The sequence below is a fragment of the Mesorhizobium sp. M0292 genome (genome assembly GCF_040321695.1).
In the GTDB taxonomy this organism is placed as follows: Bacteria; Pseudomonadota; Alphaproteobacteria; order Rhizobiales; family Rhizobiaceae; genus Mesorhizobium.
In genome coordinates this window covers 1-222,072 of the sequence record NZ_JAMYSB010000010.1, presented here as the reverse complement: position 1 = coordinate 222,072, position 222,072 = coordinate 1, and the positions used below count along the sequence as shown (strand labels likewise).

Annotated in this window: 226 protein-coding genes, 1 tRNA gene, 1 other RNA gene, 3 pseudogenes and 1 riboswitch (1 of these 232 only partly in view); of the genes and pseudogenes, 132 read left to right on the top strand and 99 right to left on the bottom strand. The window is 63.4% G+C overall.

The genetic code is table 11. From position 1 onward, the window contains the following. Positions 1 to 492, bottom strand: the 5' portion of a protein-coding gene (locus NKI96_RS18000; RefSeq protein ID WP_352805433.1) for a mechanosensitive ion channel family protein. Its footprint begins 363 nt before the window's first position; 492 of the gene's 855 nt are visible here — the first part of the coding sequence; the start codon lies at positions 490 to 492; its stop codon lies off the left edge, out of view. Between the two features lie 241 nt (positions 493 to 733). Between NKI96_RS18000 and rsfS the strand changes: the two genes are divergently transcribed. The 8 genes from rsfS (at position 734) to NKI96_RS17960 (ending at position 9,079) form a co-directional block, all read left to right on the top strand. Then, positions 734 to 1,111, top strand: a complete 378-nt coding sequence (rsfS, locus tag NKI96_RS17995; RefSeq protein ID WP_023668698.1) for a ribosome silencing factor — start codon at positions 734 to 736, stop codon at positions 1,109 to 1,111. Positions 1,112 to 1,173: 62 nt separating this feature from the next. Then, positions 1,174 to 1,656, top strand: a complete 483-nt coding sequence (gene rlmH / locus NKI96_RS17990) for a 23S rRNA (pseudouridine(1915)-N(3))-methyltransferase RlmH (protein ID WP_352805430.1) — start codon at positions 1,174 to 1,176, stop codon at positions 1,654 to 1,656. A gap of 122 nt (positions 1,657 to 1,778) precedes the next feature. Beyond that, positions 1,779 to 3,137 carry a murein hydrolase activator EnvC family protein gene (locus NKI96_RS17985; RefSeq protein WP_023668700.1) on the top strand — a complete coding sequence of 453 codons (1,359 nt, stop codon included), beginning with the start codon at positions 1,779 to 1,781 and terminating at the stop codon, positions 3,135 to 3,137. Between the two features lies 1 nt (position 3,138). After that, on the top strand, positions 3,139 to 4,464 hold the full coding sequence (locus tag NKI96_RS17980; protein ID WP_023668701.1) for a S41 family peptidase: 1,326 nt from the start codon (positions 3,139 to 3,141) through the stop codon (positions 4,462 to 4,464). A gap of 184 nt (positions 4,465 to 4,648) precedes the next feature. Further along, positions 4,649 to 5,830 carry a divergent polysaccharide deacetylase family protein gene (locus tag NKI96_RS17975; protein ID WP_023737901.1) on the top strand — a complete coding sequence of 394 codons (1,182 nt, stop codon included), beginning with the start codon at positions 4,649 to 4,651 and terminating at the stop codon, positions 5,828 to 5,830. A gap of 2 nt (positions 5,831 to 5,832) precedes the next feature. Continuing rightward, positions 5,833 to 6,348: an RNA pyrophosphohydrolase gene (locus NKI96_RS17970; protein WP_352805428.1), complete on the top strand. Its 516-nt coding sequence runs from the start codon at positions 5,833 to 5,835 to the stop codon at positions 6,346 to 6,348. 271 nt (positions 6,349 to 6,619) lie between these two features. Next, the gene (gene alr, locus NKI96_RS17965) at positions 6,620 to 7,729 is read left to right on the top strand and encodes an alanine racemase (protein ID WP_352805426.1); all 1,110 of its coding nucleotides are present in this window, start codon (positions 6,620 to 6,622) and stop codon (positions 7,727 to 7,729) included. A gap of 93 nt (positions 7,730 to 7,822) precedes the next feature. Continuing rightward, on the top strand, positions 7,823 to 9,079 hold the full coding sequence (locus NKI96_RS17960) for a D-amino acid dehydrogenase (RefSeq protein ID WP_023668705.1): 1,257 nt from the start codon (positions 7,823 to 7,825) through the stop codon (positions 9,077 to 9,079). 104 nt (positions 9,080 to 9,183) lie between these two features. Here NKI96_RS17960 and NKI96_RS17955 read toward each other — a convergent pair whose 3' ends face one another. The 4 genes from NKI96_RS17955 to NKI96_RS17940 all read right to left on the bottom strand — a co-directional run bounded on the left by NKI96_RS17955 (position 9,184) and on the right by NKI96_RS17940 (position 12,778). Further along, entirely contained in the window at positions 9,184 to 10,824 is a 1,641-nt protein-coding gene (locus NKI96_RS17955; protein ID WP_352805423.1) for a phospholipase D-like domain-containing protein, read from the bottom strand. After that, positions 10,824 to 11,336, bottom strand: coding sequence for a hypothetical protein (locus NKI96_RS17950; protein WP_352805421.1), 513 nt, complete (start codon positions 11,334 to 11,336; stop codon positions 10,824 to 10,826). The genes NKI96_RS17955 and NKI96_RS17950 overlap by 1 nt, the downstream gene beginning before the upstream one ends. Then, on the bottom strand, positions 11,333 to 11,773 hold the full coding sequence (locus NKI96_RS17945; protein WP_023728660.1) for a phospholipase A2 family protein: 441 nt from the start codon (positions 11,771 to 11,773) through the stop codon (positions 11,333 to 11,335). The genes NKI96_RS17950 and NKI96_RS17945 overlap by 4 nt, the downstream gene beginning before the upstream one ends. A gap of 123 nt (positions 11,774 to 11,896) precedes the next feature. Further along, complete coding sequence (locus NKI96_RS17940; protein ID WP_352805419.1) at positions 11,897 to 12,778, bottom strand: LysR family transcriptional regulator; 882 nt, start codon at positions 12,776 to 12,778, stop codon at positions 11,897 to 11,899. 365 nt (positions 12,779 to 13,143) lie between these two features. Between NKI96_RS17940 and NKI96_RS17935 the strand changes: the two genes are divergently transcribed. After that, positions 13,144 to 14,640 (top strand): CoA-acylating methylmalonate-semialdehyde dehydrogenase, encoded by a 1,497-nt coding sequence (locus NKI96_RS17935; RefSeq protein ID WP_023684131.1) that lies wholly within the window; start codon positions 13,144 to 13,146, stop codon positions 14,638 to 14,640. A gap of 202 nt (positions 14,641 to 14,842) precedes the next feature. Beyond that, positions 14,843 to 15,142: a hypothetical protein gene (locus NKI96_RS17930; protein ID WP_023684132.1), complete on the top strand. Its 300-nt coding sequence runs from the start codon at positions 14,843 to 14,845 to the stop codon at positions 15,140 to 15,142. 36 nt (positions 15,143 to 15,178) lie between these two features. On the opposite strand, the gene NKI96_RS17925 is transcribed toward NKI96_RS17930, so the two are convergent. Next, entirely contained in the window at positions 15,179 to 15,868 is a 690-nt protein-coding gene (locus NKI96_RS17925; protein ID WP_050589759.1) for a GntR family transcriptional regulator, read from the bottom strand. Between the two features lie 69 nt (positions 15,869 to 15,937). Between NKI96_RS17925 and NKI96_RS17920 the strand changes: the two genes are divergently transcribed. The 13 genes and pseudogenes from NKI96_RS17920 to NKI96_RS17860 all read left to right on the top strand — a co-directional run bounded on the left by NKI96_RS17920 (position 15,938) and on the right by NKI96_RS17860 (position 30,853). Next, positions 15,938 to 16,831: a dihydrodipicolinate synthase family protein gene (locus NKI96_RS17920; protein WP_023700249.1), complete on the top strand. Its 894-nt coding sequence runs from the start codon at positions 15,938 to 15,940 to the stop codon at positions 16,829 to 16,831. Between the two features lie 51 nt (positions 16,832 to 16,882). Continuing rightward, positions 16,883 to 18,301, top strand: coding sequence for an NAD(P)/FAD-dependent oxidoreductase (locus tag NKI96_RS17915; protein WP_280940085.1), 1,419 nt, complete (start codon positions 16,883 to 16,885; stop codon positions 18,299 to 18,301). A 13-nt stretch (positions 18,302 to 18,314) separates the two neighbouring features. Then, entirely contained in the window at positions 18,315 to 19,316 is a 1,002-nt protein-coding gene (locus NKI96_RS17910) for a 4-hydroxyproline epimerase (RefSeq protein ID WP_023755542.1), read from the top strand. Positions 19,317 to 19,775: 459 nt separating this feature from the next. Then, on the top strand, positions 19,776 to 20,678 hold the full coding sequence (locus NKI96_RS17905; RefSeq protein ID WP_023668715.1) for a branched-chain amino acid ABC transporter permease: 903 nt from the start codon (positions 19,776 to 19,778) through the stop codon (positions 20,676 to 20,678). A gap of 4 nt (positions 20,679 to 20,682) precedes the next feature. After that, a complete protein-coding gene (livM, locus tag NKI96_RS17900; protein WP_023829295.1) occupies positions 20,683 to 22,278 on the top strand; it encodes a high-affinity branched-chain amino acid ABC transporter permease LivM in 1,596 nt (531 codons plus the stop codon). Then, positions 22,278 to 23,384 (top strand): annotated as a pseudogene (locus NKI96_RS17895) (ABC transporter ATP-binding protein); the annotation flags it as partial. The gene livM and the pseudogene NKI96_RS17895, both read left to right, overlap by 1 nt. A 20-nt stretch (positions 23,385 to 23,404) precedes the next feature. Next, the gene (locus tag NKI96_RS17890) at positions 23,405 to 24,133 is read left to right on the top strand and encodes an ABC transporter ATP-binding protein (RefSeq protein ID WP_023668718.1); all 729 of its coding nucleotides are present in this window, start codon (positions 23,405 to 23,407) and stop codon (positions 24,131 to 24,133) included. 112 nt (positions 24,134 to 24,245) lie between these two features. Further along, a complete protein-coding gene (locus NKI96_RS17885; protein ID WP_023668719.1) occupies positions 24,246 to 24,593 on the top strand; it encodes a DUF6867 family protein in 348 nt (115 codons plus the stop codon). Positions 24,594 to 24,730: 137 nt separating this feature from the next. Next, positions 24,731 to 25,852: a branched-chain amino acid ABC transporter substrate-binding protein gene (locus NKI96_RS17880; protein ID WP_023668720.1), complete on the top strand. Its 1,122-nt coding sequence runs from the start codon at positions 24,731 to 24,733 to the stop codon at positions 25,850 to 25,852. Positions 25,853 to 26,131: 279 nt separating this feature from the next. Then, positions 26,132 to 29,590 (top strand): pyruvate carboxylase, encoded by a 3,459-nt coding sequence (gene pyc, locus NKI96_RS17875; RefSeq protein WP_352499925.1) that lies wholly within the window; start codon positions 26,132 to 26,134, stop codon positions 29,588 to 29,590. Between the two features lie 149 nt (positions 29,591 to 29,739). Continuing rightward, a complete protein-coding gene (locus NKI96_RS17870) occupies positions 29,740 to 30,000 on the top strand; it encodes a DUF2312 domain-containing protein (RefSeq protein ID WP_023668722.1) in 261 nt (86 codons plus the stop codon). 93 nt (positions 30,001 to 30,093) lie between these two features. Next, positions 30,094 to 30,534 (top strand): hypothetical protein, encoded by a 441-nt coding sequence (locus NKI96_RS17865; RefSeq protein WP_352462247.1) that lies wholly within the window; start codon positions 30,094 to 30,096, stop codon positions 30,532 to 30,534. A gap of 7 nt (positions 30,535 to 30,541) precedes the next feature. Next, positions 30,542 to 30,853 carry a hypothetical protein gene (locus NKI96_RS17860; RefSeq protein WP_031196451.1) on the top strand — a complete coding sequence of 104 codons (312 nt, stop codon included), beginning with the start codon at positions 30,542 to 30,544 and terminating at the stop codon, positions 30,851 to 30,853. A gap of 62 nt (positions 30,854 to 30,915) precedes the next feature. Here the strand turns inward: NKI96_RS17860 and msrB are convergent, their stop codons facing one another. From msrB to NKI96_RS17830, 6 genes and pseudogenes are all read right to left on the bottom strand, one after another. Next, a complete protein-coding gene (msrB, locus tag NKI96_RS17855) occupies positions 30,916 to 31,320 on the bottom strand; it encodes a peptide-methionine (R)-S-oxide reductase MsrB (protein WP_013529102.1) in 405 nt (134 codons plus the stop codon). Positions 31,321 to 31,420: 100 nt separating this feature from the next. Continuing rightward, a pseudogene (locus NKI96_RS17850) lies at positions 31,421 to 32,216 on the bottom strand (MBL fold metallo-hydrolase). Positions 32,217 to 32,232: 16 nt separating this feature from the next. Further along, the gene (locus NKI96_RS17845) at positions 32,233 to 33,423 is read right to left on the bottom strand and encodes a vWA domain-containing protein (protein WP_352787058.1); all 1,191 of its coding nucleotides are present in this window, start codon (positions 33,421 to 33,423) and stop codon (positions 32,233 to 32,235) included. 9 nt (positions 33,424 to 33,432) lie between these two features. Continuing rightward, positions 33,433 to 33,693, bottom strand: a complete 261-nt coding sequence (locus NKI96_RS17840) for a type II toxin-antitoxin system HicB family antitoxin (protein WP_050485875.1) — start codon at positions 33,691 to 33,693, stop codon at positions 33,433 to 33,435. Between the two features lie 35 nt (positions 33,694 to 33,728). Next, complete coding sequence (locus tag NKI96_RS17835) at positions 33,729 to 34,175, bottom strand: GNAT family N-acetyltransferase (protein ID WP_023726162.1); 447 nt, start codon at positions 34,173 to 34,175, stop codon at positions 33,729 to 33,731. A gap of 58 nt (positions 34,176 to 34,233) precedes the next feature. Beyond that, positions 34,234 to 35,097, bottom strand: coding sequence for a LysR family transcriptional regulator (locus NKI96_RS17830; RefSeq protein WP_023698426.1), 864 nt, complete (start codon positions 35,095 to 35,097; stop codon positions 34,234 to 34,236). Positions 35,098 to 35,239: 142 nt separating this feature from the next. Between NKI96_RS17830 and NKI96_RS17825 the strand changes: the two genes are divergently transcribed. Further along, positions 35,240 to 36,778 carry an MFS transporter gene (locus NKI96_RS17825; RefSeq protein ID WP_352805414.1) on the top strand — a complete coding sequence of 513 codons (1,539 nt, stop codon included), beginning with the start codon at positions 35,240 to 35,242 and terminating at the stop codon, positions 36,776 to 36,778. Positions 36,779 to 36,821: 43 nt separating this feature from the next. On the opposite strand, the gene NKI96_RS17820 is transcribed toward NKI96_RS17825, so the two are convergent. Continuing rightward, positions 36,822 to 37,661, bottom strand: a complete 840-nt coding sequence (locus NKI96_RS17820; protein ID WP_023694573.1) for an AAA family ATPase — start codon at positions 37,659 to 37,661, stop codon at positions 36,822 to 36,824. 149 nt (positions 37,662 to 37,810) lie between these two features. Here NKI96_RS17820 and ssrS point away from each other — a divergent pair. The 5 genes from ssrS to NKI96_RS17795 all read left to right on the top strand — a co-directional run bounded on the left by ssrS (position 37,811) and on the right by NKI96_RS17795 (position 40,960). Then, a non-coding RNA gene (ssrS, locus tag NKI96_RS17815) (6S RNA) lies at positions 37,811 to 37,966 on the top strand. 92 nt (positions 37,967 to 38,058) lie between these two features. Beyond that, on the top strand, positions 38,059 to 38,643 hold the full coding sequence (locus NKI96_RS17810) for a 5-formyltetrahydrofolate cyclo-ligase (protein ID WP_352805412.1): 585 nt from the start codon (positions 38,059 to 38,061) through the stop codon (positions 38,641 to 38,643). Positions 38,644 to 38,725: 82 nt separating this feature from the next. Next, complete coding sequence (locus NKI96_RS17805; RefSeq protein ID WP_196814838.1) at positions 38,726 to 39,247, top strand: DUF3592 domain-containing protein; 522 nt, start codon at positions 38,726 to 38,728, stop codon at positions 39,245 to 39,247. 56 nt (positions 39,248 to 39,303) lie between these two features. Next, positions 39,304 to 40,128 (top strand): TIGR00282 family metallophosphoesterase, encoded by an 825-nt coding sequence (locus NKI96_RS17800; RefSeq protein WP_023827028.1) that lies wholly within the window; start codon positions 39,304 to 39,306, stop codon positions 40,126 to 40,128. A 70-nt stretch (positions 40,129 to 40,198) separates the two neighbouring features. Then, on the top strand, positions 40,199 to 40,960 hold the full coding sequence (locus NKI96_RS17795) for a TerC family protein (protein ID WP_023827027.1): 762 nt from the start codon (positions 40,199 to 40,201) through the stop codon (positions 40,958 to 40,960). A 21-nt stretch (positions 40,961 to 40,981) separates the two neighbouring features. Here NKI96_RS17795 and NKI96_RS17790 read toward each other — a convergent pair. The 3 genes and pseudogenes from NKI96_RS17790 to NKI96_RS17780 all read right to left on the bottom strand — a co-directional run bounded on the left by NKI96_RS17790 (position 40,982) and on the right by NKI96_RS17780 (position 42,356). Beyond that, positions 40,982 to 41,463 (bottom strand): annotated as a pseudogene (locus tag NKI96_RS17790) (SRPBCC family protein). Between the two features lie 27 nt (positions 41,464 to 41,490). Beyond that, positions 41,491 to 41,853 carry a VOC family protein gene (locus NKI96_RS17785; protein WP_023827026.1) on the bottom strand — a complete coding sequence of 121 codons (363 nt, stop codon included), beginning with the start codon at positions 41,851 to 41,853 and terminating at the stop codon, positions 41,491 to 41,493. Positions 41,854 to 41,873: 20 nt separating this feature from the next. After that, positions 41,874 to 42,356 carry an SRPBCC domain-containing protein gene (locus NKI96_RS17780; protein WP_023668738.1) on the bottom strand — a complete coding sequence of 161 codons (483 nt, stop codon included), beginning with the start codon at positions 42,354 to 42,356 and terminating at the stop codon, positions 41,874 to 41,876. 51 nt (positions 42,357 to 42,407) lie between these two features. On the opposite strand from NKI96_RS17780, the gene NKI96_RS17775 reads away from it, so the two are divergent. The 4 genes from NKI96_RS17775 to NKI96_RS17760 all read left to right on the top strand — a co-directional run bounded on the left by NKI96_RS17775 (position 42,408) and on the right by NKI96_RS17760 (position 44,839). Further along, on the top strand, positions 42,408 to 42,731 hold the full coding sequence (locus NKI96_RS17775; RefSeq protein ID WP_023668739.1) for an ArsR/SmtB family transcription factor: 324 nt from the start codon (positions 42,408 to 42,410) through the stop codon (positions 42,729 to 42,731). Between the two features lie 180 nt (positions 42,732 to 42,911). Beyond that, on the top strand, positions 42,912 to 43,661 hold the full coding sequence (locus NKI96_RS17770) for a YebC/PmpR family DNA-binding transcriptional regulator (RefSeq protein WP_023668740.1): 750 nt from the start codon (positions 42,912 to 42,914) through the stop codon (positions 43,659 to 43,661). Positions 43,662 to 43,778: 117 nt separating this feature from the next. Beyond that, positions 43,779 to 44,531 (top strand): RDD family protein, encoded by a 753-nt coding sequence (locus tag NKI96_RS17765; RefSeq protein WP_352805410.1) that lies wholly within the window; start codon positions 43,779 to 43,781, stop codon positions 44,529 to 44,531. After that, positions 44,528 to 44,839 (top strand): Rdx family protein, encoded by a 312-nt coding sequence (locus tag NKI96_RS17760; RefSeq protein WP_023694581.1) that lies wholly within the window; start codon positions 44,528 to 44,530, stop codon positions 44,837 to 44,839. Before NKI96_RS17765 ends, NKI96_RS17760 begins: the two co-directional genes overlap by 4 nt. Positions 44,840 to 44,872: 33 nt before the next feature. On the opposite strand, the gene NKI96_RS17755 is transcribed toward NKI96_RS17760, so the two are convergent. Together NKI96_RS17755 and NKI96_RS17750 are read right to left on the bottom strand one after the other, a co-directional pair. Then, complete coding sequence (locus NKI96_RS17755) at positions 44,873 to 45,349, bottom strand: anthrone oxygenase family protein (protein ID WP_023694582.1); 477 nt, start codon at positions 45,347 to 45,349, stop codon at positions 44,873 to 44,875. Between the two features lies 1 nt (position 45,350). Then, positions 45,351 to 46,178, bottom strand: coding sequence for an NAD(P)H-binding protein (locus tag NKI96_RS17750; RefSeq protein WP_352805407.1), 828 nt, complete (start codon positions 46,176 to 46,178; stop codon positions 45,351 to 45,353). Between the two features lie 117 nt (positions 46,179 to 46,295). Between NKI96_RS17750 and NKI96_RS17745 the strand changes: the two genes are divergently transcribed. Next, positions 46,296 to 46,937, top strand: a complete 642-nt coding sequence (locus tag NKI96_RS17745; protein WP_023694584.1) for a TetR/AcrR family transcriptional regulator — start codon at positions 46,296 to 46,298, stop codon at positions 46,935 to 46,937. Positions 46,938 to 47,123: 186 nt separating this feature from the next. Here NKI96_RS17745 and rpmE read toward each other — a convergent pair whose 3' ends face one another. Further along, the gene (gene rpmE, locus NKI96_RS17740) at positions 47,124 to 47,345 is read right to left on the bottom strand and encodes a 50S ribosomal protein L31 (protein WP_023668748.1); all 222 of its coding nucleotides are present in this window, start codon (positions 47,343 to 47,345) and stop codon (positions 47,124 to 47,126) included. A gap of 204 nt (positions 47,346 to 47,549) precedes the next feature. Between rpmE and NKI96_RS17735 the strand changes: the two genes are divergently transcribed. Continuing rightward, positions 47,550 to 49,352 (top strand): ABC transporter transmembrane domain-containing protein, encoded by a 1,803-nt coding sequence (locus tag NKI96_RS17735; RefSeq protein WP_352805404.1) that lies wholly within the window; start codon positions 47,550 to 47,552, stop codon positions 49,350 to 49,352. Between the two features lie 10 nt (positions 49,353 to 49,362). On the opposite strand, the gene NKI96_RS17730 is transcribed toward NKI96_RS17735, so the two are convergent. Then, the gene (locus tag NKI96_RS17730; RefSeq protein WP_023694585.1) at positions 49,363 to 50,850 is read right to left on the bottom strand and encodes a carboxypeptidase M32; all 1,488 of its coding nucleotides are present in this window, start codon (positions 50,848 to 50,850) and stop codon (positions 49,363 to 49,365) included. 153 nt (positions 50,851 to 51,003) lie between these two features. Between NKI96_RS17730 and NKI96_RS17725 the strand changes: the two genes are divergently transcribed. Continuing rightward, the gene (locus NKI96_RS17725) at positions 51,004 to 51,357 is read left to right on the top strand and encodes a DUF1304 domain-containing protein (RefSeq protein WP_023806573.1); all 354 of its coding nucleotides are present in this window, start codon (positions 51,004 to 51,006) and stop codon (positions 51,355 to 51,357) included. Positions 51,358 to 51,435: 78 nt separating this feature from the next. On the opposite strand, the gene NKI96_RS17720 is transcribed toward NKI96_RS17725, so the two are convergent. The 7 genes from NKI96_RS17720 to NKI96_RS17690 form a co-directional block, all read right to left on the bottom strand. Continuing rightward, positions 51,436 to 51,861 (bottom strand): hypothetical protein, encoded by a 426-nt coding sequence (locus NKI96_RS17720; protein WP_023688945.1) that lies wholly within the window; start codon positions 51,859 to 51,861, stop codon positions 51,436 to 51,438. A 239-nt stretch (positions 51,862 to 52,100) separates the two neighbouring features. Then, positions 52,101 to 53,132, bottom strand: a complete 1,032-nt coding sequence (locus tag NKI96_RS17715; RefSeq protein ID WP_023684164.1) for a peptidoglycan -binding protein — start codon at positions 53,130 to 53,132, stop codon at positions 52,101 to 52,103. A gap of 1 nt (position 53,133) precedes the next feature. Then, positions 53,134 to 54,159 (bottom strand): MotA/TolQ/ExbB proton channel family protein, encoded by a 1,026-nt coding sequence (locus NKI96_RS17710; RefSeq protein WP_023668754.1) that lies wholly within the window; start codon positions 54,157 to 54,159, stop codon positions 53,134 to 53,136. Positions 54,160 to 54,338: 179 nt separating this feature from the next. Further along, positions 54,339 to 55,055: a PAQR family membrane homeostasis protein TrhA gene (trhA, locus tag NKI96_RS17705; protein ID WP_023688947.1), complete on the bottom strand. Its 717-nt coding sequence runs from the start codon at positions 55,053 to 55,055 to the stop codon at positions 54,339 to 54,341. Between the two features lie 110 nt (positions 55,056 to 55,165). Further along, entirely contained in the window at positions 55,166 to 55,966 is an 801-nt protein-coding gene (locus NKI96_RS17700) for an inositol monophosphatase family protein (protein WP_023684166.1), read from the bottom strand. Between the two features lie 22 nt (positions 55,967 to 55,988). After that, entirely contained in the window at positions 55,989 to 56,555 is a 567-nt protein-coding gene (efp, locus tag NKI96_RS17695; RefSeq protein WP_023668757.1) for an elongation factor P, read from the bottom strand. A 142-nt stretch (positions 56,556 to 56,697) separates the two neighbouring features. After that, the gene (locus NKI96_RS17690) at positions 56,698 to 57,561 is read right to left on the bottom strand and encodes a LysR family transcriptional regulator (RefSeq protein ID WP_023694589.1); all 864 of its coding nucleotides are present in this window, start codon (positions 57,559 to 57,561) and stop codon (positions 56,698 to 56,700) included. A gap of 101 nt (positions 57,562 to 57,662) precedes the next feature. On the opposite strand from NKI96_RS17690, the gene NKI96_RS17685 reads away from it, so the two are divergent. Beyond that, positions 57,663 to 58,679: a zinc-dependent alcohol dehydrogenase family protein gene (locus NKI96_RS17685; RefSeq protein WP_023711985.1), complete on the top strand. Its 1,017-nt coding sequence runs from the start codon at positions 57,663 to 57,665 to the stop codon at positions 58,677 to 58,679. 9 nt (positions 58,680 to 58,688) lie between these two features. On the opposite strand, the gene NKI96_RS17680 is transcribed toward NKI96_RS17685, so the two are convergent. The 3 genes from NKI96_RS17680 to NKI96_RS17670 all read right to left on the bottom strand — a co-directional run bounded on the left by NKI96_RS17680 (position 58,689) and on the right by NKI96_RS17670 (position 61,507). Next, the gene (locus NKI96_RS17680) at positions 58,689 to 59,753 is read right to left on the bottom strand and encodes a tetratricopeptide repeat protein (protein WP_196814837.1); all 1,065 of its coding nucleotides are present in this window, start codon (positions 59,751 to 59,753) and stop codon (positions 58,689 to 58,691) included. Positions 59,754 to 59,799: 46 nt separating this feature from the next. After that, positions 59,800 to 60,447 (bottom strand): thiamine phosphate synthase, encoded by a 648-nt coding sequence (locus tag NKI96_RS17675; protein ID WP_023694592.1) that lies wholly within the window; start codon positions 60,445 to 60,447, stop codon positions 59,800 to 59,802. A gap of 142 nt (positions 60,448 to 60,589) precedes the next feature. Continuing rightward, positions 60,590 to 61,507 carry a DMT family transporter gene (locus NKI96_RS17670; protein ID WP_023684172.1) on the bottom strand — a complete coding sequence of 306 codons (918 nt, stop codon included), beginning with the start codon at positions 61,505 to 61,507 and terminating at the stop codon, positions 60,590 to 60,592. Between the two features lie 129 nt (positions 61,508 to 61,636). Here NKI96_RS17670 and NKI96_RS17665 point away from each other — a divergent pair, with 129 nt between their 5' ends. Then, on the top strand, positions 61,637 to 62,074 hold the full coding sequence (locus NKI96_RS17665; RefSeq protein WP_023704892.1) for an Lrp/AsnC family transcriptional regulator: 438 nt from the start codon (positions 61,637 to 61,639) through the stop codon (positions 62,072 to 62,074). Here the strand turns inward: NKI96_RS17665 and NKI96_RS17660 are convergent. After that, on the bottom strand, positions 62,031 to 62,528 hold the full coding sequence (locus NKI96_RS17660; RefSeq protein ID WP_352805399.1) for a GNAT family N-acetyltransferase: 498 nt from the start codon (positions 62,526 to 62,528) through the stop codon (positions 62,031 to 62,033). The genes NKI96_RS17665 and NKI96_RS17660 overlap by 44 nt on opposite strands. A 231-nt stretch (positions 62,529 to 62,759) precedes the next feature. Between NKI96_RS17660 and NKI96_RS17655 the strand changes: the two genes are divergently transcribed. Next, complete coding sequence (locus tag NKI96_RS17655) at positions 62,760 to 63,530, top strand: sulfite exporter TauE/SafE family protein (protein ID WP_023668765.1); 771 nt, start codon at positions 62,760 to 62,762, stop codon at positions 63,528 to 63,530. Between the two features lie 7 nt (positions 63,531 to 63,537). On the opposite strand, the gene NKI96_RS17650 is transcribed toward NKI96_RS17655, so the two are convergent. After that, positions 63,538 to 64,089 (bottom strand): DUF2269 family protein, encoded by a 552-nt coding sequence (locus tag NKI96_RS17650; protein ID WP_023694595.1) that lies wholly within the window; start codon positions 64,087 to 64,089, stop codon positions 63,538 to 63,540. Positions 64,090 to 64,400: 311 nt separating this feature from the next. Between NKI96_RS17650 and NKI96_RS17645 the strand changes: the two genes are divergently transcribed. From NKI96_RS17645 to NKI96_RS17620, 6 genes are all read left to right on the top strand, one after another. Continuing rightward, the gene (locus NKI96_RS17645) at positions 64,401 to 64,781 is read left to right on the top strand and encodes a hypothetical protein (protein ID WP_023668767.1); all 381 of its coding nucleotides are present in this window, start codon (positions 64,401 to 64,403) and stop codon (positions 64,779 to 64,781) included. Positions 64,782 to 65,166: 385 nt separating this feature from the next. Then, the gene (gene rcdA / locus NKI96_RS17640) at positions 65,167 to 65,697 is read left to right on the top strand and encodes a protease adaptor protein RcdA (RefSeq protein WP_023668768.1); all 531 of its coding nucleotides are present in this window, start codon (positions 65,167 to 65,169) and stop codon (positions 65,695 to 65,697) included. A 66-nt stretch (positions 65,698 to 65,763) separates the two neighbouring features. Then, positions 65,764 to 66,270, top strand: a complete 507-nt coding sequence (gene ruvC / locus NKI96_RS17635; RefSeq protein WP_023668769.1) for a crossover junction endodeoxyribonuclease RuvC — start codon at positions 65,764 to 65,766, stop codon at positions 66,268 to 66,270. Between the two features lie 10 nt (positions 66,271 to 66,280). Next, positions 66,281 to 66,901, top strand: a complete 621-nt coding sequence (gene ruvA, locus NKI96_RS17630) for a Holliday junction branch migration protein RuvA (RefSeq protein ID WP_023668770.1) — start codon at positions 66,281 to 66,283, stop codon at positions 66,899 to 66,901. Positions 66,902 to 66,944: 43 nt separating this feature from the next. Next, complete coding sequence (ruvB, locus tag NKI96_RS17625) at positions 66,945 to 67,982, top strand: Holliday junction branch migration DNA helicase RuvB (RefSeq protein WP_023700287.1); 1,038 nt, start codon at positions 66,945 to 66,947, stop codon at positions 67,980 to 67,982. Positions 67,983 to 68,116: 134 nt separating this feature from the next. After that, complete coding sequence (locus NKI96_RS17620) at positions 68,117 to 69,019, top strand: metallophosphoesterase (protein ID WP_352805396.1); 903 nt, start codon at positions 68,117 to 68,119, stop codon at positions 69,017 to 69,019. Positions 69,020 to 69,163: 144 nt separating this feature from the next. Here NKI96_RS17620 and NKI96_RS17615 read toward each other — a convergent pair whose 3' ends face one another. Then, on the bottom strand, positions 69,164 to 70,414 hold the full coding sequence (locus tag NKI96_RS17615; protein ID WP_352805393.1) for a glycoside hydrolase family 5 protein: 1,251 nt from the start codon (positions 70,412 to 70,414) through the stop codon (positions 69,164 to 69,166). 65 nt (positions 70,415 to 70,479) lie between these two features. On the opposite strand from NKI96_RS17615, the gene ybgC reads away from it, so the two are divergent. The 9 genes from ybgC (at position 70,480) to ftsH (ending at position 80,489) form a co-directional block, all read left to right on the top strand. Further along, positions 70,480 to 70,950, top strand: coding sequence for a tol-pal system-associated acyl-CoA thioesterase (ybgC, locus tag NKI96_RS17610; RefSeq protein ID WP_023673845.1), 471 nt, complete (start codon positions 70,480 to 70,482; stop codon positions 70,948 to 70,950). Between the two features lie 311 nt (positions 70,951 to 71,261). Then, a complete protein-coding gene (gene tolQ / locus NKI96_RS17605; protein WP_023673844.1) occupies positions 71,262 to 71,972 on the top strand; it encodes a protein TolQ in 711 nt (236 codons plus the stop codon). Positions 71,973 to 71,981: 9 nt separating this feature from the next. Beyond that, positions 71,982 to 72,434 (top strand): protein TolR, encoded by a 453-nt coding sequence (gene tolR / locus NKI96_RS17600; RefSeq protein ID WP_023673843.1) that lies wholly within the window; start codon positions 71,982 to 71,984, stop codon positions 72,432 to 72,434. A gap of 7 nt (positions 72,435 to 72,441) precedes the next feature. Beyond that, a complete protein-coding gene (gene tolA / locus NKI96_RS17595; protein WP_352805390.1) occupies positions 72,442 to 73,599 on the top strand; it encodes a cell envelope integrity protein TolA in 1,158 nt (385 codons plus the stop codon). A gap of 38 nt (positions 73,600 to 73,637) precedes the next feature. Next, positions 73,638 to 74,942, top strand: a complete 1,305-nt coding sequence (gene tolB, locus NKI96_RS17590) for a Tol-Pal system beta propeller repeat protein TolB (RefSeq protein ID WP_023673841.1) — start codon at positions 73,638 to 73,640, stop codon at positions 74,940 to 74,942. A gap of 259 nt (positions 74,943 to 75,201) precedes the next feature. After that, positions 75,202 to 75,708 carry a peptidoglycan-associated lipoprotein Pal gene (gene pal / locus NKI96_RS17585; protein WP_023684182.1) on the top strand — a complete coding sequence of 169 codons (507 nt, stop codon included), beginning with the start codon at positions 75,202 to 75,204 and terminating at the stop codon, positions 75,706 to 75,708. Between the two features lie 211 nt (positions 75,709 to 75,919). Then, positions 75,920 to 77,002: a tol-pal system protein YbgF gene (ybgF, locus tag NKI96_RS17580; protein WP_352805387.1), complete on the top strand. Its 1,083-nt coding sequence runs from the start codon at positions 75,920 to 75,922 to the stop codon at positions 77,000 to 77,002. Positions 77,003 to 77,053: 51 nt separating this feature from the next. Beyond that, positions 77,054 to 78,460, top strand: a complete 1,407-nt coding sequence (gene tilS / locus NKI96_RS17575) for a tRNA lysidine(34) synthetase TilS (protein ID WP_352805385.1) — start codon at positions 77,054 to 77,056, stop codon at positions 78,458 to 78,460. Positions 78,461 to 78,563: 103 nt separating this feature from the next. Continuing rightward, a complete protein-coding gene (ftsH, locus tag NKI96_RS17570) occupies positions 78,564 to 80,489 on the top strand; it encodes an ATP-dependent zinc metalloprotease FtsH (protein WP_023673598.1) in 1,926 nt (641 codons plus the stop codon). A gap of 66 nt (positions 80,490 to 80,555) precedes the next feature. Here ftsH and NKI96_RS17565 read toward each other — a convergent pair whose 3' ends face one another. Continuing rightward, positions 80,556 to 80,894, bottom strand: coding sequence for a winged helix-turn-helix transcriptional regulator (locus NKI96_RS17565; RefSeq protein WP_352805383.1), 339 nt, complete (start codon positions 80,892 to 80,894; stop codon positions 80,556 to 80,558). 215 nt (positions 80,895 to 81,109) lie between these two features. On the opposite strand from NKI96_RS17565, the gene NKI96_RS17560 reads away from it, so the two are divergent. Both NKI96_RS17560 and NKI96_RS17555 read left to right on the top strand, forming a co-directional pair. After that, positions 81,110 to 81,874 (top strand): SDR family oxidoreductase, encoded by a 765-nt coding sequence (locus tag NKI96_RS17560; RefSeq protein ID WP_023744988.1) that lies wholly within the window; start codon positions 81,110 to 81,112, stop codon positions 81,872 to 81,874. Positions 81,875 to 81,902: 28 nt separating this feature from the next. Beyond that, positions 81,903 to 82,778: an NAD(P)-dependent oxidoreductase gene (locus NKI96_RS17555; protein ID WP_352805381.1), complete on the top strand. Its 876-nt coding sequence runs from the start codon at positions 81,903 to 81,905 to the stop codon at positions 82,776 to 82,778. A gap of 73 nt (positions 82,779 to 82,851) precedes the next feature. Here the strand turns inward: NKI96_RS17555 and NKI96_RS17550 are convergent, their stop codons facing one another. Then, positions 82,852 to 83,304: a hypothetical protein gene (locus NKI96_RS17550; protein WP_023726188.1), complete on the bottom strand. Its 453-nt coding sequence runs from the start codon at positions 83,302 to 83,304 to the stop codon at positions 82,852 to 82,854. Between the two features lie 239 nt (positions 83,305 to 83,543). Then, complete coding sequence (locus tag NKI96_RS17545; RefSeq protein ID WP_023755560.1) at positions 83,544 to 84,548, bottom strand: hypothetical protein; 1,005 nt, start codon at positions 84,546 to 84,548, stop codon at positions 83,544 to 83,546. 343 nt (positions 84,549 to 84,891) lie between these two features. Here NKI96_RS17545 and glmM point away from each other — a divergent pair, with 343 nt between their 5' ends. The 5 genes from glmM (at position 84,892) to serA (ending at position 91,467) form a co-directional block, all read left to right on the top strand. Then, positions 84,892 to 86,244 (top strand): phosphoglucosamine mutase, encoded by a 1,353-nt coding sequence (glmM, locus tag NKI96_RS17540; protein ID WP_023704880.1) that lies wholly within the window; start codon positions 84,892 to 84,894, stop codon positions 86,242 to 86,244. Between the two features lie 250 nt (positions 86,245 to 86,494). Further along, positions 86,495 to 87,340, top strand: a complete 846-nt coding sequence (locus NKI96_RS17535) for an outer membrane protein (RefSeq protein WP_352805379.1) — start codon at positions 86,495 to 86,497, stop codon at positions 87,338 to 87,340. A 229-nt stretch (positions 87,341 to 87,569) separates the two neighbouring features. After that, the gene (locus tag NKI96_RS17530) at positions 87,570 to 88,430 is read left to right on the top strand and encodes an outer membrane protein (RefSeq protein ID WP_352805376.1); all 861 of its coding nucleotides are present in this window, start codon (positions 87,570 to 87,572) and stop codon (positions 88,428 to 88,430) included. Between the two features lie 201 nt (positions 88,431 to 88,631). Beyond that, positions 88,632 to 89,807 carry a phosphoserine transaminase gene (locus NKI96_RS17525; protein WP_023704877.1) on the top strand — a complete coding sequence of 392 codons (1,176 nt, stop codon included), beginning with the start codon at positions 88,632 to 88,634 and terminating at the stop codon, positions 89,805 to 89,807. Between the two features lie 58 nt (positions 89,808 to 89,865). After that, positions 89,866 to 91,467, top strand: coding sequence for a phosphoglycerate dehydrogenase (gene serA / locus NKI96_RS17520; protein WP_023699182.1), 1,602 nt, complete (start codon positions 89,866 to 89,868; stop codon positions 91,465 to 91,467). 64 nt (positions 91,468 to 91,531) lie between these two features. Here the strand turns inward: serA and NKI96_RS17515 are convergent, their stop codons facing one another. Together NKI96_RS17515 and NKI96_RS17510 are read right to left on the bottom strand one after the other, a co-directional pair. Next, positions 91,532 to 91,996 carry a DUF2231 domain-containing protein gene (locus NKI96_RS17515; RefSeq protein WP_023755561.1) on the bottom strand — a complete coding sequence of 155 codons (465 nt, stop codon included), beginning with the start codon at positions 91,994 to 91,996 and terminating at the stop codon, positions 91,532 to 91,534. Positions 91,997 to 92,101: 105 nt separating this feature from the next. Then, complete coding sequence (locus tag NKI96_RS17510; RefSeq protein ID WP_352459874.1) at positions 92,102 to 93,007, bottom strand: DMT family transporter; 906 nt, start codon at positions 93,005 to 93,007, stop codon at positions 92,102 to 92,104. Positions 93,008 to 93,215: 208 nt separating this feature from the next. Here NKI96_RS17510 and NKI96_RS17505 point away from each other — a divergent pair, with 208 nt between their 5' ends. Together NKI96_RS17505 and NKI96_RS17500 are read left to right on the top strand one after the other, a co-directional pair. Next, positions 93,216 to 94,514, top strand: coding sequence for an adenylosuccinate synthase (locus tag NKI96_RS17505; RefSeq protein ID WP_023684197.1), 1,299 nt, complete (start codon positions 93,216 to 93,218; stop codon positions 94,512 to 94,514). 76 nt (positions 94,515 to 94,590) lie between these two features. Next, positions 94,591 to 96,249: a hypothetical protein gene (locus tag NKI96_RS17500; RefSeq protein WP_352805374.1), complete on the top strand. Its 1,659-nt coding sequence runs from the start codon at positions 94,591 to 94,593 to the stop codon at positions 96,247 to 96,249. Between the two features lie 26 nt (positions 96,250 to 96,275). Here the strand turns inward: NKI96_RS17500 and NKI96_RS17495 are convergent, their stop codons facing one another. The 4 genes from NKI96_RS17495 to NKI96_RS17480 are packed head-to-tail and all read right to left on the bottom strand — an operon-like array spanning position 96,276 to position 99,354. Beyond that, positions 96,276 to 96,575 carry a CcdB family protein gene (locus NKI96_RS17495; RefSeq protein WP_023673676.1) on the bottom strand — a complete coding sequence of 100 codons (300 nt, stop codon included), beginning with the start codon at positions 96,573 to 96,575 and terminating at the stop codon, positions 96,276 to 96,278. Then, positions 96,575 to 96,817, bottom strand: coding sequence for a type II toxin-antitoxin system CcdA family antitoxin (locus NKI96_RS17490; RefSeq protein WP_352805371.1), 243 nt, complete (start codon positions 96,815 to 96,817; stop codon positions 96,575 to 96,577). Before NKI96_RS17490 ends, NKI96_RS17495 begins: the two co-directional genes overlap by 1 nt. Before the next feature lie 55 nt (positions 96,818 to 96,872). Further along, positions 96,873 to 98,693: an ABC-F family ATP-binding cassette domain-containing protein gene (locus NKI96_RS17485; RefSeq protein ID WP_352765329.1), complete on the bottom strand. Its 1,821-nt coding sequence runs from the start codon at positions 98,691 to 98,693 to the stop codon at positions 96,873 to 96,875. A gap of 1 nt (position 98,694) precedes the next feature. Continuing rightward, positions 98,695 to 99,354, bottom strand: coding sequence for a thiamine diphosphokinase (locus NKI96_RS17480; RefSeq protein WP_352666382.1), 660 nt, complete (start codon positions 99,352 to 99,354; stop codon positions 98,695 to 98,697). 162 nt (positions 99,355 to 99,516) lie between these two features. Beyond that, a riboswitch (TPP riboswitch) is annotated at positions 99,517 to 99,631 on the top strand. A gap of 43 nt (positions 99,632 to 99,674) precedes the next feature. Between NKI96_RS17480 and thiB the strand changes: the two genes are divergently transcribed. The 4 genes from thiB (at position 99,675) to NKI96_RS17460 (ending at position 104,999) form a co-directional block, all read left to right on the top strand. Then, positions 99,675 to 100,682 carry a thiamine ABC transporter substrate binding subunit gene (gene thiB, locus NKI96_RS17475; protein WP_352666380.1) on the top strand — a complete coding sequence of 336 codons (1,008 nt, stop codon included), beginning with the start codon at positions 99,675 to 99,677 and terminating at the stop codon, positions 100,680 to 100,682. 220 nt (positions 100,683 to 100,902) lie between these two features. Continuing rightward, a complete protein-coding gene (gene thiP / locus NKI96_RS17470; RefSeq protein WP_352805367.1) occupies positions 100,903 to 102,501 on the top strand; it encodes a thiamine/thiamine pyrophosphate ABC transporter permease in 1,599 nt (532 codons plus the stop codon). Next, positions 102,498 to 103,262: a thiamine ABC transporter ATP-binding protein gene (gene thiQ, locus NKI96_RS17465; protein WP_352596656.1), complete on the top strand. Its 765-nt coding sequence runs from the start codon at positions 102,498 to 102,500 to the stop codon at positions 103,260 to 103,262. Before thiP ends, thiQ begins: the two co-directional genes overlap by 4 nt. A gap of 330 nt (positions 103,263 to 103,592) precedes the next feature. Then, positions 103,593 to 104,999: a M48 family metalloprotease gene (locus NKI96_RS17460; protein ID WP_245260137.1), complete on the top strand. Its 1,407-nt coding sequence runs from the start codon at positions 103,593 to 103,595 to the stop codon at positions 104,997 to 104,999. 82 nt (positions 105,000 to 105,081) lie between these two features. On the opposite strand, the gene NKI96_RS17455 is transcribed toward NKI96_RS17460, so the two are convergent. Beyond that, positions 105,082 to 105,939, bottom strand: a complete 858-nt coding sequence (locus NKI96_RS17455; RefSeq protein ID WP_023693606.1) for an RNA polymerase factor sigma-32 — start codon at positions 105,937 to 105,939, stop codon at positions 105,082 to 105,084. Positions 105,940 to 106,336: 397 nt separating this feature from the next. On the opposite strand from NKI96_RS17455, the gene NKI96_RS17450 reads away from it, so the two are divergent. The 3 genes from NKI96_RS17450 (at position 106,337) to NKI96_RS17440 (ending at position 108,692) form a co-directional block, all read left to right on the top strand. After that, the gene (locus tag NKI96_RS17450; protein WP_023673667.1) at positions 106,337 to 107,110 is read left to right on the top strand and encodes an amino acid ABC transporter substrate-binding protein; all 774 of its coding nucleotides are present in this window, start codon (positions 106,337 to 106,339) and stop codon (positions 107,108 to 107,110) included. Positions 107,111 to 107,247: 137 nt separating this feature from the next. Further along, the gene (locus tag NKI96_RS17445; RefSeq protein WP_023693608.1) at positions 107,248 to 107,928 is read left to right on the top strand and encodes an amino acid ABC transporter permease; all 681 of its coding nucleotides are present in this window, start codon (positions 107,248 to 107,250) and stop codon (positions 107,926 to 107,928) included. Continuing rightward, positions 107,925 to 108,692: an amino acid ABC transporter ATP-binding protein gene (locus tag NKI96_RS17440; protein WP_023673665.1), complete on the top strand. Its 768-nt coding sequence runs from the start codon at positions 107,925 to 107,927 to the stop codon at positions 108,690 to 108,692. The genes NKI96_RS17445 and NKI96_RS17440 overlap by 4 nt, the downstream gene beginning before the upstream one ends. Before the next feature lie 196 nt (positions 108,693 to 108,888). Here the strand turns inward: NKI96_RS17440 and NKI96_RS17435 are convergent, their stop codons facing one another. The 6 genes from NKI96_RS17435 to NKI96_RS17410 all read right to left on the bottom strand — a co-directional run bounded on the left by NKI96_RS17435 (position 108,889) and on the right by NKI96_RS17410 (position 117,218). Then, the gene (locus tag NKI96_RS17435; RefSeq protein ID WP_023673664.1) at positions 108,889 to 109,470 is read right to left on the bottom strand and encodes a CarD family transcriptional regulator; all 582 of its coding nucleotides are present in this window, start codon (positions 109,468 to 109,470) and stop codon (positions 108,889 to 108,891) included. Positions 109,471 to 109,896: 426 nt separating this feature from the next. After that, positions 109,897 to 110,235 carry a ferredoxin FdxA gene (fdxA, locus tag NKI96_RS17430; protein WP_013529180.1) on the bottom strand — a complete coding sequence of 113 codons (339 nt, stop codon included), beginning with the start codon at positions 110,233 to 110,235 and terminating at the stop codon, positions 109,897 to 109,899. Positions 110,236 to 110,488: 253 nt separating this feature from the next. Beyond that, a complete protein-coding gene (locus NKI96_RS17425) occupies positions 110,489 to 110,875 on the bottom strand; it encodes an RNA-binding S4 domain-containing protein (protein WP_023673663.1) in 387 nt (128 codons plus the stop codon). Between the two features lie 17 nt (positions 110,876 to 110,892). Then, positions 110,893 to 114,474 (bottom strand): helicase-related protein, encoded by a 3,582-nt coding sequence (locus NKI96_RS17420; protein ID WP_352462293.1) that lies wholly within the window; start codon positions 114,472 to 114,474, stop codon positions 110,893 to 110,895. Between the two features lie 704 nt (positions 114,475 to 115,178). Further along, positions 115,179 to 115,904 (bottom strand): acetoacetyl-CoA reductase, encoded by a 726-nt coding sequence (phbB, locus tag NKI96_RS17415; RefSeq protein ID WP_023707257.1) that lies wholly within the window; start codon positions 115,902 to 115,904, stop codon positions 115,179 to 115,181. Positions 115,905 to 116,033: 129 nt separating this feature from the next. Next, entirely contained in the window at positions 116,034 to 117,218 is a 1,185-nt protein-coding gene (locus NKI96_RS17410; RefSeq protein WP_023673832.1) for an acetyl-CoA C-acetyltransferase, read from the bottom strand. 302 nt (positions 117,219 to 117,520) lie between these two features. Here NKI96_RS17410 and phaR point away from each other — a divergent pair, with 302 nt between their 5' ends. After that, a complete protein-coding gene (gene phaR / locus NKI96_RS17405) occupies positions 117,521 to 118,135 on the top strand; it encodes a polyhydroxyalkanoate synthesis repressor PhaR (RefSeq protein WP_023731809.1) in 615 nt (204 codons plus the stop codon). A gap of 45 nt (positions 118,136 to 118,180) precedes the next feature. Here the strand turns inward: phaR and NKI96_RS17400 are convergent, their stop codons facing one another. Both NKI96_RS17400 and NKI96_RS17395 read right to left on the bottom strand, forming a co-directional pair. Beyond that, positions 118,181 to 118,636 (bottom strand): GNAT family N-acetyltransferase, encoded by a 456-nt coding sequence (locus NKI96_RS17400; protein ID WP_352444922.1) that lies wholly within the window; start codon positions 118,634 to 118,636, stop codon positions 118,181 to 118,183. 50 nt (positions 118,637 to 118,686) lie between these two features. After that, on the bottom strand, positions 118,687 to 119,106 hold the full coding sequence (locus NKI96_RS17395) for a rhodanese-like domain-containing protein (protein ID WP_352760923.1): 420 nt from the start codon (positions 119,104 to 119,106) through the stop codon (positions 118,687 to 118,689). An 89-nt stretch (positions 119,107 to 119,195) separates the two neighbouring features. Between NKI96_RS17395 and ftrA the strand changes: the two genes are divergently transcribed. Beyond that, on the top strand, positions 119,196 to 120,188 hold the full coding sequence (gene ftrA, locus NKI96_RS17390) for a transcriptional regulator FtrA (RefSeq protein ID WP_502900272.1): 993 nt from the start codon (positions 119,196 to 119,198) through the stop codon (positions 120,186 to 120,188). Here ftrA and NKI96_RS17385 read toward each other — a convergent pair. Further along, complete coding sequence (locus NKI96_RS17385) at positions 120,185 to 121,324, bottom strand: citrate synthase (RefSeq protein WP_352805364.1); 1,140 nt, start codon at positions 121,322 to 121,324, stop codon at positions 120,185 to 120,187. The genes ftrA and NKI96_RS17385 overlap by 4 nt on opposite strands. Positions 121,325 to 121,417: 93 nt before the next feature. Here NKI96_RS17385 and NKI96_RS17380 point away from each other — a divergent pair, with 93 nt between their 5' ends. The 9 genes from NKI96_RS17380 (at position 121,418) to NKI96_RS17340 (ending at position 132,346) form a co-directional block, all read left to right on the top strand. After that, positions 121,418 to 122,506: a citrate synthase/methylcitrate synthase gene (locus NKI96_RS17380; protein ID WP_352805361.1), complete on the top strand. Its 1,089-nt coding sequence runs from the start codon at positions 121,418 to 121,420 to the stop codon at positions 122,504 to 122,506. A 394-nt stretch (positions 122,507 to 122,900) separates the two neighbouring features. Next, entirely contained in the window at positions 122,901 to 124,031 is a 1,131-nt protein-coding gene (locus tag NKI96_RS17375) for a patatin-like phospholipase family protein (protein ID WP_031355707.1), read from the top strand. Between the two features lie 520 nt (positions 124,032 to 124,551). Then, complete coding sequence (locus NKI96_RS17370) at positions 124,552 to 125,730, top strand: efflux RND transporter periplasmic adaptor subunit (protein WP_352805439.1); 1,179 nt, start codon at positions 124,552 to 124,554, stop codon at positions 125,728 to 125,730. Positions 125,731 to 125,793: 63 nt separating this feature from the next. Further along, a complete protein-coding gene (locus tag NKI96_RS17365) occupies positions 125,794 to 128,958 on the top strand; it encodes an efflux RND transporter permease subunit (protein WP_352805358.1) in 3,165 nt (1,054 codons plus the stop codon). Between the two features lie 96 nt (positions 128,959 to 129,054). Continuing rightward, positions 129,055 to 129,213: a DUF3309 family protein gene (locus NKI96_RS17360; RefSeq protein WP_023822305.1), complete on the top strand. Its 159-nt coding sequence runs from the start codon at positions 129,055 to 129,057 to the stop codon at positions 129,211 to 129,213. A 349-nt stretch (positions 129,214 to 129,562) separates the two neighbouring features. After that, a complete protein-coding gene (locus NKI96_RS17355) occupies positions 129,563 to 129,979 on the top strand; it encodes a DOPA 4,5-dioxygenase family protein (RefSeq protein WP_155921658.1) in 417 nt (138 codons plus the stop codon). Positions 129,980 to 130,509: 530 nt separating this feature from the next. Continuing rightward, a complete protein-coding gene (locus tag NKI96_RS17350; RefSeq protein ID WP_023822303.1) occupies positions 130,510 to 131,118 on the top strand; it encodes a hypothetical protein in 609 nt (202 codons plus the stop codon). After that, positions 131,115 to 131,507: a phage holin family protein gene (locus NKI96_RS17345; RefSeq protein WP_023693628.1), complete on the top strand. Its 393-nt coding sequence runs from the start codon at positions 131,115 to 131,117 to the stop codon at positions 131,505 to 131,507. Before NKI96_RS17350 ends, NKI96_RS17345 begins: the two co-directional genes overlap by 4 nt. Positions 131,508 to 131,563: 56 nt before the next feature. After that, entirely contained in the window at positions 131,564 to 132,346 is a 783-nt protein-coding gene (locus NKI96_RS17340; protein WP_352805354.1) for a hypothetical protein, read from the top strand. A 276-nt stretch (positions 132,347 to 132,622) separates the two neighbouring features. On the opposite strand, the gene NKI96_RS17335 is transcribed toward NKI96_RS17340, so the two are convergent. The 5 genes from NKI96_RS17335 to NKI96_RS17315 all read right to left on the bottom strand — a co-directional run bounded on the left by NKI96_RS17335 (position 132,623) and on the right by NKI96_RS17315 (position 137,656). Then, positions 132,623 to 132,868: a MoaD/ThiS family protein gene (locus tag NKI96_RS17335; protein ID WP_023684042.1), complete on the bottom strand. Its 246-nt coding sequence runs from the start codon at positions 132,866 to 132,868 to the stop codon at positions 132,623 to 132,625. A gap of 49 nt (positions 132,869 to 132,917) precedes the next feature. Further along, positions 132,918 to 135,182, bottom strand: a complete 2,265-nt coding sequence (locus NKI96_RS17330) for a xanthine dehydrogenase family protein molybdopterin-binding subunit (protein ID WP_352805351.1) — start codon at positions 135,180 to 135,182, stop codon at positions 132,918 to 132,920. Further along, positions 135,179 to 135,661, bottom strand: coding sequence for a (2Fe-2S)-binding protein (locus NKI96_RS17325; protein ID WP_023684040.1), 483 nt, complete (start codon positions 135,659 to 135,661; stop codon positions 135,179 to 135,181). Before NKI96_RS17325 ends, NKI96_RS17330 begins: the two co-directional genes overlap by 4 nt. Continuing rightward, the gene (locus tag NKI96_RS17320; RefSeq protein WP_352805348.1) at positions 135,661 to 136,521 is read right to left on the bottom strand and encodes an FAD binding domain-containing protein; all 861 of its coding nucleotides are present in this window, start codon (positions 136,519 to 136,521) and stop codon (positions 135,661 to 135,663) included. Before NKI96_RS17320 ends, NKI96_RS17325 begins: the two co-directional genes overlap by 1 nt. 178 nt (positions 136,522 to 136,699) lie before the next feature. Next, a complete protein-coding gene (locus NKI96_RS17315; RefSeq protein WP_352805345.1) occupies positions 136,700 to 137,656 on the bottom strand; it encodes an SDR family oxidoreductase in 957 nt (318 codons plus the stop codon). 95 nt (positions 137,657 to 137,751) lie between these two features. Here NKI96_RS17315 and NKI96_RS17310 point away from each other — a divergent pair, with 95 nt between their 5' ends. Further along, on the top strand, positions 137,752 to 138,660 hold the full coding sequence (locus NKI96_RS17310; protein WP_352805342.1) for a LysR family transcriptional regulator: 909 nt from the start codon (positions 137,752 to 137,754) through the stop codon (positions 138,658 to 138,660). Here NKI96_RS17310 and NKI96_RS17305 read toward each other — a convergent pair. The 3 genes from NKI96_RS17305 to NKI96_RS17295 form a co-directional block, all read right to left on the bottom strand. Further along, positions 138,624 to 139,799 (bottom strand): MFS transporter, encoded by a 1,176-nt coding sequence (locus NKI96_RS17305; protein WP_352805339.1) that lies wholly within the window; start codon positions 139,797 to 139,799, stop codon positions 138,624 to 138,626. The two genes, NKI96_RS17310 and NKI96_RS17305, sit on opposite strands and share 37 nt — an antisense overlap. Before the next feature lie 155 nt (positions 139,800 to 139,954). Next, complete coding sequence (locus NKI96_RS17300) at positions 139,955 to 140,263, bottom strand: DUF1244 domain-containing protein (protein WP_023673120.1); 309 nt, start codon at positions 140,261 to 140,263, stop codon at positions 139,955 to 139,957. Positions 140,264 to 140,275: 12 nt separating this feature from the next. Continuing rightward, positions 140,276 to 141,073, bottom strand: coding sequence for an N-formylglutamate amidohydrolase (locus tag NKI96_RS17295; protein WP_023806504.1), 798 nt, complete (start codon positions 141,071 to 141,073; stop codon positions 140,276 to 140,278). Between the two features lie 246 nt (positions 141,074 to 141,319). Here NKI96_RS17295 and NKI96_RS17290 point away from each other — a divergent pair, with 246 nt between their 5' ends. Then, the gene (locus NKI96_RS17290; protein ID WP_023693637.1) at positions 141,320 to 141,808 is read left to right on the top strand and encodes a DUF1036 domain-containing protein; all 489 of its coding nucleotides are present in this window, start codon (positions 141,320 to 141,322) and stop codon (positions 141,806 to 141,808) included. After that, positions 141,805 to 143,250, top strand: a complete 1,446-nt coding sequence (pyk, locus tag NKI96_RS17285) for a pyruvate kinase (protein WP_023673117.1) — start codon at positions 141,805 to 141,807, stop codon at positions 143,248 to 143,250. Before NKI96_RS17290 ends, pyk begins: the two co-directional genes overlap by 4 nt. Before the next feature lie 8 nt (positions 143,251 to 143,258). Here pyk and NKI96_RS17280 read toward each other — a convergent pair whose 3' ends face one another. The 4 genes from NKI96_RS17280 to ykgO all read right to left on the bottom strand — a co-directional run bounded on the left by NKI96_RS17280 (position 143,259) and on the right by ykgO (position 145,728). Then, the gene (locus NKI96_RS17280) at positions 143,259 to 143,723 is read right to left on the bottom strand and encodes a hypothetical protein (protein ID WP_023693638.1); all 465 of its coding nucleotides are present in this window, start codon (positions 143,721 to 143,723) and stop codon (positions 143,259 to 143,261) included. Positions 143,724 to 143,730: 7 nt separating this feature from the next. Further along, on the bottom strand, positions 143,731 to 144,798 hold the full coding sequence (locus NKI96_RS17275; protein WP_352805335.1) for an alpha/beta fold hydrolase: 1,068 nt from the start codon (positions 144,796 to 144,798) through the stop codon (positions 143,731 to 143,733). Between the two features lie 109 nt (positions 144,799 to 144,907). Beyond that, positions 144,908 to 145,489 (bottom strand): tetratricopeptide repeat protein, encoded by a 582-nt coding sequence (locus NKI96_RS17270; protein ID WP_023684032.1) that lies wholly within the window; start codon positions 145,487 to 145,489, stop codon positions 144,908 to 144,910. A 113-nt stretch (positions 145,490 to 145,602) separates the two neighbouring features. Continuing rightward, complete coding sequence (ykgO, locus tag NKI96_RS17265; RefSeq protein ID WP_006327841.1) at positions 145,603 to 145,728, bottom strand: type B 50S ribosomal protein L36; 126 nt, start codon at positions 145,726 to 145,728, stop codon at positions 145,603 to 145,605. Between the two features lie 242 nt (positions 145,729 to 145,970). Here ykgO and NKI96_RS17260 point away from each other — a divergent pair, with 242 nt between their 5' ends. Beyond that, positions 145,971 to 146,399 (top strand): lysozyme inhibitor LprI family protein, encoded by a 429-nt coding sequence (locus NKI96_RS17260; RefSeq protein ID WP_352805333.1) that lies wholly within the window; start codon positions 145,971 to 145,973, stop codon positions 146,397 to 146,399. A 38-nt stretch (positions 146,400 to 146,437) separates the two neighbouring features. Here NKI96_RS17260 and NKI96_RS17255 read toward each other — a convergent pair whose 3' ends face one another. From NKI96_RS17255 to NKI96_RS17220, 8 genes are all read right to left on the bottom strand, one after another. After that, entirely contained in the window at positions 146,438 to 147,514 is a 1,077-nt protein-coding gene (locus NKI96_RS17255) for a 5-(carboxyamino)imidazole ribonucleotide synthase (RefSeq protein ID WP_352805330.1), read from the bottom strand. Beyond that, positions 147,511 to 148,008, bottom strand: coding sequence for a 5-(carboxyamino)imidazole ribonucleotide mutase (purE, locus tag NKI96_RS17250; RefSeq protein ID WP_023745755.1), 498 nt, complete (start codon positions 148,006 to 148,008; stop codon positions 147,511 to 147,513). Before purE ends, NKI96_RS17255 begins: the two co-directional genes overlap by 4 nt. A gap of 74 nt (positions 148,009 to 148,082) precedes the next feature. Further along, positions 148,083 to 149,288 carry an aminotransferase class V-fold PLP-dependent enzyme gene (locus NKI96_RS17245; protein ID WP_352498103.1) on the bottom strand — a complete coding sequence of 402 codons (1,206 nt, stop codon included), beginning with the start codon at positions 149,286 to 149,288 and terminating at the stop codon, positions 148,083 to 148,085. A 20-nt stretch (positions 149,289 to 149,308) separates the two neighbouring features. Further along, complete coding sequence (locus NKI96_RS17240) at positions 149,309 to 149,770, bottom strand: RidA family protein (RefSeq protein ID WP_023673109.1); 462 nt, start codon at positions 149,768 to 149,770, stop codon at positions 149,309 to 149,311. Positions 149,771 to 149,887: 117 nt separating this feature from the next. Beyond that, positions 149,888 to 150,682 carry an amino acid ABC transporter ATP-binding protein gene (locus tag NKI96_RS17235; RefSeq protein ID WP_023673108.1) on the bottom strand — a complete coding sequence of 265 codons (795 nt, stop codon included), beginning with the start codon at positions 150,680 to 150,682 and terminating at the stop codon, positions 149,888 to 149,890. A gap of 4 nt (positions 150,683 to 150,686) precedes the next feature. Next, the gene (locus NKI96_RS17230) at positions 150,687 to 151,337 is read right to left on the bottom strand and encodes an amino acid ABC transporter permease (protein WP_023673107.1); all 651 of its coding nucleotides are present in this window, start codon (positions 151,335 to 151,337) and stop codon (positions 150,687 to 150,689) included. 1 nt (position 151,338) lies between these two features. Continuing rightward, positions 151,339 to 152,004, bottom strand: a complete 666-nt coding sequence (locus NKI96_RS17225; protein ID WP_023673106.1) for an amino acid ABC transporter permease — start codon at positions 152,002 to 152,004, stop codon at positions 151,339 to 151,341. Between the two features lie 69 nt (positions 152,005 to 152,073). Then, positions 152,074 to 152,904 carry a transporter substrate-binding protein gene (locus NKI96_RS17220; protein WP_023673105.1) on the bottom strand — a complete coding sequence of 277 codons (831 nt, stop codon included), beginning with the start codon at positions 152,902 to 152,904 and terminating at the stop codon, positions 152,074 to 152,076. 156 nt (positions 152,905 to 153,060) lie between these two features. Between NKI96_RS17220 and NKI96_RS17215 the strand changes: the two genes are divergently transcribed. Further along, positions 153,061 to 153,876, top strand: a complete 816-nt coding sequence (locus tag NKI96_RS17215) for an IclR family transcriptional regulator (protein ID WP_352805325.1) — start codon at positions 153,061 to 153,063, stop codon at positions 153,874 to 153,876. Between the two features lie 24 nt (positions 153,877 to 153,900). Here NKI96_RS17215 and NKI96_RS17210 read toward each other — a convergent pair whose 3' ends face one another. Further along, a complete protein-coding gene (locus tag NKI96_RS17210; RefSeq protein WP_023673103.1) occupies positions 153,901 to 154,104 on the bottom strand; it encodes a YdcH family protein in 204 nt (67 codons plus the stop codon). A 239-nt stretch (positions 154,105 to 154,343) separates the two neighbouring features. Here NKI96_RS17210 and NKI96_RS17205 point away from each other — a divergent pair, with 239 nt between their 5' ends. From NKI96_RS17205 to NKI96_RS17180, 6 genes are all read left to right on the top strand, one after another. Next, positions 154,344 to 154,523 carry a YdcH family protein gene (locus tag NKI96_RS17205; protein ID WP_023684024.1) on the top strand — a complete coding sequence of 60 codons (180 nt, stop codon included), beginning with the start codon at positions 154,344 to 154,346 and terminating at the stop codon, positions 154,521 to 154,523. A gap of 288 nt (positions 154,524 to 154,811) precedes the next feature. Beyond that, the gene (gene ispG / locus NKI96_RS17200; protein ID WP_023684023.1) at positions 154,812 to 156,065 is read left to right on the top strand and encodes a flavodoxin-dependent (E)-4-hydroxy-3-methylbut-2-enyl-diphosphate synthase; all 1,254 of its coding nucleotides are present in this window, start codon (positions 154,812 to 154,814) and stop codon (positions 156,063 to 156,065) included. 4 nt (positions 156,066 to 156,069) lie between these two features. After that, positions 156,070 to 156,927 carry a lytic transglycosylase domain-containing protein gene (locus NKI96_RS17195; protein ID WP_023826714.1) on the top strand — a complete coding sequence of 286 codons (858 nt, stop codon included), beginning with the start codon at positions 156,070 to 156,072 and terminating at the stop codon, positions 156,925 to 156,927. An 8-nt stretch (positions 156,928 to 156,935) separates the two neighbouring features. Continuing rightward, positions 156,936 to 157,487, top strand: coding sequence for a chloramphenicol phosphotransferase CPT family protein (locus tag NKI96_RS17190; RefSeq protein ID WP_023690061.1), 552 nt, complete (start codon positions 156,936 to 156,938; stop codon positions 157,485 to 157,487). 176 nt (positions 157,488 to 157,663) lie between these two features. Beyond that, complete coding sequence (locus tag NKI96_RS17185; protein WP_023690062.1) at positions 157,664 to 158,794, top strand: sterol desaturase family protein; 1,131 nt, start codon at positions 157,664 to 157,666, stop codon at positions 158,792 to 158,794. An 80-nt stretch (positions 158,795 to 158,874) separates the two neighbouring features. Then, a complete protein-coding gene (locus NKI96_RS17180) occupies positions 158,875 to 159,627 on the top strand; it encodes a Stf0 family sulfotransferase (protein ID WP_023715042.1) in 753 nt (250 codons plus the stop codon). Here NKI96_RS17180 and NKI96_RS17175 read toward each other — a convergent pair whose 3' ends face one another. Together NKI96_RS17175 and NKI96_RS17170 are read right to left on the bottom strand one after the other, a co-directional pair. Then, the gene (locus tag NKI96_RS17175; RefSeq protein WP_352805321.1) at positions 159,628 to 161,970 is read right to left on the bottom strand and encodes a response regulator; all 2,343 of its coding nucleotides are present in this window, start codon (positions 161,968 to 161,970) and stop codon (positions 159,628 to 159,630) included. Between the two features lie 306 nt (positions 161,971 to 162,276). Further along, complete coding sequence (locus NKI96_RS17170; protein ID WP_031243333.1) at positions 162,277 to 163,296, bottom strand: LacI family DNA-binding transcriptional regulator; 1,020 nt, start codon at positions 163,294 to 163,296, stop codon at positions 162,277 to 162,279. 218 nt (positions 163,297 to 163,514) lie between these two features. Between NKI96_RS17170 and NKI96_RS17165 the strand changes: the two genes are divergently transcribed. The 6 genes from NKI96_RS17165 (at position 163,515) to NKI96_RS17140 (ending at position 170,275) form a co-directional block, all read left to right on the top strand. After that, positions 163,515 to 164,348 carry an inositol monophosphatase family protein gene (locus NKI96_RS17165; RefSeq protein WP_352805318.1) on the top strand — a complete coding sequence of 278 codons (834 nt, stop codon included), beginning with the start codon at positions 163,515 to 163,517 and terminating at the stop codon, positions 164,346 to 164,348. Between the two features lie 61 nt (positions 164,349 to 164,409). Continuing rightward, positions 164,410 to 165,435 carry an ABC transporter substrate-binding protein gene (locus NKI96_RS17160; protein WP_502900271.1) on the top strand — a complete coding sequence of 342 codons (1,026 nt, stop codon included), beginning with the start codon at positions 164,410 to 164,412 and terminating at the stop codon, positions 165,433 to 165,435. A gap of 91 nt (positions 165,436 to 165,526) precedes the next feature. Continuing rightward, entirely contained in the window at positions 165,527 to 167,731 is a 2,205-nt protein-coding gene (locus tag NKI96_RS17155) for an ABC transporter permease (RefSeq protein ID WP_460222815.1), read from the top strand. Positions 167,732 to 167,745: 14 nt separating this feature from the next. Continuing rightward, positions 167,746 to 168,846, top strand: coding sequence for an ABC transporter ATP-binding protein (locus tag NKI96_RS17150; protein ID WP_352805312.1), 1,101 nt, complete (start codon positions 167,746 to 167,748; stop codon positions 168,844 to 168,846). Positions 168,847 to 168,944: 98 nt separating this feature from the next. Continuing rightward, the gene (locus NKI96_RS17145; RefSeq protein WP_023673089.1) at positions 168,945 to 169,418 is read left to right on the top strand and encodes a carboxymuconolactone decarboxylase family protein; all 474 of its coding nucleotides are present in this window, start codon (positions 168,945 to 168,947) and stop codon (positions 169,416 to 169,418) included. Then, a complete protein-coding gene (locus tag NKI96_RS17140) occupies positions 169,418 to 170,275 on the top strand; it encodes a sigma-70 family RNA polymerase sigma factor (RefSeq protein WP_023693652.1) in 858 nt (285 codons plus the stop codon). Before NKI96_RS17145 ends, NKI96_RS17140 begins: the two co-directional genes overlap by 1 nt. A gap of 113 nt (positions 170,276 to 170,388) precedes the next feature. On the opposite strand, the gene NKI96_RS17135 is transcribed toward NKI96_RS17140, so the two are convergent. Next, positions 170,389 to 170,973: a TetR/AcrR family transcriptional regulator gene (locus tag NKI96_RS17135; RefSeq protein WP_023693653.1), complete on the bottom strand. Its 585-nt coding sequence runs from the start codon at positions 170,971 to 170,973 to the stop codon at positions 170,389 to 170,391. A 103-nt stretch (positions 170,974 to 171,076) separates the two neighbouring features. On the opposite strand from NKI96_RS17135, the gene NKI96_RS17130 reads away from it, so the two are divergent. Then, positions 171,077 to 171,892: an oxidoreductase gene (locus NKI96_RS17130; RefSeq protein WP_352805309.1), complete on the top strand. Its 816-nt coding sequence runs from the start codon at positions 171,077 to 171,079 to the stop codon at positions 171,890 to 171,892. A gap of 68 nt (positions 171,893 to 171,960) precedes the next feature. Continuing rightward, positions 171,961 to 172,962, top strand: a complete 1,002-nt coding sequence (locus NKI96_RS17125) for an NADP-dependent oxidoreductase (protein WP_352805306.1) — start codon at positions 171,961 to 171,963, stop codon at positions 172,960 to 172,962. Positions 172,963 to 173,058: 96 nt separating this feature from the next. On the opposite strand, the gene NKI96_RS17120 is transcribed toward NKI96_RS17125, so the two are convergent. Continuing rightward, the gene (locus NKI96_RS17120; RefSeq protein WP_023733044.1) at positions 173,059 to 173,976 is read right to left on the bottom strand and encodes a polyprenyl synthetase family protein; all 918 of its coding nucleotides are present in this window, start codon (positions 173,974 to 173,976) and stop codon (positions 173,059 to 173,061) included. A gap of 132 nt (positions 173,977 to 174,108) precedes the next feature. Here NKI96_RS17120 and NKI96_RS17115 point away from each other — a divergent pair, with 132 nt between their 5' ends. From NKI96_RS17115 to NKI96_RS17100, 4 genes are all read left to right on the top strand, one after another. Next, on the top strand, positions 174,109 to 174,816 hold the full coding sequence (locus tag NKI96_RS17115; protein ID WP_050593969.1) for a biosynthetic peptidoglycan transglycosylase: 708 nt from the start codon (positions 174,109 to 174,111) through the stop codon (positions 174,814 to 174,816). Between the two features lie 153 nt (positions 174,817 to 174,969). Beyond that, positions 174,970 to 175,152: a 50S ribosomal protein L32 gene (gene rpmF, locus NKI96_RS17110; RefSeq protein WP_008834724.1), complete on the top strand. Its 183-nt coding sequence runs from the start codon at positions 174,970 to 174,972 to the stop codon at positions 175,150 to 175,152. A gap of 196 nt (positions 175,153 to 175,348) precedes the next feature. After that, entirely contained in the window at positions 175,349 to 176,296 is a 948-nt protein-coding gene (locus NKI96_RS17105; RefSeq protein WP_023816407.1) for an agmatinase, read from the top strand. Positions 176,297 to 176,488: 192 nt separating this feature from the next. Then, on the top strand, positions 176,489 to 176,890 hold the full coding sequence (locus NKI96_RS17100; protein WP_023670154.1) for a hypothetical protein: 402 nt from the start codon (positions 176,489 to 176,491) through the stop codon (positions 176,888 to 176,890). A gap of 122 nt (positions 176,891 to 177,012) precedes the next feature. Here the strand turns inward: NKI96_RS17100 and NKI96_RS17095 are convergent, their stop codons facing one another. From NKI96_RS17095 to NKI96_RS17085, 3 genes are all read right to left on the bottom strand, one after another. Then, positions 177,013 to 177,444: a GlcG/HbpS family heme-binding protein gene (locus NKI96_RS17095; protein WP_352805302.1), complete on the bottom strand. Its 432-nt coding sequence runs from the start codon at positions 177,442 to 177,444 to the stop codon at positions 177,013 to 177,015. A 176-nt stretch (positions 177,445 to 177,620) separates the two neighbouring features. After that, positions 177,621 to 177,854: a hypothetical protein gene (locus tag NKI96_RS17090; RefSeq protein ID WP_023684002.1), complete on the bottom strand. Its 234-nt coding sequence runs from the start codon at positions 177,852 to 177,854 to the stop codon at positions 177,621 to 177,623. A 79-nt stretch (positions 177,855 to 177,933) separates the two neighbouring features. After that, on the bottom strand, positions 177,934 to 178,461 hold the full coding sequence (locus tag NKI96_RS17085; protein WP_352511917.1) for a winged helix-turn-helix transcriptional regulator: 528 nt from the start codon (positions 178,459 to 178,461) through the stop codon (positions 177,934 to 177,936). A gap of 114 nt (positions 178,462 to 178,575) precedes the next feature. Between NKI96_RS17085 and NKI96_RS17080 the strand changes: the two genes are divergently transcribed. The 5 genes from NKI96_RS17080 (at position 178,576) to NKI96_RS17060 (ending at position 181,390) form a co-directional block, all read left to right on the top strand. Further along, the gene (locus NKI96_RS17080) at positions 178,576 to 179,406 is read left to right on the top strand and encodes an alpha/beta fold hydrolase (protein WP_352511915.1); all 831 of its coding nucleotides are present in this window, start codon (positions 178,576 to 178,578) and stop codon (positions 179,404 to 179,406) included. A 116-nt stretch (positions 179,407 to 179,522) separates the two neighbouring features. Next, positions 179,523 to 180,179, top strand: a complete 657-nt coding sequence (locus NKI96_RS17075) for a glutathione S-transferase family protein (protein ID WP_023816408.1) — start codon at positions 179,523 to 179,525, stop codon at positions 180,177 to 180,179. A 5-nt stretch (positions 180,180 to 180,184) separates the two neighbouring features. Next, positions 180,185 to 180,511, top strand: coding sequence for an ArsR/SmtB family transcription factor (locus NKI96_RS17070; RefSeq protein WP_023699361.1), 327 nt, complete (start codon positions 180,185 to 180,187; stop codon positions 180,509 to 180,511). 23 nt (positions 180,512 to 180,534) lie between these two features. Then, entirely contained in the window at positions 180,535 to 180,909 is a 375-nt protein-coding gene (locus NKI96_RS17065) for a nuclear transport factor 2 family protein (protein WP_032894652.1), read from the top strand. A 16-nt stretch (positions 180,910 to 180,925) separates the two neighbouring features. Next, a complete protein-coding gene (locus tag NKI96_RS17060) occupies positions 180,926 to 181,390 on the top strand; it encodes an SRPBCC family protein (protein ID WP_352511913.1) in 465 nt (154 codons plus the stop codon). Positions 181,391 to 181,419: 29 nt separating this feature from the next. Here the strand turns inward: NKI96_RS17060 and NKI96_RS17055 are convergent, their stop codons facing one another. The 3 genes from NKI96_RS17055 to NKI96_RS17045 all read right to left on the bottom strand — a co-directional run bounded on the left by NKI96_RS17055 (position 181,420) and on the right by NKI96_RS17045 (position 183,245). Next, a complete protein-coding gene (locus tag NKI96_RS17055; protein ID WP_023690079.1) occupies positions 181,420 to 181,683 on the bottom strand; it encodes an ArsR/SmtB family transcription factor in 264 nt (87 codons plus the stop codon). A 32-nt stretch (positions 181,684 to 181,715) separates the two neighbouring features. Continuing rightward, positions 181,716 to 182,954 carry an MFS transporter gene (locus NKI96_RS17050; protein ID WP_023683997.1) on the bottom strand — a complete coding sequence of 413 codons (1,239 nt, stop codon included), beginning with the start codon at positions 182,952 to 182,954 and terminating at the stop codon, positions 181,716 to 181,718. Positions 182,955 to 183,050: 96 nt separating this feature from the next. Further along, on the bottom strand, positions 183,051 to 183,245 hold the full coding sequence (locus NKI96_RS17045; protein WP_023670145.1) for a DUF1192 domain-containing protein: 195 nt from the start codon (positions 183,243 to 183,245) through the stop codon (positions 183,051 to 183,053). A 146-nt stretch (positions 183,246 to 183,391) separates the two neighbouring features. Here NKI96_RS17045 and NKI96_RS17040 point away from each other — a divergent pair, with 146 nt between their 5' ends. From NKI96_RS17040 to NKI96_RS17030, 3 genes are all read left to right on the top strand, one after another. Next, positions 183,392 to 184,402 (top strand): NAD(P)H-quinone oxidoreductase, encoded by a 1,011-nt coding sequence (locus tag NKI96_RS17040; RefSeq protein ID WP_352805299.1) that lies wholly within the window; start codon positions 183,392 to 183,394, stop codon positions 184,400 to 184,402. A 324-nt stretch (positions 184,403 to 184,726) separates the two neighbouring features. Next, entirely contained in the window at positions 184,727 to 184,867 is a 141-nt protein-coding gene (locus NKI96_RS17035; protein WP_023670143.1) for a DUF1127 domain-containing protein, read from the top strand. Positions 184,868 to 185,193: 326 nt separating this feature from the next. Beyond that, on the top strand, positions 185,194 to 185,886 hold the full coding sequence (locus NKI96_RS17030) for a DUF1013 domain-containing protein (RefSeq protein WP_023670142.1): 693 nt from the start codon (positions 185,194 to 185,196) through the stop codon (positions 185,884 to 185,886). A gap of 63 nt (positions 185,887 to 185,949) precedes the next feature. Here NKI96_RS17030 and NKI96_RS17025 read toward each other — a convergent pair whose 3' ends face one another. The 3 genes from NKI96_RS17025 to NKI96_RS17015 all read right to left on the bottom strand — a co-directional run bounded on the left by NKI96_RS17025 (position 185,950) and on the right by NKI96_RS17015 (position 187,558). Then, entirely contained in the window at positions 185,950 to 186,669 is a 720-nt protein-coding gene (locus NKI96_RS17025; RefSeq protein ID WP_023683994.1) for a helix-turn-helix transcriptional regulator, read from the bottom strand. A gap of 126 nt (positions 186,670 to 186,795) precedes the next feature. Then, a complete protein-coding gene (locus tag NKI96_RS17020) occupies positions 186,796 to 187,206 on the bottom strand; it encodes a hypothetical protein (protein WP_031197101.1) in 411 nt (136 codons plus the stop codon). A gap of 181 nt (positions 187,207 to 187,387) precedes the next feature. Next, entirely contained in the window at positions 187,388 to 187,558 is a 171-nt protein-coding gene (locus NKI96_RS17015; protein WP_023670139.1) for a hypothetical protein, read from the bottom strand. 204 nt (positions 187,559 to 187,762) lie between these two features. On the opposite strand from NKI96_RS17015, the gene NKI96_RS17010 reads away from it, so the two are divergent. Next, positions 187,763 to 187,924 carry a hypothetical protein gene (locus tag NKI96_RS17010; RefSeq protein ID WP_352805296.1) on the top strand — a complete coding sequence of 54 codons (162 nt, stop codon included), beginning with the start codon at positions 187,763 to 187,765 and terminating at the stop codon, positions 187,922 to 187,924. Between the two features lie 9 nt (positions 187,925 to 187,933). On the opposite strand, the gene NKI96_RS17005 is transcribed toward NKI96_RS17010, so the two are convergent. The 8 genes from NKI96_RS17005 to tkt all read right to left on the bottom strand — a co-directional run bounded on the left by NKI96_RS17005 (position 187,934) and on the right by tkt (position 197,716). Continuing rightward, positions 187,934 to 188,254, bottom strand: coding sequence for a hypothetical protein (locus tag NKI96_RS17005; RefSeq protein WP_155922469.1), 321 nt, complete (start codon positions 188,252 to 188,254; stop codon positions 187,934 to 187,936). Between the two features lie 25 nt (positions 188,255 to 188,279). Further along, positions 188,280 to 188,993 carry an SGNH/GDSL hydrolase family protein gene (locus NKI96_RS17000; protein ID WP_023706280.1) on the bottom strand — a complete coding sequence of 238 codons (714 nt, stop codon included), beginning with the start codon at positions 188,991 to 188,993 and terminating at the stop codon, positions 188,280 to 188,282. A 63-nt stretch (positions 188,994 to 189,056) separates the two neighbouring features. Beyond that, positions 189,057 to 189,797, bottom strand: coding sequence for a DUF899 domain-containing protein (locus tag NKI96_RS16995; protein ID WP_023737389.1), 741 nt, complete (start codon positions 189,795 to 189,797; stop codon positions 189,057 to 189,059). Positions 189,798 to 189,970: 173 nt separating this feature from the next. Next, positions 189,971 to 190,996, bottom strand: a complete 1,026-nt coding sequence (locus NKI96_RS16990; protein WP_023748338.1) for a class I fructose-bisphosphate aldolase — start codon at positions 190,994 to 190,996, stop codon at positions 189,971 to 189,973. A gap of 121 nt (positions 190,997 to 191,117) precedes the next feature. Then, entirely contained in the window at positions 191,118 to 192,320 is a 1,203-nt protein-coding gene (locus tag NKI96_RS16985) for a phosphoglycerate kinase (protein ID WP_352805293.1), read from the bottom strand. Positions 192,321 to 192,465: 145 nt separating this feature from the next. After that, complete coding sequence (locus NKI96_RS16980; RefSeq protein WP_352805291.1) at positions 192,466 to 194,352, bottom strand: potassium/proton antiporter; 1,887 nt, start codon at positions 194,350 to 194,352, stop codon at positions 192,466 to 192,468. Positions 194,353 to 194,558: 206 nt separating this feature from the next. Beyond that, positions 194,559 to 195,569: a type I glyceraldehyde-3-phosphate dehydrogenase gene (gene gap / locus NKI96_RS16975; RefSeq protein WP_023683984.1), complete on the bottom strand. Its 1,011-nt coding sequence runs from the start codon at positions 195,567 to 195,569 to the stop codon at positions 194,559 to 194,561. 155 nt (positions 195,570 to 195,724) lie between these two features. After that, a complete protein-coding gene (tkt, locus tag NKI96_RS16970) occupies positions 195,725 to 197,716 on the bottom strand; it encodes a transketolase (protein ID WP_023683983.1) in 1,992 nt (663 codons plus the stop codon). Positions 197,717 to 197,989: 273 nt separating this feature from the next. Here tkt and NKI96_RS16965 point away from each other — a divergent pair, with 273 nt between their 5' ends. The 4 genes from NKI96_RS16965 to NKI96_RS16950 all read left to right on the top strand — a co-directional run bounded on the left by NKI96_RS16965 (position 197,990) and on the right by NKI96_RS16950 (position 200,508). Then, on the top strand, positions 197,990 to 198,262 hold the full coding sequence (locus tag NKI96_RS16965; RefSeq protein WP_023670128.1) for a DUF4164 domain-containing protein: 273 nt from the start codon (positions 197,990 to 197,992) through the stop codon (positions 198,260 to 198,262). Positions 198,263 to 198,274: 12 nt separating this feature from the next. Further along, a complete protein-coding gene (locus NKI96_RS16960) occupies positions 198,275 to 198,640 on the top strand; it encodes a cell division protein ZapA (protein ID WP_023670127.1) in 366 nt (121 codons plus the stop codon). Positions 198,641 to 198,830: 190 nt separating this feature from the next. Further along, the gene (locus tag NKI96_RS16955) at positions 198,831 to 199,490 is read left to right on the top strand and encodes a peroxiredoxin (protein ID WP_023727298.1); all 660 of its coding nucleotides are present in this window, start codon (positions 198,831 to 198,833) and stop codon (positions 199,488 to 199,490) included. 145 nt (positions 199,491 to 199,635) lie between these two features. Further along, positions 199,636 to 200,508 carry an MBL fold metallo-hydrolase gene (locus NKI96_RS16950; protein WP_023818423.1) on the top strand — a complete coding sequence of 291 codons (873 nt, stop codon included), beginning with the start codon at positions 199,636 to 199,638 and terminating at the stop codon, positions 200,506 to 200,508. Between the two features lie 161 nt (positions 200,509 to 200,669). Here the strand turns inward: NKI96_RS16950 and rpoH are convergent, their stop codons facing one another. Together rpoH and NKI96_RS16940 are read right to left on the bottom strand one after the other, a co-directional pair. Next, a complete protein-coding gene (gene rpoH / locus NKI96_RS16945) occupies positions 200,670 to 201,581 on the bottom strand; it encodes an RNA polymerase sigma factor RpoH (RefSeq protein ID WP_023670124.1) in 912 nt (303 codons plus the stop codon). Between the two features lie 244 nt (positions 201,582 to 201,825). Continuing rightward, complete coding sequence (locus NKI96_RS16940; RefSeq protein WP_023693671.1) at positions 201,826 to 202,884, bottom strand: RluA family pseudouridine synthase; 1,059 nt, start codon at positions 202,882 to 202,884, stop codon at positions 201,826 to 201,828. Between the two features lie 25 nt (positions 202,885 to 202,909). On the opposite strand from NKI96_RS16940, the gene NKI96_RS16935 reads away from it, so the two are divergent. From NKI96_RS16935 to NKI96_RS16910, 6 genes are all read left to right on the top strand, one after another. Continuing rightward, the gene (locus NKI96_RS16935; RefSeq protein ID WP_023690093.1) at positions 202,910 to 203,290 is read left to right on the top strand and encodes a hypothetical protein; all 381 of its coding nucleotides are present in this window, start codon (positions 202,910 to 202,912) and stop codon (positions 203,288 to 203,290) included. A 13-nt stretch (positions 203,291 to 203,303) separates the two neighbouring features. Further along, entirely contained in the window at positions 203,304 to 203,711 is a 408-nt protein-coding gene (locus NKI96_RS16930; RefSeq protein ID WP_023693672.1) for a VOC family protein, read from the top strand. Positions 203,712 to 203,803: 92 nt separating this feature from the next. Continuing rightward, positions 203,804 to 203,878: transfer RNA gene (locus tag NKI96_RS16925), tRNA-Glu, on the top strand. Between the two features lie 594 nt (positions 203,879 to 204,472). Continuing rightward, positions 204,473 to 205,054 (top strand): VOC family protein, encoded by a 582-nt coding sequence (locus NKI96_RS16920; protein WP_023670120.1) that lies wholly within the window; start codon positions 204,473 to 204,475, stop codon positions 205,052 to 205,054. A gap of 25 nt (positions 205,055 to 205,079) precedes the next feature. Then, positions 205,080 to 205,955, top strand: a complete 876-nt coding sequence (locus tag NKI96_RS16915) for a glutathione S-transferase family protein (RefSeq protein ID WP_023670119.1) — start codon at positions 205,080 to 205,082, stop codon at positions 205,953 to 205,955. A gap of 226 nt (positions 205,956 to 206,181) precedes the next feature. Then, the gene (locus NKI96_RS16910; RefSeq protein ID WP_352805284.1) at positions 206,182 to 206,550 is read left to right on the top strand and encodes a UCP034077 family protein; all 369 of its coding nucleotides are present in this window, start codon (positions 206,182 to 206,184) and stop codon (positions 206,548 to 206,550) included. Positions 206,551 to 206,658: 108 nt separating this feature from the next. Here the strand turns inward: NKI96_RS16910 and NKI96_RS16905 are convergent, their stop codons facing one another. Beyond that, positions 206,659 to 206,874, bottom strand: coding sequence for a hypothetical protein (locus NKI96_RS16905; protein ID WP_023670117.1), 216 nt, complete (start codon positions 206,872 to 206,874; stop codon positions 206,659 to 206,661). A gap of 292 nt (positions 206,875 to 207,166) precedes the next feature. Between NKI96_RS16905 and NKI96_RS16900 the strand changes: the two genes are divergently transcribed. Continuing rightward, positions 207,167 to 208,189, top strand: a complete 1,023-nt coding sequence (locus NKI96_RS16900) for a DUF2865 domain-containing protein (protein WP_352805282.1) — start codon at positions 207,167 to 207,169, stop codon at positions 208,187 to 208,189. 6 nt (positions 208,190 to 208,195) lie between these two features. Here NKI96_RS16900 and NKI96_RS16895 read toward each other — a convergent pair whose 3' ends face one another. Further along, positions 208,196 to 208,552 (bottom strand): hypothetical protein, encoded by a 357-nt coding sequence (locus NKI96_RS16895; RefSeq protein WP_023693676.1) that lies wholly within the window; start codon positions 208,550 to 208,552, stop codon positions 208,196 to 208,198. A gap of 188 nt (positions 208,553 to 208,740) precedes the next feature. On the opposite strand from NKI96_RS16895, the gene NKI96_RS16890 reads away from it, so the two are divergent. From NKI96_RS16890 to phoB, 7 genes are all read left to right on the top strand, one after another. Next, positions 208,741 to 212,658 (top strand): response regulator, encoded by a 3,918-nt coding sequence (locus tag NKI96_RS16890; protein ID WP_352805279.1) that lies wholly within the window; start codon positions 208,741 to 208,743, stop codon positions 212,656 to 212,658. A 497-nt stretch (positions 212,659 to 213,155) separates the two neighbouring features. Next, positions 213,156 to 214,184 (top strand): substrate-binding domain-containing protein, encoded by a 1,029-nt coding sequence (locus tag NKI96_RS16885; RefSeq protein WP_023693678.1) that lies wholly within the window; start codon positions 213,156 to 213,158, stop codon positions 214,182 to 214,184. A 96-nt stretch (positions 214,185 to 214,280) separates the two neighbouring features. Further along, positions 214,281 to 215,741, top strand: a complete 1,461-nt coding sequence (gene pstC, locus NKI96_RS16880) for a phosphate ABC transporter permease subunit PstC (RefSeq protein ID WP_023693679.1) — start codon at positions 214,281 to 214,283, stop codon at positions 215,739 to 215,741. Further along, the gene (gene pstA, locus NKI96_RS16875; protein WP_352805274.1) at positions 215,738 to 217,054 is read left to right on the top strand and encodes a phosphate ABC transporter permease PstA; all 1,317 of its coding nucleotides are present in this window, start codon (positions 215,738 to 215,740) and stop codon (positions 217,052 to 217,054) included. The genes pstC and pstA overlap by 4 nt, the downstream gene beginning before the upstream one ends. A gap of 17 nt (positions 217,055 to 217,071) precedes the next feature. Beyond that, complete coding sequence (gene pstB, locus NKI96_RS16870) at positions 217,072 to 217,896, top strand: phosphate ABC transporter ATP-binding protein PstB (protein WP_023670110.1); 825 nt, start codon at positions 217,072 to 217,074, stop codon at positions 217,894 to 217,896. A 42-nt stretch (positions 217,897 to 217,938) separates the two neighbouring features. Continuing rightward, the gene (gene phoU, locus NKI96_RS16865; protein ID WP_023670109.1) at positions 217,939 to 218,643 is read left to right on the top strand and encodes a phosphate signaling complex protein PhoU; all 705 of its coding nucleotides are present in this window, start codon (positions 217,939 to 217,941) and stop codon (positions 218,641 to 218,643) included. 16 nt (positions 218,644 to 218,659) lie between these two features. Beyond that, a complete protein-coding gene (phoB, locus tag NKI96_RS16860) occupies positions 218,660 to 219,349 on the top strand; it encodes a phosphate regulon transcriptional regulator PhoB (protein ID WP_023822590.1) in 690 nt (229 codons plus the stop codon). Positions 219,350 to 219,379: 30 nt separating this feature from the next. Here phoB and NKI96_RS16855 read toward each other — a convergent pair whose 3' ends face one another. Next, positions 219,380 to 220,615 (bottom strand): ROK family protein, encoded by a 1,236-nt coding sequence (locus NKI96_RS16855; protein ID WP_023807897.1) that lies wholly within the window; start codon positions 220,613 to 220,615, stop codon positions 219,380 to 219,382. A 267-nt stretch (positions 220,616 to 220,882) separates the two neighbouring features. On the opposite strand from NKI96_RS16855, the gene xylF reads away from it, so the two are divergent. Then, positions 220,883 to 221,923: a D-xylose ABC transporter substrate-binding protein gene (xylF, locus tag NKI96_RS16850; RefSeq protein ID WP_023822587.1), complete on the top strand. Its 1,041-nt coding sequence runs from the start codon at positions 220,883 to 220,885 to the stop codon at positions 221,921 to 221,923. The last annotated feature ends 149 nt before the right edge of the window (positions 221,924 to 222,072 follow it).

Genomic DNA, 222,072 nt, shown 5'->3' with positions numbered 1-222,072 from the left:
CAGCACATAGACGCCGTCTGTCGTGCGGAGCTTGGTGGCGAACAGGCCGATTTCCTCGATTGTGCCGGAAATGGCGCCGACCTCGACATATTCGCCGATGCGGAATGGCCTGAGCGCCAGAAGCATGATGCCTGCGGCGATGTTCTGCAGCGTGCCTTGCAGCGCCAGGCCGATGGCCAGCCCGATGGCGCCGATGGCGGCGATGATCGAGGCCGTCTGCACGCCGAACTGGCCGAGCACCATGATGACCACCAGGATCAGGATGGCGTAGCGCACGATCTTCGAGAAGAAATGGCGCAGCGTCGCGTCGAAATCATGGATATGGCCGAGGCCGGCTGAGATCGATCGTTCTGCGAGCCCGGCGACGAGATAGCCGACGACCAGCAGGATGATGGCGCCGATGGCGGAGAAGGAATAGGAAACGATCAGTGTGCTGAGTTGCGCAAGGCCAGCCTGCACGGTGAGCAGCGTGTTCTGGGGGTCGATTGGCATCAGGAAAATCCGTTTGGGGGGTGTGTCGATAACCCCTGCCGCGGCCATGGGTTCCGATTTTTCTCAAGGCGCCGGAACCGGAAGACGTGCACCGCGTTCGCGCTGGCAGGGCCTCCCGTCTTGAAACTGCAAGGGAACTCTGCCTATCTATAGGGTGTCACCTGATTTCGTGGGTGATTTGGTTGTTCTTGCTGCGAAAGGAAATACACTGAGAACAGCATTGCGGAAGAAGGCTGACATCATGCCTTCGCCGGCCAGGATCAGCGTAGATGACGCCGTGTCCCGTGCCATCAAGACAGTCCTTGCCAGTCTGGAAGACTCCAAGGCCGAAAATATTGTCTCAATCGACATTCAGCGGAAATCGAGCCTCGGCGACTATATGGTCATCGCGTCGGGCCGGTCGCACCGTCATGTCTCGGCTGTCGCCGACCACCTGCTCAAGGCGCTCAAGGATGCCGGTCTCGGCACGGCGCGCGTCGAGGGGCTGTCCGGCGCCGACTGGGTCCTGATCGATTCAGGCGACATCATCGTCCATGTCTTCCGCCCAGAAGTCCGCGAATTCTACAATCTTGAAAAGATGTGGCAGGCGCCGGACCTCGAGGAAGAGACCTTGCACTGAGCTCCGTCTCATTCGTAACCATCCTGGGTGCCGACATGGATTGAAAGCTCGCCGAGGCAGGGATGAAGATAGCAGTTCATGCCGTGGGCCGGATGAAGACCGGCCCCGAGAGAGAACTCGCCGACCGCTATTTCGAGCGTTTCGCCAAGAGCGGCCCGGCGATCGGGCTCGAATTCTCTGGTGTCGCCGAGATCGCCGAGGGACGCGCCCAGAAGCCCAATGAGCGCCGCCGCGAGGAAGGCCAGAAGCTGCAGGCACAGTTGCAGCCGGGCACGGTGCTGTTCCTGCTCGACGAACGCGGCAAGAACCTGTCCTCAGACGATTTCGCCAACCGTATCGGCCAGTTGCGCGACGGCGGCCGCAAGGCGCTGGTCATCGCCATTGGCGGCGCCGACGGGCACGACCAGTCGATTCGCGACCAGGCTGAGCTGATGGTCTCGTTCGGCGCGGCGACCTGGCCGCACCAACTGGTGCGCGTCATGCTGGGCGAGCAGCTCTATCGGGCGGCAACGATTCTTTCAGGACATCCCTACCACCGTTCGTAAATCACTGGGTGGTGGGTCAATCGTCCGGATTTCCGCCCCAATGCGCGGCTGTTTTGTGCTAGGCTTCGGTTCGATCATGGTTGATGGTTCGTTAACGAAGCCACGCATAGAGTCGGGCTTCAATGGCTGACAACGGGAAATCACGAACGGGCTTCCGGCACGCGCGCTGCGGCATCGCTGCAGCGGTGGTTTTGCTGTCGCTCGGGCTTGCGCGGGCCGAAAATACGCTGGACGTGGCGCCCGACCCCGATCTGAGCCGTGCCGAATATGAGAAGGTGTCGGCCGAGATCACGCTGTCGTCCGAACGGCTGGCCAAGCTCGCCGCCGACATTGCTTCGGTCAAGAAGGACCATGCCTCGATCACCGCGGCGCTTATCCAGTCGGCTATGACCGAGCAGAAGCTCGGCCAGGACATCGAGGATATCGGCGCCAGGCTCGAAGGACTGAAGGGCGAGGAACAGAAGATCCGTGTCTCGCTGGCGGCGCGGCGCGACGTGCTGGCCGAGGTGCTGGGCGCGCTGCAGCGCATGGGGCTCAATCCGCCGCCGGCGATCCTGGTCAAGCCGGAAGACGCACTGTCGTCGGTGCGCAGCGCCATCCTGCTCGGCGCAGTGGTGCCCGAACTGCGCCAGCAGACCGACAAATTGCTGGCCGACCTCAGGGAACAGACCCGGGTGACGGCCTCGATCGAGGCCGAGCGGACGCGGCTGACAGCGGCGGTCGGCGAGCAGACGGCGGAAAAGAAACGCCTCTCCATGCTGCTCGAAGCCAAGCAGAAGCTCGAGGCGGACACCTGGACGGCGATGGCCGCCGAAAAGCAGCGGTCCCAGGCGCTTGCGGCCAAGGCCGGCAGCCTGAAAGAGCTGATCGCTTCGCTTGAAGCCGACAAGAGCCGCAAGGCGGCGGATGCCGTCAAGGCAGGCGAACAGAAAGCGGCCGACAGCGATAAGCCGGACGCCGATAACGCCGATGCAGGCACAACCGCGTCGACGGAGCTGGCTTCGCTGCCCGTGCCGGAAGGCAACCGCCTCACCGCCGCCGCGCCGTTTTCGGCACTTCAGGGACAAGTCTCGCTGCCGGTCACCGGCAAGATCAAGCTGCGTTTCGGGGCCGATGACGGTAACGGCGCGGTGATGCTCGGCGACATGGTTGCGACACAATCGGGAGCCATCGTCACGGCACCGGCGGACGGAAATGTGCTTTATGCGGGGCCTTTTCGCTCCTATGGTCAACTCTTGATCCTCAATGCGGGAGACGGCTATCATGTCGTCCTGGCGGGGATGAGCAGAATCAGCGTCGCGTCTGGCCAGTCGGTGCTCGCAGGAGAGCCGGTCGGCGCGATGGGAGAGGCCCGGGTGGCAAGCACCTCGGCCTCGAAGAATGGAAATGCCACGCCGGAACTCTATGTCGAGTTCCGCAAGGATGGAAAACCCGTCGATCCGACCCCATGGTGGGCGGACCGCTTCTCTGGAAGGACGTGAAATGATGCGGAAACTGTCGCTTCTTATTGCCGGTGCGCTGATGGGCGCGTCAGCGATGAGCCTGGTCTATGGCGCGCCCGGCTCGACGGCGAACGCTGCAGGCTCCGAGACCTATAAGCAACTGGCGATCTTCGGCGACATCTTCGAGCGCGTGCGGGCGCAGTATGTGACGCCGCCGGACGACAAGTCGCTGGTCGAAAACGCCATCAACGGCATGCTCACCTCGCTCGACCCGCACTCCTCCTACATGAATGCCGAGCAGGCGCAGGACATGCGTGTGCAGACCAAGGGTGAGTTCGGCGGCCTTGGCATCGAGGTCACCATGGAGAACGATCTGGTCAAGGTGATCACGCCGATCGACGACACCCCGGCTGCCAAGGCAGGCGTGCTGGCCGGCGACTATATCGCCAAGATCGACGGCCAAGAGGTTCGCGGCCTGACGCTCAACGATGCGGTCGAAAAGATGCGCGGCCTGGTCAATACACCGATCAAGCTGACCATCCTGCGCCAAGGCGCCGACAAGCCGATCGAGCTGACGGTGGTGCGTGACATCATCAAGGTCAAGGCGGTCAAGTTCCGGGTCGAGAACGACATCGGCTACATGAAGATCACCTCCTTCACCGAAAAGACCTATGACGACCTCGAGAACGCCATCGACACCATCAAGAAGCAGGTGCCGAACGACAAGCTCAAGGGCTATGTGCTCGATCTCAGGCTCAACCCGGGCGGCCTGCTCGACCAGGCGGTGAGCGTGTCCGACGCCTTCCTCGACCGTGGCGAGATCGTCTCGACCCGCGGCCGCGACCCGAAGGACGTCACACGCTTCGACGCCAAGGCAGGCGACGACATCGGCGCCAAGCCGCTGATCGTGCTCGTCAATGGCGGTTCGGCCAGCGCCTCCGAGATCGTCGCCGGCGCGCTGCAGGACCTGCGCCGCGCGACAGTGGTCGGCACGCAGTCCTTCGGCAAGGGCTCGGTGCAGACCATCATCCCGCTTGGCGAGAACGGCGCGCTGCGCCTGACGACGGCGCTCTATTACACGCCGTCCGGCAAGTCGATCCAGGGCAAGGGCATCACGCCCGACATCAAGGTCGACCAGCCGCTGCCGCCCGAACTGCAGGGCAGGGACCTGACGCGCGGCGAATCGGACCTCAAGGGCCATATCAAGGGCGCCGACGAGAGCGATACCGGCTCGGGCTCGGCTGCCTATGTGCCGCCGGATCCGAAGGACGATCTGCAGCTGATCTATGCCGAACAGCTGCTGCGCGGCCAGAAGACCGATCCGGCATTCCCGCCGAATCCGGAGAAGGCAGTGCTCAACCAGTAAAATCGACTGGTAGCTCTGGCTGCCCAATCGAAGCGATGCAATGCTGCCGGGACCGTGAGGTTCCGGCAGTTTGATTCGGGGACCGCTGGGCGCTGCGCCTCAAAAGGCGCAGGGGACGCGCCGTCAGTTTTGGATCTGCGCATGGCGAAAAGATTTCGCTGATCACGCGCCCGGGGGATGCGGCTTGGCTGACGTCGGCAAGGACATCGAACGCCCGCTCGGACAGACCGTCCGACCGCGTGCCGCGTCGCGCGGGATCAGCGCTGGCGCCGTCGCGGCGACGCTGGTCGTGCTGGCCGCGGTCGGCATCTCCGGTGCGATCGCGCTGCGCGAGAAGCCGTTCCGCAAACCGGAAGCAATCGCGCTCTCGACGCCGAAGGTGACGGCGGCGGCCGAGCCCGCGGCCGCAGCGCCCACTGCTCAAGCGACGGCGGCAGCGCCGAAGGCGGAAACGCCCAAGGCCAGCGGTCCGCAGATCATCCATGTGCAGTCCCAGGAGGGTGATGGCCCGCCCAATGCAGCCATCGTCATCCACGACCCGTCGACGATCGGCCAGAACCTGAAGATCGCGCATATCCCCGACAGGGCGCTGATCGAGGCCAGCGACACCGGCCCGTTGCCGGTTCGCGCCGCTGACGGCCGGCGGCCGTTCGATGTCTATGCGCGGCCGTGGTCGGGTTCGCGTGGCGCTCGAGTGGCAATCGTCATCGGCGGGCTTGCCGTGTCGCAGACCGGCACGCAGGCCGCGATTGCCAAGCTGCCGGCCGAAGTGACGCTGGCTTTTGCGCCGCAAGGCAACAGCATCGGCCGCTGGATGCAGGCGGCACGGCAGAGCGGGCATGAGGTGGTCATGCAGGTGCCGCTCGAACCGTTCGACTATCCCAACGTCAATCCCGGCCGCAACACGCTGACGGTGGCGGCAAGCCCGGACGACAATCTGAAGAATCTGCGCTGGGCGCTGTCGCGGACCACCAACTATACCGGCGTCATGAACTATATGGGGGCGCGCTTTTCGGCCGACGCGACGGCGATGGGGCCGTTCATGGCCGAGCTTGGCAAGCGCGGCCTTGCCTATGTCGATGACGGCTCGTCCGCGCGGAGCCTGGCGTCCGATCTCGCCTTGAAGGACGGTGTGCCGTTCGTCGCCGGCGATACGGCAATCGACGCCGTGCAGGACCGCGGCGCCATCCTGAAAAAGCTCGACGCGCTGGAAGCGACCGCGCGTGCCAAAGGCTCCGCCGTCGGCATCGGCTCGGCCTTCGACCTCACCGTCGATACCGTGGCGTCCTGGGTGGTCGAAGCAAAAAAGCGCGGCATCGAGATCGTGCCGATCTCGGCGGTGGCCATCGACCCGGAAAAAGGCTGATCATGACGAAGAAACCTGTCGACCCCAAGACGCTGCCATACCGCCCCTGTGTCGGGCTGATGATCCTCAATGGCGACGGGCTGGTCTGGGTCGGGCACCGCATCGCCGAGCCGGACAGCGAATTCGCCGGCACCACGCAGCTCTGGCAGATGCCGCAAGGCGGCATCGACGAGGGCGAGGAGCCGCTGCAGGCGGCCGGGCGCGAGCTCTATGAAGAGACCGGCATGCGCTCGGTCACGCTGCTGGCCGAGGCGCCGCACTGGATCAATTACGACCTGCCGCCCGATCTGGTCGGCATAGCCCTCAAGGGGCGTTATCGCGGCCAGACGCAGAAATGGTTCGCCTACCGCTTTCACGGCGAGGCCAGCGAGATCCAGATCAATCCGCCGCCCGGCGGCCACACCGCCGAATTCGATGAATGGGCATGGCGGCCAATGCAGGACCTGCCCGATCTGATAGTGCCGTTCAAACGCAACGTCTATGAGGATGTGGTGGCGACGTTCCGTCATCTTGCCTAGCTGGATGTGACGGTTCGCACGGCACCTGATTCGTGCTTTATTGATCGGGACACCCGCAGCCACGAGATCCATATGAACGACGCCGGGCAATGGCCTCTTAGCGTAGCGTATGGGCTGCCCCTCACCTGCCTGCCGGCTTTCGTCACTCGAAAAGCCAAGCAGTTGGCTTTTCGTCCGCCTTACGCGGACCGCTCCTCAACTCCCCGTATAGGGATAGGGAGAGATATCCGGCAGGACAATGAGGGGCAGCGCCGACTTCAGCGGGTCTGCGATGCATAAAGCCAAAGATACGATCAGCGAAGCGGCGGCCGGCGCCATTCTCACCATCGATCTCGGCGCTATCCGAGAGAATTACCGGCGGCTCAAGGCAAAGCTCGGCGGCGTGCGCTGCGCCGGCGTCGTCAAGGCCGACGGTTACGGGCTCGGCGCGCGGCAAGTGGCGGCGGCACTGGTTGCCGAAGGCTGCGACAGCTTCTTTGTCGCTCATCTCACCGAGGGTGTCGCGCTGCGCGACGCACTCGGACCGAAGCTGGAAATCCATGTGCTGAACGGCCTGCCGCCGGGCTCGGAACCCGAAGCGGTGGCCGCCGACCTTGTTCCCGTCATCAACAGCACCGGGCAACTGAAGGCGTGGAGCGAGGCAGGCCAAAAGGCCGGCCGCAAGCTCAAGGCCGCCATCCAGGTCGACAGCGGCATGTCGCGGCTGGGCATGGCGCCGGCAGAGGTCGAGGCGCTTACGGCCGATGCTTTCGCCGGCGTCGATGTCGTGCTCGTCATGAGCCATCTGGCCCGCGCCGACGAGCCGGGCAATGCGGCCAATGACGCGCAACTCAGGGAGTTCGAACGGCTGCGCAAAATGCTGCCCAAGGCGCCGGCGTCGCTCGACAATTCCTCCGGCATCTTTCTTGGGCCGCGCTATCAGTACGACCTCGCGCGTCCGGGCGCTGCGCTCTACGGCATCAATCCGACGCCTGATGAGGCGAACCCGATGCTGCCGGTGGTGCGGCTCGAGGCAAAGATCATCCAGACACGCGGCATCGATAAGGGCGCGGGCGTCGGCTACGGACATGCGTTTCTGGCCAGCGGTCCCTTGCGCGCGGCCACGATCTCGCTCGGCTATGCCGATGGCTGGCACCGGCGCGCGGCTTCGGCTGCCTGGCTCGACGGCGTGCGACTGCCCTTTGTCGGGCGGGTGTCGATGGATTCGATCATCCTCGACATCTCGGCCCTGCCGGCCGGCCGGCTGCGCGAGGGCGACCTTGTCGAACTCCTGGGCCCCTCGCAGAGCGTCGATGACGCCGCCGGTCATGCCGGCACGATCGGTTATGAAATCCTGACCAGTCTCGGCCCCCGCTTCCACCGCCGCTATATCAACGAATAGAGCCGCGACACGCCGCCCCTTGGCGGACGCCGCAGAATCCGGCAGACAGGAGGCGGCGGCCCTCTGACGGAAGTCGTCGTGGAGAGTGATGCGATGAAGATCTTCGTGTTGGGCGGCGGCGTTATCGGGGTCACCACTGCCTATTATCTCGCTGAGGCCGGCCACGAGGTGACGGTGTTCGACCGCCAGAAAGGGCCGGCGCTGGAAACCAGCTTCGCCAACGCCGGCGAGATCTCGCCGGGCTATGCCTCGCCCTGGGCCGGTCCCGGCATCCCGCTGAAGGCAATCAAGTGGCTGTTGATGAAGCACGGCCCGCTGGTGGTGCGGCCGGCCTTCGATCCGTATATGTGGACATGGCTCATCAAGATGCTGCGCAATTGCACCGCGGATCGCTACGCCATCAACAAGGCGCGCATGGTGCCGCTCGCCGAATACAGCCGCGACACGCTGAAGGCGCTGCGCGAGGCGACCGGCATCGCTTATGATGAGCGGACCAAGGGCACGCTGCAGCTGTTTCGCACGCAAAAGCAGCTCGACGGCACCGGCGGCGATGTAGAGGTGCTGAAGAAATATGGCGTTCCCTACGAGTTGCTCGATCCCGAAGGCTGCATTGGGGCCGAGCCGGCGCTGGCCGGCGTGCGGGAAAAGTTTGTCGGCGGGCTGAGATTGCCCGGCGACGAAACTGGCGACTGCAAGATGTTCACCGATCGGCTGGCCGAGCTCTGCGTGGCGCGCGGCGTCACGTTCGAGTACGGTACGCAGATCCGGCGCTTCTCCAAGAACCGCAATCGCATCGTCAGCGTCGGCACCGACCAGCGCTCGCGCGCGGCCGACGCTTATGTGCTGGCGCTGGGCAGCTATTCGGCGCGCTTCATGCGCCTGCTCAGGCGCCCGATCCCGGTCTATCCGGTCAAGGGCTATTCGATCACCGTTCCGATCAAGGACGCGGTCGCCGCCCCGGTGTCGACGGTAATGGACGAAACCTACAAGGTGGCGATCACCAGGCTCGGCGACCGCATCCGCGTCGGCGGCACGGCGGAGATTTCCGGCTTCGATCTCAGGCTGCATGAATCGCGCCGGCGCACCCTCGAACATTCGGTCGGCGATCTGTTCCCGGATGGCGGCGACCTCAAGGCGGCGTCCTTCTGGTGCGGGCTGCGGCCGATGACGCCGGACGGGCCGCCGCTGGTCGGCCGCACCGAGTTCTCCAACCTCTATCTCAACACCGGGCACGGCACGCTTGGCTGGACCATGGCCTGCGGCTCGGCCAAGGTGCTGTCCGACATCATCTCCAGCAAGGTGCCTGATATCGATGTGCGGGAGCTGGGGCCGGAGCGGTATTTGAGGTAGGGGTGCTTTTTAAAGCTGGCGGGCCAGCACCCCCTCTGTCCTACCGGACAGAGGGGGTGTAAAGGATCGCTACAGAACGGCATTCCTTCAGCGTCGCCAGCCCCTCAAAACGCCTCCTTCACCCAACCCTTCGAGAACAGCCATCGGTAGGCCCACGGTATCGTCACCTTGGTCGATACCGGGTTCGAATGGGCGACATAGTCGTCATAGACCGGCTGCATCCTGGCGTAGAAGGCAGGGTCGAGCACCGTCATGCCGTTCTCCAGATCGTGGAAGAAACTGCGGTTGTTGAGATTGACCGACGAGATCGTCACCAGCCTTTCGTCGATCATCATGATCTTGGAGTGCAGCACGACATCGGGCGCCTTGAATTCGCGGATGTTGATGCGGTCGCCATATTTCTCGACGAACAGCTTGTTGAGCGCGGTCAGCAGCTTGCCGCCAATATCGCCCTTGAGGTCGATGCGGCCGACAATGTCGATCCTGACGCCGCGCGCCAGCGCCCGCTCGATGGCCAGGCTGAGCTTCGGCGTCAGATTAAGGTAGGGATTGACGATCTCGATATGGTGCCGGGCAGTGTCGATCAGCTCGACGAAATAGGTCTCGAGCGCATGGTTGTCCTCGTAGGGCACGGAAATGAAATGGCGCACCGTGCCCGGCAGGCGCCGGCTGTCGGAGCGCACCGGAATGGAGAAGGGTCTTGCGATGTTGGTGTCGGCGTCGCGCAGCCACAATGTCGAGAGATGCGCGGCCAGCGTCTCGACCGTGGCCGGGTCGGCAAACTCGATGTCGAAATCGCTCCAGTTCGAATAGTAGTTGAGCGAGAGGCCGTCGGTCTTGCCGTATTGCTCGAGGTTCGGATAGCGCGACAGGTCGATCGGCTTGTGGAACAGGAAGCCGTCATGAATGTTGCGGCCGCCGATGATGACGCGCGAGCGGGCTGGATCCTCGGCAAGTGTCGCCAGCATCTTGACGTGATGGGTCTTGTGCAGCTGTGACAGTTGCTCGTCGACCGGCGCGCCGTGGTCGGCCCGCCAACGATATTCCTGCAACTCGACATTGGGATAATCGGCCGCCAGCCGGTGCAGCAGGGCATCGTCCTTGTCGCGCTCCAGCACGTCTGTGACCATGATGCGCACTTTGGTGCCGAGGGCTGCGTGATGGCGGATCAGCCGCTCGATGACGCGGCCGGAAAAATCGGCCTTGAACTCCAGCGACGACAGATAGACCAGCTTGAGTTTCGGCGCGCGCGAGAAATCGAGCGGCAGTTCGGGGTCGGCCTTGTCAAAGGCGCTGTCGGGTAAAGGCGCGCCGAGCAGCGCTTCGACCTTGGCGTTGAAGCCGTCGCGCGACTTGCGTAACAGGCGCGGTGACCCGAGCGGCAGCGAACAGCTCTGCGACAGCCAGCGGCCGGCGTAGAAGACGCGGGCGAGTTCATCCAGGCCGGATGGACCGGGCACTGGACAACGCTCGTAGCGGCTGTCGAGCGCGGCTATCGCCGGATAGGCAACCTCTTCGCGCAGGATGGTGAGCGGGGCGCCTGCCGGCGCCAGACTGGAGCTGAGCTTGAGACTGCAGCGGTTCAAACCATCGCTGGGGAACAGGCTGGCGGTTTGCCCGGCCGACAGGCGGAGGCGGAAGGCGGCACCGCTCGCCACGCTGCGCGAGCCACCGCCGGCGCGAATCGCCAGCGCCCCGTCGCAGGCGCCCGATATCTCAACCGGCTGCTTTCCCGCCTGGCGCATCACGATCTCGATCGAGCGCGCCTGCAGGCCGGAAAAGCTGAACGTCTTGGCGCGGAGGGCCGCGCGGCGGCGTTGACATAGAGCGTCTGCCGCGACACGCGCCAACGGCCGTTGAAATGGCCTTCGCCGGCTGTGCCGCTCACTGCCGGCATCTGTTCGGCGGTAACCGGCTTCGCCAGCCGTTCCAGCGTCCGGTAGGTGGCCTGGAAATCGCGGTTGGCGATGGCGTGGCGGTCATGTCCGAACGGACCGGTGCCGTTCGCCCTGTCGATGGCCCCGATCTGGTTGTGGGCGAGCAGCGCCAGAAACTGCCTTTCATAGTCGCTGGCACCGGCATCGCCGAAAAACGCTGCTGCTGCAGTCTGCGGTCCGGGCGTGCCGGCCGATACCGACGGCCGGCCGCAATCCTTCGCATCGGGGAAGAAATCGCAGCTGTGCCGGATCGGGGCGGCGCAACCGGCAAGGGCCGCCAGCCCCAGCCCGGCCAAGGCCAGGCAGATGGCGCGGTTCATCCGGTCGCACCGTTCATCGTCTTCAGTTCAGCCGGATCGCGCGGCGGCAGGAAGCCATGCGGAAACACCTTGCAGACGGGAAGCGCGAAAGTGGCGATCAAAAGCTCGGCCTCGCCGCGCATCTTTTTCGGCGCTGTCTTGTCATCACGGATCGCCTTTGCCGAGGCGACGAGCGCGCCGTCGCAGTCGCAATGATTATGGCGCGCGATGTAGCAGGCGTCATGGATTTGGCAGGCGCTGTCGAGGCGATTGACAGGGCGAGCCGAGAGGTCGCCGGTGCGGGTGCCGGGACCGCAGTAATTGCCGAAGACGAAAGGCGACGGGCGGGCCATTGCGATACGGACCGGCTTGGGCAGTTCGGCTTCCGGAACTACGGTCCATGGATTGGCGCAGGCGGAAAGCGCGACAAGCGGCAAGATGGCGAGCACCGCTCGCATTTTGATCCGCACCAGCTTTGCAAAAAAGTGTCCCACCCGGCGCAGCCAATCCTTAATGATAGGCGACATCGCGCTTGTTGCCACACTGCCCGATTTTGTGGCGAGGGCAAGGCGGCGCGGCCATCAGACAAACAGCCCGCGCTCTCTCTCGACTGCCTTGGTGATGAAGTTGGCGACGATCTGCACGCGGCGCAGTGGCCGGACCGATTCATGATAGACCAGCCAGTAGGCGCGGCGGATCGGCGTCACGATGTTGACGGGGATCAGCTCCGGCATCGAGCGGGCGACAAAGGTGTGCAAGATGCCGATGCCGGCGCCCGACCGCACCGCTTCGGCCTGGCCCAGCGCTGAGGAGATGGCGAAGCTGGTGCGCCAGTCCGGGCTGAACTCCGCCGCATAGTCGAGCGACGGGCTGACGATCAGGTCTGGGACATAGCCGATCAGCGTATGCTGGCCGAGTTCGGCAGCGGTCTCGGGTAAGCCGTGCGCCTGCGCATAGTCCCGCGAGGCAAACAGGCCGAGGGTGTAGTCGACCAGCTTTCCCGCCACCAGCCTGCCTTCGCTCGGCCGCTCGATGGTGATGGCGATGTCGGCCTCGCGCCGCGACAGCGAGAAGGAACGCGGCACCGGCACCAGCTGGATGGTGAGTTCGCGGTGCAGCGCGGTCAGCGCGCCAAGACGCGTGGCGAGGAATGCGACGCCAAACCCGTCGGGGGCGCCGATGCGCACGGTGCCTGAGATATCGTCGCCGTCGCCCGACACGGCGGAGCGCGCGGCGATCATGTCGGCTTCCATGCGCTCGGCAATGTCGAGAAAGCGCTGGCCGGCCGGCGTCAGCTCGCTGCCGGTGGTAAGCCGGCGAAACAGTTTTGTCCGTAACGCATCCTCAAGCGCTGCGATGCGGCGCGAGACGGTGGCGTGATTGAGTTCCAGCCGCTTGGCGGCGCCAAGGATCTGCCCGGCGCGGGCCACGGCGAGGAAGATGCGGACGTCATCCCAGTTCATGGGGGTGGTCCGGGCTAGCGGCGAACGCGGCGTTCCCGCCCACCCCCCTCTGGCCTGCCGGCCATCTCCCCCGCAAGGAGGGAGATTGGCAGCTCCGCCACCTGCGTCTCTTTTGCTGCGTTGAAGATTTGCGAAGGCGGCGGCCACATCTGATCTCCCCCCTTGCGGGGGAGATGTCCGGCAGGACAGAGGGGGGTGTGACGGAGCGCAACCTTCGGGCCTTTCAGCAATCTGTAATTTGCGGCAATTAATGCACACTCGTCCTTCGTTGTCTATTTCTTGCACAACGGTTGCGTTTCCCCTCGCGTTGCCTTCGCGCCTGCAAAGGCGTTGAATGCTTCATCACAAACTCAGGGAGAGAAACCATGATCGAATACGGTCATTTCATCGGCGGCAAGCATGTCGCCGGGACCAGCGGGCGCAAGCAGGACGTCATGCAGCCCATGGACGGCTCGGTGCGCGGCACGGTGGCGCTGGCGTCGCCGGCGGAACTGCGTGCGGCTGTGCTGAACGCCAAGGAAGCACAGATCAAATGGGCTGCGACCAACCCGCAGCGGCGTGTGCGCGTGCTGATGAAGTTTCTTGAACTGGTTGCTCGCGACTATGACGAACTGGCCGATCTCCTGGCGCGCGAGCACGGCAAGACCATCGCCGACGCCAAGGGCGACATCCAGCGCGGCCTCGAAGTGGTCGAAGTCTGCATCGGTGCGCCTCACATGATGAAGGGCGAGTTCACCGACGGCGCCGGCCCCGGCATCGATGTCTATTCGATGCGCCAGCCGCTTGGCGTCGTTGCCGGCATCACCCCGTTCAATTTCCCGGCGATGATCCCGTTGTGGAAGATTGCCCCGGCGCTGGCCTGCGGCAACGCCTTTATCCTGAAGCCTTCCGAGCGTGACCCTGGCGTGCCGATGCGCATCGCCGAACTGTTCCTCGAGGCTGGCCTGCCGGCTGGCGTTCTCAACGTCGTCAATGGCGACAAGGATGTCGTCGACGCCATCCTCGACGATCCTGATATCAAGGCTATCGGCTTTGTCGGCTCGACGCCGATCGCGCATTACATCTACTCGCGCGGCACGGCCGCGGGAAAACGCGTGCAGTGCTTCGGCGGCGCCAAGAACCACATGATCATCATGCCCGATGCCGACATGGACCAGACCGTCGACGCGCTGATCGGCGCGGGCTACGGCTCGGCCGGCGAGCGCTGCATGGCGATCTCGGTTGCCGTTCCCGTCGGCAACGACACCGCCAACCGGCTGATGGAAAAGCTGATCCCGCGTGTCGAAAGCCTCAAGGTCGGCCCGTCGACGGATTCGTCCGCCGATTTCGGCCCGCTGGTGACGGCGCAGGCATTGGAACGCGTCAAGGGTTATGTCGACACCGGCGTCAAGGAAGGCGCCAAGCTGGTCGTCGATGGCCGCGGCTTCTCCATGCAGGGCTACGAGGATGGCTACTATATGGGCGGCTGCCTGTTCGACAATGTGACCGCTGACATGCGCATCTACAAGGAAGAGATCTTTGGTCCGGTGCTGTCGGTGGTGCGTGCGCCGACCTATGAGAGCGCCATCAAGCTCGCCAACGATCATGAGATGGGCAATGGCGTGGCCATCTTCACCCGTGACGGGGATGCTGCTCGTGATTTTGCTTCGCGCGTCCAGGTCGGCATGGTCGGCATCAACGTGCCGATCCCAGTTCCGATCGCTTACTACACGTTCGGCGGCTGGAAGGCGTCGTCCTTCGGCGACCTCAACCAGCATGGTCCGGACGCGTTCCGCTTCTACACCAAGACCAAGACGGTGACCTCGCGCTGGCCCTCCGGCGTCAAGGACGGTGCCGAGTTCGTCATCCCGACGATGAACTGACCGGACGATTTCGAAGATCGGCAAGAAGGCCCGGGTTCAACGTCCCGGGCCTTTCTTTGTACGAAACCGACATTGGCGATCACGTTCAAGCGATGGAACCAAGAGCCTGTCATCTGCCTTAAATTGCATTCCTGCCGTGTGCAGGCCATCAAAATAGCGCCGGTTGCAGCCGGGGTTCTCGTCTGGCGCAAGGAGGTGTCAGATGACACGACGTCTTGTGGCGGCGATATTCTTTGCGGTGTTCGCGATGTCCGGCATCGCCGAGGCCAAAGCCGATCAATGCGCGGCGCGGACCGACTTGGTCAAGGCGCTCGGCGAGAAGTTCCACGAAAACCAAGCCGCTCGTGGCCTGGTGAACCCGAATGTGGTGCTTGAGATATTCGTCTCCGACCAGGGCACCTGGACCATCCTGGCCACCGACACACACGGCCAAAGCTGCATCATCACGGCTGGCGAAGGCTGGGACGGGGCGACCATGGCCGCAGTCTTGCCGGGCACCTGATAAAGACCGGTCGGAAGTCTGGAGCAGAGACGGAGTTCAGCGTGTGGCGGCCACTTCGGCATGGCCGCGCAGGAGTGCCATAAGGCGTTTGGCGTCCTTGGCGGCAGCCTCTTCGTCACCAGCCAGGATCGAGCGGATTAGCGCGACGTGGTGCTCAGCCGATTCGGCCAGTCCTGTGTCGGCCCTGTAGCGGAACCAGAAGCGGCGGCTGTGGGTCTGCAGGGGCGCGGCCAGACGGGCCGCAAACGGGTTGTCGGCGGCCATCGCCAAGGCCTCGTCGAGCGCCTTGTCGGCCTGGATGAAGGCCAGCACATTGCCCGAGATGACGGCCTTCTGCATGGCAAGGGCTGCCTCATGAAACAGGTCGGCGGCCTCACGGGTGACGAAGCGGGCGGCCGAGCGCGCCAGCACCACCTCGACGCCGCGCCTGGCATCCAGCACGCGCAGCCAGTCGCCGGGATGAAGCGGGGCAATGGCGATGCCGGCGCGTGGCCTGACATCCAGCAGTCCTTCCCAGGCGAGGCGCTGGATCGCTTCGCGCACCGGCGTGCGTCCTAGCGCCAGCTTCTCGATGAGGGCGCCTTCGGTGACAAAGCTCGCCGGCGCCAGTTCCAACGTCACGATCATATGCTCGAGTACATGGTAGGCCTTGGCGGCGGCCGGCTCGGGGTATGCTGTCTCACTGGATATCAAAGGTGGGCTCCTGATATATCTCACATATATCATAACGAATTCCGCGTTGACAGCCGGTTTTCAAATAGATATACGGCTGATATATCAGATGGAGAGACGATCATGTGGACCGGAGTTTTCCCCGCCGTCACGACCAAGTTTACTGATGACGACCGCCTCGATCATGCCGAGATGGAGCGCTGCTTTGCTTTGCAGATGGAGGCAGGCTGCGACGGTATCATCGTCTGCGGTTCGCTCGGCGAAGGGCCGATGCTGTCGCATGACGAGAAGATCGAGGTGCTGAAGACTGCCCAGAAAGTTGCAGGCAACAAGCCGGTGCTGCTGACGGTCAACGAGGCGGGCACCCGCGAGGCGGCGAGCATCGCAAAGCGCGCGAGCCGGGAAGGCGCCAACGGGCTGATGGTGGTACCGAGCCCGATCTATCACACCAACCCGGAAGAGACGGTCGCCGCCTTGCGCGCCGTCGCTCAGGCCGGCGACCTGCCGGTGATGATCTACTCCAACCGCCTCGCCTACCGCGTCGACGTCACCGTCGACCAGATGGAGGAACTGGCCGCCGACAAGCGCTTCGTCGCCATCAAGGAGTCCTCCGACGACATCCGCCGCTCGACAGAGATCATCAACCGCTTCGGCGACCGCTACGATTTGTTCACCGGCGTCGACAATCTCGCCTTCGAGGCGCTGTCGGTGGGCGCCATCGGCTGGGTGGCGGGTCTGGTCGTCGCCTTCCCGCGCGAGACCGTCGCCATCTACCAGCTGATGAAGCAGGGCCGCCGCGAGGAGGCGCTTTCGATCTACCGCTGGTTCCGGCCGCTGCTCGATCTCGATGTCTCGACCTATCTGGTCCAAAACATCAAGCTTGCCGAAGTGCTCGCGATCGACACAAATGACCGCGTGCGCATGCCGCGCCAGCCGCTGTCGGGCGAGCGCCGCAAAGCGGTCGAGAAGATCGTCAAGGACGCGCTGGCGGTACGGCCGAAGCTGCCGCAGTTCTGAAGGCTTTCTTCTCCCCGTGCACGTGCACGGGGAGAAGATGGCGGCAGCCAGATGAGGGGCAGCGCCGACGTGCAAGGAAATTCCAGGGACACAGAGGAGGGCCGCCGCCCCTCATCCGCCCTTCGGGCCCCGCAGCCCTTCGCTGGCGCTCCGGGCGTTCGTCGTTCGGAAAGCCAAGCAGTCGGCTTTTCCACCGCTTCGCGGACCACTCCTCACCCCCGTGAACGGGGAGAAGGGGTAGATATCGCCATTGTCGGTGGCGGCATTGTCGGCATCTGCGCGGCGGCCATGCTGGCCGAGGCCGGGCGCAGCGTCACGGTCTTCGACCGCACCGGCATCTGCGAGGAGACGAGCTCCGGCAATGCCGCCGCCTTCGCCTTCTCCGACGTGCTGCCGCTGGCGCATAAGGGCATGATGCGGCACTTGCCGAAATGGCTTGCCGATCCGCTCGGGCCACTCAGCATCCCGCCAGCCTATCTGCCGAAACTGTTGCCTTGGCTGTTCCGCTTCTGGCGCGCCGGCGCACCGGCAAAATATGAGGCGAGCCTTGCTGCTCAGGCAGACATGATGAAGCTCGCCGAGGCCGAATGGATGGGACTGCTCGACCGTTCCGGCACGCGGCCGATGCTGCGCGAGGACGGTTCGCTGGAACTTTATGAAAGCGAGGCCGAGTTTCAGGCCGGGCTGCCGGGCTGGGCGGCGCGCCAGCGCTTCGGCATCGACTTTCGCCATGTCGAAGGCGACGAACTGGCGCGGCTGCAGCCGGGACTGTCGCCGCGCTTCATCAAGGGCACCTTCGTGCCGGGCTGGAAGACCGTCGCCGATCCGAAACTGCTCGGCAAGGCGGTGTGGGCCTATGCCGAAGGGTTGGGCGCGCGTTTCGAAAAGGCGCGCATAGAGCGCGTCGCCGCCAAACCTGATGGCGCGACGCTGACGCTGACCGACGGCACGACCAGGCAGGCAAGACATCTTGTCGTGGCCGCCGGGGCATGGTCGCATCTGCTGGCGAAGGCGCTTGGCGACACCATCCCGCTCGAAACCGAGCGCGGCTACAACACCACACTGCCGAAGACCGCTTTCGACGTGCAGCGAATGCTGATCTTTTCCGGCCATGGCTTCGTCATCACGCCACTCGACACGGGCTTGCGCGTCGGCGGCGCCGTCGAGTTGGGCGGTCTCGACCGGCCGCCGAATTTTGCGCGCTCGAAGGCCATGCTGGAAAAAGCCAGACAGTTCCTTCCGGGGTTGGACGCGTCAGGCGGCCGCGAGTGGATGGGCTATCGCCCGTCGCTGCCGGATTCGCTGCCGGTGATCGGCACGGCGCGAACCGCGCCCAACATTGTCTACGCCTTCGGCCATGGCCATCTCGGCCTGACCCAGGCGGCGGCCACCGGCCGCTTGATCCGCGATCTTGTTCTCGGGCAGACTTCGCCGATCGATCTTGCCCCCTTCAGCCCGCAACGGTTTTGAGTCCGAGGAAATCATGGCCAAAAAATCCTTCTTTTGCATCGACGGCCATACCTGCGGCAATCCGGTGCGGCTGGTCGCCGGCGGCGGTCCCTTGCTCGAGGGTTCGACGATGATGGAGCGGCGGGCGCATTTCCTGGCGGAGTATGACTGGATCCGCACCGGGCTGATGTTCGAGCCACGCGGCCACGACGTCATGTCGGGCTCGATCCTCTATCCGCCGACGCGCGAGGATTGCGACATAGCCATCCTGTTCATCGAGACGTCGGGCTGCCTGCCGATGTGCGGCCACGGCACGATCGGCACGGTGACGATGGCCATCGAACATGGGCTGATCAAGCCGAAGACACCCGGCGTGCTCCGGCTCGACACACCGGCCGGGCTGGTTATCGCCGAATACAAACAGGTCGGCGACTATGTCGAGGAGGTGCGCATCACCAATGTACCGTCCTTCCTTTATGCCGAGGGACTGACGGTCGACTGCCCGCAGCTTGGCGAGATCACTGTCGATGTCGCCTATGGCGGCAATTTCTACGCCATCGTCGAGCCGCAGGCGAATTTTCGCGACATGGCTGATTATTCCGCCGGCGATTTCATCGCCTGGAGCCCTGTGGTGCGGCAGCGGCTTAACGAGAAGTACTCGTTCGTGCATCCGGAAAACCCCGGCATCAACCGGCTGTCCCACATGCTGTGGACGGGCAAGCCGACGGTGGAGGGGGCCGACGCACGCAACGCCGTCTTCTATGGCGACAAGGCGATCGACCGTTCACCTTGCGGCACCGGCACCTCGGCGCGCATGGCGCAGCTCCATGCCAAGGGCAAGCTCAAGGCCGGCGACAGTTTTGTCCACGAATCGATCATCGGCTCGCTGTTCAAGGGCAAGGTCGAGAAGGACGTCACTGTTGCCGGCAAGCCGGCCATCATTCCCTCGATCGGCGGCTGGGCGCGGATGACCGGCCTGAACACCATATTCATCGACGACCGCGATCCGTTCGCGCACGGTTTTGTGGTTAAGTGATACGGTAGGCTGCCGATCATCCACCGAGACGAAGACTTGGACCCAGAGCGGGACCTCTTGGCGAAACCAGTCAGCGAAAGGTTAGCGCGTTGGGCGAGGCATCCACCGCCATAGTCGGAAGTAACCCATGTTGCAGCTGGTCAGTACGGAATGTGGCTAAAAAACGAAACCCGCCAACAACGCAAAGATTCGTCTCATCACCTAATTTTGACCGGGATTTCTTCGAAATGAGGTCGCTGGTCCGGCTGAATCGTCAAAGACATTGCGTTATGCCAATGATAGGGTCCGCGATAGTCCAGGGGTCGGGAGCAAAAAAACGGGCAATCGGAAGGCGTGCCGGCAAAACACGCTCGACGTTTGAAAAATCACGTTGCAATCCGGGCTCGAAACTTTACGACTAGGGGAAATACGAAAAGGAATGCGTCTGCATGGGCGACATTCCAGGGGAGCCATGTACACATGCAGTACTTTGTCCAGCAGCTTATCAATGGGCTGACGCTGGGATCGATCTATGGGCTGATCGCAATCGGCTACACGATGGTCTACGGCATCATCGGCATGATCAACTTCGCCCACGGCGACATTTTCATGGTCGGGGCATTCGCCGCCCTCGTTGTCTTCCTCATCCTCGGCTCCTTGTTCTATTCGGTCCCGGTCGTCCTGGCGCTGCTGATCATGATGATCGTGGCGATGCTGCTCACCAGCCTCTACAACTGGACGATCGAGAAGGTGGCGTACCGGCCGCTGCGCGGTTCGTTCCGGCTGGCGCCGCTGATCACCGCCATAGGCATGTCGATCGCGCTGTCGAACTTCATCCAGGTGACGCAGGGCCCGCGCAACAAGCCGATCCCGCCGATGGTCAGCCAGGTCTACAACATCAACGGCATCAGCGTGTCGCTGAAGCAGATCATCATCGTCGTCGTCACCGCCCTGCTGCTGGCGCTGTTCTGGTACCTGGTCAACAGGACTTCCCTCGGCCGGGCGCAAAGGGCGTGCGAGCAGGACCGCAAGATGGCGGCGCTGCTCGGTGTCGATGTCGACCGTACGATCTCGATCACCTTTATCATGGGTGCAGCGCTTGCGGCCGTCGCGGGCACGTTGTTCCTGATGTATTACGGCGTCATCGCCTTTTCCGACGGCTTTGTGCCGGGGGTCAAGGCCTTCACCGCGGCCGTTCTCGGCGGCATCGGGTCTCTGCCGGGCGCGGTGCTTGGCGGGCTTTTGATCGGCTTCATCGAGAGCATGTGGTCGGCGTATTTCTCGATCGACTACAAGGACGTCGCGGCGTTCTCGATCCTGGCGATCGTGCTGATCTTCCTGCCTTCCGGCATTTTGGGCCGGCCAGAAGTCGAAAAGGTCTGAGACAATGGCGGTTTCCGTATCCTCGGAGCGCGACACCGTCGCCTCCCCCGTGCAGCGTGCATTGCGCGAAGCGTTCTATGCCGGCGCCATCTCGCTGGGGTTGTTCATTCTCTTCATCGGCCTGAAGACCGACCAGAACATAAGCAACCAGCTGATCCTGGTGCAGCGCTGGTTGCTGCTCATCACCGTGGTCGTGCTGACCATGCTTGGCCGCTTCTTCTACATTGCATATGGCCAGCCGTTCATGGCCAATCAGAAGATCACCAATGTCGCCACCGGCCTGTTGCCGGCGAGCGTCGCGTCGCGCTTCTTCCTGCTTCCGGCCTTCATCGTCGCCGTCGTGCTGGCGGTTGTCCTGGTTGCGTTCGGCAGCGCCCTGCCGGTGTTGGTGGGACCCGATCTGGCCGGCTACCTTCAGTTCCTGCGCGCATTGGCCGTCATTTACGCGCTCGCTTGCGTGATCTTCTATTTCCGCTCCTTCATCCACGCCAATTTCACCAAGCTCGGGATTGCGGCGCTGGTGCTATACCCGATCCTCGTCGTCGTGGTGCTGTCGATCTACGCGTGGTCGATAACCGGCGGCCTGCAGGGCTCGTTGAAGTGGGTCGACAATTTCGGCATCCAGATCCTGATCTATGTGATGCTGGCCTGGGGGCTGAACATCGTCGTCGGCCTCGCCGGCCTGCTCGATCTCGGCTACGTCGCCTTTTACGCGGTCGGCGCCTATGCCTATGCGTTGCTCGGTTCGCAATACGGCCTGTCGTTCTGGATCCTGCTGCCCGCCGCCGGCGCCATGGCCGCCTTCTGGGGCGTTATGCTCGGCTTTCCGGTGCTCAGGCTTCGTGGCGATTACCTGGCGATCGTGACGCTGGCCTTCGGCGAGATCATCCGCCTGGTGCTGATCAACTGGCGTGAAGTCACCAACGGCTCGGCCGGCATCTCCGGCATCCCGAAGGTCACCTTCTTCGGCCTGATGACGTTTAATTCGACCGACCCGAACTATATCGGCAAGGTGCTGCACATCGCCCAGTCAAGCGCCTACTACAAGATCTTCCTCTACTATCTCATTCTCGGGCTGGCGCTGCTGACCGCCTTCGTCACCATCAGGCTCAGGCGCATGCCTGTCGGCCGCGCCTGGGAGGCGCTGCGCGAGGACGAGATTGCCTGCCGCTCGCTTGGCATCAACACCACCACCACCAAGCTCACCGCCTTTGCCACCGGCGCCATGTTCGGCGGTTTTGCCGGCGCCTTCTTCGCCGCACGGCAAGGCTTCGTCAGCCCTGAATCCTTCGTCTTCCTCGAATCGGCGATCATCCTGGCCATCGTGGTGCTCGGCGGCATGGGCTCGCTGGTCGGCATCGCGGTCGCCGCGCTGGTGATGATCGGCGGCACCGAGGCGCTGCGCGAACTCGATTTCCTGAAAAGTGTCTTCGGAAAAGATTTCACCCCGGAGCTTTACCGCATGCTTTTGTTCGGCATGGCGATGGTCATCGTCATGCTGTGGAAGCCGCGCGGCTTTGTCGGCAGCCGTGAACCGACGGCATTCCTCAGTGAACGAAAAGCGGTCTCCGCCTCCTTCACCAAGGAAGGGCACGGCTGATGAGCGCGACCTCCATTCAGAAGACCAATCCGGGTATGAAAGACGCCATCCTCCAGGTCGAGCATCTTTCGATGAAGTTCGGCGGCCTGATCGCCATCGGCGACCTGTCGTTCCAGGCCAAGCGCGGCGAGATCACCGCTCTGATCGGACCCAATGGCGCCGGCAAGACCACCGTCTTCAATTGCATCACCGGCTTCTACAAGCCGTCGGAAGGCATGATTACGCTCAACCGGGCCGACGGCTCGAGCTTCCTGCTCGAACGGCTGCCCAATCATGAGATCCCGGCGCGCGCCAAGGTGGCGCGCACCTTCCAGAACATCCGCCTGTTCTCGGGCATGACGCTGCTGGAGAATCTGCTGGTTGCCCAGCACAACAAGCTGATGAAGGCATCCGGCTACACGATCCTGGGCCTGTTCGGGATCGGCGGCTACCGCAGAGCCTCGGCTGAATCGGTGGAGCTTGCCAAGCACTGGCTGGAGAAGGCCGACCTTGTCGATCGCGCCGACGATCCGGCCGGCGACCTGCCCTATGGCGCGCAGCGGCGCCTCGAGATTGCGCGCGCCATGTGCACTGGGCCCGAACTTCTGTGCCTCGACGAGCCTGCGGCCGGTCTCAATCCGAAGGAGTCGGCTGCGCTGAATTCGCTGCTGATGGACATCAAGAGCAGTACCTCGATCCTGCTGATCGAACATGACATGTCGGTGGTCATGCAGATTTCCGACCATGTCGTGGTGCTTGAATATGGCCGCAAGATTTCCGACGGCAGCCCGCAATCGGTGCGTACCGACCCGCGCGTCATCGCCGCCTATCTCGGCGTCGACGACGAGGAGGTCGAGACGGTGCTGACCGAGGTCGGCGATGAAGACGTCATCGAGCAGCTGGACATCGGGCCGGATTCGGCTCACGGACCAGGCACATCGTCTTCCTATCTCGCCGGCCCGGTAAGCGACACGATCGGCCACAGCCAGGGCGAGCGGGTCACAGTGTCGAAGGGAGCTTCAAAGGCCACCCAATACGATACAAGAGCCAACTCCGCGCCAAGAGCACCGTCCGAGCGTCTAACGGCCAAGTCCAAACCGGCGGCCACCAAATCCCCGACAGGCAAGCCGCGCGGAGGGCGTAAGTGATGGCCGAGACAACGCTGCTCGACATCAAGGGCGTCGAGACCTACTACGGCAACATCAAGGCGCTGAACGGCGTCGATGTCCACGTCAACCAGGGCGAGATCGTCGCGCTGATCGGCGCCAACGGCGCCGGCAAGTCGACGCTGATGATGACCATCTTCGGTGCGCCGCGCGCTCGTGCCGGCTCAATCACTTTCGCCGGCACCGACATCACCCAGATGCCGACGCACGAGATCGCCCGCATGCGCATTGCGCAGTCGCCGGAAGGCAGGCGCATTTTCCCGCGCATGACGGTGATGGAAAACCTGCAGATGGGCGCCGGTCTCGACAATCTCAAGCACTATGACGAAGATGCTGAGAAGGTGTTCGCGCTGTTCCCGCGCCTCAAGGAGCGCATTGCCCAGCGCGGCGGCACGCTGTCGGGCGGTGAGCAGCAGATGCTGTCGATCGGACGTGCGCTGATGGCGCGGCCTAAGCTGCTGTTGCTCGACGAGCCGTCGCTGGGTCTGGCGCCGCTGATCGTCAAGCAGATCTTCGATGCCATCCGCGAGCTGAACCGCACGCAAGGGCTGACCGTGTTCCTGGTCGAGCAGAACGCCTTCGGTGCGCTCAAGCTCGCCACGCGCGGCTATGTCATGGTCAACGGCAACGTGACCATGAGCGGCACAGGCAAGGAATTGCTCGCCAATCCGGAAGTGCGGGCGGCCTATCTCGAAGGCGGCCATCACTGATTTTGGAGCGGAATGTATGCATACGGTATTCCGCTCCAACTTGTTTGTTTGTCGCATGACCTTTGTCCGAAAAGTCTGCAACTTTTCGGGATCATGCTAGGGAGTCTTCATCATGCAAGGCATTCTTCACGAGGAACCTTCCATCTGGCAGTTCTTCTTCGTCACCTGTCTGCTCGGCGGCTGGGCGGCATGGATGACCGGCAAGGCCAGCGCCCAGACATGGCGCAGCCTGCCGGCGCTGTTCGCCTATCTGCTGGGCCTCGGCATCGGCATCAGGTTCATCCATCATGCCTTGTTCGGCGGCACGATGTTTTCGCTACAATACTATGTCGTGGACACAATCGTGCTCATGATATTGGGGTTTGTCGGCTATCAATACACGCGTACGAACCAGATGGTGACGCAGTATAATTGGCTTTACGAACGGGCTTCGATCTTAAGCTGGAAACCGAAAGGTTGACGTTCATCATTAACGCCGTTCCGGGGATGAATCGGCGTGACAAGGGCCTGAAAATCGGCAAAGTACGCTTTCTGCGATAAGGGTGGGCATCGCATGAAAGTTTCATCCACGCCCACCTCGTAAATGGGAGCGTTTAAATGAAGAAATCACTTTTGTCCGCCGTTGCCCTGACCGCGCTTGTCGCGTTCGGTGGCAATGCATGGGCTGACGTTATCGTCGGCGTCGCAGGTCCGATCACCGGTCCGAATGCGGCCTTCGGTGCGCAGCTGCAGAAGGGTGCGGAAGCGGCCGTTGCCGACATCAACGCAGCAGGCGGCATGAACGGCGAGCAGATCAAGCTCGAAGTCGGCGACGACGTCTCCGATCCGAAGCAGGGCATTTCGGTCGGCAACAAGTTCGTCGGCGACGGCGTGAAGTTCGTGATCGGCCACTTCAACTCGGGCGTCTCGATCCCGGTTTCGCAGGAAGTCTACGTCGACAACAACATCGTCGAAGTGACGCCTGCGGCGACCAACCCGAAATTCACCGAGCGCGGCCTGTGGAACGTGTTCCGCACCTGCGGACGCGATGACCAGCAGGGCGGCATCGCCGGCGGCTATATCGCGACCAACTTCAAGGACGCCAAGGTTGCCGTCATCCACGACAAGACCCCCTATGGTCAGGGCCTTGCCGACGAGACCAAGAAGGCGATGAACGCAGCCGGCCTGACCGAAGTCATGTACGAAGGCGTCAATGTCGGCGACAAGGACTTCTCGGCGCTGATTGCCAAGATGAAGGATGCCGGTGTTACCCTGATCTATTGGGGCGGCCTGCATACCGAAGCCGGCCTGATCATCCGCCAGTCGGCGGACCAGGGCCTCAAGGCTACCCTGATGTCGGGCGACGGCATCGTCACCGACGAGCTGGCTGCGATCGCCGGCGATGCGGTTATCGGCACGCTCAACACCTTCGGTCCCGATCCGCGCCTGATCCCGGAGAACAAGGCACTGGTCGAGAAGTTCCGCGCTCAGGGCTTCGAGCCGGAAGCCTACACTCTCTACTCCTACGCCGCCATGCAGGTGATCGCCGAGGCTGCTGCCGTGGCCAAGTCGAACGACCCCGTGGAAGTGGCCAAGGCGCTGCACGAGAAGGGTCCGTTCAAGACCGTTCTGGGCGATCTCGCCTATGACGCGAAGGGCGATCCGAAGCTCCCGGGCTACATCATGTACGAATGGAAGAAGGGTCCGGACGGCAAGATCTCCTGGTTCCCGAAGTCGTAATTCGGGACACAGCTCTATGGAATGCCCGGCGCTCGCGCCGGGCATTTTTCTTTGGTGACAGGGCGCAGCGAGGGTGGCTGGATAAGCCGCTAGCCGGGTCGAATTTGTGCGGGCACGACAATTAGCGTCACCTCGCGACGCCAATCGCACGCATCTTTTCGATCGGTGGTGCTAGAATCGCATTTAAATCGGTTTAACCTCTCCCCGATTTTGGTTGCACTGCAGCATTTTCGCGTTAATCATGCCTCTGCCCCACCCTCCTGTCCGGAGCCTGCTTCCTTGGCCATCACGAAGATCCTCGTCGCCAACCGGTCCGAAATTGCCATCCGCGTCTTTCGCGCGGCCAACGAGCTCGGCCTCAAAACCGTGGCGATCTGGGCCGAGGAGGACAAATATTCGCTGCATCGGTTCAAGGCCGATGAAAGCTACCAGGTCGGGCGCGGGCCGCATCTGGCCAGGGACATGGGGCCGATCGAAAGCTATCTGTCGATCGAGGAAGTGATCCGCGTCGCCAGGCTGTCCGGCGCCGACGCCATCCATCCAGGCTATGGCCTTCTGTCGGAAAGCCCTGAATTCGCAGATGCCTGCGCCGAGGCCGGCATCACCTTCATCGGACCGAAGCCCGACACGATGCGCCGGCTCGGCAACAAGGTCGCCGCGCGCAATCTGGCCATCGAGGTCGGCGTGCCGGTGGTGCCGGCAACCGAACCGCTGCCGGACGACATGGAAGCAGTCAAGCAGCTCGCCAAGACAGTCGGCTATCCGGTGATGCTCAAGGCATCATGGGGCGGCGGCGGGCGCGGCATGCGCGCCATCCGCGCGGAAGCCGACCTCGCCCGCGAGGTGATGGAAGGCAAGCGCGAGGCCAAGGCCGCCTTCGGCAAGGACGAGGTCTATCTCGAAAAGCTGATCGAGCGCGCTCGCCATGTCGAGGTCCAGGTGCTCGGCGACACGCATGGCAACGCTGTACATCTATTCGAGCGCGACTGCTCGATCCAGCGCCGCAACCAGAAGGTCGTCGAACGGGCGCCGGCGCCCTATCTCAGCGAGGCATTGCGCCAGGAGCTTTGCGGCTATGCGCTCAAGATCGCGCGCGAGACCAGCTATATCGGCGCCGGTACGGTGGAATTCCTGCAGGACGCCGACACCGGCAAATTCTACTTCATCGAGGTCAATCCGCGCATCCAGGTCGAGCACACCGTCACCGAGCAGGTGACCGGCATCGACATCGTCAAGGCGCAGATCCACATACTGGACGGCTTTGCCATCGGCACGAAAGAGTCGGGCGTGCCGGCGCAGGCCGACATCAGGCTGAACGGTCATGCGCTGCAGTGCCGCATCACGACCGAGGATCCGGAGCATAGTTTCATTCCGGACTACGGCCGCATCACCGCTTATCGCGAAGCCGCCGGTTTCGGCATCCGCCTCGACGGCGGCACCGCCTATTCGGGCGCGGTCATCACCCGCTTCTACGATCCGCTGCTGGAGAAGGTGACTGCCTGGGCGCCGACACCGGCCGAGGCGATCGCCCGCATGAATCGGGCCCTGCGCGAGTTCCGCATCCGCGGCGTGGCCACCAACCTCACCTTCCTCGAGGCAATCATCAACCACCCGCGCTTCGCCGACAATTCCTACACGACCAGGTTCATCGACACGACGCCGGAGCTGTTCGCGCAGGTGAAGCGGCAGGACCGCGCCACCAAGCTGCTCAACTATCTGGCCGACGTCAGCGTCAACGGCCATCCCGAAACCCGCGGCCGACCGATGCCCAAGACCGATGCGGCAGCGCCTGTCGTGCCCTATCTCAACGGCAATGTGCCTGATGGCAGCAAGCAGAAGCTAGACGCGTTGGGGCCGGAGAAATTCGCTGCCTGGATGCGTGAGCAAAAAGAGGTGCTTGTCACCGACACGACGATGCGCGACGGTCACCAGTCGCTGCTCGCCACCCGCATGCGCACGCATGACATTGCCGGCATTGCCGGTACCTATGCGCGCGCGCTGCCGCGGCTGCTGTCGCTGGAATGCTGGGGCGGCGCCACTTTCGACGTCGCCATGCGCTTCCTCACCGAGGATCCGTGGGAGCGGTTGAGCAAAGTGCGCGAAGCGGCCCCCAACCTTTTGCTGCAGATGCTTCTGCGCGGCGCCAATGGCGTCGGCTACACCAACTATCCCGACAATGTCGTGCAACATTTCGTCAGCCAGGCAGCGGCCGGTGGGGTCGACCTGTTCCGCGTCTTCGACTGCCTGAACTGGGTCGAGAATATGCGCGTCGCCATGGACGCGGTGGGCGCGGAGGGCAAGCTGGTCGAAGCGGCGATCTGCTACACCGGCGACATCCTCGATCCGGCGCGCGCCAAATACGACCTTAAATACTATGTCGGGTTGGCGAAGGAATTGCAGGCAGCCGGCGCCCATATCATCGCCGTCAAGGACATGGCCGGGCTTTTGAAGCCGGCTGCCGCCCGCGTGCTGTTCAAGGCGCTGCGCGAGGCGACCGACCTGCCGATCCATTTCCACACCCACGACACGTCAGGCCTGTCGGCGGCGACGGTGCTGGCCGGCGTGGAAAGCGGCGTCGACGCCATCGACGCGGCGATGGATTCCTTCTCCGGCAACACCTCGCAGCCTTGCCTGGGCTCGATCGTCGAGGCGCTGAAGGGAACCGAGCGCGATCCCGGCCTCGATCCGCAATGGATCCGCAAAATCTCCTTCTACTGGGAAGCGGTGCGCAACCAGTATGCCGCCTTCGAAAGCGACCTCAAGGGGCCAGCCTCGGAAGTCTATCTGCACGAAATGCCGGGCGGCCAGTTCACCAACCTCAAGGAACAGGCGCGTTCGCTGGGGCTGGAAACGCGTTGGCACGAGGTGGCACAAGCCTATCACGACGTCAATTTGATGTTCGGTGACATCGTCAAGGTGACGCCGTCGTCCAAGGTGGTCGGCGACATGGCGCTGATGATGGTGAGCCAGGATCTGACCGTTGCCGACGTCGAAAACCCAGCCAAGGACATCGCCTTCCCGGACTCGGTCGTCTCGATGCTGCGCGGCGATCTCGGCCAGTCGCCCGGCGGCTGGCCTGCGAAGCTGCAGAAGAAGGCACTGAAGGAAAGCAAGCCGATCACCGAGCGCCCGGGCTCGCTGCTCAAGCCAGCCGACCTCAAGGCCAGCCGCAAGGAGATCGAGCAGAAGCTGGAGCGCAAGCTCTCGGAGTACGAATTCGCCTCCTGGCTGATGTATCCGAAGGTGTTCACCGACTTCGCCGCCGCGCAGGAAACCTACGGGCCGGTCAGTGTGCTGCCGACGCCGACCTATTTCTACGGCATGAAGTCCGAAGACGAGATCTTCCTGGACATCGAAAAAGGCAAGACGCTTGTAGTGCGCTGCCTTGCGATCGGCGACGTCGATGAGAAGGGCATGGTCACCGTGTTCTTCGAGCTCAACGGCCAGCCGCGCCGTGTCCGGGTGCCGGACAGGGCGCATGGCGCCTCGGCGGCCAAGGCTCGGCGCAAGGCCGAGCCCGGCAACGAGGCGCATGTCGGCGCGCCGATGCCGGGCGTGGTCTCCGCCCTTTCGGTCGCCGCCGGCCAAGCGGTCAAGGCCGGCGACGTGCTGTTGTCGATCGAAGCCATGAAGATGGAGACGGCCCTGCATGCCGAGCGCGACGGCACAGTGGCCGAAGTGCTGGTCAAGGCCGGCGATCAGATCGATGCGAAGGATCTGTTGATCGCGTTTGGCTGACGCGCGGATCCATCACACTGGGGACGGCTGGCAGCAGCCGTTCACGAAGCGCCGATAATGGCTTGACCCGCCGCGCCTGCTCGGGCATCGAACCCGCTCCCAATTTACCGCCCAGAATCGCGGTGCTTAAAAAGTAGCGGAGAAAAAACATGGCCGACGACATCACAGATACCAGCCAGACTGTTGCCGCCGGCCAGTTGCGCGCCTTCATCGAGCGCATCGAGCGGCTCGAGGAAGAAAAGAAGACCATCGCCGACGACATCAAGGAAGTGTTCGCCGAGGCCAAGGGCACCGGCTTCGACACCAAGGCGATGCGGTCGATCATCCGGCTGCGCAAGAAGGACCAGGCCGAGCGCCAGGAAGAGGAAACCATCCTCGATCTCTACAAGGCCGCGCTCGGCATGGTGTAAGGCTGTCTGGAAATTCTACTCCGGCTGATATCGCCGGAGCGAATTTCGAAACAGTCTCGGGCCAAGGAATGATGCTGGAACGGGCATCGAACCATGAGCGAATTCGACTTCGGCGCCCGCCGCGCCTCTGAATTCCGCCAACGCAGCTTCTGGGCGCTGTTCGCCGAACGGCATCCGGAGGAACGCGCTTCCATGGCGCGGCGCGGACCCTGGTTCTGGCAGCGCGGGCTGCCCGACTTCGCTCTGGTCCTGTCCATGTATGTCGCGCCGGCGCAAAGCCAAGTTGGCGTCTTTTTCGGCCGTAACGAGAAGTTCGGCGCGACCGGGGTCTGGTCGCGGCTGAAGCCGTTCCAACCGGCAATCGAAGACAGGCTGAAGCTCAGGCCGGAGCAGAGCTGCGAGGCCCTCGGCACCAATTCGATGTGGCGGGTGAACTGCTATGCCGAGGACAACTGGCCGGCCATGGCCGACTGGCTGGTGACGGAATGCTCGCGCTTCGAGCGCGCCGTCACCGACGTGCTGGGAGAGGGATAGCTATCAGGTGTTGGTGCAAAGCATCGGATCCTTCTTCGGCTCGCGCTGGCAAGGCGCGGTTCCGGTCGAGCGGTTGTTCTGGCGCGATCTAGTCCTTGTCGGCACGGCGATCAACATCACCTCGTCGGTGGCCGCGCTCATTCTGCTCGGCTTGAAGCTGCCGCTCGCCGTCGTCCTGGCGGTGCATTTCGCGCCCGTGCCCTACAACATCTTTCTGACCTTTGCCGTCTGGCGAACCACGGAAAAATCCAGTGGCGCCAAGGCTTCGTTGATGACCCTCGGGGCTACGCTTTGGCTGATCCTGGTGGTGGTTGTCTGAGAAGATTGACACGAAAAAGGGCGGCCGAAGCCGCCCTTTGAAGATGGTGGTCAAGCCGCGGCTTAAGCCGCCGGCTCGAATTTCAGCGCCACGCCGTTGATGCAATAGCGCAGGCCGGTCGGCGGCGGGCCGTCCTCGAAGACATGGCCGAGATGGCTGCCGCAGCGGGCGCAGTGGCATTCGGTGCGGACCATGCCGTAGCTGCGGTCGACGGTGTTTTCGACCGAACCGGGCACCGGATCATTGAAGCTCGGCCAGCCGGTGCCGCTCTCGAACTTGAGCTTGGATTCGAACAGCGGCTGGTCGCAGCCGACGCAGGAAAAGGTGCCGGCGCGCTTTTCGTAGAGCAGCGCGCAGCTTCCGGGCCGTTCGGTGCCATGGCCGCGCATGACCGCATATTGCTCGGGCGTCAGGCGGGCGCGCCATTCGGCGTCGGTGCGGGTGACAGGGTAGGTGTGGGTGTCCATTTGATCTCCTCAGCCTTGGCGGCTTGTTGTTGGTTGCAAGCTATATTCGCTTAGAGATAGGCGTTTGTTACGTGTTTTGCTCGCATTTTCAGCCGAGCTCCTACCCAATCGCCTGAAGATAGCGGGCGATCGACGCATGAAATGCCGTTCTTGCGTCGCCGATGATGTTCTGCTGCCACCACGCGCCGTAGATGTCGTCGAATTCGAAAGGCTCAAGTGCCGCCGCGATGCGTCGCACGGCCGGCGCATTGAGCGGAATGTAGTTCGGATAGCTGTACATGAAGCTGACATGGCGACGCGTCGGCGTCACCTGCAATATGTCGCCGGACAGCAGGGCGTTACCGCCATCGCGTTTCCAATGCAGCACCTGGCCGCCGGCAAAATGGCCACCGCAACGCACGAGTGTCAGCGACGGGTTTATGGCCAGCGTCTCGCCCGCCCAGCTGACGATGGCGTTGTGCGGCCGCATGATCCACTGGCGGTCGTCGGCATGGAGATAGATCGGCACGCCGCCAAACGCCTCGCTCCACTCGACCATCACCGAATAATAGTGGCAGTGCGAAATAGCGATCGCGGCCAGGCCGCCGCGACGGTTGATTTCGGCTACCGCCTCGTCGCTCACCATCGAGATGCAATCCCACAGCACATTGCCGTGCGGCGTCTGCGCCAGCAGCGCCCGCTGGCCGATAGCAAAGCGCGGCTCGATGCCGAAAGCGAGAACGCCGGCATCGTCCTTCATCACAAGCCTATGCCCGGCAGAGAGTTCTTCCCCAGTGATCCAGGCCTGGCCTTCCCAGCACATATTGTCGCTCGTCCTCGCAGATCGGGCAATTTTCTGGAGGGGTCTGCGTTGCCGCGAACTGGACGCCGCATTGCGGGCAAAGAAAGCAGGTCATCGGCTTTCCTCTCATATCAATGCTTGCGTGAGAGCTGCTTCGTCGCGGCTTCCAACCCGGCCAGCGTCAGTGGGAACATGCGGCCGCCGAAGAGATCGCGGATCATCGCGATCGAATGGGTGAAGCCCCAGTTTTTCTGGTTTTCGGGGTTCAGCCAGACCGCATTCGGCCATTGCTGGATGAGGCGGCCAAGCCAGACACTGCCGGCTTCCGGATTCCAATGCTCGACCGAACCGCCGGGATGCGCGATCTCGTAAGGGCTCATCGAGGCATCGCCGACGACGATTACCTTGTAGTCGGGGCCGTATTTGTGAAGCAGATCGAAGGTCGGGATGGTCTCGGCATGCCTGCGCCGGTTGTCCTTCCAGACGCCCTCGTAAAGGCAGTTGTGGAAGTAAAAATATTCGAGCTGGCGGAATTCGGCGCGGGCGGCCGAAAACAGCTCCTCGACGCTTTTGATGTGGTCGTCCATCGAGCCGCCGACATCGAAGAACATCAAGAGCTTCACGGCGTTGCGCCGTTCGGGGCGCGTCTGCACATCGAGATAGCCGTGCTCGGCGGTGGCATGGATGGTGCCGGGCAGGTCGAACTCTTCCTCCGCACCCTCGCGCACCCAGCGGCGCAGGCGCTTCAGCGCCACCTTGATGTTGCGGGTGCCGAGCTCGACGGCGTCGTCGAAATTTTTGAACTCGCGCTTGTCCCAGACTTTCACCGCACGGCGATTTCGGCTTTCATGCTGGCCGATGCGCACGCCTTCGGGATTGTAGCCATAGGCGCCGAAAGGCGAAGTGCCGCCGGTGCCGATCCATTTCGAGCCGCCCTGGTGGCGGCCTTTCTGCTCCTCCAGCCGCTGCTTCAGTGTCTCCATCAGCTTGTCGAAACCGCCGAGCGCCTCGATCAGTTTCTTCTCTTCCTCGGTCAGGTGCTTTTCGGCGAGCCGGCGCAGCCATTCCTCAGGGATGTTGGCGACACCGACGGCATCGGGGCCGGTGAGCGCCTCGATCCCCTTGAAGACATGCGCAAACACCTGGTCGAAGCGGTCGATATGGCGCTCGTCCTTCACAAGCGCGGCGCGGGCGAGGTAGTAAAAACCCTGGACGTCATAGTCGACCAGCCCGGCTTCCAGACCTTCCAGCAGCGACAGATATTCCCTGAGCGAAACGGGAATCCGCGCGGCCTTCAGTTCGAGGAAGAAGGGGAGGAACATGGTTGGCCGTTATCTATGCCGAACGGTCACGGCGGAGTCGCCACGGGCACTGTCGATTTCGCCGGATTGCAGAAGATTTGCCACAGTACGTGGGTTGGGCATGGGCAAGTGCTTTGCGATGCGGGCTTCCGCCCATTCCCGCATAGCCGACGCGGCATCGGCTATCGCTTCAGCCGGGTTTGCGCCGGCCCCGTGGCAGCCGGCGAGATCGGGCATCCGCACTCCCCAAACGCCGTCACTGCCATCCAGGATTCCGACATAGCGGATCATTCGGCTCCTTCCGCGTTATTTCGATCGCGCTCGCATCATAGCAGATCATACTCGATAAACCCTGTCCGCCGCGCGACATGGTCGTAGAGCTTGCGCGCTGTGGCGTTGGTTTCGTGGGTCATCCAATAGACGTTCTTGACGCCGATCTTGCCGGCTTCCTGCTTGACCGCTTCAATGAGGGCCGCACCGATGCCCTTGCCGCGCACATCAGGGTCGGCGAACAGGTCCTGCAGGTAGCAGTTGTTTTTCTCCGACCAGCCGGAGCGGTGATAGAGATAATGGGTCAGGCCGACCGCCTTGCCGTCGAGCGTGGCGATAAACCCCTTCGGTTCGAATTCACCTTCCGTGAACAGTCGTTCCCAGGTGATGTCGTAGACCTCGTCCGGCAGCTTGGTCTCGTAGAAGGTGAGGTAGGCAGTCCACAGCCGCCGCCAGTCGGCATGGTCGGCCAGCGCCAGCGGGCGGACGGTGATCTCGGTCATTTCGGTTCCTCCAAAGCCTTATCGGATTCCGGCGGAATCAGATCGGAAACACCATCGCCTAATCCACCGGCGAATTGTACTCGCGAAATGCGGTCGCCAGCATCTGCAGCGCGTCACGCGCGCGCGGCGCCAGATTGTGCGAATGCAGCACCACTTCGGAAGGGTCAAGCGATGGAAGACCAAGTTTGCGGCCAACCTCGATCAGGCCGGGCGGAGCGACGCAGTGAGCCAGCGCCGAAACGGCAAAGCCCGCCGATATCGCAATGTTGACGGCCGCGCCGCCGCCGCCGACGAAGGCCTCCTCCCAGGCGATGCCTGCTTTGTCCAGCGCCTCGACCGCCCGCACACGATCCGGACAGTTGCACACGGTGCTTAAGAGCGCGAGGCGCAACGGCGTTCCGCGCTGCCACTCGAAGGAAGGTGCTGCGAACCAGCCATAGTGGTTGCGCGACAAGGTCCGGCCAGGACGGCTGTCGCCTTCGCGGTGCACGATGACTGCATCGAGCTCGCCGTGATCGAAAGCTTCCTTGAGCACCGTGCTGGTATCGATCCTCAAACTGAGCGTCAGCGATGGATCGTGCGCATGGAGCTGGGCAATCAGAATGGACAGCGCCGGACCGGCGGCATGATCGACAAAGCCGAGCGCAAGCCGGCACGGTGCTGACGCAAACTCCGCCATGGCGCGCTCGTGCGCGGCAAGGAAGTCACGCGCGGCGGGGAGGAAGACGGCGCCTCGTGCCGACAGGCTGACGCGGCGCGGCGTTCTTTCAATCAATCGCGCCCCGAGCTTCTCCTCAAGGCGGCGCAGCTTGACGCTGATCGTCGCCTGCGTGCTGCCCAGCGCCGATGCCGCCTGGGTGAAGCTCTGCAGATCGGCCACCATCACAAAGGTTCGTACGGCGTCCACATCAAGACTGGTCATCGCAGCACTCCATTGGGCCGATCATTCCGTTTTGTCATTTCTGATATAGCCGAGCATAGCCTTTTTTCATGGTCGAGTCTCCTCTATCTCAAACTGGTCGCGGTTTGAAGAGCGCCTCATGCTCGGATGGAAAGAGATCGATATGCCAATTCAACGAAACACCATAGCGCTCACCGGCGTGTGCCTGGCGTCGCTGCTGTTCGGGCTCGAAATCTCCAGCGTGCCGGTGATCCTGCCGAAACTGGAAAGCGTGCTCGCCGCCAATTTCAGGGATTTGCAGTGGATCATGAATGCCTACACCATCGCCTGCACGACAGTGCTGATGGCGACAGGGACATTGGCCGACCGTTTCGGCCGCAAGAGCGTGATGGTGATCACCACCGTCGCCTTCGGCCTCGCCTCGCTGCTGTGCGGCCTGGCTCCGAGTGCTGCACTGCTGATAGCCGCCCGCTTCCTGCAAGGCCTCGCCGGCGGCGCGATGCTGACCTGCAGCGTCGCCGTGCTGTCGCATCAGTTCCAGGACGGCCGCGAACGCGGCAAGGCTTTCGTCGCCTGGAGCGTCGTCTCAGGCATCGGGCTCGGTTTCGGGCCCGCCATCGGTGGCTTGATCGTGGCGCTGTCGAACTGGCAATGGGTGTTCCTCATCCACGTGCCGCTGGCGATCCTGGCGCTCGCCTTTATCGGCGCCGGTGTCACGCAATCGCGCGATCACAATGCCCAGAAGCTCGACTGGGCCGGCATGCTGACGCTGTCGGCTTCTGTGTTCGGCTTCTCCTATCTGATTACGCAGGGTGCGGATCTCGGGACCAGCGCCCGCATCGGCGTGATATCAGCCTCCGTGGCTGCGTTCATCGCTTTCCTTGTCGCCGAGAGGGTCAATCCCTATCCGATGTTCGATTTCTCCGTGTTCCGCATCCGCCAGTTTTCCGGCGCGATCATGGGCGCCATCGGCATGAATTTCAGCTACTGGCCGTTCATCATCTATCTGCCGATCTATTATTCCGGCGTTCTCGGCTACGACAGCACGACGACCGGCCTGCTATTGCTCGTCTACACGCTGCCGTTCATGGTGATGCCGCCGATCGCCGAGCGCATTCGCGCGCGCTATCAGGCACGAATTGCCATCCCGCTCGGTCTGCTGACGCTAGGGATCGGTTTCATCGCCATGTGGATCGGCTCCAGGCTCGAGGGCGCCACCTGGCTGACCATGCTGCCCGGCACGCTGATTGCCGGCATCGGCATCGGTCTCACCAATTCGCCGACCACCAATACCACGACCGGCGCGGTATCGCCGGATCGTGCCGGCATGGCGTCCGGCATCGACATCAGCGCACGCCTGATCACGCTCGCTATCAACATCGCGATGCTCGGCCTGCTGCTGACGCAAGGTATCGTTTCCCACCTGCGGGCCACACTCGGCGCGGCTTTGGAGCCGGATGAGTTGCGGGCACTGGCGGAAAGGGCCGCCACCGGCAATCTGGAGGGCCTTGCGCAGGGGACGCCGAAGCTCGCAGCCCTCGACCCATCCGGCGCCATCGTGCATGCCGCGCTGGTCAATGGTTTCGGCTGGGTCATGCTCTATTGCGGGATCGGCGTTCTCGCCCTGTCGGTCATCGGCTTCGTCATCTTCGGGCCGAAGCGCGTCGCGCCGCAGGAGACAGGGCTTGCGGCGGCCGAGTGATCGGCCGAAGCCCGCTCATAGCGCTCAGCCCGCCCGCCGATCCTTATCCCTGCCGCCTGGCCATGAAAGCAAGGCGCTCAAACAGATGCACGTCCTGCTCGTTCTTGAGCAGCGCGCCGTGCAGTTTCGGCAGCGCGTTCCTGGGGTCGGCGCGCAGATCCTCGGGTGCGATGTCGTCGGCGACCAGCAGGCGGATCCAGTCGAGCGCCTCGGAGGTCGACGGCTTCTTCTTCAACCCCTGCACATCGCGGATCTCGTAGAACTGGGTCAGGGCAGCACGCACCAAATTCTGCTTTATGCCGGGATAGTGCACGTCGACGATTTTGTGCAGCGTGTCGACATCGGGAAAGCGGATGTAGTGGAAGAAGCACCGGCGCAGGAAGGCGTCGGGCAGTTCCTTCTCATTGTTGGAAGTGATGATGACGATGGGGCGCACAGCGGCGCGGATCGTTTCGCCGGTTTCGTAGACGAAGAACTCCATCCGATCGAGTTCCTGCAGCAGGTCGTTGGGGAATTCAATATCGGCCTTGTCGATCTCGTCGATCAACAGCACGACCTTCTTACCGGCCGCGAAGGCGTGCCAGAGCTTGCCGCGCTTGATGTAGTTTTTGATGTCGTTGAACCTGGCATCGCCGAGCTGGCTGTCGCGCAGCCGCGAGACAGCATCATATTCATACAGTCCCTGCTGCGCACGGGTGGTCGACTTGACGTGCCATTCGATCAGGTCGAGGCCGAGCGCCGATGCCACCTGGCGGGCAAGCTCGGTCTTGCCGGTGCCCGGCTCGCCCTTGACCAGCAACGGCCGCTCCAGCGCGATCGCGGCGTTCACCGCCACCATCAGATCCTTGTCGGCGACATAGGCCGCCGTGCCTTCGAAACGCATACTTGCTCCTCGGTTGGTCAGCGCGAGCGTAAGGACGCTGCTTGACCTGTGCAAGGGCGAGCCGGCTGCGACCAAAGCGTGTGAGATCGAAATGGAAACATCGGCTCATGTCACTAGCGCTTGACCGACCAGCCGCCTATATTGGGCTTGGCGGTCTGCGCTTCCCGGCAGGAGAACATTTTCCCCGGGGCCTTAACGATCCTTAGGGAGCTGTCCCTGGGAAGACCCGTGGGTTTTCTCATACGGCGCCCACCTACTTTGTAGGTTCCCGGGATCGCTCTCTCCACCGGTTGTGTGGATCGTCACTTACCTCTATCCGCCCAGTTTGGCGGATGATGTGGTAGAAAACGTCGCTCATGAAACGTCACCCAGATCCGACCTTTTCTATCGTCCGCGCATGACATCTCCCAAAGACCTGAAAAAGCAGTTGCGCCTCGAGGCACTCGGCCGCCGCGATGCGCTCGATCCGCTGTGGCGGGTGGAGATCGCGCTTGAGATGGCCGAGACGGCGCGCGACCACCTCGCCATCGAGCCGGGTCAGATCGTTTCAGCTTTCTGGCCGATGCGATCGGAGGTCGACATCAGGCCACTGATGTTCGCCTTGCGCGAGAAGGGGGCCAGGCTTTGCCTGCCGGCCATCCTCGACAAGACCACCATCGTCTTTCGCGAACTGGTGCGCGGCGCGCCGATGGTCGAGATGGGTTTTGGCACGGTCGGTCCGCATGCGGAGGCCGAGGTTCTCGATCCCGCGGTGATGCTGGTGCCGCTCGCGGCCTTCGACAGCCGCGGTCATCGCATCGGGTATGGCGCCGGCTATTACGACCGCGCCATCGCCAGGCTGATCGACAAGGGCCAGCCGCCACGACTGATCGGCATTGCTTTCAATTGCCAGGAGGTGGGTCTGGTGCCGGATGAGGCGCACGACGTCATCATCCCGGAAATACTGACCGAGAGCGGTTTGCGCCGCTTCGATATCGCTTAAAAGACCGCGATCCCGCTTAACGCGTTTCCAAGACGTGCCGGATAGTGTTCCGGCAACACAGTCCGAGCCGATGGCGGCCATCATGTTTGTCTTCGCACGCTTCCTGCTGATGCCGTTCGTCCTCATAGCGGTGACGCTGTTCGCGATGGCATTGCACATTTCCGGAACGGCCCTGCACCACCAGTTCGCCTGGCATCAGACGGTTGCCACAGTGACGGATGTCAGTTCCTACAGCGAAGCCCAGGGTAATGGCCTCACCACGAAAGGCATCAACGTCGCTGTCACCTATGTCGCGAACGATGCACCGATGACGTGGTCCGGCAAGGGAAAGGACATCGGCCTCTACACGGCGTCCAAAGGCGACGCGGTGAAGTTGTATTACAACCCTGCCAATCCATCGATCCTCGATACCGCGGCGATGAAGGGCTGGCGCGGCGGACTGTTGCTCCTGGCCGCTACTGGTGGGTTCACTGTTTTTTACGTGTGGTTCTTCTGGCTGCGCGGACGCACCGCACCGCCGGCGTCACCGATGATGCCTTCGGCAGTTCGCGTTGCGGGCGCGAGCGCCAAGCCGCCTCAACAGCAGACTTTCGGCCGGCGTTAGCGCCAATCGCCCGGGTAGCGCTTGCCTAGCGTCCGTGCCTCTGGATAGAAGTGGGCATGAGACTTCTCTTCCTCGGCGACATGGTGGGCAAATCGGGACGTACGGCGGTGTGGGAACAACTGCCCGGCCTGATCTCGGATTTCAAACTCGACTTCGTCATCGTCAATGGCGAGAACGCCGCCGGCGGCTTCGGCATCACCGAAGACATTTTTCGCGACACCATCGCCGCCGGTGCCGATGTCGTCACCACCGGCAACCATGTCTGGGACCAGCGCGACGCACTGATCTTCGCGCCGCGCGAGGAGCGCTTTTTGCGCCCGTCCAACTTCCCCAAGGGAACGCCGGGGCGCGGTTCCGGCGTCTATATCGCCAAAAACGGCGCGCGCGTGCTGGTCGCCAACATCATGGGCCGGGTGTTCATGCATCCCGAGCTCGACGATCCGTTCCAGGCTGGGGAGCGCGAGCTGGCCGCCTGTCCGCTGGGCGAGCAGGCCGATGCCGTGGTCATCGACTTCCATGCCGAAGCGACCTCGGAGAAAATGTGCTTCGCGCATTTCGTCGACGGCCGCGCCAGCCTCGTCATCGGCACCCATACGCACCAGCCGACGGCCGACCACCAGATCCTCAACGGCGGCACCGGCTACATGTCCGATGCCGGCATGTGCGGCGACTATGATTCCTCGCTCGGCATGGACAAGGAAGAGCCGCTCAACCGCTTCCTGTCGAAAGTGCCGAAAGGCCGCTTCGAGGCGGCGACCGGACCGGCGACATTGTGCGGCGTCGGCGTCGACATTTCCGACCGGACGGGCCTGGCCGAAAAGATCGCGCCGTTTCGCCGCGGGCCTCGGCTTGAAGAAACCGCGCCATCCTTCTGGTCGTGACATTGATATGGTGGAATATAGTACCTAACTGGCGACGAAACTGCTCTAGATCGTAGAGGGGACGACCTCCATGCAGCTCGTTGACTTCCTGGCGCCGCATTTTCAATTCGTTTCCGATCCAACCGCGTGGGTCGCGTTGCTGACGCTGATCGTGCTCGAGGTCGTGCTCGGCATCGATAATCTGATCTTCATCTCGATCCTGACCAACAAATTGCCGGAAGCGCAGCGCGCCCGCGCCCGGCGTCTCGGCATCTCGGCGGCGCTGATCATGCGGCTGGTGCTGCTCGCAACCATCTCCATCATCGTGCAGCTGACGACGCCGGTGTTCACAGCGTTCGGCCATGGCTTTTCCTGGCGCGACCTGATCCTGATTGCCGGCGGCCTGTTCCTGGTCTGGAAGGCGACCAAGGAAATCCACCACACCGTCGATCCCGACGACCACAAGGATACGATGATGGGCGAGACGCTGCAGATCTCGCTTGCCGGCGCCATCTTCCAGATCCTGCTGCTCGATCTCGTCTTTTCGATCGATTCGATCATCACCGCCGTCGGCATGACCGACGAGATTGCCATCATGTACATCGCCGTGATCGTGGCGGTGAGCGTGATGATGCTGGCGGCCGGGCCGCTGGCCAACTTCATCGCCAAGAACCCGAGCATCGTCATGCTGGCGCTGGGCTTCCTGCTGATGATCGGCATGACGCTGATCGCCGACGGCATGGGCTATCATGTGCCGAAGGGCTACATCTACGCCGCGATGGGCTTTTCCGCCCTGGTCGAGGGCCTCAACATGCTGGCGCGGCGAAGGAAGAAATCCAGCGGTGGGCATTGAGGCTGGGCGATCGGGGCGATCCTAGCGCCCCGGCACGCCCTTCGGATAACGGTCGCCGATCAGGCCAAGCGACAGGCCCTGTTCAGCCATGCTTTGGCACCAGCCAACACCAGTGCGAAGCCGTCGGTCGAGCCGATCGCTTGCTTGACCTGCTCGTCGGCGGTGCCGGCGAAGCCGAAATTGCTGACCTCAAGAAAGGTCGCACCGTCAGGCGTTTCGGCGCCGGGCATCTCCGTGAATGTCCAGACCACAGTGGTCGGTGGATCGCTCCATTGCATGACGATCTTCTTGTTCTCGACGATCTCGCTGACATTGACCATCGCCGAGGCGCCGTACATGCGCCACTCCCAGCGAACCTCTTTGCCGCTATCCAGCCGGCCGCTACTGTGGGTAAACAAGAATTTCGTGGTGATGGCCGGGTTGACGATCGCCTCGAAGACCTCGTCGACCGGCCGCTTAATCAGCATGCCGGCTTCGGCAGTCGGCGTTTTGTGAATTTCCATCGATGCTCCTTCTTGTCCGGTTTGCGCTCACCAGGCGTCAGGCTCGCGCACCATGTGAACGATGCTGGTCGGGTTGGCGATCCAGAAGCCGCGAAAGCCTTCGCCCAGGGGCTCGACCGCGTCGCAACGGACGACGCCGGCCTTGGCGAGATGATCCGCAATGGCTGCAGAATCGTCGGTGAAAAGCTCAAGCCAGACTTCGGCCTGGCTCAGCATCGGCGCCTCGTCGATCCACAGACGGTTTGGGCCAAGCTCGAAGCCGATGGCTGGCGTCTTGGCGGTGAATGGCTTCAAGCCGACGACATCACGATAGAAGGCGATCGTCGCCTCGTACTGGTGCGGCGGCACCTTCATGGCGATGTTGATGCCACCGGTGATCTTCGCGGTCATTGCGGGCTCCGTTGCGCGGTTCATCTGTTTGTCTCGTTGGCCGGCTCGCCCCTCATCTCGCCGCGGTAGTAGCCGTCGCGCAGGTTGATGCCGTATTCGACATAGGCCTTCATGCAAGCCAGCATCTGCGACCAGCCCTCGCAATTGAGGTAGGATTTCTGCAGGCCGACCACGCCTTCCGGCCAGCCGGATTCAGCAATGGTCACAAGGGTGCCGCCATCGTCCAGCGGCTCGAAGTTCATCTCGATGCGTGTCTTGTAGGCGGGCTTGCCTTCGGCATCGGTGGCATCCCAGCGCAGCACGATATGGCGGTCCTTGATCACCTCATCGACTTCGACGGGCACCTTGCCCCACCAGACCACCCCGGTGCCGGCCTTCAGCGGCGCGCTGGCGCCGCCGATGGTGGTGAAATAGCCACTCAGCTTTTTGGGATTGACGACGGCGTCGAACACTTCGGCGACCGGTTTGCCGATGCGCCCGGAAACTCTGAATCCAAGAGACATATCCACAGCTCCTTCCTTGATTGGCTCGACGATATGTTATAGAAACATAACATGTCAAGCCAAACCGCAGACGATCACGTTTTCAAGGCGTTGGCGCATCCGCGCCGTCGCGAATTGCTGGATCGGCTGAAGGATGCACCGCAGACGACCGGCATGTTGTGCGAGGCGTTTCCCGACATCGATCGCTGCACCGTCATGCTGCATCTCAAGGTGCTGGAAGAAGCCGAACTGGTGGTGGCAAAGCGCCAAGGGCGAGAGCGCTGGAACCATCTCAACGCGCTGCCGATCAAGCACATCCACGACCGCTGGATCAGCCAGTATGCCGGCCATGCGCTCAGCATTATCGACCGGCTGAAGTCCGATCTGGAGGGCTGAACCGGCGCGGCTGGACGAATTGAGCCGATTTATCTATAAGCCGGCCATTCCGACAGAGAACGCCGTGCATCCATCGCGTTGCACCTTGGACGGCTCTGAAAATTTGAATTCGAGTACCCGGGAGGACGAGGTGAGACCACCTCGCTTCGGGATGCTCTAGCCGAAGACGACAGGGGTGCCATGGCCGGCCATTCACAGTTCAAGAACATCATGCACCGCAAGGGCCGGCAGGACGCGGTGCGGTCGAAAATGTTTTCCAAGCTGGCGCGCGAAATCACCGTCGCCGCCAAGAGCGGAACACCGGATCCGTCGATGAACCCGCGTTTGCGCCTGGCCATTCAGAACGCCAAGGCGGTGTCGATGCCGAAGGACAACATCCAGCGCGCCATTAACAAGGCGTCGATGGGCGATGCCGAGAATTACGAAGCGGTGCGCTATGAAGGCTATGGGCCGGGCGGCGTGGCGCTGATCGTCGAGGCGCTGACCGACAACCGCAACCGCTCGGCCTCGAATGTGCGCGCCGCCTTCACCAAAGCCGGCGGTGCGCTTGGTGAAACCGGCTCGGTGTCGTTCATGTGGAACCGCGCCGGCGAGATTTACTATCCGGCCTCCGCCGGCAGCGCCGACAAGGTGATGGACGCGGCGATCGAGGCCGGCGCCGATGACGTCGAGTCCGACGAGGAAGGCCACACCATCTACTGTGCGTTCGAGAGTATGGGCGAAGTGTCTAAGGCGCTGGAAGCCTCGCTTGGCGAGGCCGAATCGGTGAAGCCGATCTGGCAGCCGCAGAACAATGTCCCGGTCGACGAAGAGCGGGCGCAATCGCTGATGAAACTGGTGGCAACGCTCGAGGACGATGACGACGTGCAGAGCGTCTACGCCAATTTCGAGGTCGACGACGAGACCATGGCCAAGCTCAGCGCGGCGTAGGTCCGTGCAATACAGTCGGATGCGAATATTGCTGTATGACGGCGGCCTGCCTATAGATTAGTCAGTTATCAGGGGGGGCCGACGACCGACTATAAAGAGGCAAGTTTTGCCGATGCGGTGGCCTGGCCTCGCCGGCCCGGCATATGGCGACGGTTTCTCGCTGCACTCATCGACTACCTTGTAATCCTGATCGCCCTCTATTTGCTCGTAGGGGCTCTATTTCTGCTGACCAACGGTGGCGTAAAAGGCAGCTTTTGGCTGAACTGGAAACTATGCCAGGAGGGTACGGTTCACGGTGCCCCGACACTTGCCCGTTATGATTGGCAGGTGTGTAGAACATCAGTACTTGGTTTGCCGGTCGCCATATGGAGCGTGGGTACGGCGCCGGGCTCAAAGCCTGGAGAAACCTCCTCCATCTCGATCGATCTGGATTCGCAAGGGAATTTCAGGCCTGCAGCATTGGACCTGGGTTTCCTCGAGCTGATCGCTCTGGCGTCTTATCTCCTCATTATGGAGTTGAAGTCCGGCCAATCAATCGGCAAGCGGCTCACGGAGCTCACTGTACATGATGAGGACGACAGACATAGGGTCGGCCTGCCGGCGAGAAAGGCTGTTCGGCGGCAACTTATCAAGTTTCTCGGCGCATTACCGATCGTCCTGACGGGAAGCTGGTATGCTTTTCAGGCTTGGGGCACCGCTCCCGGTGGCGTGCAGGATTACTCCAGCCTGGAAATAGTGGTTGCGTCCGCTGCCCTCGTTTCGGTGTTGATCTGGCCGGTCTGGATTGCGATATCCATAGCTCTGGGCGACGACCCGATACACGATCGATTCGCAAATACCACGGTGCGCATACAGGAGGCCCAGACATGAGTGTGCCGGAGAGGCCCCGCGTGGTCATCACCTATTGCACGCAGTGCCAGTGGCTGTTGCGGGCCGGCTGGATGGCGCAGGAACTGCTCTCCACCTTCGGCACGGATCTTGGCGAAGTGACGCTGGTGCCGGGCACAGGCGGCATCTTCACCGTTTCCTGCAACGATGTGCTGGTCTGGGACCGCAAGCGCGACGGCGGCTTTCCCGATGCCGCCAAGCTCAAGCAGCTGGTGCGCGACGTCATCGATCCGGACCGGGATCTCGGTCATTCCGACCGCAAGGGTCACACGCAAAAGGACTCCGCTTGAGGCGAGGTCCTTGCGTTTGCGAAGTGCCATTTTTCAGAGCAATGCGAACATGAAGCAGGCCATCGACACGATGGCGGTGATGGTGCGGACGTGGTTCCACATCACCCATTGATTCAGATGGTTCGCCCACACGGCTACGCCATTGGCGCTGGCCGGGTCGACGGCGGCGAGCGCATCGTTGAGCGGCACATTGAAGACCATGGTCACGATCGGGTTGCCGATCAAATAGATCACGGCACCGGCAAGCAGCCAGTATAAGCCGGACTGGCTCCACCCCATGAGAACGGCGGCGATAAGCACCAGACAGAGCACGCCGGTGCCGAACAGCGCCGTCATGAAGGTGGGCGTGATCACCGTGATGTTGATCGAATTCATCGCTGCGATGCCTTGGGGGACCGGCAGCCGGGCAAGCGCCGACATGATAAAGTTGGAAAAGGCGAAGAACACGCCGCCGACGACGCCCGAGCCGATGGCGGCGATGATGGTGAGGGTGGGAAGAAGCTTGATCATCTCAGTTGCTCCAAATGCCGGTTGCGGCGGGTTCATTTGCGTAGGCGGAAAAGTCTTTCGGCGCGCGGCCGAGCACACGCTGGACACCGTCGGTCAGCGTCTCGTTGCGGCCGTCAAGCACTTCGGTGAACAGCTCGTTGAGCAGCCAGGCGATTTCGGGCGGCAGTTCGTGTGCCGCCGTCGCGGCGGTGAATTCGTCATGCGAGATCTTGATATAGCGGATGTCGCGGCCGGTCGCCTTGGCGATCTCGGCGACCGCGTCGGCGAAGCTCAGCAGCCGCGGCCCGGTCAGCTCATAGAGCTGGCCGACATGGCCCGGCTCGGTCAGCGCGACGAAGGCAGCATCGGCGATGTCGTCGACATCGACGAAGGGCTCGCCAACAGGGCCGACAGGCAAGGCCACTTCGCCTTGCAGCAGGGACTCGACGACAAAACCTTCGCTGAAATTCTGCGAAAACCAGGCGCAGCGCAGGATCGTCCAGTCGGCGCCCGAGGCTTTGACCATCTCTTCGGCGCGCTGGGCCTCGGTCTCGCCGCGGCCGGAGAGCCGCACCAGGCGGGTGACGCCATTTGCCACCGCAAGCCTGGCGAAGGCGCCGACTGTCTCGGCGGCGCGCGGCACGGCGATGTCGGGATAGTAGCTGATGTAGACGGCACTCACGCCTTGCATGGCAGGCTCCCAGGTCGCCGGAACCTCCCAGTCGAAGCGGGGGCTGCCGGAGCGCGAGCCGATGCGCACGGGAACGCCCTGTGCGGTCAGCCGCTCTGCGAGGCGACGGCCGGTCTTGCCAGTGCCGCCGAGGATCAGGATTGGTTTGGTGTCAGTCATTGTGGTTCTCCTTTGCTTGAAAATATGAGTGATCCTCACATTTGCAAAACGTGATAAACCCTCGTATTTTGCGAGTCAAGCCGTTTGTTGGCAATTTTGTCGGAACCGGAGGCAGTCATGGAAGACACAGCAGCGCCCGCATCTGCCCAGGAGCAGGTAGCATCGCCGCGGCGGGCGCCCACCCAGCAGCGCAGCCGCGAGCGGGTCGAGCGCATGCTGGCCGCAGCCTCGGCGCTGATTGCCGAGCAAGGCAGCGACGCCATGCGCATGGGCGAGGTGGCGGAACGGGCCGCGGTGTCGATCGGCTCGCTCTACCAGTTCTTTCCCGACAAGCGGGCGATCGTCTGGGCGCTGGCCGAGCGCTACACCGCCGAAAGCCAGGCCTGCATCTCCTCGGCGCTCAAGGATGTCGTCGACGCCGAGGGCCTGCGGCAGGCGTTTTCGGAGCTGGTGGATATCTACTATCAGCTGTTCCTGGCCGAGCCGGTGATGCGCGACATCTGGTCGGGCACGCAGGCCGACAAGGCGCTGCGCCAGCTCGAACTCGCCGACAGCCGGGCAAATGCCGAATTCCTGACCATGGTGCTGAAGCGGCTGCATCCCGGCGCCGATCCGGTGGCGCTGGAGACCACAGCGTTTCTGGTCTGGCAGATGGGCGAGGCTGCCGTGCGGCTGGCGATCTCGGTCGATCGGCAGGAGGGCGACAGGCTGGTCGCCGCCTACAAGCGCATGGCGCTGCGGGAATTGGTGGACGGGTAGGCTCGCACCACTCTGGGAAGGGTCGCTTCGAAGCAGCAGGGTGGAGGCGTCGGACCGCACCCGACCCTTGGGCCGACCTCCCCACAAGCGGGAGGTATCGGCGCGTTAGCTTGAAGCGACTGACTTTGACGGCAACAAAAAACCCGCCACAAAGGCGGGTTCTTTATTCAGCGATACAGGTAAACTTTAAAGGCCGAAACCTTCGAAGCGCTTCTTGAACTTCGACAGGCGGCCGCCGCGGTCGAGCAGGGTCTGCTGGCCGCCGGTCCAGGCCGGGTGCGTGGTCGGATCGATATCGAGGTTCATCGTATCGCCTTCCTTGCCCCAGGTCGAACGGGTCGAGTATTCGGTGCCATCGGTCATGACGACCTTGATGGTGTGGTAGTCGGGATGGATATCGGCCTTCATTGTCGTGCTTCCTGGCTTGCGGCGCTACAGACGGGCCCGCGGCCTGCGTCGATGCGCCCCTTTTTAAAACTCGAAGCCGCAGCTATTGAAAAGCCACGGCTTCTAAAACGGTCGGCGAGCCTATACATCAGCCGGAATTGAATCACAAGGCCACGGCAGGCGCATATTGAACGCGCCCACCTGGAGCGGCCAGAGGAAACGGTCATGGCGGACATCAGCGGCGAGCAAGACGGGCGCAGGCGCTCGCTCGGGCCGCTCAGGCGCCTATATCCCTACATATTCCGCTACCGCAAACTGGTCATAGGCGCCCTCATTTCGCTCGCCATCGCCGCAGCGACGACGCTGGCGCTGCCGCTGGCCGTGCGGCGCATGATCGACCACGGTTTCAGCGCTTCCGACACCGTCTTCATCGCCGAATATTTCGCCGCTTTGGTGGCGATGGCAGCCATTCTGGCGGCGGCATCGGCCGGACGCTACTACTTCGTCATCACGCTCGGCGAGCGGGTCGTTGCCGACATCCGCAGCGACGTGTTTTCGCATGTCACGACGCTTTCGCCGTCCTTCTTCGACACCGCCCAGTCGGGCGAGATCGTCTCGCGGCTTGCCGCCGACACCACGCAGGTGAAATCCGCCGTCGGCGCCACCGCCTCCGTGGCGTTGCGCAACGTCATCCTCGGCCTTGGCGCGGTGGCGATGATGGTCGTCACCAGCCCGAAACTGTCGGGCCTGGTGATCGCGGCCATTCCGCTCATCGTGCTGCCGCTGGTCGCGTTCGGCCGTTCGGTGAGGCGCCGGTCACGGCAGGCGCAGGATACGCTGGCGCAAGCGACCGCCTATGCCAGCGAGCAGATCGGCGCGGTGCGCACGCTGCAGGCGTTCACCAACGAGACGCTGGTCACCGGGCGGTTCTCGGCCGCGGTGGAAGCCGCCTTCCAAGCGGCGCGCTCGTCGATCTTCTCCCGCTCGCTGCTCACCTTCTTTGCCATCTTCATGATCTTTTCCTCGGTCGTGGCGGTGTTGTGGTTCGGCTCGCGTGACGTGCTTGCCGGCACGATGTCGCCCGGTACGCTCGGCCAGTTCCTGCTTTACTCCGTGTTTGCCGCAGGCGCGCTGGGCGCACTGTCGGAAGTCTGGGGCGAGCTTGCCCAGGCGGCGGGTGCGGCCGAAAGGCTGACCGAGATACTCGACGAGACGCCGGCGATTCAACCGCCGGCCAATCCGCTGCCGCTGCCCGCCAAGGCGACAGGCGCGATCAGCTTCGACGACGTCTCCTTCTCCTACCCGGCAAGGCCGGACCGTGCCGCCGTCCACGGCTTGAGTTTTCAGGTCAAGCCCGGCGAGACGGTGGCGATCGTCGGCCCGTCGGGCGCCGGAAAGAGCACCGTCTTTTCGCTGATCCTGCGCTTCTACGATCCAGAAACCGGCCGCATCGCCATTGACGGCGTCGACGTGCGCGAAGCCGATCCGGCTGAAGTGCGGGAGCGCATTGCGATCGTGCCGCAGGATGTCACCATCTTTGCGGCAAGCGCGCGCGACAATATCGGCTTTGGCCGGCCGGGCGCGACGAATGCCGAGATCGAGGCCGCCGCCAGGGACGCGCTGGCCGACGAGTTCATCCTCAGGCTCGACAAGGGCTACGACAGCCAGGTCGGCGAGCGCGGCGTCACCTTGTCCGGCGGCCAGCGCCAGCGCGTGGCGATCGCCCGCGCCATCCTGCGCGACGCGCCGATCCTGCTGCTCGACGAGGCCACGTCGGCGCTCGACGCCGAAAGCGAAACGCTGGTGCAGACGGCGCTGGAACGGCTGATGCAGGGCCGCACCACCATCGTCATCGCCCACCGGCTGGCGACCGTGCTGAAGGCCGACCGCATCCTGGTCATGGATGGCGGCCGCATCGTCGAGGAAGGCACGCACCAGAGCCTGGTCGCCAAGGGCGGAATCTATGCAAGGCTGGCCAAGCTGCAGTTCGAAACCGGAGCAAGCGCCTTCAGGGGTGCCGCGGAGTAGCAACCCGCAATCAGGCGGGACCATACCGCTTGCGGAGATGCTCGGTGAAATGCGCGGCATTCAGTTTCTCGCCGGTGGCGCGCTCAAGCAGTTCGGGCGTCGACCAGCGCGATCCCTGCGACCAGATCTTGTCGCGGCGCCAGTCATTGATGGCGGCGAAATTGCCCCTGGCGAGATCGCTGTCGGCTGAAGGATGGTCGCGCGTCAGCGCAGCCCATTGCTGCGCCGCCATCATGGCGCCCAGCGTATAGGACGGGAAATAGCCGAAGGCGGCGCCCGGCCAATGCACGTCCTGCATCGGTCCGTCGGCTGGGTTGTCGATGGTCGAAAGGCCAAGATACTCCCGCATCTTGGCGTCCCACGCTTCGGGCAGGTCGGCCGCCTGCAGCCGCCCCGAGACCAGCTCCTGCTCCAACTCGTAGCGCAGGATGACATGCAGCGGGTAGGTTACCTCGTCCGCGTCGACGCGGATCAGGCCGCGCTCGACCCGGTGCACATGCGGCAGGATGTCGTCGAGCGACCAGGCTTCGCCGAGATGCTTTTCGACCACGGGCAGCGCCCAGCGCCAGAATTCGGGGTTGCGGCCGACCTGTTTCTCGACGAACAGGCTCTGGCTTTCATGCACCGCCATGCCGCGCGCCTTGCCGAGCGGCCAGTGCGCCCAGGCCTTCGGCAGGTTCTGCTCGTAGAGCGCATGGCCGGTCTCGTGCAGCACGCCCATCAAGGCCGACAGGAAGTCGGACGTCTTGTAGCGGGTGGTGATGCGCACGTCGCTCGGCACGCCGCCGCAGAAGGGATGGTGCGATACGGACAGAGAACCGTGGGTGAGGTCGAAGCCGACCGAAGCCATCATGGCGAGACCAAGCTCGCGCTGCCGGTCGATCGCATAGCTGCCGGAGAGCGGCTTCACGGGATGCCTGGCCAGGCGCGCTTCCTGCGCGGCCAGGGCTTCCGGCACGAAGCCCTTCAGGAATGTCTTCAGCTCGGTGAAGACCGGCGTGATGTCGGCGGCGCGGTTGCCAGGATCGTATTGCTCCATCAGTGCGTCGTAGGGATCGAGGCCGAGCGCGTCGGCGCGCAAAGCGGCTTCCTCGCGCACCAGCGCGATGACACCTTCGAGCGCCGGCAGGAAGCCTGCCCAGTCATTCTTGGCGCGCAGGTCGCGCCAGAGCTGCTCGGAGCGCATACGCGCCACCGTCTGGCGCTCGACGAATTCGACCGGCAGGCAGGTCAGGTTGGTGTATTGGCGACGCAGTTCGCGGACCGCCGCCTGCTGCTCCTCGTTCAGCGCCTCCTGTTCGGCGGCGGCGAGCCAGTCGGCGATCTCCGGCGCGGTAGCCCTGATATGCAGCATCCCGGCCAGGGACGACATGGCTTCGGCGCGCTTCTCGCCGCCGCCGACGGCCATGTGGGTCGCCTCGTCGGCGCCGAGGATAGCGAGCGCATGTTCCAGCGCTTCGAGCTTGTGGCCGAGATCATCGAGCTTCTGAAAAGACATGGCAGGTTCCGCGTTTTGGACCGCGGGAAAAGATACCAACGCGCCAGGATTGGCAACCCTCAAAGGTGGCTTTCGCCGATGCAGCTTGCGCCGATGAGCTTGTGCGTGGAATGCTGGCTGGCGGTGGAACACCGCCATGCAGGGGAGACTAAGATGATCGGCAATATCCTGGTCGGGCTGGTGGCCCTGATCCACCTCTACATCGTCTATCTGGAGATGGTGGCGTGGGACACACCGCGCGGGCACAGGGCGTTCAACCTCAAGCCGGACTTCGCCAGCGCATCGAAGGTGCTCGCCGCCAATCAGGGGCTCTACAACGGCTTCCTTGCCGCCGGGCTGATCTGGGGCCTCTATCTCGGCGCAGCCGGATTCCAGATCAAGGTGTTCTTCCTGCTTTGCATCGCCGTCGCCGGCCTCTATGGCGCGGCGACTGCCAGCCGGAAGATCCTCTATATTCAGACCGTGCCGGCGGTGCTGGCCCTCGCTGCGCTGTGGCTGGGCTGGTGACAAAAAAGACGCCCTCGGAGCCAGATCCGGGGGCGTCAGACAGTCCCTTCCTCATTCCTGGAGATATCAGAGCGGATCTCAGCCGTTCGGATAATTTCCGCCGTCGGAGCCATCACCGATCATGAAGCCGCTGCCGGTGTCGGACATCAGCCTCTGATCGACATTGTCGAGGCGGCGCAGCAGATCGTGATATTGCGCGGCCGGGATCCGGCCATGGTCCGAAGCGGCGACCCGTTCGGCGGCCTGGCCGATATGCGCAGCACGCAGATGCAGCCACTGCGCTTCCGAGGTCGAGATGCCCTTCGTCTCGCGCGCATCCGTGATGCCCTGTTCGACGCCCCGCACCTGCTCGATCAGGCCGGTCACGCGCGGACCGGTCATGTCGGTCGGGTCGCTGGCGTCGAGGGCGCCCTTGTGATGTCCGGCGGCATAGGCGCCGGCGAGTGGAACAGTGATCAGAAGTGTCGTGAGGGTTGCGGTCCTGAGAGTCTTCAAAGAGCGCATGATGTGCGTCTCCTCCTGCTATGGAAGGGGCAAGCGCTTTCGCTCCGCCTTCCGGAAGCGGGCCGTCCGGTTCCGTCGCGTCGCGATGGGAGGCATCGCCGGCGGTTCTCGGCCCTGCGCGTCAAAGTAGGAGCCCGGAAACGCGAAGTGTAATTAAAGAAAGATAATGTTTTCAGGCCTTGCCGACCTGGCGTTGCGCCCTAGAGTTGAGCCGGCAAACAATTTCGCGTGACTGAAAATCACCGTTCGGTGAGCTTCAGTTCAATGCGTCGGTTCTTGTTGCGGGCGTCTTCGGTGTCGGCGGGGTCGAGCGGCTGGAATTCGCCGAAGCCGGCCGCAACCAGCCGGTTGGCGGGCACGCCGTTCTCGATCAGGAACTTGACCACCGAGGTCGAACGCGCCGTCGACAATTCCCAATTGTCGCGATAGCGGCCGGCGCCGGACAGCGGCTTGTTGTCGGTGTGGCCGTCGACGCGCAGCACCCAGTTGATCTCGGGCGGGATTTCCTTTTGCAACTCGATGATGGCATCGGCGAGCTTCTTCATCTCGACCTTGCCGGCATCGTTGATCACTTCCGACCCGGTCGGGAACAGAACTTCCGACTGGAAGACGAAGCGGTCGCCGACGATGCGGATGTTCTCGCGGTCGGCGAGGATTTCGCGCAGGCGGCCGAAGAAGTCGGAGCGATAGCGGTTCAGCTCCTGCACGCGCTGCGCCAGCGCGACGTTGAGCCGACGGCCGAGATCGGCGATCTTGGTGTTGGAATCGCGGTCGCGCGTTTCGGACACATTGAGGGCGTCCTCGAGCGCGCCGATCTGCTTGCGCAGTGCTGCGATCTGCTGGTTCAGGATCTCGACCTGGCTCAGCGCCTGCTGGCTGATCTGGCGCTGGCTGTCGAGTTCGCCGCCGAGTTCCGCGGCGCGCTGGGTGGCGGCGTCGCCGGCGCCGGCACCTTGCGCCAGCAGCTGCTCGAGCCGGCTCTTCTCAGCTTCGGCGGCCGACAGCGACGCCTGCAGATTGGCCAGCGAATCGTCCTTGTCCTGCGCGCTCGAGCGCTCCAGCGCCAGCAACTGCGTCAGTTCGTTGATCTGCGAGTTGAGGCGCGTGAGCGCCGTATCCTTGCCGGAGAGTTCGCGTCCGAGCAGGAACTGCGCCAGCACGAAAACGGTGAGCAGGAACATGATGGCGAGCAGCAGCGTCGACAGCGCGTCGACGAAGCCCGGCCAATAGTCGATCCGGCGATCGGTGCGCCGGCCCCTGGCGAGAGCCATGCTAGTGGACCCCGGGTTTCTTCAGCGCGTCGGCGATCTTTTCCAGCGTGTTGCGCATCGCCTTCTGCTCGTCCGACTGGGCCTCGACCCAGTCGCGCATGATCTGCTGCTCGGAGCGCATGTTCTTGACCAGGCCGGAAATGCCGTCGGCGAGATTGGCCATGGCGGTGGCGACGCGCGGATTGGAGCCGCCGCCGCTTTCCTGCATGCTGCGCAGCCGTTCCGACAGGACCCGGATCTCGTCGGAGGATTCAGTCTTGGCCGGGTCGGCGACGGCGATGTCGGAGGAGAGATCGGTGACCGAGGACAGCCAGTTTTCAAGCTCGGTATAGAAGCGGGTCTGGGCGCGGCCGGCCTGCAGGTCGAGGAAGCCTAGCACCAGCGACCCGGAAAGGCCGAACAGCGAGGACGAAAAGGCCGTACCCATGCCGGCCAGCGGCGCCGACAGCCCCTGCTTCAGCGAATCGAGCACGGCGGCGGCGTCGCCGGTGCCGGGATCGAGCGATTCGATGGTTTCGCGGATCGAGCCGATGGTGTTGAGCAGGCCCCAGAAGGTGCCGAGCAAACCGAGGAACACCAGCAGGCCGACAAGATAGCGCGACGTGTCGCGGCTTTCGTCGAGGCGGGTGGCGATCGAATCCAGCATGGTGCGCATCGAAGACGTCGAGAAGGCCACCGTCGAGGAGCGGCCGATCATCGCCTTCATCGGCGCCAGCAGCACCGGCTCGGTGGTTTCGGAACCGGCGCGGAAGGAATTGACCCAGCGCACTTCGCGAAACAGTCGTCCGACCTGGGCGAAGGCGAGCAGGATGCCGACCACAAGGACGCCGACGATCAGGCCGTTGAGGCCGGGATTGCTCCCGAAAGCGGTCGAGATCTGGCGGGTGAGGATGGCGGCGATGAAGGCGACGATGACCAGGAAGATGACCATGGTCAGGAGGAAGACCTGCGGGCTCGACAGTTTGTGCGGATCGTACATCAGGACATCAGAACGCCTGCCCACGCCGAAGGATCTGAGAAAAGCCATCCGTGCCCCGTTTCCGATGCTCTATTTGCCTTGACGCAATTCCGAACGGGAAGCCGCTCATACTTCCCTGGAACCGCTCCAGTGCCGCCGATCACGTAATTCGCGACTCTAAACGGAATTGTGACCAAATTGAATGGCGCTTGGCAATATTGCCCGACTGTCGGGCCGCACCACGCCGTTCAGAGGCGGTTGACGACCAGGCAGTCGACCATGGCGGCAAGATGCAGCCCGGCGCCGGTGACGACAAAGCCGTGCCAGAGGGCATTGTGAAAGCGCAGGCGTTTCCAGGCGAAGAAGATGACGCCGCAGGAGTACACGATGCCGCCGGCGACAATCAGCGCGATCGAGGTCGTCGGCAACGTCGCCACCAGCGGCTTGACCAGGACGACGCCGCTCCAGCCGATGGCGAGATAGAAGACAATGGCCAGACGATCGAAGCGGCCGGGCAGGAACACTTTCATGGCAATGCCGGTCAAAGCAGCGGTCCAGACAAGGACAATCATCGGCAGCGCCAGCGGCGAGCCGTCGAGCTGGGCCAGAAAGGGCGTGTAGGTCGCGGCGATCAGGAGATAGATCGCCGCATGATCGAAGCGCCGCAAGATCCACTTCGCCGGCGACGTCACCGGCCACAGATTGTAGGTCAGCGAAATCGACAGCACAGTCAGCAGCGACACCACGAAGAAGGCGGCGGCGATGTATTCGCCGGGACCGGCATGGAAGGCGGCCAGCGCCAGCAACGCCGAGCCGGCGGCTATCGCCAGCACGATGCCGACCGCATGGACGATGCCATCGGCGATCATCTCCGCACGCGAGTAGTGCCAACGCCCGACATAAGGGATTTCAACTGGCTGGTCTGGCTGCGCTTCTCGCGAGGATAGTGAAGGTATGCTCGTCATAAAAAATCCTGCGTCACCCTTATCTGGGCGGCCGCCGGGCAGTATTTCAAGCTTTGATTGCGGTTTTGCGACTGCGGCGCTTCAGCACGCCGCGCCGGCATGCCAAGTGATCAGCGCGCCGAAAGCGGCTTCTTCACCGCCTTGAGCAGCGCGCGCTGGATGACCTCGTTGCCAGCGACGAGCGAACCCGCCTCGAGCATATCCTGGCCGCCATCCATGTCGGAGACGAAGCCACCGGCCTCGCGGATCAGCAGCAGGCCGGCGGCAATGTCCCAGGCCGAAAGGCCGGTTTCCCAAAAGCCGTCCATGCGGCCGGCGGCGACATAAGCGAGATCGAGCGCGGCGGAACCCAGGCGGCGCACGCCCGAGACCTCGGCCATCACATTGCGCAACTCGACGAGGAAATTGCCGTGCTGGCCGCGGCCGAGATGCGGCACGCCGCAGCCGATGACGCAGTCGGTGAGCTTGCTGCGGCCGGCAACGCGCAGCCGGCGATCGTTCATGAAGGCGCCGCCGCCGCGCTCGGCGGTGTAGAGCTCATCCATTGCCGGATTGTAGATGACGGCGGCGACCAACTGGCCCTGTCGCTCCAGCGCGATCGAGATGGAAAAGATCGGAATGCCGTGCAGGAAATTGGTGGTGCCGTCGAGCGGGTCGACGATCCAACGGTGCTGGTCGTCGTCCCCTGCGATCATGCCGCGCTCTTCCATCAGGAAGGCATAGCCCGGCCGTGCCTTCGACAGTTCGGCAAACAGAATGTCCTCGGCCTTGCGGTCGGCTTGGCTGACATAGTCGCCCGGTCCCTTCATCGACACCTGCAGGTTCTGCACCTCGCCGAAGTCGCGCGACAGCGAGCGGCCGGCCTTCATGGCGGCCTGGACCATGACATTGAGAAGTGCGGAGCGTGCCATCGTATCTGTTCCTGCCTACGCGTCAGTCTGCGCGGCGCATGTAGGTGAGTTCGTTGGTGTCGACGACGATGCGTTCGCCGGCGCCGATGAATGGCGGCACCAGCACGCGGATGCCGTTTTCCAGCACCGCCGGCTTGTACGAGGACGCGGCCGTCTGGCCCTTCACCACCGGGTCGGCCTCGGTGATGGTCAGCGTCACCTGGTCGGGCAGCGAAATGCCGATCGGCCTGTCCTCATAGAGCTGGACCGTCACCATCATGCCGTCCTGCAGGAAGGCGGCGCGGTCGCCGACGAAATCCTTCGCCAGCTCGAGCTGCTCGTAGCTCTGCGTGTCCATGAACACCAGTGCGTCGTCCTGGGCGTAGAGGAAGGAAAAATCCTTCAGGTCGAGCCGGATCTGCTCGACGGTCTCGGCCGAGCGGAAGCGCTCGTTGAGCTTGGTGCCGTTGATCAGGTTCTTCAGTTCGACCTGGTTATAGGCACCGCCCTTGCCGGGCTTGACGGTGTTGGTCCTGACCGCCACCCAAAGGCCGCCATCGTGCTCGATGACATAGCCGGGACGGATTTCGTTGCCATTGATCTTGGCCATGATGAGATTGATCCGGGATGCTACCAACGGCTTGGCCGTTGGTATGGGGATGGTCGCTGGACAAGCGATTTCGGGCTCCCAAGACCACAAATCGGCAGGAGAGGCAAGGGGATGCCAGATCGCCCGACAAGGGCTGGTAGCCTCAAACCTGGGCCGCAATGACTCTGCCGACAGCCTCGACGATGGCGTCCGCAGCCTCAGTCAGCCGGTTGAGATGAGGCGAACGAAGTGCGGCGACCTGCAAGGAAAGGTCGACATCTTCCGTGTTGACCAGCATGAGGCCGTCGGGAAGTCCGCGCCTTGCAAGACGCAACGGCACTAGCCCAAGGCCGTGCCCCCGACGGACCCATTCCATCTGCAAGGCCGGATCCTGTATCTCCGCCGCGATCTCGAAATAACGCCTTCCGCCGACCAGAACGGACATGAGTTTCTGGCGCGCGTCGCAAGGGGCCGGACTAAGCACCCACGGCATGGGTGTCCGGCCACCGTCTTCCGGATCGGGGACGGTGGACGCAGCTATGACGCCAAGACGTTCAGTGCCAAGCGCTTCCGGGCCTGGCTTATCCGACGATCGCAGAACAATCGTCACATCGAGCTCGCCGCGTTCGAATTGACCGATTAGTTCGGCGCTCCAGCCCGTCTTGAGCCGTAGCGACACTTTCGGGAACGCCGCCGCGGCGTTGGCGATGGCCCCGGCGATGTCGCGGTCCGAGAGGCCATGGGCGAGACCCAGGCGGAACAGTCCTTCCGGCTCGGTCTTTCCGGCGAAGGATTTCAGCGCTTCTACGGAAGCGATGATATCGCGTCCGCGCGCCAGCACTTCCAGCCCCGTCGGCGTCAGTCGCGGCGGCTTTTGCCGGCGGTCGAGCAGCGTCGTGCCAAGCATGTCCTCCAGCCGCTGGATTTGCCGGGTCACAGCCGGCTGCGTCAGCGGCAGGCGCCGGGCGACCTTCTGGATCGAGCCCTCCTCGGCAAACAGGGCGAGCGTGCGCAATTCCTCAAGCATAGCTAGAACTATGTCTCGTAAGCATAATCATTGTAAACATTATGAATTTGAAATCCATCGCCTGGCAAGCAATTTTCCTTTCAAACGAAAGGACGACGACAATGAAGGCAATCGAACTGCAGAAGCCGGGCGGCATCGACAATCTCAAGATGGTCGAACGACCAATGCCGGAGCCCGGCCGTCAGGAGATGATCGTCCGCGTCAAGGCGACGGCGCTCAACTATCGCGATGTCGAGATCGCGCGCGGCAGCTATCACACGACATTCCCCTTGCCGCTGGTGCCGCTTTCCGACGGCGTCGGCGAGGTCGTCGCGCTTGGCCCCGAGGTCAGCCGCTTCAAGGTTGGCGACCGGGTCTGCGGCACGTTCTGGCAGCGATGGGTCGGCGGCAGCTTCGCCATGGCCGAACCTTCCTACCAGCGCGGCGGCCCGATCGACGGTTTGCTGAGCGAATTCGCCCGGCTGGACGAACAGGCGGCTGTCATCGCGCCGGCGCATCTCAGCGACGTAGAGGCGGCGACATTGCCTTGCGCCGCCGTCACTGCCTGGCATGCGTTGTTCACCGAGGGCAAGCTCAAGCCAGGCGAAACCGTGCTCAGCCTCGGCACCGGCGGCGTGTCGCTGTTTGCCGTGCAGTTCGCAAGGGCGGCCGGAGCGCGCGTCATTGTTACGTCGAGCAGCGATGAGAAGCTTGCCTGGGCGAAGGGGCTTGGCGCGCATGATGGCGTCAACTACCGCGACGATCCGGATTGGTCGTCGGCCGTGCTGGCGCTGACCGATGGCCGCGGCGCCGATCACATCATCGAAGTCGGTGGTCCCCAAAGTTTCGCGCAGTCGCTCAAGGCGTCGGCGCGCGGCGCCCAGATCAACGTCATCGGTTATCTCGGCGGCAGCGAAGGGGTGATCAATCCGCTCGACATCTTCCGCCGCCAGGTGAAAGCACGCGGCATACCGGTCGGCTCGCGCGAGTCCTTCGAAGCGATGAACCGGGCGCTCGCCGTCCATCGGCTGCGGCCGGTGATCGACCGGGTCTTCCCCTGGGCAGAGGCAGCACAGGCCCTTCGCCATCTCGAACACGGCTCTCCCTTCGGCAAGGTCGTGCTGGATCATACACAGTGACGTTGCGTGTCAGGGCAGGCGGTTGGCCTTCTGCAAGGCTTGCTTTGTCTGGTCGTCGGTCAGCCCTTGCAGGAAATCGTCCATCTCCGGATCGATAAGGCCGGCGCGCCGGGCGACCACATACCAGGCCCCGGCCAGGATCAGGTCGGGGTCGGTGCCGATGCCGCCCATATAGAGCTTTGCCAACCGGTTCTGGGCAGCGACATTGCCGCCTTCAGCTGCCTGCTTCATCCAGTTGAAGCCGGATTTCAGGTCGCGAACACCGCCCCGGCCCTCGATCATCCAGGCGGCAAGATCGATCTGCGCGGTGTCGTAGTTCTGCCTGGCAGCCTGTGCCAGCAAGCTGCGCGCCTTTGCATCGTCCCGCGTCTTGCCGCCGACGCCATTGGCATAGACCTGCGCCATCGCATACTGGGCGTCGGCAAGCCCTGTCGCCGCGGCACGCTCATAATAGGGCACAGCCCGGGCGATGCCGGCATCGCCCGGATCCTGCTGCACGAGCAATTGCGCGAAGTTGAACTGCGCCAGCCGGTTGCCGGCCTCGGCGGCGGCCTGCATCAGCGCATAGGCTCCCTTCTCGTCCTTCTTGACGTAGCGGCCGTCGAGCAGCATCAGCGCATACTGGAACTGCGATTCAGGAATCCCCTGCTCGGCGGCCTGCGCATACCATTTGGCGGCCTCAGCCGGGTTGAGCGGCACGCCCAGCCCGCGCGACAGAATCTCGGCCACCAGCGTTTGCGCCGCCGGGTCGCCATTCTGAGCCCGCACCAACGCCAGATTGTAGGCGGTCTTGTAAAGACCGCGCTGGAAAGCGCCATAGGCGGGGTCCGCCGGCTTGGCGCCGAAACGTTCGGGGTTGATCGCGTCGGCCGACGGCAGCGGCGCGGTTGTCGCCGGCTGCGGCAGCGGGGTGTCGATCGGCTTGTCGATATGGACGCCGGAATCCGTGGCACCGGCTTTTGGGGCACCCGCATCGGGGGCGACCGCATCCGGCACGCTGAGGGCGGGCGCGCTGGTGTCCGGCCTCGGCTGCGGCAGCGGAACGGTCTCCGCCGCGATCGCTGCCCCGCTCATCAAGGCCGCAACGAGAACCGCGAGAGGAAGTCCAGGTCGGCCCACGTCAGCCCTCGAAGCGCGGCGCGGTTTGGTCGAGCAGCGCATTGGCGGCAGCAATCGCCGCCTTCGGATCGGCGCCTTCGGCAAAGACGGCGCTGGACAGCGCCACGAACTCGGCGCCAGTGGCGGCCACCGCTTCTACCGAAGCGATGGCGGAACCGGCCATGACGATGCAAGGGATCTCAATCACGTCCGCCCACCATTGCCCGAGCGACAGGTTGCGCGGATGCGGTTCCGGCTTGTTGTCGTAGTCGAAGCGGCCGAAGAAGATGTAGTCGGGCCTGGTTTCGCCGAGTTCCAGCGCGTCGTCGCGCGTCTTGGCGCCACCGGCGCCGACCATCATCTTGCCCTGGAAGTGTTCGATGGTCTCGGCGAGCGCGTCCTTGGAAACCTCGACATGAATGCCGTCGGCCTGGACACGGCCGGCAATGCGGGTATCGCCGGCGATGATGACGGCGATGCCGGCCGCTTGCGCGGCCGGTACGATCTGTTCTGCGAAGGCCTGGAAGGCAGCCTCGTCCATGCCGTTCTCAGGCAGGATCAGGGAAGCGATATCACCGCCGTCGAAGGCAGCCGCAATGCGCTGCGCCGGAGCGTCCTTGGGTGCGATCAGCACGATGCGGCAGCGGTTGGGGGGTGTTGCGTCGTTCATGGCTTTCGATCCCGGGTTTCGCCTATGCCGGGCGAAGATGGTTGCATTGCGGCATAGAACAAAGCGCCCGCCTTGAACAGGCGGGCGGGGATCGATGAGATGGCTTTGGTTTACGATAGCCCGCAAGAAGACGGTCTGCCGCTCATTTGACGGCTTGCGGGCTTTCGACCGTTGGTTTGGCTTTCCACAAAGTCCAGCCGAGGTTCATGCCGGCGGCGGCGACCAGGATCGCGGCGGCGCCGACGAGCTGGGCCGGATGCAGCCGGTGGCCGAAAGCCATGACATCGACCAGGATCGCCACGACAGGATAGATGAAGGACAGCGACCCCTGCAGATGCGTCGGCAGTTTCTGGATGGCGGCGTACATCAATATGTACACCAGGCCGGTGTGAACGACGCCAAGCGTGGCCAGCATGGCCCAGCTCCAGGCATCGGCGGGCAAATGCGAGAGGTTGGCGAAGGGCGCCAGCATGACGACGCCGACGCAGACCTGGATCAGCGCGATCAGATGCGGCGGGGTGCCCTTGAGCTTCTTGGCGACGATTGCCGCGACAGCCCAGAAGAAGGCCGCTCCGAGCGCCATGACGATGCCGATGACATAATCTGTGCCGGTTATGCCGGAACCGACACCCGCATCGGGCCCTGTCTGCACGATCAGCAGCATGCCGGCGAAGGCGATGCCGAGCCAGGTCAGCTTGGCCAGGGTCAGCCGCTCGCCGAAGAACAGCGCGCCGAAGCCGACCAGCATGAAGGGCTGCGTGTTGTAGACCGCCGTGGCAATCGAGATCGAGGCGCGGGAGAAGGCGCTGAACAGCAACAGCCAGTTGATGACAATGGCCGCGCCGCCAAGAGCGGCGATGGCAACAATGCGCAGCGTCAGCCTGCCGCGCAGCAACCCGAGTGCCGCGCAGGTGATCAGCAGCGCCACCGCGCCGAAGGCGCAGCGCCAGAACACCACGTCCATAACGGGCTGGCCCGACATGACGACAAACCAGCCGATCGTGCCGACGATCGTCATCGCCGCCGTCATCTCGATCGTGCCGCGTACCGTGTTGTCCATGACAATACCTCTATGTGTTGAGGCCATAATCTCATGCCGCCTTGAGGGTTTATATGCCCTATGAAAGGTGATAAGGGCACAACGCCTTATTTAATAAGGCGCGCGCTGCCCTTTTGCGAGGAGATGAAAATGCTGGACGAGTTGGACAGAAAGCTTCTCGACATCCTGATCCTGGATTCGCGGACTTCGTTGAAGGATCTGGCGCAGCAGGTCGGGCTGTCGTCGCCGAGCGTCTCGGAACGGCTGCGGCGGCTCGAGGAACGCGGCGTCATCCGCGCCTTCACCATCGAGATCGACCCGGAGGCGCTGGGGTTTCCGCTGCAGGCGATCGTGCGGGTGCGGCCACTGCCGGGCAAGCTGCACATCGTGCAGAAGCTGATCGAGGAGATCCCGGAATTCGGCGAATGCGACAAGGTCACCGGCGACGACTGTTTCGTGGCCCGGCTCTACGTGCGCTCCATCGGCGAGCTCGACAAGCTTCTCGACCGCATCGCCGACAAGGCGGAGACCAGCACCGCCATCATCAAGGCGCAGCCGATCCGGCGCCGTCCGCCGCCACTGAATTAAGCTCCAGCTTGTAGCCGATGTGGCTGGCCTTGAAGCCGAGCCGGTCATAGAAGCGATGCGCGTCCTGGCGGCTCTTGTTGGTGGTCAGCTGGACAATCTTGCAGCCGCGTTCACGGCACTGTTCGACCGCCCATTCCAGCAGACGCTGTCCCAGCCGTTCGCCGCGGCGGTCCGCGGCGACGCGCACAGCCTCGATCTGGCCGCGCAAGGCGCCCTGCAGCGACAGCCCGGCGAGATAGCTGATCTGCAACGTGCCGATGACGCGGCCGCTATCCGTCATCACGGCAAGAAACTGGTTGGGGTCGGCGTCGATGGCGGCAAAGGCGTCGCGATAGGCCTTGGCGAGTGGCTCGGTCGCATCCTCGCGGCTGCGGCCAAGCGGATTGTCGGCGAGCATGGCTACGATGGCAGGCAGGTCGGCCGCTTCGGCGCGGCGGATGTGGGGTTCGCTCATTGTCAAAAACCTGGGGTCAAAAACCTGGGGTCAAAACCTGGGGCCAAAACCTGGGGTCAAAACCTGATGTGCATCGGACGGCGCCCTTATGCATCGGCGGCGATCTTGCCGTAAATCCGGAACCGTCGCTTTACGCACAGTTGATCGACACGGCCGGCATTTTCCCGGTCGCGGCGCAAGGGTTTCTGGGCTATTGCAGGGCAACCGTCTTCCCTCCAGCATTTCCAGTTCATGTCAGGTCTGCTCGCCGATCCGTGGTTTTATGCCGCCGCCATTCCGGCGGTGATACTTGTCGGGCTGTCGAAAGGCGGCTTCGGCGGCGCTGTCGGCTTCGTTGGCGTGCCTTTGATGGCGCTGGCCATGCCGCCGGTGCAGGCGGCGGCCATCCTGCTGCCGATCCTGTGCCTGATGGACATCGTTTCGGTGTGGACGTGGTGGGGCGTCTACGACAGAAAGATGCTGGTCGACATGATGCCGGGCGCGGTGATCGGCATTGGGCTCGGCTGGCTGACGGCAGCGCTCGTAACCGAAGAGATGGTGCGGCTGATCGTCGGCGCTGTCGCGCTGATCTTCGTGCTGCGCTGGCTCTATCTCCAGTTCCGCCACGGTTCCGACCATGCGGCGGCGCCCAACCGCATCGCCGCCGCCTTCTGGGGCACCGTCGCCGGCTTCACCAGCTTCGTCGCCCATGTCGGCGGGCCCCCCTTCCAGGTCTATGCGCTGCCGATCCGGCTCGATCCGAAGGTGCTGTCGGGGACATCGGCGATCTTCTTTGCCGCCACCAACGCGCTGAAGCTGATCCCCTACTTCGCGCTTGGCCAGTTCGACACCGCCAACCTGACGGCGTCGGCCGTGCTGATGCCGCTGGCGCCGCTGGCCACCATCGCCGGCGCCTGGCTGGTGCGGCGCATGCGGCCGGAGATTTTTTATCCCTTCACCTACGCGACCGTGGCCGTGGTCGCGGTCAAGCTGCTTTGGGACGGGATCGCCGGCCTGCTCTAAATCCCGCTCAGGCGGCTGCCGGTTTGGTTCGCGGGGCGCTCGCAAAGGTCAGCGATGCACCACCAACGACCACGACCGCCATGGCGCCGAGAGTGGCGATGTCGTGCGCGGTCGGCTTCAGCACCATGTCGGCGACGACGACGATCATGATGACGAAATCGAACTTGACGATCCGTATCATGCGGCGCCCAAACGCTATGGCAGCCGGGGTCATGCCGTCCGCGGCAAGCATTGTGGCAAGCTTTTCGAACGAAGGCTTCAGCACGAGGATACCGGTCAGAAACGCGGCGGCGTAGCCGCAAAGGCCGATGACGACCCAAAGGTCGGAGAAGCCGGTCCATAGCGAAGTCAGCACCAGACCAGAAGCCAGGGTCGCGATAGACGCCGGCACGAACAGACGCAAGCCGAGTTTGTCCGTCGTTCTCAGCATGACCATCAGCGTCTCGTCGTCGCCGTCGCGATCGGCGAGTATCGAAACCAGCAGCATGGCGAAACCGCCGCCGAGCCAGAGGATCGCTGCCATGACATGCAGGAATTTGAAGAGAGAATACCAGTCCATTGCCGCTCCTTGTGCATCGTTCCGGGGGTAAACGCTGCTATCGCGCGTCTGCTTCCGAAGGAGGGCGGATTATCTCCGTACATGTATCCAGAAGATGCCGCGTGGGTGCCGGCTTGTTGCGGTGGCGCCGTCGCCGGATTTTACCGCCAGCCCGCACAATACCCGGCATTTGCCGGATAGACGCCGTGTCGGCATTGGCTGGTTTCGCGGCATGATCCTGAAACCTGCGGGGACTAAGCCGCTCGCGACCGACGCTCCATTTTGGCCGCGCGCGGTCGGACCAAGTCTGCAACAACCAACGAGGGTATCCCATGCAAGGCGTAGCACGAAATTTCTTCACCCTGGCCGTCATCTATTCCCTGTGCGGCATGGCGCTCGGCCTGCATATGGCGATCTCCAATGACCATGGGCAGATGCCGACCCACGCGCACACCATGGTGGCGGGCTGGCTGATGTCGGCGGTGTTTGCCTTCTTCTACCACCTGTTTCCAGCGGTCGGGCAAAAGACGATTGCCGTCGTGCATTTCTGGCTGACGGCAATCTGCGGCATCGCACTGATGATTGGGCTTTACTTTGAACTTGCCGGCCATCCGGAGATCGAGCCGGTGCTGGCTTCCTCCTCGATGGGGTTTTATGCGGCAATGCTGCTGTTCGCCTTCATTTCCTTGCCGGCTGTGTGGAAGAAGGCATGAACAAGCCGACGATCAGGCTTAGGGCACCGTTGTGCTGATACGGCACAGAAGGGCAGCGGTCGATCAAGAAATATCCGCGCCGTTAAGGGTTCATTAAGCTTTACAGGCGTTTACTATGTCCATCCAGTGATCTGGATTCTTACCGAGTGGTTGGAGCCACTTCGTTTGACGCCTCCCTGTTAAACTCCTGAGAGCCGCCTTATCCGCGGCTCTTTTTTTGTCTGCTTTTGGTCCGCTTGGCGCCCCTGCGCAGGCGTTAACCGTTTGTTAAACATGTGCTTGCCTTCGCCGGCGGCGAAGCGCATTTTCAAGCTTCAGTCATCTAGGGTGCCGGCGTGACGGCGAGAAGCCGAATCAGCCGACGGGGCAGTGCAGGGGCGTATCGATGAACGAGCCTTCGAAGGGCATCGCGAAAACCATCAAGCTGGCGGAACGCCGGGTTTTCTCCCAATCCTTCAAACCGCTCTACCAGGAAGGCATGGGCCTGGTCGAACAGGCAGCCGAGTATCTTGACGGCAAGGGCCGGGCCGAGGCCAAGAAGCTGTCCAGGCTGGCGGCGACGCTCTATGCGGCCGAATCGATGCGGCTGACCACAAGGTTGATGCAAGTCGCCTCCTGGCTGCTTTTGCAGCGGGCGGCAAATTCCGGCGAGATGACCCGCGACCAGGTCGCTTCGGAAAAATCCAAGGTGCGTCTCGACACCGCCTCGGCGCATGACGAAGCGGTCGGCTGGGGCGAACTGCCGAAGGATTTCCTCGACCTCGTCACCCGCTCGCTGCGCCTGCAGGCGCTGGTGCGCCGCATGGACGAAGAGATCTATGGCGGCGCGTTTGCCGAGACGCCTGCCGCCGCCCGCCGCGCCAATCCGGTTTCCGACCAGATCACGCTGCTGAACACGGCTTTCGCTCGAGGTTAAACGCCTCCGTTTCCGGTTTGTTCACATTTCGCTGACATCGCTGTGCGCCGGAGGTAGACTTCGCGCATGAGGGAAGCGATTCGCATTATCGGTATCGATCCGGGGCTGAGGCGCACCGGCTGGGGCATCGTCGAGAGCCTCGGCAACTCGCTGCGCTTTATCAGCTCCGGCACTGTACGCTCCGACGACAAGGCGGCGCTGGCGACACGGCTCTGCCAATTGCATGACGGGCTGGCCGAGATCCTGCATGCGGCCATGCCCCAGGAAGCGGCCGTCGAGCAAACCTTCGTCAACAAGGATGCGGTGGCGACACTGAAGCTCGGCCAGGCGCGCGGCATAGCCATGCTGGTGCCGGCGCGCGCCGGCCTTGTTGTGGCCGAATATGCCCCCAATGCCGTCAAAAAGGCGGTGATCGGCGTTGGCCATGGCGACAAGAAGCAGATCCACATGATGGTAAAGGTGCTGTTGCCGAAAGCCGTTTTCGACACCGAACATGCCGCAGACGCGTTGGCTATCGCCATCTGCCACGCGCATCACCGGCAAAGCGTCGCCTACAGGATGGCGCTGGCATGAGGGATCACGCATGATCGGCAAATTGAAAGGCACGCTGGACGAGATCGAGGAGGATTTCTGCCTCGTCGATGTGCACGGCGTCGGCTATGTCGCCTATTGCTCGGCGCGCACGCTGGCCGCGCTGCCTTCGCCCGGCGAGGCGGTGGTGCTGTTCATCGAGACCTATGTGCGCGAGGACATGATCCGGCTCTACGGTTTCCAGTCGGTGCTTGAGCGCGAATGGTTCCGGCTGTTGATGAGCAATGTGCAAGGCGTCGGCGCCAAGGTGGCGCTGGCCATCCTGTCGACGCTGGCGCCGGCAGACCTCGCCAATGCGATCGCGCTGCGCGACATCGCCATGGTCAGCCGCGCGCCCGGCGTCGGCAAGAAGGTGGCCGAGCGCATCGTCACCGAGTTGAAGAACAAGGCGCCGGCCTATGCCGGAACCGCCTCCGGCACCATCGGCCTTAAGCAGGAGCTCGGCGAAGGCGTGGCGCCGGCGCCGATTACCGACGCCGTCTCGGCGCTGGTCAATCTCGGCTATTCGCGCGACACAGCAGCCAATGCTGTCGCGGCGGCGCTGAAGACGGCCGGCGAGGACGCCGATGCCTCGAAGCTCATTCGTTTCGGGCTGAAGGAACTGGCGCGGTGAGTGATTGCTTGTCCGGTCCTTTGCCCTGTGCGAGGAAGGCCGCATGAGCCTTTCACCCCGCCTCATTGCCCCGGAAAAGCGCGGCGAGGATGCTGAGCAGACCTTGCGGCCGCAGACGCTCGCCGATTTCGTCGGCCAGGCCGCAGTGCGGGCCAATCTCAAAGTCTTCATCGAGGCCGCCAAGGGCCGCAGCGAGGCGCTTGACCATGTGCTGTTCGTCGGGCCGCCGGGGCTTGGCAAGACAACGCTGGCGCAGATCATGGCGCGCGAGCTCGGCGTCAATTTCCGCTCGACCTCCGGTCCGGTGATCGCCAAGGCCGGCGATCTCGCCGCACTTCTCACCAATCTCGAAGACCGCGATGTGCTGTTCATCGATGAGATCCACCGGCTCAATCCGGCAGTCGAGGAGATCCTTTACCCGGCGATGGAGGATTTCCAGCTCGACCTGATCATCGGCGAAGGTCCGGCGGCACGCTCGGTCAAGATCGATCTTGCCCGCTTCACGCTCGTCGCCGCCACCACCAGGCTCGGCCTTTTGACCAACCCGCTGCGCGACCGTTTCGGCATTCCGGTGCGGCTCAATTTCTATTCTGTCGAGGAACTGGAGCAGATCGTGCGGCGCGGCGCCCGCATCCTGCAAATGCCGCTTGGCGACGATGGCGCGCTGGAGATCGCACGTCGCGCCCGCGGCACGCCGCGCATCGCCGGCCGGCTGCTGCGCCGCGTGCGCGATTTCGCCTCCGTCGCCGGCGACGGCCACGTCGACAAGCAGATTGCCGACGAAGCTCTCACCCGGCTCGAGGTCGACGCGCTCGGCCTCGACGCGCTCGACCGCCGCTATCTCTCGATGATCGCGCGCAATTTCGGTGGTGGGCCGGTCGGCATCGAAACCATCGCCGCCGGCCTCTCCGAGCCGCGCGACGCCATCGAGGACATTATCGAGCCCTATCTGATCCAGCAGGGTTTCATCCAACGCACGCCACGCGGCCGCGTGCTGACCGCCAACGCCTGGCGCCATCTCGGCCTCGACGCGCCAAAGGATCTGGCACAGCAGCAGATCAACCTGTTCCAGGAAGAGTAACGGACATTTGTTCTTCGGAACGGATTTCTGTGCAGAATCTCCTCAAACCTGCCAGCGTGAAGGCGCATTCCTCGATTGTATCGGGCGTCGCAATGTCGGCGCGAACTGCTCCGATCAAGGTCGGAGCCAGAAAAGTGATCACCAGACGCGGGTTCCTGAAATTCGCCGGAGGTTCGTTCCTCTCGCTGGCTTCGCTCAGTGCCTATGCGGTCGGCATCGAGCCGATGCTGTTGACGCATGTGAAGCGCTACCGGCTGACGCCGCCGCATTGGCCTGCAGATCTCAAGCTGCGCGTCGTAGCACTTGCCGATATTCACGCCTGCCGTCCCTGGATGACGCCTGAGCGGATCGCTTCGCTCGTCGAGGATGCAAACGCGCTGCAGCCCGACCTGATCGTACTGCTCGGCGACTACATCTCAGGCATGTCCCTGCTGATGCACCGGATGGAAGCCCATGAATGGGCGACGGCCTTGTCCGGACTGAAGGCGCCACTCGGCGTCCTGTCGATCCTCGGCAATCACGACTGGTGGCACGATCCTTTCGCACAGCAGGCCGGAGCGGGGCCGACTGTGGCGCGCAAGGCATTGGAGGAAGCCGGCATCTCGGTTCTGGAGAACGACGCTGTGCGTCTGGAAAAGAATGGATACGGCTTCTGGATCGCCGGACTCGCCGACCAGCTGGCACTGTTACCGAACAAGGCCGCAGGCCGCGACAGATTTGAAGGCCTGGACGATCTCGACGGCACGCTGGCCAAGATCACCGACCAGGCACCGATCATCCTGCTTGCGCATGAGCCTGACATTTTCCCGAAAGTGCCGTGGCGGGTTTCGCTGACGCTGTCGGGCCACACACATGGCGGGCAGGTCAGGCTGTTCGGCTATTCACCGGTGGTGCCGTCCCGCTTCGGCAACCGCTTTGCCTATGGCCATGTCGTCGAGAATGACCGCAATTTGATCGTGTCAGGCGGGCTCGGCTTCAGCATCGCGCCGGTGCGCTTTGGTATGCGGCCGGAGATCCTACAGATCGACCTCGGTTAGAGCATGCCGGTATTCAGGTGATGCCGGCCTGCAAATGAGGTGTTCCTGCGCTTCCGGTAGTCACGGACCAAAGTCCGCTCCGTTCCGGTTCTCGGACCCCTCATTTCCGACTCGGCCTGATCTGGATCTCGACATGCCCTAGGGCTAATGGAGCGAGCGGATTGCATCCATCACGGCGGGTTCGGCCTTTTCGCCGTTGAAGGCATCGACGATGCCGAAGGCGCCGCCAAAACTCCACACCGACCATGAGAAGCCATGCGCCTCGGCGCGCGCGATCATGTCCTTGACATAGGCGGCGCGGTATTTGGGCGGCATCACATAGGGGTTGCCATACTCCTGGCGGATCATGCCGAACTCGCCCAGCGTGATGTTTTCCGGCTTGATGGCGTTGGCCTTCGCCCAGGCCTCGACCTTTTCGAACGGCGCATCCATGACGCCGAGCAGCTTTTCGTCCGTGTCCATGCTGGCGGCTTGTTCATCGAGATAGGCGAGCAGGCCGTTCCGTTTGGTCCATGGCGCCTCGGCTTTTATCTTGGCGCGGATCGCATCCAGCGTCGCATCGAGCTCGGCGCGCGGCACCGCGGTCAGCGGATAGGGCAGCCCGGTAACATAAAGAATGAAATCGCCGGCCCAGGTCGCGCCCTGATGCGTCAGCAGGAACGGGTCGTAGGAGTGGAAGGTCCAGATGAGGTTGTCGTCGGGGATCGACTTTGGGTCGATCCTGACCAGCGAAGCCGCATTCGAATAACAGGCGCCGGTCAGGATCAGCGTCAGCCTGGTGGCCGAGGCGCGCGCGGCCGCGAACAGCTTTTGCTGACGCTCCGGCCACAGGCTGGTGCCATCGCTGTCGCAGTCGACGATAGGCTCGTTCATCGGCTCGAAAGCGACCTGCGCCGGGTCCTCAGTGGCAAGCGTGCGCGCCATTTTGCGGACGACCTCGACATAGGCGTCGAAGGTTGCGGGATCGTCCATCACCTGGCCCATGCCGATCTCGCGGCCGCCGCCGGCCGGGATCAGGTGCATGTCGACGATCACTTTCAGACCGGCCCGGTTGATCATGCGCGCCGAGTCCCGCACGCTGGCATAAAGGTCGTCACGCAGCGCCAGTGTCTGATCCGACATAAACGGCGAGGGATCGACCGGCATGCGCAGAAAGTCGAAACCGGCGGCCTTCAGCGCCTTGAGGTCATCCTCGTTCAGGAACTTGCGCCATTCCGGATAGGGCAGGATGGCTTGTCGGTCGTTCCATTTGTCTTCCCCGACCCAGGTCGTCCACTGGTCGAGGTTGAGGCCGCGCTTCATCGAAAAGCTAGCGGCCTGACCGGGAAGCGCAGACGCCGCCAGCACCAGCAGCGCTGCCATCACGGTCTTGATCATCGCCGTCAACAGTGCCATCCGGTTTGCTGCGCTGGTGATTTTGGCAAGACAGGTGCCCCGCCGGGGGCAAAAAGGAAAGCGCGATGGACGATCATGGTGAATCGGCGGCGCTTGCCGGCGGGCTTTCCGGAGCCTTGACGGAATTCGGCCATCGGCTGATGGCGCGAGTCTATTATGCCGACACCGATTTTTCCGGCGTCGTCTACCACGCGCGCTATCTCGAATTCTTCGAGCGCGGCCGCTCGGACTATCTCAGGCTGGCGGGCGTCCACCACACAGAACTTCACGAAGGCAAGCACGGCGAACGGATCGTCTGGGTGGTGCGGCGGATGGAGATAGATTTCCGCTCGCCTGCCCGCATGGACGATATCCTGACCATCGACACATCAACGCAGGATATTTCCGGCGCCCGCATCGTCATGGCGCAGCAATTGAAACGCGGGACAGAGGTTCTGGTCGAAGCAAAGGTCGAGGCGGCGATCATCGGCGAGAACGGCCGGCCGAAGCGCTTTCCGAAAGAATGGATCGCGGCCTTTCTACCAGGAGCAAGCTGATATCCAGGCCTGCCGGCCGGCAACGAGCGGCCAATCGGCAGCGCATTCGATTGTGGATGGATGGCCCGCGTCGTGCCTTGGCGCGGCAATGCGCCGCGCCATATTTCCTAACCCATCCTTAACCATAACGGTTCATGAAGAGATCGGTGAAGATTGGAAGAATCCGCGCGCCTTCCTTTCACCAATATTTGCCCTGAAAAGGCCGCCAACGGTGCATTTTGGGGTTAATCCGGAAGCCAAGCGCGAACGGACCACAAGGATGCCCATGGGCCAGCCGCCAGCGATGCCCGGAAAATCTTAAGGACTGAAGCATGGAAACTACCGCACTCGCCGATCCGGCAGCGCAATTGTCGATTTGGGCGCTGTTCACACAGGCCAGCTGGGTGGTCAAGCTGGTCATGATCGGTCTGCTCTGCGCCTCGGTCTGGACCTGGGCGATCATCGTCGACAAGCTGGTCAGCTATGCCCGCATGCGTCTGTCGCTCAATCGCTTCGAACAGGTGTTCTGGTCGGGGCAGTCGCTGGAAGAGCTCTATCGCACGCTTGCCGACCGCAAGACCACGGGCATGGGTGCGATCTTCGTCGCCGCCATGCGCGAATGGAAGAAGAGCTTCGAGAAGGGGGCCAAATCGCCGCTCGGCCTGCAGACCCGCATCGACAAGGCGATGGACCTGGCGTTGACGCGCGAGATGGAGAAGCTGGAGGGCCGTCTCGGCTTTCTCGCCACCACTGGTTCGGCCGCACCCTTCATCGGCCTGTTCGGAACCGTCATCGGCATCATGACCTCGTTCCAGGCGATTGCCGGTTCGAAGAACACCAGTCTCGCGGTTGTCGCACCCGGCATTGCCGAAGCGCTGCTGGCAACGGCCATCGGTCTGCTCGCCGCCATTCCAGCGGTTATCGCCTACAACAAGCTGTCATCCGACGCGAACAAGATCGCGGTGCGGATGGAAGGGTTCTCGGACGAGTTCTCCGCCATACTCTCGCGCCAAATCGATGAAAAAGTAGCGCCTAAGGGCTGAGGTAAGAAGATGGGTATGTCGGTTGGCATGGCAGGACGCGGCGGGCGCGGACACAGGCGGCGCGGCCGCCACCATGCATTGATGTCGGAAATCAACGTCACGCCGATGGTCGACGTGATGCTGGTGCTCTTGATTATCTTCATGGTCGCCGCACCTATGTTGACGGTCGGAGTGCCGGTCGACCTGCCGGAGACGAAGGCCAAGGCTATGAACGCCGACACCCAGCCGATCACCGTTTCGATCGACGCGGCCGGCAAGATTTTCCTGCAGGAGACCGAAATCCCAAGGGAAGAGCTGGTCGCCAAACTGCAGGCGATTTCCAAGACCGGCTACGAAGAGCGCATCTTCATCCGCGGCGACAAGGCGACCAATTATGGTGCCGCGATGGAGGTCATGGCCCTCATCCAGGCCGCCGGCTACAAGAATATCGGCCTGATTTCACTGCAGCAACAGGATCAGTAGACGCACGATGAAGACCGGCCTCACCACATCGGTGATACTGCATACGGTGGCACTGGCTTTCGGCCTGTTCACCCTGTCGGCGCCGGCCGCGCTGCCGTCCACGGATGTCGAGTCGATAGCGGTCGACATCGTTCCCATGGAAGCCATTGCGCAGACGCTGCAGGGCGACAAGAAGGCGGTGATGCATGAAAAGCCGGCGCCGATGCCGACCAAGCGTCCCGACATCGTGCCAGATGCACAGAAAATCGGCGAGAACAGCGTTGATACCGACAAGCCGGTGACGGACGATCCCAAGCCGAAACCGGTGGAGAAAACAGCGACGGCTGCTCCGGCGCCGACGCCGACCGAAAAGCCGAAGACCGAGGACACGCCGAAGCCAAAGGAAGCGCCGAAGCCGACACCTGCGACGGAGGTGGCGCCGGAGCCGCAGCCGAAGGAAGAGGTCAAGCCCGAGCCGGTGAAGCAGGTTGAACCGAAGCCGACCCCGGTGAAGGAGCCTGCACCAACACCGCAGCCGGACACGACCGCCGCCATAGAGCCGAAGCCACGCGTGAAGCCCGACGCGGTCGCCGAAGCCATATCGGATCAGCAGCCTCTGGAAGAAGCGCAGCTTCCGACTTCCGCTCCTGCTCCCGAAGCACGGCCGAAGCCGCAGCCGGCGCAGGCCGAAAGCGCCAAGGCACCGGACCGCAAGGACGCTGACAAGCCAGTCAAGGAAGCCTCGTCGAAGCCGAAGTCGGATGACAAGCAGTTCAATGAGGCTGACATCAAGGCTTTGCTCGACAAGCAGAAGCCATCCGGCGGCGGCGCCAAGCGCTCGACCCAGCAAGCATCGCTAGGCGGCGACAAGGATCAAGGCCAGAAGCTGTCGAAGTCCGAGCAAGGGGCATTGGAAGAACAACTCGGTGGCTGCTGGACCCTCCCGGTTGGGCTTGAGGGTTCTGAGGATTTCACCGTGGTGATCCGTTTCAGCCTGGATGCCTCCGGCAAGCTGGAGGGCCGTCCGACCGTCGAGAAGTCCAGCGGCAACCCCCAGTTCGACAGCAGCGCGGTTCGCGCTGTGCAGAAATGCGATGTCGCCGGCCTGCAGGTGCCCGTCGGAAAGCATGACATTTGGTCCGACGTTCGCGTCAACTTCGATCCCAGAGCGATGCTTGGCCTGTAGCCTGAGCACCCAGAAATCAGCAAGAGAAGCGAGAAGACATGAAATCCATCCTCAAGCCGCTCCTGATGGTCGCCGCGATGGCGATGGGCATGAACGCCGTCGTCACCTTGCCTGCTCGAGCAACCCTCGAGCTCAACGTCAACAAAGGCAATGTCGAACCGATGCCGATCGCCATCCCAGATTTCCAGGGAGGGCTCGGCGCGCAGATTTCCGAGATCGTCACCGCCGACCTGAAGCGCTCCGGTCTCTTCGCACCGATAGACAAGAACGCCTTCATCGAGAAGATCGCCAATCCGGATGCGCAGCCCCGTTTCGACGACTGGAAGGTGATCAATGCGCAGGCGCTGGTCACCGGCAGCGTGAGCAAGGAGGCGGACGGCCGAATCCGCGCCCAGTACCGACTATGGGATATTTTTGGCAACCAGCAGATAGCCGGGGAGCAGTTTTTCGCCAACGACGCAAATCAACGCCGTGTCGCCCACATCATCGCCGATGCGATCTATGAGAAGCTCACCGGCGAGAAGGGCTATTTCGACACACGCGTCGTCTTCATCGACGAATCCGGCGCCAAGAATGCGCGCAAGAAGCGGCTCGCCATCATGGACCAGGACGGCGCCAATGTGCGCTATCTCTCCGATGGCCGCTCGATCGTGCTGACACCGCGTTTCTCGCCCAACCGGCAGGAAATCACTTACATGTCGTACGAAAGCGGTCAGCCGCGGGTCTATCTGCTGCAGATCGAGACCGGGCAGCGCGAACTGGTCGGCAATTTTCCCGGCATGACCTTTGCGCCGCGCTTTTCGCCCGACGGCCAGAAGGTGATCATGAGCCTGCTGCGCGACGACGGCAATTCCAACATCTTTGCCATGGATCTGCGCAGCCGCTCGACCACCAGGCTCACCAATTCGACGGCGATCGATACCTCGCCGTCTTATTCGCCCGACGGCAGCAAGGTGGTGTTCACTTCCGACCGTGGCGGCCGCGCGCAGATCTATGTGATGGGCGCCGACGGCTCGGGCCAGACCCGCATCTCGTTCGGCGACGGCGTCTATTCGACGCCGGTGTGGTCGCCGCGCGGCGACCTCGTCGCCTTCACCAAGCAGACCGGCGGCGAATTCCAGATCGGCGTCATGAAGACCGACGGTTCGGGCGAGCGCATCCTCTCCTCGGGCTTCCAGCAGGAGGGACCGACCTGGGCGCCCAACGGCCGCGTGCTGATGTTCTTCCGCGACTCCGCCGGCGGCCCAAAACTGGTTTCCGTCGATCTCACCGGCCGCAACGAACAGTCGATCCCGACCGCGAATTTTGCTTCCGACCCGGCGTGGTCGCCGCTGCTGGAGTAACTAAGTTTCGGCCTGGCCCGCTCGCTTCGTTGCAACTCGGCAACACTACCTTAAAAGCCCCGTTTTGGGGCTTTTTTCACGCCAAAGTCGCGTTTTGGCCGCATTTCCGCCTACGGTCCGCGACCATTGTGGCATCAGGTCATTTTGGCTGGGGACGGCGGCTGAAACCAAATTTTAACCGTGTTTCTTGAATGCCGGTTAACCCAAACGTGGTTACTGGGTGATCAACGAAGTCACTCGAATACGAAGGAGAGGCGGCATGGGCCGTATCGCAGCACTTACCAGAAACCCGGCGATGATCGCCCTGATCGCGATGCTCGCCATCACCGGTTGCGCCTCGAAGAAAACCCCTAACAACGCTGCCGATCTCGGTCTCAATGGCGCGGGTGCGGCAACGCCGGGCTCGGCGCAGGACTTCACCGTCAACATTGGCGACCGCATCTTCTTCGACACGGACTCGACCGCGATCCGCGCCGATGCGCAGACGACGCTGTCGCGCCAGGCGCAGTGGCTCAACCAGTACAAGCAGTACGCCATCGTCGTCGAAGGCCATGCCGACGAACGCGGCACGCGTGAATACAATCTGGCTCTCGGCGCCCGCCGCGCCGCCGCCACCCGCGACTTCCTGGTCGCCAGGGGCGTTTCGGCGAGCCGCCTGAAGACCATTTCCTACGGCAAGGAACGTCCGGTCGCGGTCTGCGACGACATCTCCTGCTGGTCGCAGAATCGCCGCGCCGTCACCACGCTCTCCGGCGCCGGCTCCTGATGAGTAAGACGGCGGCCTTAGTCGCATAATTGCAACACTTCCATGCGAAAGGCGGCCTTGTGGCCGCCTTTTTCAGTTTCGGTCCCGGAAACAAACCCGGAAACAAAATTTGGCCGAAGTCTCGCCTCCTGCTAAGAGCCGAGGGCGTCGTGCCGGTCCCACTGTGATCGGAAGGCGCGAACAGGCTCACGATATTCACGGCGAGAGGCACATGCATTTCAGATCGGTCTTGAGCGGCACGCTTGCGCTGCTGCTCGTATCAGGCTTCGCGGCTTCCGCGAGCGGCACCGGACAACCCGCGGATAGCGGCTTTTCCTTCCATCTGCCGACGCTCGGCATTTTCGGCAAGAAGGAGAAGCCGGAGCAGCAACAGATCGCGCAGCAGCAGGACGGCACCGCCGCCGCGGGGCTGGAAGATCAGCTCCGGCAGATGAACGGCAAGCTCGAGGAACTCAACTTCCAGATCCTGCAGATGCAGGAGCAGATGCGCAAGCAGCAGGAAGACAACGAGTTCCGCTTCCAGCAGTTGGAAGGCGGCTCCAGCGGGCGGCCGCCGGCCCAGAAGAAATCGGAGGCCGCGCCGCAGGACGGTGGCGCGGGCACCGGCGTCGCCGAGGCCCCGGCAGACCAGGCGCCGGCCGATGCCGGCGCGCAGTCGGATGGCGGCCAGAGCGTCGGCGAGGTCATCGTCGAATCGCAGACCGGCGATCCCGGCAAGGTGATCAACGGCACGCCGCCCAAGACCTTCGGCACCATCACCGTCGACAAGAACGGCAATGTAATCGACGCCGGCGGCAACACGCAGGCAGCGGCGCCGGCGGAAGGTGCGGCTCCCGCCGCCGAGGCGCCGGCTGCCGGGGCTAAGACCGGCAAGTCGGACGGCACGGTGGTGGCGGCGCTGCCTGCCACCAACAACCCGGAAGAGATCTACCGCAACTCCTACCAGTTCATCCTGTCGGGCGACTACAGCACCGCCGAGCAGGGTTTTCGCGACCACATCGCCCGCTTCCCGAAGGACGCCAAGGCGGCGGACGCGCATTACTGGCTTGGCGAATCGCTGCTTGGCCAGCAGAAGTATCATGACGCTGCCGAGGTTTTCCTCTCCGCCAGCAAGGACTATCCGAAGGCCAAGAAGGCGCCTGACATGCTCCTGAAGCTTGGCGTGTCGCTGGTCGGCCTCAAGCAGAAGGATGTCGCCTGCGCCACCTTCGGCGAGATCGGCAAGCGCTATCCCGATATTTCGGCCGCGCTCAAGGAACGCGTCAAGCAGGAGAGGGCGCTGGCGGCGTGCTAGTCTTTGCCGTGTTGTCCCAGAACCGGGACCACTTTTGCGCGACATGCATTGATGCTCGATACCGAGCCTGACCTTTCGAATTTTTCGCAGATCGACTTTACCAACGGCGCGCTTGCGGCCGTGTCCGGCGGCAGCGACTCGACCGCCCTCCTTCTTCTCCTCAAGGCTCACCTCGACCGCAGCGCCCCGACAGCCCGGCTGCTGGCGGTGACGATCGACCACGGCCTGCGTCCGGAAGCAGCAGCCGAAGCGCGCAGCGTGGCAAAGCTTTGTGCCGAGCGCGGCATCGCGCACCGGACGCTCAACTGGTCCGGCGCCAAGCCGTCGGCCGGCCTGCCCGCGGCGGCGCGCGAGGCGCGCTACCGGTTGCTGGCCGAGGCAGCGCAGGCGCAAGGCATTGGTGTGATCGTGACCGGCCACACCGCCGACGACCAGGCCGAGACCGTCCTGATGCGAGCCGCGCGGAATGACGGGCGAGAGCTTGCAGGCCGAGGTCTCGCCGGCATGGCGCCTGCCACCCTCTATGACTGGCGGATCTGGATCGCGCGGCCGCTGCTCGGCGCTCGGCGCGCGGCGTTGCGCGCCTTCCTGCAGCGCGAACATGTCGGCTGGGCGGAGGATCCGACCAACATCGACACGAATTTCGAACGCCCGCGCATCCGGGCCGTGCTCGGCGAAGACCGGAGCGGGCAGCGTTTTGCCGAAGCGATCGGCCTGGCCAGGCGGGCCGCCGGCGAGCGCGAACAACTCGGTCGCCGCGCCGCCGCCCTGATCGGTGAATTTGCCAGCCGGCCGGCGAGGGGTCTCATCCGTCTCGATCCCGCTCTTGCCGAAGCTGACGACACGCGAGCCGCGGTCTATGCGCTGCGTGTCCTGCTGGCGGCGACGGGCGGCACCGCCTTGTTGCCGGACCAGGCGCGCAGCGAAGCGCTGTTCGAGCAAATGCGGGCCGGTCGGCTTTGCGCCACATTGTCGCGGGCGGTCGTCGATATCAGGCGAAACGGCATCTTCCTGCGCCGTGAATCGCGCGACCTGCCGCGTTCCGCGCCGGTAGCTGGCGCTCTGCTTTGGGACGGTCGCCGGCGGATCACGCCACACATCGAAGCCGGGGCGGTCACATTGGACGACAGTCCGGGTGCATGGTTGATCGCGCCGCTTGGCGCCGCTGCCGCCGCCAAAACGCCGATTGCCGGGGATGGCGCGCCGCCAAGCCTTGTGCGCGCCGCCCTGGCTGCGGAACCGGCGCTGTGGCGCGGCGGCGAATGCCGTGGTTTTGCAGGGGATGTAGCGGCGGCGCCGGCAATCGCCGTCAGCCCGGTCGTTGCGCCCTTTGCCCGTTTCCTGCCGTGCTTCGATCTGGTGTTGGCGCAGGCCGTGGCCGAGTTGATCGGCGCACCGCCTGTCCCGGCTTGCCCTTTGGCCGCCACAGTGCCGGTTGATCATGGCGCGAAAGCTTAACCCAGACGTGCTGTTATGCTTGGCAAGGGGGGGCGCTCTCCCTATGTTAGGCGCAAGTTTCCTCTCATGACGCGTGTCCCAGCGGGCACCAACGGGACAATTGATGAATCCGAATTATCGCAATCTCGCGCTCTGGGCGATCATAGCGGTCCTGCTCATTGCTCTCTTCAATCTGTTCCAGACGCCGCAGACTCGCGGGGCCTCGACCGACGTTCCCTATTCGCAGTTCCTGCAAGAGGTCGCGGCCGGCCGGGTCAAGACGGTGGTCATCGCCGGCGCCCGCATCACGGGCACCTACGCCGACAACGCCAATGGCTTCCAGACCTATTCGCCTGGCGATCCGCAGCTGGTCTCGCGGCTGCAGGACAAGAACGTCACCATCAATGCGCGGCCTGAGTCGGACGGTTCCAACTCGCTGTTCAGCTATCTGATCTCCTACCTGCCGATGATCCTGATCCTGGGCGTGTGGATATTCTTCATGCGCCAGATGCAGTCCGGCTCCGGCCGCGCCATGGGTTTCGGCAAGTCGAAGGCCAAGCTTCTCACTGAGGCGCATGGCCGCGTCACCTTCCAGGATGTCGCCGGCGTCGACGAGGCCAAGGAAGATCTGGAAGAGATCGTCGAGTTCCTGCGCGATCCGCAGAAGTTCCAGCGCCTCGGCGGCAAGATCCCGCGCGGCGTGCTTCTGGTCGGACCTCCCGGCACCGGCAAGACGCTGCTCGCCCGCTCCGTCGCCGGCGAAGCCAATGTGCCGTTCTTCACCATCTCCGGTTCGGACTTCGTCGAGATGTTCGTCGGCGTCGGCGCAAGCCGTGTGCGCGACATGTTCGACCAGGCCAAGAAGAATGCTCCCTGCATCATCTTCATCGACGAAATCGACGCTGTCGGCCGCCATCGCGGCGCCGGCCTCGGCGGTGGCAATGATGAGCGCGAACAGACGCTGAACCAGCTGCTGGTCGAGATGGACGGCTTCGAGTCCAACGAGAGCATCATCCTGATCGCCGCCACCAACCGGCCCGACGTGCTCGACCCGGCGCTGCTGCGTCCGGGCCGTTTCGACCGCCAGGTGGTGGTGCCGAACCCCGACATCGTCGGTCGTGAGAAGATCCTCAAGGTGCATGTGCGCAACGTGCCGCTGGCGCCGAATGTCGACCTCAAGGTGATCGCACGCGGCACGCCGGGCTTCTCGGGCGCCGACCTGATGAACCTGGTCAATGAATCCGCTCTGATGGCGGCGCGCCGCAACAAGCGCCTTGTCACCATGGCCGAGTTCGAGGACGCCAAGGACAAGATCATGATGGGCGCCGAGCGCCGCTCGTCGGCCATGACCCAGGCCGAAAAGGAGCTCACGGCCTATCACGAGGCCGGCCATGCCATCCTGGCGCTCAACGTGCCGTCGGCCGATCCGCTGCACAAGGCGACCATCATCCCGCGCGGCCGCGCGCTCGGCATGGTCATGCAACTGCCGGAAGGCGACCGCTATTCGATGAGCTACAAATACATGATCTCACGGCTCGCCATCATGATGGGCGGCCGCGTCGCCGAGGAGTTCAAGTTCGGCAAGGAGAACATCACCTCGGGCGCCTCCTCGGACATCGAGCAGGCGACCAAACTGGCGCGCGCCATGGTCACGCGCTGGGGCTTCTCCGACAAGCTCGGCCATGTCGCCTATGGCGACAACCAGGAAGAGGTTTTCCTCGGCCATTCGGTGGCGCGCACGCAGAACGTCTCGGAAGAGACCGCGCAGATCATCGACGCCGAAGTGCGCAGGCTGATCGACGAGGCCTATGTCACGGCCAAGTCCATTCTGACCAAGAAGAAGAAGGAATGGATCGCTCTGGCGCAGGGCCTGCTCGAATACGAGACGCTTTCGGGCGAAGAGATCAAGCAGCTGATCGCCGGGCAGAAGCCCGCGCGAGATTTGGGGGATGACACCCCCACAAGCCGCGGCTCGGCTGTGCCGAAGTCCGGCCGCCGCAAGAAGGGTCCCGAGCCCGAAGGCGGCATGGAGCCTCAGCCGTCGAGCTGAGCTGACATCACTTGATGCAAGAAAACGCCGCGGCTCAATCCGCGGCGTTTTGCTATTCAGGGTCTCTCAAAGAGCATGCGGGACGGATTCATTTGCTTTGCCGGGGCGCACACCGTCAGTCCGGCCAGCATGTTGCTTGCCCCATCTGGCCAGCGGGATCAGGGCATTGTCCAGCTCGATGCCGAATTCGGTAATCGAGTATTCGACCCTCGGCGGCACCTCGGGAAAGATTTCGCGATGGACGATGCCGTCGGCCTCCATTTCGCGCAGCTGTTGGATCAGCATCTTTTCGCTGATGTCAGGCACCAGCCGCTTCAGCTCACCGAATCGTGCCGGCGCCTTGTGAATCTGCCAGAGCAGTAGCGCCTTCCATTTGCCGCTGATGACCTCCAGCGCCGGCCCCAATCCGCAACTATCTGGCTGTTTCTTTCCCATGTTTCATCCAATTCTGAGCAATCGGTGGGTAGCTTACATTTTTGTCGGTACTTGAGAAAAACCAAGCCGGTCCATAGCTTCAAACCAGCTCGCCGGCATCGGCGAACACCACAACATCATATCGGTACCTCGCTTCGACCTGCAAAGGCCGTCGGCGGCCGGATTTTGTCAAAAAGGGATGGATCATGACACGATACGCAAACAAGAAGGCCGTTGTCATCGGCGGGACGCACGGCATGGGGCTCGCCGTTGCCGAAGCCCTGATCGAAAGCGGCGCCGAGGTCCTGGTCACCGGCCGCGACCAGCGCAACATCGAGGCCGCGCGAGCCAAGCTGCTTTCGCGAGCTCATGTCGTGCGGTCCGATATCTCAGACATGGCCGATATCGTCACGCTCGGTGCCGAAGTGGGGCAGAAGCTTGGCCAGATCGACTTCCTTCACGTCAATGCCGGGGTGGCCAATCTCGAACCTGTGGAGCGGGTCACCGAGGACAGTTACGATCGCACCTTCGACATCAACACCAAAGGCGCATTCTTCACCGCGCAGCGCCTGCTGCCCCTCATCAGGGATGGTGGCGCCATAGTCTTCACCTCGTCGATCGCCGACGAATCCGGCACCGGCGGCATGAGCGTCTATTCCGGATCGAAGGCGGCACTGCGCGCCTTCGCCAAGGTCCTGGCCGCCGAGCTTCTGCCGCGCCGCATCCGCGTGAATGTGGTCAGCCCTGGTTTCATCGATACGCCGACGATGGGTGTGGCGGACGCCTCGGCCGAGGAGCGGGCCGCCTTCATGGCGATCGGCGACGCGGTCACGCCGATGAAGCGCCACGGCACGATGGAGGAGGTGGCGCGCGCAGTGCTGTTCCTGGCGTTCGACGCGACCTTCACCACGGGCGCGCGGCTGACCGTGGACGGTGGCCTTGGCCAGGACCTGAGCCCGACACCGGCGTAACCGCGCAACGAAACCAAGGAGAAGCAGAATGAGCGACATAACAGTAATCGGTCTCGGCGCCATGGGCACGGCGCTTGCCGAAGCCTTTCTGAACCAGGGACATGCGGTGACGGTGTGGAACCGTTCTCCGGCAAAGGCTGAGGCTTTGGCAGCCAAGGGCGCCACTGTGGCCAAGAGTGTCGAGGAAGCCGTCAGATCGAGTCCACTGATCGTGGCGTGCCTGCTTGTCTATGACACCGTTGGTGAGGTGCTCGGCCCAAGCCGAGACGCGCTGTCGGGCCGCACATTGGTCAATCTCACCAACGGCACGCCCGAGCAGGCGCGGGCGATGTCGGGTTGGGCGGTGAGCCAGGGCGCCAGCTATATCGACGGCGGCATCATGGCGGTGCCGCCGATGGTGGGCGGGCCGCACGCCTTGATTCTCTACAGCGGTTCGCGCCAGGCGTTCGATGCCTGTTCGGGGCAGCTCGGAGCGCTCGGCACCAGCAAATATCTCGGTGAGGATCCAGGCCTCGCGCCGCTCTATGATATTTCGCTTCTGACCGGCATGTACGGCATGTTCGCGGGCGTTCTGCAAGCGTTGGCATTGACGGGCGCAGCAGGAATCCCTGCCGGCGAGTTCATGCCGCTGCTGGCCTCCTGGCTTCAGTCGATGCAAGGCCTGCTGCCGAAATGGGCGGAACAGATCGACAGTGGCGATCACACCAGCAATGTCGTTTCCAACCTGGGCATGCAGGCTGATGCCTACGTCAATCTCATCGATGCCAGCAGGTCGGCTGATGTCAGCACCGAACTCGTCTTGCCGATGCAAAGCCTGATGAAGCGCGGGGTGGCTGCCGGCCAGGCCAATGCCGATCTTACAAGCCTGGTCGCACTGCTCCAGCTCTCGAAACAAGGCGCTTGACGGGGCAAGACCCGAGAGAAGGCCCGCCAACCTTGCGGTTGGGGGCCTTCGATCTTCAAACGCTGCTGGTCGATCAGCTCTTCAGCTTGGCGTTGCAGAGGCTGTAATAGCCGCCGCCCTTCTGGATCCAGCGAAGGCCGTTCAACGTACCCGCGTCCTTGTTGCCGTGGTAGCCCTGCAGGCAGGTCTTCATCCGCGCCTTCGAGGGCTTCTCGGTCTTGAATTCGGCGGCGAGGGTGGTCGGGAATGTCACGCCCGTCGGCGCTACAGCGGGGGCGATCCCCGCGCTGGCTTCCTTCTCCGGCTGCGGCTGGGTTTTGACCGCATCCGTACTGGCACTCTCCGCAGCTGACGTCGCGCATTTCTCGGTGCGGAAAGCGGTCCAATCCATGCCGTTCAGAGTGCCGCCTTCCTTGGCTGTGCGATAGGCCTCGCCGCATTCCTTCATCGTCAGTGCGCTTGCAGGGGCGACGCTCCAAGCAATCCATACCGTCACAGCGAATGCCGCCAATTTCAATCTGGACATAAGACCCTCCTGGTTGACAAAAGTTCGATGTCCTTTTGTATACCATTTGTTCTACATATGTTCAATTGGAATCTTGCGAACCACCGATATGTCTGGCGGTGGGCAGTGTGGGCGATAGATGATGCCGACAGCTTCCGCGGTATGTAGACGCGAGCAACTCCGGGTGTGTTCGAGCGCAACAAAAAGGCCCGCGCATGCTGCGATGCGCGGGCCTCTGTCTGGAGAATATGGCTACGCGATCAGCTCTTCAGCTTGGCATTGCAGAGGCTGTAGAAGCCGCCGCCCTTCTGGATCCAGCGCAGGCCATTCAGCGTGTTGGCATCCTTATTGGCGTAGTAGAGTTCGAGGCAGGTGTGCATGCGGCCCTTGGCCGGCGTCTCGCCGGCGTATTTCTTCGAGATCGCGGCCGGGAACTTCACGCCCTTGGGAGCGGTGACCGAGGGCTTCTCGGGCTCGCTGGTATAGGTCGCCTCGCTCGGAGCGGGCACGGTGTCGTCGTCATCTGCGCCTGCGCCGCATTCGGCCTTGCGGAAGTCGTTCCACTTCTTGCCGCCCAGAGTATTGGCAGACTTGGCAGCCTGGTACTTGGCGCTGCAATCGGCCATGCTCAGGCCCTTGCCGCTGCTGTCGGCAGCTGCCTTGGTGGTTGCCTTGGCGGGTGCTGCCGCGGCCGAGGCCCCGGCGGCGCATTCGGTCTTGCGGAAGTCGTTCCACTTTGCGCCATTGAGCGTACCGGCGGCCTTTGCCGCCTGGTACTTGGTGCTGCATTCCTTGGCCGTCAGGCCCTTGGCGCCATCGTCGGTTGTGGCTGCGGCCTTGGTCGTGGCCTTGGCGGGTTCTGCCGCGGCGGATGCGCCGGCGGCGCATTCGGTCTTGCGGAAGTCGTTCCACTTTGCGCCATTGAGCGTACCGGCGGCCTTGGCAGCCTGGTATTTAGCGCTGCATTCCTTGGCCGTCAGACCCTTGGCGCCGTCATCAGCAGCGGCGGCGGCCTTGGTCGTGTCCGTCTTGGCCGCAGCGGCCTTCTTGGCCGCCGGCTTTGCGGTCTCGGTGGTGGCCGCCGCGTCGGTGCCGCACTCGGCCTTCCGATACTGATTCCAGGTCTGCCCGTTCAGCGTGCCGGCGTCCTTGGCGGCATTATACTTGGTACTACACTGGGCCATGGTCAGCGCGCTGGCGGGCGCCGCCATGAACAAGGTTGCGACGGCAAGACCCGTCAAAGTTGCAAGTCGGTGGATGAGCATGGCGTTCTCCCGTTGCTGCGCCCATAGGTTGTACCTGTGTCAATCAATAGCTCTCAACGCTAGGCTGCGCCAGATGCTAAACGGCGTTCTCCCGATAAGGTGATGGACCCTTGCGATCTGCCGCTCCAACAGTCCGGCTTACCGGCCCAATCTGCGCAGTGTGGCCCAGTGTGAATGCTATATTGCGGCAACACCGTGTCATGATACGCTGCCAACGCTCCGAACAGCCTGCTACAATGATTTTCTAAGAATTGGTAATATACAATCACACAATGTGATAGTCGGGCTCGGACCAATTGTGGCATTACGAGCCGGCTGAAAACCGACGGGGATTCTGGCAAGCATGGCAGGACGTTATTTTGGCACCGACGGCATTCGCGGGCGCGCCAACAAGTTTCCGATGACGGCTGAGATCGCGATGCGGGTCGGCATGGCCGCCGGCCTGTCGTTCCAGCGCGGCAGCCATCGCCACCGCGTCGTGCTCGGCAAGGACACCAGGCTGTCCGGCTACATGATCGAAAACGCCATGGTGTCCGGCCTGTGCGCGGCCGGCATGGATGTGTTCCTGCTCGGCCCGATCCCGACACCGGCGGTCGCCATGCTGGTGCGCTCGCTGCGCGCCGATATCGGCGTCATGATCTCGGCCTCGCACAACCCTTATTACGACAACGGCATCAAGCTGTTCGGTCCCGATGGCTACAAGCTCTCCGACGAGATCGAGGAGCGCATCGAGAGCATGCTCGACAAGGATATCGAACTGGCGCTCGCCGATTCCGACGGGCTCGGCCGCGCCAAGCGCGTCGACGGCGTGCATGACCGCTACATCGAATTCGCCAAGCGCACGCTGCCGCGCTCGATGTCGCTGTCGGGTCTCAGGATCGTCGTCGATTGCGCCAATGGCGCAGCCTACAAGGTGGCGCCTGCCGCACTTTGGGAACTGGGCGCCGAGGTCATTGCCATCAATGTCGATCCGAACGGTTTCAACATCAACAAGGAATGCGGCTCGACCCATCCGGCCGGCCTGCAGAAGAAGGTGCATGAAGTGCGCGCCGATATCGGCATCGCACTCGACGGCGATGCCGACCGTGTCGTCATCGTCGACGAGAACGGCACCATCGTCGACGGTGACCAGATCATGGCGCTGATCGCCGAGTCCTGGCACCAGAGCGGGCGACTGGCCGGCGGCGGCGTCGTCTCGACGGTGATGTCCAATCTCGGCCTCGAACGCTTCCTTGGCGACATGAAGCTGCAGCTGCATCGCACCAAGGTCGGCGACCGCTATGTCGTTGAGCATATGCGCGCGCACGGGTTGAATGTCGGCGGCGAGCAGTCGGGCCACATTGTGCTGTCCGATTTCTCGACCACTGGCGACGGGCTGGTCTCGGCGCTGCAGGTGCTGGCCTGCATCAAGCGGCAGAACCGGCCGGTCAGCGAATTGTCGAAGAAATTCGAGCCGGTGCCGCAGCTGTTGAAGAATGTCCGCATCGCCGGCGGCAAGCCGCTTGAAGAAGCCTTGGTCAAGGCGGCGATCGAAGATGCGCGCAACCGTCTAGGCAAGGCCGGCCGCCTGGTCATACGGCCCTCCGGCACCGAGCCGCTGATCCGCGTCATGGCCGAGGGCGACGACCCACAGCTGGTCGAGGCCGTGGTCAACGACATCGTCGACATCATTTCGGAAACGCGCAGCGCCGCCTGATTGCGCTGCCTCCAACGGCAGGGGCGAACTGCCGGCTCAAGACTTCAAGCCCGCCTGCAGGCGGGCTTTTGTTTCGGCCAGGGTTGGTCCCAGCGTTATGCCGGCGGAGGCCGTTTGCTAAAATGTCGAGAATTCGTGGTTAATCGACAGGGTTAAACGCCTTTTAACTTTTGCAATTCATTATCCACAACTGAGGTCAAACACATTCGAGCGGATTCAAAGTTCCGACGGGTTCTCAGGGGTGACAAACATGTTCAATGCAGCAAAAATGGCTTTCCTTGCCGCGCTGTTCGCAGGCGTGGCCGGGCCAGTATTCGCCGCCGATCTGGCGGAGCCGCCAGTGGTCGAAGAGGCGCCGGCGCCGATCGCCTACGAGCAGCCGGCGGATTTCGGCGGCTGGTACATCCGCGGCGATATCGACTATCATTGGTCGAAGTTCCGCGGTGGCGACTATATTACCTACGGACCCGGCACGAACGACTTCGACACCGGCAAGCTCAAAAGCGCATTTTCGGCCGGCGCCGGTGTCGGTTACCAGATCAACCAGCATTTCCGTACCGATCTCACACTCGACTGGATGAGCAAGTCCAAATTCCGCGGCTCGACCAGTGGAACCTGCGGCGATCTGCTTCCTTGTACTTCCGTCGACACTTCCTCCTATTCGGCATTGTTGCTCCTCGCCAATGCCTATGTCGACATCGGTACTTGGCACGGCGTGACGCCCTATGTCGGCGCCGGCATCGGCGGTGCATGGCTGAAGTGGGATACGCTGCACAACACCGACAGAGACGGTTCGTTCGAGCACCGCGGCGGCAAAGGCTGGCGTTTCGCCTACGCCCTCATGGCCGGCGCCTCCTACTGCCTGACCGACCGCGTCAAGCTCGATGTCGGCTATCGCTACAGCCACATCAATGGCGGCCGCATGTTCGAATATGCTTCTGGACTGGGTGGCACCACCGGCGCTGGTCCGGGCTTCGATCGCGGCATCAATGTGCACGAAGTGCGCGGCGGTCTGCGCTACCAGTTCGGCCGGTCGGACTGCGCCCCGCCGCCGGAGCCCTACGTTCCCGAACCGGAGCCGGTCTACACCAAGTAGCGCTTCGAAATCCAGGAATTTGCAAACCGCCCGGCCATGCCGGGCGGTTTTTGTTTGCCGATTGCGGTGCACTTCCAAGCCGCGGCGTGCGGAGGAGAAAGCCTATCGAAATCAAATCGGTAACGTCGCGTTATCCTTAACCCGCACTTAACCACTATGGTTAACAATGCCCACTGAAACGGCGCTTGCGATCAAAATGAAGAGCGCCAATTTCAGGAGCCGGGGACCCATGAATTTCAAATTGCTGACAGCGCCGGCACTTGCCGCACTCGCGCTTGCGCTGCTGCCGCCGGCGCAAGCCGCGGACTACGATCCGCCGATCTATGTCGATCAGGCGCCGGACTATCAACCGGTCGAGGTCGGCTCGGGCTGGTATCTGCGCGGCGATGTCGGCTACGCGTTCAGCCATCCCTTCGAGCATGAGGAAGCGACAACCGGCCCGCTTAACAGCTTTACCGATGAGAGCAGCCTTTTCACAGGCAGTTTCGGTATGGGGTATCATGTCAACGACTATCTTCGGGTCGAGCTGAACGGCGGGATTCTTCCGACCAACAAATTCGGGGAACACGCCAAGTTGGCAGCCACTTGCGACGGCCATACGCTTGTGGACGACGGTTTTGGCACCATCAATTCCGTCGCGGCTACGCAGGCATGCGATCTTTCCGACAATGCTTCCAACAAAGGCTACAGCATCATGGCCAATGGCTATGTCGATCTCGGCACCTATGTTGGAATAACTCCATATCTTGGCGGAGGGGTCGGTGTCGCATACAATAAATATTACAGGAGCATTGGGGCGAAGGATTGCGTGGAAGTGGCCCCCAATTCGTCCGGCACGGGCGGGTTCTCTTGTGATGATCCGGCCGGTTACGAGGGTGCAACGGATAAGGAGGGCAAATTCAACCTTGCCTATTCGATCGGGGGCGGTCTTTCCTATCAGGTGGCCAAGAACGTGTCGGTTGACCTTGGCTACGAATATTTCTCGGTGCCGGGCGCCAAATACGTCGCTTATGACAGCGGCGCCTTCAACATCCACAAGGGCATCAATTATCAGACGGTCAAGCTCGGGCTGCGCTACGACCTCTGGTAGGCTGGCTGCAGATACGAAACCCGACGGCGGATCTCTTCGATCCGCCGTTTGCGTTTGGGCTCACGACATCCTGATCCCGGACTGCTTCTATCTTGTCAGCGACAAAAACTTTCCTCTTGACGCCTGAGGGCTGAACGCATATCGCCGTTCGTGGGCCACCCCTCCCCAACGAGGGGCCACTATCTGGAAGGATAGACCACGATGACGATGCATACGAAGCCCGGACTCCGTCCGGCAAACCCCAATTTCTCCTCAGGTCCCTGCGCAAAACGCCCCGGCTGGTCGGTCGAGGCGCTGAAGAATGCCGCGCTCGGCCGTTCCCACCGCGCCAAGATCGGCAAGACCAAGCTCGAACAGGCGATCGAGCTGACGCGCGAAATTCTCCAGGTTCCGGCGGATTACCGTATCGGCATCGTGCCGGCGTCGGACACGGGTGCTGTCGAGATGGCGCTGTGGTCGCTGCTCGGCGAACGCGGCGTCGACATGGTGGCATGGGAAAGCTTTGGCTCGGGCTGGGTGACCGATGTCGTCAAGCAGCTGAAGCTCGCCGGTATCAGAAAGATCGAGGCAGGCTATGGCGAACTGCCGGATCTCACCAAGATCGATTTCGACCGCGATGTGGTCTTCACCTGGAACGGCACGACCTCAGGCGTGCGCGTGCCGAATGGCGATTTCATCCCGGCGGATCGCAAGGGCCTGACCATCTGCGATGCCACCTCAGCGGCATTCGCGCAAAAGCTCGATTTCCAGAAGCTCGATGTCGTCACCTTCTCCTGGCAGAAAGTGCTGGGCGGCGAGGGCGCACACGGCATGCTGATCCTGTCGCCTCGCGCCGTCGAGCGACTGGAAACCTACAAGCCGGCGTGGCCGTTGCCGAAAATCTTCCGCCTGACCTCGGGCGGCAAGCTGATCGAAGGCATCTTCAAGGGCGAGACCATCAACACGCCGTCGATGCTGTGCGTCGAGGACTATCTCGATGCGCTTCATTGGGCGAAGTCGATCGGCGGTCTCGATGCGTTGATTGCCAGAGCCGATGCCAATGCCGCCGTGCTCGATGGGTTTGTCGACAAGTCGTCCTGGCTCGGCCATCTCGCGGTCGATGCGGCGACACGTTCCAACACGTCCGTATGTCTGTCCTTCACCGACGCCGATGTCGCGGCGCTCGACGCCGACGGGCAGGCGGCTTTCGCCAAGGCGATCGTCTCTGTGCTCGACAAGGAAGGCGTCGCGTTCGACATTGGATCCTATCGCGATGCACCTTCCGGCCTGCGCATCTGGTGCGGTGCCACCGTCGAGACATCCGATCTCGAGGCGCTGCTGCCTTGGCTCGACTGGGCCTTCGCCACGCAGAAGGCTTCGCTGAAGGCCGCAGCCTGAGATTTCGTGGTGGCCTGCGGGCCGCCCTTTCCCGACAATCCAGTTCAAGGAGGCCGCCATGGCGCCCCGCGTTCTCGTCTCTGACAAACTCTCCACCACCGCCGTCCAGATATTCAAGGACCGCGGTATCGAGGTCGACTATTTGCCCGATCTCGGCAAGGACAAGGAAAAGCTGCTCGAAGTCATCGGCCAGTATGATGGCCTTGCCATCCGCTCGGCGACCAAGGTCACGGAAAAACTGATCAACGCCGCGACAAGACTCAAGGTCGTCGGCCGCGCCGGCATCGGTGTCGACAATGTCGACATCCCCGCGGCGAGCCGCAAGGGCATCATCGTGATGAACACGCCCTTCGGCAATTCGATCACCACGGCCGAACATGCGGTGGCGATGATCTTTGCACTCGCCCGGCAGATCCCGGAGGCCAATGCCTCGACCCATGCCGGCAAATGGGAAAAGAACCGCTTCATGGGCGTCGAGATCACCGGCAAGACGCTGGGCGTCATCGGCTGCGGCAATATCGGCTCGATCGTTGCCACGCGCGGCGTCGGCCTGAAGATGCATGTCGTCGCCTTCGATCCGTTCCTGTCGGACAAGCGCGCCGAGGAACTCGGCGTCGACAAGGTCGAGCTGGACGAGCTTTTCGCCCGCGCCGATTTCATCACGCTGCACACGCCGCTGACCGACAAGACGCGCAACATCATCGACGCGGCGGCGATCGCCAAAATGAAGAACGGCGTGCGCATCATCAATTGCGCGCGTGGCGGGCTCATCGTCGAAGCCGACCTGGTCGCGGCGCTGAAGAGCGGCAAGGTGGCGGGCGCCGGCGTCGATGTGTTCGAGGTCGAACCGGCGGAGAACAACGCGCTGTTCGGCATGGAGAATGTGGTGGCAACGCCGCATCTGGGCGCCTCGACAGCGGAAGCGCAGGAAAATGTCGCGCTCCAGGTGGCCGAGCAGATGGCCGACTATCTGATCAAGGGCGCGGTTTCGAATGCCATCAACATGCCCTCGATCACGGCCGAGGAAGCACCGCGGCTAAAGCCGTTCGTCAAGCTCGCCGAAGTGCTCGGCGCCTTTGTCGGCCAAGTCACCGAGGACCCGATCAACGAGGTCGAGATCCTGTTCGACGGCTCGACCGCGACGATGAACACGCGTGCCCTGATCAGTGCCGCGCTTGCCGGACTGATCCGGCCGCAGGTCGCCGACGTCAATATGGTGTCGGCGCCGATCATGGTGAAGGAGCGCGGCATCATCGTCGCCGAGGTCAAGCGCGACAAGTCGGGCGTGTTCGACGGCTACATCAAGCTGACGGTGAAGACCGAGCACATGACGCGCTCGATCGCCGGCACCTGCTTCTCCGACGGTAAGCCGCGCTTCATCCAGATCAAGGGCATCAATCTCGACGCCGAGGTCGGCCAGCACATGCTCTACACAACCAATGCCGATGCGCCCGGCATTATCGGCCTGCTCGGCACGGTGTGCGGCGAGAACGGCGTCAACATCGCCAACTTCCAGCTCGGCCGCAACCGGCCGGGCGGCGACGCGATCGCGCTGCTCTATCTCGACGCGCCGTTCCCGGAGAAAGTGCTGGAACAGGTCAAGGCGCACAAGTCCATCGACTCGGCCAAGCGGCTGCAGTTCGACGTCAACGCAATGTAGTTGACGGCGTGGCGGATGCGGCGGCCCTCCCCCCATCATTGGGGCGGCCGTCGCGGAGCCCGGTTCAGGTCAATTCGTCTGAGCCGTCGGAGACGCCTACGCGATGCCGATAGACCAGTTCCCAGCCCTTCCACCCTGTAAACAGCAGGATCAGAACCACGATCAGCGACAAGATAAAGCCGGTCGGGATCACAGCCGCCGCTCCACCGACATAACGCGAGTACCAGTTATAAAGCTCGATCAGCACGACGAGCACGTTGCCGCCGGCATGGAGCCATGCCGTCGTGAGATTGCGGATCTGAACATCGCCGAGGACATCCGTCAGGCCGGTAAGAGCGGCCAAGGCGCCCATGATCAGGCCGGCGCCGAGAAGCCAAAGCGATCCGGTGACCCACCCGGGATCGGCTGTTTGCCAGAAAATCAGATCGCAAACGAAGGTGCCGACAAAGAAGGCGATCGGAAACGGAATCAGCATTGGATGAATGGGGTGACCGGCAATGCTTGCCGTGCTGCGAGGGTTATGGCTCATCTTGTTGCCTCCCACGCAAGCAAACTCCGCCAGAGGTAAAATGTTCCAGGTCGGCGCGCGGCAGCAGTTATCGCGACGGCGGCGCAGCGCGGCAGCAGCCAAATGTTATCCGCGGCGGCCCGGTGCCGCCATCTTGCGCCCGCTGTATTCGGCGAGCGAAATGCCGCCCAGCACCAGGATGAGCGCCAGCGCCTGGTAGAGCTGGAATGTCTCGCCGACGATCAGCACTGACAGCAGCGTGCCGAAGATCGGCACCAGATTGATGAACAGCCCGGCACGGTTGGCGCCGATCAGTTCGTTGCCCCTGATGTAAGTGATCTGCGAAATGACCGAAGCGCCGATCGCGGTATAGACGATGACAACCCAGCCGCTGATATCGGGGACGATAACCTTGCCGGCGGCGACCTCCCACAGGAAGAACGGCAGCGAGGTGATGAGGGCAGCGATCGCCAGGGACAACATCAGGCTCTGCCAGCGCATCACCGGCTTCAGCCGCAGCCCGACCGAATAACTGCTGTAGAGGACGACCGCGACCAGCATGATGGCGTCGCCGAAATTGAGTTCCAATGTGAGCAGCCGGCGCGGATCGCCGTGGCAGGCAGTCAAGATGACGCCGAAGATGGTCAGCACCACGCCCGCAATCTGAGCCCAGCTCACGCGCAGGCGGAAGAAGAAGAAATTGGCAATGATGATCAAGACCGGCATCGCCGCCTGTTCGATCGAGACATTGATCGCCGTCGTGTAGTTGAGCGCGGTGTAGAAAATGGTGTTGAACAGAGTGAAGCCGCTGGCGCCAAGTGCAGCCAGGACGAACCAGTGTTTGCGCACCACCGGCCAGTCCTCCCTGATCGTGCGCCAGCCGATCGGCAGCAGGATCGCGACGGCCAGCACCCAGCGCAGGAAGACCAGCGTCATCGGCGAGACGTGACCGACCGCCAGCTTGCCGGCGACGGAATTGCCGCCCCACAGCAAGGTGGTCAGCAGCAGGAACAGGTAGGCGCGTCGATGCATGCGGGATTCCGGCCGCCTGGGAAGTTGTGTTTGCCGGCCTATTGCCCCCGCCGACGCAAGTAAATGATGTCAAAGCCGAAAATTGTTGTGCCTCAGGGCATTTTCGACGGCAAAGAAAGGTCGCGCTTGCGAGGTCTTGACGCTATAGAGGCCTGTCGTTTCGAACCATATCCAGGCCGCCAGGGCGGCATCTCAAGGGAAAAGAAACATGGCCAATGTGGTGGTCGTCGGCTCGCAATGGGGCGACGAAGGCAAGGGCAAGATCGTCGACTGGTTGTCGGAGCGCGCCGACGTGGTCGTGCGCTTCCAGGGCGGCCACAATGCCGGCCATACGCTGGTCGTCGACGGCAAGGTCTACAAACTGTCGCTGCTGCCGTCGGGCGTGGTGCGGCAAGGCAAGCTGTCGATCATCGGCAATGGCGTCGTCTTCGACCCGCACGCCTTTGTCGCGGAAGTGGCGAAACTCAAGGCGCAAGGCGTCGAGGTCACGCCGGACCGCCTGAAAATAGCCGAAAACACGGCGCTTATCCTGTCGCTGCACCGGGAGCTGGACGGATTCCGCGAGGACGCCGCCTCCAATTCCGGGACGAAAATTGGCACGACGCGTCGTGGCATCGGCCCAGCCTATGAAGACAAGGTGGGCCGGCGCGCGGTTCGGGTGATGGATCTGGCGGATTTGGAAACGCTGCCTCTCAAGGTCGACAGGCTGCTGACGCATCACAATGCGCTGCGTCGCGGGCTTGGCCATGGCGAAGTCACGCATGAGGCGATCATGACCGAGCTGACCTCGGTCGCCGATGAGATCCTGCCCTATATGGACCGCGTCTGGAAAATCCTCGACGACAAGCGCCGCGCCGGCGAACGCATCCTGTTCGAGGGCGCGCAAGGCACGCTGCTCGACATCGACCACGGCACCTATCCGTTCGTCACCTCGTCCAACACCGTTGCCGGCCAGGCAGCCGCCGGCTCGGGGGTGGGCCCCGGCGCCATCGGCTATGTCCTGGGCATCACCAAGGCCTATACGACGCGTGTCGGCGAAGGCCCGTTCCCGACCGAGCAGAAGAACGAGATCGGCGAATTTCTCGGTACGCGTGGCCACGAATTCGGCGTCGTCACCGGGCGCAAACGCCGTTGCGGCTGGTTCGACGCCGTGCTGGTGCGCCAGGCCGTCGCCGTCAACGGTATCAAGGGCATCGCCCTGACCAAACTCGACGTGCTCGACGGGCTGGATGAGATCAAGGTCTGCACCGGCTACCGTCTCGACGGCGAAACGATCGACTATCTGCCGGCCAGCCAGGGCGCGCAGGCGCGTGTCGAGCCGGTCTACGAGACGCTCGAAGGCTGGAAAGGCACCACAGCCGGCGCGCGCAGCTGGAACGACCTTCCGGCGCAGGCCGTCAAATATGTCCGTTACATCGAGGAGCTGATCGGGGCACCCGTCGCGCTCCTTTCCACCAGCCCGGAACGGGACGACACGATACTTGTGACCGATCCGTTTCAAGACTAGTTTTCTGAAGCCTTTCCGGGCATCGCGGCCGATTTGCGGGGGCCGGCGCGGAAACAAAATACAGGTCGACTGAAGCATGGCAGATTTCGTTGCTATTCTGAAAAAGGCGCTCGACAAGCACGGCGACGAAACGCCCGAAAAGCGTACGCGGATCTATGAAAGCGTTCGTACCATGCTGGCGAAGAAGCTTGCGGAGTATTCGCCGCCGCTGGCCGCCGAAGCCATAAGCACGCAGAAGCGATCCCTGGAAGATGCCATCTCGAGCGTCGAGCGCGACTATGCCAGGGCGGTGCCGGCATCCGATCCGCTGGCGGAGCTGGAGCACATCTTCTCCTCCATCGACCGCAACAAGAACCAGTCCAGTCATGTAAAGCCTTCCGCCACGCCTGCGCCGGCCTGGCAGCCGGCGAAACCCGTGCAGCCGGCGCCGACCGCCAGGACAGAGCCGAGCTGGCAGAGGCCCGCGCCGACACCGCCGTCGCCTGCGGCGCGTGCAGAAACCATCGACAAGCAAGCCGCGGAGCTGGACGCTGACGACGATAGCGCCGATGTCTTTGCCAATGACGAGCAGCCGGCGGCGGACACGTTCCAGCGCCTGCGCCCCGCCGAGCGCAGGCGCAGCTATGGCGGGTTGATCGCGGCTGTCGTCGCGCTTTTGGTGGTGGCCGGCGGTGGCTATGGCATCTGGCTGAACAAGGATGCCTTTGGCTCGATGCTGGGCCTCGGCGGCGACACCAAGACGGTCTCGACCGAACCGCTGGTAAAGCCGGCGCCGGCCAAGCCCGCGGCCGATGCACCCGCACCGGCTCCTGCCGGCGAGGGAACGAAGTTCACCCAGCGCCTGTCGCCCGAAGGCGGTGAGACCGATCCCGGTCCCGCGGCCGGTCAAAGCGGCATCGGCGAGGGCGAGTCCGTCGCCGCGCTGACCACACCGCCACCCCCGGCTCCAGCGCCACCTGCGGCTCCAGCGCCTGCGACCCCGCCGGCCGGCGACGCCGCAGCCACGGGCGCGCCCGCCACGCCGGCGCCCGACGCTTCCGCCACGCCACCGGCAACGCCGCGCGCCGATGGCGTCGCTCCGCCGGCCAACGGGGCTGCACCGGCTGATGCCGCCGCCACGCCGCCCGCGGCCGGCACGCCGCCCGCTGCGCCGGCGGCCGCCGCTCCCGCGCCGACCGTTGCGGTCGGCCAGAAGGCGATCTTCTACGAGGAACGCACCTCGACCGCGCAAGGTTCGGCCGAACCCGGCAGCATCGTCTGGTCGCTGGTGCAGGAATCGCCCGGCGGCGACCTGCCGCCCGAGCCGGCGATCCGCGCCGAGGCGACCATTCCCGGCAAGGACATCCAGCTGCGCATGACCATCCGCCGCAATACCGACCAGACGCTGCCGGCCAGCCACATCATCGAGATGATCTTCCTGACGCCCGAGGGCTTTGACGGCGGTGGCGTCGACAACATCCTGCGCGTCGCCATGAAGAGTTCGGAACAGGATGCCGGCAGCCCGCTGATCGGCATTCCGGCCAAGATCGCCGACGGCTTCTTTCTGGTGGCGCTCAACGACACCAAGGCCGACGAGGACGCCAATATGACCTTGCTTCGAGGCCAGGACTGGATCGACGTGCCGGTGGTCTACAAGACCGGACGCCGGGCGCTGCTGACCATGGAAAAGGGCATTCCGGGCGAGAAGGTGTTCGACGAGGCGCTGAAGGCCTGGCAGGCCAAGACGGCAGGTTGACGGGCGGCAGTAGCGGCTGCCTTCGCTCAGAAGCCCTGGAACAGCATGTCGAGGGCGGCGACGATGTCGTCGTGATGTCTAGAAAGGTTTCCCTCTGGCATCCGCAATTCGGACGCGCTGAAGGCCGACACAAACTGTGTGACCATCACAAGATCTTTGCCGTTTATAGCGAAGGTCGGGTTCAGGCGGCGGCCAGGAAGCGGGGCAATCTCGGGCGGCATCAAAGGAACGACCACCCTCGTGCTCAGCCCTTCAAGCATATCTGACTGCACGTCGAGAAGATAACCGTCGCTCTCGGTACTCCGATAGAAATCGTAACGCGCCATCAGAACGGCCGGTGTTTAGCCAATGGCAGTCCGTTCTTTCGGACATATTCGTTGGAGCTTTCGATGGCTTCCCAGTTTTCTTCTTGCCATCGACGCGTTTTCTCCGCCGCAATCGCTTTCGCGATCCCCGCTTCGGCAGCGCGGGAGATGTTGATGCCCAACGCTTTGGCGTCCTTGATCAACTGAGAGTCAATGGACGTGTTGACAGAGGTCCGCTGAGTTTTTGGCGACGATTGAAGCACGGAGATGCCTCCTTTCATGCGCACAATATACGCGCATAAAAGACCACAGGCAATGCTACCCCTCCATCTCCTCACGCAGCATTTCCAACTCCAGCCACTCTTCCTCGAGTGCGGCCAGCGTGGCGCGTTCCTTGTCGAGGGCGGCGATGGTCTTTTGGAACGAGGCCGGGTCGCGCTCGTAATAGGCGGGATCGGCAATGTTGTTTTCCAAACGCGAGATCGAGGCCATTACCGCCTCGATCTTCTTGGGCAAGGATTCCAGGGCGAATTTCTGCTTGAACGACAGTTTCTTCGACGGCCCTTTTGGCGCTGCCGGCTCGCTCTTGCCCGGCGCCGGCGCATCGCTGGCTTCGGCCTTGGCGCGCGCCTTGCGGTCGTCGAGCCGGGTGCCGCCGCGCTGCGCCAGCATGTCGGAATAGCCACCCGCATATTCGATCCAGCGGCCGCCTCCGTCCGGGGCGATGATGCTGGTGACGGTGCGGTCGAGGAAGTCGCGGTCGTGGCTGACCAGGATGACCGTGCCGGCAAAGCCGGCGACAAGTTCCTGCAACAGTTCCAGCGTCTCCATGTCGAGATCGTTGGTCGGCTCGTCGAGCACCAGAAGGTTGGCCGGCCGCGCCAGAACACGCGCCAGGAGCAGCCGCGCCCGTTCGCCGCCGGACAGCTCGCGCACCGGGGTGCGCGCCTGTTCCGGCTTGAACAGGAAATCCTTCATGTAGGACACGACATGGCGCTGCTCGCCATTGATGACGAGGTTTTCGCCGCGCCCGTCCGTGAGATACTGCGCCAGGGTCTCGGCCGGATCGACCGCCTCGCGCTTCTGGTCGAGCGTGGCGATTTCCAGATTGGTGCCGAGCCGCACCGAGCCGGCGTCGGGCTTCATCTCGCCGGTAAGCATCTTCAACAGCGTCGTCTTGCCGGCGCCGTTCGGCCCGACAAGGCCGACGCGATCGCCGCGCTGGATGCGGGTCGAGAAGCTTTTGACCACGGTGAGGTCGCCAAAGCTCTTTTCGATGTTCTTGGCCTCGATCACCAGCTTGCCGGATTCGGCGGCGTCGCTGGCCACCATGGTGGCCGAGCCCTCGGCGCCGCGATGGCCGCGAAAACGCTGGCGCATGGTCTGCAGTTCGCCGAGCCGGCGCATGTTGCGTTTGCGGCGAGCCGTCACGCCATAGCGCAGCCAATGCTCCTCGCGCACGATCTGGCGGCCCAGCTTGTGCTGTTCGCGCTCTTCCTCTTCCAGCACAAGGTCGCGCCATTCCTCGAAATGGCCAAAGCCCTTGTCGAGGCGGCGGGTCTGGCCACGGTCGAGCCAGACAGTGGCGCGCGAGACGCGTTCGAGGAAGCGTCGGTCGTGCGAGATGACGATCAGCGCCGAAGACGTCCGGACGAGCTCCTCTTCCAGCCATTCGATGACCGACAAATCGAGATGGTTGGTCGGCTCGTCAAGCAGCAGAATATCGGGTTCGGGCGCCATGACGCGGGCAAGTGCTGCGCGGCGCGCCTCGCCACCGGAGAGATCGTTGGGGTTCTCCGTGCCGGCGAGGCCGAGATGCTCCATCAGATATGTGGCGCGGTAGGGATCGTCGGCAGGCCCAAGCCCGGCCTCGACATAGGCACGCACATTGGCAAAGCCGTCCATGTCGGGCATTTGCGGGAGATAGCGCACCGTTGCCGAAGGCTGGCGGAAGACCTCGCCGTCTTGCGGCTCGATCAGACCGGCGGCAATCTTCAGGAGCGTCGACTTGCCGGAGCCGTTGCGGCCGACGAGCGCGATCTTGTCACCGGCGGACGCCGTCAGTTCGGCGCCATCGAGCAGCGGCGTGCCGCCAAAGGTCAGTCTTATGCCGTCGAGGTTGAGAAGGGGCGGGGCCATGTCAGCTTTCAGGCAAGGGGTAGGGGTGGGCGAGCAGCAGCGCGCGGCCATGGCCGAGCTCAATTTCGAGGCCGCCCCCGGTCTTGTTGGACTTGACCTCGTTCGAGATGGTCAGCGACGAGCCGAACACGACCTCGACATGGTCGAGCGGCCACTTCGCGCCGGACACGGTGAGGCCCGAAAGATCGGAAAAGCCGAGCACCGAAAACAGCGTTCCGTCGGCATAGTCGAAGCCGGCCTTGCCGGGCAGCAAAGGGGCGCCTTCCTGCGCTCCGCTGGTCAACAGCACTTTTGTGCCTGTCTCTGCCAGTTGAAGGCTGAGCGCCAGATGCAGGAAGGCGTGGTCGGCGCGCTTGCCGCCGAAAGCGCCGGCCAGCACCAGGCTGGTGGCGCCGCGTTCCAATGCCGCCGCGATCGCCAGTTCGCCATCGGTCTTGTCCTTTTCGGGAGGAAACACCTCCCGCGGCACGGCGGCGAGATCGGCAGGCAGGTCCGCCGGCACGGAATCGAAATCGCCGACCCACAGCTCCGGCATCAGGCCGATCAGGCGGGCATGACCGATGCCGGCGTCGGCGGCGATGACGCGCGTGCCCGCGACCTGGCGGTCGAGCCGCGGCGTGCGGACGAGATCGCCGCCAAGCAGGATGGTGAATGTGCTCATATCCGCTGGCCCTTACCAGCCCCGCCGACGAAACGGAAGGCCGAGCGGCACCGTCACTCTTTGTTGGAGCATGATCTTTTTCCGGAAACGGATTCCACTTTCCGGGATCATGCTCGGGCAAACTTCCGCTTGCGTGGCACCTTGGCCGAGCCTATGTGTCGAAACGCTCTAACGGGGTGCCGGACGCGATCTTCGCGGGCCGGCTGAGAGGCAGTCTCGCCAACCCGCTGAACCTGATCCGGTTTGTACCGGCGGAGGGATTAGACGCTTCGGACAGCCCGACGCCTCAATTCCTTTCAACACGAATGAAGGAGGCGCCGATGCGCATGTTTTTGTCCCGTCTTGTCCCAGCGCTGGGGCTTGCTGTTTCGCTACTGGCAAGCCCTGCGTCAGCGCAGGAAAAACTCACGATCTATACCTATGAGAGTTTCACTGCCGACTGGGGTCCGGGACCCCAGGTGAAGAAGGAATTCGAAGCCGAGTGCGGCTGCAGCGTCGACTTCGTCTCGGCGGCCGACGGCGTCGCGCTGCTCAACCGCGTCAAGCTCGAAGGTGCCTCGACCAAGGCAGATATCGTGCTTGGCCTCGACACCAACCTCACCGCGGAAGCCAAGGCTTCCGGCCTGTTTGTCCGACATGGCGCGGTGGCTGAAAACAACGTGCCGGGCGGCTGGAGCGACGACACTTTCGTGCCCTATGATTATGGTTATTTCGCCGTCGTCTACGACACCGAAAAGCTGAAGAGCCCGCCGAAGAGCCTGAAGGAACTGGTCGAGGGCGATGCCGCCGACAAGATCGTCATCCAGGATCCGAGGACGTCGACGCCGGGCCTCGGCCTGCTGCTGTGGGTCAAGTCGGTCTATGGCGACAAGGCGCCGGAAGCCTGGGCGAAACTCAGGGGCAAAGTGCTGACGGTGACGCCGGGCTGGAGCGAGGCCTACGGCCTGTTCACCAAGGGCGAGGCGCCGATGGTGCTTTCCTATACGACGTCGCCGGCCTACCACATGGTGGCCGAGAACACCGGGCGCTACCAGGCCGCCTCGTTCGAGGAGGGCGAGTATCTGCAGGTCGAGGTCGCGGGCATCACCACCACGGGCGCGAAGAACCCGCTGGCGGCGAAGTTCCTGGCCTTCATGACCGGGCCGAAATTCCAGGATGTCATTCCGGAGACCAACTGGATGTTCCCGGCCGGGAAAACCGACAAGCCGCTCAATCCGGCTTTTGATAGGCTGGTCAAGCCGGCGAAGACCTTGCTGTTCAGCCCGGAAGAGGTCGCGGCAAATCGCAAGGCCTGGGTGGATGAATGGCTGGCGGTGATGAGCAAGTAGATTTGGCTGTATAGTCAAAAGATGAGTGCTCTACGGCGCCCCCCTCTGTCCTGCCGGACATCTCCCCCACGAGGGGGGAGATTGGCCTTTACGTTGACTTTCGCCAATCTCCGAAGCTGCAGGAATGAGCGGAGCGCTAAAACCGCCAATCTCCCCCCTCGTGGGGGAGATGTCCGGCAGGACAGAGGGGGGCGCGAAGGAACGCGACGCCCGGTAAAGAGTGCAACGCTCTGACCCCCGCATCACGGCCGGCATTGTCGCGCTTGCGGCAATCGCGCTGCTGATCGGTGGCGCCTTCGCCGGCCTTATCCGCGAAGGCGCGCACGACCTTTCCGGCGCCGCGTCCGCCTTTGACCTCTATCTCCTGCGCGTTGTCCGCTTCACGCTCTGGCAGGCTGCGCTCTCGACTCTGCTTTCCGCCGTACCGGCGCTCTTCGTCGCCCGGTCGCTGTCGCGGCATCCGCGCTTCTTCGGACGCGGCTTCATCCTGCAGCTGTTCACTGTGCCCCTTGCCTTGCCGGCAATTGTCGGAGCGCTGGGCATACTGGCGCTCTATGGCCGCGCCGGTTATTTCGCCGCGATCGGTGGCCAGAGCTGGCCCGACATCTATGGGCTGTCGGGCATCCTCGTCGCCCACGTCTTCTTCAACCTGCCGCTGGCCACCCGGCTGTTCCTCGAAGCGCTGGGAACGGTGCCGGCCGATCAATGGCGGCTGGCGAGCCAGCTCGGCATGGGGGCGAGGCCAGCCTTCCGGCTGATCGAGTGGCCGGTGCTGCGCGCCGCGCTGCCGGGCGTCGCCGGGCTTGTCTTCATGCTTTGCATCACCTCCTTCACCATCGTGCTGATCCTCGGCGGCGGGCCGGCGGCGACGACGCTGGAAGTCGCCATCTATCAGGCGCTGCGTTTCGACTTCGATCCGGCGCGAGCGGTGACGCTGACGGTGCTGCAGATCGCGCTGACTTTTGCCGTCATGCTGGCGCTGACGCGGCTCGGCGCCAATGTGACCGGCGACGCCAATTTGCCTGTCGCGCCGCGCCGCTATCACTTGGCCGGCAAAGCAGAAACAGCGTTCAACGCCGTCCTGATCGTGCTCGCCTTGCTGTTCGTCGCCGGACCAATGGCGGCCACCGTCGCGTCCGGCCTCGGCGCCGATCTCGGCCGGCTGGCGGGCGAGAGTGCCGTGCGTCAGGCGACCCTGACCAGCGCCGGTCTCGCCCTCTCGGCGGCGCTACTTTCGGTGGCGCTGTCGCTGTCGCTGATCATGGCTCGGCGGGCACTGTCGCTGCGCCGCCGGTCCAGTGCCCGTTCATTGCTCGAACATGCCACCGACACCGGCGCCGGCTTCGTCCTCGTCGTGCCGCCCATCGTCATCGGCGCCGGCTGGTTTCTCCTGCTGCGCACGGTCAGCGATGTCTTTGCCATCGCGCCGGTCATGGTCGTCTCCGTCAATGCGGTGATGGCGATGCCCTTTGCCATCCGCGCGATGCGCCCGGCCTATGATGCGGCGAGCGAGCGCCACGAAAAGCTGTGCGCGCAGCTCGGCATTGCGGGCTGGAACCGGCTGCTTCTGGTCGACTGGCCATCGCTCCGGCGGCCGCTGGCCACCGGCTTTGGCTTCGCCATGGCACTGTCGCTCGGCGATCTCGGCGTCATCGCGCTGTTCGGCAGCGATTCGGTGCAGACCTTGCCCTATCTCCTGCTGGCGCGCATGGGCAGCTATCGCACGGCCGATGCTGCCGGGCTGGCTTTGCTGCTCGGGGCGGTCTGCCTTGCATTGGTGGTCGCGGCAGACTGGCTGGGACGGGGAGAGAGATCGTGACGTCCGCTGTGGAGAAAGGCACGACTGTCCGGCTGGACAAGGTCTCGTTCAGCTATGGCGAAACGTCATTCCTGTTCGATGTCGAATTCGATACATCGAAGATCACCGCCATCATGGGGGCAAGTGGTTCGGGCAAATCGACCTTGCTCAATCTGGTGGCTGGTTTCGAGACGCCGCAGTCCGGTCGTGTGCTGATCGGCGGCGCCGATTTCGGCGTCGAGCCGCCTTCGGTGCGGCCGGTGTCGATGGTGTTCCAGGAAAACAATCTGTTTGCTCATCTCTCGGTGGAGAAGAATGTCGGGCTCGGCCGCTCGCCATCGCTCAACCTGACCGAGGCCGATCGCGCCGCAATCGCCGAGGCGCTTGACCGCGTCGGCCTGGCCGGCAAGGAAAAGCGCCTGCCGCGCGAACTCTCCGGCGGCGAAAGGCAGCGCGTGGCGCTCGCCCGCGTTCTGGTGCGCGACCGGCCGGTGCTGCTGCTCGACGAGCCGTTCGCTTCGCTCGGGCCAGCACTGCGCGACGACATGCTCGACCTGGTGGCCGGCGTTCATGCCGAGCGGGCGATGACGGTGCTGTTCGTCACGCATCAGCCGGAAGACGCTCGCCGTATCGGCGAGCAGATGGTTTTTCTGGACAATGGCAGGGTTGCCGCGACGGGACCTGCCGCCGATTTTTTCGACGGCACTGGCCCTGAAGCGTTTCGGCGCTATATCGGCGCAAGTTCGGGCGGATCACGCGATATTGCCCGGAAGCGGACATAATTTACGACCAAACCGGCTACAGGTGATGTGGCGCTTGCTTGCCATGGTCCAGTCGATGTGGCTAGGTCCGCTTAGTACTGGTCCGGCACGAGCCGTGATTTGCCCCTACAGCGCCGCACCCGGCCGGATGCGTAAACGCTGTAGGTTTTTTGATGTGTGCAGGATTGCCAACGAAAACCGATTTTTCGCTGGCGCGGACCCCGGTCCAAATCATGCGCCGAGAGCTGAAGGAACGCCGTGCTGCCGACCGGCACTGACACTTTGAAACGCAGACCGCTGGTGCGCTTCCTCGCGCTGGCCGGCCTTGCCGTGGCGCTGGCCAGCTGCCAGATGTTCACGCCTCCCGAAGTGCAGGAATCCGGCTTCCAGCCTTCCGACAAGCCGATCACGGTCGACAATGTCGCCGCCAACAGCAAGCTTGCCGAACTGGCGAAGGCGCAACATCCGCGCATCCTTGCCACCTATGGCGGCGAATATTCCGATCCCAAGCTCGAGCGCATGGTGGCCAAGGTTGTCGGCAGCCTGACCGTGGTGTCGGCCAATCCGACCCAGACCTATCGCATCACCATCCTCAATTCGCCCAACGTCAACGCTTTCGCGCTGCCGGGCGGCTATCTCTACGTCACCCGCGGCCTGCTGGCGCTGGCCAATGATTCGGCCGAACTCGCCGCCGTCATCGCGCATGAGATGGGCCACGTCACCGCCAATCACGGCTTGCAGCGCCAGCAGCTCGAGGCCGAGGAAGGCCTGGCGACCAAGGTGGTCTCCGATGTGCTGGGCGACAGCCCGACCGCCAAGCAGGCATTGATCCGCGGCAAGCTGAGGCTGGCGCAGTTCTCGCGCAACCAGGAGCTGGAGGCAGACGCGATCGGCATCAAGTCGATCGGCGAGGCGGGTTACGATCCCTATGCCGCCGGGCGTTTCCTGCAGTCGATGTCGGCCTATACCGATTTCCGCTCGATCAGCGGCGCCACCGACGCCAGCCTCGACTTCCTGGCCACGCACCCCAACACGCCGCAGCGAATTGATCTGGCGCAGCGCCACGCCCGCCAGTTCGGCGCGCCGGGCATCGGCACCCGCGACCGCGATTCCTTCCTGGCCGGGATAGACGGCCTGCTCTATGGCGACACGCCGGAAGAGGGCTATGTGCGCGGCCAGACCTTCCTGCATCCGGGCCTCGGCGTTTCGTTCACGGTGCCCGACGGCTTCATCATCGACAATTCGGCGGCGGCAGTGACGGCGACCGGTCCCGGCGACATGGCGATCCGCTTCGACGGTGTGTCGATCGACAAGGATCGTGCGCTGACCGACTACATCAGAAGCGGCTGGGTGGCCGGTCTCGACGAGACCAGTGTGCGCCAGGAGACGATCGACGGCAACCAGGCGGCGACCGCGCACGCCGGCGCCGATGGCTGGCAGTTCGACATTGCGGTGATCCGCGCCGGCGGTCAGGTCTACCGGCTTTTGACAGCGGCCCCCTCGGCCAGCACGACACTCGATCCGGTGGCACGCTCGGTCAGCGGTTCGTTCCGCGTGCTCAGCCCCGCCGAGAAAGCGGCACTGAAGCCGCTGCATATCCGCGTCGTCACGGTACAGGCCGGGCAGACGATGGGCACACTTTCGGCGCAGATGGTCGGCGTCGACCGCAAGCTCGATCTGTTCCGCGTGCTCAACGCGATGTCGCCGGGCGCCTCGGTTTCGGCCGGCGACAAGGTCAAGATCGTCACGGACAGATAGCGCCGGTCTTCGTCAGAAACCCCAGCCTTCGTAGTGCTTTTTTCTGAGATAACTCAGGGCGGTACCCCTGTTCCTGGCAATCTCACGCTGCCATGAATTCCGGGTTCTGCTTGACCAGCGCGAGCTTGAGCTTTTCCATGGCGCGGGCCTCGATCTGGCGGACACGCTCCTTGGAAATGCCGAGCGTCTCGCCGAGCGCCTCAAGCGTCGCACCTTCGTCTGTCAGCCGACGCTCCTCGATGATCCTGAGTTCGCGGGCATTGAGCGCGCGGAGCGCCGTCTTCAGCCACATCAGGCGCCGTTCGACGTCGATGGTGTCGCCGGCGACCTCGTCAGGCAATGGATCGTCCGAAATCAGGAAGTCCATCCGCTCGGTGGTACCGGCCTCATCGGCGAGCGGTGCGTTGAGCGAAGAGTCAGGTGCTGAAAGCCTGGAATCCATCTTCTCGACATCGGCCTCGGAGACGCCGAGGGCTACCGAGACTTCGCGGTAGAGCGTGGCGTTGGAGATCGGCTCGGCGCCATTGGCAAGACGGGCGCGCAGGCGCCGCAGGTTGAAGAACAGCGCCTTTTGCGCCGAAGAGGTGCCGCCGCGAACGATCGACCAGTTGCGCAGGATATAGTCCTGCATCGAAGCGCGGATCCACCATGTCGCATAGGTCGAGAAGCGCACCTCGCGCTCCGGCTCGAAACGCGCGGCTGCTTCCAGCAGCCCGACATGGCCCTCTTGGACCAGATCTCCGAGCGGCAGGCCGTAATGTCGGAACTTCGAAGCCATGGAGATGACCAGCCGCATATGGGCGACGGTGATCTGATGCAGCGCCTGCTGATCCTGGTCCTCCTTCCAGCGCAAGGCGAGAACATGTTCCTCATCGCGCTCGAGGTAGGGGGCTTTCATTGCCGTGCGGACCATGGTCCGTCCTGCCGTGTCTTCGATCATGCCGCGCTCCTGCTCCCGGACATTTTCGGACGGCCTGGCGGCCGTTATCTCTGTTTGACGCAATTCCGAAGGAAACCGCTTTCCCACTTTCCTGGAATTGCTTCGGGCCTAGCGCAGCCAAGGGTTCTTGAAATGGAAACGCGGCGCCCTACAACAAGCCATGAACGTGCCATACCGGGGATTGGTTCCGCCGCCGAGGGCGGTTGTTTTGTGCGGTCCGACAGGGCGCATCGACACCGCAGATCGGGACTATTGGCACCGATCGGAGCTGCTTTGAGAATCTGATTTCTGGATCGCCGTTTTTTTGAAATCTGGTTCCTTATTTTGCTGCGCTGTATCTGTCAGTTTCCGGCTCTCACAAGCGCCGGACACCGGCCAAGGACGGGATCACATAGAAATGAAATGGCTCAATTCGCTCATCATCGCCGGAACGCTGCAGGTTCTGGCTGTTACATCAGGCCACGCCGGCGCCAATCTCGACCAGATCAAGCAGGCCGGCACACTCAAGGTCGGCACCGAAGGCACCTATGCGCCCTTCACCTATCATGATGCTTCCGGCGCGCTGGTCGGCTTCGACGTCGAGATCGCCAAGGCGATCGGCGACAAGCTCGGCGTCAAGGTCGAGTTCCTCGAAGGCAAATGGGACGGGCTGATCGCCGGCCTCGACGCCAACCGCTACGACGCCGTGATCAACGAGGTCGGCATCACCGACGCGCGCAAGGCCAAGTACGATTTCTCCGATCCTTACATCGCCTCCAAGGCCGTGCTGATCGTGCGCGGCGACAACACCGACATCAAGACCTTCGCCGACCTCAAGGGCAAGAAGTCGGCACAGTCGTTGACATCGAATTTCGGCAAGCTCGCCGAGACCAACGGCGCCGAACTTGTCGGCACCGACGGCTTCGACCAGTCGATCCAGCTGCTGCTCACCGGCCGCGCCGACGCCACCATCAATGACAGCCTGTCTTTCCTCGACTTCAAGAAGCACAAGCCGGACGCCAATGTGAAGATCGCCGCGCAGGAAGAGAACGCCGACTATTCCGGCGTCATCGTGCGCAAGGGTGATCCGGAGCTGGTCGCGGCGATCAACAAGGCGCTGGCCGACATCAAGGCCGACGGCACCTACAAGAAGATCGCCGATACCTATTTCGGCCAGGATGTCTCGCAGTAAAGACCATCTCCCGGCGGTTTGCCGGCAATGACAAATAGCGGCGGGCCGTCTTTGACGGCTCGCCGTTATTCGCATGATATGAGAAGCACACAATCGCACTGCCGTCACCGCGGCGGTCTGTGAGGGAGGAGCCGTTCGTGCCGCACTGGCTACACCTGATGCTGGACTCGTTGCCGACACTGCTGTGGGCGGCGTTGATCTTCACCGTACCGCTGACATTGCTATCGTTCGCACTCGGCCTGTTCGTCGGCCTGGTTGTCGCCCTGGTGCGGCTGTTCGGCCCCAAGCCTCTGGTTGCCGTGGTCCGCTTCTATGTCTGGATCTTTCGCGGCACGCCGCTTCTGGTGCAGCTGTTCCTGATCTTTTACGGCCTGCCTTCGGTCGGCATATTGCTGGATGCTTTTCCGGCGGCGCTGATTGGCTTCACCCTCAACATAGGCGCCTACAGTTCGGAAATTATCCGCGCCGTGATCGGCTCGGTGCCGAAGGGCCAGTGGGAAGCGGCCTATTCGATCGGCATGACCTGGAGCCAGGCGATGCGGCGCACCATCCTGCCGCAAGCCGGCCGCGTCGCCGTGCCGCCGCTGTCCAACACCTTCATCTCGCTGGTCAAGGATACGTCGCTGGCCGCCGCCATCACCGTGCCGGAGATGTTCCAGGCGGCGCAGCGCATCGTCGCCACCACCTATGAACCGCTGATCCTCTATGTCGAGGCGGCGATCCTTTATCTGGCGATGAGCTCGGTGCTTTCGGCCTTGCAGACGCGGCTGGAGGAGCGGCTCAACCGCTATGGCGGCTTCCTGGAGGCGCGCTCATGATCGGCCTCACCGATATCGAAAAGCGCTTCGGCGACAATCTGGTGCTGAAGGGCGTGACGGTCACCATTGCCGAAGGCAGCGTCACCGCGCTTGTCGGTCCCTCCGGCGGTGGCAAGAGCACTCTGCTGCGCTGCATCAACCTGTTGGAGATCCCGACCTCGGGCATGGTGCGCATCGGCGACGAGACGCTGGAATTCCGTCCCGGCATCAAGATCCCCAGCCGCGACATCCAGCGCCTGCGGCTGCAGACCGGCATGGTGTTCCAGAACTTCCAGCTGTTCCCGCATCGCACCGCGATCGAGAACGTCATGGAAGGCCTGGTGACGGTGCTCAAATGGCCGACGGCAAAGGCGCGCGAGCGGGCACTGGCGCTGCTCGAGAAGGTCGGCATGGCGCACAAGGCGGACGATTGGCCGGCAACGCTGTCGGGCGGCCAGCAGCAGCGTGTGGCCATCGCCCGCGCCCTGGCGCCGTCGCCCAAGGTTCTGCTTTGCGACGAGCCGACCTCGGCGCTCGATCCGGAACTGGCGCAGGAAGTGGTCGACGTGCTCGGAAAACTCGCCAGCGAAGGCACCACCATGGTGATGGCCACGCACGACCTTCGCCTTGCCTCCAAGATCGCGCAGGAGGTGGTGTTCCTCGATGCTGGTGTCGTCGTCGAGAAGGGGCCGTCCACCGTGGTGTTCAGCAATCCGGAGCGGGAACGGACCAAGCGTTTTATTGCGACGCTGAAGCAGGAGGCGGAGAAGGAAGCCGGCGGCTGAGCCTTCTACGTTCCCCTTGTGGGGAGGTCGGACGGAAGGTCCGGGTGCGGTCTGGTGTCGTCCCCATCCTCGCTGCTTCGCAGCGACCCTGCCTGGGCGAGCCACGGGTCTCGCCCGTCCTTGGAACCCCACAAGGGGGTAAAAACAAAAACCCGGCACAAGGCCGGGTTTTTCATGATTTCGACGGTGAAAGCGATCAGGCAGCTTCTTCCTGCTCGGCTTCCTCATTGTCGGCCTTGGCGCCGCGCTTCGGGCCCTTGTTGAGGTTGACCTCGATCAGGCGCACGGCTTCGGTTTCCGACATGCGGTTGACTGCCGCGATCTCGCGCGCCATGCGGTCGAGTGCCGCCTCATAGAGCTGACGCTCGGAATAGGACTGTTCCGGCTGGTTGTCGGCACGGTAGAGGTCGCGCACGACTTCCGAGATCGAGATCAGGTCGCCCGAATTGATCTTGGCATCATATTCCTGCGCACGGCGCGACCACATGGTGCGCTTGACGCGGGCGCGGCCCTGCACGACCTTCAGCGCGCGCTCGACATAATCCTCTTCCGACAGCTTGCGCATGCCGATGGAGGTCGCCTTGGCGACCGGAACCTTCAGGCGCATCTTGTCCTTCTGGAAGTCGATGACGAACAGTTCCAGCTTGTGGCCCGCAACTTCCTGCTCGTCGATCGAGACGATCTGGCCGACGCCGTGTGCCGGATAGACGATGTACTCGCCGGTCTTGAAACCGTGGCGTGCCGAGGTGGACTTCTTCTGCGGGGTGATCGTTGCCATTACGCCCTGAACTCCTTGTTGTGGCACCGGCGGCCTGCCGGTCCGAACGCATGCGACCGGGGACACCGATCGTTAGCCGCACAACAGATGAACCCATCGGAAAAAGCCGGGACCGGCAAACCGCATACATAGCGACTGCCTGGCCCAGATCGCTCTGGTCCGATTGGGGATTTCACCTTTCAGTGATTTGGGGCGCTTGCGCCATAAATCGACGTTGTGTCACCGGCATGTTTCAACTGGTGTAGCACAAAAAGTCGGAAGAATCAAGGTTTTGCTGCAAACGCGAAGGTCGAGCGCCATCGCCGCCTGTCAAGGCAGTTAATGTATGATGCGCGTTACGCAGCGTTATGACGATCCAATAGGCCGCACTTTTTTGCTTTGCGCATCACCCTTTCCGAAATCGATTCCGATTCCAGCGTCATGTGCTCAGTCGCCTTCGCCTGGCTCGGCGGAGAAATATTTCTCGAACTTGCCGGCTTCGCCGTCGAAGCTCTTGGCATCTGCCGGAGGCTCCTTCTTGGCGGTGATGTTGGGCCATTTCTCGGCGTATTCGGTGTTGACCTGCAGCCATTTGTCGAGGCCCGGCTCGGTGTCGGGCTTGATTGCATCGGCCGGGCATTCCGGTTCGCAGACGCCGCAGTCGATGCACTCGTCGGGATGTATGACAAGCATGTTCTCGCCCTCGTAGAAGCAGTCGACCGGACAGACCTCGATGCAGTCCATGTACTTGCATTTGATGCAGTTGTCGGTCACGACATAGGTCATTGGTCGGCTCCGGGACGTCCCGTTCTTGCTAGAGCGACGTGCGTCCAATTGGACGCACAAAGTACGCTCTGACACTTTGAATCTGCGCATCGTGCCTTCCGAAAAATCGATTTCCGATTTTCGGGCCGATGCGGCGGCTTTTTTGGTGAGGTAACGCCTTTGCCTGCCGCTTGCAAGGGCAGCCATTGCAGGCGGGGCCCGCGTGTCCGGAATGAAATTCCAGACCGCCGGCATGGCGCAGACGGCCAAGGCTTCAGTCTTCGCCGAACAGCCGGTCGGTTTGCCTGCGCTCTTTCTTGGTCGGCCGGCCGCTGCCGGCGTCGCGCAGCGCCGGAATGGCATCGGCAACAGCCTCGCCTTTCGGCGCCGGCGGCGGGGACATGTCCTCGTAGAGCGTGCGCGCTTCCTCGGCCGGACCGCGCCGCACGCCGGTGCCAAGCACCTTCCAAATGAAAATGCGGCGCTCGTGCGTAATGGTCAAAACGTCGCCAGGCTTGACCAGATCGGAGGCCTGCGCTGCTTTGTCGCTGTTGATGCGGACGCGTCCGGCGACAACCAGCTTGGCCGCCAGCGAGCGCGATTTTATCGCGCGCGAAAAGAACAGCCACTTGTCGATGCGCTGACGACCTTCAGCAACCATCGCAGCGAACCTGGGGCTTATTTCTTCAGCTGGTCGCGCAATGCGGCGAGCTTGGCGAAGGGCGAGTCCGGATCGAAGCGCGCAGGGCGTTCCTCGCGTGGCTTGGCTTGGAAAGCCGGCTTGGCGCCTTGCGGTCCGCCTTTGCCTTCCGGCCTGCCGCCTTTCCAGTCAGGCCGGCCCTCGCGCGGACGCTCGCCTTGCGGCTTGCCGTCGCGGCGCTGTTCGCCCTCGGCCTGCGGCTTGGGCTTGAACTTCGAACGGTCGAAGCGTGGCTTGGCGGCACCGTCGCGCTGGTCGCGCCGGCCCTGATAGGCCGGCCGTTCGCCCGGTGCCGGCTGTCCGCCGGCAGCGTCGGCCGGCGCATCGGCGCGGCCAGCCTGGCCGTTACGCGGGCGATTGTCCCGGCCTTGACGATGGCGCGGGCGCTGCTCGAAACGACCCTGCCGCCACAGCAAGATGGGCTTTGGCGCTTCGGCCTCGGGGACAGGCTCAGCGCTTCCACCCTCCCCCTCGTGGGGAGGGTCGGCGCGCAGCGCCGGGGTGGGGGCAGCGCCGGCGTCGGCGGTTGCGCCTGCATCGGCTACGCGGTCTGCACTATCGGTTTCGTCAGCGCTGTCACCCCCACCCGCGTCGCTTCGCGCCGCGACCTCCCCCATCGAGGGGGAGGTAAGGGCGTCGGCGTTTTCGGCGACGGTGGCGTCGGCGCTTTCGGGGACGGTGTCGTCAGCTTCTGCAACAGCCGGAGCTTCTTCCGTGATTTCTATGGGGGCTTCGACTTGGGGAGCTTCGACCTGTTCTTCCGCGACGGGCTCTGCCGTTGCTTCCGCGATGGCTGGAGCTTCGGCGGTGGCTTCAACGGCCGCAGTTGGCTCCGAACCCTCGGGAGGCGCGCCCGGCTGAGCGTCCGCAGCAACAGCCTCCGCTGCGGCTTCGGCGACGGGCTGCTCAGCCGCAGGCTCAGCGGCGGCAACCGCATCCGGCTCCGATCCAACGGCCGGCGCTTCAGCGACGGCTTCGCTTGCAGCGGCTTCCGTCGCCTTGGCCTGTTCAGCTTTTGCAGCCGCGTCCGCAGCCAGCTTGGCGGCAGCCGCTTCCCGCGCCGCGTTGTCCTGTGCTTCCAGCCGCGCCTTGACCTCTGCCGGCGGCTTCGGCTCGGCGCGATAGCCGAGACCTTTCAGGATCTCTTCCATGTCGTCGGCGGTGGCGCCGAGGATGGACATCATCGGCGGCGTCACCATGAAGGACTGGCCGTCATAGGCGCCGTCCGGGCGCTGTCCCAGACCGGGCCTCCAGTTGGTCGCAGGCCGGATCAGGTCGGCCAGCCGTTCCAGAATGTCGATGCGCACGGCGCGGCGGCCGAGATTACGGTAGCCGGCGAGCTTGTAGAAGCTCTTGTCGAAAGCCGGATCGATGACCACCGAGGTGCGGCCGGAGGCCAGCGCGTGCACGACGTCGCCAAAGCCGGGCTTGTCCTTGCCGTCGTTCTTCAGCGCCCACAAAAGCGTGATCAGTCCGGCGGGCGCCGGCTTGATCAGCGCCGGCACGAAGACGTGGTAGGCGCCGAAGCGCACACCGAGCCGGCGCAAGGCGGCGCGACCCTCCTGGTCGAGCGACTTCATTTCCTCGGCGATGTCGCGGCGGTTGATGAGGCCGAAATGCTCGACGAGCTGGAAGGCGATGCCACGGCCGATGCCGGCGATCTGCTCGGCATTCTTCAAGTCGACCAGCGGCTTCAGCAAGGATTCGATCTGGAAATTGACGAAGCGCTCGGCGCGCGCGGCGACCTTGTCGCGGGCGGGACCGGTCAACTGCTCGTCGGCCAAAAGCACCAGGCGCGGCTTCAGCGCGTCCTCGCCGGCAACCAGCGTGCCGATCGGCGCGCCGATCCAGCGCAGCGTGCCGTCGGAGCCAAGCGCAAGGTCGCCATTGGCGCAGGCGCCGAAGCGTTCGGCACGTGCCTCGAACTCGGCGGCCAGCGCTTTTTGCGCTGCCGTGCGCACGGCCTTGGCGTCTTCGCCGCCGGCGCTCTGGTCGGCGGTGAAACGGAACCCTTGCAACTCGCCGACATGATGGCCTTCGACAAGGACGGTTCCGGTAGGACTGATTTCGGCTTCAGGCATTGTATTTTCTCTAAGGCGCCGCATGAGGACGGAAGTCCTGCGGTCTACAAACCGTTTCGTCAACCGCTCATGCAGCGCATCCGACAATCTGTCTTCGATTTCGCGCGTCTTTTCCCGCCAGTGTGCCTGATCGGCCAGCCAGCCCGGCCGGTTGGACACGAATGTCCAGGTGCGGATCTGCGCAATGCGGTGCGACAGCGTGTCGATGTCCCCCTCGGTCGTATCGGCGCGGCGCACCTGCTCGGCCATGTAGTTCTCGTCGACATGGCCGTGTTTGGCGAGGTCGGTGTAGATAGAAGCGATCAGGTCGGAGTGCTGGGCCGGCGCGATCTTGCGGTAGTCCGGCAACGCGCAGGCTTCCCACAGCAGCGCGACGCGCTTGGCATTGGTAGCCAGCGCGCGGATGTCCTCGTCGCGGGAGAGATGTTCGAGCGCCTGCGCATCGACCGCCGGCAGCGCGCGCGTCAGGCCTTCGACCGGCGCGTTGGCCTCGATCGAGCGCTTCAGCGCGTCGAGGCTGGCGAAGTCGAAATGCGCGGTGCGCCATTGCAGCACCTTCACCGGATCGAACTCGTGCCCCTCGATGCGCTTGACCAGTTCCTCGTCCAGCGGATCGACCTGGCCGGTGACGCCGAAGGTGCCGTCGCGCAGATGCCGGCCGGCGCGGCCGGCGATCTGGCCGAGCTCGGCCGCCGTCAGGTTGCGGTACTGGTAGCCGTCGAATTTGCGGTTCTGGGCGAAGGCGACATGATCGAGATCAAGGTTGAGCCCCATGCCGATGGCGTCGGTGGCGACGAGATAGTCGACGTCCCCTGCCTGGAACATTGCCACCTGGGCATTGCGGGTGCGGGGCGACAGCGCGCCTAGCACGACCGCCGCTCCTCCTTGCTGGCGGCGGATCAGCTCAGCGATGGCATAGACCTCGTCGGCGGAGAAAGCGACGATCGCCGTACGCCGCGGCAGGCGGGTCAATTTCTTCGAACCGGCATAGGCCAGGTGCGACAGGCGAGGGCGCGTCACCACCGAGACGCCTCTCAGCAGCTTTTGCAGGATGCCATGCATGGTGGCCGCGCCGAGCAGCAGCGTTTCCTGGCGCCCGCGCAGGTGCAGGATTCGGTCGGTGAAGATATGGCCGCGCTCGAGGTCGCCGGCGAGCTGCACCTCGTCGATGGCGACGAAGGCAACGTCGGTCTCGCGCGGCATGGCTTCGACGGTGCAGACCGAATATTTCGCGCCGGGCGGCTGGATTTTTTCCTCGCCGGTGATGAGCGCCACCTTGTGGGCGCCGACCTTTTCGCAGACGCGGGCATAGACCTCGCGCGCCAGAAGGCGGAGCGGCAGGCCGATAATGCCGCTCTCATGCGCCACCATGCGCTCGATGGCGAGATGGGTCTTGCCGGTGTTGGTCGGACCCAGCACGGCAGTCACGTCGCGGCCCGACAGGATCAGCGGCTCGGTGTGTTTCGGCTGGATGTTCATCGGCCTGGAGATGAGGCTTTCTGCATCGTGTTGTCGGGAGCGCGCCTCGCGTGGCGCGTATGACAGGCGACACATAGGGATTTCAGGCGCGAAGCGAAAGCGGAATGTTCCGGCCGGCAGTCCCACGGTTCGTCTTTGAGGTCAGGATTCGCTCCCAATTAACAGTTGGAACGAGTCTGGAACGAATCGGCGACGAATCAGTGACTCCGGCAGATTCAGCTTTTGTTCACGGCTACATGTGGATTTTGCGAGCCTGAGTCTCACCATATGCTGAATCGCGGAAACTGGCCCGATTCCTGCAAGGGGACCATTGGCGTTAACCTTTGCCGGCGGGGCATCGTCGTGATCCGATACGCCTCGGCCAACATTATGAAATTGTTGAATTTTCTTAATCGGCCTTAACCATTTGACGGTGGTTTCCGGCCTTGGTCGTTAACGTTCCGCTCAAAGCCCGAACGAATCGGTGACGAATCAGCGATCGCGGGATTTTCCTGGTTTGTTCACCCCAACATGTTGTGTTGTCCACAGCTTGTCCATCGAGAATTCACAGCTTGCGAACCGGGTTTTGCACAGGGCGCCTAAAAATCGTTAATCTTTGCGTGCCGGAACGGGTCAATGTCTCGCGCGCAGCCTGGGGAACACCGCCGGCCGGCGATGAAAACGGGCCATAAGCCGGCCCGTCTTACCGGGCGAAATGCGGTCGTTCAGACGAAGTACTGGCCGCCATTGGCTGTGATGGTCGAACCGGTGATGAAGCCGGCGTCTTCGGAAGCGAGGAAGACGACGCAACGCGCGATCTCTTCCGGTTCGCCGAGGCGGCCGACCGGGATCTGCGGAATGATGCGTTCATTCAGCACCTTCTCGTCGATCGCCTTGACCATCTCGGTGGCGATGTAGCCGGGGCAGATGACATTGACGGTGATGCCCGCGCGCGCGCCCTCCTGCGCCAGCGCCTTCGAGAAGCCGATGTCGCCGGCCTTTGCGGCGGAATAGTTGACCTGGCCGGCCTGGCCTTTCTGGCCGTTGATGGAGGAGATGGTGATGACGCGGCCGAATTTGCGGTCGCGCATGCCGCCCCACAGCGGATGCGTCATGTTGAAGACCCCAGACAGATTGGTGTCGATGACTTCCTTCCACTGCTCGCGCGTCAGCTTGTGGAACATGGCGTCGCGGGTAATGCCGGCATTGTTGACCAGCACCGAGACCGGGCCGAGATCGGCCTCGACCTGTTTGATTCCGGCGGCACAGGCGTCGTAGTCGGCGACCGACCATTTGTAGGCCTTGATGCCGGTTTGTGCGCTGAACTTCCCCGCTGCCTCGTCATTGCCGGCATAGTTGGCTGCAACGGTGTAACCGGCATTCTTCAGGCCGATCGATATGGCGGCGCCGATGCCGCGCGATCCACCGGTGACGAGCGCTACTTTGGTCATTGAAAGTTCTTCCTCCCTTTGGTCGGAAGAAGGGAATAGGGAGTAGGGAGTAGCGAGTAGCGATCGATATCCCGCCGCGCTGCTCCTTCTTCCCCATTCACTACTCCCTATTCACTACTCACTTCTCTTTCACAGCGCTTCCACGCACAGAGCGACGCCCATGCCGCCGCCGATGCACAGCGTGGCAAGGCCCTTCTTGGCGCCGCGGCGGCGCATCTCGAAAACCAGCGTGTTGAAGACGCGGGCGCCCGACGCGCCGATCGGATGGCCGATGGCGATGGCGCCGCCATTGACGTTGACGATCGACGTATCCCAGCCCATGCCCTTGTTGACGGCGCAGGCCTGCGCGGCGAAGGCTTCATTGGCCTCGACAAGGTCGAGGTCCTTGACCGACCAGCCGGCCTTCTCGAGCGCCCGCTTCGAGGCGGGAATAGGTCCGGTGCCCATGATCGCCGGATCGACGCCGGCCGTCGCCCATGAGGCGATGCGCACCAGCGGGGTGATGCCGCGCCTTGTGGCTTCAGCCTCGCTCATCAGCAGCGCGCCGGCGGCGCCGTCATTGATGCCCGACGCGTTGGCGGCGGTCACGGTGCCGTCCTTGTCGAAAGCCGGCTTCAGCTTGGACATGGCGTCGATGGTGGCGCCGTGGCGGATGTACTCGTCCTGGTCGACGACAGTGTCGCCCTTCCTGCCCTTGATCGTGAAGGCGACGATCTCGTCCTTGAACTTGCCGGCCTTCTGCGCGGCCTCGGCCTTGTTTTGCGAGGCCAGCGCAAACTGGTCCTGGTCGTCGCGGGTGATCTGGAACTGGCGGGCGACGTTCTCGGCGGTGTTGCCCATGTGGTAGCCGTTGAAGGCGTCCCACAACCCGTCCTTGATCATGGTGTCGATCATCTTGTAGTCGCCCATCTTGACGCCGGCGCGCAGGTGCTCGGCGTGCGGCGACAGCGACATCGATTCCTGGCCGCCGGCGATGATCACCGTGGCGTCGCCGGCGGCGATCTGCTGCATGCCGAGCGCGATGGCGCGCAGGCCCGAGCCGCAAACCTGGTTGAGGCCCCAGGCGGTCGTCTCCTTGGGCAGGCCGGCATTGATCGACGCCTGGCGGGCGGGGTTCTGGCCCTGCGCGGCGGTCAGCACCTGGCCGAGAATGACCTCGTCGACTTCGCCCGGCTCGACGCCGGCGCGCGCCAAAAGCTCCCTGATGACGACGGCGCCAAGTTCATGCGCCGGGGTGGCGGCGAAGGCGCCGTTGAAAGAGCCGACAGCCGTGCGTGCGGCGCTGGCAACGACGATTGAATTGGAAGCGGACATTTTTCTCTCCAGACTTCGAGGTGTCGTGTTCTTGGGGGCTTGTTGGGACTTTTCTTGCCCGTTCCACACCCCAAGTCAAACCGGAAATGGGCATGCCGGCCAAGCGCCGCAAGCAGGGCGTGAGCGGCCGGCGGGATCGCCCAACCTTTGCTGCGCAGCATAATTAGCCCGCCATGCAGCAATAAATGATGCCGCACTGCACAAAGCGCTTGGAATTATAGAGCTTTTGCGCATATCCTTAAAAATGGCGCAATCGTTACCGGCGGCTTACTCAGGCGCGCCGGTGTCCCGGGAGGATGCTGATGGCCGCGAAAGACGACCCTATCATTATCAAGAAATATGCCAATCGCCGGCTCTACAACACCGGCACCAGCACCTATGTCACGCTCGAGGATCTGGCCGAGATGGTCAAGAAGGGCGAGGAGTTCACCGTCCAGGACGCCAAGACCGGTGACGACATTACCCATCCGGTGCTGACGCAGATCATCTTCGAACTGGAGAACAAGGATGGGCAGAACATGCTGCCGATCCCGTTCCTGCGCCAGCTGATCGCTTTCTATGGCGACCAGATGCAGCAGATCGTGCCGAGCTTCCTCGAACAGTCGATGATGGCCTTCTCCAAGGAACAGGAGCGGTTCCGCGAGCAGATGAAGGGCGCGATCGGCAAGTCGCCGCTGGATGTGATGAAGATCGCCACGCCGATCAAGGCGCTGGAAGAGCAGACACGCCGCAACATGGAAATGTTCCAGAACGCGATGCGCCTGTTCACGCCCTTCCCGACCGCCGCCACAAATGCTGCGGCCGCGGCTGCACCCGAGCCGGCCCGCAAGGACGTCGCGGAAAAGAGCGGCGACGACCTTCAGGAACTGAAGCAACAGATCGCGGCCATGCAGCGCAAGCTTGACACCATGTCGTAAGCGACCGCCGCATGGTCGACCGCCCTCAGTTTGGTGAGGCGGCTTTTACGGGTCGATTTTCAGCTGCCACGGTTCCCAGATATCGTCGGGCTGGCCGTCGAGCGAGCGGTAGAAGGCTTTGGCCGGCGAGTTGGATTTCAGCACCGTCCATTTGATGGCGGAGGCGCCAATGCTCAAAGCGTGTTGGCGAAGCTGTTCAACAAGCGCATGGCCGACCCCCATCCCGCGCGTCGCTTCAGTGACGTAGAGTTCCTTCAGCCAGACAACCGGCTTCAGGTCGTAGGTCCAGGGGATGAGGTAGTGGACGGCGATGCCGACGATCACGCCCTCTCGCTCCGCCACCAACACGCCGAACCGGGGCGATGGTCCCAGCCCGTGCTCGAGGAGGTTCGCTTCGGTGACGCGAAGCTTGTCGTCATAACCCTCGAAGACAGCTAGCGCCCGCATGAGGGCGAGCACCGCACCGACATCCTGGCGCTCGAATGGACGAATTCTAACCATGGCCTTCTGCATGCTTGCCCAGTCTTCAAGGCCGACCATTTCGCGTGGCCTCACGCGTGCAAGACACCGGGCTCCTTGCCTGAAGCGAAAGGAAGGTCCTCGTCCTGCCAACCGGTTATGCCGCCGATCATGATCTTCACGGGACGACCGAGGCTGGCCAGCTTGAAGGCCGCCTGATCCGCGCCATTGCAATGCGGTCCCGCGCAATAGACGACGAACAGCGTCTTTTCGGGCCATTGCACCATCCGCTCGGCCGATATTTCGCGGTGCGGCAGATGCAGCGCGCCCGGCACATGGCGGCTTCCATAGGCTTCCGGCGACCCGACCACATGCAGGAGAACAAAGTCCGGCTCCCCGGCACGCAGTGCGGCGGCGACGTCGGAACAGTCGGTCTCGACGGAAAGCCGGCGCAGAAAATGGTCGCGGGCGATATCCGGCGATGCCGCCGGAATGTCTGTCACGTGGCTCATCCTCGTATCTCCATTGCTGATGCGACGGAGAGATAAGACAGGAAGCAGGGCGATTGCAGCTGGCAGCTTTGCCATATATCGTCAAGATCATGCCATCCTCTGCCAATCCGCGCCCTGCCAACTCTCTTGTCGTTGCCGTTGCCTATGACGGGCTGTGCACGTTCGAGTTTGGCGTGGCGGTTGAGATCTTCGCCTTGCCCCGGCCGGAAATGGGTGAGGATTGGTACCGTTTTGCCGTTGCCGGAATCGATGGCGGTGAAATGCGCGCGCTGGGCGGCGTGCGTATTGTTGCCGACGGCGGGATCGATCTGATCGGCCAGGCCGGCACGGTGATCGTACCGGGATGGCGCGGAACGGAGGCTCCGGTGCCGCCGGCGCTGATCGAGGCGCTGCGGAAGGCGAGCGAGCGCGGCGCTCGCATTCTTTCGATCTGTTCGGGCGTGTTCGTGCTTGCGGCGGCCGGCCTGCTTGCGGGCAAAAGAGCGACGACGCACTGGCGCTACAGCGAGAAGCTGACGGAGATGTACCCCGACATCACCGTGATTCCGGACGTTTTGTACATCGATGAGGGCAATGTGCTGACATCGGCAGGCAGTGCCGCAGGCATCGACCTCTGCCTGCATCTGGTGCGGCGCGACTTCGGCACCAAGGCTGCAAACATGGTGGCGCGGCGTCTGGTGGTGCCGCCGCATCGCGATGGCGGCCAGGCGCAGTATGTCGAAAGTTCCGTTCCCGAGCCACATGAGCGCAGCCGGCTTGGACCGTTGATCGACAGGATGCGCGCCGATATTGCCGCCGACTATCCCGTCGCCATCTTGGCCGAGCTTGCCGGTATGAGCGAGCGGACGTTCCTGCGCCGGTTCGCGACCGCAACCGGCGTCACGCCGGCGCGCTGGCTGCTGTCGGAACGGCTTTCGCGGGCGCGCACGCTGCTGGAAGACACCGCCATGCCGATCGAACGGATTGCCGAGACTGCCGGCTTTGGCGCGGCAGGCACGCTGCGGCATCATTTTCGTCAGCAGTTCGCCACGACGCCCGTCGCGTACCGTGCGCGGTTCGGGAACACGGCCAGGTCGGCTTAAGTCACGCGTCCCTCATAGCGGCCACGCGGCCTGATGATGCTGCCGCTAATGATCTGTTCGACCATATGCGCGGCCCAGCCGACACTGCGTCCGAGCGCAAACAGCTGGAACGGTGCATCGCGCGGCAAGCCAAGGCCGCGCGTCAGAGCGGCCAAGGCGAAGTCGATGTTGGGCTGGGCACCGACCGCCGCCATGGCGGCTTTTTGCAGCTGTTGCAGCGTCTCGTCGACAGGGATGACTTCCAGAAGTGCGGTGGCACGGGGATCGCCGTCGGGATAGAGCGGATGGCCGAACGCCGGCAAGGGCCGATCATGGCCGAGCCAGCGCCGGATCGCCGCATCCGCGCCGTGGGCTGCTGCATCTTCAGCCAGTTGCATCACCGCTTCGCCGGCGCCACCGTGGCGCGGGCCGGACAGCGTTGCCAGGCCGGCCAGCAGGCATGCGGCAGGCGAGGCGCCTGTGGACGCTGCGACGCGGGCGGCGAAGGTCGATGCGTTGAGTTCATGATCGGCGAGCAGGACGAGGGCGCAGCGGATCGCTTCCGCGCCGGCATCATCCACCGACCAGCCCTGCGCCAGGCGCTTATGGACGGGCGCTGTGCCGGCTTCAGCGCCCAGCGACTGCGCCAGCGCTCCGACTGTGCGCGCGGCCTCGGTGCACAGCGAGGCGGCGCTGCGTCCTAGCGAAGGCCGCCCGTGGCCGGCAAGCATGGCAAGCTGCGCAAAGGCCGAGGCGCGGCCGACTGGATGAGGCGCTTCAGATGACGGAGCTTTGAAAGCCACCGGTTCAGGCGAGGCCCAGAGCACAGCAGCGGTTTCCTCCAGCGTCGCCGCTTTGGAGAGCGCAACGGCGTCTTGCCCTCGGTAGATGAGGCGCCCGTGCACAACGGTCGAAATTGCTGTTGCGATCGAGGGTTCGCCCCAGGCGATCGCGCTCTCGGCGATGGCCGAGGGACTGCGGCCGCGTGCCCGGCGGGTCGCCAATGCCGCGATGTCGTCGGCGCGGTACTGGCTGCGGCGCGGGTCGCTCTCATCCGGCCGCATGCCGATGCGGCCACGGCTGACATAGGCGTAGAGCGTCTGTGACCGGACCTTGAGCCTTTCCAGCGCCTCTTCCCGCGACAGCCATTCGGACATTTTTAGCCCATACATTGATTATATTGATCAAGATTGATCGACGCGCAGCCTAACCCTTATCTCCCATGCAGAAAAGCTGCAAGGAGATGAGATATGGCGAACGGGCTCGATGATGTGGTGGCGGCGGAGACCGTGCTCTCCGATGTCGATGGCCTTGGCGGCCGCCTGACGATCCGCGGTCATTCGCTGCCGGAATTGGCGGGACGCTGGCTCTATGCGCAAGTGGTTCGCCTGTTGCTCGACGGCTTCTTCGACGGCCTTCCCGGCGATGCCGAACTGGCAGCGAGGCTGGGCAAGGCTCGCGTCGAGGTGTTCGAGCGGCTTGCGCCCTCGCTGCCGCTGCTCGCACCGCTTGAGATCTATAGCGCCATGCGCGCCGGCATGGCGCTGCTGCCGGATGGCGAGACACCGACGGACGCCTTGCGGCTGATCGCGGCGCCCGCTGTGCTGACGCCGGCTCTGCTGCGCCTGGCGCGTGGCGAGCAGCCGATCGCACCTGACGCGAAGGCCGATCATGCCGCCGACATGCTGAGGATGCTCGAGGGATCCGTCCCGTCGCCGGCGCTGGCAAGGGCACTCGACACCTATCTGGTCACCGTCTGCGATCACGGCCTCAACGCCTCGACCTTCGCCACCCGCGTCGTCGCATCGACGCTGGCAGGGCTGACATCGTCGGTGCTGGCCGGGCTCGGCGCGCTCAAGGGGCCGCTGCACGGCGGCGCGCCCGGCCCGGTGATCGAGATGCTCGATGCAATCCAGGCGCATGGCGACGCGGCCGGTTGGCTGCGCGAGAAGGTCGCGCATGGCGAGCGCATCATGGGTTTCGGCCATCGCATCTACCGCGTGCGCGATCCGCGCGCCGATGTGCTGAAGGGGGTGGTGCGGCAGCTCGGCAGCGAGGGCGAGACCGGCCGCCGGCTGGCCTTCGCCGAACAGGTCGAGCACACGGCGCTCGAGGTGTTGCGGACCGCCAAGCCGCAGCACTCGTTGCAGACCAATGTCGAGTTCTACACAGCGCTTGTGCTTGAGGCGGCTGGCTTTCCACCACAGGCGTTCAGCAATGTCTTTGCCGCCGGACGTGTCGCCGGCTGGATCGCGCATGCGCGCGAACAGCAGACCACGGGGCGGCTGATCCGGCCGCAGTCGCGCTATATCGGGCCGGTGCCGAAGCTTGTTGCCTGAGGCTCCAAGGACAGATTTTTGCGAAGAGGACCCCCACCCTAGCCTGCCGGGGCGAGCCACGGGTCTCGCCCGTCCTTCGGACCCCACAAGGGGGAGGGAAGCTGCCGCGCGCCATCCCTTTATGACGAAACGTCGGCGATTTGTTGCGATCGGCGCCTACCAAGTCTCCTCCCCCTTGTGGGGGAGGGATTAAGGGTGGGGGTATTCGTAGGGCGAAGACCTCGGCGGTGAGACGCCATTCTCTCATGACCAAAATTTCGTGTGATCACGCGACCGTGTTCGTGTTCTGCCTTGGTCATCCCTTATATGCTGCACTGCAATATAAGTCCGCTGACGTCGAACCCGCCCGATTTCCGGGAATGAGGCAGCAGCGACCAAACCGAACAGGAACGCCATGACCAAAAACGGCAAGGCGGAGGAAACGAAAAAGATCAACATTGCGCTGCAGGGAGGCGGCTCGCACGGGGCTTTCTCCTGGGGCGTACTCGACCGGCTGCTGGAGGATGGCAGGCTCGACATTTCAGCCGTGTCCGGCACCAGCGCCGGCGCCATGAATGCGGTGGCGCTGGCCGATGGGTTTGTGCGCGCCGGCGTCGAGGGTGCACGGCAAAAGCTCGACGATTTCTGGCGCGCGGTGGCGGCCAAGGGCCGCTTCAGCCCGGTGCAGCGCATGCCGTGGGACGTCGCCTGGGGCAACTGGTCGATCGAGAACACGCCCGGCTATTTCTTCTTCGACACCATGTCGCGAGTGTTTTCGCCCTATGTCGCCAATCCGCTGGGCTTGAACCCGCTGCGCGACGTGGTCGAGCAGGAGATCGATTTCAAAAATGTTCACGCCTGCAAGTCAATGGAGCTGTTCATTTCGGCGACCAATGTCGAGACCGGCCAGCTGCGCGTCTTTTCCGATGGCGAGATCGACCTCGACACGGTGATGGCCTCGGCCTGCCTGCCGCAATTGTTCCGCGCCGTCGAGATCAAGGGCGTGCCCTATTGGGATGGCGGCTATGGCGGCAATCCGGCGCTGTTTCCGTTCTTCAAGACGGCGGCGACGGAGGATGTGCTGCTGGTGCAGATCAATCCGGTGGTGCGCGAGGGCACGCCGAAAAGCGCCAACGAAATCCAGAACCGCATCGACGAGATCACCTTCAATGCCGGGCTGCTGAACGAATTCCGCTCGATCGCCTTCGTCAAGGAGCTGATCGCCGCCGGCCGGCTGCCGCCTGGCGAATACCGCGACATCCGCATGCACCGCATCGATGCCGACGAAGCGTTCAAGGATCTGTCGGCGTCATCCAAGGTCAACGCCGAATGGGCTTTTTTGACCTATTTGCGCGACCTTGGCCGCATAGCGGCGAGCGACTGGCTGGAGGAGAATTACGACGCCGTCGGCAAGCGGCCGACGCTCGATCTTTCCGGCGAACTCGATGACGGCTTCAAACCGGTGCGCGGGCCGGCACCGGGACGGCGGGTGAAGGAATTTCTCGCCGCCCGCAAGAAGCCGGAGGCGGAACGCCGGCGGGCCTGAGTCCGCCCGGATCGATCAAGACGATCAGCGAAGTGTTCGGAAAATCGGAGTAGCGCCGATGACTTTCCGTCCCGGAACAATCGTTGCGTGTGACGGTATACAAAATCATACTGACGCCTGCTGCCATTCACTCAGTGGCTACGCAGGTGGCGCCCACATTTGAGCGTCAAAAACTAGTGCGGGCACAGGGGGGTGTCAGTGCTCAAAACGCCTTGAAAACAAAGCGCCTCCAACATCCGTATGGTTCGGAGAGTGTGGTTCCGCCGCCTGACGGGGCGCCGATAAAACCGTTTTTCGTTGGCCACACTACATCGCCTGGCACAATGTTCCTGCAACTTTTCGACTGTATTGCGATGCAACTTTGATGTAGAAGCGCGGCTTCGCCGTTCACGGCAAATTGAACACGGCCTGGCGCGCACCCATATCGGCGACGCGCCCGAGTTGGAAGACACGGTAGCTGTTAGACGACGGACTCCTGTTGGATAACGACTTGGCCGAACCCCGCAGTGGAAAAACAATGATGCCGAAGATCAGGTTTCACAAGCTTGCCGCTATTGTCGTGCTCATCGGCTTCGCCGCCTGGATGGGAACAGGCGCGTTCTCGTCCGTCGGCAGCGCCGCTGTCGAAGGTGCTGGCAAGGCAGGCGATCAGGCCAAGCCGGGCGATCAGGCCAAGGCACCGGATGCAACCAAGACCGCCGAGGCCGAACCGAAGGCGCCGCTGCGCACCGTCGCGGTGGTGACGCCGCCGCGCAAGACCTATGCCCGCGCCATCCGCATTTCCGGGCTGACCGAGGCCGACAAGCGCGCCGTGCTGGCGACGCGTGTCGCCGGCGTCATCGAAAAGCTGCCGGTCAAGCAGGGCGATCACGTCAAGACCGGCGATCTGGTGCTGATGCTTGCGGCGGAAGAAAAGATCTCGATGGTCGACAATGCCAAGCAGCTCGTCGTGCAGCGCCAGGCTGAACTCGACGCATCGCTGCGGCTCATGAAGACCGGCAATCTGCCCAAGCTACAGCTCGACACGGCGCGTTCGAACCTGACCGCTGCGCAGTCGCAGCTGGAAACGGCGCAGGCCGAGCTCGACCGCAATCTGGTCAAGGCGCCCTTCGACGGCGTCATCGACCGGGTGCCGGTGGAGCTCGGCAGTTCCGTCATGCAGGGCGGCGAGGTGGCAACCATCCTCAAGCTCGATCCGGTGATTGCGCGCGGCGAAGTCAGCGAACGCGACCTCGGCTATCTCAAGCTCGGCGACAAGGCCACTGTCCGGCTGGTCAGCGGCCAGACCGTCGAAGGCACGGTGCGCTACATCAGCCGCGACGCCTCGTCGGCCACCCGAACCTTCCGCGTCGAGATCGCCGTGCCCAATGCCGATGGCTCCGTGCCGGCGGGCATGACGGCCGAGATTTCGCTCAGCGCGCAGCCGACCGATGCCGTCATGTTGCCGCGCTCCGTGGTGACGCTGGGCGACAAGGGCGATCTCGGCATCCGTGCCGTCAACAAGGACAACAAGGTGGTGTTCTTCCCGATCGACCTCGTTGACGACTCGCCGAAGGGCCTCGTGCTTGGCGGCATTCCCGCCGATGCCCGCGTCATCGTCGCCGGCCAGGAGCTCGTCAAGGAAGGCGACGTCGTCAATCCGGTCGAGGCCGACCAGGCGACCATCCAGAAACTGTTGGGCGAAGCGACAACGCAGTAGCGCCGGGTGGCCCCGGACGGGCAACCGGCCGCAATGCGGCTCCTGAAATCTTGAGAACAGGCCATGGATATCGTCAAACTCGCGATCAACAATGCCCGGCTGACCATTGCGGTGCTGGTCTTCCTGCTGCTGGCGGGCTGGGTCGCCTATCAGTCGACACCGAAGGAAGCGGAACCCGACGTTCCGATTCCGATGATGTATGTCAGCCTGATCTATCAGGGCATTTCGCCTGAGGATTCCGAGCGCCTTCTGCTGCGGCCGATGGAAAGCAAGCTGAAGAGCCTCAAGGGCCTCAAGGAAATGCGCTCGGCCGCCTTCCAGGGCGGCGGCTATGTGCTGGTCGAGTTCCAGCCGCAGACCAATCTGGCGACAGCACTTCAGGACACGCGCTCCAAGGTGCAGGACGGCAAGGCCGACCTGCCGCAGGCGGCCGAAGAACCCGTCGTCACCGAAGTCAACATCTCCGAATTCCCCGTGCTGGTGGTGACGTTGTCGGGCGAATTGCCCGAGCGCGTGCTGACGGCTGCCGCGCGCGAATTGCGCGACCGCATCGAGGAAGTTCCCGGCGTTCTCGAAGGCTCGCTGCAGGGCGCGCGCGACGATCTTGTCGAGGTCGTCATCGACCCGATGAAGCTGTCGTCCTACGGGCTGCAGCTCGACCAGCTGATCGGCGCCGTCGGCGCTTCCAACAGCCTGGTCGCCGCCGGCAACATCGAGGGTTCGGAAGGCAAATACGCGGTCAAGGTGCCGTCGCTGATCGAGACACCCGAGGATGTCGCGTCCTTGCCGGTGGTCGCCGGCCCCAATGCCGTCGTGCAGGCGAAGGACATCGCCACGGTGCGTTCGACCTTCGCCGACGCCGAGACCATCACCCGCCTCAACGGCAAGCCGGCCATCGCCATCGAAGTCAAGAAGCGCATCGGCGCCAATCTGATCGACACGCTGGCCAAGGTGCGGGAAGTGTCCGACGCCTACGTCAAGACCATGCCGGAAGGCATGAACATCACCTACACGCAGGACAAGTCGGTCTTCGTCAACCAGCTGTTGGGCGATCTGCAGAACCACGTGATGATCGCCGTCATCCTGGTGTTCATCGTCATCCTCTATGCGCTGTCGGGCCGCGCCTCGCTGCTGATCGGGCTTGCCATTCCGTCATCGTTCCTGATCGGCATCCTGCTCTTGGCGATGATGGGCTACACCATCAACATGATCGTGCTGTTCAGCCTTATCCTGGCGGTCGGCATGCTGGTCGACGACGCCATCATCGTCACCGAATTCGCCGAGCGGCGCATGGGCGAAGGCATGCCGAAGGCGGAAGCCTTCACGCTGGCCGCCAAGCGCATGGCCGGCCCCGTCATCGCCGCGACGATGACGCGCATCGCGGCGTTTTCGCCGCTGCTGTTCTGGCCCGGCATCATCGGCGACTTCATGAAATACATGCCGATCACGCTGATCGTCACGCTGTCGGCCTCGATGCTTTATGCGCTGGTGTTCGCGCCGACGCTGGGCGCGCTCTTCGCCAAGGCGCCGGAGCATCACGAGGAACACAATCACGACGGCTGGTACATGGCGCTGGTCAAGCAGGCGGTGCGCTTCCCCATCACCGTGCTGGTGCTCACCGCCGTGCTGCTCACCGGCGTCGGCTTCGCCTATTCGAAATATGGCGCGGGCGTCGAGTTCTTCCCCAGCGTCGAGCCCGATTATGGCCTGCTCTATGTGCACGCCCGCGGCAATCTCTCGCTGGCCGAAATGGATACGGCAACCAGGATCGCCGAGAACCGGCTGCTCGGCTGGCCTGGCGTCAAATCGGTCTACACCCGCGTCGGCAAGACGCAGGGCGGCGGACAGGACGTGCCGGAGGACGTCGTCGGCGTCATCCAGTATGAGTTCATCGACTGGCGCGAGCGCAAATCGGCGAACAATATCCTGGATGAGCTGCGCACCGTCATGGCCGGCATTCCCGGCGTCGATGTCGAGGTGCGCGTGCCGGAGGCCGGTCCTCCCACGGGCAAGGCGGTGCAGCTGCGGCTTTCGGCCATCGATCCCAAGGGGCTCGACGACCAGGCCCGCGACGTTGCGGCGCGCATTGCCAAGGTGCCCGGTGTCATCGACGTATCCGACGGCCTGCCGCCGCCCGGCGTGGACTGGGCGCTCGAGGTCGACCGCGCCAAGGCGGCGCAGTACGGCATCAGCCCGACCGCCGTCGGCACCGTGGTGCAATTGGTGACCAATGGGTTGAAGCTGTCCGAGTACCGGCCGGCCGGCGCCGACGATGCCGTCGATATCCGCCTGCGCCTGCCCGAAGACCGGCGCACGCTATCGACGCTCGACGAGCTCCGGGTGCAGACCGCGCAAGGCTCGGTGCCGATCTCGAACTTCGTCGTGCGCAAGCCGGAGCCGACCGTCGGCATCCTCAACCGCATCGACGGCGCCCGCACAGTGGTCGTCCAGGCCAACGTCGCCGCCGGTAACCAGGTTGCGGCGGTGCAGGCGGAGGTGACCAAGGCGGTCACCGACATGAAGCTCGACAGCGGCATACGCTGGAAGCTGGCGGGGTCGAACGAGGACAGCGCCGAAGCCAGCGCCTTCCTCGGCAAGGCCTTCGGCGCGGCGATCTTCCTGATCTTCCTGGTGCTGCTGATGCAGTTCAACAAGTTCACCAGCGTGCTTCTGGTGCTGTCCTGCGTGGTCATGGCGACGATCGGTGTGTTCCTGGGGCTGCTGCTGACCGGCGAAGCCTTCGGCATCGTCATGTCGGGCATCGGCGTCATCGCGCTGGCCGGCGTGGTGGTGAACAACAACATCGTCTTGATCGACACCTATGACCGGCTGCGCGAAGAGGGCTGGGACAAGATGGAGGCGGTGCTGCAGACCTGCCGCGAACGTGCCCGTCCGGTGGTGCTGACGGCGGTCTCGGCCATCCTTGGCGTGCTGCCAATCGCCTTTGGCCTCGGCCTTGAAATCTTCCATCACGAGACGACGATCAACGCGCCGTCGACGCAATGGTGGATTTCGCTGTCCTCGGCCATCGTCTTCGGCCTGTCCTTCGCCACGCTGCTGACGCTGGTGGTGACGCCGTCCATGCTGATGATCTTCACGCGCAGCAAGAACAGCCGCTTCTACGCGTTCTTCCGCCGGCTGTTCGGCCGCGACAAGAAACGGGATGCACCCGTGGGGCCCAGCCCGCTCGACGAACCGGCAATCGCCTTCCCGAAAGCCGCGGAATAGCTGCATTCGACCAGTCGGACAAAAGGCCGCCCGGAACAACCGGGCGGCCTTTTGCATTGTCCCCTCGTATCCGACCAGCAAGGCGAGGGACTCTTAATGACCGTCAGCACCATCCTCATCATTGTCTTGATCCTGATCCTGATCGGCGCCGTCCCGGCCTGGCCGCATTCGCGCTCCTGGGGCTATGGCCCCTCGGGCATCGTCGGCCTTGTGCTGGTGGTGCTGCTGATCCTGGTGCTGATGGGCAGGGTTTGATCGGAGCCTGAGATATCGGAGATTAGCGTTTCCTCGCCCCACGAAGTGCCGGCAATAGGCATACGGCGGTGCCAGCCCCCACTCCGACCGCTTCGCGGCCACCTCTCCCCCATGTCGATGGGGGAGAGGAAATGCCAAGCTTTTCAAGGCAGCGACCTCGGCGATTAGCATTTCCTCTCCCCCACGAATGTGGGGGTAGAGGTGGCTGGGCGAAGCCGAGACGGAGTGGGGGAGCTCCCAATGCGATTGGCCCGAAATCGAGATGACGAGCACACGCTGTGCCCCCTTGGCCACCCCGCACCCTTGCGTATACGCTGCCGGCACGACAATCAGCGAGGGAGCCATCAAGGTGAACACCGCCAGCCCGCCCAGGCCGCTCGCCGAGATCGCCAGCTATCACGCCCACATCTACTATGACGGGCAAGCCGAACGGCAGCAGGCCGAATGGCTGCGTCTGCGCATCGGCGAACGCTTCCGCGTGCGACTGGGCAACTGGCGCGACGAGCCGGTCGGCCCGCACGAGCAGGCCATGTACCAGGTCTCCTTCGCCACCGAGATCTTCGCATCGCTGGTTCCCTGGCTGATGCTGAACCATGGCGGCCTCAGCATCCTCATCCACCCCAACACCACCAACCCCAAGCGCGACCATCTGGTCGATCCGATCTGGATCGGGCGGCCGCTGGGGGTTCATGGCGAGGTGCTGGGTGAAGAGGATGAAGCGGAAGAGGCGCTGGAGGTGAACACGGAGCCGACGCTGGGGGCGTAGGGAGGCGTTCTGCAAAGTAGAGACTTGGCCTTGGAGACGCGTTCGCCAGTAGCCTAGCTCAGGCATGCATGACAGGCCGCTTTGCGCCTCAAGCCGTATCCTATGCCTTCATCATTGCTTCGTCGAAGGTGCCGAACCAGCGCGGGGCCGTTGGAGCGATGGACCATCAATTGTTGGCAAGGGAGAGTTCTCCTTGGTCGCCGGTACGCCGAGGCGGGGTCGCCGAATAGGCAAAGATTGCAATAGAGGAGGCAGCCGGCACTCGTTCCCGCAGGGTCGGGCGCGCCCGTTCGTACGGAGCAACTGGCGCTCCGCACGAGGGACAGGGCAACTCACTGGTGACTGGGTGCGTGCCTGACGAAGCTCTTCGTTTCGGCTGAGATAAATGCTCTCACTTACGGAACATCGCAGGTTCGTCGAAGTTGGAAAGCTACGGAGGACGTGCACATGAACAGTGTCATCTATCTTATCGGCCTTATCGTTGTCGTGCTCGCGGTCCTCTCCTTCCTCGGTTTTCACTAGGTGGCCTCATGCAGCATGAGAACGATCAGGGCGGACAGCCCACCGATTTCGACAAGGCGAAAAGCGACGTCTCCGACAGACTTCGCCAGGAAAATGAGCGTGCCAGCGAGTTGCTTCACGACGCGCGGGACGAGGTGACCCGTAAGGCTGGCGACTATGCATCTGAAGCCACGCAGGTCATCTCCGACAAGGCGGAGGAGGCGCAGCGCGACATCGGATCGAGCTTGGCGGCGTTGGGTGGTGCACTGCGAGCGGCCAGCGATCACCTTGCCAGCAACGATGAAAGGAACGCATCGAAATTCGCTTTGGATGCTGCCAGTGGCCTTGAGCGGCTTTCATCGTCCTTGAAACAGAAGCCCTTTAGCCAAGTCCTTGATGACGTGCAGTCCTTCGGCCGGCAAAATCCCGGTGTCCTGCTTGCGGGATCGGTGTTGGCCGGATTGGCTCTCGGGCGGTTCATCAAGGCTTCTCCGTCGGCAAGGCCCGATTCTGAGGCCGCTCCGGGAGGCCTCAGATCACACACCGATCAGCCACAGGGTTGGTCCGCTGATCGTCCACAAGATTTTGGCGTGGTCGGCGATGATGGCGCCACGCAGATCGCGGAGCAGGACAGATGAATAACCAGGACAATCCCAGCCTTGCCGGGCTAGTCACCGATTTGGCCCAGAATGTCACCACTCTGGTGCAAACCGAGGCGAGGCTGTTTCGGGCCGAGCTCTCTGAAAAGCTTACCAAAGCCGGAGCAGGTGCCGCGGAAGTGCTGGGCGGCGCGATTTGCCTGCTCGCCGCGCTCTTGGTGTTGCTGCAGGCGCTCATTATCGCACTGACGCGGGCAGGGCTTGGCGCGGGGTGGTCTTCCCTGCTGGTCGGTGTGGTCGTGGCGGTCCTCGGCGTCATCCTGCTGCGGACCGGGACGGCCAGCATGGCGCCTTCGGAACTTACCCCCGACCGGACCCAGGGACAGCTCAAGCGCGACGCGAGCGCGATTAAGGAACAGGTGAGATGAACGAGAAATCCGCAGCCGAACTTGAACGCGAGGCCGAGGCGGCTCGCGCTCGGGTGATGGAGACCGCCGAATCCATTCGAGGCAAGATGACGCCTGGACAATTGCTGGATGAGTTCACCGGGCTGTTCTCGGGAGGGGAGAGCGCGGCCATGCTCAGCAATCTCAGAACGCAGGTCCGAGACAATCCTTTGCCGGTCACCATGGTGGGCGCAGGTCTGGCCTGGCTGATGTTCGGCAGCGGTACCTCAAACACCACCCAACGTTCGGATGACTACCGATTGCCTTCAGCGCCGGGACAACATGATGTAGCAGGGGAGCGCGGCGGCTTGGGCGGCACGCTCTCCGATGCCGCGGAATCGCTCTCCTCGAGCGCTGCCAGCGCCGGCGACACCATATCGAGCACCGCAAGAGCCGCTGCGGCGAGTCTGACGGGAAGCGCTGCCAATGCAAGCTCGACGACTGGGGACATGGCGGCGAAAGCCAGCCGCTCCGCGCAAGATCTGTTGGAGGATCAACCCTTGGCCGTAGCGGCCGTCGGTCTCGCCATCGGCGCCGCTATAGGTGCAATGCTGCCCCATACCGCAACGGAGGACGAGCAACTAGGCGCCTATGGCGACAAGCTTCGCGATTCCGCCGAAACTTTGCTCGACAGGGGCCTCGATGAGGCCAAGCAGGTCGCCGCCGACGCCTATGAGACCATCAAGCAGGAAGCTGGCCGGCAAGATATGGAAGCAGACACGATAGCCGATCAGCTCGGCGAGATCGTGAAGTCCACAGCAGACAAGACCGAGCATGCCGTGCGCGAACGAATTTCCGATACGTCTCAGCGCCAAACCTAGCTTGATGATCCTGGATCAACGATAGCCGGCCTCTCCAGAAAGGGGCCGGTGTTGTCCGTCAAACGGTGACCCGCTCGAGTCACTTCAGAGCCGTGTGCGGACTGATGTCCCTTGCCGATAGTAATCCAGCGGATCAGGTTCTCTGGATTGTTGGCCAACCCGCCGCCGATAAGACGCGGTCAGCAAAACTGGCATCTAGGCGAGGACCGACATTGCACTTGAAGTTCGCAGACCGAGGATGCCGGTCCGCTCTGGGACGTAGGGCGACACCCCACTTCACCCCCCAGCCAGCCGCGGCAGCAGAAAAATCTCCGCCCCCGGCGGCAGTTCCTTCGACCACGTATCGCGATAGATCGTCCCGTCGATGGCCACCGCGATGCCCTTCTCGATCCAGGGCTCGATGCCGGGATACTGTTCAGCCAGTTTCCTGAACAGCTCCCTTATGTCCTTGGCCTCGACCTCGACCTTGCTCTGGCCGCCGGCGAGCTGGCCCAGCGCGCCCCAGAGCGTCACTTCGACCATCTAGTGAAGGACCGTCATTAGACCCTGCCGTGAACCGTTAATCGCCCCATCAGCCTCCCCGTTCCGCCTCGATCGCGGCGAGAACCCTTGGCGGCGACATCGGGATGTGGGTCATGCGCACGCCGGCGGCGTTGGAGACGGCGTTGGCGATCGCCGCCAGCGGCGGGACGATCGAGGTTTCGCCGACGCCGCGCACGCCATAGGGGTGGTTGGGGTTGGGTATCTCGAGGATCTGCGTGTCGATCATCGGCAGGTCCGAGCAGACCGGGATGCGGTAGTCGAGGAAGCCGGCGTTCTGGAGACGCCCGTCCTTGCCGTAGATATACTCCTCGTTGAGCGCCCAGCCGATGCCTTGCGCCGCACCGCCCTGGTACTGGCCCTCGACATAGGTCGGGTGCACCGCCTTGCCGGCATCCTGGATCACCGTGTAGCGGATCACCCTGGTCGAGCCGGTATCGGGGTCGACCTCGATGTCGCATATATGGGTGGCGAAGGAGACGCCTGCGCCGTCGGCGACGAGTTCGCTGTGGCCGGCGATCGGCCCGCCGGTCTTGCCGGAAGCGGCGGCGATCTCCTTCAGCGACAGGGCTGCAAGATTGCCGTACTTCTCGCCCTTGGCGATGGCGTGGCCGTTTTCCCAGACCACGTCGTCGACGGGGATGTCCCACGTCTGGGCGGCGCGCTCACGCAGGATCTTGATCGCGTTGCGGGCGGCCGAGATGGTCGCCATCGAGGACGAGAAGGTGCCGCGGCTGCCGTCGGTCATGTCGTTGTAGCCGAGCGAGGACGTGTCGGCGACCACCGCCTTGAGCTGGGCATAGTCGATGCCCAGCTCCTCCGCCGCCACCAGCGACAGCGACGCGCGCGAACCACCGACATCCACCGTGCCGACGGCCAGCGACACCGAGCCGTCCATGCCGATGTTCAGGTCCACGCAGGTCTGGCCACCGAAGTTGAACCAGAAGCCGCAGGCCATGCCGCGGCCCTGGTTCTTGCCCAGCGGGGCCTTCATGTGCGGATGGTGCTTGGCCGCCTCCAGCGTCGGGCCGATGCCGATCGGGCCGTAGACCGGACCGTAGGAGGAGCGGGTGCCTTCCTGCGCGGCGTTCTTGATGCGGAACTCGACCGGGTCCATGCCGAGCTCCTTGGCCAACTCGTCGACTGCACTTTCCACCGCGAACGCCGCCATAGGAGCGGATGGCGCGCGATAGGCCGCGGTCTTCGGCCGGTTGACCAGCACTTCGAAGCCGACCGTCTGGACGTTGTCGAGCTTGTAGCAGGCGAAGGCTGTCATGGCGCCGATCTCGGCCCAGGCGCCGGCATAGGGGCCGCTGGTGTAGCGCAGTGTCGCTTCGGCGGCGGTGATGGTGCCGTCCTTGCGGGCGCCGATCTTGACGTCGATCGAGGTGGCGCTGGTCGGACCCGAGGCGCGGAACACCTCGTCGCGAGTCATGACGAGCTTCACCGGCCGACCGGCCTTGCGCGACAGCGCCAGCGCCACCGGTTCGGCCCAGACGTGGGTCTTGCCGCCGAAGCCGCCGCCGATTTCAGACGAGGTGACGCGCAGCTTGGAGGCTTCCAGCCCGAGCAGTTGCGCGCAATGCTGGCGGTAGACGAAATGGCCCTGCGTGCAGACCCATAGGTCGGCGGTGCCGTCGGACGAGACGCTCGCCACGCAGGCATGCGGCTCGATATAGCCCTGGTGCGTCTGCTCGGTCTTGAAGGAGCGCTCGACGATGACATCGGCGTGGCCAAAGCCTTGATGGACATCGCCATGGCCAAACTGGCTGCGCTTGGTGACGTTGGACGGCTTTGCCGGCTTTTCCTCGAGACCCTCGGTGAAGATCGTGTCGTTGATCAACGGCGCGGTGTGCTTCATCGCCTCGTCGACATCGGTGACATGCGGCAACAGCTCGTACTCGACCTCGATCAGCTTCAGCGCCTGCCTTGCCGTGCGGGCATCGACGGCCGCGACCGCGGCCACCGCGTGGCCGTCATAGAGCGCCTTGCCGCGCGCCATGCAATTGTCGAGGACGTCATACATGGCGGCATCGCCATCGGTGAGGTCGGGCAGGTCGGCGGCGGTGATCACCGCTTTCACGCCGGGGAGCTTTTCCGCCTTCGAGGTGTCGATCTTGAGGATTTTCGCGTGGGCGTGCGGGCTGCGCAGAACACGCCCGACCAGCTGTCCAGCCATGTTGAAGTCGGCGCCGTAGCGGGCGCGTCCGGTCACCTTGTCGACGCCGTCGGGACGGATAGGCCGCGTGCCGACGGATGAGAATTTGCGGCCCGAAAAGCGTGGATCGAAGTTCATGCGTGTGCTCCCTTCATCACGTTGGCCGCATCCTGCACCGCGCGCACGATCTTGTCGTAGCCGGTGCAGCGGCAGAGGTTTCCGGCGAGGCCGAAGCGGATTTCTTCCTCGGTCGGATCGGGGTTCTTGGCCAGGAGGTCCTTCGCCGCGATCAGGAAGCCCGGCGTGCAGATGCCGCATTGCAAGGCTGCGTGTTCGAGGAATTTCTGCTGCAGCGGATGCAACTGATCGCCATGCGCCATGCCTTCGACGGTCTCGATATGCCGGCCTTCGGCTTCAGCGCCAAGCACAAGGCAGGAGCAGACCAGCCGATTGTCGAGAATGATCGAGCAGGCGCCGCAGTCGCCCGTGCCGCAGCCTTCCTTGGCGCCGGTCAGGCCGAGCCGATCGCGCAGGACGTCGAGCAACGTCTCGTCGGGCTGGCAAAGGTATTCGACGTGATCGCCGTTGATTGTCGTTGAAACTGCTACACCGGCCATCATTTGCCTCCTGCGCGTGCGTAGGCGGTCGTCGCGGCCCGTCCGGCCAGCACGCCCGCAACTTTTCGTCTGAACTCGATGGTACCGCGCTTGTCGTCGATGGGGCGGCAGGCCCCAGCGCAGATCTTGGCGAGCCGCTCAAGTGCCGCCTCGTCCAGCTTCCTGCCGATGAGTGCCTCGGCTGCTTCTTCCACCAGAAGCACGGTCGGGGCCGCGGCGCCCAGCGCGACGCGGGCGGCTGTTATGACACCATGCTCGTCGAGCGTCAGGTTCACGCCGGCGCTCACCACCGCGATGTCCATCTCGGTGCGCGGAATGAATCTGAGATAGGCGTCGCCCGAACGCGGCGCGCGCTTGTCGAGCAGGATCGCCTCGACGATCTCACCCTTGGTGAGCGAGGTCTTGCCAGGCCCGATCGGCACAGCCTCGACCGGAATGGTGCGCTTGCCCGAGGGACCGGCAACCACGGCCTTTGCGGCGGCGGCCACCAAGGCCGGGACGCTGTCGGCGGCCGGCGAGGCGTTGCACAGATTGCCAACGATGGTGCAGCGGCCCTGGACCTGTTTCGAGCCGATCAGCTTCGACGCTTCGACGACACCGGGCCAGGCCTTCTTCAGAACCGAGCTCTCGCCCAGGACGACGCAGGGGACGGTGGCGCCGATGCTGAAGCCGTCGGCCGTCTCCCTGATCTCGCTCAAGCCCTCGATCGCCTTGATGTCGACGATCAGGTCGGGATCGACAAACCCGCCCTTCATCCGAACGAGGAGGTCACTGCCTCCAGCGAGAATGGCTGATGTGCCGGAAGCGTCGGCCAGCAGGCCAACGGCGTCTTCGATTGAAAGCGGACGTATGTAACGCATCGTCTCCCCTTGGTGATGGTGATCTCGCCGACCGTTATAAACAGTCTCCTCATAATGACCATCCGGTTGCTGATTTCCAGCGATTGGGCCAGCACTGCGAGAGAGATTTTTGTCTAAAGTCTTTGTTTTGATGCATGTCGCTGTCCCAGAACCGCGCACACTTCTGGCCGACATGCATTCAAGCGGCGTCTTTTGCATTGTCGAGGCTGATGCCGATGTCCTTCAATGCCTCGGCCACGGCCTCGTCCAGCGGCGTGTGCGGGACTTCGCCGATGATGCCTTCCAGCCGGTCGGACACGAGCCGGTGCGGTTCGAAGCGCAGATAGGACATCGAGACGATCTCGCGCCACATCGCCACGAACGGGCTGCCGGCGCGCAGCACCCACCAAGGCATGAAGGTCAGCTTCAGCGGATGTCCCAACGCTTTCTCGGCCGCGGCCTTTATGTCCATGTCGGTGACGGCGTGGCCGGGGAAGTTGAGCGCCTCAAAGAAGCCGAGCTTGCCCTGATTACGCGCCAGGCCGACGAAGCCGATGGCGAAGTCCGGCAAATAGGCCCATTCATGCACGAGGTTGGCAGGGCCGGGCGCGGTGTAGACACCGTTGCTCATCTTGGCGGTGACGACGAGGTCGAACCATGATCCGCTGCCGGTGCCGCCGAAGAAATCGCCGGCGCGCAGGATGATGGTGCGGACGCGGCCGGCATCGGCCTCGCGGCGAAACAGCGCTTCCATGGCGCAGCGGATGCGGCCCTTCTCGGTCGTCGGGCGGAACGGCGTGTCTTCGGTGACGAGTTGAGGCATCGGCGAGCCGTAATTGTAGACAGTGCCGGGGAAGAGATGCAGCGCGCCATTGGCATGGCAGGCGGCCATGACGTTCTCCGCCATCGGCAGGCATTTGCTCCAATCGGTGTAGATCGGGTTGAGACCGTTGAAGATGATGTCGACACCCTGCGTGGCGCGGATCAGCGCCTCGCGGTCGAGCGCATCGCCGGCGACGGCGGTGGCGCCCTTGAGTTCGGCCGGGACCTTGCCGGTGCGGGTGACGGCGCGGACATCGAAGCCGGCGTCGATGAAGGCTTTGCCAACCACGCGGCCGAGCCGGCCATTGGCGCCTAGAATTGCGATCTTGGTCATTTTTCTTCTCCGTGTCTGTGTTTGCACGGTGAATATGATGCGTTCATACGCGAATGAAAATTGACTATGGATGCAGATTTGTTATTCATAAATGAATGGAAGACATCGACTGGAACCTGATCAAGAGTTTCGTCACCGTGGCGGAGACCGGCAGCCTGTCGGCCGCGGCGCGCAAACTGTCGGCCAGCCAACCGACGCTCGGGCGTCACATCGGTGAGCTCGAACAGGCGTTGGGCGTCACCTTGTTCCGGCGCGGGCGGCGCGGCTATGCGCTGACGGAAGCAGGCGCCACGCTGTTCGAACGCGGCAAGGCCGTGAGCGAGCAGGCGAGCGCGTTCTCACTATTGGCATTGGGCTCGGTCGAGGCGATCGAAGGCACGGTGCGCATTGCGGCCAGCGAGGTGGTGGCGGCCTATGTGCTGCCGAGGATGACGGCGCGGCTCGGCATCGAGGAGCCCGGCATCGAGGTCGAGATCGTCGCCTCGAACCAGGTCGAGAACCTGCTGCGAAGGGATGCCGATATCGCCATCCGCATGGTCAAGCCGGCGCAGAACGAGCTGACGGCGCGCAAGGTCTGCGATATCAAACTCTGCTGCTGCGCGGCGAAATCCTATCTCGACTGGCACGGCCGCCCGCTCAAGCCCGCCGACCTTCTCGACCATCCGCTGATCGGCTTCGACCGCAGCGACGAGATGATCCGGGGCTTTACCCAGGCCGGCATCCCCGTCACCCGGAGCAGCTTCCGCTTCAGGGCCGACAACCAGATCGTTCTGTGGGAAGCGCTGCGGGCGGGAAACGGCGTCGGTCTCGGCCAGGAGCCGCTGGCCGGCAGCGACCCGTTGCTGGAGAAACTCCTGCCCGGCCTGCCATTGCCCAGCCTGCCGGTGTGGCTGGCCATGCATCGCGACGTGCGCACCAGCGTGCGCATCCGCCGCGTCGCGGATTTCCTCTATGAGGAGCTGAAGCGCTATTCGGCGGGGGCGGCCGCGAATTCGGCGCGGTGAGCGAGCCCGGCCATCAACAGCACGACGATCAGCAGCGCCGACATGGCGACGAAGATCGGGCCGAAGCTCGAATGCTCGGCGACGAAGCCGATCGCCGACGGCGCCACCAATATACCGGAATAGCCCATGGTGGTGACCACGCTCATGCCGGTGCCCGACGACATGCCTTCCTGGTTGCCGCCGGCCGAGAAGATGATCGGCACCATATTGGCGATGCCGAAGCCGCAGAGGGCAAAAGCCGCGATGGCGATCCAGGGCGATGGCGACAGGCCGGCGACCAGCATGCCGGCGGCGGCGACGACGGCAGAGCCGCGCAGCGTGGCCACCGCGCCGAAGCGGTTGCGCACGCCGTCACCGAAAAAGCGCATGACAGCCATGACGCCGGAGAAGGCGGCGTAGGCAAGGCCGGCGATGGCGAGGTCGGCGCCGAGCTCCTGCCTGAGATAAAGCGCTGCCCAGTCGAGCACGGCGCCCTCGGAAATCATCGTCAGCAGCGCCATGAGCCCGACAAGATAGACCAGCGGGTTGGCCGGCAGCGCAAATTTGTGATGTTCGGCGGCATGCGGCTTGTGCTCGGCGATGAGGTAGCCGACCGCCACGGCAATGACGGCAAAAGCAATGACCGTGACTACAGCCGCATGGGCGAGGTGGCCGTAAGTCTGGATGGCGTAACCGCCCAGACCGCCGCCGGCGAAACCGCCGAGGCTCCAGAAGCCGTGCGACGACGACATGATGGCGCGGGAGAGCCGGCGCTCGACCACCACCGCATTGGCGTTCATGGCGACATCCATGCCGCCGATCGAGCCGCCGAAGATGATCATGGCGATCGCCGCCAGCGGGACGTTGGGCGCCAGCGCCACGACCAGCAGGCCGAGGCTGCCGCACAGGCCGAACCAGCGCAACACGGTGCGCGAGCCATGCCTGGAGATCAGATGGCCGCACCAGCTCATGGCCGCGACCGCGCCGACGCCGAACAGAAGGATCAGCAGACCGAGGGTGAATTTCGAGATGTCGAGCCGGGTCAGGAACACCGGAATCTGCGGCGCCCAGCTGCCGGTCAGGAAGCCGTTGGCGAGGAATATCGCTGCTACGGCCCATCGCCCGCGAATGGCTCTCTGCATGGTGTCTTGCGCGTTCATGGCCCGAATCCGGTCAAGGAATGGCTTTGCGCGGCAAATTAGATCGATTCAATTTCTCGTCAAGCGCTTGGCTGCGAAAAGCTTGTGGGCCACATCTAAGGGGAAACCGTTAGGCGCTGTCCCGCCGACGTCAATCCTGTGAACCGCGCGCTACTTCAGTGATCCCTCGGCCGTCTTGCCTCGAACTCCGCTTTCTTGGCGTCCGAAGCCTCGGTCTGGTTCAGCGCCTGCCATTGCGCATAGGGCATGCCGTAGACGATTTCGCGCGACTGATCCTTGCCGAGATCGACGCCCTCAGCCTCGGCCGCTTCGCGATACCAGTTCGACAGGCAGTTGCGGCAGAAGCCGGCGAGGTTCATCAGGTCGATGTTTTGCACATCGCTGCGCTCGCGCAGATGATCGACCAGCCGGCGGAAGGCCGCGGCCTCGAAATCGCGTTTCTGGTCATCGCTGAGTTCGGTCATTGCCTTGGATCCTCACAGCGGCCCGGTGCGCGAGCCGAACATCTTCACCTGATGTATATCGGGACGGCGGTCGATGGCGTCAACGATCGGCGCCAGCCGTTCCGTCCAGGCCAGCGCCCCCTTGCGGTCTGATATCAGGTCCTGGCGGATCTCGATCAGCGCATGGGCAAAGCCGTTGACGATGGCGTGCTTGAACATGGTGTCGCCGCGCAACGCGCCGTCATAGGGTTCATTGTCGCCGACGACGAGGTTTTTATCCTGCGCCAGCATGTCGATCAGCGGCCGCGCCACGCGGTCGTCGAGGTCCCACAATATGCCGACATGCCAAGGGCGGATGAAGCCCTGCATGACAGGGGTGAAGGAGTGTACGGAGAAGATGAACGGCGCTTTGCCTGAGGCGTGCGCCACCGACGCGATCATGGCGCCGACCGCGTCCTGATAAGGCCGGTAGAAGCCGTCGAGCCGCCTTTCGCGTTCTTGCGGCGCCATAGGGTAGTTTCCCGGCACGACAGTGCCGTCATAGAGCTGGCGGATCAGCGTCGGGTCGTCCTCGCCGCGATTGGGATCGATCAGCAGCCGCGAAAAATTGGCGATCACCGCCGGCACGTCGAGCGCTGCGGCCAGTTCGCGCGTCACCGTCTCGACACCGATGTCGTAGGCGATATGGCGATCGAGTTCCGCCGCCGGCAAGCCGAGACTGCCATACTCCTCCGGCAGGTCGCGGCGGGCATGGTCGGCGACAAGCACGATGCCTCGCTTGCGGTCGCCTTCGACGATATCGAAAGGCGCGAAAACTGTGGATCGGGTCATTGGCTGGAAAGGTCTGTTCGCTGGCTTCCGGGGAGGGTGGTATCGTCATTCCCACGAAGAGGACGGTTGCGCAATGCCGTTGTTTGGCCACGGTTCCTGCGAAAATCCTGTGACGCGCGGCGTATCGCGTGTCGGGGGCCTTTCTAAATCGATTGGAATTGGACAGAACGGCGCGTTGACATGCGCCCGGACTTTTCCGAAAAGGGGCGTTGAGAGATGCAGATGACGTTATTGAGGGGTTTCGGGATGGGTTCCGCCGGCAGGCCGCGTGCGCGCACCGCCTTTGCCGTGCAGCTCCTGACCCTGACGCTAGGGCTCACCGCGCTGGTCGCGGCTTCGCCCGCCCGCGCCGATTTCCGCGTCTGCAACGCCACGCAGAACCTGGTCGGCGTCGGCATCGGCTACCGCGCCAAGGCAGGCTGGATCACCGAGGGGTGGTGGCACATCGAAGGATCGAGCTGCAAGACGCTGATCGAAGGTCCGCTGTCATCGAGGTTTTACTATCTTTATGCAGAAGACGCCGAGCGCGGCGGGCGCTGGGATGGCCCGATCAACATGTGCGTGGCCGAAAAAGAATTCAAGATTGCCGGCGTTACCGATTGCGTCGCCCGGGGCTTCCAGCGCGCCGGATTCCAGGAATATGACACGGGCGAGCAGGCAAGCTGGATGGTCCAGCTGACCGATGAGTCCACAACGGGAGGCGCTCCAGCCGCCCCGGGAACAAACAGTCAATGAGACGTAGCCGCAAGGTCAAGATCCTCGCCACCATCGGTCCTGCCTCCTCGTCCGAGGAGATGCTGCAGAAGCTGTTCGAAGCCGGCGCCGATGTCTTCCGCATCAATATGAGCCACACCGATCACGAGCTGATGCGCACGCTGGTCGGCCGCATCCGCGCGGTCGAGGAAAAGGTCGGCCGTCCGATCGGCATCCTGGCCGATTTGCAGGGACCGAAGCTGCGCGTCGGCAAGTTCGCCAACGGCAAGGAGGTTCTGACGCCGGGCCAGACCTTCACCCTCGACAACAATCCCGAGCCCGGCACGTCGACCCGGGTCTACCTGCCGCATCCCGAAATCCTGAGCTCGGTCGAGGCCGGCCACCGTCTGTTGATCGATGACGGCAAGCTGGAGCTCAGGGCGGTGAAGAGCGACGGCAAGTCTATCACCTGCACCGTCGTCGCCGGCACCACCATTTCCGACAAGAAGGGCGTCAGCCTGCCCGACACCGACCTGCCGGTCGGTGCGCTGACCGAAAAGGACCGCAAGGACCTCGATGCGGTGCTGGCGGAAAGCGTCGACTGGGTGGCGCTGTCCTTCGTGCAGCGGCCAGAGGATTTGGCGGAAGCCCGCAAGATCGCGCGCGGCCGGGCACTGATCATGGCCAAGATTGAAAAGCCGCAGGCCGTCGCCCGGCTGGCCGAAATCATCGAACTCTCCGACGCGCTGATGGTCGCCCGCGGCGATCTCGGTGTGGAAATGCCGCTGGAAGCGGTGCCCGGCATCCAGAAGCAGATCACGCGCGCCGCGCGCCGCGCCGGCAAGCCGGTGGTGGTCGCCACGCAGATGCTGGAATCGATGATCACCGCGCCGGTGCCGACCCGCGCCGAGGTGTCCGACGTGTCGATCGCCGTGTTCGAGGGCGCCGACGCCATCATGCTTTCAGCCGAATCCGCTGCCGGCGCCTATCCGGTCGAGGCGGTGGCGATGATGAACCGCATCGCCACCAAGGTCGAGACCGACCCGACCTATGCCGGCATCATCAACGCGCAGCGCTCGGAACCGGAAGCAACCGGCGCCGACGCCATTTCGCTCGCCGCCCGCGAGATTGCGGAGACGCTGAAACTGTCGGCGATCATCACCTATACGGCGTCGGGCACCACGGGCCTGCGCGCCGCGCGCGAGCGGCCGCAAGTGCCGATCATCGCGCTGTCGCCGATCCTCAACACGGCGCGGCGGCTGTCGCTCTTGTGGGGCACGCATTGCGTCGTCTCGCCCGACGCCAGCGACCTCGACGACATGGTCGACCGCGCCTGCCGCATCGCTTTCGAAGAGGGGTTCGGTCAGCCGGGCGACCGCGTCATCATCACGGCGGGCGTGCCGCTGAGGACGCCGGGTTCGACCAACATGCTGCGCATCGCCTATGTCGGGTCGGACGTGCAGGCCACCCGCAACATAGGTTGACAGAGGCTTCAACTCATCACAGTTCGCAGCGCTCTTGCCGCACCTTCGGCGTGATCGATACGCTGAAGGAAGCGGTGTGCGCGAGGGATTGGGTCATAGAGATACTGATCCGGGCCGCGCATCTTTCGCCGGTTGAGGTCGGCGGTGTCGAGCAGGTCGAAATCGACCCTTTCCAGCGTGCAGTGCCAGCCTGCGCTATGCGAAGCCCATCCCCTTCCGTGGTGCTGCAGAAGCCGCTCTCGGCTGGAATAGCCGTGATAGTCGAAGGCGATCACGCCGTTCGTCATATAGATATGGTTGCCGTAGAAATCCTCGCCCGGAATGATCCGTTCGCCGTAGAATCCGTCCAGGGGAGGATGGCTGAGGAAGGTGCCCGCAAGGATGTGGCAGGCGCCGTAGCCGAAGAAGATGCGATCCGGTAGCGCCCAGAACGCTTCGGGGTTTTTCTTGATTCCGTGCTTCAGGACATACATGCGGCCGTCACGTCGGGGCGAGTTGCGCGTCGGGCACCGTAATGTCGGGGCACTGTGCATCGTTGTAGGCGTCGCCGGCGATCCGCGCTTCCACGGTTTTTGCCATTGCCTGCAGGTCGACGTCCTTGCCGGCGACTTTCTCGATCGCGCCGACGACGAGGTCGGAGGCGATCCAATCCGGCTTGTGGCCCAGATTGTGGACCCAGATCAGTTCGGCGCCGGGGATGTCCCTGACCAGGCCGACCGAATGGATCGAGGCATAGACCACCTTGTCGCGGTCGCCCGTGATGACGATCGTCGGCGCTGTGATGTCGCGGTAATGCGGCGCGACCTTCAGCGTATAGTCGTAGAGGCCGGCGACATCGATGGCGTTGGCGCGGAAAGCGCCGGGACGCAGCACCAGCGGAATCGAGGCATTGCCGACATAGCCTTCCGGCACCTTGTTGGGAGAAAACACGCAGGCCGTGGCGCTGTCCATCTGCAGCGTGCCTGCCGGATAGGTCAATGTCTCCGAGAACAGCCAGCCGATGATGGGGGTGGCGGTCAGCTTGTAGTACCAGGCGGTCGCGCCGCCCGGCCAGGGGTGGCTGACCGGCGACAGAAAGACCAGCCCGAGCGTCTTCTCCGGGTGTTCGCGGCCAAAGGCGGCGGTGATCACGCCGCCAAACGAATGGCCGACGATGATCGCATTGTGGATGCCGAGACGGTCCATCAGGCTGGCGATGGTGTCGGCCTGCGCCGACGGGCTCTCATTGTTGCCGGGGCCGCGTGCCGACCAGCCGAAGCCCGGCCGGTCAAGGAAAACCATCTCGGCGCGGCCTTCGAGCAAAGGCCTGATCGGCAGCATCTGATCCCTAAGATTGGCGCTGGCGCCGTGGATGAAGACGATGGCCGGCAGCTCTGCATTTTGCGGAGCCGGCACGTGGACATAGTGGATGCGGGTGCCGTCGATGTCGGCAAATTCGCCGGCCGGCGGGTTGCGCCACTCGATCAGCCACGCGCCGGCCCGGGTGACACCGGCCAGGGCAAAGACGAGCGCGAGGAGCAAAGCACAGGCGGCGTAAATGAGGTTCATGCGCGGAGATACGGGGGTGGAGGGGGATAAGTTCTAGGGAGTAGGGAAGTGGCGTCTCGACCAATCTTCTCTACTGACTACTCACTAATCCCTAATTCCTACTGCCTAATCAAATTCCTTCGCCGGCAAGCTCTTCCGAAATTGCCGCGACCTGGTCCTGGGCGCTGCGCATCATCGGATAGATGGTAAGCACCTTCTGCCAGGCTTCGAGCGCCGATTGCTTGTGGCCGGTGGCGGCCATGATCTGGGCCAGGCCGGAAAGCGCGCCGAAATGGCGTGGTTCCAGCTGCAGCGTCTGGTCGATGTCGGACATCGACTTCCCGAAATTCTTCATCATGTAATGGACGGTGGCGCGCCGGTTCCAGCCTTCGGCATATTTTGGCTGCAGGATGACGACCTGGTCGAGGAAGTCGAGGGCGACGTCGAACTTCTGGTCGTCCATCGCCTTTTGCGACCATTGCATCATCAGGTCGATCGAGGCGCTGCCGGACTGGAACCATTCGCCCCAGATGCGCCCGGCGATGCGCTCGGCCGCCTTTTCGTTGCGCTCGCGCTTCAGCTCGGCAAACAGTTGGTCGAGCCTGGCTTCCCTGGTCAGGGCAACCGGCGGCTTTGCCGGCGGATCGTCCGCCGACGCCGGAGCGACGCCGAAAAGAAACAGGGTCGCCAAAAATGCAAAAAGAATCCGCATCACCGGAATCTAACCCCGGACGGCGGATCGTCAAACTGAAATTAGCGTGAAAGTGCCTGGAACCAGGCAATTACCATCGTATGGACGGAGGCAACGAGCCTCCGGCCGAACACTCAGCCCTGGCGCGCCTTGTAGCGCGGAGCGGTCTTGTTGATGATGTAGACGCGGCCCTTGCGGCGAACCAGCTGGTTGTCGCGGTGACGCGCCTTCAGCGCCTTGAGCGAATTCTTGATCTTCATGGTCTTGCCCGTCGGTCTGGGCCCTATCCGGGCCGAATTATTAAGGCGCGCCTGAAAAGCGCGCCTTTGAACTTGCGGTGGCTCATAAACGAGGAGCCTTGCCCGTGTCAACCGCAAGCGTGCTGGATAGAGGCCGAGAATGGCTTTGGCCATTAAATATCCGCCATCTCGGCTCCACGCCATTGCGCGGCCGAAGGCGGGCTGGAATGGTGCGGCACCCGCAAGCCGATTTGGAGACCTCCATGCGCCTGTTGTTTGTGTCCGCCTGCCTTGCCGTTGTGGCAGCGGCATCCACCGCGCAGGCGCAGGAATGCGACCGCAACGACGACAGCCAGCAGATGATGAACATCTGCGCCGGCGAGGACTATCAGGCGGCCGATGCCAAGCTCAACCAGGCCTACAAGGATCTCGTCGGTCACAACGACGACAAGAGCAGGAAGCTGCTGCAGGTCGCGCAACGCGCCTGGATCGCCTTCCGCGACGCCGAATGCGCCTATACGACGACATACAGCGAGGGCGGCTCCATCCATCCGATGGAGGTTTCACAATGCCTGACCGAACTGACGGACCAGCGCATCAAACAGCTCACCGCGGGCGCCAATTGTAGGGAAGGCGATGCGAGTTGCGCCAGCCCCGACGAGGACGGAGATCTGAACGACGAGCTGCAATAGGGCTCGAGCCACGCCCTCGCGCAAAGTGCCGGAATGGCTTAGCTACGGCGGCTGATGCGCGTGAAATGGCCCATCTTGCGGCCTGGGCGCGCTTCCGCCTTGCCGTAGAGATGCAGCATCAGATCGGGCTCGGCGAGCAAAGCGGGTACGCGCAGCACATCGTCGCCGATCAGGTTTTCCATGATGCAGTTTGAATGCCGGCCAGGGTTGCCCAGCGGCAGGCCGGCAATGGCGCGGATATGCTGCTCGAACTGCGAAACGATGCAGGCGGCTTCCGTCCAGTGGCCGGAATTGTGCACGCGCGGCGCCATTTCGTTGGCCAGCAGCGTGCCATCGGCAAGAACGAAGAACTCGACGCCGATGACGCCGACATAGTCGAGGGCCGACAGGATTTTCGCTGCCGACCCCTGTGCCGTCGCCGCCGTCTCCAGCCTGATCTGGGCCGGCAGGGTCGAGGTATGCAGGATGCCGTCGCGGTGGACGTTTTCGGCCGGATCGTAGGCGGCGACCGCGCCGTCCAGCCCGCGCGCGGCGATGACCGAGATTTCGCGCTCGAAAGCGACGAAGGATTCGAGGATCAGCGGCACATTGCCCATGGTCTCGCATGTGCCGGCAAAGCCGCCCGTCTCCATGTTGCGGAAGACGCGCTGGCCCTTGCCGTCATAGCCCATGCGGCGGGTTTTCAAGATGCCGCTGCCACCGAACTCTCTCAGCGCCGCCGTCAGCTCGTCGTCATTGTCGACGGAGCGGAAATCCGCTGTCCTGATGCCGATGCTGTTAAGGAATAGCTTCTCCGCCACCCGGTCCTGGGCGACTTCCAACGCCCTGGGCGGCGGATAGACCGGGACCTTGGCGGCGAGCGCGCCGGCAGCCGCTACCGGCACATTCTCGAATTCGTAGGTGACGACGGCGCTGACTGCCGCCAGTTCGGCAAGGGCGTCCGCATCGTCATAGGCGGCGGTGATCTGGCGGTTGGCGACCTGAGCCGCCGGGCAATCGGCCTGCGGTTCGAGGATAATTGTGCGGTAGCCGAGGCGCGCTGCGGCAACAGCCAGCATGCGGCCGAGCTGGCCGCCGCCGATGATGCCGATGCTCGATCCCGCGGGCAGGCTCACGGCGCATCCGTCGGTTCGGTGGCGACCCTGGCGGTTTGGGCGGTGCGCCAGGCATCCAGGCGGGCGGCAAGTTCTTCGTCGTTCAGCGCCAGCACGGCGGCCGCCAGAAGGGCGGCGTTGGCCGCACCCGCCTTGCCGATGGCAAGCGTGCCGACCGGAATGCCGGCCGGCATCTGGACGATGGAGAGCAGCGAATCCTGGCCTGACAGCGCCTTCGATTCGACCGGTACGCCGAACACCGGCAGCGGCGTCATCGCCGCCGTCATGCCGGGCAGGTGGGCGGCGCCGCCGGCGCCGGCGATGATCACCTTGTAGCCGGCCGCCTTGGCGCCCTTGGCGAAATCATAGAGGCGGTCCGGGGTGCGGTGGGCGGAGACGATCAGCCGCTTGTGCGGAATGCCCAGCGCCTCCAGCGTTTCGGCGGCGTGGCGCATCGTCGCCCAGTCGGACTGGCTGCCCATGATGATGGCGACGTCGGCGCGGTGGTCGGTCAAGCGCATGCTCCCGGCGGTAAAGGCGCGCCTTAGCGGAATTCGGGCTGGCCCGCAAGGATGGCGGCCGCCGCAGCCTAGTCCGGCCAGCGCAGGGCGCCGGATGAATCCTTTCGCGGCTGTCTCATCGCATCCGCCGGCCTGTCGGCCGCGGTGAGCACGGCGCGGAGGCGTTCGGCGACGATCTCGGCCTCGCCTGGGTGCAGATTGCAGGGGTCGAGGAAGAAATGGCCACGCTCGACCTCGTGGTTGCGCACGATGATGGGCGGCGATCCGGCCGCCAATGCCCAGGCGAGGCCGGCGGCACTGAAGCGGCTTTCGGGGGAGACGAAGATCTGCAGCCGGTCAAGTGGATTGGCGGTCGGGTCGGGAATGATGTTTGCGACGATGCCGGGCAGGCCCTGCAGTGCGTCCTCCCACAGATGAAGCGCCGCTTCCTCGCGTCGGCGGATGCCGGCATGGTCGCGCTTTTCCCAGGCTTCCAGCGCCGCCATGGTGCCGGCGATGCTTTCCTTGCCGACCTTCATGGCGCGGGCGACGCCACGGTTTTGCAGATAGGCGGCGCGGACGAGATCCTTGCGGCCGGCGACGATGCCGCTGGTCGGCCCCGAAAGGAATTTGTGGCCGCTGTAGACGACGATGTCGGCGCCGCGCGCCAGGAAGCTGCGCAGGTCATATTCGGAAGCCGCGTCGACGATCACCGGCACGCCCCTGGCGTGGCAGATATCGCAGAATTCCTCAAGGGAAAGCATGCCGTATTGCACGGTGTGGTGCGCCACGACGTAGAGCGCCGCCGCCGTGCGCTCGTTGATAGCCTCGCGCACATGATAATCCTGCGTGACGCTGACCGTGCCGGCCGGAATGACCTTGGCGCCGGCGACGCGGATCGACTGGTCGATCGGTGCGCCGTAATTGACGATATGGCCGAGCTGGATGACGACTTCGGACTTCAGCCCTTCGGTATCGTCGGGCAGCCGTTCGATCGCCAGCAAATTGGTGCCGGTCATCGCCCCGGCGATCGCCATTGTGATGCCTGAGGCGCAGCAGGCGGTGATGAAGCCGGCCTCGCCGCCGGTGAGGCGGGCGGTGATCACGCTTGCGGCGCGCTGCAGATCGTCCATCTCCACCCATTGCGAGGCGATCTCGGCCATGGCGCTGATCGCCTCGGGAACGATGATCGAGGCGCCGAGCGTCGTCATCGTGCCGGAGACGTTGATGATCGGCCGCAGTCCCAGCCGTTCGCGGATCGTGGTGTTGGAGCCGGTATCGGAATAGGTTTTCATGTTCAGCGATCCCTTGACGGTCAGGCGGCGATCTCGACGACCGCTTCGATTTCGACGGTGATGTTTCCAGGCAGCGAGCCGACCCCGATCGCCGAGCGTGCATGGCCGCCGATCTTGTCGAAGACGCTGGCGAACAGGTCCGAGCAGCCATTGACCACTTTCGGGTGGTCGCTGAAGGTCGGCGTCGCATTGACGAAGCCGAGCAATTTGACGACGCGCACGATGCGGCCGAGATCGCCGGCGGCGGCGTGCATGACGGCGAGCAGGTTGAGGCCGGTGAGGCGGGCATGCTCATAGGCCTGCTCGACGGTGACGTCCTCGCCGACCTTGCCGGTGCACAGCGTGCCGTCGGCGCGCAGCGGCCCTTGACCCGAAAGAAAGATCAGCCGGCCGCTTTCCGCATGGGTGACGAAATTGGCGATCGGCGTCGGCGGCTCGGGCAGCGTCAGGCCGAGCTCGGCGAGCCGGATGTAAGGCGTCATGGAAGAATTCTCCTTGGGCCGGCCTGTTGTTTTACGCAATTCCCAAGGGAAAGCGCTTCGCGCTTTTCCCGGGAAAACCGCTTACACTTTTCCTGGAATTGCTTTGGGCCGCCCATGTCAGAAATGCGAGGCGCGGAACCGCGCCAGGAAAGAGCGCAGGCGCTCATTGGTGGTCTCTTCGGCAAGGATCTCCTTCGGCGGGCCAACAGCGCTGACACCGCCATCGGCCATGAAGACAATGCGGCTCGAAGCGTCGCGGGCAAAGGCCATCTCGTGCGTGACCATCACCATTGTCATGCCGTCTTCGGCCAGACTGCGCACAACGGCCAGCACCTCGCCGACCAATTCGGGATCGAGCGCGGAGGTGATCTCGTCGAGCAGCAGGATCTTTGGCTCCATGGCGACTGCCCGCGCTATGCCGACGCGCTGCTGCTGGCCCCCGGAGAGTTCCGCCGGCAGGCTGTCGGCCTTGTGGGCGAGGCCGACGCGGCTCAGCCAATGCTCGGCGATCTGGCGCGCCTCGGCCTTGCTCTTGCCGCGCACCTTGGTGAGGCCGAGCATGATGTTGCCGGCGGCGGTGAGGTGCGGAAACAGGTTGAAGCTCTGGAACACCATGCCGGTTTCGGCGCGCATATTGGCAAGGTCGCGCTCGCTGCGCCGCTGGCGCGCGCCGGCCTCACGAAAACCGACCTCCTTGCCGTCGATGCGGATCGAGCCTGAGTCGTAGCTTTCGAGAAAGTTGACGCAGCGCAGCAGGGTGGTCTTGCCACTGCCGGAAGGGCCGATGACGGTGACCACCTCGCCCCTGTCCACCTTGAGGCTGACCGAGCGAAGCACCTCGACCGAACCAAAGGCTTTCGAGACCCCGGCAATGTCGAGAAGGGCAGCATTGTCGTTCGAGCTTGTGGCCATCGTGCTAGTCCCGGATGAAGGCAAAGCGCCGTTCCAGCCGCCGGCTGGCGTAGGAAAGCGCATAGTTGACGGCGAAATAGATCAAGGCGCCGAGGATGTAGAGCGGCATCGCCTCATAGGTGCGGCCGATGACCTGGTTGATCGCCTGCATCAGGTCGGTGATGCCGAGCAGCGAGACCAGGGCGCTGCCCTTGACCGCATCGGTGACGCCGTTGATCCAGGGCGGCAGGAAGCGCCGGAAGGCCTGCGGAAAGATGACGTAGGTGAGCCGCTGGCGAAAAGTCAGCCCAATGGCCATCGCCGCTTCTGACTGGCCCTTGGGAATAGAGCCGACGGCGCCCCGGAGATACTCAATGACCTGCGCCGTCTTGAACAAGGTCAGCGCCAGCACCGCCGCCGAGAAGGATTGCAGATGCAGGCCGATGGCCGGCAGGCCGTAATAGACGAAGAACATCAGCACCAGGATCGGGATGCCGCGGATGGTGTCGGAGAAGATGCGCACGGCCCAGCGCAGCGGCGCCGGGCCGTAGACCAGGCTGACGCCGAGCGCGACGCCGGCAATCAGCGACAGCACCACGACCAGCAGCGACACCCACAAAGTGATGGCGAAGCCCTGGGCGAGGAACGGTACGGCGTAGAGGATCTGGCTCAGCATGTCAGCGCGCAGCCCTGAACCGGCGTTCGACCAGCCGCAGTCCGAACAGCAGGGTGTAACCGGTCACCAGATACATCGCCGTCGTCACCAGATAGACCTCGACGATGCGGAAGGTGTTGAAGTTGATCCACTGGGCGCCGAAGGTGAGCTCGGGCACCGAGATCACCGAGGCGATCGACGTGTCCTTGAACAGCGAGATGAAGGTGTTGGACAGCGCCGGCAGCGTGATGCGCAGCATGGTCGGCAGGCGCACATGAACCAGCCGCTGCCAGGGCGTCAGGCCGATGGCTTTGCCGGCATCGAGCTGGCCGCGCGGCACGGCTTCCAGGCCGGAGCGGAACACCTCGACCAGATAGGCGCCGCTATAGACCGACAGCGTCAGCACGAACGAGGTCGGCGCGTCGTAGGCGACGTCGATCACCGTCGGCAGGCCGTAGAAGACGAGATAGACGAGCAGGATCAGCGGCACGTTGCGGATGAATTCGACGTAAGCCGCAATGATGGCGCGCACCACGCGTCCGGCCGAGACATACCAGACCGCCAGCATCAGGCCGATGACGACGCCGATGGCAATCGAAATCACGGCAAGCTCGAGGCTGAGCAGAAGGCCGCCCCACAGCTTGTCGAAATGCCGCCAGATCAGGTTGAAGTTGAGCGTATAGCCCATGCGTCTCCCGCAATAACCAAGGGGATGCGAACTAGAAGGCAGAAGGGCTAACCCTTCCGCCAGCACTTGTCAGACAACCGGGAAACCCGGATGGCGGGCCGGCGGCTCCTGGCCGAAATAGTCCTTGAAGGCGGCGTCGTAGAGTGCGGTCTCATGGCCGAACATGGCGATGGTGAAGGTCTGGTTGACGAAGGTCAGCCAGTCCAGGTCGCCCTGCCTGACCGCCGCGCCGTAGAGCATCGAGTACCAGCTCTTGCCGGCATCGAAATATTTGTCGGGGTTGCGCGAGGCCAGCCAGCGCACGGTTGAAAGATCGACAGCGGCGGCATCGGCGCGTTTCGATTCCAGTGCCTGCAGCACATTGGCCTGGGTGTCGATCTGCAGCACCTGCGCCTCCGGCAGGGCGTAATGGACCGAGCTTTCGGCGTCGACATTCTGCAGGATCGAGATGCGCGTCGCCGAACCGCCGGCGAGCAGCTTGTCGAAGGTCTTGTTTTCCGCGGTCGGCAGCGTCAGCAGGGCGACGCCCTCGACATAGTATGGCCTGGAGAAGTGGATCAGCTGCGAGCGCTGCGCGGTCATGGTCATGAACTGGATGGTAATGTCGACCTTGTTGGTGGTGACATTGGGGATGCGCTGCGCCGGATCTTGCATGACGAACTCGACCTTGCTCGGATCGTCGAACAGACCCTTGGCCAGGATGCGGCCCATGGTGATGTCCATGCCGACCAGCTCGCCGGCATCGTTTTCGAAATGCCATGGCGCGTTGGTGCTGCCGGTGCCGACGATCAGCTTGCCGCGGTCAAGCGCGGTGCGCAGAACGCTGTCGGATGCGGCTTGTGCCGCCGCCTTTTCGGCGCTGACAGCGGTCATCACGCCCGCCGTTGCAAGCCCGGCCATGCCCAGTTTCAGAAAATCTCGCTTGGATGCGTCGTTCACTGCGACCTCCTGTTGTTTGAGTTCCCCTTACAGACACACGTGTCGCCGACTTGAATTGTCTCTTACAATAGACACATGTATCCTATACAAGACAGATACTAACATCAGGAATCAGTTATGCAAGACAGCAATGGACTCACGGATCGGGCGGAGCTTGGTCCAGCCGAGAGCCCGACGCCCGACAAGACCTCCGGCTCGCGCGAGAAGGGCCTCAACCGGGTGCTGGAGATCCTGGAATTCCTGCATGTCACGCAGCGCGCCATCGGCATTGGCGATCTCGCCAAGGGGGTGAATGCGCCGCGCTCCACCACCTATACGCTGGTGCGTTCGCTGGTCGATGCGGGTCTCCTGGAGATGGAGGGCGACGGCAACCGGGTCTATTTCGGCAAGAAGCTCTACCTCTATGGGATGGACTATGTCAGGGGCAACGACCTGCTTAGGCGGGGCCGGCAGGAGGTCGACAATCTGTCGCGCGAGACCGGCGAGACCTCCGAATTGTGCATGCTGCAAACCGGGCGCTATACCATCGTCCATTCCAGCCCCGGCACCAGGCCGTTCCGCATCAGCTCGGCCACTGGCTTACAGATCCCGCTGCCATGGACGGCATCGGGGCGGCTGCTTCTGGCCGGATTGGAAAGGGCCGCCATCCAGGACATGGTCTCGGAAGACGACCTTTTGCTGCCCGACGGCCGCAGGCTGCAGTTCGACGACTTCATTGCCGATATCGCGACGGCCAGAACGACCGGCTATTGCATCACTTCGGGGCTGGTCGACGCCTACACCAAATGCCTGGCCGCCCCTGTCTTCGCGGCCGCCGGCAAGGTCGAGGCGACGCTGTGCCTGGTGGTGCCGATCGACACTTCAGCGGAGAAGACCGACGAATTGCTGACGTTGCTGCGCCATCGCGCGGCGCGGCTGTCGATAGCGGGGTGAGCAGTTAGGCCCCGAGGCCGTCGGCTAAGCGATGATGTCCGGAATGATCTTGTCTTCCAGCGCCATCAGCCGGTCCTTGAGGAAAAGCTTCTTCTTCTTCATGCGCTGGATCTGCAAGGGGTCGCAGCCCATGGCGATCATCGCATTGATGGCCGCGTCGAAATCGGCATGCTCCTGCTTCAGGCGGGAAAATTCGAGGCGGACATCGGCCTTTTCCTGGTCGGACATTCTCTACCGTCTGCATGTCTGCGGCGCCCGGCAATGGGCATGATTGGGCGGGGGCGGCATCAATTGCCGCCGGCGCGCAGCCAATATCACATATCACATTGTCGTGGAATGCTACCACGCAGCATTCGACATCGCAGCCGGATGGTGGCAGACTGTCATGGTGCCGTCACAGATGCGACCTGCGGTGGACGTGCCTTTGACGGCTGCAATCGAGGAAACCATGAAAGGGAGAACCAATCATGTCTCTTGCATCCCATCTTGATGAGTTGCAGCGGAAACACGGTGATATCGAACGCGAGATCGACGATGCGATGAACCATCCATCGGTCGACGACCTCGAAATCGTGAATCTGAAGCGACGCAAGCTGGCACTCAAGGACGAGATTGAAAAACTGAAGGCGAAACCGACGAGACACTGACGCCCTTCCAGGATTAGACGCGCCGCCTTGGCGCGTGACTATCGCTCCGGTGGCGACATGCCGCCGGAGGCCTGTTTTTGCTACTTGATTCCGATACTGTTGGCCGGCGAAACCCGTCTGTGGGGTCGCCGCGCTGCTGCGATTTGGCGGCTCTGCTTGTCTGTCGCCATTGACAAGCCATCTTTGCTCCTCCACCTCATGCCCGAACCTCAGCGCTATGCGCTGATAGCTGTTTGAGCGTGCGTCGACGTGGACGTATGTCGCTCGGGTGATCAAGAGGCTGCCGGCATGACCGGGTATTTTTCCTCCCCCTTTGCGCGCCGGACATCGGTCGGCGTCGATGTCGGCGGCGTGGTCGTCGGCGGCGGCGCGCCGGTCGTCGTGCAGTCGATGACCAACACCGACACGGCCGATATCGACCAGACCGTCGCGCAGGTTGCGGCTTTGCATCGCGCCGGCTCCGAGATCGTGCGCATCACCGTCGATCGTGACGAGAGCGCTGCCGCCGTGCCGCGCATCCGCGAACGGCTCGAGCGGCTCGGCATCAATGTGCCGCTGGTCGGCGACTTCCACTATATCGGCCACAAGCTGCTGGCCGACCATCCGGACTGCGCCGAGGCGCTGGCCAAATACCGCATCAATCCCGGCAATGTCGGCTTCAAGGACAAGAGAGACCGCCAGTTCGCGGCGATCGTCGAAATGGCGATCAGGCATGACAAGCCGGTGCGCATCGGCGTCAATTGGGGGTCGCTCGATCAGGAACTGCTCACCCGGCTGATGGACGAGAACCAGCGCCAAGGCTTCCCGCTGACGGCGCAGGAAGTAACCCGCGAGGCGATCGTGCAGTCGGCGATCCTGTCGGCCGAAATGGCCGAAGAGATCGGCCTCGCCCGCGAAAAGATCATCCTGTCGGCCAAGGTCAGCGGCGTGCAGGATTTGATCGCCGTCTATACCGAGCTTGCCACGCGTTCCAACCATGCGCTGCATCTTGGCCTCACCGAAGCCGGCATGGGCTCCAAGGGCATCGTCGCCTCGTCGGCTGCCATGGGCATCCTCTTGCAGCAAGGCATTGGCGACACCATCCGCATCTCGCTGACGCCGGAGCCGAATGGCGATCGCACCCGCGAGGTGCAGGTCTCGCAGGAACTGCTGCAGACCATGGGCTTCCGTCAGTTCGTGCCGATCGTCGCCGCTTGCCCCGGCTGCGGCCGCACGACATCCACCGTGTTCCAGGAACTCGCCCAGAACATCCAGGCCGATTTGCGCAAGAACATGCCGGTCTGGCGGGAGAAATATCCCGGCGTCGAGAACCTCAAGGTCGCGGTGATGGGCTGCATTGTCAACGGCCCCGGCGAATCCAAGCACGCCGATATCGGCATCTCGCTGCCCGGCACCGGCGAGACGCCGACCGCGCCGGTCTTCGTCGACGGCAAGAAGTCAGCGACGCTGCGCGGTCCGTCGATCGCCGCCGATTTCGAAAAAATGGTTGCCGACTATATCGAGCAGCGGTTTGGACAGCACGGCAAAGCCGCGGCCGAATGAGCCCATGCGGGGGCTGCTCAAAGCCGGTTTGTTCCTGCTCTGCGCGCTGAGTGCCGGACAGGCGCTCGCCGATCCACCGCAATCGCGCTCGGCGGCGAAACGATTGATCGGCCGTGTCTGTGACCTGATCGAGACGCATGCCGAGCGGAACGGCCTGCCGAAGGATTACTTCGCCCGGCTGATCTGGAAGGAAAGCCGCTTCGACCCCAATGCGGTGAGCCCTGTCGGTGCCGAAGGCATCGCCCAGTTCATGCCGGGCACCGCCAAGATGCGCGGGCTGGCCGATCCTTTCGACATCGACCAGGCGATCCCGGCTTCGGCGAAATATCTCGCCGAAATGAAGACCGGCTTCGGCAATCTCGGCCTGGCGGCGGCTGCCTACAATGCCGGCGAGAGCCGCGTTTCGCGCTGGCTGGATTCCGGCGGTTTCCTGCCGATGGAGACCGAGAGCTACGTCTTCGACATCATGGGCGAACCGGCCGACAAGTTCTCCGACAGCGCCTACGCCGGAACGATCGAGCCGCTCGACGCGAAAACCAGCTTTGCCGTCGCCTGCCGCAAGCTGCCGGTGATCATGTCGAGAACCGTGGCCATGGCGTCGATCAATGTGAAGCCATGGGGCGTCCAGGTGGCCGGCAATTTCCGCAGGGGCGCGGCGATCAATCAGTGGCTGCGGGTCAGGAGCCGGTTTCCGGCGCTGCTTTCCGGTCGTGACCCGGTGGTCAGCCGGGTGCGCACGCCGATCGGCCGACGCGGCATCTACGCCGTCAGGATCGGCGTCGACGACCGTGCCGCCGCCAACGTCATCTGCCAGAAACTGCAAAGCGTCGGCGGCGCCTGTATCGTCGTGCGCAACCGATAGGGGGCGACATGACGGCCAAAATCGTCCTGCTTAATGGCGTCGGCAGCGCCGGCAAAAGCTCGATCGCCAGGGCGCTGCAAACAATCGCCACCGAGCCCTTCCTGCATGTCCAGATGGATGCTTTCATCGACATGCTGCCGCCGGCGCTGCAGGATCATGCCGACGGGTTTTCCTTTGAGACCGTGCTGGAAGACGGCAAGCCGTCGGTGGTGATCAGGAGCGGGCCGGTCGGCGCGCGAGCCATGCGCGGCATGCGCCATGCCATCGCCGCCATGGCCGGGCAAGGCAACAATCTCATTGTCGACGACGTGATCTTCAATGACGAGATAGCGGAGCACCGCAAGTTGCTGTCGAGCTTTGACCTGCATCTGGTCGGCGTCATGGCGCCGCTGGAGGTGCTGGAAGCGCGCGAGGCCGCGCGCGCCGACAGGCTGCCTGGCCTGGCGCGCTGGCAATATGGACGCGTCCACAAGGGCATGGACTACGACCTCGAAGTCGACACCAGCCGGCTGACGCCGCTTGAATGCGCCCGTCGCATCCAGGAAAGATTCCGACTATAGTGGCCGGTGTTCTTTTGTTGCAATCATGGCTCTTCCAATCGCCCAAAAGCGATAGTCACCCGTCATGTGCAGGGTCGTGGCGATTAAATATTAATGAGCCCTGCTGTAGCAAAAGAGGTCGATATCTCCGACGAGAGCTTTTTTGCGATCGTCAAAAAGGCGGGGCATAGGGGGCGGTGGCAAATTTCCTTAGACGCGTTGTAAGTGAACTTGAAACGCCGCGCGCCAAACGGCCGTTCGGTTCTGGCTGGCTGTCCGGCTCGATTGGCTTGCTTGCCGGGGTCACCGCCCTGCTGATGGTCATCGTGCTGCGCTACCCGTCGCTTACATCGATGCCGGATCTGGCCCCCATCCACCAGATGCTGTTCTTCAAGCCGGTGCTCTATTTCGTCCTCATCTCCGGCTATATCCTGGCGATCCTCAGCATGACGCTGCGCAGGCAAAAGACGCTCGGCGCGGCAGCGATGTTCACTGTGCTGCTGGCGTCGCTGGTCGGCATGCTTCCGGTGCGCCATCAACTGCACATCGACGGGGTGTTCTTCGGGCTCGATTTCTTCATCCTGAACGCCTTGTTCATGGGTGTGCTGTTCGTCCCGCTCGAACGTCTTTTCGCGCGCAACAAGGATCAGACCGTGTTCCGCGACGAATGGCGCGAGGACCTGTTCTACTATCTGGTCTCGTCGCTGCTGGTGCAGATTTTGACCTACCTGACCTTGGCGCCGTCCAACTTCGTCAATTCACAGGGCGCCCTTGGTTCGGTGCGCGCCTGGGTCCACGGCTTGCCGTGGCTGGTGCAACTGCTGGCGGTGATGTTCCTGACCGACCTTGCCCAGTATTGGGTGCATCGGGCCTTTCATCGCATTCCCTGGCTGTGGAAGTTCCATGCCGTGCACCATTCCGCCAAGTCGATGGACTGGATTGCCGGTGCGCGCATGCATTTCCTGGAAATCATCGTGCTGCGCAGCCTGACGGCCACCCCGATGTTCGTGCTGGGGTTCGATGAATCGGCTATCCAGACGTATATATTGATCGTCTACGTCTATTCGTCGTTCATCCATTCCAACATCGGAACCAGTTTCGGTCCAGTCGAAAAGGTGCTGGTGTCGCCGCGTTACCACCACTGGCATCACGGCCTCGAAAAAGAAGCGATCGACGTAAATTTCGCCATCCATTTCCCGCTGCTCGACCGGCTGTTCGGCACCCATCATATGCCCGAAGGGCGCTGGCCGAACGGCTACGGCATTCACGGACATCCCGTTCCGAACGGATACTGGCAGCAATTCCTCTATCCATTCCGGCGCGGCTAGACTGGAGCCTTTCGCGAAGCGCGCGTGTCACCGCGCCCTGGCGGGGTTAGCCCAATCCATGACAAGCGACAGAGTCCCAGATGCTTGACGGCTACATAATCTGCGGCACGCCGAGAACCGGAAGCACTTTGCTGTGCGGCCTTCTGGCCTCGACGAAAACAGCCGGCGATCCGCACTCATTCTACCGGCGGCAGGACAAAGCGGAATGGGCCGAAGAGTGGAAATTGCCGCATCCCGAGACGATGAGCGCGCATGATTTCGACGTCGCCTATCTCGGTGCGGCAATCAGCGCGGGAAGGGGCGGAACAGGCGTCTTCGGCTTGCGCCTGATGCGGGAAAACCTGGGTGAACTCTCGGCCATCCTCGACCGGATCTACCCAGACCTGCCATCGGACAAAGCACGCTTTGAAAAGGCCTTCGGCCGGATCCTCTACATCCATCTTTCGCGCGAAAACAAGCTGGCGCAGGCGGTGTCGCTGATCAAGGCCGAGCAGACTGGGCTTTGGCACATCGCGCCCGACGGAACCGAGATCGAACGGGTCGCACCGCCGCAGGAACCCCGCTACGATTTCAAGCGGATCCAGCGCGAGCTTGCCGAACTCGAAGCCTATGACGCGGGCTGGAATGTCTGGTTCGCGGAGCAGGGGATCGTCCCGCTGCGCATCGGCTATGAGCGCCTGTCAGCCGATCCGGCAGCGGCATTGTCATCCATCTGCAAGGCCCTGGGCGTTCCGGCGCCGAATGCCGCCGACGTAAAGCCGGGCGTCGCCAAGCTCTCCGACGAGACCAGTCTCGACTGGATGCACCGCTATCGTCTGGACGCGGCGATTTGATCAAGCCCTCTTTACCGTGACCGTTTCGCTGAGCCATGTGCCGATCTTACTGCCGAGGCGGTCGGGCGACACCGGCTTGGGCAGATAGTCGTCCATTCCGGACTCGATACATTTGTCGCGGTCGCCCTTCAGTGCGTGCGCGGTGACGCCGATGATTGGTGTGTGATTGCCACTCGCTGCCTCCGCCGCCCGGATGGCGCGGGTCGCCTCGTAGCCGTTCATCTCCGGCATGGAGACGTCCATGAGGATCAGCTTCGGCCGCAGCGCCCGGTACATCTCGACGGCCGTGCGGCCATTGCTGGCGATGCGGTAGCTGAGGCCAAGCCCATTGAGGATTTGGCCGAACACCAGCTGGTTCACGTCATTGTCCTCGGCGATCAGAATATCGATCGGGCCGTTTGGCGTGGCGATCGATTCAGGCACTGTGGCCGCCGGAATTGCCGGGCCGCGAATGACGGTGAAGGCGGGTGGCGTCACGGGTGCCGCCTGCGGAACGACAGGCTCGCGAACGAACTGGGCCTTGCCGATCTGGGCCCGCGCTTTCTGGATGGCCGAGATGACGGTGCCGAGCAGGATGGCCGAGCGCGCCGGCTTGGTGAGATGCGCGGCGATGCCGAAATCGATGACCATCTTGCCGAAATCGACCTGGTCGACGGAGGTCAGCAGCACCACCGGGATGGCGGAGAGACGGCTGTCGGCGGAAATCGCCTTGGCGACATCGGCGCCGTTCATGCCGGGCATCTGGTAGTCGAGGATGATGCAGTCGACCGCAGCACCGAGTTGGCTGGCCCGGTCTAGAAAGGCGAGGCCGACGGCGCCGCTTTCGGCGGCCGCGCAGTCGAAGCTCCAGCTTCTGAGCTGCTCCAGCAAGATCTCGCGGTTGACCGGGTTGTCGTCGATGACCAGCACGCGGGCGCCGGTGACATCGACCGGCACGATCTCGTTGCGCGTGTCCTGCTGATGCGCCGGCAGCGGCACGGCGAACCAGAACACCGAGCCGCGGCCGATCTCGCTTTCGACGCCGATCTTGCCGCCCATCAGGTCGATGAGGCGGGCGGCGATGGCAAGGCCGAGGCCGGTGCCTTCATGGCGGCGCGTTGACGAGCCGTCGACCTGCGCGAATTTCTCGAACACGTTCTCGAGCTTCTCGGCAGGAATGCCGATGCCTGTGTCCTCGACGCGGACCTTGAGCTGGACGATGCCGTCGACCACCTCGCCGCCGACATCGATCAGCACATGGCCCTTCTCGGTGAACTTCACCGCATTGCCGAGCAGATTGGTGACGATCTGACGAAACCGTCCGGCATCGCCGACGACATGGGCAGGCAGGCGCGGGTCGACACGCACGATCAGCTCGAGGTTCTTTTCGGCGACGCGCGCCGACACCAGTGTGGCCACGTCCTCGACCGCTTCGGCAAGCCGGAAGGGTGCAGGATCGAGCGTCAGCTGACCGGCATTGATCTTGGAGAAATCGAGGATGTCGTTGATGATGGTGAGCAGCGCATTGCCGGACTTGACGATGACTTCGGTGAAGGTCTTCTGGCGCGCGTTAAGCTCGGTCTTGGCGAGCAGTTCGGCCATGCCCAGCACGCCATTCATCGGCGTGCGGATCTCATGGCTCATATTGGCCAGGAATTCCGATTTGGCGCGGTCGGCCGCTTCGGCCTTGAACAAGGATGCGGCGGATTCGGTGAAGGCGCGGCGGATCGCCTTTTCCATCGGCCGGAAGATCCAGAGGGCAACGATGGCAAGAACCGCGAACAGAAGGCCGCTTGCCCACAACAGCAGCCTGTCGCTGGAGGCGTCGGCCAGATGGCGTTCGCCATCCATGGCGGTACGCACACGCACCAGCATCGGCTGGACGAACAGGTCGTTCTGGTTGAGGATTTCGCGCGAACTCCATTCGTCGGTCTGTTGCGCCGCCGACATCAGGTTGAAGTTGCGCACGATGTCGCGCGACGACCAGAACAGGTCGCCGTTGACGGCGGCCGACGAGAGTTCGTCCAGCGTTTTGGCCGATAGGCTCGGCTTGATCGCGGCCAACTCCGCGGACAGTGTTTCGATCTCGCTGGTCAGGCGTTGCGAATGGCCGCGCGCGGCGGCGGCAAGGCCGTCACGGGTTTCGGTGCGCCAGGTCGTGCTGGCGGTTTCGGCAAAGCTGGAGGCGTTGCGCAGGTCGCGGGTGAAGACGACGAGATTGCTGCTCAGCGCGTCGATGTCGTGGCGGAAGGAATTGACGCGATTGAGCGCAAACATCACCGCGGTGGAAGCCAGCGCAAAGATGAGCAATCCCGAGATGTAGCGGATCCGGATCGAGCGGATGAAGAAAGAATATTCCGGCATGCGCAACCCCAACACATACGCATCATTTTAACGGTCGGGATTACGCTTGATTTACATTAAAATTCCGTTCGCGCCTGGCGGGCCGTCAAGATCCTGGCTGCACGTGCCCGGAGTTGGCGCCATAGAGGGTGGCATCGCATTCGCGCATCATGCGCAGTGCTTCTTCCTCGGTCAGGCCAAACTTGCGCATCATGCTCCGGATTTCGGGGCCTACAGCTATCTCCACCGGTCTTGCCTCCTGGCGGGTCTTCCTGGCCTTTCTTGGAAATCAGTTCGTTTCCCGTCTTGACCGGCACATGTTTCGCATCAGCCCTGGCCTGGCCTCACCGTGCTGCGCCAGACCATGGGCGCATGGCAGATCAGGCGGCTGCCAGCCTCCTCCCGCACGCCGGTCGCGAGCCGCACGGCGCGCCTGGCGATCTCCTCGATCGGCGGCGAGAACGTCGTCAGCCGGTAAGAGGCCCAGTCGGCCTGTTCGATGTCGTCAAAACCGATGACGCAGAGATCGCGGGGTACGTTGATGCCAAACTCGTGGCGGGCCGCATCGAGAAAGCCGCACGCAATCAGGTCGGTCACGCAGAACGCCGCATCCGGCCGCTGCCGGCCGGAAAAGAGCCGCCTGGCGCCATCGGCTCCGGTGGCATAGCCGGTGCGGCCCTCGCGCCACACGGTCACCTCCAGCCCTTCCTTCTGCGCGGCGGTAAGGAAGGCGGTTTCGCGGGAGAGCAGGCTGGGCGTGCCGGCAGCCGAGGTCACCAAAGCGGGGCGGGTACAGCCGGCCCGGATGAAGGCATGCAGCGCTGCCTCTGCGGCTGCAGCGTTGTCGACACCGATATTGTGCGGGCCGTCGAAGCGGTCATCGCGATTGATCAGCACCAGCCGCTGGCCGTTCTCAAGACAGGTGCGGATCAGCAACTGCGGCGGCGAGCCGGACAGAACGATGCTCGCATCGGCGCGATAGTTCAGCGTGTTGCGCAGCGCCTGGTCGACATGGTGGCTGGGGCCGGAGGTGTTGAACACCATGGCCATTTTGCCGGCGTCCCGCAGATGTTGGGTCAGCGCCTTCTGCAGGCGGGCATGATAGGGCGTGTCGCCATCGGCAACGATGAGGCAGACGATGCCGGTCGAAGCCCGCATCAGGCCGCGAGCCAGATGGTTGACGTGATAGCCGAGTTGCTCGGCCGCCAGCATCACCCGTTCGCGGGTTTCCCCGGAAACGGAAGCGCCGGGCGTGAAGGTACGTGACACGGCCGAGCGCGAAACCCCGGCGAGGTCGGCAACCTGCTGGGCGCTGGAAAAACCGGTGCGGATTCTCGGAACCGTCAAGCGAACGCTCTCGCTGCTGTTTTCGTGATTCTTTGCACGCCCGTGCAATGTAATGCAACTCTTCTGCCATTGCCACCCACCGCACTTGACAGGCATGGCGGAATGCAACAGCTTTGCACAGCCGTGCAATACAAGCCGGCTCAAGAGTGGCATCGGAGGAATACCCTGTCCATTTCGCCGAAGACGGCATTGAGGGCGCGACTGTCCGGACCGGCTGCATGAGCAGGGCGGCGGCGCATCCGAAGGCGGACCGGCTGTCCGAGGCCGAGATGGACAGGCGTGCCGAGGTCTGCCGGAAACTGCTTGTCACGGCCGGGCAACTGGCGATGGAAGGCTATGCCCGGCAGGGCGCCGTCCAGCCGGTGGCGATGAAAGGCCCGCAGGATTTTCTCACTGAAACCGACGGCAAGGTCGAGGAGCACATCCGCGCGACGCTGGCAGACGCTTTTCCGCAGGACGGGTTTTTGGGCGAGGAAGGCGGTGGCATCGGCTCTGCCCGCATGTGGGTCGTCGACCCCATCGACGGCACCGCCAATTTCATGCGCGGTATTCCGCATTTCTGCATTTCGATAGCTTTCGTCGAGGACGGCCGCAGCGAGATCGGCGGCATTGCCAATCCGGCCATCGGCGAAACGTACTTTGCCCGTCGCGGGCACGGCGCGACGCGCAATGGCGCGCCGATCCATGTGTCGCCGACGCAAGCGTTCGACCGCGCCTTTGTCGAGTTCGGCTGGTCGCCCAGGATTCCCAATCGCGACTATCTGGACAAGGTGAGCCTTGTCTGGGCACTCGGCGCCAATGTGCGGCGCTCCGGCTCCGGAGCGCTTGGGCTGGCCTATGTGGCCGACGGCCGCTCGGATGCCTATGCCGAGCTGCACATCAATTCGTGGGACTGCCTGGCCGGATTGCTGCTGGTGGAGGAGGCCGGCGGCCGTGTGAACCGGTTCCTCGACGGCGACGGCATGGCGAAGGGCAATCCCGTGCTTGCGGCAGCACCCGGTGTCGCGGCGACATTGTCCCAGGTGATCGGAGTGCCGCTCGACGACGGGTAGATCGTTTCCAGTGAGAAGACAGGGAGGAATATCGATGAAGACATTTGACAGTAAGCAAGGCTTGCGCGCCGCCTGGCTTGGCCTTGGCGCGGCGCTGGCCATGTTCGGATTGGCGGGTGCCGCCCAAGCGGCCGACCGCGGCCTCACAATGTATTGCGCCGTCGACGAGGCCTGGTGCCGGGCGATGGCGACCACCTACCAGAAGGAGACGGGCGTCAGCGTCGACATGACCCGCATGAGCGCCGGCGAAATCTACGCCCGCCTCCGGGCCGAGAAGGACAATCCGCAAGCCGATATCTGGTGGGGCGGCACCGGCGACCCGCATCTGCAGGCGGCGGAAGAGGGCCTCACCCAGGAATACAAGTCGCCGCAACTGGCAAACTTGCGCGACTGGGCGCTGAAGCAGGCCGACAGGTCGAAGAACCGCACGGTCGGCATTTATCTCGGTGCGCTCGGCTACGGCTATAATGAGGAAGATCTGAAGCAGCGCGGGCTGACCGCGCCGGCGTGCTGGGCCGATCTGGTCAAGCCGGAATTCCAGGGCGAGATCGAGATGGCCGACCCGAATTCATCGGGCACGGCCTGGACCGTGCTTGCCACCATCGTCCAGCTGATGGGCGAGGACAAGGCATTCGACTATCTCAAGCAGCTCAACAAGAACATCGCCGAATACACCAAGGCAGGGGCCGCGCCGGCGCTCGCCGTCGGCAAGGGCGAGACGCTGATCGGCATCTCCTTCCAGCACGACGTCATCAACGCGGCCAAGCAGAACCCGGCGGTGAAGGTGGTTTCGCCTTGCGAGGGCACCGGCTTCGAGATCGGCTCGATGAGCATCGTGACGGGCGCCAAGCATGTCGAAGAGGCGCAGAAATTCTACGACTGGGCGCTGAGCCCGGATGCGCAGAAGCTCGCGGCGCCGAACGGCAGCTTCCAGATCCCGTCGAACACCGCCACGCCGGTGCCGCCCGAGGCGCCGGACCTCTCGAAGATCAAGCTGATCGACTACGACTTCGCCAAATACGGCTCGTCGGCCGAACGCAAGCGACTGTTGAAGAAGTTCACCGACGAGGTCCGCAATGGCGGCTGAGCGCGTTCTTTTGCGCTCACTCTAGCATCTGAGCGCCGGCTGCCCTTCGCTGCAGCCGGCGCACCATCCTTTGGCAACAGAAAGACATTGAATGGCCGCGGCCGGTTCCATGGTCAGTTCCGCTCCTGGACGCAGCGCGCTCGCCTGGGTAATGGCCGCGTGGGCGAGCTTCGTGCTCTTGCCTTGGTACAAGGTCGAAGGCGGCTTCCTGTCGTTCGACTGGCTGGCACAGCCGGCGGATGCGACACCGGCCATCATCCTGGCGCTCGGTGGCCGGCCCTGGCTGTTGCCGCTTGTCCTGCCGCTTCTGCTGGCGAGCTGGCTGGTGGCGCGCAATAACCCCAAGAGCCTTGCGGTTGCAGGCGCGGCGGGCCTGCTGTGGCTGGCCATCGAAGGCTTTTCCATCATCCATTCGGGCTGGGGATTTGGCTTGCTTACCCGGATCGCCGGCACGCCGGGACCGATGCAGCCGGGGCTTGGCTGGGGCGCGGCGCTCTATGCCGTGGCGATGCTGATGTTCATCGCCGAGGCGCTCGCCGCGCGGGGATGGTGCAAGGGCGACCGTTTCGTCGTCGGCTCGCTCTCAATCGTGATTGCTTCGCTGATCCTGTTCGTCGCCTATCCGCTGCTGTCGATCCTCACCTCGGCCATCAAGGACAATGACGGCAATGTCGTGCCGGCGCTGTTCGTCGAAAAGATCTTCAGCGCCAACATATGGAGCCTGCGCTGCCTCTATGGCGAGGGCTCCTGCGGCGTGGCGTGGAACACGGTGGCGATTGCAGTCCTCGTCGGCTTTTTCTGCACGGCGCTTGGGCTGGCTCTGGCGCTGATTGCGCTTCGCACCAAGCTGCCGGCCAAATGGCTGCTGCGCGGCCTGTCCATCCTGCCGATCATCACGCCGCCCTTCGTCATCGGCCTGGCGCTGATCCTGCTTTTCGGCCGCGCCGGCATCGTCACCAACCTCATGTCGGTGCATCTCGGCATTCCGCGCAGCCGCTGGATCTACGGCATGGCCGGCATCACCATCGCGCAGGTGCTGGCCTTCACGCCGATCGCCTTCCTGGTTCTGGTCGGCGTGCTGCAAGGGGTCAGCCCAAGCATGGAGGAAGCATCACAAACCCTGCGCGCCAGCCGCTGGCGCACGTTTCGCACCGTCACCTGGCCGTTGATCCGGCCGGGGCTGGCCAGCGCCTTCCTGATTTCGTTTATCGAGAGCATGGCCGATTTCGCCAATCCGCTGGTGCTGGGCGGAAACTTCAACGTGCTGTCGACCGACATCTTCTTTGCAGTGGTCGGTGCGGCGCACGACCAGGGCCGCGCGGCGGTGCTGGCGATCGTGCTGTTGATGTTCACGCTGGCAGCCTTCGTCATCCAGCGCCGCTGGATCGGCAGCCGCAGCTACGTCACCGTCGCAGGCAAGGGCGATGGCGGTGTATCGGCGACGCTGCCCAAGGCCTTGCGGATCGGCTGCTACGCCGCCGTCGTTCCGTGGCTGGTTCTGACCATCGTGGTCTACGGCATCATCCTGGGCGGCGGTTTCGTGCAATCGATCGGGCGCGACAACACGCCGACGCTCGAATATTTCCTCACCGCCTTTTCGATCGAGAAAGGCGTCAATGGCTGGTTTTTCAGCGGCTCGGCCTGGCCGTCGCTGCTGATGACCATCGGCCTGGCGCTGGTGGCGATGCCGTTCACCGCGGCGCTCGGCATCCTGACGGCCTATCTGCTCGACCGGCAGCGTTTCGCCGGGCGCACCATGTTCGAATTCCTGGCCATGATGAGTTTCGCCATTCCCGGCACGGTGATCGGCGTCAGCTATATCCTTGCCTTCAACGTGCCGCCGGTGCAATTGACCGGCACCGGGCTGATCATCGTCATCTCCTTCATCTTCCGCAACATGCCGGTGGCGATCCGTGCCGGGCTCGCCAATCTGGGCCAGATCGACAAGAGCCTGGACGAGGCATCGCTGACGCTTGGGGCGCGGTCTTTTGCTACCTTGCGGCGGGTGATCCTGCCGATCCTGAAGCCGGCGATCGTGACCGCGATGATCTACAGTTTCGTGCGCGCGGTGACGGCGGTCAGCGCCGTCATCTTCCTGGCGAGCGGCCGGTTCAACCTCGCCACGGTCTACATTGTCGGGCGCGCAGATGTCGGCGAATACGGCATCGCGATTGTCTATTCGGCGGTGATGATCGTCGTCATGATGGTCATCCTCATCGGCATCCAGCTGCTGGTCGGCGAACGCCGGCTCGGCCGGCGCCGGCCTGGTCCGGAAGCCGTTGTGGCAGCAATCTGATGGGGAGAAGCGGCGTGGATCAGACGGCGAAGACTGCTGCCCCGGTTGCGACGGACAGGCCAGCGGTGCGGTTCGAGGGCGTCACCAAGAAATACGGCGCGGTGATCGCCGTCGACAATGTCAGCTTCGACATCGCGGCGGCCAGTCTGGTGACGCTGCTCGGGCCCTCGGGTTGCGGCAAGACGACGACGCTGCGGCTGATCGCCGGGCTGGAACAGACCAGCACCGGGCGCATCCTGATCGACGACAAGGACGTCACCTTGCTGTCCGCCGCCGAGCGAGATGTCTCCATGGTGTTCCAGTCCTATGCGCTGTTCCCGCACATGAACGTGATGGAGAATGTCAGCTACGGCTTGCGGGCTATGGGGCTTGGCAAGGCGCAGGCAGCCGAGCGCGCCGCCGAAAAGCTGTCGCTTGTCGGCCTGTCCGGCTACGAGAAGCGCCAGCCGAGCGAGTTGTCCGGCGGCCAGCAGCAGCGCGTCGCGGTGGCGCGCGCCATCGTGCTGGAGCCGAAGGTGCTGTTGTTCGACGAGCCGCTGTCCAATCTCGACGCCAAGCTGCGCCGGCGGGTGCGCGACGAAATCCGCGGTCTCCAGCAAGATCTGGCGCTGACCATGGTCTATGTCACGCATGACCAGGAAGAGGCGCTCGCCGTCTCCGACCGCATCATCGTCATGAACGCCGCTCGCGTCGCCCAGGACGGCACGCCGCGCGACCTCTACAACGAGCCGACCAACCGTTTCATCGCCGACTTCATGGGCGACGCCAATCTGCTCGATGTCGAGGTGCTTTCCAGCAATGCGACCAGTGCAAGGGTCAAGGTCGGACCCTTGCTGCTCGACATGCCGGGTCGCGGTAACGCTCCGGGGCCGGCGATCCTCGCTGTGCGCCCGAATGCCGTGCGCATCTTGCCCGGCCAGCCAGCGGGCACCATGAAGGGCCAGGTGGTCAAGAGCTCGTATCTCGGCGACCACATGGAATACCGAATCGCGATCAGCGATCCGGCGGTCGAACTGTTCGCGACATCGCCTGATGTCACACCCGCCGTGGCGGAAGGGACGATGGTCGGGATCGATTTCGATCCGGCGAAGATCGTGCTGATCAAAGACGATTGAACGCGCCGGGAAAGCACCTTCGAAAAAATCCAGCCTGAATGTCACACCGGCCGGTCTTGTCTCGTCATGATGGCGTACCCAACACAAGGACTGCAATCATGACCGCCAAAATCGACCTCTTCGCCGCCGCCCCTGCACTGATCAAGCAGTGGCAGCGCGCATCGACCGAACTCTCTGTCGCCGCCGGGCTCGAGCACAGCCTCAACGAGCTGGTGAAGCTTCGGGCGTCGCAGATCAATGGCTGCGCCAACTGCATCAATCTGCATGCCACCGAAGCGCGCGAGAATGGCGAGACCGAGCAACGCATCTATCTGCTGCCGGCCTGGCGCGAAGCGCCCTGCTACAGCGACCGCGAGCGTGCCGCGCTCGGCTGGACCGATGCGCTGACGCGCCTCTCGGAAGGACAGGACCGCGAAAGCGCCTATGATGATCTTAAGGCGCATTTCACCGAGGAGGAGCAGGTGAAGCTCACCGTATTGATCAACATCATCAATGGCTGGAACCGCATCGCCGTTGGCTTCGGGCTCTACACCGACGCAGCAACGATACGCGCCAGCGCCAAGGCGGCCTGATGACGGCGACGGCACCCGACGACGCGGCAGCGGGCTTCGGCCCGCTGCGTCCGAAGCTGATGCGGGTCGCCTATCGCATGCTGGGCTCGGTGAGCGACGCCGAGGATGTCGTGCAGGATGCCTTCATCCGCTGGATGGGGACCGACCGCTCGCAGGTTCGCGAGCCAGAAGCGTTCCTGCGCCGCACGGTGACGCGGCTTTGCCTTGACCAGCTCAAATCCACGCGGCGCCAGCGCGAGACCTATATCGGCCCTTGGCTGCCCGAGCCGATCGTCGAAGAGGACGATCTTGAAGATGTCACCTTGCCGCTGATGTTGGCGTTGGAGCGGCTTTCGCCGCTCGAGCGGGCGGCCTTTCTGCTGCACGATGTGTTCGGGCTGGAATTCGAGGAGGTCGCGACCGCCATCGAGCGCGATTCAGCCGCCTGCCGCCAGCTTGCCGCTCGCGCACGGGGCCATGTCCGCGAGGCGCGGCCTCGCTTCAAGGTGGAGAAGCAGCGTGGCCTGGAGATCGCCGAAGCCTTTTTCGCGGCATCGCGCAGCGGCGACATGCAGGCGCTCGGCGCGCTGCTGACGGAAGATGTCAGCGCTCATGCCGATGGCGGCGGCAAGCGTCCGGCGGCTTTGGCGCCGGTGCTGGGCTTCGACGCCGTCATGAAGCAATACGCGCAAGTCGCGGCCTGGCTGCGCGACAATCGCTCGACGCTGGTGCGCATCGGCTTCGTCAATGGACTGCCGGGGTTCGTCACCCAGGAGGCCGATGGCGAACTGCAGACGACCGCGCTTGACATCGAGGACGGGAAGATCGCGGCCGTCTATGTCATGCGCAATCCCGACAAGCTCAGGCATCTGCGTTAGACCCGATTGAATCGGAGCGAAATACCGGTTCGGCCCGCCTCCAAAAGCCGGCCCTTCCTGTGTGCGACCCGCAGGACGATGTCAGGGCCCTTTGCCGCTGCCGCCACCGGCCTCTAGGATGCCTTCTCGCCGTCACGTGGCTGGATCAGCCTGCGCGCGGCATCTGCTCCTGCCGCAAGGAAGCGATCCGACAATTCGGTCCCTGCCACCGCGCGGGCCAGTTGAAGCGCGCCGATGAGGGTCGCAAAGACGCCCATGGCAACGCCTTCCGGATCCCTGGCCTGCGGAAGCGCTGCAGACAACTGGCGCACCAAAACCAGCAGGCGTTCGGTGTAGACTTGGCGCGTTTCGAGCGGCTGACGCGCGAGTTCCGGGAGCAGCGCGGCGTTGGCGCAGCCCGTTCCCGGATTGTCCCGGTGCCCGGCTGACAGATACGCCGCTATCCCCATCTCCGGACCACCGGCGGCCAATACCTCTTGCAGTTGCTGCACCTGGCTCTCTAGCGCCGCTACCAGGCTTTCACGCACAAGCTCCGCCTTGGATTGGAAATGCGGATAGAAGGCTCCGTTCGTCAGCCCGGCGTCGCCCATAATGGCTGCCAGTCCGGACGCGGCGATGCCGTCACCGCGAAAACGCTGGGCTGCGACCTCGACGATGCGATCGCGGGAGGCGTCCTTTCGGCCCTTTTCGTAGCGCATGGCGGCTCTTCCTTTCTGCTATTGCATTAGGAGTGTAATGTGATATTACGATCATAATTCAATCGACGGCAAAAAGCTAGCCCTCATGTCTCTGGAGTATCAAATGAATACCCTTTCGGGAAGAACCGCAGTCGTGACCGGAGCCTCTTCGGGCATCGGCCGCGCAAGTGCCGAGGCCTTGGCCGGGGCGGGGTATACCGTCTTCGGGACAAGCCGCAGCAAGGCCGGCAACGGCCCGGCGCAGGTGTCCATGCTGACCTGCGACGTGACCGACGGGGAGTCGGTCAGCGCCCTGGTTTCAACCGTGCTGGCCCAGACCGGCCGCATCGACCTCTTGGTCAACAATGCCGGTGTCGGCCTGCTTGGCGGCGCCGAGGAATCTTCGGTCGAACAGGTCCAGGCTCTGTTCGACGTCAATCTGTTCGGCGTCATGCGCATGACCAATGCGGTGTTGCCGTCGATGCGGCGCCGCGGCCAAGGGCGCATGGTCAACATCGGCTCGATTCTGGGATTGGTGCCCGCGCCATACTCAGCGCACTACTCGGCGGTCAAGCACGCGCTGGAGGGCTATTCGGAATCGCTCGATCATGAGGTTCGCGCCTTCAACATTCGCGTCTCGGTCATCGAGCCGGCATTCGTGCGCACCGTCTTCGACCAGAACGGCATCGAGCCGGATTCCCTGTTGAAGGACTACGATCAGGCGCGCGCCGTTCTCAAGGCGCTGCTTGCCGATGTGATGCCCAAGGCCGATCGCCCGGAAGTGGTGGCGGATGTGGTCGTCAAGGCAGCGACCGACGCCCGTCCGCGACGGCGCTATACCGCAGGGAAGGCAGCGAGCCAGGTCAGCCTGCTGCGCCGCTTCGCCCCCGCGGGGATGTTCGACAAGACCTTGCGCAAGCAGTTCCGCCTGCCGGTCTGAACAACGGTGGGACGGAGAATTTCACACACAAACGGCACACCAACGGACACTCTCAGAAAGTCACTGCCATGAAGGCATTCGTTGTCGATAAATATAGCAAGAAAGGCATTTTGCGGCTGGCCGAGATGCCGGAGCCGGAGCTGCTGGACAATGACGTCCTGGTCGAGGTACATGCCGCCGGGGTGAACCTGCTGGATTCCAAAATCAGGACCGGCGAATTCAAACTCGTCCTTCCCTATCGCCGGCCCTTCATCCTCGGTCACGACGTTGCCGGGAGGGTTGTCAGGGTGGGCTCGAAAGTCCGCAAATTCAAACCCGGCGACGCCGTCTATGCGCGGCCGCGCGACGGCCGGATCGGGACATTCGCCGAATTCATCGCAATCGATGAAGCCGACGTGGCGCTGAAGCCGGCGAACCTCAGCATGGAAGAGGCAGCCTCGATCCCGCTGGTCGGTCTGACCGCCTGGCAGGCTCTCATCGAGAGGGCGGGTCTGAAGGCAGGCCAGAAGATCTTCATCCAGGCTGGCTCCGGCGGCGTGGGGACATTCGCCATCCAGTTGGCAAAGCATCTCGGCGCGATCGTTGCGACAACAGCGGGCGCGGCAAGCAACGATCTGGTCAGGGATCTCGGCGCCGATGTCGTCGTCGACTACAGGAAGGACGACTTCGAGAAAATCCTGTCGGGCTACGACGTCGTCCTGAACAGCCAGGACGCCAAGACGCTTGAGAAATCCCTGACTGTGCTGAAACCGGGTGGGAAGCTCATCTCGATTTCCGGTCCTCCGGATCCCGAATTTGCCAGGAAACAGGGACTGAACGTGGTGCTAAGGCTGCTGCTGCGGCTGCTGAGCCGTGGTATCAGGACCAAAGCCAAGCGCCGGGGCGTGGGATTTTCGTTCCTGTTCATGTTGGCGCAAGGTGAGCAGCTGAGCAAAATCACGTCCCTCATCGAAGATGGGGCGATTCGCCCGGTCGTCGACAGGGTCTTTCCTTTTGAAGCGACCAATGAGGCGCTGGCTTACGTCGAAACAGGACGCGCCAAGGGCAAGGTCGTCGTCAAGGTCAGATAGCGCGCCCAGTTGCCTTGGGGCATTTGAGAGACACCAAGCAAGGCAGCGCAAGGCCGACAAATTCCGAAAACGGTTCGGCATCCGATTGCCCAAACCTCAGTTGTTGCGGATTGCCACGAAGCTTGCCGCTGCCTTCAGCAAGGCTGCCTGTTCACCGTAAGGCTCAAGCAATTCATGGGCCTGCTTGACCAGCCCATGGAGCTGGCTGCGCGCCCAGTTCGCGCCATGCAGCGCGACCAGCGTCGCCTTGCCGGCGGCTGCGTCCTTGCCGGTCGCCTTGCCCATCTGGCTGGCATCGGCGGTCAGGTCGAGCAGGTCGTCGGCAAGCTGGAAGGCAAGCCCGACCGCCGAGCCGAATTCGGCCAGCCGGTCGCGGTCCTGCGGTGCGGCGCCGGCAATGATCGCGCCGGCTTCGCAGGCGAAGCGGATCAGCGCGCCGGTTTTCATCGCCTGCAGCCGGATAATGCCGGCTTCGTCCGGCCTGTTGCGCTCGGCTTCGAGGTCGAGCGTCTGCCCGCCAACCATGCCCCCGGTGCCAGCCGCGCGCGCCAGCGCCAGCACCAGCGCCGCCCTGCGCTCCGCCGGCAGCGCCGTCGCCTCATCGGCGAGGACATCGAAGGCAAGCGTCAGAAGCGCATCGCCGGCAAGTATGGCGGTAGCTTCATCGAAGGCCTTGTGCACGGTCGGCTGGCCGCGGCGCAGATCGTCGTCGTCCATGGCAGGCAGATCGTCATGGATCAGCGAATAGCAATGCACGCATTCGAGCGCCGCCGCCACGCGCATCGCCGCCTCGCCATCGGCGCCAAAAAGGGCGGCACTTTCCATGACCAGGAAGGGGCGCAGCCGCTTGCCGCCGTTCAGCACGCCATGGCGCATGGCCGCCATCAGACGCTCCGGTCGGGCGATCTCGCCGGCAAGCGTGCGGCCGTCGAGCAGCAGCCTGAGCCCGGCCTCGATCGCCGCCGCCCGCCCCAGAAGTGCGGCCTCAAAGGCCAATTGCTCGTCTTTCGTCATGGCCGGGAGCGGTAGCCGACACTCAGACGTTGCGCAAGAAGCCTCGCGCCATTATGCCGGAGGCGGGAGAGTGGCGCGGGTGGGGGCGGCTTGACGGAACCGATCGTCGATCATGAAACCGAAGGGTTTGAGATGGCGCGACCAAGGCGCGTGAACCGCGCCGGTCTGAAGCGCCTGGCACGGCGCGGCCTGGTCGTCGCCGTCGTGCTGGCGGCGATACCCGTTGTGCTGACCTTCCTTTATTTGCCGTCCTTCGTGCATCCGATATCGACCTTGATGGTCAAAGACCTCGCGACCTTTTCCGGCTACGACCGGCGCTGGGTGTCGATCGACGATGTGTCGCCGGTGCTGGCCAATTCGGTGATCATGTCGGAGGACGGTCAGTTCTGCTTCCATCGCGGCATCGATCTCGGCGAATTGCGCGGCGTCGTCGACGATGCGCTGGCCGGCGAGGCGACGCGCGGCGCCTCGACCATCACCATGCAGACGGTGAAGAACCTTTTCCTGTGGTCGCGGCCGCTGGGCTCGGTGCGCAAGGTGGTCGAACTGCCGCTGGCCGTCTATTTCGACGCGGTGATGTCGAAACGGCGGATCATGGAGATCTACCTCAACATCGCCGAATGGGGGCCGGGCGTTTACGGCATCGAGGCGGCGGCCCAGCATCATTTCGGCGTTTCGGCCAAACAGCTGTCGCGGCGGCAGGCGGCATTGCTGGCCGTCTCGCTGCCCAATCCGATCGCCCGCAATCCGGCCAAGCCCGGTCCGGGTCTGCGGCGGCTGGCGTCGCTGATCGAACGCCGCGCCGGCCGTTCGGGCGCGTATGTCGGTTGTCTTGATTAGGTAGAACCGCTGCCAGTTCAAAAAAAATCGCCACGGTGCTGGCCAAAACGGCGCAGGGCGTGTATAGGCACCCGACTTTCTCAGATTATGGCCCTGACGCGGCCCTTTCACGAGGGCTATCGGGGCATTTTGACCATGTAGTGGAGCATATCCATGGCCGTTCCGAAACGAAAAACCTCTCCGTCCAAGCGCGGCATGCGCCGCTCGGCCGACGCTCTCAAGGCCCCGACCTATGTCGAGGACAAGAATTCCGGCGAAATGCGCCGCCCGCACCATATCGACCTGAAGACCGGCATGTATCGCGGTCGCCAGGTGCTGACGCCCAAGGAAAGCTGAGACCAGCTTTCGAAGGGTTTGAATGCCAAAAGAACCGGCCATTGGCCGGTTTTTTTGCGTTTGGTGCGCGTCGCGCCGCCAACTATGCCAAAGACCGGGCGTCCGTGGCGATACAAGCTCCGGCGGCGGTGCTGTATTGAGTGATGCCTTGTCGCGGCGCTTCCGCGCGATGATCGGCCGGCTTCAGAGGGACCGCATGACCAAGCTCACCACAGCACCGCGCGATATCTTCCAGACCTTCATGAACTTCCCGCTGGTCGAGGACCTCGATGCGCTGAAGGCGGATGTCGCCATCATCGGCATGCCTTACGGCAGTCCCTACACGATCGACGAGTTGGTCAACGACCAGACCAACGCGCCGACGGCGGTGCGGCGCGCCTCGCAGCGCATCAGCCTCGGGCTCGACCGCTATGATTTCGACATTGGCGGAACCCTGTTCGACGGGCAGGACGTCAAGGTGGTCGATGTCGGCGATGTCCCCGGCGATGCCGCCGGCGGCCACTACAGGTTGGCCGAAGCGGCGATCCGAAAGATCCGCGTCGCCGGCGCCTTGCCGATCACCATTGGCGGCGATCACGGCGTTCCGATCCCGATCCTGCGGGCGCTTGACGGCGAAGGGCCGATCACCCTGGTTCAGATCGATGCCCATCTCGACTGGCGCGACAATGTCAACGGGGTCAGGGAAGGCTATTCCAGCCCCATCCGCCGCGCTTCGGAGATGGCGCATATAGCCGGGATTTTCCAGCTCGGCATCCGCGGCCAGGGCAGCGCCCGGCTCGAGGAGGTCGAGGCGGCCCGCGCCTACGGCTCCAACATCGTCACCGCCAATGAATGGCAGGATATCGGTACGGCGGCGCTGCTCAAGGGCATCCCGGACCGTGGCCGCTATTACCTGACCATCGATGCCGACGGTCTCGATCCCGCTGTCATGCCGGCGGTCGAAGGGCCGGCGCCTGGCGGCATCAGCTACCGGCAGACGATCGAACTGATCAAGGGGCTGTTCGCCAAGGGACGTGTCGTCGGCATCGACATCGTCGAGATCGCGCCGGCGCGCGACGTCAACGAGATCACCTCGATGACCGCCGGCCTTTTCATCCTCAACGCTATCGGCGCCGCCGTGCGGACAGGCCAGTTCAAGCGCTGAATCCGGCGTGTCGGTGGTCAGCCGGGGCAACTGTGGCTGACAGGGTTGTTTCGCGCGGTCTTTTTCCGTGTTTGCGGGCGCTAGCGAAAAATCTTGACGGCGTGCCTGCGGGGCATTCTACAGAAGGTGCCCCCATTGTTTAGGCAATTCCTTGGGAAACCGCTTTCCTGGAATTGCTAGAGGAGACGCCTGATGTTCGGTGCCATCCCGCTGCTGATCGTGCCCTTCGTGGCCTACAATCTCGGACTCCTCGGAATATTCGGCAGCGGCGACGATCCGTGGGCGACCGAGATCTTCTCGTTCAGCATGATGTCGGGCGGGGTGTTCTCGATGACGCTCGGCGACCTGATGGTGGTGATCGGGCTGATCTTCCTGTTCCTCGAAATGGTGAAGTCGGTGCGCACCACGAACGCCTCGATCATGGACCATCTGTTGTCGACGCTGGTCTTCGTGGCGTTCCTGGTCGAGTTCCTGCTGGTGAAGGGCGCGGCGCACTCCGTCTTCTTCACGCTGATGGTGATCGCCTTGTTCGATGTGCTGGCCGGGTTTTCGGTGTCGATGCGGTCGGCGAGTAGAGACATAAATTTGAACTAGCCGCCTTCGTTGGATGGTCGCATCCGTTCGCGATTGGCGTGGCTGCTCTTTCTGGTCGTCATCCCGGGGTCTGCGCCGCGTAGCTTCGCTCCTGCTTCGCCCTGGGATGACGAAGCTCCCCCTCAGCCCGGATCGGCGGTGAAGCCGGCGGCTTCGATGCCGGCGATGGCGGCGGCTTCGTCATTGTCCGACGTATCTCCCGAAATTCCGACGGCGCCGATGACGGCGCCTGCCTTGTCGCGGATCAGCACGCCGCCGACGACCGGCAATACGCGTCCACCCGAGACGTCGGAAATGCCGGCGACGAGATGCGGCCGCTCCTTGGCGAAAGCCTCGACACGGCGCGAGCCCATGCCGATGGCCAGCGCCCCATAGGCCTTGCCGGCCGACATTTGCGGGCGCAGGAACGAGGCGCCGTCCTGACGCTGGAAGGCGACGAGATGCGAGCCGGCATCCAGCACGGAAACGCCGAGCGGTTTGAGCTTCATCTCGGCGCCCTTGGCGAAGGCGGCGTCGATGATGTGCTTGGCTTTTTCGAGGGTCAGTGCGGTCATGGCTGTCTCCTGATCAAAACGCGTCAATCATCGACCTGACATGCGGGATGCGAAATCCCGGTTGCGGTTGAAATTGCTTCGCGCGGGAAAGCGGAAATGACGAGCATTGCTGATCGTGGCACATGGCGGATACGATCCGCCGGCATCCAGATCGGGCGTCGATGAAGAAGGCCGCGCTATTTTTTCTTGGCTCGGGGCGCTTTCTTGACCGGAACGGCAGGGGCGTTGGCGAGGTCTTCCGCTTCCTTGGCAAGGCGCAATGCCCGGAGCTTGTTGGTCTTGGCCTGGCGGGCGTCGGCCTCGGCGACATACTCCGCCATCGCCTTTTGCCGCACCGTGGCTGCCTCTTCCTGCTTCTTGAAACGCATATCTGCCCTGGCGCGGGCAGTATCCTTAGAGTTCTCGACCAAGAGCGTTATCCAATCCCGTAAATTATGTTTTTCAGCCCCTTGATAGCAGAGCCGGCCTGATAATGGGGAAATAAGTTGGTCAAGCGGCCGGGGCCTCGATGCCGCTCGACGCCTTGCGGGCTACCACCGCCTCATATCCGGCCTGCAATGTAGCGCGGACGGAAGGCTGCGCGGGTGGGGCGACAGGCATGCCCAGATGGTCGTGGCGCAACTCGTCCATGAACTGCTCCCACATTGGCGGTCCGCCTTTCTCCAGCAGCTCGGCGCGGATCGAAAGCTCCTCGCTCACCGGCAGCCAGACGCGGCCCCAAGCGCCGAGATGCGCCATGATCGGCACCAGCGTGATAGCCATCTCGGTCAGGCTGTAGATCGCCTTCTGCTTGTGCGAGGGGTCGTCGGCCTTGGTCAGCATGCCGAGTTCCATCAGCCGCTTCAGCCGGTCGGCCAGGATGTTGGAAGCGATGCCCTCGATCGAGCCGTTGAGCAGTTCGCGAAAGTGGCGTTTGCCGCCAAAAATCATGTCGCGCAGGATGATCAGACTCCAGCGATCGCCGAATACTTCCAGCGACAGATTGATAGGGCATCCCGAGCGGTGTTCGGTTTTCATCCGACTCTCCTCAAAAACCAGTTGCATTATCGTATCAGTTTTATTATCGTGCAACCGATTGCAAAACGCAATCAGTTTGGTTGGCCTTTGATTGGCCGATGCGAGGAGAGTCCCATGACAAGGGCCGCAGCACCCGAAATCGTCTCCCAGACGTTTGGCGATCCCGGAGATCCAGCCATTCTGCTGATCATGGGCGCCATGGCCTCGATGCTCTGGTGGCCGGAGGCGCTCTGCAAAAAGCTCGCCGGCGAACGCTTCGTGATCCGCTACGACAATCGTGACACCGGCCTGTCGACCAAATATACGCCGGGCGAGCCGCCGTATACGTTCGACGACATGGCGGACGATGCGGTGCGCGTCCTCGACAGTTGCGGCATCGGCAAGGCGCATGTGATCGGGATGTCGATAGGCGGCATGATCGCGCAACGATTGGTGTTGAAACATCCCTTGCGTATCATCTCGCTGACCGTAATCAGCAGTTCGCCGGTGGGGATCGATACATCGCACCTGCCGGGGACGACCGAGGCCTATATGGAGCACTCGGCCGATGGCGCCAAGGTCGATTGGTCGGACCGCGACCAGGTGATCGGCTTCGTCGTCAAGGATGCGCGTGCGATCGCCAGCACCGCGCATCCCTTCGACGAGAAGGCGATGCGCGCGTTCGTCCAACAGGACTACGACCGATCCGGCGGCTTCCTGAGCGCGACTAACCATTTCATGCTGAAGAGCTGCGAGGATCTGAAAGGACGCCTGCGCGAGATCAAGGTTCCGCTGCTCGTCATTCACGGGACATCGGATCCGATCTTTCCGGTCGAGCATGGCGCAGCCCTTGCCGACGCTGTTGCCGGCGGGCGGCTTGTCCGCGTCGAAGGCGGTGGCCACGAACTGCATCCCGACGACTGGGGCACGATCGTTGCCGCCATCGTCACGCATACCAAGCCCTGAAGGCAGTCTCGAACCTTGACACATTCGCCTCACGGAAATAGTTAAGTAAATGCTTCAGTGTTGGCGCTGGCTGGCACCGCTCCAGTATCGACGAACCGCAAACAGACGAGCAAAAAATGTCCCTGACCTTCCATTTCCATCCGCTGGCATCGTTCTGCTGGAAACCGCTGATTGCGTTTTACGAGAACGATACGCCCTTCACGCCGGTTATCGTCGACCTCGGCGACGAGCAGTCGCGGGCAGCGTTCCTGAAGGTGTCGCCGACCGGCAAGATGCCGGCGCTGCGTGACGATGCACGCAATCGCACGGTGCTGGAATCGACCATCGTCATCGAATATCTGGCCGCGCATTATCCCGGGCCGGTCGAGCTCATCCCGGCCGAGGCCGACCTTGCTCTCCAGGTCCGCCAGGCCGACCGTTTCTACGATTTCTACGTGCAGGCGCCGATGCAGAAGATCGTCGGCGACAGGTTGCGCCCGCAGGACAAGACCGATCCGTTCGGGGTCGATGAGGCGCGCGCGCAACTGCGCAACGCCTATGCGATCATCGAGGAGGAGATGCGCTCGAAACTCTGGGCGGCCGGGCCTACCTTCACCATGGCCGACTGCGCGGCCTCGCCGGCGCTGTTCTACGCCAACAAGGTCGAGCCATTCGGCGACAGCTATCCGGCCCTGAAACACTACCACGACCGCCTGCTCAAGCGGCCGTCCTTCGCCCGGGTGGTCGAGGAGGCGCAGCCCTACTTCAAGTTCTTTCCCTACAATAACGGCTGATCGCGATGCTGCACGATCCCGCCCAGCTCGACCTGATGTTCCAGGCGCTCGCAGACCCGGCCAGGCGCAGCATGGTCGAACGGCTGTCGCGTGGGCCGGCCTCGGTCAGCCAGTTGGCCGAACCGCTGGCGATGTCGCTGTCGGCCGTCGTCCAGCATCTCAACGTGCTCGAAGCAAGCGGGCTGGTGCGCTCGGAAAAGCTCGGCCGCGTGCGCACCTGCCAGATCGCGCCGCAGGCGCTGCGCAGCGCAGAACACTGGATCAACGAACGGCGGCTGACATGGGAGCGTCGGCTCGACCGGCTCGGCGATTTTCTCGCCGGGACCGAATGACCTGAAGCAGAGGAGAAATGACCATGCCCGGCAAAAGCAGAGCGGAGTTGATCCGCGGCTATTTTTCCGCCTACCAGGCGAATAACAAGGCTGCCGTCGCGGCGGTGCTCGCCGACGATTTCACCTTCACCAGCCCCTATGACGACGCCATCAACCGTGCGACCTATTTCGAGCGCTGCTGGCCGGACAGCCCGGCCTTCAGCTCGATCGTCATCGAGCGGATATGCGAGGACGAGGACGCCGCCTTTGTCCTCTATCGCTGCGAGACGGCGGACGGAAAGACCTTCCGCAACACCGAACTGCATCTGTTCCATGACGACAGGTTGCGCGCCGTCGAAGTCTATTTCGGCGCGTCCTATCGCGACGGCGTCTTCGTCGCGCAGAAACCATCAAGCTGACCAAGAGGACCTGACCATGGCCGAACGATCCGTCGTCCACTCCACCTTCGTCCTCGAGCGCCTCTATACAGTTGCACCGGCGAAAGTCTATTTCGCGCTCAGCGATCCGGCCGCCAAGCGGCGCTGGTTCGCCGACCCCGACAACCCGATGACCCACAGGCACGAAATGGATTTTCGCGTCGGCGGCCAGGAGGTCAATGCCGGCGGGCCGAAGGACGGGCCGATCCACACCTATACCGCCACCTATCAGGACATCGTGCCCAACCAGCGCATCGTCTACAGCTACGACATGCTGTTCGGTGATGTCAGAATCTCGGTTTCGCTGGCGACAATTGAGCTTCGCCCGGAAGGCACGGGCACGCGTCTGGTGCTCACCGAGCAGGGCGCGTTTCTCGATGGGCACGACACACCGTCATCGCGCGAGCATGGTACCGGATTCCTGCTCGATGCGCTGGGCAAGGCGCTGGCAACGGACACTTGAAAGCCAGGGAGGCGAGCTGGAATCTCGGCCTATGCTTCCCAGAACTGATCAAGCCAAATATTGAGCTTGAGGAAGCCGGCACTGCTGACTGTATAGACCCGCCTCGTGCCCTCGGCCCTGGCCTGAACCAGACCGGCGTCCAGCAGCACTTTCAAATGCTGGGACACGGCCGGGCGGGAGACTGGAAGGCCCGAAGCCAGCTCGTTGACGGTTTTCGGGCCACGCCGGAGCTCTTCCAGAAGATAGCGCCGGTTGGGGTCGGCAATCGCCATGAAGGCGTCAGAAAAGATCATGCCTATACTTGTGGGGCAAAGCTTTTCAAATCTCAACCGTCGGCTTCCGCTTTTCTGAGCCGCAGTGCTTCAGGGGTGACCGAGCGATCGGCCGGCTGGGTCTTGAAGGCATCGCGGTCTTCGATCGGCACCGGCGCGCGGCGGCTGATGCGCAGCAGCGTGTAGGCGGCGAGGCTGAGATGCGCCAGCGCGGTGGCCAGGAACAGGCCTTCGGGGCGGAGCCAGCCCATCAGGGCGGCAGCCAGCAAGGGCCCGATCATGGTTCCGAAGCCATACAGAAGCAGCAGGCCGCCCGAGACCTTGACGAAATCCTCCGATCGGGCGTGGTCGTTGGCATGCGCCACGGCGATCGAATAGAGCGTGTAGGCAAAGGCGCCGTAGGCGGCGGCGAAGACAATGACGAGGACGGCGGAACGCGGTTCGAACAGGAAGATCAGGATGGCGAACAGTGCGGCGCCGAAAGCCGCGCCCGCCAGCACGAAACGGCGGTCGGTCTTGTCGGAGAGGCGTCCGGCCGGAAGCTGCATGGCCGCGCCGGCAATAACGACAAGGCTCATCATCAGTGCGATCTGGGCGGTGGAAATGCCGATACGGGCGCCGTAGACGGCGCCAAGCGTGCCCCAGGCGCCATTGGCGATGCCGACCAACAGGCAGGCGATCGCCGACACCGGCGAGTTGGCGTAGAGACCTTTGACGTCGAGCTTGACGTCCTGCAAAGGCTTGGGAGACGAAGCCGACGACACCGCGGTCGGGATCAGCGACAGGCAGAACAATATGCCGGTGATCATGAACAGCGATGCCGATCTGACGTCGCCGCCGGCAACGATCATCTGGCCGCCCATGATCGAGGCATAGGTGACCATCATGTAGAGGCCGAAGACGGTGCCGCGGTTCTCGTTGGTGGCCTTCTCGTTCAGCCAGCTTTCGATGACCATGAAGGCTCCGGCCATGGTGAAGCCGGTGAAGGCGCGCAGCAGGATCCAGACATATTCGTCGATGATCAGGCCGGTAAGCAACGCCACGATGGCGCCCGAAGCGGCAAAGGCGCCGAACGCCCGGACGTGGCCGGCGCGGCGTACCAGGCGCGGTGCGAAGAAGCAGCCGGTGACGAAGCCACCGGCCCAGGCCGTGCCCATCAGACCGAGCGATGCGGTCGAAAACCCTTCGAGCTGGCCGCGCAACGGCAACAACAGGCCGTGCAATCCCGAAGCCGCGAGCAGGAAAGCGGTGCCGCGAAGCAGCGAGAGGATCGGCCTGTAGCTTGCAAACATTGTTTGATCCGTCTGGAGATTCGGTGGCGGGGTCTGAAGACAGGCGCATTCGGGCTTTTCGGCGGCGGATGCTCAACGCCGAAACTAACGCGAAAACTAGCCGCGGCGAAACAGGGCTTCGGCCGCCGATTTGGTGCTGCCCTTGGTCTGGAGCTCGGCTTCCAGCCGGGCAATCTCCTCGCGCAGGATGCTGATCCGTTCGGTAAGGTCACCGACCGAAAGCAGCGACAGATCCTGTCCGATCTCATGCGGGCGGGCTTTCTTTTTGGGTTCGTCGTCGAAGATCGCCATCGTCGCTCCTCCCTATTCAGTATTGGGCTGATTTGGCCATTTGCCTGATCCGGCAATCAGCATACATAGGGCAGGGGCGCAGATGCAAACAGCCGGCAAGAAGCTGGCAGCCGGCGACAGACCGGCGGACCGAGACGGGAAATTTCATGGCGAGCGGACATAAAATTCCAGCCACGATGACGGCCATCGCAATCTCGCAACCGGGCGGGCCGCGGGTGCTGAAACCGGAAACGCGCGACGTGCCGGTGCCTGGTCCCGGCGAAATCCTGATCCGGGTGCGTGCGGCCGGCGTCAACCGCCCCGACGTGCAGCAGCGCAAGGGCGCCTATCCGGCGCCGCCCGGCGCTTCCGACCTGCCCGGTCTCGAGGCATCGGGCGAAGTGGCCGCCCTTGGCGACGAGATATCGCGCTGGCGCATCGGCGACCGGGTCTGCGCGCTGACGCCGGGGGGCGGTTATGCCGAATATGTCAAGGTTCATGCCGGCAGCGTGCTGCCGCTGCCCGCCGGCTTCACCCACACGGAGGCGGCCGCGGTTCCGGAAAACTATTTCACCGTCTGGCACAATGTGTTCGAGCGCGGCGGCTTTAAAAAGGGTGAGACGCTGCTGGTCCATGGCGGCTCATCGGGCATCGGCACCACGGCGATCCAGCTGGCGTCGGCCTTCGGCGCGTATGTCGTCACCACCGCCGGCTCGAAGGAGAAATGCGACGCCTGCCTGAAGCTCGGCGCCGACCGGGCGATCAACTACCGCGAGGAGGATTTCGTCGCGGCGGTCAAGGATGCGACCGGCGGCAAGGGGGCCGACGTCATTCTCGACATGGTCGGCGGCGACTATATCGCGCGCAACTACGAGGCCGCCGCGGTCGAGGGCAGGATCGTCCAGATCGCCGTCCAGGCCGGCGCGGTGGCGAGCGCCGATTTCTCGAAAATCATGGTCAAGCGGCTGACCCACACCGGCTCGACGCTGCGGCCTCGCACGGTCGAGTTCAAGGCGGCGCTCGCCGCCGCACTGGAAGCACAGGTGTGGCCGCTGCTCGGCACCCGGAAGGTAGCGCCGGTGATGGACATGATCTTCCCGCTGACCGACGCCTGGCGGGCGCATGAGCGCATGGAAGAGGGCGAGCATATAGGCAAGATCGTTCTCGACGTCGGCTAGATGGGGCGAGATTCAGGTGAGGCCGGCCTGCGAATGGCGGCTCCCTGCGCTTCCGGCCTTCGCCGGCCGAAGCCCTCATGAGGGTTGCGGCAGTTAAGGCTACGGCCGGCGTAGGCCGGTTCTCGGGAGCCGCCATTCTCGGCTCGGCCTGACCTGAACCTCGCGCCATGCTCCGCGCTCAGCCTGTCGGCAAGATGAACAGAAGCTTAATGCTGCAATGCAGCATTTGCATTGCGGCTATGCAAAGACGTCTGTTCAATTCGTGGGCAGCCCTGCCTATCTAAGCGTCATCGAAACGATTTGATCCAACAACTGGAGGACACCATGAACCCGATCCGCGCTTTCCGTAACTGGCGTATGTACAACGAAACCGTGCGCGAGCTGAACAAGCTCAATGCCCGTCAGCTCAGCGACCTCGGCATCAGCCGCGGCGACATCGAGAGGATTGCCCGCAAGGCCATCTAATTCGAAGCCTGGTCGGCCGATGAGGCCTGACCACGCGGCAGAAGCAAGAGCCGCCGCAGACGGTATCCCGTCGCCGGTTCCGAGCCCGCTGGACCCTGTCCGGCGGGTTTTGTCGTCTTGGACCCCCTGTACAACTCGGCATCAATGATCGCCGGAGCCGAGGTCCTCCTGGCCTCCCCCGCTGTCCGGTGTCCGACGGCTGCGCCCTGCGCCAAAAACATTGCGAAACGGCAGCGGAGCGGTTATACAGGCCGCGAATTTCCCATTTTGGTGGCTCTAAACCACCGCCCGCGCGGGAACGCGGGCGAACGAGAAGGATTTTTGAAATGGCCAATACGCTGCTGATGCCCAAGGCGACCGCCGTCTGGCTGGTCGACAACACCGCGCTTTCCTTCGAGCAGATCGCGCAGTTCTGCGGGTTGCATCCGCTCGAGGTCAAGGCGATCGCCGACGGCGAATCGGCGCAGGGCATCAAGGGCATGGATCCGATCATGACCGGACAGCTGACCCGCGACGAGATCGCGCGCGCCGAGAAGGATCCGAACCAGCGCCTGAAACTGTCCGACCCCAAGGTGCGGGTGCCGGAATCCAAGCGCAAGGGTCCCCGCTACACACCGCTGTCGAAGCGCCAGGACCGGCCCAACGCCATCCTGTGGCTGGTCCGCAACCATCCGGAATTGAAGGACGCGCAGATTTCGCGCCTGGTCGGCACGACCAAGTCGACGATCGAACAGATCCGCGAGCGCAAGCACTGGAATTCGGCCAATCTGCAGCCGATGGACCCGGTGACGCTGGGTCTCGCTTCGCAGATCGACCTCGACATGGAAGTCAACCGCGCCTCGCGCGGCCGCGAGCAGGCGCAGCCTGTCGGCGACACGCTGCTGCCGGCTGCCGTGACCGAGCGCCTGGTGCCGGCGCCGGAGAAGCCGAAGGACGAGGATGCCGAGCTCGACGCAAACGCCGTGTTCGCCAAGCTCTCGGCGCTCAAGTCCAAGAAGGAAGATGCGGACGACGAGTAAGGTTTGCGACAGTTCATCAAAAAAGCCCGCTTCGAGCGGGCTTTTTCATTGATTATCGAAGTCTCAGCTGCGCGCCGCCCGGTCCGGCGTCATGCCATAGTCCTCCGAGCGTTCGACGGCGCGGTAGAAGTCGGCAAGCTGCTTGCCTCGCTCAGGCTTGAAGATGCGGCCGGCGATGACCACCGAGGCGATGCGGTCGATGCGGAAGGCGCGGAAATCGTCGCGCATCTCGCACCAGGCAACCAGCGTCCATACCTTGCCCCAGAACCACAGACCGAGCGGACGGATGTCACGCCCGGTGCCGCGGCCGGCCTCGTCGCGGTAGTCGATGGTCAGCACCTGTCGCTTCTCGACAGCGCGCTCGATCACGTCGATCGCCTCACGCGCGGCGTCGCTCACCACCCACATCGGCGTGTGGATCTCGGTGCGGGCGATGCGGTCCTTCTCGGCGTCGGGCAGGACGGCGCCGATCTTGACCAGCGCCTCGTCGGCCGCACGCGCCATGGCCGCGCCGCCAAAGGCCCGCACCATGCGGGCGCCGGCGACCAGCGCGACGATTTCGTCACGCGTGAACATCAGCGGCGGAAGGTCGAAACCCTCCCTCATCATGTAGCCGACGCCGGCCTCGCCGTCGATCGGCACTCCGGTCGACTGCAAATCGGCGATATCGCGGTAGATGGTCCGCTCGGAAACCTCGAGCCATGTGCCGAGCTTCTGGGCGGTGACCAGCCGGCCGCCACGCAGGTGCTGCACGATCTGAAAGAGCCTGTCGGCACGTCGCATCGTATGGTCCCTCGGCTGCTTGTCTATGAATGTCATGGTCCCAAAACCGGTTCCGGGTGACATCCATGTCCTGTTTTATGCTTGTCGTTCTCCCAAAAACCGCTGCGCACTTTTGGGCGACACGCATTATGGTTTAAGTCCTTCGCGCCTGCGCTGCACGGCGACGAATTCCGCGCCGAAGGACAACTTCTTCGTTGTCGGCGTGTTCACGTCGAGCACACGCCAGTACGGCGTGATATCGTTCAGCGTCATGCCGCGTTCGAGATCCTCATTGGCGGCTTCGGCGACGGTGCGCAGATGATAGCCGATGGTGACCGGACATGTCACTTGCGCCCCATGCTCGATGGCGAGGGCGGTGCGCAAGGCGCGTACATCCATCTCGACGCCGTTGGGGATCGTGCGAATGAAATCATCGACCTGACGGGCCGTCGGCACCAGCATCGGCTGGCCCTCGACGACGTCGCCCATTGTGCGTGGCGTCGGCTTCACGCCGTTGACGCCCGGCGTGTTCAGCCTGTCGTTCCAGCTTTTCACCATTCATGTCTCCTGACACGTTTATGGCATGGTGCTCCTGACAGCATTCTGTCAGGAGCCTTCAGCATTGTCCGTAGCAGGCGCCAAAGTTTTTGCGCCAGCCCGAGGGGTCGCCGCCCGGGGGTCGATGTCAATGATCCGGGCGTTGCGGGGTCCGCATCCAAGCATTGTCATGTAAAACGCCTCAGATCTCGCGAATGCGGCTGTGACCCTCATACATATCCGGCCAGCCAATGTCCTTGCGGATGTCCGCCGGCAAGGAGTTCAGGAAGCGCTGGGTACGAACTTCATTGCGCATCGTGCGGATCTTGCCGACATAGTGCTGTACGCTGTTCAAAATACCAAAGCTGTTCATGACCATCTCCTCTTCTCTGATGGAGACACTATTGCATACCCCTCCTGACAGCAGTCTGTCAGGAGCATGTCAGCTCGTTGAAGAAAGCTGCGAGGTGCTTGGCGGTCGGTTCGGAAACGAGCCTTTTGTCAGGAATGGCCAAGTCGACCGAGACCATGCAAGAACCGCTTTGACAGCCTGTCGCGATGCTGCTCAAAGGCGGGCATGTCGAAACTCCTCGCGCTCGTCATCATCGGCATGATGGCCATTCAGCTGATCAAGCCGCTCGGCTGGCCGGGCCTGAAGCGGCGCGGCGATTTCTGGAAGCTGGCCCTGATCGCCATGGCGGCCATCGCGCTGGCGGGTGCGCTGGGGCGCTGGGCATAGCCTTGAGGGTCAGGTCGGGTCCACCGTTCCCATGGCAATCATCCGGATGGCGTTGAGGCTGGGCACGAAGAAGTAATCGCCACCGCGCGTCGTCATGAATTCCGGCAGGTTCGCCGCAATAAAAGGCGTGGCGTTGGCCGGGCCGGCCGGAATGACATGCTTGCTCGATTCGGCGCGGTTGCCGGTCAGCGTGCAGGTGTCGTTGCCGGTTTCGGAATCCAGGCCGTAGCTCATCCATTGCTGCTGGATGATATTCTGGCTCAGATCCATTGGAAGCAGGCTGCAATCAACAGTATTTGGAAATACTCGCGTCAGTTCTCTGAAGCCCACCAGTCCGAGCTTGTGCCCCCTCAGGTCAATCGGCGAGCACCCATCCGACCAGATGTTCGGCCCAGGCGCGGTAACCGGCTTCCGAGGCATGAAAGCCATCGGAGGCAAAGCCGGCCTCAGGGTTGGTGATCGGCAGCCGTGGCGCCGGCACGGCGCCGCGCTCGAAACAGAGGCGCTCGCCCATGCGGTTCATTGCGGTAGCGCGGATTTCGAGTATCTTGCCGAGCAGCGGCGGCATGGCCGGCGCACGGGTGAATTCCAGCACCGGCGACCAGACGACGCGGGCCTCCGGCCATTTGGCGCGCAGCGCGTAAAGCAGGCCGCCGAACTCTTTCTTGAAGCGCGGCACCGAGTGGAAATTCTTGGTGTCGTTGGTGCCGATGGCGAGCACGATGTGCGTCCACCGATCGGCCGACAGATTGGGCAGCACATGGTCGCGGATCTGGCCCGACGTTGCCGAGTTGAATCCGGCGGCGCGCCAGCGCACGGCAAGGCCGGTTCGTTTTGCGACCAGCATTGCAAGCTGCGCGGCAAGCCCGTTCTCGGAATTGCCGATGCCGACGGAAGCGGCCGAGGAATCGCCCAGCACCAGCAGCGAGATGGCCGGCGCCTTGCCCGATATTTCGTGCATGACCGGCCCTTGTGCCGGCAGCATGCGGGTGGTGCGGCGGCGCACGCCGAGGCCCTGCCAGACATAAACGGGGTAGGCGAGCCAGGTAAGAAGGGCCGGGAAGCGCATGGCGATACCGTTTAGAGATCAGCGGCAGCCTTAGCGCAAGTTTCGCCTGAGGTGAACGAGCTTCTAGTCGCAGCAGTTCGGCTTGTCCGCCTGCTTGTCCTGATATTCGTCATGCAACCGCACCCAGTCCATCAGGCTATGATAAGGGCCATTTTCGCCGCGGCCCTTCGGTGTCATGTCGAGATAGTCGTAAGTGCCGATCTGCGCCTCGCCGCCGCGGGCGCGCGACATAAAGGTAAGGAATATGTCGCCGTTCTCTTCCTTGTAGAAAACACTGGTGCCGGGAAGGTCCTTTGACGTGCGCGGACGCGTCTCGAAATTGTAGGTGGTGTCGCCGCCCGCGATCTGCTTGTCGGTGAAGGAGACCTGCATGTCGAAGTTGAAATCCGAGGCGTAGGACGACACCCAGTCGAATTTCCAGCCCATACGCTGCTTGTAAGGCAGCAGTTCCGCCAGCGGCGCGCGCGCAACCACCACCAGCGACACGTCGTGGTGCCTGAGATGCTGATCGGCGCCGTCTATATGGTCGGCAAGGAAGGAGCAGCCTTCGCAGCGGTGGTTCGATCCTGGCGTCATCATGAAGTGGTAGACGATCAGTTGGCTGTTGGCGCCGAACAGTCCGGCCAGGTTCTTCGGACCCTGCTCGGTCTCGAAGACATAGTCCTTGCGGATTTTCATCCAGGGCAGTTCACGCCGCTCGGCGGCGATGCGCTCACGCAACCGTGTCAATTCCTTCTCGCGCGCCAGATGCGCCTTGTGCGCCTCAAACCAGTCTTCACGCGAAACCACCTTGCTGCGAGTCATGAAGTTCTCCCTGTCTGTTCACCCAAGGACGTTTGGGGTGGGCAGAAACCGACATCGCCGTCAGCTTTTGCCGAAAAGGAGATAAGGATGGACGAACTCCGTCCAAGCCGGGCTTTGCATAAACAAAACCCGGGCGCATCGGCCCGGGTTGTATGACAACGGGAGGACTGCGCTCAGGCGGCCTGTTCGAGGCTCGCCGTCCATTGTCCCAGCGCCGCCAGATGGTTCATGTGGGCACGATGGGTGAAGGCGGCCTGGCCGGCGGCGACGTTCGATGCCTTGCCGCTCCAGGCCTTTTGCGGGGCGGCCTGCAAGGCGCGGCCATAGGAGAAGGTCAGCTTCCACGGATGCGGGCCGATGGCGTTGATGGCGTTGAGGTTGGCGGTAGCCTCCTCGTCCGACTGCCCGCCCGAAAGGAAGGCGATGCCCGGCACCGCTGCCGGTACGGTTTCGCGGAACAGTTTTATGGTCTTTTCCGCGACCTCTTCGGGGCTGCTCACCTTGCCCGACTTCCTGCCGGCCAGCACCATGTTCGGCTTCAGGATGGTGCCTTCCAGCACAACGCGCGCCGCATGCAGCTCGTCATAGAGCTTGATCAGCGTTGCCTTCGAGATGTCGTAGCAGGTGGCAATGTCGTGCGCGCCGTCCATCAGCACTTCCGGTTCGACGATCGGCACGATGCCGGCCTCCTGGCACAGTGCGGCATAGCGGGCCAGCGCATGGGCATTGGAGGCAATCGAATTGGCCGAGGGCACGCCCTTGCCGGTGTCGATGTCGATCACCGCGCGCCATTTGGCAAAGCGGGCGCCGAGCTTGTAATAATCCGCGAGCCGCTCGCGCAAGCCGTCGAGGCCTTCGGTAACGGTATCGCCGGGAAAGCCGGCGAGTGGCTTGGCGCCGGCATCGACCTTGATGCCGGGAATGGCGCCCGCCGCCTTGATGATGTCGACCAGAGGCGTGCCGTCGGCAGCCTTCTGACGGATGGTCTCGTCGTAGAGAATGACGCCGGAGATGTACTTCGTCATTGCGTCCTTGGCGCGGAACATCATCTCGCGGTAGTCGCGGCGGCTATCGGCGGTCGATTCGACGCCGATAACGTCGAAGCGCTTCTTGATGGTGCCGGAGCTCTCATCGGCGGCCAGCAGGCCCTTGCCGCCAGCCACCATCGCGGCGGCAATGTCTTCGAGACGTTCGCTCATTTTTGCTTCTCCTTGACGGTGTTGTTCCGCGCTTAAGGGAAGTCTACCGCCAAAGGAATGGCATCGGAAAGCTCGAATCGATTGAAAGTTCCTGGCGTCCGTTTTTGCGCCCCCGATCCGGTCAGGCTTGTTTCTTCAGCACGTCGACGCCGGGCAGCGGCTTGCCTTCCATCCATTCGAGGAAAGCGCCGCCGGCGGTCGAGACATAGGTGAAGTCGTCGGCGACGCCGGCATGGTTGAGGGCGGCCACCGTATCGCCGCCACCGGCGACCGAGACCAGCTTGCCGGCCCTGGTGCGGGCCGCCGCGTGCCTGGCCGCCGCCACCGTGGCGTGGTCGAAAGGCTCGATCTCGAAGGCGCCGAGCGGGCCGTTCCAGACCAGCGTCGCGGCGCGGTCGATCCATTCACCGATCGTCTTCACGGTCTTTTCGCCGACATCGAGGATCATGCCGTCAGCCGGGACATCCGAAATGGCAACGGTCTCGCTGGCCGCACCCGCCTTGAATTCCTTGGCGACGACACCGTCGACAGGCAGGATGATGGCGCAGCCGGCCTCGGCGGCCTCGATCATGATCTGCTTGGCGGTCGCGGCAAGGTCATGCTCGCACAGCGACTTGCCGACAGCGGTGCCACGCGCGGCGAGAAAAGTGTTGGCCATGCCGCCGCCGATCACCAGCGCGTCGACCTTCTTCACCAGGTTCATCAACAGGTCGATCTTGGTCGACACCTTGGCGCCGCCGACAATGGCGACGACAGGGCGGACCGGATTGCCGAGCCCCTTCTCCAGCGCCTCGAGCTCGGCCTGCATGGTGCGGCCGGCATAGGACGGCAACAGCCGCGCCAGGCCTTCGGTCGAGGAGTGCGCCCGGTGGGCGGCGGAAAAGGCGTCATTGACGAAGATGTCGCCATTGGCGGCGAGCCGCTCTGTGAAATCAGGATCGTTCTTCTCCTCGGTCTTGTGGAAGCGGGTGTTTTCCAGCAGCAGCACATCGCCCTTGTTCATGGCGGCGACCGCACTGCCCGCCGTGTCGCCGACGCAATCGCCGGCAAAGCCGACCGGGCGGCCAAGCACCTCCGCGGTAGCCTTGGCGATCGGCCTCAGCGAGAATTCGGGCGAGGGACCATCCTTCGGGCGGCCGAAATGCGCGAGCAGGATGACCTTGGCGCCCTTGCCGGACAGTTCGGCGATGGTCGGTGCGATGCGTTCGATTCGGGTGGCGTCGGTGACCTTGCCATCGGCGACGGGAACGTTGAGGTCGACGCGCACCAGCACGCGCTTGCCGCTGATATTGCCGATATCGTCGAGTGTCTTGAAGGCGGCCATGCGGGTTCCTTTCCGTGGAAAATCGCCGGGACCATACCTCGCATCGATGACGATGCAAGGCTTGAGCCGGGGTGCGAGCTAAATTTTGAGATCAAGGCGAAGGCTGTCGTGATGATGCGGGACGTCAGCGTGAACCGATCGCTTGTCAGCCTTCTGTCGTTATCTTTTCCGCCGTCGGCTCAAGGGCCTTCTCATTGGCTGTCGCCTCTGCAGTCTGCGTCTCGGTCGGCTTGCGCCAGTTGCGGATGAAGACGGAGACACGATCGCCGATCTCGCCGGCGCTCAGGAACACCGGAACCCGCGCCACCGGCGCGGTCGGCTCGAAGGAGAGGCCGAGACCGGTGATCTTGCCCTTGTCGTCGACGTCGCGGACGATCAATTCGATCGGGCCGATCAGCACCCGGTCGGCATATTCGGCATGGCCGCCAAGCCTTGCCGTCACCAGCGCGCCGACGGTGAGCTTCTGCTCGGCTTCGCTCAATCCCGGTGTGTATGCGGCCTCGAGCTCTGCGGCCGAGCGGGCGGGATCGACGGCGAAGGCGCCGAAGAAGTCGGCATCCTCGGGGTCGACTACGGCGCGGCTGGCAAACAGCTTGTCAAGCAGGCGCGGATAGCGGTCGGGCACGAAGATATAAACCTGGTCGCCGGCCGCGAGCCGGCCCATGTCCTGGAAACGCATCGAGCGGCCGTCGCGCAGCACCAACGAGGGCCGTGCCCAGCGCGGGATACGCTCGCCGCGCGCCACCGGGCTGCCGGGCGCCACGCGGTAGGCGAGCAGTTCGTGATGGGCGGAGCCCGGCAGTTCGAGTTCGACCTTGTCGAGCGGCCCGAGCCTCGCCGGCACGATCAGGCCGAGCCGGCGCGCCAGCGGACCGACCGACCAGCCCTGCACCACCAGCGATACCAGCACGATGATGAAGGCGACGTTGAAGATGGTGCGGCCGTTCTCCAGTCCGCCGAGCAGCGGGGTGATGGCAAGCAGGATGGACACGGCGCCGCGCAGGCCGACCCAGGAGACGAACGCGATCTCGGGACGCGGCAGGCGGAACGGAATCAGGCAGAGCCAGACGGCGACAGGGCGCGCGACAAACATCAGGAATAGGCCGAGCAGCACCGCCGGCACCATGATCGCCGGAAACTGCGAGGGTGTCGCGAACAGGCCGAGGATCAGGAACATGATGATCTGTGCCAGCCACGACATGCCGTCCTGGAAGCGCTTCAGGATGGTGACGGCGCGGATGTCGGAGTTGCCGGCAATGAGCCCGGCGAGATAGACCGCCAGGAAGCCCGAGCCCCCAATGGCGCCGGCCGCGGCGAACACCATCAGTGACAGGGTCAGCACGAAGATCGGCAGCAAGCCATGGTCAAGGTTGAGCCGGTCGACGAGGCGCACGATGCCGAGCCCGCCAAGCACGCCGACGACGGCGCCGAGCCCCATATTGAGCAGGAAGCCGAGGATCAGGTCGGTGACCAGCACATGGGTCTCGGGATTGGCGTGGGCGGCGATGATCTCGACCAGCGTGATGGTCAGGAAGATGGCGATCGGGTCGTTGGTGCCGGATTCGACTTCCAGTGTCGCGCGCACGCGTTCGCGCAGATTGATCTCGCCGGCGCGTAGCAGGAAGAAGACGGCCGCCGCATCGGTCGAGGCGACCGCGGCGCCGAGCAGGAAGGATTCCAGCCAGCTGAGGTCGAGCAGGTAATAGGCGGCGGCGCCGAACAGGCCAGTGGTCAGGATTACGCCGAAGGTCGCCAGCGACACCGCCGGTCCGGCCGCCTGGCGCAGCGCGTTGAGCGGCGTGCCGAAACCGGAATCGAACAGGATGACCGCCAGCGCCAGCGAGCCGGCAAAATATGCCACGCGCGCATTGTCGAATTCGATACCGAGACCATCGACGCCGCTGGCGAGGCCGATGCAGAGGAAGAGCAGCAGCAAAGGGGCGCCGAAGCGGAAGGCGATCAGGCTCGAGAACGCTGCGGCGACGACTAGCGCTGTGCCGACCAGCGTGACGAGATAGATCGCATGCTCCATCCGTGATTTGCCCCTCGAATTCCTCTTTCTACCGATTCACGGGAGAGTGGGGCGAAGGCATGGCCGGTGCAAGGCGCAAGGATGGCTTTTTGCCTTATGCCGCTGATTTTCCGGCGTTTGGCGGCTCGGCGCGCCTTGCCCGGCGCGCTGACGAAAAACGCCCGGGCACAGCCGGGCGTTCGAAGCTGCGAGACGATGCCTTCAGATCAGGCGATGGTCTTGCCAAAGGCGACCGAGGTGTCGGCCATGCGGTTGGAGAAGCCCCACTCATTGTCGTACCAGGACAGCACCGAAACGAAGTTGCCGTCCATGACCTTGGTCTGGTCGAGCGCCAGGATCGACGAGCGCGGATCGTGGTTGAAGTCGATCGACACATTCGGATGATGGGTGACGCCGAGAATGCCCTTCAGCTTGCCGTTGGAGGCGGCGATCACCGCTTCGTTTATCTCCTGCACGGTGGTGGCGCGCTTGGCGATGAACTTGAAGTCGACGACCGAGACGTTGGGGGTCGGCACGCGGATCGAGATGCCGTCGAGCTTGCCCTTGAGGTCGGGCAGCACCAGGCCGATCGCCTTGGCCGCACCGGTCGAGGTCGGGATCTGCGACAGGGCAGCCGCGCGGCCGCGGTAGAGATCCTTGTGCATGGTGTCCAGCGTCGGCTGGTCGCCGGTGTAGGAGTGGATCGTCGTCATCATGCCCTTTTCGATGCCGACGGTCTCGTGCAGCACTGCGGCGAGCGGCGCCAGGCAGTTGGTGGTGCAGGACGCATTCGAAATGACGATGTGGTCCTTGGTCAGCTTGTCGTGGTTGATGCCGTAGACGACGGTGAGGTCAGCACCTTCGGCAGGCGCGGAGACGACGACGCGCTTGGCGCCGGCGGTCAAATGCGCGGCAGCCTTGTCGCGGGCGGTGAAGATGCCGGTGCATTCGAGCGCGATGTCGATGCCGAGCTCCTTCCACGGCAGCTGCGCCGGGTCCTTGATCGCGGTGACCTTGAAGGTCTCCTTGCCGACGGTGATCTGGTCGCCCGAGACCGACACTTCGTGCGGGAAGCGGCCGTGCACGCTGTCATAGCGCAGCAGATGCGCGTTGGTCTCGACCGGGCCGAGGTCGTTGACGGCGACGACGTCGATGTCCTTGCGGCCGGATTCATGGATGGCGCGCAGGATGTTGCGGCCGATGCGGCCAAATCCGTTGATGGCAACTCTGACGGTCATTTTACTCTCCCTGGGAGCTGGAGGCGGCAGATGGGTCCGCAGCTTCATAGCGGCGGATGGCACAAGAATCCAGCCGCAGAAGGCCGAATTTAAATCGATTAGGTTGGTCCAGCCCCGCGAATCCGCCTTGGAGGTGCGCGGGACTGACCCTGATCTTACTTGCCGTGCAGGCGGGCTTCCGCGGCCTTGGCCGCGGCTTCGGCGGTGATGCCGAAATGCGGGTAGAGCTGCTCGATGGTGCCGGAAGCGCCGAAGCCGGTCATGCCGATGAAGATGCCGTCGGAGCCGATCAGGTGATCCCAGCCCTGGCGGATGCCGGCCTCGATCGCCATCTTGATCGGCGCGTTGCCGATCGTCTCCTTGCGGTAGGCGTCGCTCTGCTGGTCGAACAGTTCGAAGCAAGGCACCGAGACGACGCGGGTCGGGTGCCCATGCTTTTCAAGCAAATCACGGGCGCCGAGCGCGATCTCGACCTCGGAGCCGGTCGCGAAGATCGTCACCGCCGCTTCGCCGCTCGCCGCGGCCAGTTCATAGGCGCCCTGGCTCGAGAGGTTCCTGGCCGAGTGCTCGGTGCGCACCGTCGGCAGGTTCTGGCGGGTCAGCGCCAGGGTGGACGGGGTCTTTTCCGATTCAATGGCAATCTGCCAGCATTCGGCGGTTTCCACCGCGTCGGCCGGACGGAAGACATTGTGGTTGGGGATGGCGCGGAGCGCCGCCAGGTGCTCGACCGGCTGGTGGGTCGGGCCGTCTTCGCCCAAACCGATCGAATCATGGGTCATGACGAAGATCGAGCGGATGCCCATCAGCGACGCCAGCCGCATCGACGGACGGGCATAGTCAGAGAAGCACATGAAGGTGCCACCGTAGGCGATGAGGCCGCCATGCAGCGTCAGGCCGTTGAGGGCGGCCGCCATGCCATGCTCGCGGATGCCGTAGTGGACATAGCGCTGGCCGTAATCGTCCGGCGTGATGTTCTTGGTCTGGCTGGTCTTGGTGTTGTTGGAGCCCGTCAGGTCGGCAGAGCCGCCGATGGTTTCCGGCACCGCGCCGTTGATGACTTCCAGCGCCATTTCCGACGATTTGCGGGTGGCGACCTTCGGCTTGTCGGCCGACAGCTTCTTCCTGTAGTCGGCAATGACGGCATCGAAATTCGACGGCAGCTTGCCGGCGAGGCGGCGCTCGAACTCGGCCTTCAGCTCGGGCTTGGCCTTGGCGAGCCGGCCTTCCCAGTCGGTGCGCGGCTTGACGCCGGCCTTGCCGGCGGTGCGCCAGGCGTCGAGAATGTCGGCCGGAATTTCGAAGGGCGGCGAGTCCCAGTTGAAGAATTTCCGCGCGCCTGCGATCTCGTCGGCGCCGAGCGGCGAACCGTGCGCCTTGTTGGTGCCGGCCTTGGTCGGGGCGCCGAAGCCGATGGTCGTCTTGCAGGCGATCATCGTCGGCTTGTCGGAATGGCGGGCGGCTTCGATGGCGTAGGCGATCGCCTCGGGGTCGGTGCCGTCAATGTGGCTGGCATTCCAGCCCGAGGCCTGGAAGCGGGCGACCTGGTCGGTGTTGTCTGCAAGCGAAACCGGACCGTCGATCGAGATGTTGTTGTTGTCCCAGAAGACGATCAGCTTGTTGAGCTTGAGGTGGCCGGCCAGCGCGATGGCTTCCTGGGAAACACCTTCCATCAGGCAGCCGTCGCCGGCCAGCACATAGGTGTAGTGGTCGACGAGGTCGTTGCCGAAGGCGGCGTTCATGATGCGCTCGCCGAGCGCGAAGCCGACCGAATTGGCGAGACCCTGGCCGAGCGGGCCGGTCGTCGTCTCGATGCCGGTGGCATGGCCGTATTCGGGATGGCCGGCAGTCTTGGAACCCAGCTGGCGGAAATGCTTGATCTGGTCGAGGGTCATGTCCTCGTAACCGGTCAGATGCAGCAGCGAGTAGAGCAGCATAGAACCGTGGCCGGCCGACAGGATGAAGCGGTCTCGGTCCGGCCAATGGGGGTTCTTCGGATCATATTTTAGAAAGCGGGTGAACAGCACTGTGGCGATGTCGGCGCAGCCCATGGGCAGGCCGGGATGGCCGGACTGGGACTTCTCGACGGCGTCCATGGAGAGAAAACGGATCGCATTGGCCATCCGGTCATGTTGTTCACGCGACGTCATGGTACCTCCGGGGTGGGGATTTGTGGGCTTGGCAGAGCCCAGGAAAGAGTGCGCGACACATAGCAGCCACGGGCTTTTAGTCAACAAATCGGCTGCACATTTGCCGGTCTTGTGATGGCTTTGAGACCTTATGGGGCGACCTACATTAGCGTTAGCGGGGGACAGTCGCGAGAGCTTTGTTGACGTTGCCTTCACCCGGTGCCTAATGTTTCCTTGTTAACGCGTTCTGAACGCGAAGCGATTCGGTGATGGGCAGGGCACAGGACGAAGGCCATGACCGGCGAAACCACACTCAAGGAAGTCATCCACAGGCTGGGCAAGGCCATCGAGGGGCTGGAAAACGCCGTCGCGGCCAAGCTCGAGCACGAGCGCGACTATTCCGAAGCCGAGGCTGAGGTGCAGCGCATGAACGCCGACCGTTCACGGCTGGCGCAGGAACTCGACAATTCCGAAGCCCGCGCCGAACGGCTGGAAGATGCCAACAAGGAAGTGTCGCGCCGCTTGGTGACCGCCATGGAAACCATCCGCGCGGTGCTGGACAGGTAGGAGCTGCAGGCCATGGCACAGGTCACGGTTTCCATCGACGGCAAGCAGTATCGCATGGCTTGCGACGAGGGTCAGGAAGAGCACCTGATCGACCTCGCCGAGCGGTTCGACCGTTATGTCTCGCATCTGAAGGATTCGTTCGGCGAGATCGGCGACCAGCGGCTGACGGTGATGGCCGGCATCATGGTGATGGACGAGCTTTCGGAGCTGCAGAAGCGGGTCAAGGGCATGGAGACCGAAGTGCAGACGCTGCGCAAGACGCGCGACGAAGCGCTGACCAAGGCCGACAAGAACGACACCGTGCTGACCAGCGCGCTCGGCGCGCTCGCCCAGCGCATGGAAGACCTGGCCACGTCGCTGGCGGTCAACAAGGCCTGAGCCTTCCCCGCACAAACGAAAGATTGTCGGCCCAACGTCGGTCCGTAGAACGAAAGTGCTCGTTCCGTCGCCAATAATAGTTTCCTATTGTCCTGCAGCCGCGATTTTTGCGCTAAGATGCGGGAATGCCGGAGCGTTGACGCCGTCCACGGCCGCTCCTGACGAAATCTGTTGCTGGGGAAATAATGCCATGAGCCTTCGTATCAACGACATCGCGCCTGACTTCACCGCCGAGACCACGCAAGGGCCGATCAAGTTTCATGACTGGATCGGCGACGGCTGGGCGATCCTGTTCAGCCATCCGAAGAATTTCACCCCGGTCTGCACCACCGAGCTGGGCACGATGGCGGGGCTCGAAGGCGAGTTCAAGAAGCGCAACGTCAAGGTCATCGGCATTTCCGTCGATCCCGTTGCGAGCCACGACAAGTGGCAGGCCGACATCAAGACGGCGACCGGCCAGACGGTGAACTACCCGCTGATCGGCGACAAGGACCTCAAGGTGGCCAAGCTTTATGACATGCTGCCGGCGGGCGCCGGCGAGACGTCGGAAGGCCGCACGCCGGCCGACAACGCCACGGTGCGCTCGGTCTATGTCGTCGGGCCGGACAAGAAGATCAAGCTGGTGCTGACTTACCCAATGACGACGGGCCGCAACTTCGACGAGATCCTGCGCGCGGTCGATTCCATGCAGCTGACCGCCAAGCACCAGGTGGCGACGCCGGCCAACTGGAAGCAGGGCGAGGATGTGATCATCACCGCCGCGGTTTCGAACGAAGATGCGGTCAAGCGTTTTGGCGCTTTCGAGACGATCCTGCCCTATCTCAGGAAGACCAAGCAGCCGTCAGCCTAGGTTGTCTCCGTCGGAGCTATTTGGGGCTTCAGTCCTATTTGTGGCAAGGCGTGCTTGACCGGCGCGCTTTGCCAGATGACCATGCTCTTGTTCAACCCGACGGAGAAAACGGTTCCTGTCGGGCAAGGGGCAGGGGGGCCGGACATTGGACATCGCTTCGGCCAAACCTGAGGTCGCCGGCTTCTACGACAAGCCGACCGGCGCCATCCAGTATGTCGTCACCGACCCGGTGACGAGACGCTGCGCCGTCATCGACCCGATCCTCGATTTCGACGAAAAATCCGGCGCGACGGCGACGAAGAATGCCGACGCCTTGCTGGATTTTATCCGCGAAAACGGGCTGGAGCTCGAGTGGATCCTGGACACCCATCCGCATGCCGATCATTTCTCGGCGGCGCACTATCTCCGGGAAAAGACCGGCGCGCCGACGGCGATCGGCGACAGGATCATCGAAGTCCAGGCGCTGTGGAAGGCGATCTACAACTGGCCGGATTTCCCCGCAGACGGCTCGCAGTGGGACCGGCTGTTTGGGGAAGGCGAAACGTTCATGATCGGCAACCTGCCGGTCAAGGTGCTGTTCTCGCCCGGCCACACGCTCGCCTCGATCACCTATGTCATCGGCGACGCCGCCTTCGTCCACGACACGCTGTTCATGCCCGACAGCGGCTCGGCAAGGACGGACTTTCCCGGCGGCAGTGCCGCGCGGCTGTGGCATTCGATTGAGGGCATTCTGGCGCTGCCGGACGATACGCGCGTGTTCGTCGGCCACGACTATCAGGCCGGCGGCCGCGAGCCGTGCTGGGAGAGCACGGTCGCCGAGCAGAGGGCAAAGAATATCCACCTCGTTGCGGCGCGCAGCGAAGCCGAGTTCGTCGACTTGCGCGAAGCGCGCGACAAGACACTGCCGATGCCGCGGTTGATCCTGCATGCGCTGCAGGTCAACATGAATGGTGGACGGCTGCCGGAACCGGAGGCCAATGGCCGAAGGTATCTCAAGTTTCCGCTGGATGGGCTGTAGATCGGTTCATGCTGTAGGCGCCGTCGCCGAAGCTGCCAATCTCCCCCTCAAGGGGGGAGATCAGCTGTTGCCCGACTTTCGCTAACCGCCGACGGACGACAAAACAAAAAAGGCGGCGCCGGTTTCCCGACGCCGCCTTTGTTCCTTAGCCGAACCCACCCTTACGCCGCGGGCTGCGCCTCGATCGTGCGCAGCGCCTGCATCTGGCGCTTGGCGGCGGCCTTGACCGCGTCCTGCACCTTCTCGAAGGCGCGCACCTCGATCTGGCGCACGCGCTCGCGGCTGATGTCGAACTCGGACGACAGTTCTTCCAGCGTCAGCGGCTCCTCGGCGAGGCGGCGGGCCTCGAAGATGCGCCGCTCACGATCGTTGAGCACGGCCAGAGCGCCCGACAGCATGCCGCGGCGGTTTTCCAGCTCGTCCTGCTCGATCAGCATGTCTTCCTGGCTTTCGTGGTCATCGACCAGCCAGTCCTGCCATTCGCCGGATTCACCTTCGCTGGCGCGGATCGGCGCGTTCAGCGACGCGTCGCCGGACAGGCGGCGGTTCATCGACACGACTTCAGCTTCCGACACGTTCAGCCGGGTGGCGATCTCGGTGATCTGGTCGGGCTTGAGGTCGCCATCGTCCAGCGCCTGGATCTTGCCCTTCACCTTGCGCAGGTTGAAGAACAGGCGCTTCTGATTGGCGGTCGTGCCCATCTTGACCAGGCTCCACGAGCGCAGGATGTACTCCTGGATCGAGGCCTTGATCCACCACATGGCGTAGGTAGCGAGGCGGAAGCCACGCTCGGGTTCGAATTTCTTGACGGCCTGCATCAGGCCGACATTGCCTTCCGAGATCACTTCGCCGATCGGCAGGCCGTAGCCGCGATAGCCCATGGCGATCTTGGCAACGAGCCGAAGGTGGCTGGTGACGAGCTTGTGCGCAGCGCTGGTGTCTTCATGCTCGGCGTAACGCTTGGCGAGCATGTACTCTTCCTGCGGCTGAAGCATGGGAAAGCGGCGGATTTCTTCCAGGTAGCGGCTGAGGCCGCCTTCGCCGGAAACAATACTGGGTAGTGACTGGGCCATGATTGCGCCCCCTCTCTATTGGAGTGATGCCCCCGAAACGCGGCGGGCATGTGACGCGAGCACCAAAAGGCTCGCCCGCGGCAACTGAGTTATATAGGAACAAAACCAGAAAAGACAGGCATTTGTTCAACACGAAACAGTGTGTCACGCTGAAGTGAACAATGCCGCTCAGGTTTTAGCTGGCTTGTTTAGACGCAATTCCGGACGGAAAACCGTTTCACACTTTTCCTGGAATAGCTGGGGTTCAGAGTTTGCGAAAGCCGCCGACGAGTTCCTCCATGTCCCCCGGTATCGGCGCCTCGAACCTCATCGATAAATGGGTAGCCGGGTGCCGAAATGCAAGGAGCCAGGCATGCAAAGCTTGCCTGGAAAACGCCTTGACCTGACCCTTCAGCAGTTCAGGCAGCCGGTTGGCCTTGGTGCGGAAGGCCTGGCCGTAATCCGGGTCACCGATGACGGGATGGCCGATATGGGCCATGTGGACGCGGATCTGGTGGGTGCGGCCGGTTTCCAGCCGGCATTCGACCAGGCTGGCGGTGGCAAACGCCTGCTGGCCCTCGCCGAAACGCTCCTTGACGGTGAAATGGGTCACGGCGTGGCGGGCGTCGTCACGGCCTTCCGGCACGACGGCGCGGCGCACGCGGTCGGCGGCACGGCCAAGCGGCGCGTCGACCGTTCCGGTCGGCCGCGACGGGATTCCCCAGACCAGCGCCAAATAAGCACGTTCGAGGTCGCCGGTGCGGCCGTGGTCGGCAAAGGCCTCCGACAGCGCCTTGTGGGCGCGGTCGGTCTTGGCCACCACCATGACGCCGCTCGTTTCCTTGTCCAGCCTATGGACGATGCCCGGCCGCCTGACGCCGCCAATGCCGGAAAGACTGTTGCCGCAGTGGTGGATCAGGGCGTTGACCAGCGTGCCGGTCCAGTTGCCGGCGCCGGGATGGACGACGAGGCCGGCCGGCTTGTTGATGACGATCAGCTCGTCGTCCTCATAAAGCACGTCGAGCACGATGGCCTCGCCTTGCGGTTCGGCCGGTTCCGGCTCGGGCATGACGACCGATACGCGCTCGCCGGCACTCATCTTGCGCTTGGTCTCGTCGACCGGCTTGCCGTCGATCGAAACGGCACCTTGCCGGATCAGCATCTGCACCCGGCTGCGCGACATGTCGGGACCAAGGGCGCTCGCCAGCCACTGGTCGAGGCGCTGGCCGGCCGCTTCCGCGCCGGCTTCGAGCACGGTTGGCGCCGCCTCTATGAATTGTCCAGCCTCTATCAATTCAGGGGTCTCTTCGCTATGAGCGCTCATCGAAAAAAGTTCCGGAAGTTCTGCCATGGCCCGGCCCGTTGCCGATGAAGAAGAAAAGCCGCTCGATCCCGAGATCGAAAAGGTGCGCGGCAGGCTCATCCGTTTCATGGCCATCAATCTCGGCCTGCTTTTGCTGGCCCTTATGGTGGTGATCGCAGCCATTGTCTACAAATCGCGCAAAGCGCCGCCCGCGAACCCGCCGCTCGCCAACGACATTCCAGTTCCGCCCGGCGAGCCGCTCGCGGCCGACATAGTGCTCCCGGTCGGAGCCAAGGTGATCAGCCAGGCTCTGTCGGGCAATCGCATTTCGATCGACGCCGAGCTCAGCGACGGCAGCCGCACCATCTTCGTCTACGACATCGCCGAGCGCCGTATCATCGGCCGCTTCGCCATCCGCAACAAATGAGCGGGCCGAAACAATGACCGGGTTTGCCGACCATCGCCGCATAGCAACCGTCACGCTCGTCGTCGCCGATTATGACGAGGCGATTGCCTGGTATGTCGGCAAGCTTGGCTTTGCGCTCTGCGACAACATCGATCTCGGTGATGGCAAGCGCTGGGTGACGGTAACGCCGTCGGCCGGGCAAGGCCCCCGGCTGCTTCTGGCGGAAGCGTTGGACGATGTGCAGAAAAGCCGCGTCGGCGACCAGACCGGCGGCCGCGTGGTTTTGTTTCTCGAAACCGACGATTTTGCCAGGGACCATGCGACGATGCTGGAAAACGGCGTCGATTTCCATGAAACGCCACGCCATGAGCCGTACGGCACCGTGGCGGTTTTCGCCGATCTCTACGGCAATCTGTGGGACCTGATCGAGCCGAAACGCTAAGTCCGCAAACCGAGATTGCACAGAAGCGGTCCGGCGGTTCGAAGCCCAGTTGCTTTTTCCAAACCGTCAGCCTATATCGCCGGTTCTTGAACGCGCCCATCGTCTAGCGGTCAGGACACCGCCCTCTCACGGCGGGAACAGGGGTTCGATTCCCCTTGGGCGTACCAAACAACGACTTTCCTTCCGCATCATCGAAAATTTCGGGCAGCAGCCGCGCGGATCGCGTGTGACCGCGAGGGTCGGCGGCATCAGCGAAATTCGGCAAGTCCGCGCACCCGAATACACCCAATTTAAGTCAGGCCGCGACGCTTGAAAGCGTAGCGATCTCTGTTACTTGCGGTGCGGGGATAGCATCTGCGGCAACGCGGATTTGGTTTGGCATAGCAGGCATGAATTCGGCAAAAATGATATGCCCGTGCTGTCACGGCAGCGGGCAGGTTTTCGATTGCTTGAAATGGCGTGAGTCGAAAGGGCATTGCTGCCCGCAAGGTACGCATCGGGCCGGCTGTCCCGGGCAGACCATGGCATGCGCCGAATGCGCGGGCCTGGGCACGCTGGCGGAGGCCGAACTCAGAGCCGTTGCGTAGCCTCAGGTCATGCAACCTTAAGCCTCTTTCACCATCCAGCGCCGGCAGTCTCCGCGAGCTTGTGGCGCGGCGCTGCCAATTGCACTAGCATCATGTACGAAGCCTAGCCAAAGGGCTCTTTGCGGCGCCCAAGACGCCGGGGAACATAGGCGAGGGTCGGGGAGGAGGACACCGATGCAGAAATTGCAGTCGCAGGGCGTCCATCACATCACGCTCGTCGGCGCCGGCCGCCGGACCTCGATCGATTTTTGGGAAGGCGTGCTCGGCATGCCGTTCATTTTCGAGCAGCCCAACCTCGACAAGCCAAGCGAAAGCCATCTTTATTTCGATCCCGGCGACGGCAGGCTGATCACCGTCTTCACCGACGAGAGCCGCACGCCGGTCAAGCGGCGCACGCCCACCGAACCGGGCTGCGTCCATCATATTGCGTTCTCGGTGTCGCGCGTGACCTTCCTGCAGGCGGTCGCCCGGCTCGACGAGCGCGCCATCAAGCACAGCGGCGTCAAGGATCGCGGCTTCATGGATTCGATCTATTTCGAGGATCCGCTCGGCCTCTTGATCGAACTGGCGTCCTATCGCTTTGAGCCGCCGGCCGGCTTCACCCACGCCGATGTGCTGATGCAGGCGCACAAGCTGCGCGTTGCGCGCGGCGACTACAACATCGCCGAAGTGCACCTTGCCGACGCGATCCAGACGCTGGTCGAACGGTCGCGCGCGACCTTGTCGGACGACCGGACGCCGAAGAATCCATACTGACGGCCAGAAAAAGGGGAGGACCATAATGGCAAAGACAGTTAAGAGCGCTGGCAAACCAGCGGCCAAGCCAGCAGCAAAAGCGGCAGCGAAGCCGGCCGCAAAGGCGGCCGTAAAGGCCGCGCCGAAGGCAGCCGCGAAGCCGGCCGCGAAAGCCGCGACAAAGCCGGCTGCCAAGAAATCCGCGCCGAAGGTCAAGGCGGCGAAAAAACCGGCGCTGAAGCTCTCGATGCTGAAGCCGAGCGTCAACAACATGACCGTCCGGGTGTTTGCCCGTGCGGCCGGGTTCGACGCCGCCGAGACTGACGCCTGGGGCCACACGCGCTCGCCCGAATATATGGCGCGCAATCCGGCGCATCTGACGCCGATGATCGAGGACAAGGGGCTGCCGCGCGGCGTGCTGTGGGAGAGCTGTGCCATCATGCAGTATCTCGCCAACAAGCACGGGCTGGAGAAATTCTATCCCAAGGCACCGGCCAAGCGGGCGATGGTCGACAGCGCCATGTTCTACCTGATCGGCACGCTCTACCCGTATGTGGCGCGCGCCACCTATCCGGCGCTGGGTTTCCCGCACTATGCCGGCGAGGTCGGCCATAGCGACGCTCATCCGGAGAAGAAGTCCGAGGCGCAGAAGGCCGCCATGGCGGCGATTGCCGAGCCGCTGGAGGTGTTTCACTCCTTCTTCAGGGACGGCAAGCCGTTCATCGGCGGCAAGCACCCGTCGATCGCCGACATACGCCTGGCATCGACGCTGGAGTTCCTGGCCGTCATCGACTATGCGCTACCAAAATGGGCCAAGGAGTATGTCGCGGCGATGGAGAAGAAACTCGGCAAGGCCTATGCCGAGCCGGCCGGCGACGTGCGCGGCTACATCGCCTATGTGAAGTCGCAGGCCAGCGCGTAAAGCTAAGGATTCATTAACCAGAACGCTGTCTATTGAAGGCACCGCGCGACCACGGATGTACTGGCGCAAGGGTGAAGGGAAAGGTCGGCGCAATGCCGGCCTTTTGCTTTTCGCCGATGCGCCATCAGGCACGTCTCATGCTGTAAAGTCCGACATCAGGCATATTGCCATCGTCTGCTTCGACCCTACCATCATGGTCGGCGGACGACACACGAGGAGCTTTGCGATGAAGGGCGTAGCGAGAGTGTTTGCGATTGCCGGTGTTGTGTTGGTCGGAGGCTACCCGTGCAATGCCGCGCCGCTCGACACGATGGCGGAGGTCGGCGATGCCATCCAGGCGCGCTGGACGCCGCCGGCGGGTGTTGGAAATGCCAGCGTCACCTTGAGCTTCAGCTTCAAGCGCGACGGCACGCTGATCGGTCCGCCGCGGCCGACGGCGATCAAGGTCGATGGCGATGCGGATACCAGGAAGTCGTTCGTCGACGCCGCAACCACTGCCCTGCAAAAGTGCTTGCCGTTGAGCTTTTCGCCGACGCTGGCGCAAGGCGTCGCGGGCAATGTCTTCACCGTGCAATTCGCTTCGCCCAAGCAGTAGGCGAGCGGGCGAGCGTTTCACCGTTTCGCCGAAACGGCGACCCGCCCCCCGTTGTCTTGACGCAATTCCGGACGGAAACCGCTCGCACTTTTCCTGGAATTGCTCTGATCAGTTGTGCGGGCGCCTGATATCCACATGCCGCTGCAGTTCCGGCGCCTCGAAGACGTAGTCGGCCCAGGCGGATTCCGGAATCTGTCCGGCGAGATAGCATTCCAGCAACAGGCTCTGTTCGGGATCGAGCGCTCTCGGCGCCCGCTCATGGTCCAGCCCCAGCGAGTGGAACAGGTTCCTGGTCAGGCCAGAGACAGTGAAGTGAATAGACATCTTCGGTCTCCTTTGCCCGACACAACGCGAGACACCGGAGAAAGGTTTCATCCGCAAGGGCCGATAAGGCGGGATCGATGATTGCGGCGGCCTGGGCTCGCCGGAGCCTGGCTACGTCTCAATCTTGAAACAAAAGTGTAATAGCGAATTTACGGGAACCGGCATAATACACTCGGCATAAAATACCTGGCGGTTCTTGGCGTCTCTTCAATTAGACTTGCCTCACGCATTGATGCTCAATCGGCTGGAGCGGCGATCGGCTCCACAGGGGTACAAGGACCAGGTGTCGCCGATGATGCATTTGTGGCTTGTCGTGACCTTTGCACTGGTGTCGGTAGCGGCAAGCGTCCTCGGCATTTCGGCTTCCCTTGCCGATCCATGCGCCGCGCTCAGGAGCCAGCTGGCACCGTCCGGCCGCAGCGGCGGGATCAGCTCCGAGCTTGCGCAGCTACGTCGCCAGCTTGCGGCGATCCAGGGGCTGGAGAGGCAACGCCGGTGCACGGCGCAAAGTGCGGTGGGGGGCTTCTTCAATGCTTGCGCCGACCTCGCCAAAAGCCGCACACAGGTGCAACGCCAGATCGCCGGCGCCGCGATTTCGCGCCGGGATGCGTCCGGACTGCAGGCCAGGCTCGTCGCGCTCGGCTGCACGCCCGCCGCCGGGCAACAAAGACAGCGTCCTGCTGGCGCCATGATCGGCAGCAATTCGATGCTGTTTTGCGTTCGTCTCTCCGACGGCTATTTCTTCCCGGCGCCGAAATCGCAGTTCGTGCAAGGCGGCGATGTCAAGGAGATGGTCGACCAGTGCCGCTACATCTGCGACGATGCCGGCGTCGACCTGTACACGCTCAGGGACCCAAGCCTTGAAACCGAAAAGATGGTCGCGCTCGATACGCGCACATCCTACAAGGACCTGCCGACGGCCTTCAAATATCGCAATGATGCGAACTTCAGGGCCTGCGACCTCAAGCGCTATCACCAGCGCGTTGCCGAGCTGAGAGCGCGCACGGTGACGCCAGCCAATATGGCCAACGCGATCATTCCTTTGCCGTCAGCGAAGCCGGATCTTGGCACCGTGGCGCAAATTCCCCAGCCTGGCGCAGACGCTGCAGAGGCCAGGGGCGCCGCCCAGCGACAGTCGGTCTGCCATTGGCCGGCTCGCGGCCGGTCAGGGTGGTCGGGCCGGCTTTCTTCCCGGCGGAGTAACCTGCGCCTAGAGCGTTTCACCGTTTCACCGAAACGGCGAACCGCTCTATGTCTTTGTTTTACGCAATTCCGGACGGAAAACCGTTTCACACTTTTCCTGGAATTGCTCTAGTACCAGCTATTCGCAAACCATCCTGTAGCGTTTGCCGGGTTCGCTGACATTCTTGCAGGTGAGCGGATTGGCCGGTTCGGAAGCCATGCTGGGAGGGCTGGACCTGACGTGCCGCCTTGGCGCGGCTATTTGTGTTGTGTGCCTGCGTGCCGCGGGCCGGTAGGGCTCCTGCGGCGGCGGCGTCGGAAACACACCGGCTGCCGCCTGCATCCGGCTGGCCTCAGTCTGCGACGGATCGCGATCCCAGACCCGCCTGATATCGAGCGGCTTCGGGATCACCACCGTGCCGTCATAGCTGCGTGCGCAGCCGCTGCCCGCAAGCAGCGCCAGGCACAGGAAACAAGGCACGATCCAACCCGTCATCAGCAACACCCCCGCCGACTTATAGCCCGGCCGGGGTTCCGCCGACAACCGGCGGAATACCGCAGGGCAATGTGGCTCTGGCCGCAGTCTGGATTGGTTATGGTTAGCGGATCATTAATGCTTCTCGGGCAAATTCCGCCGGCGAACCGCTGAGGGGGTTCGGCCTTGGCTTTCGGGGTGGGAACGGGATGGCTGACGGGACTGTTGGAACACGCGGCGGACGCGGTTCCCGAAAAGGGGTGGTGAACGGCGAGGATACGTCCGTCGGGGGTTCGCCCGAAGCGCTGCGCGAACTGGTCGAGGCCGGCGCCGACTGGGTCTGGGAGACCGACGCCGAGCTGCGCTTTTCCTGGCTTTCGGAGAACTACCAGGCCGCCACCGGCATCGATCCCGCCAGCATTCTTGGCCGTTTCCGCTTCGATTTCCTCAAGCAGATGGTGCACGGCAATCGACACGCCGCCGCGCATCTGGAGGATCTGCAGGCGCATCGGCCGTTTCGCGACTTTGTTTATGAGTTGAAGGGCGGCCGTCCCGGCTGCCGCTGGGTTTCGATCACCGGTTCCCCGCGGTTCGACGGCGAAGGCGAATTCATCGGCTATCGCGGCATCGGCCGCAACGTCACGGCACTGGCCGGTGCGCTGGACGAACTGCGGCAGGACGAGAGCGATCCGCCGGCCGGGGAGGCCACGCAGCACCTCGCCGATCTCGAGCGGACGATGGATGCCATGCATATGGGCGTCGTGCTGCTTGACGAAAAGCTCGGCACACTCATCGTCAACAAGGCCTATCGCGAGCTCTCCAGGATTCCCGATGGCGCCGTCACTGTCGGCGCGCCGTTCAGTCTGTTGATGGAACTCAACCGCCGCAACGGCATCTACGGCGATCTCGATGAACAGCAGTGGCAGCACTACCTAGCCACCCGCATCGAGGAGATCAGCGCCGGCTCGGTTGCGCCACGCGAATTTCTCCATGCCAACGGCAGGACGATGATGTTCTCGGTGACGGCATTGTCCGGCGGCAAGCGGCTGTTGACCTACTACGACGTCTCCGAGCTCAAGCGTCGCGACGCAGAGATCGAGAGTGCCAACGCCAAAATCACGGAGACCTTCGCCAATCTTCGCACGATGGTCGACCAGATGCCGATCGGCGTGCTCGTCCTTGATGCGGACATGCGGGCGGAGGTGATCAACCGCGCCTTCTATGATTTCTGGGAAATCGATCCCCGACGCGCCAGGATCGGCTGCGGCTTCCGCGAACTGATGCAGGCCAGCCGCGATATGGACCCGTACGGTGCTGACGATGCGGAATGGCAGGACCACATCGCCGAGCGCGAAGCAGAAATCTCGGCCGGCCTGGTGGGCTCCAGGCAACTGCCACGCAATGACGGCCGTACGCTGATTGCATCGCTGGCGCCGCTCGCCGGCGGCAAAAGGCTGATCTCCTATGTCGACGTCACCAACATGAAGGATCGCGAGGCTGAACTCGCCCATGCGCTGGAGAAATCGCGGCTGGCCGAGGCGGTGATCAACGGCGTCAAGGACCCGATCTTCGTCAAGGACGACAATCTGCGTTTCGTCTTCGTCAATGAGGCGTTTTCGGCACTGTTCGGACAGAGCCCGCAAGCGATGCTGGGCAGGCCCGGCGGCGACTTCCTCAAGCAAAAGGACGCCGCGCAGTTCGAAGACAGCGAACGCGCCGTGCTGGCGACCGGCACGCCCTACGAGGTCGAGGAGACTTTCGACGCCGAGGGCGCCAGCCGCTCGCGCATCGTGCGCAAGAACCGCGTCGGCATGCCCAGCGGCCGCAACTATGTCGCCGGTTTCCTGTTCGACATCTCCGACATGAAGCGCCGCGAGACCGAAGCCGAAGACGCCGAGGAGCCCGTTACCCATCGCGACGGCACGGTGCGGCAATTGATGACGCGCAAGAGCCGGCTGGTGGCGCTCGATGGGTCGGTGCACCTTGTCGGCTCCAGCACCGACATCACCGACGTCAAGGCGCGCGAGCAGGCGCTGGAAGAGAGCATGCGCGAGAACGAGGTGTTCCGCAATCTCATCGACAACGTGCCGGTGTCGATCTACGCCAAGCGCTCCGACCTCAGGCAGTTCTACGTCAACAAGGGCTGGTGCGACCTCACCGGCCTCCGCAGGGAAGACGCGATCGGCAAGACGGACATCGAGATTTTCGGCGAGGACGGCGAAGCCTTCGTCAACAGCGATCTCGCCGTGCTGCGCACAGGCGATACACAGGAGATCGAGGAAACGGTGACGCTTGCCGACGGCAGCGTGCGCCACCAGTTCGCCCGCAAGGGCGCGATGATCGCGTCCGACGGTTCGCTCTATCTGATTGGGTCGACCACCGACATCACCGAACTGAAGCTGCGCGAGGCCGAACTGCGCGAGGCGCGGCAGCGCGCCGTGTTGGCCGACCGCGCCAAGTCGGAATTCCTGGCCAATATGAGCCACGAAATCCGCACGCCGATGAACGGCGTACTCGGCATGGCCGAGTTGCTGGCCAAATCCGACCTCGATCCCAAGCAGAAGACGTTCACCGACATCATCGTCAAATCGGGTAACGCGCTCTTGACCATCATCAACGACATACTGGACTTCTCCAAGATCGATGCCGGACAGCTGGTGCTCGACCCTGCGCCCTTCAACCTGCCCGAAGCGATCGAGGATGTGGCGACGCTGATATCGACCCGCGCCAAGGAGAAGGACCTCGAGCTCATCGTGCGCGTCGAGCCGGGCCTGGGAAGCCTGTTCGTCGGCGATGTCGGTCGCATCAGGCAGATCGTCACCAATCTGGTCGGCAACGCGGTGAAGTTTACCGACGAAGGCCACGTGCTGGTCGACGTGACGGGACAAAGGGGGCCGACGGGGACAAAGCTGACCGTTTCGGTCACCGATACCGGCATCGGCATTCCGCAGCAGAAACTGAAGCTCGTCTTCGAAAAATTCAGTCAGGCCGACACCTCGTCGACCAGACGCCACGAAGGCACAGGGCTCGGGCTCGCCATCACCTCGCGGCTGGTCGAGTTGATGGGCGGCGAGATCGGTGTCGAGAGCGCCGAAGGCAAGGGCTCGACCTTCTGGTTCACCGTGACATTGCCCAGGGCCGAGGAACGGACCGGACGGCGGATCATGCCGGTCGACGTGACCGGCTCACGGGTGCTGATCGTCGACGACAATGCCGTCAACCGATCGATCCTGAGCGAGCAGATGGCGTCATGGACCTTCGATTCCTGCGCCGCCGAAAGCGGACCCGAAGGGCTCAAGGTGCTGGTCGCCGCGGCTGCCTACGGCGTGCCGGTCGACTGCGTCGTGCTCGATTATCAGATGCCGGGGATGAGCGGCGCCGAAATGGCGCGCGTCGTGCGCAGCACCGCAGGGCTGGCCGACACGCCGATCATCATGCTGACTTCGGTCGACCAGTCGCTCGCCAACACCAGCTATCGCGATCTCGGCATCGACGCCCAGCTGATCAAGCCGGCGCGTTCCTCGGTGCTTCTGGAAACGCTGGTCGCTACCATCCAGCGCCACCATCACAATATCACGGGGAGCCGCGTGCTCCCGGCGGCAAGCAGCGGGTCCGGCAACGACAGGAACGGACCGTCACCGGCAAAGCCGCCGCTCGCTGCATCGGAACGCGCCTTGCTGCAACCGCCGCCGGTTCGCGCCCGCGCCCGGGCCGCCGGGGATGAAAGCCGGCTCGACATCCTCGTTGCCGAGGACAATGAGGTGAACCAGATGGTGTTCACCCAGATAATCGGCGAGACCGGTTATAGTTTCGAAATTGTCGGCAACGGCCGCAAGGCGCTCGACGCCTTCGGCAGGCTCAATCCGCGTATGATCCTGATGGACGTCTCGATGCCGGAGATGAATGGGCTCGAGGCCACCGCCGCAATTCGCCGGCTTGAAGAACATACGGGTATGCATATCCCGATCGTCGGCGTCACCGCGCATGCTTTGAAGGGCGACCGTGAGCGCTGCCTGGAAGCCGGCATGGATGACTATTTGCCCAAGCCGATCAGCCCCAGGGCGCTGCTCGAAAAGGTCGAGCGCTGGGTCGGCATATCAAGCGAAGCCCAACGAGACGCTGGATAGCAACCTGCGGCGCCGGCCGGGATTCGGCCGCGCCGCAACAGCCAAGGATATGGTGCGATCGCACCATATCAAAGCTGGCGCCCAGTCAGGACAATGGTCGCAACGAAACCGCTCATTCAGTTACGGGCGGGAGCAAGCGACCGCCGACAAGAAACAGCGTCGAATCTACCCCAACGGACCTGTTTTTGGCGATGGCTCGGCCAAGATTCGCTCTGGCCACGGGCAACGCGCTCCCGTCCGGTTTTTCTTTCTCGGCATCGCGGCCTGCGGTGTGCCGGGACATGATGCCAGCACGGATCGCGCAAGCGTCTGATTCCAGCGGCAACTTCCATTCCCACAAACCGGCTTAAAGGGGGCGGCCCACAAGACGTCTGTGCGACGTTACCGGGCTGACACGAAACTGTCATGCGACTGTAATAATCGAAGGCTATTGGCCTCAGCGGGCGCCGGTTTGAAGAGGGCGCCAAGAGACCATCTTCCGAACAGGAGCAGGCCACATGAAGAAATTCCTCGTTACGGCATCGGCCGTGGCGGTAGCGTTCGCCGCATCGTCCGGTGTCGCCGCTGCGCGTGACCAGATCCAGGTCGCCGGTTCGTCGACCGTGCTGCCTTACGCCAAGATCGTCGCCGAGCAGTTCGGCGAAACCTTCACCAACTTCAAGACCCCGGTGGTCGAGTCCGGCGGCAGCGGCGCCGGCATCAAGGAGTTCTGCAAGGGCGTCGGCGAAGACACGATCGACATCGCCAACTCCTCGCGCCCGATCAAGAAGGACGAGCTGAAGTCCTGCGCCGACGCCGGCGTCAAGGACGTCCAGGAAGTCCGCATCGGCTATGACGGCATCGTCTTTGCCACCGACATCAAGGGTCCGGACTGGGCGCTGGTTCCCGCCGACATCTACAAGGCGCTCGCCGCCAAGCTGGTGGTCGACGGCAAGCTGGTCGAAAACCCGAACACCAAGTGGAACCAGGTGAATCCGAAGCTGCCCGACTGGGATATCGCCGCCTATATCCCGGGTGAGAAGCACGGCACCCGTGAAGTGTTCGAGACCAAGCTGCTCGACGCCGGCTGCGACAAGGCCGCTTTGAAGGCTGCCGGCATCGCCGACGACAAGGAAATCGGCAAGACCTGCATCGCCATCCGCAAGGACGGCAAGGCTGTCGACATCGATGGCGACTACACCGAGACGCTGGCCCGCATCGACTCCAACAAGACCGGCGTTGGCGTGTTCGGCCTCGCCTTCTACGAGAACAATGCCGACAAGCTGAAGGTCGCCACCGTGGAAGGCATCGTGCCTTCGACGCAGACCATCGCCGATGGCACGTACCCCGTGTCGCGGCCGTTGTTCTTCTACGTCAAGAAGGCGCATCTGGGCGTCGTTCCCGGCCTCAAGGAATATGTCGAGTTCTTCCTTGATGACCAGATGATCGGCCCGGAAAGCCCGCTCGCCCAGTACGGCCTGGTTTCCGCTCCCGACGCCGAACGTCAGGGCCAGCGCGACGCCTTCGCCGCCGGAAAGACAATGTAATCGACCGACCGGATCAGGGCGCGGACCAAATCCGCGCCCTGATTTCGCCGCTTGCCGCAACGGCGGCGGCGATCTGAATTTTCCCTGGGGTGGGTGATGTCGTCCTTGCTCGTACTCGCCATAGTCATTGCCATAGGCGTGGTCGCTTTTGTGGTCGGCCGCCAGCGCGCAGCGGCGCAGGATACCGGCAAGGTCAAGCCGCATTCGCGCGCGCATTATCATGGCTGGTGGGCCTTTCTGCTCGCGGTCCTGCCTGCCGTCCTTTTGCTCGCCGTCTGGGATATCGGCTCTTCCTTCTATCTCGACCGGCATATCCATGCCGCTTTGCCCGAGCGCACCGCCGACACAAAGGTCGCCAGCGAAGCGCTCGACGCCAGCCTGGTGAAGAGCCTGGCCAAGGGCCTGCGTCGGCTCGATGGCGATACCGCACTTCCCGCTACTTTCGCCGAATTGCAGCCGCTGCTCGCCGCCAAGGGCGTGGCACTGGCCAGCGACACCCAGGACTATATGATCCCGATCGCGGTCGAGGCGAACCAGGTCCAGGACCGGCTCGGCCTGTTCGGCGCCGTGCTGACCTTCGCTCTGTCGATCGCCGGCGCCTTCTATGCGCTGAGGCAGATCGCGCCGCGCGCCAGGGCGCGCAACAATGTCGAGAAGTTGATGCTGTGGGGGCTGCTTGCGGCCTCGACCATCGCCATCCTGACCACGGTCGGCATCGTGCTGTCGATGCTGTTCCAGACGATCACCTTCTTCGAAAGCGTATCGCCGATGAGCTTCTTCTTCGGCACGGTGTGGGATCCGCGTTTCGCCGCCGCCGGTTCCGGCGGCAGCCAGGGTCAGTTCGGCCTGATCCCGCTACTCGCCGGCACGCTCTACATCGCCGCCGTCGCGCTTCTGGTCGCAGTGCCGGTCGGGCTGATGTCGGCGGTCTACATGTCCGAATACGCCTCGCGCAGCGTCCGGTCGGTGGTCAAGCCCGCGCTTGAACTGCTGGCCGGCATCCCGACCATCGTCTACGGCATCTTCGCCGTGGTCACGCTCGGACCGTTCTTGCGCGACCTGTCGGCGGCACTCACCGGCGGCTCGCCCTTCATCCAGGGCCAGAGCATCTTCACCGCCGGCCTGGTGATGGGCGTCATGCTGATCCCGGTCGTGTCCTCTTTGTCCGACGACATCATCACCGCGGTGCCGCGCGCAATGCGTGACGGCTCGCTCGGCCTCGGCGCCACGCGCTCCGAGACGATCAAGCGGGTGATCCTGCCGGCGGCACTGCCCGGCATCGTCGGCGCCATCCTGTTGACGGCGTCGCGCGCCATCGGCGAGACGATGATCGTCGTGCTGGCGGCGGGCGTCGCCGCCAATCTGACGGCCAATCCGTTCGAGGCGATGACGACCATCACTGTCAAGATCGTCAACCAGCTGACCGGCGATCTCGAGTTCAACTCGCCGCAGACGCTGGTCGCCTTCGCGCTCGGCCTGACGCTGTTCGCGCTGACGCTGGTGATGAACATCGTCGCCCTCTACATTGTGCGCAAGTACCGGGAGCAGTACGAATGACCGACATCCCCCTGGACACGATGGCGGGTGCCGTCGCGCGTCCGCGCCGCGACATCGGGCTGAAGGCGCGCTATGCCGCCGAACGCCGGTTCCGCATCTATGGCGTGATTGCGATCTCGGTGGGCCTGGCGTTCCTGGCCATCATGTTGATCACCATCGTCTCGAAAGGCTACACCGCCTTCTGGCAGACGACGGTGACGCTTCCGATCACCTTCGATGAGAAGGTCATCGACCCCTCGAACAAGCGTGCCACAGACCCGAATGTGCTGATCAAGGCGAACTATCCCAAGCTCGCCGAAAACGCGCTGGTGGCCAAGCTCGGCATCGATCCGGCCAACAAGCCGATGATGCTGAAGCTCAAGGGCTTCCTGTCGGAAGGCGCCCGCGTCCAGCTGCGCGACATCGTCTCCGCCGATCCGTCGGTGATCGGCACGACGCGTGACGTCGACATCCTGGCCGCCGCCAATCTCGACTCGGCCTTCAAGGGCCAGATCGACCTCGGCGTCGATGAAGCGCGCCGCAAGGTGTCCAACCAGCAGATCGACTGGATGAACAAGCTCAAAGCCGAAGGCGCGATGGCCGAGCATTTCAACACCGGCCTGTTCAGCTATGGCGCCTCCAGCCGGCCCGAGACGTCGGGCATGGCCGTGGCCATCATCGGGTCGTTCTACATGATGGTGATCGTGCTTTTGCTGGCGCTGCCGATCGGCGTCGCCGCCTCGATCTATCTCGAGGAATTCGCCAAGAAGAACCGCTTTACGGACCTGATCGAAGTCAACATCAACAATCTCGCGGCGGTGCCGTCGATCGTCTTCGGTCTGCTTGGCCTTGCCGTGTTCATCAACTTCCTCGGCATGCCGCGCTCGGCTTCCTTCGTCGGCGGCCTGGTGCTGACCTTGATGACATTGCCGACCATAATCATCGCCACGCGCGCCGCCCTCGCCGCGGTGCCGCCGTCGATCCGCTCGGCGGCACTCGGCCTCGGCGCCTCCAAGATGCAGATGGTGTTCCACCACATCCTGCCGCTTGCCGCCCCAGGCATCCTTACCGGCACCATCATCGGCCTGGCGCGTGCGCTCGGCGAGACAGCACCGCTGCTCTTGATCGGCATGGTCGCTTTCGTCGCCGATTATCCGGCGACGCCTTTCGATCCGGCGACCGCGCTGCCGGTGCAGATCTATATGTGGGCAAACGAGGCTGAGCGCGCTTTTGTCGAGCGCATGTCCGGCGCCATCATCATCCTGCTCGTCTTCCTCATGGCCATGAACATCACCGCGATCGTGCTCCGGCGCCGGTTCGAGCGGCGCTGGTAGAAAAAAGGCAATTTGGTATGAACATCATGACCGAACAGTCCCTTGAGAATGCAGTGGGCGACAAAATGAACGCCAAGTCGAACGAAGTCATCAAGATGCGCGGCGACAAGGTCGGCGTCTTCTACGGCGAGAAGCAGGCGTTGTTCGACGTCAATCTCGACGTCCGACAGAACCAGGTGACGGCGCTGATCGGCCCGTCCGGCTGCGGCAAGTCGACCTTCCTGCGCTGCCTCAACCGCATGAACGACACCATCGATTCGGCGCGGGTGACCGGCAAGATCACGCTCGATGAAGACGACATCTACGACAAGAACATCGATGTCGTCGAACTGCGCGCCCGCGTCGGCATGGTGTTCCAGAAACCCAACCCGTTCCCGAAGTCGATCTACGAGAACGTCGCCTACGGCCCGCGCATCCATGGGCTGGCCAAGCGCAAGTCCGACATGGACCAGATCGTCGAGCAGAGCCTTAAGAAGGCTGCGATCTGGAACGAGGTCAAGGACCGCCTGCAGGAGCCCGGCACCGGCCTGTCCGGCGGCCAGCAGCAGCGCCTGTGCATCGCGCGCGCCATCGCCGTGTCGCCGGAGGTGATCCTGATGGACGAGCCCTGCTCGGCGCTCGATCCGATCGCCACCGCCCGTGTCGAGGAGCTGATCGACGAACTGCGCCAGAACTACACGATCGTCATCGTCACCCACTCGATGCAGCAGGCGGCGCGCGTGTCGCAGCGTACAGCGATGTTCCATCTCGGCTATCTCGTCGAGGAGGGCGCCACCGACAAGATGTTCACCAACCCCGACGACAAGCGCACCCAAGACTACATTACCGGCCGCTTCGGCTGAGCCGTCCGGCGGGGTGAATTTTCAGGCACGAGGACCAAGATCATGGGTGAACATACCGTCGCCTCCTTCGATGAAGAGCTCGGGCAGATCAGCAAGCTGATCCGCGACATGGGCGATCTGGCCGGCTCGATGGTCAGCGGCTCGACCAGGGCGCTGCTCAATTCGGACAATGCGCTGGCACAGCGTGTCGTTTCCGACGACGCCATCATGGATGCGCGCCAGCGCGAACTGGACGACCGCGCCATCACGCTGATCGCCAAGCGCCAGCCGATGGCCAACGATCTGCGCGCCGTGGTCGGCTCGATCCGCATGGCCGGCGACCTCGAGCGCATCGGCGATCTCGCCAAGAACATCGCCAAACGCGTCGGCACCGTGGGCTTGAGCGTCACGCCGCGCGACCTCTCGCACTCCATCGATGCCATGGCGCAACTGGTGCTGATCCAGGTGCAAGGCGTCGTCGAGGAATATGCCGCCACCGATGCGGCAGCGCTTGCAAAACTCAGGAATGACGACGAGCGCATCGACGTCAAATACACGTCCGTGTTTCGTGAGCTCTTGACCTACATGATGGAAGACCCTCGCAACATCACCGCCTGCACGCATCTCTTGTTCTGCGCCAAGAATCTTGAGCGCATCGGCGATCATGTCACCAACATCGCCGAAAATGCGTATTATGTGCTGACCGGCCAGCAATTGCCCGCCAATCGTCCGAAGCAGGACGAGACGGCGATGGCCACGCCGGCCTGATGAGGGTGAACTGCCTATGATCGCGCCACGCATCATGGTCGTGGAGGACGAGGAGCCGCTAGGCGTGCTCCTCCGCTACAACCTCGAATCCGAAGGCTATCAAGTCGAGGTGGTGACACGCGGCGACGAGGCCGAGATCCGCCTGCAGGAAAACGTGCCCGATCTCCTGGTGCTCGACTGGATGGTGCCCGCTGTTTCCGGCATCGAGCTCTGCCGGCGGCTTAGAGTGCGGCCCGAAACCGAGCGGCTGCCGATCATCATGCTGACCGCGCGCGGTGAGGAAAGCGATCGCGTGCGCGGCCTGTCCACCGGCGCCGACGACTATCTGGTCAAGCCATTCTCGACGCCGGAGTTCATGGCGCGCGTGAAGGCGCTGCTGCGCCGGGCCAAGCCGGAAGTGCTGTCCAGCGTGCTCAAGGTCGGCGACATCGTGCTCGACCGCGAGTCGCACCGTGTCTACCGCAAGAAGAGCGAGATCAGGCTCGGACCGACCGAGTTCCGGCTGCTCGAATTCATGATGCGCCATCCCGGCCGCGTGTTCTCGCGCAGCCAACTGCTCGACAATGTCTGGGGCGAGACGATCTATATAGACGAGCGAACCGTCGACGTGCATGTCGGGCGGCTGCGCAAGGCCGTCAACAACGGCCGCATGCCGGATGTCATCCGTACCATTCGCGGCGCCGGCTACGCGATCAGGGAAGACTAGGATCCTGCGCGTCGCGCCGTTGCCGGCCATTCACGCGACATGCTTGCCGGATTTGGGCTGAATACCCGGCGCAAAAATCTCCTGGTCGACGAAGCCGAGCGCGCGCGTGGCACAGCCTTCGCGGATCAGCGGCAGCTCGTTGGGCTCGGTGTCGAAGGAGATCGACTTCGAGTGCTGGCCGCCGGCGGTCTGGGCGATCGCTTCGCGCAATGCCGGTTCGATCAGGTCGAACGCGGCGGCGCTGACGCCGACCATGGCGACGGGGGCCGGGTCGATCAGCGCAAACAGGCTGCCGAGGCCGAAGCCGAGCGCCTCACCGGCCCTGCGATAGGCTTCGCGCTCCGGTCCGTCCGTCTCTCGCGCACGAGCGGCCAGCGCCCGCATATCAGCGTCGCCGATATCGACCGGCTCGGCATCCTCGCCCATCATTTTGGCGCTGCGCCAGATGGCGTAGTTTCCGGCATAGGCTTCCACGCAGCCGCGCCGCCCGCAGCGGCAGAGCGCGCCGCCCGGACGGTGGATCATGTGGCCGAACTCGCCGCCCGAGGAATGGGTGCCGGTGAACAGTTCGCCTTTCAGCACCAGCCCCATGCCGATGCCGTGCGACAAGAGGATCGCGATGAAATTGTCGCGGTAGCGCTCGGGCTGGCGCCATTGCAGGGCCACCGCCATCATATTGCAGTCGTTCTCCATGGTGGCAGGAATGCCGAATTCCGCTTCCAACATGTCGGCGAAGGCAATGTCGGTCAGTGGCGTGATTGGCGACCACAGCATGGCCCGCGCCTGCGAATCGGTGATGCCCTGGATGCCCATGGCAATGCGGGCGATGCTCTGGACATCGAGGTCCGGGTCCGCGAGACGCCGCCCGACGATTGCTACGCATTCGCCGATCAGCTCGTCGCGCGGCATGGTCAGCGTGTCGAGCCGGCGCTGTTCTTCCGCGACCACCTGGCCGGCATAGTCGATGACGGTGACGGAGAGGAAGTTCAGCGACAGCACCACGGTCATGACCGCCGCCGCTTCCGGGTTGAGGCCAAGGCCGACCTGCGGCCGGCCGCGTTTCAGCGAGCCGGTCTCGCCAGGCTTGCCTTCAATCAGGATGCCTTCTTGAATTAGATCAGACGAGATTGCCGATATCGTCGAATGGCTGAGGCCGGTGGTCGCCGCAATCTCGGTCCGCGACGGCTGGCCGGCCCGGCGCACGGCCGAAATCACCATCGCACGGTTGCGACGGCGCAGATCGTCGTGGCGGATCCCAACCGACATTTGTTTTCCTCCCGGCCTCCTCGCGCCTCATGATAGTGAAGGCGTTCGACGGCACCAGCCAAATATTGGCAGACGCCGGCAGCCCTGTCATTGTTTATTGCGGAGCTCGAAAAAATTCGGCAACGCCATCAGAATCCATCAGAATCGATGTTGACAGTGCCTTATCATTGAACCAGTATTTTTTCGAGGCTCGAAAAAATGGAGCCTCTGTGTGCCGGCCCTCGGGCCAGTTTTGTCGCGCCGCGCGCGGCGCAGGGAGGGTTTATCATGAACAGATTTGCAGCCGCCATGCTGGCGGGCGCCGCCATGTCGCTGACGCTGGTCTCGGTCGCGCAGGCGAAGGACAAGGTCATCGGCGTCTCCTGGTCGAACTTCCAGGAAGAGCGCTGGAAGACGGACGAGGCGGCGATGAAGACGGCGATCGAAGCCGCCGGCGACAAGTACATTTCCGCCGACGCGCAGTCCAATCCCGGCAAGCAGCTGACCGACGTCGAAAGCCTGATCTCACAAGGCGCCAACGCGCTGATCGTCCTGGCGCAGGACGCGTCGGCCATCGGCCCGGCGGTGCAGAAGGCGCTGGACGAAGGCATTCCGGTCGTCGGCTATGACCGCCTGATCGAGAACAAGGACGTCTTCTACCTGACCTTCGACAACAAAGAAGTCGGCCGCATGCAGGCCCGCGAAGTGTTCAAGGCGAAGCCCGAGGGCAACTATGTCTTTATCAAGGGCTCTGGCTCGGATCCGAATGCCGATTTCCTGTTCTCGGGCTCGATGGAAGTGCTCAAGGAAGCCATCGACTCGGGCAAGATCAAGAATGTCGGCGAGGCCTATACCGATGGCTGGCTGCCGGCCAATGCCCAGAAGAACATGGAACAGTTCCTGACCGCCAATGACAACAAGGTCGATGCCGTGGTTGCGGCCAATGACGGCACAGCCGGCGGCGTTGTCGCCGCGCTGACGGCGCAGGGCCTTGCCGGAACGGTTCCGGTCTCGGGCCAGGACGGCGACCATGCCGCTCTGAACCGCATCGCGCTCGGCACGCAGACGGTGTCGGTGTGGAAGGACGCGCGCGAACTCGGCAAGAACGCCGCCGAGATCGCCTCGCAGCTTGCCGATGGCAAGAAGACCGGCGACATTGCCGGCGCCAAGGACTTCACCACGCCTGGCGGCAACACCGTCAAGTCGCTGTTCCTGACCCCCGTCGCGATCACCAAGGACAACCTCAACGTCGTCATCGACGCCGGCTGGATCAAGAAGGACGAAGTCTGCACGGGCGTCGCCGCCGGCAGCGTCGCGGCTTGCAACTGATCTCGACGACTTGAAGAAATGAGGCGCCCCGGGGGTGCAGGCGCGGGGGGTTTTGTACGAGAATTGTGTTTTTCAGGCATCGGCGGCCAGCTTGGAGGGGGGGGGGCGGGGCCCGCGCCCCACGGGCACCCGCGGGGGGGCATGCCGTG

Bases quoted from the DNA above. Each gene is read 5' to 3' on its own strand.
- NKI96_RS16990 (WP_023748338.1), bottom strand. From the start codon at position 190,996: ATGAGCGAACGTCTCGAAGACATTGCCGCCGCGATGGTGGCTGGCGGC.
- NKI96_RS17435 (WP_023673664.1), bottom strand. From the start codon at position 109,470: ATGGCAACGATCACCCCGCAGAAGAAGTCCACCTCGGCACGCCACGGT.
- tilS (WP_352805385.1), top strand. From the start codon at position 77,054: ATGCTCGATACCGAGCCTGACCTTTCGAATTTTTCGCAGATCGACTTT.
- pstB (WP_023670110.1), top strand. From the start codon at position 217,072: ATGAACATCATGACCGAACAGTCCCTTGAGAATGCAGTGGGCGACAAA.
- NKI96_RS17055 (WP_023690079.1), bottom strand. From the start codon at position 181,683: ATGATCTTTTCTGACGCCTTCATGGCGATTGCCGACCCCAACCGGCGC.
- NKI96_RS17300 (WP_023673120.1), bottom strand. From the start codon at position 140,263: ATGACCGAACTCAGCGATGACCAGAAACGCGATTTCGAGGCCGCGGCC.
- NKI96_RS17545 (WP_023755560.1), bottom strand. From the start codon at position 84,548: ATGCTCATCCACCGACTTGCAACTTTGACGGGTCTTGCCGTCGCAACC.
- NKI96_RS17120 (WP_023733044.1), bottom strand. From the start codon at position 173,976: ATGACGAAAGACGAGCAATTGGCCTTTGAGGCCGCACTTCTGGGGCGG.
- NKI96_RS17335 (WP_023684042.1), bottom strand. From the start codon at position 132,868: ATGGTCGAAGTGACGCTCTGGGGCGCGCTGGGCCAGCTCGCCGGCGGC.
- NKI96_RS17380 (WP_352805361.1), top strand. From the start codon at position 121,418: ATGGCGAACGGGCTCGATGATGTGGTGGCGGCGGAGACCGTGCTCTCC.
- NKI96_RS17295 (WP_023806504.1), bottom strand. From the start codon at position 141,073: ATGACCCGATCCACAGTTTTCGCGCCTTTCGATATCGTCGAAGGCGAC.
- NKI96_RS17955 (WP_352805423.1), bottom strand. From the start codon at position 10,824: ATGCGCCAGGCGGGAAAGCAGCCGGTTGAGATATCGGGCGCCTGCGAC.
- tolQ (WP_023673844.1), top strand. From the start codon at position 71,262: ATGGAAACTACCGCACTCGCCGATCCGGCAGCGCAATTGTCGATTTGG.
- NKI96_RS17275 (WP_352805335.1), bottom strand. From the start codon at position 144,798: ATGAACCTCATTTACGCCGCCTGTGCTTTGCTCCTCGCGCTCGTCTTT.
- NKI96_RS17710 (WP_023668754.1), bottom strand. From the start codon at position 54,159: ATGGCTTTTCTCAGATCCTTCGGCGTGGGCAGGCGTTCTGATGTCCTG.
- xylF (WP_023822587.1), top strand. From the start codon at position 220,883: ATGAACAGATTTGCAGCCGCCATGCTGGCGGGCGCCGCCATGTCGCTG.
- NKI96_RS17010 (WP_352805296.1), top strand. From the start codon at position 187,763: ATGTCGAAACTCCTCGCGCTCGTCATCATCGGCATGATGGCCATTCAG.
- NKI96_RS17795 (WP_023827027.1), top strand. From the start codon at position 40,199: ATGCAGCTCGTTGACTTCCTGGCGCCGCATTTTCAATTCGTTTCCGAT.
- NKI96_RS17750 (WP_352805407.1), bottom strand. From the start codon at position 46,178: ATGACTGACACCAAACCAATCCTGATCCTCGGCGGCACTGGCAAGACC.
- NKI96_RS17870 (WP_023668722.1), top strand. From the start codon at position 29,740: ATGGCCGACGACATCACAGATACCAGCCAGACTGTTGCCGCCGGCCAG.
- tkt (WP_023683983.1), bottom strand. From the start codon at position 197,716: ATGACGTCGCGTGAACAACATGACCGGATGGCCAATGCGATCCGTTTT.
- NKI96_RS16960 (WP_023670127.1), top strand. From the start codon at position 198,275: ATGGCACAGGTCACGGTTTCCATCGACGGCAAGCAGTATCGCATGGCT.
- NKI96_RS17035 (WP_023670143.1), top strand. From the start codon at position 184,727: ATGAACCCGATCCGCGCTTTCCGTAACTGGCGTATGTACAACGAAACC.
- NKI96_RS16900 (WP_352805282.1), top strand. From the start codon at position 207,167: ATGATGCATTTGTGGCTTGTCGTGACCTTTGCACTGGTGTCGGTAGCG.
- livM (WP_023829295.1), top strand. From the start codon at position 20,683: ATGGCGGTTTCCGTATCCTCGGAGCGCGACACCGTCGCCTCCCCCGTG.
- NKI96_RS16985 (WP_352805293.1), bottom strand. From the start codon at position 192,320: ATGGCCGCCTTCAAGACACTCGACGATATCGGCAATATCAGCGGCAAG.
- NKI96_RS17370 (WP_352805439.1), top strand. From the start codon at position 124,552: ATGCCGAAGATCAGGTTTCACAAGCTTGCCGCTATTGTCGTGCTCATC.
- NKI96_RS17615 (WP_352805393.1), bottom strand. From the start codon at position 70,414: ATGGCACTGTTGACGGCGATGATCAAGACCGTGATGGCAGCGCTGCTG.
- pal (WP_023684182.1), top strand. From the start codon at position 75,202: ATGGGCCGTATCGCAGCACTTACCAGAAACCCGGCGATGATCGCCCTG.
- NKI96_RS17510 (WP_352459874.1), bottom strand. From the start codon at position 93,007: ATGCATCGACGCGCCTACCTGTTCCTGCTGCTGACCACCTTGCTGTGG.
- rpoH (WP_023670124.1), bottom strand. From the start codon at position 201,581: ATGGCCCAGTCACTACCCAGTATTGTTTCCGGCGAAGGCGGCCTCAGC.
- NKI96_RS17845 (WP_352787058.1), bottom strand. From the start codon at position 33,423: ATGTTCCTCCCCTTCTTCCTCGAACTGAAGGCCGCGCGGATTCCCGTT.
- NKI96_RS17310 (WP_352805342.1), top strand. From the start codon at position 137,752: ATGGAAGACATCGACTGGAACCTGATCAAGAGTTTCGTCACCGTGGCG.
- NKI96_RS17015 (WP_023670139.1), bottom strand. From the start codon at position 187,558: ATGAACAGCTTTGGTATTTTGAACAGCGTACAGCACTATGTCGGCAAG.
- NKI96_RS17735 (WP_352805404.1), top strand. From the start codon at position 47,550: ATGGCGGACATCAGCGGCGAGCAAGACGGGCGCAGGCGCTCGCTCGGG.
- NKI96_RS17715 (WP_023684164.1), bottom strand. From the start codon at position 53,132: ATGGCTCTCGCCAGGGGCCGGCGCACCGATCGCCGGATCGACTATTGG.
- glmM (WP_023704880.1), top strand. From the start codon at position 84,892: ATGGCAGGACGTTATTTTGGCACCGACGGCATTCGCGGGCGCGCCAAC.
- NKI96_RS17345 (WP_023693628.1), top strand. From the start codon at position 131,115: ATGAATAACCAGGACAATCCCAGCCTTGCCGGGCTAGTCACCGATTTG.
- NKI96_RS17360 (WP_023822305.1), top strand. From the start codon at position 129,055: ATGACCGTCAGCACCATCCTCATCATTGTCTTGATCCTGATCCTGATC.
- NKI96_RS17280 (WP_023693638.1), bottom strand. From the start codon at position 143,723: ATGTATGTCCTGAAGCACGGAATCAAGAAAAACCCCGAAGCGTTCTGG.
- pstA (WP_352805274.1), top strand. From the start codon at position 215,738: ATGACCGACATCCCCCTGGACACGATGGCGGGTGCCGTCGCGCGTCCG.
- NKI96_RS17165 (WP_352805318.1), top strand. From the start codon at position 163,515: ATGAGCAGGGCGGCGGCGCATCCGAAGGCGGACCGGCTGTCCGAGGCC.
- NKI96_RS16895 (WP_023693676.1), bottom strand. From the start codon at position 208,552: ATGACGGGTTGGATCGTGCCTTGTTTCCTGTGCCTGGCGCTGCTTGCG.
- NKI96_RS17755 (WP_023694582.1), bottom strand. From the start codon at position 45,349: ATGATCAAGCTTCTTCCCACCCTCACCATCATCGCCGCCATCGGCTCG.
- NKI96_RS17450 (WP_023673667.1), top strand. From the start codon at position 106,337: ATGAAATGGCTCAATTCGCTCATCATCGCCGGAACGCTGCAGGTTCTG.
- NKI96_RS17395 (WP_352760923.1), bottom strand. From the start codon at position 119,106: ATGAGCCACGTGACAGACATTCCGGCGGCATCGCCGGATATCGCCCGC.
- NKI96_RS17420 (WP_352462293.1), bottom strand. From the start codon at position 114,474: ATGAACATCCAGCCGAAACACACCGAGCCGCTGATCCTGTCGGGCCGC.
- NKI96_RS17535 (WP_352805379.1), top strand. From the start codon at position 86,495: ATGTTCAATGCAGCAAAAATGGCTTTCCTTGCCGCGCTGTTCGCAGGC.
- ruvB (WP_023700287.1), top strand. From the start codon at position 66,945: ATGAGCCTTTCACCCCGCCTCATTGCCCCGGAAAAGCGCGGCGAGGAT.
- phoB (WP_023822590.1), top strand. From the start codon at position 218,660: ATGATCGCGCCACGCATCATGGTCGTGGAGGACGAGGAGCCGCTAGGC.
- NKI96_RS17145 (WP_023673089.1), top strand. From the start codon at position 168,945: ATGACCGCCAAAATCGACCTCTTCGCCGCCGCCCCTGCACTGATCAAG.
- NKI96_RS17125 (WP_352805306.1), top strand. From the start codon at position 171,961: ATGAAGGCATTCGTTGTCGATAAATATAGCAAGAAAGGCATTTTGCGG.
- NKI96_RS17215 (WP_352805325.1), top strand. From the start codon at position 153,061: ATGCAAGACAGCAATGGACTCACGGATCGGGCGGAGCTTGGTCCAGCC.
- NKI96_RS17770 (WP_023668740.1), top strand. From the start codon at position 42,912: ATGGCCGGCCATTCACAGTTCAAGAACATCATGCACCGCAAGGGCCGG.
- NKI96_RS17485 (WP_352765329.1), bottom strand. From the start codon at position 98,693: ATGGCCCCGCCCCTTCTCAACCTCGACGGCATAAGACTGACCTTTGGC.
- NKI96_RS17935 (WP_023684131.1), top strand. From the start codon at position 13,144: ATGATCGAATACGGTCATTTCATCGGCGGCAAGCATGTCGCCGGGACC.
- ftsH (WP_023673598.1), top strand. From the start codon at position 78,564: ATGAATCCGAATTATCGCAATCTCGCGCTCTGGGCGATCATAGCGGTC.
- trhA (WP_023688947.1), bottom strand. From the start codon at position 55,055: ATGACGAGCATACCTTCACTATCCTCGCGAGAAGCGCAGCCAGACCAG.
- NKI96_RS17925 (WP_050589759.1), bottom strand. From the start codon at position 15,868: ATGATATATGTGAGATATATCAGGAGCCCACCTTTGATATCCAGTGAG.
- rcdA (WP_023668768.1), top strand. From the start codon at position 65,167: ATGAACGAGCCTTCGAAGGGCATCGCGAAAACCATCAAGCTGGCGGAA.
- NKI96_RS17330 (WP_352805351.1), bottom strand. From the start codon at position 135,182: ATGAACTTCGATCCACGCTTTTCGGGCCGCAAATTCTCATCCGTCGGC.
- NKI96_RS17720 (WP_023688945.1), bottom strand. From the start codon at position 51,861: ATGCGCTCTTTGAAGACTCTCAGGACCGCAACCCTCACGACACTTCTG.
- rpmF (WP_008834724.1), top strand. From the start codon at position 174,970: ATGGCCGTTCCGAAACGAAAAACCTCTCCGTCCAAGCGCGGCATGCGC.
- NKI96_RS16915 (WP_023670119.1), top strand. From the start codon at position 205,080: ATGGCAAAGACAGTTAAGAGCGCTGGCAAACCAGCGGCCAAGCCAGCA.
- phaR (WP_023731809.1), top strand. From the start codon at position 117,521: ATGGCCGCGAAAGACGACCCTATCATTATCAAGAAATATGCCAATCGC.
- NKI96_RS17020 (WP_031197101.1), bottom strand. From the start codon at position 187,206: ATGGTGAAAAGCTGGAACGACAGGCTGAACACGCCGGGCGTCAACGGC.
- NKI96_RS17530 (WP_352805376.1), top strand. From the start codon at position 87,570: ATGAATTTCAAATTGCTGACAGCGCCGGCACTTGCCGCACTCGCGCTT.
- ykgO (WP_006327841.1), bottom strand. From the start codon at position 145,728: ATGAAGATCAAGAATTCGCTCAAGGCGCTGAAGGCGCGTCACCGCGAC.
- NKI96_RS17495 (WP_023673676.1), bottom strand. From the start codon at position 96,575: ATGGCGCGTTACGATTTCTATCGGAGTACCGAGAGCGACGGTTATCTT.
- NKI96_RS17315 (WP_352805345.1), bottom strand. From the start codon at position 137,656: ATGACCAAGATCGCAATTCTAGGCGCCAATGGCCGGCTCGGCCGCGTG.
- NKI96_RS17000 (WP_023706280.1), bottom strand. From the start codon at position 188,993: ATGCGCTTCCCGGCCCTTCTTACCTGGCTCGCCTACCCCGTTTATGTC.
- NKI96_RS17385 (WP_352805364.1), bottom strand. From the start codon at position 121,324: ATGTCCGAATGGCTGTCGCGGGAAGAGGCGCTGGAAAGGCTCAAGGTC.
- NKI96_RS17180 (WP_023715042.1), top strand. From the start codon at position 158,875: ATGCTTGACGGCTACATAATCTGCGGCACGCCGAGAACCGGAAGCACT.
- NKI96_RS16905 (WP_023670117.1), bottom strand. From the start codon at position 206,874: ATGTCTATTCACTTCACTGTCTCTGGCCTGACCAGGAACCTGTTCCAC.
- phbB (WP_023707257.1), bottom strand. From the start codon at position 115,904: ATGACCAAAGTAGCGCTCGTCACCGGTGGATCGCGCGGCATCGGCGCC.
- NKI96_RS17775 (WP_023668739.1), top strand. From the start codon at position 42,408: ATGTCAAGCCAAACCGCAGACGATCACGTTTTCAAGGCGTTGGCGCAT.
- ybgF (WP_352805387.1), top strand. From the start codon at position 75,920: ATGCATTTCAGATCGGTCTTGAGCGGCACGCTTGCGCTGCTGCTCGTA.
- msrB (WP_013529102.1), bottom strand. From the start codon at position 31,320: ATGGACACCCACACCTACCCTGTCACCCGCACCGACGCCGAATGGCGC.
- NKI96_RS17365 (WP_352805358.1), top strand. From the start codon at position 125,794: ATGGATATCGTCAAACTCGCGATCAACAATGCCCGGCTGACCATTGCG.
- efp (WP_023668757.1), bottom strand. From the start codon at position 56,555: ATGGCCAAGATCAATGGCAACGAAATCCGTCCCGGCTATGTCATCGAG.
- NKI96_RS17725 (WP_023806573.1), top strand. From the start codon at position 51,004: ATGATCGGCAATATCCTGGTCGGGCTGGTGGCCCTGATCCACCTCTAC.
- NKI96_RS17065 (WP_032894652.1), top strand. From the start codon at position 180,535: ATGCCCGGCAAAAGCAGAGCGGAGTTGATCCGCGGCTATTTTTCCGCC.
- NKI96_RS17500 (WP_352805374.1), top strand. From the start codon at position 94,591: ATGGCAGATTTCGTTGCTATTCTGAAAAAGGCGCTCGACAAGCACGGC.
- NKI96_RS16855 (WP_023807897.1), bottom strand. From the start codon at position 220,615: ATGTCGGTTGGGATCCGCCACGACGATCTGCGCCGTCGCAACCGTGCG.
- NKI96_RS17825 (WP_352805414.1), top strand. From the start codon at position 35,240: ATGCCAATTCAACGAAACACCATAGCGCTCACCGGCGTGTGCCTGGCG.
- NKI96_RS16980 (WP_352805291.1), bottom strand. From the start codon at position 194,352: ATGGAGCATGCGATCTATCTCGTCACGCTGGTCGGCACAGCGCTAGTC.
- NKI96_RS16955 (WP_023727298.1), top strand. From the start codon at position 198,831: ATGAGCCTTCGTATCAACGACATCGCGCCTGACTTCACCGCCGAGACC.
- NKI96_RS17785 (WP_023827026.1), bottom strand. From the start codon at position 41,853: ATGACCGCGAAGATCACCGGTGGCATCAACATCGCCATGAAGGTGCCG.
- pyk (WP_023673117.1), top strand. From the start codon at position 141,805: ATGAGACGTAGCCGCAAGGTCAAGATCCTCGCCACCATCGGTCCTGCC.
- NKI96_RS17675 (WP_023694592.1), bottom strand. From the start codon at position 60,447: ATGAACGACGCAACACCCCCCAACCGCTGCCGCATCGTGCTGATCGCA.
- gap (WP_023683984.1), bottom strand. From the start codon at position 195,569: ATGACCGTCAGAGTTGCCATCAACGGATTTGGCCGCATCGGCCGCAAC.
- NKI96_RS17880 (WP_023668720.1), top strand. From the start codon at position 24,731: ATGAAGAAATCACTTTTGTCCGCCGTTGCCCTGACCGCGCTTGTCGCG.
- NKI96_RS17700 (WP_023684166.1), bottom strand. From the start codon at position 55,966: ATGGCACGCTCCGCACTTCTCAATGTCATGGTCCAGGCCGCCATGAAG.
- NKI96_RS17650 (WP_023694595.1), bottom strand. From the start codon at position 64,089: ATGGACTGGTATTCTCTCTTCAAATTCCTGCATGTCATGGCAGCGATC.
- NKI96_RS17680 (WP_196814837.1), bottom strand. From the start codon at position 59,753: ATGAGCGGGGCAGCGATCGCGGCGGAGACCGTTCCGCTGCCGCAGCCG.
- NKI96_RS17920 (WP_023700249.1), top strand. From the start codon at position 15,938: ATGTGGACCGGAGTTTTCCCCGCCGTCACGACCAAGTTTACTGATGAC.
- NKI96_RS17075 (WP_023816408.1), top strand. From the start codon at position 179,523: ATGTCCCTGACCTTCCATTTCCATCCGCTGGCATCGTTCTGCTGGAAA.
- NKI96_RS17690 (WP_023694589.1), bottom strand. From the start codon at position 57,561: ATGCTTGAGGAATTGCGCACGCTCGCCCTGTTTGCCGAGGAGGGCTCG.
- NKI96_RS17890 (WP_023668718.1), top strand. From the start codon at position 23,405: ATGGCCGAGACAACGCTGCTCGACATCAAGGGCGTCGAGACCTACTAC.
- NKI96_RS17985 (WP_023668700.1), top strand. From the start codon at position 1,779: ATGGCTGACAACGGGAAATCACGAACGGGCTTCCGGCACGCGCGCTGC.
- rsfS (WP_023668698.1), top strand. From the start codon at position 734: ATGCCTTCGCCGGCCAGGATCAGCGTAGATGACGCCGTGTCCCGTGCC.
- NKI96_RS17820 (WP_023694573.1), bottom strand. From the start codon at position 37,661: ATGCGTTTCGAAGGCACGGCGGCCTATGTCGCCGACAAGGATCTGATG.
- NKI96_RS16935 (WP_023690093.1), top strand. From the start codon at position 202,910: ATGGCCCGGCCCGTTGCCGATGAAGAAGAAAAGCCGCTCGATCCCGAG.
- NKI96_RS17460 (WP_245260137.1), top strand. From the start codon at position 103,593: ATGTTCACGCCTCCCGAAGTGCAGGAATCCGGCTTCCAGCCTTCCGAC.
- NKI96_RS17115 (WP_050593969.1), top strand. From the start codon at position 174,109: ATGGCGCGACCAAGGCGCGTGAACCGCGCCGGTCTGAAGCGCCTGGCA.
- tolR (WP_023673843.1), top strand. From the start codon at position 71,982: ATGGGTATGTCGGTTGGCATGGCAGGACGCGGCGGGCGCGGACACAGG.
- NKI96_RS16885 (WP_023693678.1), top strand. From the start codon at position 213,156: ATGAAGAAATTCCTCGTTACGGCATCGGCCGTGGCGGTAGCGTTCGCC.
- serA (WP_023699182.1), top strand. From the start codon at position 89,866: ATGGCGCCCCGCGTTCTCGTCTCTGACAAACTCTCCACCACCGCCGTC.
- NKI96_RS17945 (WP_023728660.1), bottom strand. From the start codon at position 11,773: ATGCGAGCGGTGCTCGCCATCTTGCCGCTTGTCGCGCTTTCCGCCTGC.
- NKI96_RS17480 (WP_352666382.1), bottom strand. From the start codon at position 99,354: ATGAGCACATTCACCATCCTGCTTGGCGGCGATCTCGTCCGCACGCCG.
- NKI96_RS17515 (WP_023755561.1), bottom strand. From the start codon at position 91,996: ATGAGCCATAACCCTCGCAGCACGGCAAGCATTGCCGGTCACCCCATT.
- NKI96_RS17655 (WP_023668765.1), top strand. From the start codon at position 62,760: ATGTCAGGTCTGCTCGCCGATCCGTGGTTTTATGCCGCCGCCATTCCG.
- NKI96_RS17660 (WP_352805399.1), bottom strand. From the start codon at position 62,528: ATGAGCGAACCCCACATCCGCCGCGCCGAAGCGGCCGACCTGCCTGCC.
- alr (WP_352805426.1), top strand. From the start codon at position 6,620: ATGCATAAAGCCAAAGATACGATCAGCGAAGCGGCGGCCGGCGCCATT.
- rlmH (WP_352805430.1), top strand. From the start codon at position 1,174: ATGAAGATAGCAGTTCATGCCGTGGGCCGGATGAAGACCGGCCCCGAG.
- NKI96_RS17915 (WP_280940085.1), top strand. From the start codon at position 16,883: ATGAGGGGCAGCGCCGACGTGCAAGGAAATTCCAGGGACACAGAGGAG.
- pstC (WP_023693679.1), top strand. From the start codon at position 214,281: ATGTCGTCCTTGCTCGTACTCGCCATAGTCATTGCCATAGGCGTGGTC.
- NKI96_RS17760 (WP_023694581.1), top strand. From the start codon at position 44,528: ATGAGTGTGCCGGAGAGGCCCCGCGTGGTCATCACCTATTGCACGCAG.
- NKI96_RS16910 (WP_352805284.1), top strand. From the start codon at position 206,182: ATGAAGGGCGTAGCGAGAGTGTTTGCGATTGCCGGTGTTGTGTTGGTC.
- NKI96_RS17505 (WP_023684197.1), top strand. From the start codon at position 93,216: ATGGCCAATGTGGTGGTCGTCGGCTCGCAATGGGGCGACGAAGGCAAG.
- NKI96_RS17325 (WP_023684040.1), bottom strand. From the start codon at position 135,661: ATGGCCGGTGTAGCAGTTTCAACGACAATCAACGGCGATCACGTCGAA.
- NKI96_RS17940 (WP_352805419.1), bottom strand. From the start codon at position 12,778: ATGAACTGGGATGACGTCCGCATCTTCCTCGCCGTGGCCCGCGCCGGG.
- NKI96_RS17865 (WP_352462247.1), top strand. From the start codon at position 30,094: ATGAGCGAATTCGACTTCGGCGCCCGCCGCGCCTCTGAATTCCGCCAA.
- NKI96_RS16965 (WP_023670128.1), top strand. From the start codon at position 197,990: ATGACCGGCGAAACCACACTCAAGGAAGTCATCCACAGGCTGGGCAAG.
- NKI96_RS17105 (WP_023816407.1), top strand. From the start codon at position 175,349: ATGACCAAGCTCACCACAGCACCGCGCGATATCTTCCAGACCTTCATG.
- NKI96_RS17235 (WP_023673108.1), bottom strand. From the start codon at position 150,682: ATGGCCACAAGCTCGAACGACAATGCTGCCCTTCTCGACATTGCCGGG.
- NKI96_RS17835 (WP_023726162.1), bottom strand. From the start codon at position 34,175: ATGACCGAGATCACCGTCCGCCCGCTGGCGCTGGCCGACCATGCCGAC.
- NKI96_RS17230 (WP_023673107.1), bottom strand. From the start codon at position 151,337: ATGCTGAGCCAGATCCTCTACGCCGTACCGTTCCTCGCCCAGGGCTTC.
- NKI96_RS17830 (WP_023698426.1), bottom strand. From the start codon at position 35,097: ATGACCAGTCTTGATGTGGACGCCGTACGAACCTTTGTGATGGTGGCC.
- NKI96_RS17800 (WP_023827028.1), top strand. From the start codon at position 39,304: ATGAGACTTCTCTTCCTCGGCGACATGGTGGGCAAATCGGGACGTACG.
- ispG (WP_023684023.1), top strand. From the start codon at position 154,812: ATGACCGGGTATTTTTCCTCCCCCTTTGCGCGCCGGACATCGGTCGGC.
- NKI96_RS16920 (WP_023670120.1), top strand. From the start codon at position 204,473: ATGCAGAAATTGCAGTCGCAGGGCGTCCATCACATCACGCTCGTCGGC.
- NKI96_RS17950 (WP_352805421.1), bottom strand. From the start codon at position 11,336: ATGAACCGCGCCATCTGCCTGGCCTTGGCCGGGCTGGGGCTGGCGGCC.
- NKI96_RS17320 (WP_352805348.1), bottom strand. From the start codon at position 136,521: ATGCGTTACATACGTCCGCTTTCAATCGAAGACGCCGTTGGCCTGCTG.
- NKI96_RS17095 (WP_352805302.1), bottom strand. From the start codon at position 177,444: ATGACCGCACTGACCCTCGAAAAAGCCAAGCACATCATCGACGCCGCC.
- NKI96_RS16890 (WP_352805279.1), top strand. From the start codon at position 208,741: ATGGCTGACGGGACTGTTGGAACACGCGGCGGACGCGGTTCCCGAAAA.
- ruvC (WP_023668769.1), top strand. From the start codon at position 65,764: ATGAGGGAAGCGATTCGCATTATCGGTATCGATCCGGGGCTGAGGCGC.
- NKI96_RS17455 (WP_023693606.1), bottom strand. From the start codon at position 105,939: ATGATCGAAGACACGGCAGGACGGACCATGGTCCGCACGGCAATGAAA.
- NKI96_RS17730 (WP_023694585.1), bottom strand. From the start codon at position 50,850: ATGTCTTTTCAGAAGCTCGATGATCTCGGCCACAAGCTCGAAGCGCTG.
- NKI96_RS17220 (WP_023673105.1), bottom strand. From the start codon at position 152,904: ATGGCCGGGCTTGCAACGGCGGGCGTGATGACCGCTGTCAGCGCCGAA.
- NKI96_RS17155 (WP_460222815.1), top strand. From the start codon at position 165,527: ATGGCCGCGGCCGGTTCCATGGTCAGTTCCGCTCCTGGACGCAGCGCG.
- NKI96_RS16930 (WP_023693672.1), top strand. From the start codon at position 203,304: ATGACCGGGTTTGCCGACCATCGCCGCATAGCAACCGTCACGCTCGTC.
- NKI96_RS17910 (WP_023755542.1), top strand. From the start codon at position 18,315: ATGGCCAAAAAATCCTTCTTTTGCATCGACGGCCATACCTGCGGCAAT.
- NKI96_RS17550 (WP_023726188.1), bottom strand. From the start codon at position 83,304: ATGTCCAGATTGAAATTGGCGGCATTCGCTGTGACGGTATGGATTGCT.
- NKI96_RS17175 (WP_352805321.1), bottom strand. From the start codon at position 161,970: ATGCCGGAATATTCTTTCTTCATCCGCTCGATCCGGATCCGCTACATC.
- NKI96_RS17980 (WP_023668701.1), top strand. From the start codon at position 3,139: ATGATGCGGAAACTGTCGCTTCTTATTGCCGGTGCGCTGATGGGCGCG.
- NKI96_RS16995 (WP_023737389.1), bottom strand. From the start codon at position 189,797: ATGACTCGCAGCAAGGTGGTTTCGCGTGAAGACTGGTTTGAGGCGCAC.
- NKI96_RS17135 (WP_023693653.1), bottom strand. From the start codon at position 170,973: ATGCGCTACGAAAAGGGCCGAAAGGACGCCTCCCGCGATCGCATCGTC.
- NKI96_RS17560 (WP_023744988.1), top strand. From the start codon at position 81,110: ATGACACGATACGCAAACAAGAAGGCCGTTGTCATCGGCGGGACGCAC.
- NKI96_RS17970 (WP_352805428.1), top strand. From the start codon at position 5,833: ATGACGAAGAAACCTGTCGACCCCAAGACGCTGCCATACCGCCCCTGT.
- NKI96_RS17305 (WP_352805339.1), bottom strand. From the start codon at position 139,799: ATGAACGCGCAAGACACCATGCAGAGAGCCATTCGCGGGCGATGGGCC.
- NKI96_RS17240 (WP_023673109.1), bottom strand. From the start codon at position 149,770: ATGACGCCTTACATCCGGCTCGCCGAGCTCGGCCTGACGCTGCCCGAG.
- NKI96_RS17805 (WP_196814838.1), top strand. From the start codon at position 38,726: ATGTTTGTCTTCGCACGCTTCCTGCTGATGCCGTTCGTCCTCATAGCG.
- tolA (WP_352805390.1), top strand. From the start codon at position 72,442: ATGAAGACCGGCCTCACCACATCGGTGATACTGCATACGGTGGCACTG.
- NKI96_RS17340 (WP_352805354.1), top strand. From the start codon at position 131,564: ATGGAGACCGCCGAATCCATTCGAGGCAAGATGACGCCTGGACAATTG.
- rpmE (WP_023668748.1), bottom strand. From the start codon at position 47,345: ATGAAGGCCGATATCCATCCCGACTACCACACCATCAAGGTCGTCATG.
- NKI96_RS17205 (WP_023684024.1), top strand. From the start codon at position 154,344: ATGTCTCTTGCATCCCATCTTGATGAGTTGCAGCGGAAACACGGTGAT.
- NKI96_RS17350 (WP_023822303.1), top strand. From the start codon at position 130,510: ATGCAGCATGAGAACGATCAGGGCGGACAGCCCACCGATTTCGACAAG.
- NKI96_RS17645 (WP_023668767.1), top strand. From the start codon at position 64,401: ATGCAAGGCGTAGCACGAAATTTCTTCACCCTGGCCGTCATCTATTCC.
- NKI96_RS17930 (WP_023684132.1), top strand. From the start codon at position 14,843: ATGACACGACGTCTTGTGGCGGCGATATTCTTTGCGGTGTTCGCGATG.
- NKI96_RS17670 (WP_023684172.1), bottom strand. From the start codon at position 61,507: ATGGACAACACGGTACGCGGCACGATCGAGATGACGGCGGCGATGACG.
- NKI96_RS17745 (WP_023694584.1), top strand. From the start codon at position 46,296: ATGGAAGACACAGCAGCGCCCGCATCTGCCCAGGAGCAGGTAGCATCG.
- NKI96_RS17410 (WP_023673832.1), bottom strand. From the start codon at position 117,218: ATGTCCGCTTCCAATTCAATCGTCGTTGCCAGCGCCGCACGCACGGCT.
- NKI96_RS17960 (WP_023668705.1), top strand. From the start codon at position 7,823: ATGAAGATCTTCGTGTTGGGCGGCGGCGTTATCGGGGTCACCACTGCC.
- NKI96_RS17070 (WP_023699361.1), top strand. From the start codon at position 180,185: ATGCTGCACGATCCCGCCCAGCTCGACCTGATGTTCCAGGCGCTCGCA.
- NKI96_RS17375 (WP_031355707.1), top strand. From the start codon at position 122,901: ATGACCAAAAACGGCAAGGCGGAGGAAACGAAAAAGATCAACATTGCG.
- NKI96_RS17045 (WP_023670145.1), bottom strand. From the start codon at position 183,245: ATGGCGATCTTCGACGACGAACCCAAAAAGAAAGCCCGCCCGCATGAG.
- NKI96_RS17190 (WP_023690061.1), top strand. From the start codon at position 156,936: ATGACGGCCAAAATCGTCCTGCTTAATGGCGTCGGCAGCGCCGGCAAA.
- NKI96_RS17260 (WP_352805333.1), top strand. From the start codon at position 145,971: ATGCGCCTGTTGTTTGTGTCCGCCTGCCTTGCCGTTGTGGCAGCGGCA.
- NKI96_RS17525 (WP_023704877.1), top strand. From the start codon at position 88,632: ATGACGATGCATACGAAGCCCGGACTCCGTCCGGCAAACCCCAATTTC.
- phoU (WP_023670109.1), top strand. From the start codon at position 217,939: ATGGGTGAACATACCGTCGCCTCCTTCGATGAAGAGCTCGGGCAGATC.
- NKI96_RS17440 (WP_023673665.1), top strand. From the start codon at position 107,925: ATGATCGGCCTCACCGATATCGAAAAGCGCTTCGGCGACAATCTGGTG.
- NKI96_RS17225 (WP_023673106.1), bottom strand. From the start codon at position 152,004: ATGGGCTATACGCTCAACTTCAACCTGATCTGGCGGCATTTCGACAAG.
- NKI96_RS17100 (WP_023670154.1), top strand. From the start codon at position 176,489: ATGTTCGGTGCCATCCCGCTGCTGATCGTGCCCTTCGTGGCCTACAAT.
- NKI96_RS17780 (WP_023668738.1), bottom strand. From the start codon at position 42,356: ATGTCTCTTGGATTCAGAGTTTCCGGGCGCATCGGCAAACCGGTCGCC.
- NKI96_RS17425 (WP_023673663.1), bottom strand. From the start codon at position 110,875: ATGGTTGCTGAAGGTCGTCAGCGCATCGACAAGTGGCTGTTCTTTTCG.
- NKI96_RS17290 (WP_023693637.1), top strand. From the start codon at position 141,320: ATGGGTTCCGCCGGCAGGCCGCGTGCGCGCACCGCCTTTGCCGTGCAG.
- NKI96_RS17195 (WP_023826714.1), top strand. From the start codon at position 156,070: ATGCGGGGGCTGCTCAAAGCCGGTTTGTTCCTGCTCTGCGCGCTGAGT.
- NKI96_RS17555 (WP_352805381.1), top strand. From the start codon at position 81,903: ATGAGCGACATAACAGTAATCGGTCTCGGCGCCATGGGCACGGCGCTT.
- NKI96_RS17030 (WP_023670142.1), top strand. From the start codon at position 185,194: ATGGCCAATACGCTGCTGATGCCCAAGGCGACCGCCGTCTGGCTGGTC.
- NKI96_RS17130 (WP_352805309.1), top strand. From the start codon at position 171,077: ATGAATACCCTTTCGGGAAGAACCGCAGTCGTGACCGGAGCCTCTTCG.
- tolB (WP_023673841.1), top strand. From the start codon at position 73,638: ATGAAATCCATCCTCAAGCCGCTCCTGATGGTCGCCGCGATGGCGATG.
- NKI96_RS17210 (WP_023673103.1), bottom strand. From the start codon at position 154,104: ATGTCCGACCAGGAAAAGGCCGATGTCCGCCTCGAATTTTCCCGCCTG.
- NKI96_RS17840 (WP_050485875.1), bottom strand. From the start codon at position 33,693: ATGATCCGCTATGTCGGAATCCTGGATGGCAGTGACGGCGTTTGGGGA.
- NKI96_RS17060 (WP_352511913.1), top strand. From the start codon at position 180,926: ATGGCCGAACGATCCGTCGTCCACTCCACCTTCGTCCTCGAGCGCCTC.
- ftrA (WP_502900272.1), top strand. From the start codon at position 119,196: ATGCCATCCTCTGCCAATCCGCGCCCTGCCAACTCTCTTGTCGTTGCC.
- NKI96_RS17085 (WP_352511917.1), bottom strand. From the start codon at position 178,461: ATGAAAACCGAACACCGCTCGGGATGCCCTATCAATCTGTCGCTGGAA.
- NKI96_RS17245 (WP_352498103.1), bottom strand. From the start codon at position 149,288: ATGAAAACCTATTCCGATACCGGCTCCAACACCACGATCCGCGAACGG.
- NKI96_RS17810 (WP_352805412.1), top strand. From the start codon at position 38,059: ATGACATCTCCCAAAGACCTGAAAAAGCAGTTGCGCCTCGAGGCACTC.
- NKI96_RS17665 (WP_023704892.1), top strand. From the start codon at position 61,637: ATGCTGGACGAGTTGGACAGAAAGCTTCTCGACATCCTGATCCTGGAT.
- fdxA (WP_013529180.1), bottom strand. From the start codon at position 110,235: ATGACCTATGTCGTGACCGACAACTGCATCAAATGCAAGTACATGGAC.
- NKI96_RS17140 (WP_023693652.1), top strand. From the start codon at position 169,418: ATGACGGCGACGGCACCCGACGACGCGGCAGCGGGCTTCGGCCCGCTG.
- NKI96_RS17025 (WP_023683994.1), bottom strand. From the start codon at position 186,669: ATGCGACGTGCCGACAGGCTCTTTCAGATCGTGCAGCACCTGCGTGGC.
- NKI96_RS17050 (WP_023683997.1), bottom strand. From the start codon at position 182,954: ATGTTTGCAAGCTACAGGCCGATCCTCTCGCTGCTTCGCGGCACCGCT.
- NKI96_RS17400 (WP_352444922.1), bottom strand. From the start codon at position 118,636: ATGGTTAGAATTCGTCCATTCGAGCGCCAGGATGTCGGTGCGGTGCTC.
- NKI96_RS17270 (WP_023684032.1), bottom strand. From the start codon at position 145,489: ATGCGGATTCTTTTTGCATTTTTGGCGACCCTGTTTCTTTTCGGCGTC.
- NKI96_RS17905 (WP_023668715.1), top strand. From the start codon at position 19,776: ATGCAGTACTTTGTCCAGCAGCTTATCAATGGGCTGACGCTGGGATCG.
- thiB (WP_352666380.1), top strand. From the start codon at position 99,675: ATGCGCATGTTTTTGTCCCGTCTTGTCCCAGCGCTGGGGCTTGCTGTT.
- NKI96_RS17040 (WP_352805299.1), top strand. From the start codon at position 183,392: ATGGCGAGCGGACATAAAATTCCAGCCACGATGACGGCCATCGCAATC.
- ruvA (WP_023668770.1), top strand. From the start codon at position 66,281: ATGATCGGCAAATTGAAAGGCACGCTGGACGAGATCGAGGAGGATTTC.
- NKI96_RS17080 (WP_352511915.1), top strand. From the start codon at position 178,576: ATGACAAGGGCCGCAGCACCCGAAATCGTCTCCCAGACGTTTGGCGAT.
- ybgC (WP_023673845.1), top strand. From the start codon at position 70,480: ATGGACGATCATGGTGAATCGGCGGCGCTTGCCGGCGGGCTTTCCGGA.
- NKI96_RS16940 (WP_023693671.1), bottom strand. From the start codon at position 202,884: ATGAGCGCTCATAGCGAAGAGACCCCTGAATTGATAGAGGCTGGACAA.
- NKI96_RS17685 (WP_023711985.1), top strand. From the start codon at position 57,663: ATGAAGGCAATCGAACTGCAGAAGCCGGGCGGCATCGACAATCTCAAG.
- NKI96_RS17885 (WP_023668719.1), top strand. From the start codon at position 24,246: ATGCAAGGCATTCTTCACGAGGAACCTTCCATCTGGCAGTTCTTCTTC.